The organism is Burkholderia seminalis (genome assembly GCF_001718535.1).
GTDB classification, from domain to species: Bacteria; Pseudomonadota; Gammaproteobacteria; order Burkholderiales; family Burkholderiaceae; genus Burkholderia; species Burkholderia seminalis.
Genome location: NZ_CP013400.1, coordinates 2,226,158 through 2,456,843, shown reverse-complemented (window position 1 = coordinate 2,456,843; position 230,686 = coordinate 2,226,158). Strand labels below are relative to the sequence as shown.

Here is a 230,686-nt window from a genome sequence, read left to right as displayed (position 1 = left end):
TACTGGCGCCTGGGCCGCGCCACGGCGCCCGGCTCGTTCGGCGTCGCGAACCTGTTCGCGATTCCGAAGCGCTATTTCGTCGACCTGCACCACGTGGTCGCCCGCGATCCGTACATCGCGAAGACGCACGTCGCGACGGCCGGCGGCGCGATCGGCGCGCTGGCGCTGGTGTTCGTCAACTACGGCCTCGCGATCTATTCGCCCTGGCTCGACAAGCTGATTTTCCTCGCGGCGCTCGCGATGCTGGTCGGCGCGGTGTTCGTGTGGCGCCGCCGCGCGGCCCGGGACGTGCCCGCGCGACTGTCGAAAGGCCCGTGGAACACGCTGCCCTGGCTGCTCGGCTCGTTCGCGCTCGGCCTCGTGCTGTTCATGCTGGTGCCGACCGGCGCGATGTCGGGTGCGTTCGCGGTGCTCTGCGCGCTGCTGATCGGCGTCGGCGCGTTCACGATGACGATCGGCGCCGCGAAGGGCGGCCCGATGAAGCATGCGATCGCCGGCCTGCTGCACCTCGCGTTCCACCCGCGCCAGGAGCGTTTCGCCGCCACGCGCGAATCGTTCACCGGCAACGGCACGGCCACGCCGCCGACCGCGCTGAAGCTGCCGGACATCGAGCATCAGGAATACGGTGTCGCGAAGCCGGTCGAATTCCGCTGGAACCAGCTGCTGAGTTTCGACGCCTGCGTGCAGTGCGGCAAGTGCGAGGCCGCGTGCCCCGCGTTCGCGTCGGGCCAGCCGCTGAACCCGAAGAAGCTGATCCAGGATCTCGTCGTCGGGATGGCCGGCGGTACCGATGCGGCATACGCGGGCAGCCCGTCGCCGGGCCTCGCGGTCGGCCAGCATCGCGGCGAGCCGAACGGCCCGATCGTGTCGGGGCTGATCGAGGAGCAGACGCTGTGGTCGTGCACGACCTGCCGCGCGTGCGTGCAGGAGTGCCCGATGCTGATCGAACACGTCGACGCGATCGTCGACATGCGCCGCAATCGCACGCTCGTGCACGGCACGGTGCCCGGCAAGGGCCAGGAAGTGCTCGCGAACCTGCGTGAAACGGGCACGATGGGCGGCTACGACACGGCCGCGCGCTACGACTGGTCGGTCGACCTGAGCGCGCCCGTCGCGCAGCCGGGCAAGCCGGTCGACGTGCTGTTCGTCGCGGGCGAAGGCGCATTCGACATGCGCTACCAGCGCACGCTGCGCGCGTTCGTCAAGGTGCTGAACAAGGCGGGCGTCGACTACGCGGTGCTCGGCTCGACCGAGACCGACACGGGCGACGTCGCACGCCGGCTCGGCGATGAAGCGACCTTCCAGCAGATGGCGAAGCGCCTGATCGGCACGCTCGGCACGCTGTCGTACAAGCAGATCGTGACGGCCGACCCGCACGTGATGCACAGCCTGCGCAACGAATACCGTGCGCTCGGGCTGCGCGTGACGGTCAAGCATCACACGACCTATCTCGCCGAACTCGCCGACAGCGGCAAGATCGCGCCGAAGGCCGTCGAGTCGCTGCAGGAAAAGCGCACGACGTATCACGACCCGTGCTACCTCGGCCGCTACAACGGCGAGACGGAAGCGCCGCGCAAGCTGTTGAAGACGATCGGCATCCAGGTCGTCGAGATGGAGCGCAACGGCATGCGCGGGCGCTGCTGCGGCGGTGGCGGCGGCGCGCCGCTGACCGACATCCCCGGCAAGCAGCGCATTCCCGACATCCGCATCGCCGACGCACGCATGATCGGCGCGGACGTGGTCGCGGTTGCATGCCCGAACTGCACGGCCATGCTCGAAGGCGTCGTGGGCCCGCGCCCCGACGTGCTCGACGTCGCCGAACTCGTCGCCGCCTCGCTGGAGTGAATCGATGAATACGATCAAACGAATCGATCCGCGCCGGCCGTTCATCATCACGGCCGCCGGCCTGAAGCGCATCACGCTCGGCGAGGAAGGCAGCGCCGATGCGAACGCCGCGCACGGGTCCGTGCACGGCCATGGCGCGGTGGCCGCGAAGCCGCGCCGCGCGCTGCAGGATCCGAAACACGTGATGCTGGTGGTCGCGCACAGTGAGCGCGGCGCACTCGACGACCATGCGCGGCAGGCGATCGCCGCCGCCGCCGTGCTCGCCGATGCGCAAACCGAAGTCGCGCTGCTCGCGTTCGGCGAATTGAAGGACGATGCGGCCGAACTCGGCGTCGACAAGCTGCTCGAGCTGACCGGCTTCGATCGCCGCGCGTTCGATCCCGAAAGCGAATTGCAAGCGTTGCAGGCCTGTGTGGCCGCGCTCGCACCGAAACACGTGTTCGTGCCCGACAACGCGACGGGCGACGGCGATCTTGGCCGGCGTTACGCGGCGGCCGCCGGCGCGAGCGTCGCGACCCACGTCGTCGAGATCGACGCGAAGCATGTCGGCGCATATGCGCAGGCCGGGCGGGCGTTTGCCACGCGTGCGCTGCCCGACGTGATCCTGCTTGCGCCGAACGCGGCCGACGCGAAGCTGCCGTTCGTCGGCGCGGGCGAACGGCTGGCCGCCGATTTCATCCGCCCGGCGCATGACGCCGCGCAGCCGTACCGCGATCTCGGCCTGGAAGAAATCGACGCGGCCCAGGTCGCGCTCGAGGAAGCCGACTTCATCGTGTCGGCCGGCAACGGCGTGTCGGACATCGGCGCGTTCGAGCAGCTGGCCGGTGCGTTCGGCGCGGCGATCGGCGCGAGCCGTGTCGCGGTCGACAACGGCCACTTCACGCGCGACAAGCAGGTCGGCGCGACCGGCAAGACGGTCGAGGCAAGCGTGTACATCGCGTTCGGCATCTCCGGTGCGGTACAGCACTTGCAGGGGATCAAGGACTGCCGCCACGTGATCGCGGTGAACCTCGACGGCAGTGCGCCGATCGCGAAGCGCGCGAACCTGACGGTGGTCGGCGACGCGCAGGCGACGATCGCCGCGCTGATCGAGCAGGTACAGGCCGCGCGTGCCGCGCGCGGCGAATCGCCGGCCGCGGTCGGCGCCCGTGAACCGGAAGGAGTGGCCGCATGAACGCCCCCCGCCTCTTGCAACGCATCGCGGTGCTCGTGTCCGTCGGCCGGCATCCGGTCAGCGGCGTCGCGCGCTACAGCCGTAACGACGCGGCCGCGCTCGAAACCGGTCGCCAGCTCGCCGAGCAGCATCGCGCGACGCTCGACGTGATCCATGCCGGCGATCCCGCGAATGCGGCGCTGGCCGAATATCTCGCGCTCGGCGCGCGGGAGGTCGAAGTGCTGGCCTGCCGCGACGGCGACGATGCCGTCCACGCGCTCGCCGCGCGTATCGAAGGCTACGACCTCGTGCTGACCGGCACGCGCGCCGAGGGCGCGTACGACACCGGGATGCTGCCGTACCGCATCGCCGCGGCGCTCGGTTATCCGCTGGTCGGCTCGGCCGTCGACGTGACGGTCGAAGGCGGCCGCGCGGCTGTCCGGCAATTTTTGCCGAAAGGGTTGCGGCGGCGCGTCGATGCCGCGCTGCCGGCCGTGATTGCCGTCCATCCGCTCGCCAATGCCGAGCCGCGCTACGCGTATGCGCGGCTGCGCGCCGGCGCGATCCGGCCGGCGCTCGCGGCGCCCGGCGCGGACGCCGACGCGGCCGCGTGGACGGTCGGCCCGGTCGAGCGTAAGCCCGTCAAGCTGGTCGCCGCCGAGAAGCGTTCCGGGCATGCCCGGATGCTGTCCGCGACGACGACCGAAAGCCGGGGCGGCAACGTCGTAAATGAAGGGAGTTCGGTCGAAAAAGCACAAGTGATCCTCGCGTATTTGCGCGAGCATCAGCTCATCGACTACTGATTTTGATGCCTGTCGGCAAGAACCCAGGGATGCAAGGAATCCGGAGCAAACGATGAAAGTATCGGCAGACATTCGTGCACTGATCGAGCGGCGCAAGGAAGGGCACAGCCTCGAGGCGCCGTTCTACACGAGCGAGGACATCTTCGCGCTCGACATGGAGGCGATTTTCCGCCAGCACTGGATCCAGGTGGCGGTCGAACCGGACATTCCCGAGCCGGGCGACTACGTGACGGTCCAATTGGGGAGCGATTCGATCCTGATCGTGCGCGACGACGACATGGCGATCCGCGCGTTCCACAACGTGTGCCGTCACCGCGGCGCGCGCCTGTGCAACGAGGACAAGGGTTCGGTCGGCAACATCGTGTGCCCGTACCACAGCTGGACCTACAACCTGACGGGCCAGCTGATGTTCGCCGAGCACATGGGCGAGAAGTTCGACCGCTGCAAGCACAGCCTGAAGTCGGTGCACGTCGAGAACCTCGCGGGCCTGATCTTCATCTGCCTCGCCGACGAGCCGCCGGTCGACTTCGCGCAGATGCGCGCCGAGATGGAGCCGTACCTGCTGCCGCACGATCTGCCGAGCACGAAGATCGCCGCGCAGATCGACATCATCGAGGAAGGCAACTGGAAGCTCACGATGGAGAACAACCGCGAGTGCTATCACTGCGTCGCGAACCATCCGGAGCTGACGATCTCGCTGTACGAATACGGCTTCGGCTACCAGCGTTCCGACGCGAACGCGGAAGGCATGGACGCATTCGCCGAAACGTGCGTGCGGCGCGGCAAGGAGTGGGCCGAGATGGGCCTGCCGTCCGCCGAAATCGAGAAGCTGCTCGACGTGACGGGTTTCCGCACGCAGCGCCTGCCGCTCGACCGCAGTGGCGAATCGCAGACGCTCGACGCGAAGGTCGCGTCGAAGAAGCTGCTCGGCGGCTTCGACAAGCCCGACCTCGGCGGCCTGTCGTTCTGGACGCAGCCGAACTCGTGGCACCACTTCATGAGCGATCACATCGTGACGTTCTCGGTGATCCCGCTGTCGGCCGGCAAGACGCTCGTGCGCACGAAGTGGCTCGTGCACAAGGACGCGAAGGAAGGCATCGACTACGACGTGAAGAACCTGACGGCCGTGTGGAACGCGACCAACGACCAGGATCGCGCGCTCGTCGAGTTCTCGCAGCGCGGCGCGAACAGCAGCGCGTACGAGCCGGGCCCGTATTCGCCGTACACGGAAGGTCTCGTCGAAAAATTCTCGGCATGGTACATCGGCCGGCTCGCCGAAAAAACCGGCGAATAGGTCATAGCAGCGGACAAGCGGAGCAACTGATGAAACGATCCCCACGCTCACTGCGTTCCCTGCCCCCCACGGGGGCGGTCAGCCTCCTTGGGGCGGCCCTGCGGAGGCTGACATGATGCGAGACGCGGCCAATTTCGAGCCGACGGACAGCCGGGTCGCGCGCCCGGCGTTCTGGAACGGCCTGCCCGAGCGCTGGACGAGCGACGTCGAGGAAACGCTGGTGTGCTGCCACGTGCGGCAGGAAACGCACGACGTGAAGAGCTTCTTCTTCCGTTCGCCGCAGGGCCGCACGTTCTCGTTCGAGCCCGGGCAGTTCCTCACGCTCGAGCTCGACATCGACGGCGAAACGATCAACCGCTGCTACACGATCTCGTCGTCGCCGGCGCGACCGCACACGGTGTCGATCACGGTGAAGCGCGTGCCGGGCGGCAAGGTGTCGAACTGGCTGCACGACAACCTGCAGCCCGGCGCCTCGGTGCGCGTGCTCGGCCCGGCCGGCGAGTTCACGTGCGCCCGGCATCCGGCGCGCAAGTACCTGTTCCTGTCGGCCGGCTCGGGCGTCACGCCGCTGATGTCGATGAGCCGCGCGCACCACGATCTCGCGGAAGATCGCGACATCCTGTTCGTGCACAGTGCGCGCACGCCGGACGACATCATCTTCGCGCGCGAGCTGGACCTGATCGCGTCGAACCATGCGAACTTCCGCACGTCGTTCGTCGTCGAGCGCGTGGGCGCGCGCACGAACTGGCCGGGTGTCACGGGCTTCCTGACGCTGCCGCTGCTGAAGCTGATCGCACCGGACTTCATGGAGCGCGAGATCTTCACGTGCGGTCCCGCGCCGTACATGAAGGCCGTGCGCGACCTGCTCGACGAAGCCGGTTTCGATCGCAAGCAGTATCACGAGGAAAGCTTCTCGTTCGAGACGCTCGCGCAGACCGCGAGCGACGAGTTGCTCGCCGATCTCGTACCGCCGGCCGAAGGCGGCGACACCGACACGAAGCAGTACACCGTCAGCTTCGCGAAGAGCAACCGCGAGATTTCGTGCGGCTCGGAGCAGCACGTGCTCGACGCGGCGCGCCAGTCGGGCGTGCGGCTGCCGGCCTCGTGCACGCAGGGCATGTGCGGCACCTGCAAGGTGAAGCTCGTGTCGGGGCAAGTCGAAATGAAGCACAACGGCGGCATCCGCCAGCGCGAGATCGACCAGGGGATGGTGCTGCTGTGCTGCAGCAAGCCGCTGTCGGATCTCGTGATCGACAAGTAGTCGCGATGTGTCGGCGCTTGTCCGGACACGTCGCGTCCGGACAAGCATCCGTCGGAAAACAACGATACCGCGGATTTGTGGTTGAAGAACCTAGAGAGACAACGCGCACGGTGCGCTTATCAAGGAGATCGACCATGAAACTGTTCGGAAAACTGTTGTGGACCGGCGCACTGTCGGCGATGGTGGCGCTGAGCACGTCGGCACTCGCCGATACGAAGCCGACGCTGAAGATCGGCTACGTCGAAGGCTGGGACGACAGCGTCGCGACGTCCAACGTCGCGGCTCGCGTCATCGAGAAGAAGCTCGGCTATGAGGTGAAGCTCGTGCCGGTCGCGGCCGGGATCATGTGGCAGGGTGTCGCGCGCGGCGACCTCGATGCGACGCTGTCCGCGTGGCTGCCGGTCACGCACGGCTCCTACTGGGATGAATACAAGGCCAAGGTCGTCGACCTCGGCGCGAATTTTCCCGATGCGAAGATCGGCCTGATCGTGCCCGCGTACGTGAAGGCGAAGAGCATCGACGACCTGAATGCGGAGAAGGCCAGCTTCGGCGGCCGGATCGTCGGCATCGATGCGGGCGCCGGCGTGATGCGCAAGACCGACGACGCGATCAAGAGCTACGGGCTGAACTACACGCTGATGCCGAGTTCGGGCAGCGCGATGACGGCCGAGCTGTCGCGTTCGGTCGGTGCGAGCAAGCCGGTCATCGTGACGGGCTGGGCGCCGCACTGGATGTTCGCGAAGTGGAAGCTGCGCTTCCTCGAGGATCCGAAGAAGGTGTTCGGCGGTGCCGAGCACGTCGACAGCGTCGTGAATCCGGGGCTCGAAGCCAAGGCCAAGCCGGTCGTCGCGTTCCTGAAGAAATTCCAGTGGAAGCCGGGTGAAATCGACAGCGTGATGCTGGCGATCCAGAACGGCTCGAAGCCGGAAGCGGCCGCGGACGCGTGGATTGCCGCGCATCCGGACCGCGTGAATGCGTGGACGGAAGGCGCGCAGTAAGCGTCACCCAATACGTCGTACGAATCATCATAAAAACATGCCGGGAATGGTTTGCAGGAATCCGAAATAATCGAGATGCCATGCGGCCATATCCCGGAATTCTTTTTCGGATTCTGCAAAAAAGCCCGTAAATTGTTACACTACGGCGCTTGTGCAAAATCATCACAGCTTGCATCGAACCAGAGTAAGCGCTAAAGCGCCAACTCCGATCGAGAGGAGGAATTGGATGAGTCAGGCAGGACTGCGTGCGAATCGCACCAGTGACGTTGAGGCAACCATCTCACATGATTCGACGGGCCACACGCTGCATCGTGGCCTGACCTGGAAAGACGCATTTTGGGTGACGAGCGGCGTGCCGGCAGGCGTGCTGTTCACGATCGGCGGCGTATGCGCGACGATCGGCCAGCCCGCGTGGGCGATCTGGATCGCCGCGATCACGATGGGGCTGATTCAAAGCGCGACTTATGCGGAAATCTCGGGGCTATTTCCTCATAAATCGGGCGGCGCGTCCGTATATGGCGCGATCGGATGGGTCCGTTACAGCAAGCTGATTGCCCCGGTTTCCGTGTGGTGCAACTGGCTCGCGTGGTCGCCGATGCTTGCGCTCGGCTGCGGCCTCGCGGCGAGCTATGCGCTCACGAGTCTCTTTCCCGCCAACGCGGCGGTGCTGCAATGGCAGCTCAAGATCGCGGATCTCGGTTTCATCAAGCCGGGTTTGTCCCTGCGGATCAATGCGACGTTCATCATCGCGACGATCCTGCTTCTCATCACGTTCAAGCTTCAGCACAGCGGCGCATCGAAGGCGGCACGCACGCAGCGCATCCTCGGCATCGCGTCGCTCACGCCGCTGCTGATCGTCGGCATCGTGCCGTTCGTCACCGGCGACGTGCCGATGTCGAACCTGCTTCCGCTGCTGCCGCTCGGTCACGACGCGCAAGGCAACCTCACGACCGCGACGTTCGGTTCGTGGAACGGGCAGGGCGTCACGATGGCGCTCGGCGCGATGTTCATGGCCGGCTGGGCGTCGTATGGTTTCGAGACGGCCGTCTGCTACACGCGTGAATTCCGCGATCCGCGCCGCGATACCGCGAAGGCGATCTTCTGGTCGGGCGCGCTGTGCCTCGTCGTGATGACGCTCGTGCCGATGGCGTTCCAGGGCGCGCTCGGCACGCAGGCGATGCTCGATCCGTCAATCGGCGACGGCACGGGTGTCGCGGCCGCGATGGCGAAGATCGTCGGCGGCGGTGCGTGGGTCGCGAATGCGGTCGTCGTGATGCTGATGCTGTCGATCCTGCTGATCGTGATGACGTCGATGATGGGCTCGTCGCGCACGCTGTACCAGGCATCGGTCGACGGCTGGCTGCCGAAGTACCTGTCGCACGTGAACGAGCACGGCTCGCCCACCCGCGCGATGTGGACGGACCTCGGCTTCAACCTCGTGTTGCTGATGATGTCGGACTACATGACGGTGCTGTCGATCTCGAACGTCTGCTACATGCTGTTCGTATTCCTGAATCTCCAGTCGGGCTGGATCCACCGGATGGATCGCGGCAACTGGGATCGGCCGTTCCGCTGCCCGACCTGGCTGCTCGTCGCAGGCTCGATCTGCGGCTACGCGAACCTCGTCTACGTCGGCGCGGGTGCGAACCTGCAGGGCGAAGGCACGTTGCGCAACGGACTGATCGCGATGCTGCTGATCGTGCCGGTCTTCCTGTATCGCCACTACTGGCAGGATCGCGGCCGCTTCCCCGAGCAGATGCAGCGCGACATGGAGCTCGAAGTGCCGAAGCGCGCGATGTGGCTGAACCTGATGCCGTATGCCGCGCTGATCGGCGCGGGGCTGACGATCTGGCTGTCGTATTACCTCGCATGGGTGAAGTGACGCGTCAGGCCGTGTAACGGCGCACATCACCCGGAAACCGCATACGGCGGTGCGATCTCGCCGCCCGCAACGAAGCCCGACCGGCTGCAACCGGCCGGGCTTTCGTCATTCAGGGCCGGCGGCATGGCCGGCGTGCACGGCGCCCGTCCGCGAGCGACGACGCTTGATTTTGAGAATGATCGGTTCTAATATCCTGACTCATGAGTCCAACTTCTCCCGGCTCCCGTGACAGGGGGCGCCCACGCGAATTCGACACCGACGAGGCGATCGACGCCGCGGCGCGTGTGTTCTGGGCGCAGGGATATCACGCGACGTCGATCGATACGCTGTGCGAGGCGACCGGCGTGTTTCGCGGCAGTCTGTACCGGACATTCGGCGACAAGCACGGGCTGCTGGTCGCCGCGTTCGACCGTTATGCGGAAGGCGCGATCGCGCGGCTCAAGGAGCGTCTCGCGGCGGACTTGCCGCCGCGTCAGGCCCTCAGGGAAGCGCTGCTGTACTACACGGAAATCGGTGTGCGGCTGTCGGAGCGCCGCGGCTGCCTCATCACGAATTCGGCCGTCGAGTTGCTACCCGGCGACGACGTGTTGCGACCGTACATCGAATCGACGCTGCTGCGCATCGGCACGCAACTCAGCCTTGCGGTCGCACGCGGCCAGCAATCGGGCGATTTCGACCGGAACCTCGATCCGGAAGAGGTTGGCCGGTTCCTGCTGTGCCTGATCCAGGGCATGCGCGTGCTGGGCAAATCGAGTGCGTCGGAGGCGGAACTGGCTTCGATCGTCGAAATCGCGATGCGGGCGCTGACCTGATTTTTTTGATTATTTTGAGAACGATCAGTTTCAAATTGTGCGTGTTCCACGGACGGCAGTCGAAACCTTGACGGGCAAGCCGATTCGAAAAAGCAGCTGAAAAAACGCCGCCGCTGCGCGCAGCCGCACCGGCCTCATTGTTCAATTAATTTGGGAATGATCGGTCATGAATGGCGCAAATAACGCAGTGCCGGCCGCGGGCGCGTACGGGAAGGGGATCGCGGCATGTGTCGGTGCGACGATCCTGATGGGCGTGATGTTTCCGGTGATGACCGACGCGTTGCGACACATCGATCCATTCACGTTCACGTCGCTGCGCTACCTGATCGCGGGCAGCGCATTCCTCGTGTTGTTGCGGGTCGTCGAAGGACCCGGCGCATTCCGCGCGGCCGGCGAATCGGTGCCGCTTGCATGGCTGCTCGGCTCGATCGGCTTTTGCGGGTTCGGGTCGTTCGTGTTCCTGGGCCAGCAGCTGGCCGGCGACGAAGGCGCGCTGACCGCATCGGTCATGATGGCGACCCAGCCGATGATGGGGCTGCTGCTCAACGCGCTGGTGCGGCGCGTCCCGCCCGCGCCGGTGTCGGTGCTGTTCGTGGTGCTGTCCTTCACCGGCGTGGTGCTCGTCGTCACGCGCGGCGACGTGGTGGCCGCGCTGCACGAACCGCAGCACTATGCGGCCAATGCGCTGATCGTCGTCGGTGCGTTGTGCTGGGTCGTCTATACGTTCGGCGCGGCGCGTTTCTCCGGCTGGTCGGCATTGAAATACACGACCTTCACGACGTGGCTCGGACTGACCACGATCGTCACGGTCAATCTGATGCTGGTCGCAACGCACCGGATCGCGGCGCCGTCATGGGCCGCCGTGCACGCGGTGCTGCCGCATCTCGCGTACATGGGGCCGGTGGCCGGCTTCGGCGCGATCCTGCTGTGGATGACGGGCAACCGGATCCTGGGGCCGATGAACGGCGTGCTGTTCATGGACGTCCTGCCCATCACCGCGTTCATCGTGTCCGCCGCCACGGGCGTGGTGCCCACTCGCGCGCAAATCGCGGGCGCCGGGTTGACCGGCGCGGCACTGATTCTCAACAACCTGTATCTGCGGCGCCGGGCGCGGCGAATCGGCACGGCGCCGGCGCGCGTGCCTTCCGCCTCGACGTGAGGCACGGGGCGAGCCGGCCGCCGTTTCGCATGCCTACGAAAACACCACCGTCCGATCGCCGTTCAGGAACACGCGCCGTTCGATGAACGCCTTCACCGCGCGCGCGAGCGTGAGGCTTTCGACGTCGCGCCCGACCGCGAGCAGTTGCTCGGGGCGCAGCGCATGATCGACGCGCTCGACGACCTGCTCGATGATCGGCCCTTCGTCGAGATCGTCGGTGACGAAGTGTGCGGTCGCGCCGATCAGCTTCACGCCGCGCGTGTGCGCCTGGTGATACGGCTTCGCGCCCTTGAAGCCGGGCAGGAACGAATGATGGATGTTGATCGCGCGGTTCGCGAGCTTCGCGCTCGTTTCCTGCGACAGCACCTGCATGTAGCGCGCGAGGATCACGAGTTCGGCGCCGCTCGATTCGAAGAAGTCGAGCCACTGCGCTTCCTGCTGCGCCTTCGTGTCGGCCGTGATCGGGAAGTGCCGGAACGGCAGCCCGTGCTGGGCGGCGAGCGGCTCGAAATCGGGGTGGTTCGACACGATGCCGACGATGTCCATCTTCAGCTCGCCCATCCGCCAGCGGAACAGCAGGTCCGCGAGGCAGTGCTCGAGCTTCGACACCATGATCAGCACCTTCGGCCGTGCGTTCACGTCATGGATCGCCCATTGCATGTCGCCCTGCGCGCCGCCGAGGCTCGCGGCGATCGGCGTGAATTCCTGGCGCAGCGCGTCGATCTGCAGCGTTTCATCCGTCGGATGAAACACGCAGCGTACGAAGAAGCGGTTGCTGAGGTCGTCGTCGAACACGTTCAGCGCATCGACGTAGCAGCGATGGCGATCGAGAAAGCCGACGACGGCGGCGACCTGGCCGGCCGCGCTCGGGCACGACAGCGTCAGGACGAATTGATCGGGGCGGTGCTCGGCGGTCATGAGACTCCTCGGTTGGCATGGGCGCACGGCCGTGCGGCGGCGCACGACGGCGCCGCACCGCGCGGGTAGCGGGAGGCTCAAGTAAATCAGGACGATTCCGGGGCGGATAGAACCAACGCGCCGTGTGGCTGGTATCGGCGCGCCAGTGCGTGCGGGCCGGCCGGGCCCGTCAGGCGCCGGCGCAGGCGTCGAGCAGCCAGCGCCGGAACACGTGGGTCGCATCCGGCTCGGGCCGCTGCGGCGGGCGCACCAGGAAGTAGCCGCGCGACGTGACGACGGGCGCGTCGACGAGCTTCACGAGCTGGCCGGACGCGACGAGCTCGTCGACGAGCGGCGACCAGCCGAGCGCGACGCCTTCGCCGAGCAGCGCCGCATGGATCACGAGCGCGTAGCTGTTGAAGGTCACGCCGCGCGCGGCGGGTGGCGGCTCGAGGCCATGCGCGTCGAACCAGCCGGACCACGACAGCCAGCGCTCGGGGCGCGTCGGCTGCACGTGCAGCAGCGGCAGTGCGAGCAGGTGGTCGGCCCGCGCGACGTCGCGGTGCGCGGCGCGGAACGCGGGCGAGCACACGGGCGTGACCGATTCCGGAAAGAGCCGTGCGGCCGTGCACGACGGCCAGTGACCGTCGCCGAACAGGACCGCGATGTCGGCGTGGTCGCGCTGCGGGTCGTAATCCTGTGACGTGACGACGCGCACGTCGACGTCCGGCATCACGCGCTTCAGGCCGGCGAGCCGCGGCATCAGCCAGTAGGTCGCGAAGCCGAAGTCGGTGACGATCGTGAGCGCGCCGTGCTCGCGGCGCGCGCGCAGCGTGGCGGTCGCGCCGCGCAGCGTGTCGAGGCTCAGCCGCACCGCTTCGTACAGGCACTGGCCGTCGGCCGTCAGCGTGACGCCGCGCGGGCTGCGCTCGAACAGCGGCACGCCCAGTTCGGCTTCGAGCTGGTACACCTGCTGGCTCACGGCCGGCTGCGTCGAGCCCAGCTCGCGCGCGGCGGCCGTGAAGCTCGCGAGCCGGGCGGCCGATTCGAACGCGCGCAGCGCCTGCATCGACGGTAACGGTTCCGGTTTCGACATAAGTCTCTCTAATGGCCCCATAAGGGCCGGACGCCTACCCGCGCGAATTCGGGCGGGCGATAGTGCATCGGACGGTGCGGCACACGCGCTTCGCGGCCGCCGGGCAATGCGTTCCGCGATTCTAGCCAGCGCGGCCCGCGTGCGCGGCGGTTTCTGCGGGCTGTCTCCGTCATGCCGGACGTCCCGCCGCCGGAGCGGCGCGCCGCTCCGTTCGAACACCGCTTTCCCCACGACCGCTCATGACGAACCCGACACCCAACATCCTGATCCTGATGGCCGACCAGTTGACGCCGTTCGCGCTGCCGGCCTACGGCAACCGCGTCGCACGCACGCCGACGCTCGACCGGCTCGCCGCGCAAGGCGTGGTGTTCGACGCCGCCTACTGCGCGAGCCCGCTGTGTGCACCGTCGCGGTTCTCGCTGCTGACCGGCAAGCTGCCGTCGGGGATCGGCGCCTACGATAACGCCGCCGAGTTGCCGGCGCAAACGCTGACGTTCGCGCACTACCTGCGCGCGGGCGGCTACCGGACGATGCTGTCCGGCAAGATGCATTTCTGCGGGCCCGACCAGTTGCACGGCTTCGAGGAACGGCTCACGACCGACATCTATCCGGCCGATTTCGGCTGGGTGCCCGACTGGGACCAGCCGGGCGAGCGGCCGAGCTGGTATCACAACATGAGCTCGGTGCTGGAGGCGGGCCCGTGCGTGCGCACGAACCAGCTCGATTTCGACGACGAAGTCACGTTCGCCGCGAAGCAGAAGCTCTACGACGTCGCGCGCGAGCGCGCGGCCGGGCACGATGCGCGGCCGTTCTGCATGGTCGTGTCGCTGACCCATCCGCACGACCCGTACGCGATCACGCGCGAATACTGGGATCTGTACCGCGACGACGAGATCGACATGCCGGCCGTGCGGCTCGATGCGGCGGAAAGCGATCCGCATTCGCAGCGGCTGCGCGTCGTCTGCGAGAACGATCGCACGCCGCCCACCGACGCGCAGATCCGCGCCGCGCGCCATGCGTACTACGGCGCGACGTCCTATGTCGACGCGCAGTTCGGCAGCGTGCTGGCCGCGCTGGAGCAGTGCGGTTTCGCCGACGACACGATCGTGATCGTCACGTCCGACCATGGCGACATGCTCGGCGAGCGCGGGCTCTGGTACAAGATGACGTTCTTCGAGGGCGGCTGCCGCGTTCCGTTGATCGTCCATGCGCCGGGCCGCTTCGGCGCCGCGCGCGTGCGCGGGCCCGTGTCGCATCTCGACCTGCTGCCGACGCTCGTCGACCTGGCCGGCGCCGCGCCCGCCGGCGGCTGGCCCGACCCGGTCGACGGCGCGAGCCTCGTGCCGCACCTGCACGGCACGCCCGCGCACGATGTCGCGCTCGGCGAATACCTCGCGGAAGGCGCGCTCGCGCCGGTCGTGATGATCCGGCGCGGCGACTGGAAGTACGTGCATTGCCCGCTCGATCCCGACCAGCTCTACAACCTGTCGGACGACCCGCGCGAGCTGACGAACCTGGCCGGCGTGCCCGAGGCCGCCGACGTGCTCGCCGCGTTCCGCGCGGAAGCCGCGGGGCGCTGGAACCTGCCCGAGCTCGACCGGCAGGTGCGCGCGAGCCAGCGGCGCCGGCGCTTCCATTACGCGGCGACGACGCAGGGCCGCATCCAGGCGTGGGACTGGCAGCCGTTCACCGACGCGAGCCAGCGTTACATGCGCAATCACATCGAACTCGACACGCTCGAGGCGATGGCGCGTTTTCCGCGGGTCGGGCGCTGAGCGTCCCGCCTCGCGAACATGAACGAACGACGGAGGAAGCGGACGATGAAACGGCAATGCAATGCAGCAATCCGGATCGGCGCGGCGCTCGCCGCGGCCGCGTGCCTGGTGACGACGCAGGGCGCACGGGCGGCCGACCCTCGGACGTGCGGCGACGTGAAGATGGCGGCGCCCGGCTGGACCGACATCGACGCGACGAACGCGATGGCGGGTGTCGTGCTGAAGGCGCTCGGCTACCGGCAGGAGGTAGCGAACCTGTCGGTGCCGATCACGTACCAGGGGCTGAAGAAAGGGCAGGTCGACGTGTTCCTCGGCAACTGGATGCCCGCGCAGGCGCCGCTCGTGAAGCCGTTCGTCGACGACAAGTCGATCGACGTGCTGCACGCGAACCTGAGCGGCGCGAAGTTCACGCTCGCGGTGCCCGACTACGTGGCGGCCGCCGGCGTGCATACGTTCGCCGATCTCGCGCGTCATGCGGACCGCTTCGGCGGCAAGATCTACGGGATCGAGCCCGGCGCGCCCGCGAACCAGAACATCAAGCGGATGCTCACCGACCACGCGCTCGGCCCGTCGAACTGGTCGCTCGTCGAATCGAGCGAGACCGGCATGCTCACGCAGGTCGAGCGGGCGGTGCGCGACAAGCGCTGGATCGTGTTCCTGGCCTGGGAGCCGCATCTGATGAACACGAAGTTCCATCTGACCTATCTGTCCGGCGGCGATGCGTACTTCGGCCCGAACTACGGCGGTGCGACGGTCAACACGGTCACGCGTGCCGGGTTCGCCGGCCAGTGCGCGAACCTCGCACGCCTGTTCCGGCAGATGACGTTCTCCGTCGACGTCGAGAACCGGATGATCGCCGACATGCTCGACAACAAGACGTCGCCCGCGCTCGCGGCGCAGCATGCGCTGAAGGCCGACCCGGCGCTGGTCGCCGGCTGGCTGGACGGCGTGACGACGGCGGCCGGCGCACCGGGCCTGCCGGCGGTGCGCGCGGCCCTCGACGGCCGCTGATTCCCTCCCGCCGGGCGGCCGTTTTCGCCGTGCCGCCCGTCTACGTGTTTTCCCGACCGGTCGCATCGTGACCATTTAGTGTCGCCTTCAGACGGGTGGCGAGAAATATGGGTTTGTATTTTTCGCCAATGGCTGCGTTATTGCGGAAAACGAAATGCCGAAGCCAGCTGGCGGTCTGAATTCGAATCCGCCGGCGCATCGCGGCACGCGCCGGGACGAGATTCTATCCATCGAACGGTTCAGGGAGGGTGGTCGACAATGAAGCACACGAAAGTTGCCGTAGCCGCCGCGCTTGCATGCGCGGCCTGCATTCCCGCCATCGGGCACGCGCAGAGCAGCGTGACGCTGTACGGGATTCTCGACGCGGGCATCACGTACGTGAACAACACGGGCGGCTCGCACGTCGTCAAGTTCGACGACGGCGTCGCGTACGGGAACCGCTTCGGGCTGAAGGGCACCGAAGACCTGGGCGGCGGCCTGAAAGCCGTGTTCACGCTCGAGAGCGGCTTCCGCCTCGGCAACGGTCAACTCGGCTTCGGCGGCGCCGAATTCGGCCGGCAGGCGTATGTCGGCCTGCAGAACGACTGGGGCACGCTGTCGTTCGGCAACCAGCTCGACATCACGAACGAACTCGTGTCGATCTACAACATCTCGGCGTGGGGCAGCGGCTATGCGATCCACCAGGGCGACTTCGACCGCTTCAACGGCGACCGCCTGCCGAACTCGGTGAAGTTCCTGTCGAACGACCTCAACGGCTTCAAGGTCGGCGCGATGTACTCGTTCGGCAACGTCGCGGGCAACTTCCATCGCAACAGCGCATGGAGCGCGGGCGCGAGCTTCACGAAGGGCGACTTCTCGATCGGCGCCGCGTACACGCGCCTGAACAACCCGAACGGTATCTACGCGTTCGACCCGTACGCGATGATCGGCACGCACACGTTCCTCGGCCAGCAGACCGTCACCGTCGACCCGGCGACCGGCGCGCGCACCGACCTGTTCGCGAACACGCCGATGGACGTCGACAGCCAGGGCACGTTCGGCATCGGCTCGAGCTACACGATCGGCAAGCTGACGCTCGACGCCAACTTCTCGTACACGACGATCAAGGGCTTCGGCCAGTCGTCGCACATGCAGGTGTATGAAGGCGGCGGCCTGTACCAGTTCACGCCGGCGCTCAGCCTGATCGCGGGCTACCAGCACACGCGCTTCGAAGGCCATCACTGGAACCAGGGCACGGCGGGCCTGCATTACCTGCTGTCGAAGCGCACCGACGTGTATATCTCCGGCGACTACCTGCGCGCGTCGCAGGGCGTCGATGCGGTGGTCGGCTACAGCTTCACGCCGTCGACGACGCAGACGCAGGCCGACGTGCGGATCGGGATGCGGCATTCGTTCTGAGCGGGGTGGGGCAGGGCAGCGACGTCTTCAGCGAGATCTCTCTTTGGCGCGAACCGAGGTTCGCGCTTTTTTTTTTCGTGGTGCGATTCGATGCGGCGTCGCGCGGCGCATGCCGGCCGCGCCTGCCTCGGCCGGGCGTGCGGCAGGGTTTCGGCGGTTGAAGCTATCATCGCGGTTTGGCCGCATCGCGTATCGGCGATCGCCGGCCTTCCTTCGATGACGTCTCGCCGATGACCGCCCCGTTACCCGACTCCAGTTCGCCGTCTCCGTTACCCGCCAACCTGTTCCGCCACGCACCGTTCCAGCGTTTCTGGGGCACGCGCGTGATGTCTTCGCTGGCTTTCCAGATCCTGTCGGTTGCGATCGGCTGGTATGTCTACGCGCTCACGCACAGCGCGTTCGCGCTCGGCCTCGTCGGGCTCGCGCAGTTCGTGCCGATGTTCGCGCTGACGCTCGTCGTCGGGCAGGTGGCCGATCGCTACGACCGCCGGCGCATCGCGACGATCTGCCAGGGTGTCGAGGCGCTGGCCGCCGGCGTGTTCCTGCTCGGCGCCGTGCAAGGGTGGCTGGCCGCGCCGGCCGTGTATGCGCTCGCGGCGATCGTCGGCACGGCGCGCGCGTTCGAGTCGCCGTCGGTGTCGTCGCTGCTGCCGGCCGTCGTGCCGCGCACCGACCTGCCACGCGCGACCGCGCTGTCGACGTCCGCGAACCAGGCCGCGCAGATCCTCGGGCCCGCGTTCGGGGGGCTCCTCTATGGCGTCGGTGCGCCCGTCGCGTTCGGGACGAGCGTCGCCGCATTCGCGATCGCTGCCATGCTGAGCAGCACGATTCCGTTGCGCGGCGCGCCGCCTGCCCGCGAGCCGGTCACGCTGCGCTCGGTGTTCTCGGGGATCGCGTTCATCCGGCGCGAGCCGGCGATCCTCGGCGCGCTGTCGCTCGACCTGTTCGCGGTGCTGTTCGGCGGCGCGACCGCGCTGCTGCCGATCTACGCGCGCGACATCCTGCAGGTCGGCCCGTGGGGGCTCGGCGCGCTGCGCGCGGCGCCGGCGGTCGGTGCGCTCGCGGGCACGCTGTGGCTCACGCGCTTTCCGCTGAAAGGGCGGCCGGGCCGCGCGATGTTCGGCGGCGTGATCGCGTTCGGCATCGCGACGATCGTGTTCGGGTTGTCGCGGCACTTCGCGCTGTCGCTCGTCGCGCTGGCCGCGCTCGGCGCGTCGGACGTGATCAGCGTCGTCGTGCGCCTGTCGCTCGTGCAGTTGCGCACGCCCGACGACATGCTCGGTCGCGTGAGCGCGGTCAACGCGCTGTTCATCGGCACGTCGAACCAGCTCGGCGAATTCGAATCGGGCGTGACGGCCGCGTGGTGGGGCGCGCCGACGGCGATCGTCGTCGGCGGCGCGGCGACGATCGCGGTTGCGCTCACGTGGATGCGGCTGTTCCCGCAGCTCACGAACATGAAATCGCTCGAGCGCGACGCGTGACGGGCGTTACGCGTCCTGCGTCACGCGCACGGCCGTGCCGTAGCAGATGACTTCCGTGACACCCGAGCCGATTTCGGTCGAGTCGTAGCGCATCGCGACGATCGCGTTCGCGCCGAGCTTGCGCGCGTCGGTCAGCATCTTGTCGAAGGCCTGCTGGCGCGCTTTCTCGCACAGCGACGTATAGAGCGTGATGTTGCCGCCGAAGATCGTCTGCAGCGACGCACCGAACGAGCCGACGATCGAGCGCGAGCGTACGACGATGCCCTGCACGACGCCGAGCGAACGAACGGTCGTGTGGCCGGGCAGGTCGAACGCGGTCGTGACGCGCGCGGGCGACAGATCGTCGACGGAGCGGGAAAAATCGGTCATGGCGGAGCACCGGGGTGCGGTAGTGGTCGAACGGCGATTCTATCCGGAAGGGGCCGCGGCATCGGAACGGGGGCGCGCGGCGCCACCCGTTCCGGCGTGACGGTGAACGGCCGCGCGCCGCGGATCGGTCAGGGCTTGGCCGTCGTTGCGGCGTTCCCGCCGAGATCGACCGCATAGGCCAGCGCCAGCTTGCCGAACTTCAGCGCGTGGTTCGCCTGCCGGTCCGAGTTCTCCAGCGTGTCGTTCACCGTGTGGATATACGGGCTGTCGTTCTGGTCGGCCTCGAACGGGAACGATGCCGGATAACCCTGCGCATTCCACGACGCGTGATCCGAGCACGCGTACCCGCACTGCGACGTGCCGATCGCGAGTTCCGGCAGGTAGGTCTTCGCCAGGTTCGTCAGGTAGGTGTTCTGGGCCGAGCTCGTGTAGTCGGTGATCAGGTAGATATCCTTCGGATCGCCCTTGTAGTTCGTCATGTCGAGCTGCAGCACGCCGACCACGTTCGCGTTCTGCGTGCGGAACTGCTTCGCGATCGCCTTCGAGCCGAGCAGGCCGGCTTCCTCGGCCGCATACCCGACGAACTTGATCGTCCGTTTCGGCCGGTAGTCGTTCGCGATCAGCACGCGCAGCGCTTCGGTGAGACTCGCGATGCCCGATGCATCGTCGTCCGCGCCGGGCGAGCGCGTGTTCTCCGTCGTGCGGCCGACCGTCGAATCGAGGTGGCCGCCGAGCACGATCGTGCCGGCGGCGGGATCGCTGCCGCGAATCGTCAGGATCACGGATTTCTGCGGAAAGCCGGTGTGCGCGAACTGCTCGACGGTGATGTCGGCGCGCGAGCCGGCCAGTTGTTTCCATTGCAGCGCGAGCCAGTCCGACGCGGCGACGCCGTGCGACGTCGTGTAGTAGCGGTTCGTGAAGCCGGACAGCGACGTGATCGTGCCGACGATGTTGCTGGCCTGCAATTGCTGGATCCAGGTACCGATCTGCGGCGCGTTCGACACCTTGTACACAGGCGCCGCCGCCTGTTTCGCGAGCGTCAAGGGCAGCGGCTGCAGTGCCTGCCGCGCGTCGTCGAACGAATCGTGCACGACGTAGCCGGGCCCGTGGCCGCGCGTATGGTGGACGGCATGGGCGAGGTCGCCGAGCCGTGAATCGTCGATCTCGACGACGTGAACGGTTTCGCGGCGCGCGGCGCCGTCGGCCGTCTTGCCGGCATCGACGGTCGTGCTGTATTGCACGGTGACGCTTGCATCGATGCGCTGAAGCTGGCGCAACGCGGTGTCGCCGAGCGTGATCCAGACGGGGGTCGCGTGCGCGGCGGCGGTCAGCAGCATGCCGCCCAGCGCGGCGCTCAGGCGGGTCGGTTTCAGAGTAGGCATGTTCGATCTCGTGAGGATGGCGATGTCGATGTCGATGAAGGGAGCGCGCCGCAGGTCGTGCGCCGCACTCCCGCCTGCTGCGGAATTACGACTTCTGCGGGACGGTCACGCCGTACGTGCAGCTCTTGTTGTACGCGTTGCCGATCGCGGTGAGCTGCGCGTTGCTGTAGCCGAGCGCGGATGCGGCCGTCAGCACGGCCTGCGCGGCGGCCTTCTGGTTGGTCGAGCTGTTGGTCATCGACAGCCCTTTCAGGAACGCCTTGTCCATCGCCTGCGCGCCGATCGCGTCGCGCGCGACGAGGTTGCACGACGCCCAGTACTGGCCGGCCGTATGGATCTCCGCGCCGCGTGCCTGCGCATAGGTGCGCCCGACGTTCCAGTTGGTCACGCGGCCGCCCCAGTATTCGTTGTGGCCGTCCCAGTTGTAGACCCAGTGGTACTGCGCGTCCGACGGGCTCCACTGGTTGAAGTCGCGGCTGTACGCGGCGGCGAGATAGTCGCCGGTGCCTTCGGACAAGCCTTCCTGTTGCGACAGGCCGCCGTTCGTCACCCAGTCGTGGATGCCGTGGCCGAGTTCGTGGATCACGACGTCCGCATCTTCCGCGTCGTCGACGCCGCCCTGACCGAAGGTCAGCCGGCCGCTGCTCGACGAGTACGACGAGTTGTCGTCGCCCGATTCGCCGTGCGGGTCGTACTGCACGCCGCCGGTGTACTGGTACGGGAGCGCCTTGATGCCGAGCGTCTGGTTCACGTAACGCAGGAACGTGTCGATGTGGTAGTACGCGTTCACGGCCTCGAAGTACAGGTTGCCGCGCGTGAACTCGAACGTGGGCGTCGATTGCGACGGGCATGCCTTGTCGAGCGGCGCATCGAAATCGATGCACGCCGCGTACGGGCCCGTCAGCGTGTAGCGCGAACCCGACTGCGCGAGATCCTTCAGCGTCACGCGCACGCGCGCGGCCGTGAGCTGCGTCGAATCGGCGTCGTTGTTGTCCTTGTAGCCCGTGCTGCCGTAGCTGCTCTTCGTCGGCGACAGCGGATCGGGCCGGAACACGAAGCCGGTGCCGTCGGTCGCGTAGAACGCCTTGTCCTCGGCGCGCAGCACTTCGCCGCTGCCCGAATCGATCAGCAATTCCCAGTCGCCCTTCGGCCCGTCCTGCGGGCGGCCGCGCACCTTCCACGCGGTGTGCGTGCCGGCCTGGTCGACGAACGCGACGAGCCGCGCGTCGAGATGCGTGAAGCCGCTCACGCCGAGATACGCACGGGCGCGGTCGAGCGCCTGCTGCTGGTCGACGGCCTGCGACTTGCGCGTCGTCGCGACCACGCCGTTGATCGTGTTGCTCGCGACGTACAGGATGCGGCCGTCCTTCGCGACCGTCACCGCGATGTCGCTGCCGTACACGGGCAGTCCGGCGGCCTGCTGCTGCAGGCGTACGACGGTGAAGTCGGCGTCGTTGCGCTCGGACGTGACGACGAGGCTCGCGAGCGCGGTCGCGTCGAGCCCGAGTTGCGCCGCCTGCGATGCGACGAAGTCGCGTGCGGTCGCGGCGGGCGTCGTGGCGGCCTTCCTGGCGCGATAGGCCGGGTTGTACAGCGTGACGGCGACGCCGTCCGCGCGGAACTGCCCGCCGGCCGTATCGGATTTCGCGGCCGGCGGCGCGACGCCGCGCGTCAGGCTTTCGCGCAGGCTCGCGGCCAGCGGGTTCGACACCTTCGTATCGGCCAGGGTGCCGCCGACGATGCCGAAGCCGAGCGCGAGACCCAGGGCGAGCGGCAATGCGTTGCGTGATGTCTGCATACGTGATCCTCATCTCAACGGTTGGACACGCCCGCGCGCTCGTGGCGCGCAGGCACGACACGGCCCGCGCGCCGGTTCGATGGAACCGGTGCGGCGAAGCGGTGTTGGGAGTGTCGACTGACTAAGGAAACCTAAATGTCAGGTCGAAAAGAAACAGGCGGAAGAGGCGATGGAGAAGCGAACGGCAGGCAGGTGCGGCGACGGCGAATCGAGCATCGTCATGTCTTACCCCTCGGATCGATATTAATATCGGTGGCGGCCCGTGCGGGACGAGATGCGTCGAGCACGTCGCGCGCCTCGTTAGGCTGCCTATCTAATTGCGAGGTATGTTACAGAATATTTTCGGCGACATTCCAAATTATTTTCGATGATCGCCTCGGTTGACCGATCAATCGCCGGCATTGTTCAGCGAACGGCGGGAAACGCTGCCGGAACGCGTAATACCGCGCCGGATTGTGATTAAAAGCCGCGACGATCAGCGCGTCGCGCGGCGATCGCTGCGCGGGCTGACGCCGAACCGCGCGCGATACGTGCGCGAGAAATGCGACGGCGATTCGAACCCGCAGGCGACGCACACCGACGTGATGCTCATGTCGGTCTGCTGCAGCAGTTCGCGCGCGCGATCGAGGCGCAGGTTCAGGTAGAAGTGCGTCGGCGTGTCGTTCAAGGTCGCGCTGAACAGCCGTTCGAGCTGGCGCCGCGTGATCGACACATCCTGCGCGAGCGCGTCGGAGCCGAGCGGGTTCTCCATGTGCTGCTGCATCGTGCCGATGACCTGGATCAGCTTGCGGTTGTGCACGCCGTAGCGTGCGGCGATCTCGAGCCGCTGGCTGTCCGAGCGCTGCCGGATGCGGCTGACGACGAACTGCTCGGAGATCGCCGCCGCGAGGTCGGCGCCATGCCGGCGGCCGATCAGGTCGAGCATCATGTCGATCGACGCGGTGCCGCCCGCGCACGTGATGCGCCGGTCGTCGATCTCGAACAGTTCCTGCGTCGCATTCAGGCCCGGATAGCGCTCGCGGAATGCGGCGAGCGCTTCCCAGTGCAGCGTGAGCGGTTGCGACGCGTCGAACAGCCCGGCTTCCGCGAGCACGAAGCTGCCCGTATCGATGCCGCCGAGCGTCGCACCGTGGCGGTGCTGGCGGCGCAGCCAGTCGCCGAGCGCGCGCGTGTAGCACACGAGCGGATCGAAGCCCGCGACGACGAACACCGTGTCGACCTGCTCGACGTCCGCGCACGCGGCTTCGGCCGCGACCGGAATGCCGTTGCTCGCGGCGACGGGCGCGCCGTCGGCGCTGATCACGTGCCAGCGATAGAGTTCGGTGCGAAAGCGGTTCGCGACGCGCAGCGGTTCGACCGCCGACATGAAGCCGAGCGCGGAGAAACCGGGCAGCAACAGGAAGTGAAAATCCTCGGGCATCGGGGCAGGGGATCGAATCCGGTGGTCGTCTCGCGTCGCACGGGGGGCGATCGGGCGGGCCTGCGCCGCGCCGGTTCGCACGCGCCGAACGGTCAGCGGGAGATTATCGCGGGTTTTGCGCGCGTCAGCGCGTTTTTGTGCCGCGCATGGAACGGCGCGCGGTGGTCGACGGCAGTTCGCCGAATTGCGCCTTGTACGCGTTCGCGAAATGACCGAGATGGATGAAGCCCCAGCGCGCGGCGGCATCGCTGATCGGCACCTCGGCCTGCCGCGTGTCGAGCAGCATCCGTCGCACCTGCGACAGGCGCAGCGAGCGCACATAGTGCAACGGGCTCGTCTGGACGACCGACTGGAAGCTGTTCTGCATCGTGCGCCGGCTCACGCGCAACTGCGCGCACAGGCTCAGCACGTCGACCGGCGCTTCGGGGTGCCCGATCACGTAGTCGTGCACGCGGCGCACGATGTCGGCGCGGCATGCATGCGTGAGCCGGTTCGACGGCTCGGGCATCCGGTACGTGAGCAGATCGACGAGCACGTTGCCGACTTCGCCGCGCAGCTCGCGCTGCACGCGTGCGTCGGCGTATGTCTCGGGGGAGGACAGCACGCGTTCGAGCTGCGTCGCGATCTGCACGCTCGCGCGCATCAGCACGGCCGTCGGCATGTCGACGACGCCGCGCCGCAGCGTCGCTTCGTCGACGCGCACATCGGCGGCATCCTCGACCTGCTGCAGCAGGTCGGCATCGGCGACGACGCCGATCAGCGACATGTCGTCGGGCGAATGCAGTTCGAACGGGACGCCGCCGCGTGCCACCACCATCGTGCCGCGTTCGATCCGTGCGCCGCCGAACGCGAACGCGCCCGCGCCGGTGAGCGGCATGCCGAACACCGTATCGCCGGGCGGCAGCCGGCCGCGCTGGATGATGCGCACGTTCGCGGCTTCCTGGAACAGCTGCAGGCCGTCGAGCATCGCGTGCTTGACCGCGCTGCGGTACGAACCCGGGCCGATCTGGTCGTAGCGCTGGTTCCAGCCGCGCAGCGCCTCGGCATGCCGGTCCGCGTCGTCGAACATCTCGTGAAACACGAACACAGCGCCTCCGGGGGTGTCGAGCAGGACCGCGAAAGATTAAACCGGCCGAGCGGTCGGCGCAATAAGGGGGAGCGCGATTCCGCGCGCATTCTTCAGAGGGTCGGAAGGCGTCCCGCCGCCGAGGCTTTCACGCGCATTTCCAATATCCCGAATCGGCACGCACGCGTTGCCGGTCCGGGTGCTGACCGGATTTATTGTCGAACTACAGTCGCCCCACATTACGTGAATCCCCAACTGGAGGCGACATGAGGACAAGGCGACGAAGCGCGGCGCTCGCGGCGACGCTGGCGTGCGCGGCGGCGTGGGCCGGCAGCGCGAACGCGACGGAACAGCCCGAGGAGCTGGTCGTGCAGAAGATGCCGCCATGGCATCCGCACGAGGTCTATATCGTCGACATCTCGATGCCGTCGATGACCGACGGGCGCATCTACGTGTACGACGCCGATGCGAAGAGGCTGCTCGGCCAGATCGACGGCGGCTTCGGCCCCGGCCTCGCGATCTCGCCGGACCACAAGACGAGCTTCGTCGCGACGACCTACTTCTCGCGCGGCTCGCACGGCACGCGCACCGACGTCGTCGAGATGACCGACAACACGACGCTCGATCACGCGGGCGAGATCGTGATTCCGGCCAAGCATGCGCAGCATGTGCCGTCGCCGTACAACACCGCGTTCAGCGCCGACGGCAAGCGGCTGTACGTCGCGAACATCACGCCGGCCGCGTCGGTGACGGTGATCGACGCCGTCACGAAGAAGGTGCTGTCGGAGATCGACACGGCCGCCTGCGTGCTCGCGTATCCGTCGGGCAACGACCGCTTCACCGCGCTGTGCGAGAGCGGCAAGGCGCTGAGCGTCACGCTCGACGCGAACGGCAAGGAAACGAAGCGCACGATGTCGGACGCGTTCATCGACGTCGACAAGGATCCGGCCTTCGTGAACGCGTCGCGGTACAACGGCGGCTATCTGTTCACGACATACGGCGGCAACGTGCGCAGCGCGGATTTCGGCGGCGACCAGCCGGCGTTCGGCAAGCCGTGGCCGTTGCTGACGGACGCCGAGCGTACCGAAGGCTGGCGCCCCGGCGGCATGCAGCAGACGGCCGTGCAGGCGAGGCAGAACCGCTACTACGTGCTGATGCACAAGGGCGCCGACGGCTCGCACAAGGATCCCGGCACGCAGGTGTGGGTGTACGACCTGAAGTCGAAGCAGCGTGTCGCGCGCTGGGATCTCGCGCAGCAGAAGGTCGACCCGCTCGTGTCGATCCAGGTCAGCGAGGACGACAAGCCGCTGTTCTACGGACTGACGGCGACGTCCGACCTCGTCGTGATGGATGCGCGCACCGGCAAGCTGCAGCACGTCGAGAAGCAGATCGGCAATACGTCGTCGCTGCTCGTCAACCCGTGAGGCCGCGATGACCCTCGATCCCGTACTCGCCACCAGCGCGCAAGCCGGCGCGGCCGTCGTCGTGCTGCTCGGCGCCTTCGCGAAGATGCGCCGGCCCGCCGCGTTCCGTCGGGCGCTCGCCGGCTACCGGCTGTTGCCCGATACGCTGACCGCGCCCGTCGCGTTCGCGATTCCGCTCGCGGAAGCGATCGGCGCTGCAGCGCTGCTGTTTCCCGATACGCGCATGGCCGGTGCGCTCGGCCTGATCGCGCTGCTGCTGGCCTTCGCGGCCGGGCTCGCGATCAACCTGCTGCGCGGCCATACCGACATCGACTGCGGCTGTTCCGGCTTCACCGCCGCGCGCGCGGACGCGCCGCGCGGCATCGGCTGGCTGCATGTCGGCCGCGTGCTGCTGCTCGCCGCGCTGGCCGCGACCGCGTTCGTCGAACCGGGCACGCGCGCCGTCGTGTGGTTCGACTACCTGACGCTGTTCTTCTCCGCGCTGCTGATCGTCTGCGCGCTGCTCACCGTCGACGTGCTGCTCGCCAACGTCCCGCGCCTTGTCCACTTGAGGAATTCATGATGCAAACCGCTCTCACCGTTTCCACCGCCCTGCTGTGGGTGGCCGTCCTCGCGCTCGGCGCGATCTGCCTCGCGCTGGTGCGCCAGATCGGCATCCTGTACGAACGCATCATGCCGGCCGGCGCGCTGATGATCGACAAGGGGCCGGCGGTCGGCGCGATCGCGCCGACATTCGAACTGACCGACATTCGCGGCGCGCAGGTGAAGGTCGGCGGCTTCGATGCGGCCGGCAAGGCGACGCTGCTGTTCTTCCTGTCGCCGACGTGCCCGGTCTGCAAGAAGCTGCTGCCGCTGCTGCCGTCGCTGCAGGCAAGCGAAGCGACGCCGGTGAACATCGTGCTCGCGAGCGACGGCGACGTCGACGAACACGCGCGCTTCGCGCGCAAGCACGACCTCGGACGCTTCCCGTACGTGCTGTCGCAGGAACTCGGACTCGCCTACCAGATCGGCAAGCTGCCGTACGCGGTGCTGCTCGACGAAACCGGCACGGTGCGCGCGAAGGGGCTCGTCAACACACGCGAGCATCTCGAGAGCCTGTTCGAGGCGAAAGAGCGCGGCGTCGCGTCGCTGCAGGCGTTCGTGCACGGCGATCACAGCCACGACGCGCATGCGCAGCACGCATGACCGGCCGACCCACTTACAACGTCATGGGAGAACAACGACATGGGCCTGTTTGATTCATGGTTCGAGCGGTCGGCGCGCGGCGTCGCGCAGCACAGTTCGAGGCGCAGCGCGATGGCGAAGCTCGGCAAGGTGCTGGTGGGATCGGCGCTGCTGCCGTTGCTGCCGGTCGACCGCACCGCGTACGCGGCCGATGCGGCATCGGGCGCGTCAGGCGCCGCCGCGGGGGCGAGCGACGACCCGATGAGCTGCGACTACTGGAAATACTGCGCGATCGACGGCTGGCTCTGCAGTTGCTGCGGCGGCACGTCGAGCAGCTGCCCGCCCGGCACGACGCCTTCGCCGATTACGTGGATCGGCACCTGCCGCAACCCGCACGACGGTTCGGACTACATCGTGTCGTACAACGACTGCTGCGGCAAGACGTCGTGCGGCAAGTGCTTCTGCAACCGCAACGAGCGCGAGAAGCCGCTGTACAAGCTGTCGCTGAACAACGACATCAACTGGTGCATGGCGAACGGCAATTCGAATTACCACTGTTCGGTTTCGGTTCTGCTGGGAGCGGCAAAACAATGAACGTGATGCAGGCAGGAAAGATCGTCTTGACATGCATGACCGCGATGGCGGCCTTCGCGCTGCCGGGTGCGGCCGGCGCGCAGGAAACCGTGCATGACCCGGCCGGGAAAAGCCTGTTCGATGCGCAGTGCGCGGTGTGCCACCAGGCCGGCGGGAAAGGGCAGGACGGCCTCGCGCCGCCGCTGACCGAGTATCCGGGCAAGTACGCGGCGGCCGAGCCGGGGCGTGCGCAACTGATCGCGACGCTGCTGCACGGGATGTTCGGCGAGATCACGGTGCACGACAAGCGCTACAACTTCAAGATGCCGTCGTTCGCAAGCGCGAGCGACGACGACATCGCGCACCTGCTCAACTACGTCGTGTTCGACCTCAACGCGCAGCACGGCGACGCGAAGCCGTTCACGGCGGCCGATATCCGCGCGGCGCGGGCGAAGCAGATGGACGGCACGGCCGTGCATGCGCAACGCGCGGTGGTGATCAAGGGGCTCGGCCTGTGAACGGCGCCGACGCGTCCCGCGCGCACGCCGGTGCCCCGGGAAGGCGGGGCGCGTCGGCGCGGCTCGGCGGGGTATCGCGTCGCCTGTCGTCGTGGCTGCTGCTGGCGGGTGCCGTCGCGTCGGCGGTCGCACCGCCCGCGCATGCCGACGGCGCGGCCGACGCGACGCTCGCGCGACAGCACTGGGTGCTCAACTGCATGGGCTGCCATACGGCGACGGGCGGCGGCATTCCCGGCAAGGTGCCGCCACTCGCGAATTCGCTCGGCTATTTCACGCATCTGCCGGCCGGGCGCGAGTACGTGATGCGCGTGCCCGGCGCGTCGAATTCGGCGCTGTCGGACCAGGATCTGGCCGACGTGCTCAACTGGGTGCTCGTGACGATGAACCGCGATGCGCTGCCGCGCGACTTCCGGCCCTATACGGCCGCCGAAGTCGCCGCGCATCGCCGCCCCGCCTTCGCCGACGTCGCGACCGTGCGCGCCGGACTGGTCCGTGCGTTGCAGGCGCGCGGGATCGACGGCATCACGGACCGTTACTGACCGGCTCATTCGACGAATCAAGGAAACGTGGACATGGAGACGAACGAAACCTTTGCGTTGCTCGACGCGACGCGCGCATTTCTCGCGAAGCCGAAGAAGATGCTGATCGGCGCGGAGTGGAGCGATGCCGCGTCGGGCCGCCAGCTCGATGTCGTGAACCCGGCCGATGGCACCGTGATCGCGCGCGTGCCCGCAGCGGACGAGCGCGACGTGCAGCAGGCGGTGGCCGCCGCGCGGCGCGCATTCGATGCGGGCCCGTGGCGCACCGCGAAGACCACCGACCGCGAGCGCCTGCTGCTCGTGCTCGCCGACCTGATCGAAGCGAACGCGCGCGAGCTCGCCGAGATCGAGTCGCTCGACAACGGCAAGCCGGTCACGGTCGCGCAGGGGCTCGATGTCGCGATGGCCGCGCAGTGCTTCCGCTACATGGCCGGCTGGGCGACGAAGATCGAAGGCAGCGTGATCGACGCCGGCATGCCGTACCTGCCGGACAGCGAGATCTTTACCTATACGCGCAAGGAGCCCGTCGGCGTGGTCGGCGCGATCATCCCGTGGAATTTCCCGCTGCTGATGGCGGCGTGGAAGATTGCGCCGGCACTCGCGACCGGTTGCACGGTCGTGCTGAAGCCCGCCGAAGACACGCCGCTGAGCGCGCTGCGACTGGGCGAACTGATCCAGGCGGCCGGGTTCCCGGACGGCGTCGTCAATCTCGTCACGGGCGACGGCCGCACGGCCGGCGCGGCATTGTCGCGCGATCCGCGCATCGACAAGATCGCATTCACGGGTTCGACGCAGACGGGCAAGACGATCGGCCACGCGGCGCTCGACAACATGACGCGGATGTCGCTCGAACTCGGCGGCAAGTCGCCGGTGATCGTGCTGCCCGACGTCGATCTCGACAAGGCCGCGCTGGGCGTCGCGAACGCGATCTTCTTCAACCAGGGGCAGGTGTGCACGGCCGGTTCGCGTGCGTATATCCACTCGAAGGTGTTCGACGGCGTGATCGAGCGCGTCGCGCAGATCGCCGCGAGCCTGAAGATCGGCCCGGGGATGGACCCGTCGACGCAGATCGGCCCGCTCGTCTCCGCGAAGCAGCGCGAACGCGTGTGCGGTTACATCGATTCGGGGTTCGGCGAAGGGGCGCGCGCGGCGGCGGGCGGCCGCGCGATCGACGGCCCCGGCTTCTTCGTCGAACCGACCGTGCTGGTCGATGCGACGCAGGCGATGCGCGTCGTGCGCGAGGAGATCTTCGGGCCGGTGCTTGTCGCGATGCCGTTCGACGATCCCGATACGGCCGTGCAACTCGCGAACGACACGCCGTACGGCCTCGGCGCGAGCATCTGGTCGAACGATCTGTCGGCGATCCACAAGCTGATCCCGCGTATCGCGGCCGGCACGGTGTGGGTCAACTGCCATTCGCTGCTCGACAACGCATTGCCGTTCGGCGGGATGAAGCAGTCGGGCTTCGGCCGCGAACTCGGCCGCGCCGTGATCGACCAGTACACGGAAAGCAAGTCGGTGATGATGCACTACGCGTGAGCGTCGTAACGTGCGCGTGCGTGGCCGGCGGGTCGGCACGCACGCGCGCGCCGACGGCCTTGCGTTCACGCGCGGATCAGCACGACCCCGAGGATCAGGCACGCCGCGCCGGCCATGCGGACCGGGCTGGCCGAATGCCGTTCGATGCCGAGCACGCCGAAGTGGTCGAACACGAGCGCGCCCGTCATCTGCCCGACGACGATCAGCGCGAGCGTCGTGGCCGCGCCCAGTCGCGGCACCATCAATATCGCGATGCCGACGAATAGCGCGCCGAAGAATCCGCCGGTCCAGCTGAACCACGTGCCGGCGCCGGGGAAGGGGCCGCTCAGGCGCGGATGCGGCGACAGCAGCGCGACGGCCAGCATCGCGGCCAGGCCGACAAGGTAGCTGACCGACCCGGCCCACCACGGCGAGCCGAGCTGCGCGCGGAGGTTCGCGTTGAGCACTTGCTGCAACGCGACGCTGATGCCGGCCGCCACGACCAGCAGATAGGACAGGAGGGTAGTCACGTCGATGAACGCTCCGTATCAACGGCCGGAATGGGGATGCCGGCACGGAAAGCTTTCATTCTGCGGAGCGCGCCGGTATAACACAAATATCGAATTCGGCGCGTATCCATCTCGTTTCGGCATGCCATCACTCCGGCAAATCCAGTATTTCCTGACCGTGGCCGATCTCGGCGGCTTCACGCCGGCCGCGGGCGCGCTCCATGTCGCGCAGTCGGCGCTCAGCCGGCAGATCGGGCAACTCGAGGAGGAACTCGGTTTCCTGCTGTTCGACCGGGAGCCGAGAGGCGTGCGGCTCACGCCCGCCGGCGCGATCTATCGTGAACGCGTGGCATCGATCCCGGCCGCGCTGACGGCCGCGGCCGAAGAGGGTTCGCAGCTGTCGCGCGGAGCGGCCGGCGTGCTGCGGCTTCTGCATTCCAGCACCGTTCCCGTCAGCAGCCTGATGCCCGATCTCGAGCGTTTCATGAGCGATTGCCCGGGCGCGCGCATCGATCTCGATCGCGTGTCGTCCGAGGATCAGGTATCGGAAATCGCGAGCGGCCATGCCGACATCGGGATCGTCCGCTTGCCGGTGCTGCGGCGCGACGCGCGTGTGCGCTTCGTCGAATGGGCCGCGGAACGCCTGTGCGTGGCGGTGCCCGCCGATCATCCGCTCGCGGGCCGCAAGCGCGTCGCGATCTCGCGGTTGCGGCGCGAGCCGTTCGTGTCGGCGGTGTATCGGGAGCGAGGCGGGCTCGCGCGCGTCGTGATCGATCTGTGCCTGAAGCGGGGCTTCGTGCCGGCCGCGGCGCGGATCGTATCGCCGAAGACGTCGATGCTGAATCTCGTCGCGGCGGGGCACGGCGTGGCGATCGTGCCGGAGCGGATGGCGAGTCTCGGGATCGACGGCGTCGTGTTCGTGCCGATGTCGGACGAAGACGCGAGATCGGCGTGCGCGCTCCTGCTGCCGGTCGAGCCGACGGTGCTGGCGGCGGCGTTCGTGCGAGTGGTGACGGCCGGCTGAGCGCGGCACGTCGCCACCGTGACGGCCAGCGCGGGCTCAGACGCGGTATCCCGATTCACGCATCAACCGGCGCGAGGCATCACTGCGCGGGCCTTCCGCGTCGAGCCGCGCGCGCAGCCGCGTGTCGGCCTTGACGAGCACGGCGCGGTGCATGACCGCAACGATGGCGAAAACGGCCACGACGAAAAGAGCGGTAAGGATCATGGGGTTCCTGAGTGGCCGGACACGCTGACGGCACCAGCATAGAGCCGATCCGCGGCACCCGGCGAGGCGTCGGAAATCTGTCAGCGTCGCCAGCGCCGAATCGAAAGCCGCACGCCGCATCGGGGCAACCCGGTTTCGCCCCGAATCCGCGTCAAACACCCGCCCACCAAGCCTTGGGCAAAACCTAGTGGTTTCCACTCATAGTCGCAAACAGTCAAGAACAGGTCGCCGGCGGTCTTCTCGCGGCGAATATGGCTCGTTACTTTTACTCCCACGATGCAGGCCGGCGCCACTCCGCGCACCGGCTGCCGCGAGACCAACCGGGAGAACCGAACCATGAAGTCGACGAAGATCGCCGCGCTTGCCGCGGCCGTGCTGGCGACCGGCGCGTTCACGAACGCGGCGCTGGCCGAGACCGAGGCCGCGACCTGCCGCACCGTGCGTTTCGCGGATATCGGCTGGACCGACATCACGTCGACCACGGCGCTCGCGTCGACCGTGTTCGAGGCGCTCGGCTACAAGCCGACCACGACGATCGCGTCGGTGCCGATCTCGTTCGCGGGCCTCAAGAGCAAGCAGCTCGACGTGTCGCTCGGCTACTGGTGGCCGGTGCAGCAGAAGCAGCTCCAGCCGTTCCTCGACAGCAAGTCGATCAACGTCGTCGAGCCGCCGAACCTGTCCGGCGCGAAGGCGACGCTCGCGGTGCCGAGCTACGAATACCAGGCCGGCCTGAAGACCTTCGAGGACATCGCGAAGCACCGCGCGGAACTCGACGGCAAGATCTACGGGATCGAGCCGGGCAGCAGCGCGAACGCGACGATCCAGAAGATGATCGACACGAACCAGTACGGGCTCGGCGGCTTCAAGCTCGTCGAATCGAGCGAGGCCGGGATGCTGGTGACGGTCGAGCGCGCGATCCGCGAGAAGAAGTGGGTCGTGTTCCTCGGCTGGGAGCCGCACCCGATGAACATCCAGCTCAGCATGAACTACCTGTCCGGCGGCGACGCGGCGTTCGGGCCGAACTACGGCGAAGCGCGCGTGTACACGCTGACGGCGCCCGACTTCATCGCACGCTGCCCGAACGCGGGCAAGCTCGTGACGAACCTGCGCTTCTCGACGCAGCTCGAGAACCAGCTGATGCAGTCGGTGATGAACAAGACGAAGCCGGCCGAGGCCGCGAAGGCCTACCTGAAGAAGAATCCGCAGGTGCTCGATCCGTGGCTCGCGGGCGTCAAGACGTTCGACGGCAAGGACGGCCTGCCCGCCGTGAAGGCGTATCTCGGCCTGTGACGGCCGGCGCCCGCGCCACCCCCGCAATGCAACACAACTTGAATCAAGCGAGGCACCCAGCATGAACCATGAAGTCATCATCACCTGCGCCGTCACCGGCGCGGGCGATACGGTCGGCAAGCATCCGGCGATTCCGGTCACGCCGAAGGAGATCGCGGCAGCCGCGATCGAAGCCGCGAAGGCCGGTGCGACGGTCGCGCACTGCCACGTGCGCGATCCGCAGACGGGCCGCGGCAGCCGCGACCCGAACCTGTACCGCGAAGTGGTGGACCGCATCCGCTCGGCCGACGTCGACGTGATCATCAACCTGACGGCCGGCATGGGCGGCGATCTCGAGATCGGCCCCGGCGAAGACCCGATGCGCTTCGGCAAGGGCACCGACCTGGTCGGCGGCCTCACGCGCCTCGCGCACGTCGAGGAACTGCTGCCCGAGATCTGCACGCTCGATTGCGGCACGCTGAATTTCGGCGACGGCGACTACATCTACGTGTCGACGCCCGCGCAGTTGCGCGCCGGCGCGAAGCGCATCCAGGCACTCGGCGTGAAGCCGGAACTGGAGATCTTCGACACGGGCCATCTGTGGTTCGCGAAGCAGTTGCTGAAGGAAGGGCTGCTCGACGATCCGCCGCTGTTCCAGCTCTGCCTCGGCATTCCGTGGGGTGCGCCGGCCGATACGGGCACGATGAAGGCGATGGTCGACAACCTGCCGCCGGGTGCGCATTGGGCCGGTTTCGGGATCGGCCGCATGCAGATGCCGATGGTCGCGCAGGCGATGCTGCTCGGCGGTCACGTGCGCGTCGGCCTCGAAGACAACATCTGGCTCGACCGCGGCGTGCATGCGACCAACGGCACGCTGGTCGAGCGCGCCCGCGAGATCGTCGAACGGCTCGGCGGCCGCGTGCTGACGCCGGCCGAGGGCCGCCGCAAGCTCGGCCTGCCGGCGCGCGGCGAGCGTCTGCTCGAACGTCGTGCGATCGCCGAATTCGCTTGAGTTTTCTTGCAAACCGACTGACACGGCGGCGCGCACCCAAGCGCGGCCGCCCACCGATTTCCCCTGATTTGAAGGATGCGTTGACATGGCTGTGAAGACCGACATCAAGACGTTCGCCGCCATCGGCACCGGCGTGATCGGCAGTGGCTGGATTTCCCGCGCGCTCGCGCACGGTCTCGACGTGGTCGTGTGGGACCCGGCGCCGGGCGCGGAGGAGCGGTTGCGCGCGAACGTCGCGAACGCGTGGCCCGCGCTCGAACGCGTCGGCCTCGCGCCGGGCGCCGATCCCGCGCGGCTGCGTTTCGTCCCGACGATCGAGGCATGCGTCGCCGACGCCGATTTCATCCAGGAAAGCGCGCCCGAGCGCGAGGCGCTGAAGCTCGAGCTGCACGAGCAGATCAGCCGCGCGGCGAAGCCCGACGCGATCATCGCGTCGTCGACGTCGGGGCTGCTGCCCACCGATTTCTACGCGCGGGCGACGCATCCGGAACGCTGCGTGGTCGGTCACCCGTTCAATCCCGTCTACCTGCTGCCGCTCGTCGAGGTGCTCGGCGGCGCGCGCACGTCGCCGGAAGCCGTCGAAGGCGCGATGGAGGTTTACCGCAAGCTCGGCATGCGGCCGCTGCACGTGCGCAAGGAGGTGCCGGGCTTCATCGCCGATCGCCTGCTCGAGGCGCTGTGGCGCGAGGCGCTGCACCTGGTCAACGAAGGCGTCGCGACGACCGGCGAGATCGACGATGCGATCCGCTTCGGCGCGGGCATCCGCTGGTCGTTCATGGGCACGTTCCTTACCTACACGCTGGCCGGCGGCGATGCGGGCATGCGACACTTCATGCAGCAGTTCGGCCCCGCGCTCGAACTGCCGTGGACGAAGCTGGTTGCGCCGACCCTGACCGACGCGCTGATCGACAGCGTCGTCGAAGGCACGACCGAACAGCAGGGCACGCGCAGCATCAAGGAACTCGAACGCTATCGCGACGAGTGCATCACCGAGGTGCTGAAAGCGATCGCCGCGGTGAAGGCGCGGCACGGCATGCGATTCGAGGACTAAAGGACAGGCGATGACGGGCGATACCCCGCTGACGATTTACCGCGACGTGGTGCGGCCCGAATGGGTCGACTACAACGGCCACCTGCGCGATGCGTTCTACCTGCTGATCTTCAGCTTCGCGACCGATGCATTGCTGGATCGCATCGGGCTCGACGACGCCGCGCGCCGCGAGCGGGGGCGCTCGGTCTACACGCTCGAAGCGCACGTGAACTACCTGCACGAGATCAAGGAAGGCACGCCGGTGCGCGTCGATGCGCGCGTGCTCGCGCACGACGCGAAGCGCCTGCACCTGTATCTCGAACTGTTCGCGCCAGGGCATGACGATCCGGTATCGGCGAGCGAGCAGATGCTGCTGCACGTCGACACGCGCGACGGTGCGAAATCGGCGCCGTTCGACGACGACGTGGCCGCGCGCGTGGCCGACTTGCATGCGTTGCAGCGCGATTGCGCGGCGCCTGCGTATGCGGGCCGCGTGATCGGCTTGCCGCCGCGCCGCTAGCGGCGACTTGCGTCCTTCAACGTTCGATCGCGGAGCGCGCACGATGCTCGAACCGGAAATCGCGGCGTTCGTCGCAGCCGTCGACGCGTGGTATCCGGCCGATGCGGCGGTGCGCTCGCCCGACGAGCAGCGCCGCCTCTACGACCGCTTCGCGGCCGCGTGGACGCCGGCCGCGCCGCCGCCCGGCATCGTGCGGCAGGACGCCGTGTGGCGCGCGGCGGACGGGCGCGCGATCGCGCTGCGGCGCTACACGTCCGCGCGCGGCGCATCGCGCGGCACGGTGCTGTTTTTTCATGGCGGCGGCTTCGTCGTCGGCTCGCTCGACAGCCATGCGCTGATCACCGCGCAACTCGCGGCCGACACGGGGCTCGACGTGATCGCCGTCGACTATCGTCTGGCGCCCGAACACCGCGCGCCGGCCGCGCTCGAGGATTGCCTGGACGTCACGCGCGCCGCGCGCGATGCCCGCTGGCCGTTCGGCGCGTGCGCGCATCCGCTGACGCTCGCGGGCGACAGCGCGGGCGGGATGCTCGCGGCGGCCGTCGCCACCGCGCTGCGCGATGCGGGCGAACGCAACGTCGACGGCATCGCGCTCGTTTATCCGATGCTCGGCTTCGAACCGCAATCGCCCGCGCGCGAGATCGAAGCGCGGGCGCCGATGCTGACGCTCGACGACGTGCATCGCTATCGCGCGCTGTACTGGGATGGGAACGTGTCCGACGTGCTGCGGGGCGGCGACCCGCTGTTGCGCGCGTCGGTGCCGCTCGAAGCGGCGCGTTTCGACGGCTTGCCGCCGGTGCTCGCGATCGGCGCGGAACACGATCCGCTGCGCGACGACGCGCGCGTGTACGTCGAACGGATTCGCGCGGCCGGCGGGGTCGCGCGCGACTGGATGGGACAGGGGCTGGTGCACGGCTGCTGGCGCGCGCTCGGGACGAGCCCGCAGGCCGCGCGCATGCACCGGATGGTCGGCGGGTTTTTGCTCGCACCACACGCGTAGCGGGCGTTTCCGGGAGGCAACGATGCAGGCAGCAGCGCAACACCGTATCGAGGACTGGCGGACGTTTTCGGCCGACGCGGCCATCGCGGCGGCGACGATCGGCGAGGGGGCGGTCGAGGTCGAATGGCGCGACGCGCGACGATCGCCGTTCCATTTCGACTGGCTGCGCGACAACTGCGCGTGTTCCGCATGCGTGCATGCGCTCACGCGTGAACAGGTGTTCGAGATTGCCGATGCGCGCGACGATCTGTCGGCGCTCGCCGTGCACGTCGAACCCGATGGTGCGCTGCATGTCGAGTGGAACGACGGGCATCGCAGCGCGTGGTCGCCGGGCTGGTTGCGGGCGCATGCATACGACGATGCGTCGCGCGCCGAGCGGCTGGCCGCGCACGAGCGGCACATCTGGGCCGGCGACGACGCGACGGCGATCGGCCTGTTCGCGTGGCGCGACGTGATGGAGGACGACGGTGCGCTGCTCGCGTGGCTCGCCGCGCTGCGGCGCACGGGGCTGACGCTCGTCGAAGGCGTGCCGGCCGAGCGCGGCCGCGTGGACGAGATCGCGCGTCGCGTCGGCCTGATCCGCGAAAGCAATTTCGGCGTGCTGTTCGACGTCGAATCGAAACCGCGCCCGGACAGCAATGCGTATACGTCGCTGAACCTGCCGCCGCATACCGACCTGCCGACACGCGAACTGCAGCCGGGCGTGCAGTTCCTGCATTGCCTGGCCAACGAAGCGACGGGCGGCGACAGCATCTTTCTCGACGGCTTCGCGCTCGCCGATGCGCTGCGGCGCGAGCATCCGGCCGATTTCGAACGACTGGCGTCGACGCCGTTCGAGTTCTGGAACAAGAGCGCGAACAGCGACTACCGCTGTTCGGCGCCGGTGATCGGGCTCGATGCGCGCGGCAACGTGACGGAGGTGCGTGTCGCGAACTTCCTGCGCGGGCCGCTCGATGCGCCGGCCGGCTCGGTCGCGGCCGTCTATCGCGCGTACCGGCGGTTCCTCGCGCTCGCGCGCGAGCCGCGCTTCCGCGTACACCGCCGGCTGCGGGCGGGCGACATGTGGGCGTTCGACAACCGGCGCGTGCTGCATGCGCGCACGGCGTTCGATCCGTCGACCGGCCGCCGGCACCTGCAGGGCTGCTACGTCGATCGGGACGAGTTGCTGTCGCGGTGGCGCGTGCTGTCGCGCTCGGTGCCTGCCGCCGTTGCGGCGCGCTGATCGGCGCACGCGGTTTCTTTTCGCCTGCCCGCCGGGAAGGGAAAAAGCACCCGGACGCCAGGCGCCCGGGCGAAGCCACCCGCTGCCGGGCGGCGGAGGTATGCGTTTCACAAACAAGACGAGCCCCGCGAAGGGGCTCGTCCGGACTGCGTTGCTTCATCGCGCGACGCGCGGCGCCCGCCGGGGGCGCATCGGCTTACTGGCCGAAGAAGATCGAGTCGCGTGCGTTCGACGATGCGGCTGCCGGGGCGCCCGAGTGGACGAGCGGAGCCGGCTGGGCGCCGTAGCCGCTGGTGTCGGCACCATGAATACGCGCTTCGGCGCTCTGGATGTCGTTCGGGTAGTACGGGCTCGACACGCCCGGCTTGTAGCCGGCTTGTTCGAGCTGGACCAGTTCGCCACGCACCTGGGCGCGGGTCACGGTGCTTTGAGCGAATGCGCCGAACGAAGCGGACAGGGCGACAGCGGCGACGACTGCGGAAACGAGCGATTTCATGGTGACCTCCGGTGTTTTATTGAGTTCGCTCTCGACACCATGTCTTGAGCGATTGATCAAATCTTAGTCACCGGCGTGTTCAGGGTAAACGCTGATTTTGACGATAGATTGTTTCCGGCGCGGTAACAGTGGCGCGATGAATCAGTCTTTCAACAGGCTTTCTTTTCGGCTTGCGCAATAAGTATGAAGAATATGGCGGGTAGCGTCGTGCGGTTCAGCGCGCTTCGGCCGCCGTGTCGAGCGGCCGGCCGGGCACGCGTCCGGCGGGCGCGCCCGAACTGAGGAAGCGCACGCCCGTCGCGGCTTCCGACGCTTCCCACAGCAGCGCCGCCGAGGCGACGTCGCGCGCCGCGCGCGGCACGCTCGCGGGCGCCGGCAGCCCGCGCGACTCGAACCAGCCGGACGGCCCGATGTATGCGCCGCCCGCGAGATCGGGCGACGTGGCGGCATGGATCGCGGGCAGCGCGCCCTGGTCGGCCGGTTGCGCGAGATAACGGTTCGCCGCGCGCATCAGCGCGGCGCGCGCGGGCGAACGGTCCATCGCGGGGCCCGCGAACTGCAGGTTGGTCGCCGCATAGCCGGGGTGCGCGGCCACGCTGATTCCCGCGAACGCCGCGCGCTCGAAACGGCGCTGCAGCTCGATCGCGAACACGAGGTTCGCGAGCTTGCTGTCGCAATAGGCGAGATAACGGTTGTAACGATGCTCGGCACGCAGGTCGTCGACGCGAATCCGGCCGCCGCGGTTGAAGCCGCTCGACATCGTCACGACGCGCGCCCGTCGCGCGGCGCGCAACGCGGGCAGCAGATGGCCGGTCAGCGCGAAATGGCCGAGGTGGTTGGTGCCGAACTGCATTTCGAAGCCGTCGTGCGTATGCCGCAGCGGCAGGAACATCACGCCGGCGTTGTTGCAGAGGATGTCGATGCGGCCGTGGCGTTCGGAGACGTCGCCCGCGAAGCGGGCGATCGAGGCGAGATCGGCAAGGTCGAGCGGATCGACCTCGACGCGGGCGTCGGGATGGAGCCGGCGGATCGCGTCGGCCGCCCGGGCGGCGCGCGCGGCGTCGCGGCAGCCCATCACGACCGTCGCGCCTTTCGCGGCCAGCGTTTCCGCGAGCTGCCAGCCGAGACCGCTGTTGGCACCGGTCACGACCGCGACCTTGCCGCCCTGCGCCGGGACGTGGCGCGCGCTCCATGCATGCATGTCTGTCTCCATCGGCAGGGCCGACCGGCCGCGGCACGTAATCGTTACATTGCGTGATGTAACGATAGTGCGGGCGGGCGTGACAGACAAGCGGGGGAATTAGACCGGCGCTTCTAGGGCGGGCGCAGTGCGTGGCGCGGCCAGCCCCGGCGCGCGGCCGGCAGGTTTTACCTGCTTCCGGCCAGCGCGAGCACCTCGGCGGCGGAGATCATCGCGGCCGCATTCGCGGGTGCCGGACGTTCGGCCGGGCGGAACACTTCGTCGCCGCGATGGATGACCTGGCGCGACAGCGCGCAGGTGCCGGTGCGTTGCGCGAAGCGGCGGCGCCAGCGCTGTTCACCGTAGTGACAGCGGCCGGGCTCGACCCAGCGGACGACGAGCAGCGTATCGGAACGTTCGAGGATTTCGACGTGGACGTCGGCGGGATCGAGCACAGGCAGGGATTTGGAGGCCTTCATTTTGCCGTTTCCTAAAGCTCGTGCGGTTTCGGCCTTGGCAGTGGATGTCACTACCCGATGGCGAATCCGTAGCGGTTTCCATGAGTGGTGCGCTAAATGTAAGCGTCTGTGACCGGAAAAAACATCCTGTCTGGCTCAAATTACCTTTTGCCGATTTAGAAACAATCCACGCTTATTTTCGTGGAAACCACAGACAAAAACGCCCCGGACGGGAAGTCCGGGGCGGAAAATCGGCCCGCGCACCGTGTCTGCTCGCCCAGTCACGGTGTCCATCGCCGGGGGACGGAGTGCCCGCAGGGATCGAAGGCGGGCGGAGAGGCGATGGGTGAAAAGCGCGGTCCGGCAACGCCATGATGGCGTGCTGATCCCGTTGAGACCCTGACGCGAACATGACTTTTTTGTCAGTTTGGCGAAGTGGCTGCGCGGGACGAGCCCGAAGATTCGGCTGAGAGGCCTGTCAGCATTGGGTTTGTACGATTTACGGAAGGGATTTTTAGGACTTGTCCTTCGCCGGATTTTTCTTCGTCCGCCCGATTTCTCCGCCCGGGTAAATACTGAATCCCGATTTCGTGACAAACGCGCGATTGCTTTCTATGATTGGTTGGACCTTTAGTCCTTTGTGCCAATCGGCCGACGGGTGGCCGGCTTTTTCGGGAGACGTGCTCATGAGATTGCAGGGCAAACGCGCGCTGGTGACGGCGGCCGGGCAGGGCATTGGCCGCGCGACCGCGCTGCGGTTCGCGAGCGAGGGCGCCGACGTGCTGGCGACCGACATCAACGAAGCCGCGCTCGTGCGGCTCGAGGCCGACGCCGAACGCGCGGGCGCCCGGCTGGCCACGCGGCGGCTCGACGTCACCGATGCGAACGACGTCGCGGCGCTCGCCGCGGGCGAACGTGCGTTCGACGTGCTGTTCAACTGCGCGGGCTACGTGCACCACGGCTCGATCCTCGACTGCGACGACGACGCGTGGGCGTTCTCGATGAACCTGAACGTCACGTCGATGTACCGGCTGATTCGCGCGCTGCTGCCCGCGATGCTCGAAGCCGGCGGCGCGTCGATCATCAACATGGCCTCGGCCGCGTCGAGCGTGAAGGGCGTGCCGAACCGCTTCGTCTACGGCACGTCCAAGGCGGCCGTGATCGGGCTGACCAAGGCGGTCGCCGCCGATTTCGTCGAGCGCGGCATCCGCTGCAACGCGATCTGCCCGGGCACGATCGAATCGCCGTCGCTGGAGCAGCGCATCGCGGACCAGGCGCGCACGCGCCACGTGTCGACCGACGAGGTGCGCCAGGCATTCGTCGCGCGTCAGCCGATCGGCCGCATCGGCCGCGCCGACGAAGTGGCCGCGCTCGCGCTGTACCTCGCGTCCGACGAAGCGTCGTTCACGACCGGCGCGATCCACCTGATCGACGGCGGCTGGTCAAACTGACCGTCTCAAACTGACCGCGCCTTCCCATTCACTTTCCGTTTCCGTTCCGACGACGCTATGAAACTGCTCAGATTTGGCGACAAACACCATGAAAAACCGGGCCTGCTCGATGCGCAGGGCCACCTTCGCGACCTGTCCGGCGTGATCGACGACATCGCCGGCGATGCGCTGACCCCCGCGTCGCTCGCGCGGCTGCGCGACATTCCGCCGTCGTCGCTGCCGCGCGTCGAGGGCGCGCCGCGGATCGGCGCGTGCGTCGGCCGCGTCGGCAAGTTCATCTGCATCGGGCTCAACTATTCGGACCACGCGGCCGAGTCGGGCATGGAGGTGCCGAAGGAGCCCGTCGTGTTCGGCAAGTGGACGAGCGCGATCTCGGGCCCGAACGATGACGTCGAGATCCCGCGCGGCTCGCGGAAGACCGACTGGGAAGTCGAGCTCGGCGTGGTGATCGGCCAGGGCGGCCGCTACATCGACGAAGCCGATGCGCTGTCGCACGTGGCCGGCTACTGCGTCGTGAACGACGTGTCGGAACGCGAATACCAGCTCGAACGCGGCGGCACGTGGGACAAGGGCAAGGGCAACGACACGTTCGGCCCGCTTGGGCCGTGGCTCGTGACGGCCGACGAAGTGCCCGATCCGCACGCGCTGCGGTTGTGGCTCGACGTCGACGGCCACCGCTACCAGAACGGCACGACCGCGACGATGGTGTTCCGCGTGCCGCACCTGATCAGCTACCTGAGCCGCTTCATGAGCCTGCAGCCGGGCGACGTGATCTCGACCGGCACGCCGCCGGGCGTCGGCCTCGGGCAGAAGCCGCCCGTCTATCTGCGCGCCGGACAGGTGATCACGCTCGGCATCGACGGGCTCGGCGAGCAGCGCCAGCGCACCGTGCAGGCCTGATCTCCTTTTACGGACGGTTCGTCATGCCTATCATTCGATCGATGCGCGTCCTCGACGTGCGCTTCCCGACCTCGCGCCAGCTCGACGGTTCCGATGCGATGAATCCGGACCCCGATTATTCGGCGGCCTACGTCGTCCTCGAAACCGATCGCGACGGGCTCGAGGGGCACGGGCTCACGTTCACCATCGGGCGCGGCAACGAAATCTGCTGCGCGGCGATCGACGCGATGCGTCACCTCGTCGTCGGCCTCGACCTCGACTGGATTCGCGAGGACATGGGCCGCTTCTGGCGTCACGTGACGTCGGACAGCCAGTTGCGCTGGATCGGCCCCGACAAGGGCGCGATCCACCTCGCGACCGGCGCCGTCGTCAATGCGGTGTGGGATCTGTGGGCGAAGGCCGTCGGCAAGCCGCTGTGGCGGCTCGTCGCCGACATGAGCCCCGAGGAACTGGTACGCACGATCGACTTCCGCTACCTGACCGACTGCCTGACGCCGGATGAAGCGCTCGAACTGCTGCGCCGGCAGGCGCCCGGCAAGGCCGCGCGGATCGCGGCGCTCGAGCGCGACGGCTACCCGTGCTACACGACGTCGGCCGGCTGGCTCGGCTACAGCGACGACAAGCTGCGCCGGCTGTGCCGCGAGGCGGTGGACGCCGGTTTCGACCATGTGAAGCTGAAGGTCGGCGCGAACCTCGAGGACGACATCCGCCGCGTGACGATCGCGCGCGAAGTGATCGGACCCGATCGCAAGCTGATGATCGACGCGAACCAGGTGTGGGAAGTCGACGAGGCGATCGACTGGGTGCGCGAGCTCGCGTTCGCGCGGCCGTGGTTCATCGAGGAGCCGACGAGCCCCGACGACGTCGAAGGGCATCGCAAGATCCGCAAGGCGATCGCGCCCGTGCAGGTCGCGACCGGCGAGATGTGCCAGAACCGCGTGCTGTTCAAGCAGTTCATCGCGCGCGGCGCGATCGACGTCGTGCAGATCGACGCGTGCCGGCTCGGCGGCGTGAACGAGATTCTCGCGGTGATGCTGATGGCCGCGAAGTACGGGCTGCCCGTATGCCCGCATGCGGGCGGCGTCGGGCTGTGCGAGTACGTGCAGCACCTGTCGATGATCGATTACGTGTGCATTTCCGGCACGAAGGAAGGGCGCGTGACCGAGTACGTCGATCACCTGCACGAGCATTTCGTCGAGCCGTGCGTCGTGCGCGGCGCGGCGTACCTGCCGCCGACGGCACCCGGCTTCTCGATCGAGATGAAGCCCGAATCGCTGGAGCAGTACCGGTTCCGCGGCTGACACGCATCGAGCGTGCCGACAACATGAACGACGGAGACGCGAAGTGGATCTGAATCTGCAGGACAAGGTCGTGATCGTGACCGGCGGTGCGTCGGGCATCGGCGCCGCGATCTCGATGCGGCTGGCCGGCGAAGGCGCGATACCGGTGGTGTTCGCGCGGCACGCGCCCGACGACGCGTTCTGGCGCGCGCTCACGCGCGAGCAGCCGAACGCCGCGTGCGTGTCCGTCGAATTGCAGGACGATGCGCAGTGCCGCGACGCGGTCGCGCGGACCGTCGCGCGATTCGGTCGGCTCGACGGGCTCGTCAACAACGCCGGCGTCAACGACAGCATCGGGCTCGATGCGGGGCGCGACGCGTTCGTCGCGTCGCTCGAACGCAATCTCGTCCACTACTACGTGATGGCGCATTACTGCGTGCCGCACCTGAAGGCGGCGCGCGGCGCGATCGTCAACATCTCGTCGAAGACGGCCGTGACCGGGCAGGGCGACACGAGCGGCTACTGCGCGTCGAAGGGCGCGCAGCTCGCGCTGACGCGTGAATGGGCCGTCGCGTTGCGCGACGACGGCGTGCGCGTGAACGCGGTGGTCCCGGCCGAGGTGATGACGCCGCTGTACCGGAAATGGATCGACGGCTTCGACGATCCGGAGACGAAGCTCGCGGCGATCGCGGGCAAGGTGCCGCTCGGCCGGCGCTTCACGACGGCCGACGAGATCGCCGACACGACGGTGTTCCTGCTGTCGGAACGCGCGTCGCACACGACGGGCCAGTGGCTGTTCGTCGACGGCGGCTATACGCATCTCGACCGTGCGATCAGCTGAGGGCCGCGAGCGATGCAACCCGACCTCCACCCGAACCTCGCGCCGCCGCTGATTGCATTGACCGGCATCGGCAAGCGCTTCCCGGGCGTGCAGGCGCTCGATGATTGCCGCTTCGACCTGCGCGCGGGCGAAGTGCATGCGCTGATGGGCGAGAACGGCGCCGGCAAGTCGACGCTGATGAAGATCCTCGCGGGCGTGTACCCGCGCGACGACGGCGAGATCCGGATGGACGGCCATCCGGTCGAGATCGCCGATCCGCGCGCCGCGCAGGCGCTCGGGATCGGCATCATTCATCAGGAACTGAACCTGATGAGCCACCTGAGCGTCGCGCAGAACATCTTCATCGGCCGCGAGCCGCGCGGCCGTCTCGGCGTGTTCGTCGACGAAGACAAGCTGAATCGCGATGCCGCCGCGATCTTCCGGCGGATGCGGCTCGATCTCGATCCGCGCACGCCGGTCGGCCGGCTGACGGTCGCGAAGCAGCAGATGGTCGAGATCGCGAAGGCGCTGTCGTTCGATTCGCGCGTGCTGATCATGGACGAGCCGACCGCCGCGCTGAACAACGCCGAGATCGGCGAGTTGTTCCGCATCATCCGCGACCTGCGGGCGAACGGCGTCGGCATCGTCTACATCTCGCACAAGATGGACGAACTGCGCCAGATCGCCGATCGCGTGACCGTGATGCGCGACGGCAAGTACGTCGCGACCGTGCCGATGGCCGGCACGTCGATGGAGACGATCATTTCGATGATGGTCGGGCGCCAGCTCGAAACGGAAGCGCGCACGCCGCCCGATACGTCGTCGAACGACGTGGCGCTCGAGGTGCGCGGGCTGTCGCGCGGGCGTGCGATCCGCGAGGTCGGCTTCACGCTGCGGCGCGGCGAGATCCTCGGCTTCGCGGGGCTGATGGGCGCGGGCCGCACCGAGGTCGCGCGCGCGGTGTTCGGCGCGGACCCGATCGATGCCGGCGAAATTCGCGTGCACGGCCGCACCGTGACGATCCGCACGCCGGCCGACGCGGTGAGGCACGGGATCGGCTACCTGTCCGAGGATCGCAAGCACTTCGGGCTCGCGGTCGGCATGGACGTGCAGAACAACGTCGCGCTGGCGAGCATGCGCCGCTTCTTGCATCGCGGTGCGTTCCTGGATGCGCGCAAGATGCGCGACACCGCGCAGTCGTACGTGCGGCGGCTCGCGATCCGCACGCCGTCGGTCACGCAGCCCGCGCGGCTGCTGTCGGGCGGCAACCAGCAGAAGATCGTGATCGCGAAATGGCTGCTGCGCGACTGCGACATCCTGTTCTTCGACGAGCCGACGCGCGGCATCGACGTCGGCGCGAAAAGCGAGATCTACAAGCTGCTCGACGCGCTCGCCGCCGACGGCAAGGCGATCGTGATGATCTCGTCGGAACTGCCCGAGGTGCTGCGCATGAGCCACCGGATTCTCGTGATGTGCGAAGGGCGCGTGACCGGCGAATTGCGTGCGGCCGACGCCACGCAGGAGAAGATCATGCAGCTCGCGACGCAGCGCGAGTCGACCGTATTGTCCTGATTCAGACGCTTACCATGTCCAACGATACGCATCCCGTCCCGCCCCTCGCTTCCGGCGACACGCCGGCCGCCGCGCCCGGTTTTCGCGCGCGCTTCTTCAACCCCGCCGCGCGCCAGAAGCTGCTCGCGTTCGCGAGCCTCGTGCTGCTGATCGTGTTCTTCAGCTTCGGTTCGCCGAACTTTCTCGAAGTCGACAACCTCGTGTCGATCCTGCAGGCCACCGCGGTCAATGGCGTGCTCGCCGTCGCCTGCACGTACGTGATCATCACGTCGGGCATCGACCTGTCGGTCGGCACGCTGATGACGTTCTGCGCGGTGATGGCCGGCGTCGTGCTGACGAAATGGGGGATGCCGCTGCCGTTCGGCATCCTGGCCGCGTTGTGCTTCGGCGCGTTGTCGGGCTGCGTGTCGGGGTTCGTGATCGCGAAGATGAAGGTGCCGCCGTTCATCGCGACGCTCGGCATGATGATGCTGCTCAAGGGCCTGTCGCTCGTGATCTCGGGCACGCGGCCGATCTACTTCAACGACACGCCGGGCTTCACGTCGATCGCGCAGGACTCGCTGATCGGCAACCTGATCCCCGCGCTGCCGATTCCGAACGCGGTGCTGATCCTGTTTCTCGTCGCGATCGGCGCGTCGATCGTGCTGAACCGGACGATCTTCGGCCGCTACACGTTCGCGCTCGGCAGCAACGAGGAAGCGCTGCGGCTGTCCGGCGTGAACGTCGATGCGTGGAAGATCGCCGTCTACACGTTCAGCGGCGCGGTGTGCGGGATCGCCGGCCTGCTGATCGCGTCGCGGCTGAACTCCGCGCAGCCGGCGCTCGGGCAGGGTTACGAGCTCGATGCGATCGCGGCCGTCGTGATCGGCGGCACGTCGCTGTCGGGCGGCGCGGGCAGCATCGTCGGCACCATCATCGGCGCGTTCATCATGAGCGTGCTGACCAACGGCCTGCGCATCATGTCGGTCGCGCAGGAGTGGCAGACGGTCGTGACCGGCGTGATCATCATCCTCGCCGTGTACGTCGACATCCTGCGCCGGCGCCGCCGCTGACGCACGCCTGCACGCAGGCATCCGCTTCACCGCCGGCCCGGCCGGTATCCAGAAGAATCCAACCAAGGAGACGCGAAGTGATCAGGAGCAAGGTGTTGAACGCGATCGTCGGGCTGACGTTCGCCGTCGGCGTCACGGCCGGCGCGCAGGCGCAGGAAGCCTATATCCCGCTGATCTCGAAAGGCTTCCAGCATCAGTTCTGGCAGGCCGTGAAGTCGGGCGCCGTGCAGGCCGCGAAGGACTACAAGGTGAAGGTGACGTTCGAGGGGCCGGAAACCGAGGCGATGGTCGACAAGCAGATCGACATGCTGTCGGCCGCGATCGCGAAGAAGCCGGCCGCGCTCGGCTTCGCGGCGCTCGACAGCAAGGCCGCGCTGCCGCTGCTGAAGAAGGCGCAGGCCGAGAAGATCCCGGTGATCGCGTTCGACTCGGGCGTCGACAGCGACATCCCGGTGACGACCGCCGCGACCAACAACAAGGCGGCCGCCGCGCTCGCCGCCGACAAGCTCGCCGCGCTGATCGGAGACGAAGGCGAGGTGGCCGTGGTCGCGCACGACCAGACGAGCCGTACCGGCATCGACCGCCGCGACGGTTTTCTCGAGCGGATGAAGGCGGCGCACCCGAAGGTGCAGGTCGTGACCGTGCAGTACGGCGAAGGCGACCAGCTGAAGTCGACCGAGGTGACGAAGTCGATCCTGCAGGCGTATCCGAAGCTCAAGGGGCTGTTCGGCACCAACGAAGGATCGGCGATCGGCGTGGTCAACGGCGTGCGCGAGATGAAGCGCAAGGTCGTGATCGTCGGCTACGATTCCGGCAAGCAGCAGAAGGACGCGATCCGCAGCGGGCTGATGGCCGGCGCGATCACGCAGAACCCGATCGGGATCGGCTACAAGACCGTCGAGGCGGCCGTGAAGGCGATCAAGGGCGAGAAGCTGCCGAAGGTCATCGACACCGGTTTCTACTGGTACGACAAGACCAATATCGACGATCCGAAGATCGCGGCGGTGTTGTACGACTGAGCGTTGCGCGCGAGCGGCGGCGATGACGCGCGCCGCCGCGACAGCGGCGACTGAACACGAGGGCACCATGGGCGCAGTGCGCATCGATTCCCATCAGCATTTCTGGCGTTATCGCGCGGCCGACTATCCGTGGATCGGCCCCGGGATGGGCGTGCTCGCGCGCGACTACCTGCCCGACGTGCTGTGGCCGCAGATGCATGCGCAGGCGCTCGGCGCGTCGATCGCGGTGCAGGCGCGCGCCGGGCGCGACGAGACGGCGTTCCTGCTCGATCTCGCGCGCGACGACGCCCGCATCGCGGCGGTGGTCGGCTGGGAGGATCTCGGCGCGCCCGGGCTGGCCGAGCGGGTCGCCGCGTGGGGCAGCCCGAAGCTGCGCGGCTTTCGTCATCAGGTGCAGGACGAAGCCGACGTGGCCGCATTCGTCGCCGATCCCGGTTTCAATCGGGGCATCGCGTGGCTGCAGGCGAATGGTTACGTGTACGACGTGCTCGTGTTCGAGCGCCAGTTGCCAGACGTGCGCGCGTTCTGCGCGACCCACGATGCGCACTGGCTCGTGCTCGATCATGCGGGCAAGCCGGCGCTCACCGAGTTCGAGCGCGACGACACGGCGCTCGCACGCTGGCGCGCGTCGCTGCGCGAGCTGGGCGCGTTGCCGCACGTGGCATGCAAGCTGTCGGGGCTCGTGACCGAGGCGGACTGGCGGCGCGGCCTGCGCGCGCGGGACATCCGGCACATCGAGCAGTGCCTCGACGCGGCGCTCGACGCGTTCGGGCCGCAGCGGCTGATGTTCGGGTCGGACTGGCCCGTGTGCCTGCTGGCGGCCTCGTATGACGAAGTGGCGTCGCTCGTCGAACGCTGGGCCGAATCGCGGCTGTCGGCGGCCGAGCGCAACGCGCTGTGGGGCGGCACGGCCGCGCGTTGTTACGCGGTGCCGGGCGATGTGAGGCGCGGCATATAAAATAGGCGCGAACGGTCTGTGCGATTCGTCAGACCGTCCGGAACGAAACCGATTACCAGCGTCAACGTATGTCCATCCAGCCGATTCAGAACCGCCGCCTCTACCAGCAGATCGCCGACAAGCTCAGCGCGATGATCGAGTCCGGCGATTTTCCGCCGGGCAGCTATCTGCCGCCCGAGCGCGAACTGGCCGAGCAGTTCGGCGTGTCGCGCACGTCGGTGCGCGAGGCGCTGATCGCGCTCGAAGTGAGCGGGCTCGTCAGCGTGCGCGTCGGCGACGGCGTGAAGGTGCGTCATCCCGAAGCGGCCGCGGCGCCGGAGCCCGCGCCCGAACCCGTATCCCGTGCGACGGTCGCGCCGTTTTCGATCGTCGAGATCGATCCCGAACTCGGCATCGCGCTCGACCTCGATACCGAGATCCCGCCGTTCGCGCTGTTGCAGGCGCGCCGGCTGATCGAACCGGAAGCGGCGTCGCTCGCGGCAAAGCACGGCTCGGACGCGCAGATCGAAGGAATTCACGAAGCGTTCCTGCGCAACCAGGAAGACAACCGCAGCGGCTCGCTCACGCACCCGGGCGACCGGCTGTTCCATATCCGCATCGCGGAAGCGAGCGACAACGCCGCGTATGCGCTGATGATCAAGCAGCTGCTCGCGCACAAGTACGACCTGATGTTCCAGCGGCTGCAGTCGCTGTACATGCCGAACGACATGCCGCACCGTTCGGAGCTGGAACACCGCGCGATCCTCGACGCGATCCGTGCGCGCGATCCCGACGCCGCGCGCCGCGCGATGGCCGAGCACCTCGACGAAGTCATCCGGATCTTCGGCCGCGCGCTCGACTGAGCGCGCGGTGACGGGTCATCTGTTCAGAAACGATCGGCGCGATACGGCGCCGGATCGGTGAACGGCGCTTCGCCCGTCATCATCTCGGCCAGCAGGCGGCCGGTGACGGGGCCGAGCGTGAGCCCGTGGTGGTTGTGGCCGAACGCGAACCACAGGCCGCGATGCGCGGGCGCGGGGCCGATCACCGGGCGCATGTCCGGCGTGCACGGCCGGAAGCCGAGCCACGGCTGCGGGTCGAGCCGTTCGCCGAAACCGAACACGGGCCGCGCGACGCGTTCCGCGCGTTCGAGCTGCACGCCGGTCGGCGGCACGCGGCGCCGCGCGATCTCGACCCCCGTCGTCAGCCGCAGCCCGCGCCGCATCGGCGCGATCACGTAGCCGTATTCGCGATCGACGATCGGCGCCGACGGCACGCCGCGCGCGGACGGCGCGTAGTGCATGTGATAACCGCGCTTCTCGCGCAGCGGGATCTTGTAGCCGAACTTGCCGAACACGATGTCGGACCACGGGCCGAGCGCGACGACGACGGCCGGCGCGGCGGCCGGGCCGTCCTGCGTGTGAACCTGCCAGCCGGGCGACAGTGCGTCGAGGCTGGCGGCGTCGCCGCCGAGCAGCGTGCCGCCGCCCTGCACGAACAGTTGCGCATACGCTTTGACGAGCGCGGACGGATCGACGACGCTTTTCGGATCGAGCCAGTGCAGCGCGCCGCAGAAGCCGGGTGCGAGGCTCGGCTCGTGCGCGTGCAGCGCGGCCGCGTCGAGCGGCGTGATGCCGAGCCCGTGGCGGCGCGCGGTGAGGCCGGCCTCGGCCACGCCGCGTTCGAAGGCGGCCGGCGTGCGGAACGCTTCCAGCCAGCCGGTCGCGCGGATCAGTTCGCCGGCGCCGGCCCGCGCGATCAGCGCGTCGTGCTCGACGATGCAGCGCTCGATCAGCGGCAGCATGTCGCGCGAAGCGGCCGCGTGACGCAGCGGCGCCGATTCCCACCAGAACCGCGCGAGCCATGGCGCGAACGCGGGCAGCGATGCGCTGTGCCAGTAGAGATCGGTCGAGCGGTTCAGCGCATAACGCATGAGCGTGAACGGGCTGCGCGGGAACGGATACGGCTCGACCGACGAGCGTTCGATCAGCCCGGCGTTGCCGAAGCTCGTGCCTTCGCCGGGCGCGCCGCGATCGACAAGGGCAACCTTGCGTCCGCGATCCTGCAGATGCAGCGCGGCGGACACGCCGACGATGCCGGCGCCGAGAACGATTACGTCGAAATCCATCGATGGTGAAGGGCGGTTGGCGGGGCAGGGGGCGTGGTGTCGCGATCGTCGTGCCGCCGCGTGTTGGAGAACGTTCGACGTACAAGCATACTCGCCGCGGCGTGAAGGACCAAGCCGGCGGCGGTGCTGATACGCGGAACGTGGCCCGTGCACGATGATTCGCGATCGTCGCGGCGAGGCGGGCAGCATGGGTCGACGACCCGGCCGCGCGTGTCGTGCCGACGATTGCCGACGGCGATTCCGCGAAGGCGAAAGCGGCCCGTGCACGTACGATCGAGGCGTCGTATTCGATGCCGCACAAGGCCACGAATCCGCCGGAGCCGATCAACGTCACCGTGTTCGCGCGTAACGGCGGCACTCCCGCGCATTGCGTGACGCTGCACGAACGCGTGTCGGGCGGCAGCTTCGGTGCGCGCGAATCGACGTACTGGCTGTTCGACGCGACATGGTGTGCGGTGAAGGCGGGCAAGCCCGTGAAGCTGATGAACAGTCGCAAGGACGGCGCGGTGAAGATGGAGAGGCTCACGTGCGTGGCCGACTGCGGGAGCGCGGTGTCGCCGGCCGGGGGCGACGAGCAACGGTACGGCGGGCTGATGTGGGGGCTCGGCCATGCGACGGCCGATCGCATCGATTTCCGGCACGGCCGCGTGCTGCAGTCGAACTTCGATACGTATCGCGTGATGCGGATGAGCGACATGCCAGAGACCGACATTCACATCGTGCAGGGCGATCCGGCGAAGCCGGGCGGCGTCGGCGAACTGTCGAGCCCGGCGGTGACGCCGGCGATTGCGAATGCGGGGTTCAGGCTGACGGGGACGCGCCTGCGGGAGACGCCGTTCGATTTGTCGGCGATCGCATAGCGCGCATGAACGTATGAAGTTTGCCGCCCGCGGGCATCCAATCCGCTGACCAATCTACCGGCGTCGACACCGGATCGACGCCGGTCATCGCCTTCGCTCGCATCGTCGTGACGCAGTACCGATTCCGCATACTTTCCGACGTTTTATCGGGTGTTTCCCACTGCTTGGTCATCCGAATTTTTACCTAAGATGAAGCCATCATGCGCGTAATTCGGTGCCTGCACGCGCATGGGAAGAGGCGAGGGGCAGCGCCGGAGCGACGCCAGCGGATGTTGCCATCATGGATGCGAAAGTGTGCGCGTCGGCTGTCGGTCTCGCGACTGCAGCGACGTCAGCGGGCGCGGCGCCCATCGCCGCGCGGACGGTGTCCGGCCGTCTCGGCCGAGCCGCTTCGCTGCGCCACGCGCTGTTCGCAATCGTTTGCTGGTTGGGCGCGGCGCCCGCCGTGCTCGCAGGGGCGCCCGCCGATGCCGACGTTCCGGTCGATCCCATGCACCTCGCCGCCGCCGCAAGCCCTGCCGATCATGTCGATCACGCCGACCCGGCCCATTCCTCACACGACTCCGCCGTGCGTCAGGTCGTGCTCGGCATCGTCAGCTTCACGCGCTGGCCGACCACGCCCGTTCGCCTGCATCTGTGCGTCACGGGCCGGCCCGACTACGCGCGCGGCCTGACCGACACGCTGGAGGCCGGCTCGACGCTGGTCGACGTGCAGCGCGTACGTCCCGACGATCCGGCGCTCGGCATCGCATGCGACATCGTCTACCTCGGCACGCTGAGCGACGACGAACGCGCGCGGGTGAGAACCGCGGTGGCCGGTCATCCGGTGCTGACGATCTCGGAACACGATCCGTCCTGCACCGCGGGCGGCATGTTCTGCCTGAGTGTCGACGGCGATCGCGTGTCGTTCGACATCAATCTCGACGCCGTCGCGCGCAGCGGCGTGCGTGTGCACCCGAACGTGCTCAATCTCGCCCGGCGGCCGGTGACGCCATGACACGGTCCGCGCTCCCCGTTTCCGCTTCCCGCATGCCGCGCCCGACGCTGCAAAGCGTGCTGCGTCGGGCGCACCTGCGCCTCGCGTTCATCGCGGTGACGATGGCGGCCGTGTCGTTGATCGTCGTCGCCGTGATCGCGTTGCGCGCGTACGCGGGCAACAACCTGAACCTGCTCGCGCGCTCGCTCGGTTACACGGTCGAGGCGGCGCTCGTGTTCGGCGATCGCGTCGCGGCGAACGAGGCGATCGGATTGATCGCCAGCGACGAGGATGTCGCACAGGTGGTCGTCACGGACAGCAAGGGGCAACTGTTCGCGACGTGGCAATTGCCTGCCGGCAACGGCATCGCGCGGCTCGAACGCGCCGTGGCGGATGCGGCGCTGCCCGGGCCGGTGACCGTCCCGGTGCTGCACGACGGCATCATTGTCGGACACGTCGTCGTGCGCGGGCGCGGCCATCAGTTCTTCGGCTTCCTGCTTGGCGGCGTGGGCGGCATTCTCGGCTGCCTGGCCGTCAGCGTGTTCGGCGCGTATGTCAGCTCGAAGCGTCTGCTGCGCAACATCGTTTCGCCGCTGCGCGCGCTGGCGGGCGTCGCTCACGCGGTGCGGCGCGAGCGTGCCTTTGCGCGGCGCGTCGAACCGGTGGCGATCGCCGAACTGAACCAGCTCGGCGACGACTTCAATGCATTGCTCGACGAATTCGAGGACTGGCAGAACACGCTGCGCGACGAGAACGCGTCGCTCGAGCACAAGGCGACGCACGATGCGCTCACGGGGCTGCCCAACCGCGCGCAGTTCGAATCGCGCCTCGCGCTTGCGCTGTGCGACGCGACTTTGACGGGGCAGCGGGTTGCCGTCCTGTATCTCGACTGCGACCGCTTCAAGGAAATCAACGATTGTCTCGGCCACGATGCCGGCGACGCGGTGCTGGTCGGCATCGCGTCGCGGCTGCGTACGCAGGTGCGCGAGACCGATCTCGTCGCCCGTCTGGGCGGCGACGAATTTGCGGTGATGCTGGCGGCGGTGCCCGAAGCGGGCAGCGTATGCCGGATCGCCGACGGGATTTTGTCCGGCATGGCGCCGTCGATCGAGCTGTCCGACGGCCGCATGGTGGCCACCATGATGAGTGCCGGCGTTGCGCTGTATCCCGATCACGCGTCGGACGCGAGCGGCCTGCTGCGGGCGGCGGATGCCGCGATGTACCGCGCCAAGCGTGCGCGGCCGGGCTCCTGGCAATTGGCGGAGGGGGTGGTCGGATCGGCTTGAGGATGAACGTTTCGCGCCGCGGGCGAGGCCGCGGCAGCGATTGACAAGAAGCGCGTTCAACAAGGGCGCACTCGAAGGGGATGCGAAATGAACCACTCGTTTCCTGTAAGCATGGAGCGGCTGTGCGTGGGAAGCGCATTGCTGCTGGGCATGCTGCTGGGGGGCTGCAAGACGCCGCCGCCGCCGCCGCCGCCGCCGCTTCATCGCGGGCTGACGCAGACGCAGGTCACCGTGCTGAAATCAGCCGGGTTCCAGGAGACTGGACAGGGGTTCGAGTTCGGGTCCACCGGGCCCATTCTGTTTGATTTCGACCGGTACAACCTCAAGCCGGACGTGCGGCGGATCGTCGAACGGATCGGGCGGACGCTGCGGTCGTCGGGGATCAACGGCGTGCGGGTGTATGGCTACTCGGATGACAGCGGGACGGAGAAATACGATCTCGAGTTGTCGAAGCGGCGGGCGGAGGTGGTGGCCGCCGAGCTGGTCGACGTCGGGCTGGATGCGAAGCAGATCGCGATCGCGGGGAAAGGGAAGCGTGATCCGGTAGGGGATAACCGGACGCCGGCCGGGCGGGCGCAGAATCGGCGGGCGGCGATTGTGATTTCGCCGAGGTGACGGACATCGTTGTTCTGCGTGAAGCGCGATGCCGGCAGGCAAGACAGTCCGCGTTGGCACGCTACGCACGCGTAGCGGAATGGCGCTGTATCGCCAGTTCCAGTCGTCAGCTCGAACCAACTCGCGGCGACTTGGGCAACCGCTGTTGCTTCAGCGCCGACCTGAACCATGCGTTGGTCGCCGCGAGGATCAGGTGCCGTAGATGTTTTCGCAGAGCGCGACACTCGCGCCCAGCTTCCGGGACAGATCGGCGGCCGCATCCAGTTGCGGTCGATCCAACTCGCCCGACTCGTATGCGGCGCTGAGACGAGACGCAGGACCGGAAAGCGTCAGTGCCGCCATGAACTTGTCGCCGGCGCCGAAGATCGGCACCGCGAACGCTGCCGTGTGCACGTCGCGCGCACCCGCGGTGAAGAGGGGCAGCGCAGGCGGCTTGTCATAGATCGGTTCGCCGAGTCCCCAGAAGCGGATCACCTGGCTGATGGCCGTGTCGTCGAGCGGCAGCATCGTCCCCGCGAGCCGCGTTTCACGCAGGCCTTCGGACGGCTCGGCCCGAAACAGGCAAAGCCGCTGCCCGCTGTCGTGTACGTAGTACGATGCGCTTTCCTTCGTCAGCGCGGCCAGCGCGTGCAGCGCCGGTTCAACCACCGTGGACAGATGGAACGACTGCTCGTACAGCTTGCCGAGGTACAGCACACGATGTCCCAGCGAATAGTTGCCGGATTGCGCGCGCACGACATAGCCCATTCGCTCCAGCGAGTTCATCAGCCGATAGACCGTCGTCTTGTGCATGCCGGATGCCTGCGACAGCATCGCGAGTGACTGCGATTCGGCACCGGGCTTGAAGCAGTCCAGCAGCGAAAGCGCCTTTTCCACGGCAACGACCCCTTCATTTCCCATCTCTTCTCTCCTGTCGACATGCAACAGAGATTGTACAGGGTAAAACGATGGTTTACCACGTAAAAGGGTAAACGCCAGTGCCATGATGCTCGCCCTCTGGTTATAGTGATTTCACGATGTACACCATTGTTGTACATAGTACAACGCACAACCCGAGGTCGAATCATGAGCAAGCCACCCGTCAGCACTTCCCCGATCATTCGCGACATCGAACGCGTGTCGCCCGAACTCGTTCAGGCCGCCGCCCGCTATCAAGCGGCGATCCTGGCCGACGTCGCCGGCCGCCGCGGCACCGTGCATGGCCGCGTGCGGCCGCTGTCGCCGAAGATGAAGGTCGCCGGCCCCGCGATCACGGTCGAAGTCCGCGTGGGCGACAACCTGGCGATCCATGCGGCGCTCGCCGTCGCGAAGCCGGGCGACGTCGTCGTGGTCGACGGCAAGGGCGACATCTCGTGCGCGCTGCTCGGCGAAATCATGGCGGCGCAGGCGAAGGCGAGCGGCATCGCCGGCATCATCATCGACGGCGCGGTGCGCGATGCGCATGAACTGGCCAACGGCGACTATCCGATCTTCTCGGCCGGCCTCAATCCGTGCGGCCCGACCAAAAGTGTCGCGGGGCGCGTGAATGCGCCGATCTCGCTGGGCGGCACGGCGGTCAATCCGGGCGACCTGGTGGTCGGCGACGCCGACGGCGTCGTCGTCGTTGCGCGCGCCGACGTCGCGCGCATCGTCGATCTGGCGCAGAAAAAGCTCGATGCCGAAACGGCGCGTATCGCGGCGATCCACAAGGGCGACGTTCGTCCGGGCTGGATCGAGAAGGAACTGCGCGCAGCCGGCATGCTGGCCGAAGGCGAGGCGCTGTGATGCAGACCGCTTCGCATAAGCCCGTCGTCCTCGTGACCGCCGCCGACCTTGCGGCTCAAGCGCTCGACATGCTCACGCAGTTCGACGTCGTGTTCGCCGGCAAGCAGCCGACCGAAGACGACATCGTCGCGCTCTGCATCGCGCACAAGCCGGTCGCGATCATCGTCCGGTACGGCAAGATCAACGCGCGCATCATGGACGCCGCCGAAAACCTGCAGGTGATTTCGAAGCACGGCAGCGGCATCGACGTGATCGATCAGGACGCCGCCGCCGCACGCGGCATCGCGGTGCGTGCCGCGGTCGGCGCGAATGCGGCCGCCGTCGCCGAGCACGCATGGGCGCTGCTGCTCGCGTGTGCGAAGTCGGTTCCGCAGCTCGATTCCCGCATGCGCGAAGGCCATTGGGACAAGTCGACGCACAAGTCCGTCGAACTCGACGGCCGCACGCTCGGCCTCGTCGGGCTCGGCGCGATCGGTCGGCGCGTGGCCGCGATCGGCGCGGCGTTCGGCATGAAGGTTGTCGCGTTCGATCCGTTCGCGAAGGAAGTGCCCGCCGGTGTGAAGCGGGTGCCGCTCGACACGCTGTACGCGGAGTCGGACGTCGTGTCGCTGCATTGTCCGTTGACGGCCGACAACCGCCGGATGCTCGACCGCGACACGCTCGCGCGTTTCAAGCGCGGCGCGATCCTCGTCAATACCGCCCGCGGCGGCTTGATCGACGAAGCCGCGCTTGCCGACGCACTGACGAGCGGTCACTTGCGCGCGGCCGGGCTCGACAGCTTCGACGTGGAACCGATGGCGGTGCCGCACCCGTTCCAGCAGATCCCCAACGCGATTCTGTCTCCGCATATCGGCGGCGTGAGCGATGCCGCGTACGTGAACATGGGCAAGGGCGCGGCCGCCAACCTCCTCGCGGTGCTGGACGAACGCGCGCACAGCGCGGCTTGAACCCTGGACATCGAGGTACGCATGTTTTATCTGACGAATCCCGACGTGCGCGAGGCCGAAGTCTTCACGCGCATGCCGGAGAAGTTTCGCAAGCCGGACGTCCGCACGGAATGGGCGCGCGCGAATCGCGGCGGAATGGTCACGGATTCCTTTCTCGAAGGGCCGGTCTGGGATCCGGACGGTTATCTGTTCGTCACCGACATTCCGCACGGGCGCATCTTCCGCATTTCACCGTCGGGCGACTGGGAACTCGTCGCCGAATACGACGGCGAGCCCAACGGGATGAAGCGCTTCGACGCGTCACACCTGATCATCACCGACTACCGGAACGGCGTGATGCTGCTCGATATCGAGCGCGGTGAAGTCCGCCCGTATCTCGAGCGCCGCAACACCGAGCGCTTCAAGGGCGTGAACGACCTGACGTTCGACTCGGCCGGCAACCTCTATTTCACCGACCAGGGGCAGACCGGCCTGCACGATCCGACGGGACGCGTGTACCGGCTGTCGCCCGACGGCAAGCTCGACATGCTGCTCGATACCTGCCCGAGCCCGAACGGGCTCGTCCTGTCGCGCGACGAGAAGGTGCTGTTCGTCGCGATGACGCGCGGCAATGCCGTGTGGCGCATGCCGCTGCAGGCCGACGGCTCGGTCACGAAGGTCAGCCAGTTCTTCACGTCCTACGGACCGAGCGGCCCCGACGGCCTCACCGTCGATCTCGACGGCCGCCTGTTCGTCGCGAATCCGGGGCTCGGCCGCGTGTGGGTGCTCAACCACTGCGCGGAGCCCGTCGAGATCCTGACCGGACCGAAAGGCGCGTCGCTCACGAGCGTGTGCTTCGGCGGCCCGGACATGAAGACGCTTTTCATCACCGAAGCGACGTCCGGTTCCATCCTGAAAGCGGACATGACCGTTGCCGGCCCGCTGCCGAAACAGGCAGCGAAGCAGGACTGAGACCACGAGCCGGGAAGCCGCGCGTCGGCTTCCCGCCCGCATGCCGAAAGATCGCGCCGCCAGCCGCGCGACGAAGGAGACAAGCATGACCATTTCGCACGTGTTGCATGCCGGCGAGGACGCACCGCGCGCCGCCGCGCAAGCCGCGGAGCGTCTGGCCGCCGACGATTACGCGGCCAGCGAGCGCACGCTCGCCAAGGCGTTCCGGCGCATTCTGCCGTTCATTTTCGTCTGCTACGTGATCAGTTATCTCGACAGGACCAACGTCGGTTTTGCCGCGCTGACGATGAACAAGGATCTCGGTCTCACGGCCGAGCAGTTCGGCATCGGCGCCGGCCTGTTCTTCATCGGCTATTTCCTGTTCGAGATTCCGAGCAACCTGATCATGCAGAAGGTCGGCGCGCGCGTGTGGATCGCGAGAATCATGATCACGTGGGGCCTGTTCTCGATGGCGACGGCGTTCGTCGTCGGACCGAAGAGCTTTGCGGCGGCGCGTTTTCTGCTCGGGCTCGCCGAGGCGGGGTTCACGCCCGGCATCTATCTGTATTTCACGCACTGGTTTCCCGGCAAGTGGCGCGCGAAGGTGACGGCCGCGTTCCTCGTCGGCATTCCGGTCGCGAACATGATCGGCTCGCCGGTTTCCGGCGCGCTGCTCGAACTCGGCGGCCTGCACGGGCTGCGCAGCTGGCAGTGGCTGTTGCTGATCGAAGGCGTGCCGGCCGTGATGCTCGGCATCGCGTGCCTGTTCGTGCTGGCCGACCGTCCCGAGAAAGCCGCGTGGCTCAGTGACGAAGAGAAGGCATCGCTCGCGAAGCGCCTCGCGTTCGAGCAGCGCGACATCGGCGCGAAGCACGGCAGCAACCTGCGCGATGCCATGACGAACTGGCGCGTGTTCGTGCTTGCGTTCATCAACTTCTGCGGGATCGTCGGCTCGCTTGGCGTCGGCCTGTGGATGCCGCAGATCATCAAGCAGTTCGGCGTCGAACACGCGGTGGTCGGCTGGCTGACGGCCATTCCGTATGCAATCGGTGCCGTCGCGATGCTGTGGTGGGCGCGGGTCGCCAATCGTGCGGCCAACCGCATTCCGTATGTCGCCGGCGCACTGGCCGTCGCCGCCGTGGCGTTGTGCGCGAGCGCCTTCATTCATGCGCCGGTTTTCAAGCTGATCGCGCTGTGCGTCACGGTGAGCGGGATCCTCGCGTTTCAGGCGACCTACTGGGCGATCCCGTCCGGATTCCTGACCGGCCGGGCCGCCGCCGGCGGCCTCGCGCTGATCGTGTCGGTCGGCAACCTCGGCGGCTTCGTCGGACCGTCGCTGATCGGTGCGCTCAAGCAGTTCTCCGGCGGTTTCACCACGCCGCTCGTCGCCGTGTCGGCCGTGCTGCTGCTCGGTGCGCTGACCATTGCATGGCTCGGCGATCCGGGCTCGTGCGCCGGCGAAGCGCTCGCCGCCCGCAGGACGTGAATATTTCTTCGTCAGACCCACCCACAAAAAACAGTTTGGAGACTCCATGTTGTCGAATCAGGCCAGCCAGAATGCCCGCCCGAAATCCCGCTTCGTGCTCGGCGCCGTCACCGTCGCGAGCGCGGCGTTGGGGGGCGGTGTCGCACATGCGCAAAGCAGCGTCACGCTGTACGGCATTGCCGACGTCGGCATCGAACACATCAACAATACGAGCACCGGCGGCGCGCAGACGCGCGAAGCGTCGGGCAACCTGTCCGGTTCGCGGTGGGGACTGAAGGGCGTCGAGGAGCTCGGCGGCGGCATGAAGGCCATTTTCCAGCTGGAAGACGGCTTCAACATCAATGACGGCACGACCGCGCAGTCGACGAAAGGCCTCGGTGCGAACGCCGCCACGACGTCGCGGATTTTCGGCCGGCAGGCGTGGGTGGGGCTGTCTTATCGAGGGCAGCAACTGACGTTCGGCCGCCAGAACTCGCTCTTCTACGAACAGGCCGTGGCGTTCGACCCGATGGGCGCGTCGTCGCGCTATTCGGTGCTGTCGCTCGACTACGCGGCGGCCGCGCGTATCGACAATTCGGCGAAATACACCGGCGTGTTCGGTCCGCTCACGGCGCAAGCGATGTACAGCACCCGCTACGACACCGGATACGGCGCCGAGGTGCCGGGCGCGCAGCTCACCGGCCGCTTCTTCAGCGGCGCGTTGAGTTTCGCGCAGGGGCCGCTCGCCGCGAGCGTGTCGTACGAGCAGCGCAACAGCAACACCGTCGCGACGAACACGGGCACCGAGCGTCGCGCGACGGCCGCCGCGTCGTATGCGATCGGACCGGTGAAGGGATTCGCCGGTTATCGCTACCTGCATGCGTCGAACGCGTTCCTGCCGGCGAACCCGATCCGTGTCGCGAACGGCGCCGAAGCCAGCGCGGCGAACCTGTACTGGGCCGGCGCGCAATACGCGGTGTCGCCGGCGTTCGTGGTCACGGCAACGGCGTATTACCAGGACGTGCATTCGACCAGTGCCGATCCGTGGCTCGCCGTGCTCTGTGCGGACTATCTGCTGTCGAAGCGCACCGATGTCTACGCGACGGCCGGTTTCGCGCGCAACAAGGGCGGCTCCGCGCTTGGCGTGAACGGCTACGGCACGGTCGCACCCGATCACAACCAGACGGGCGTGGTGATCGGCATGCGCCAGAAATTCTAAGGCGATCGCGATGCAGACCGTTCACGCGCCCCATCTGCCCGTCAGGCCCGAGTGGCTCGCATTGCGCGACGAGCCGGTGCTCGAACCCGAGCTTGCCATCGTCGACGCCCATCATCACCTGTGGGACCGCCAGACCGGGCGCTATCTCGCGGACGAATTCGGCGCGGACGTGCGCAGCGGGCATCGGGTCGTGTCGACGGTCTACGTGCAGTGTCGCTCGATGTTGCGTGCCAGCGGGCCGGATGCGCTCAAGCCGGTCGGCGAAGTGCAATTCGCGAGCGGCATCGCCGCGATGTTCGAAAGCGGCGCATACGGCCCCGCGCGATGCTGCGAGGCCATCGTAGGCGGCGCCGATCTGTCGCTCGGCGCGGCGCTCGATGCGGTGCTCGACACGATGCTGCAGGTGTCCGGCGGACGACTGCGCGGGATCCGCAATCCGCTCGCGTGGCATGCGAGCCCCGACGTGCGATCGAGCCCGGTCACGCCGCCGCGCGACCGGATGTCGGATCCGGCTTTCCGGCGGGGCGTGACGACGCTCGCTCGCTACGGATTGTCGCTCGACGCCTGGGTCTATCACACGCAGCTCGACGACCTGTACGAACTCGCGCGCGCCTGCGAGGACGTCGTCGTGGTCATCGACCATTTCGGCGGCCCGGTCGGCGTGGGCCCGCATGCTGGCCGGCATGCGGAAGTCCGTGCGCAATGGCAACGGCAACTCGCGCGTCTCGCCGCGCTGCCGAACACGCGCATGAAGCTCGGCGGCGCGGGCATGAGCATGTTCGGTTTCGATTTCGCCGTGCGCGACCTGCCGCCGTCGTCGCAGGAACTGGCGGCCGCGTGGCAGCCGTATTTCGATACCTGCGTCGAATGCTTCGGCGTCGATCGCTGCATGTTCGAGAGCAACTTCCCCGTCGACAAGGGGATGTTCGGCTATCGCGTGCTGTGGAACGCCTTCAAACGACTCGCGTCGGCGATGTCGGCCGATGAAAAGGCCGCGCTGTTCAGCCGGACGGCCGCATCGACGTATCGCATCGCAATTCCCGGAGACAACCCATGAAGACGAGTGCAACCGTGGCGACGCAGGAGAGGGCGTCCGCTGCCGCGGAAAAAGGCGGTACGCGCATGACCCGTATCGAGCGGCGTTCGCTGACGCTCGCGGGGCTCGGCTGGACCTTCGAGAGCTACGACTCGTTCCTGCTTTCGCTGCTGCTGCCGACGCTCGCGCTGCAGTTCGGGCTGAGCAAGGCGCAGCTCGGTTTGTTCACGAGCGTCACGGCGGCCGGACAGATCGTCGGCGGCATTCTGTTCGGCTTCGTGTCGGACCGGATCGGGCGCGTGCGCACCGCGCTGCTGTGCGTCGGCATCTACTCGCTGTTTTCCGGCCTGATCGCATTTGCGCCCGACGCGCATTCGTTCGCCGCGTTGCGCTTTTTCGGCGCGCTCGGCATGGGCGGCACCTGGACCGCCGGCGCGGCGCTCATCGCGGAGACCTGGCACCCGAGCCGGCGCGGCAAGGGCGGCGCGCTGATGCAGATGGGCTTGCCGGTCGGCGCGATTCTCGCGATCGTGATCTCGGGCATCGTCGGCGCCGCGCATGGCGGATTGGCCGGCGACAGCTGGCGTCTGCTGTTCCTGATCGGCGCGTCGCCGTTCTTCATCCTGTTCTGGGTCGCGCGCAAGACGCCGGAATCGCCGATCTGGCTCGAACGCCGGCACGCGAAGCCGCACGCCCGCAAGCTCGACGCGGCCAGTCACGAGAAGCTGAACGTGCGCGGCCTGCTCACCGCCTTCTGCTTCATCTTCTTCCTGCAATACCTCTACTGGGGCGTATTCACGTGGACGCCGACGTTCCTCGTCACGGTGAAGCACCTCGACTTCGTGCATAGCCTCAAGTTCGTGCTTGCGCTGCAGTTCGGCGCGATTGCCGGGTTTCTGCTGTTCTCGGCATGGGTCGACCGGCTCGGCCGGCGGCCGATGTTCCTGGCCTATCTGCTGGTCGGTGCGATGGCCGTGGGCGTGTACATCGTGTCGGCGAATCCGTGGCTGCTGATGACCGCGATCTTCCTGACCGGCTTCAGCGTGAACGGCATCTTCGCGGGCGCCGGCCCGTTCCTCGCGGAGATCATCGGCAACACGGCATCGCGCGGGTTCTTCATGGGCCTCGCGTACAACGGCGGGCGGCTCGGCGGCTTCATCGCGCCGTTGATCATCGGCGCGCTGGCGTCGACGTCGGGCGGTTTCGTGCTCGGGCTCGCGACGACGATCGTCGCGTTCGTCGCCGCGGCCGCGGTCGTGCTGTTCGCGCCCGAAACGCGCGGAAAGGCGCTGTCATGAGCGTGGCAACGCGAGCGGGGTGGGTGAGCACGTTGTTTCCGGCGCTGTCCGAGGCGTCGCTGCGGCGCTATCTGAGCGGGCAGGTCGCGTCGGTACTCGGCAGCTGGACGCAGAACGTCACGCTGAATCTGCTGGTCTATCACCTGTCCGGCTCGGGGGCGATCCTCGCGCTGCTCAACTTTCTGCTGTACGGGCCGCAGTTGATCGTCGCGCCGGTGGCGGGCTCCCGCATCGGCGCGGCCAACGCGCGCCGCGTGACGCTCTGCGTGCTGACGGCGTCGCTGCTGCTGACCGGCAGCCTCTTCACGTTGTCGCTGCTCGGCCTGCTCGGCGTGAAGCTGATCCTCGCGCATGCGCTCGCGATCGGCGTGTCGAGCGCGGTGGAAACGCCCGCGCGGCAGGTGCTGCTGCTGACGAGCCTGCAGGACGCGACGCACACCTCCAACGCGGTCGCGATGAACACGATGGTCTACAACGTCGGGCGCATGGTCGGCCCGACCATCGCCGGATTCGTCTATCCGACGCTGGGGCCAAGGACGTCGTTTGCGATCTATGCGCTCGCGCTGTGCTTCATGGCGGCGTGCGTGCGGTCGATCCGGACCGCGTCGGCGGGCCGCCCGTCGCGCGCGGAGAGCGGCCTGCGCGATGCGGTCGGCTATGTCCTGTCCGATGCGTTCTCGGCCCGCTATCTGCCGATTCTCGCGTGCATCGGCCTGTTCGCCGGCAGCTACCAGACGCTCGTGCCGCTGCTCGCGGACCAGGGCTTTCACGATGCGGCGCGCTTTACCGGCGTGTTCTTCGCGTGCGCCGGCGCCGGCTCGTTGAGCGCGGCGGTGCTGCTGTCGTCGGCATTCGGGCCGCGCGCGTCGCACCGGTTCATCGCGTATGCACCGTGGACGGCGGTCGGCGCGCTTGCCGTGCTGGCCGCGACGACCGATGCGGCCGGATCGATTCCCGCGTTTTATGCGCTCGGCTTCAGCCTCACGTTCGCGGCCACGTCGACGAACGCGACCATTCAGCGCCAGTGCCCGGATCACGTGCGCGGCGGGCTCGTCGGGATGTACGGCATGGCCTACAACGGCACGATGCCGTTCGGTTACCTGCTCGTCGGCAGCGCATCCGAGGCGCTCGGCGTGCGACACACCTTCGCGGCAATGGCCGCCGTGCTCGCGTGCGGCGTCATGGCGGTCATCGCGTGGCAACGGTTCACAGGAACGCGCCCAGGCGCACAATAAACGGAGACAACATGCAAACCGGGTTCATGGAAGCGTCCGCGATCGAGCGCCGGACCATACGAAAGGTCGTCTGGCGACTCATTCCCTTTTTGATGATCTGCTACCTGCTTGCCTTTATCGACCGGGGCAACGTGGGGATGGCATCGCTGCAGATGAACCACGACCTCGGGATGTCGGCGACGGTCTTCGGCTTCGGCAGCAGCCTGTTCTTCATTTCCTACTTCTTTTTCGAAGTGCCGAGCAATCTCGCGCTGCAGAAATACGGCGCGCGGATCTGGATCGCCCGGATCATGATCACGTGGGGCATCGTGTCGGCGGCGACCGCGCTCGTGCACAACGCGACGACGTTCTACGTGCTGCGTTTCCTGCTGGGCGCGGCCGAAGCCGGCTTCTTCCCGGGCGTGCTGCTTTATTTGTCGTACTGGATTCCCGCGCAGTATCGTGCGCGCATCGTCGCGACGTTCATGGTCGCGATTCCGGCCGCGAGCTTCATCGGCTCGCCGATCTCCGCGCTGCTGTTGCAGATGGATGGCGTCTGGGGCCTGCGCGGATGGCACTGGCTGTTCATCCTCGAAGGCATTCCGACCGTGCTGCTCGGCATCGCATGCCTGTTCATGCTGACGAACAAGCCGGAAAACGCGAAGTGGCTCGACGACGACGAGCGCGCGTGGCTCTCGGGCGCGCTTGCCGCCGGCCACAAGACCCGCAAGAAGGTGCCGTCGCTGCCGCTCACGCAGCTGTTCCGCAACCGCTACGTGCTGTGCCTCGCGCTCGTCGACACGTGTGCGTCCGCGGCGGGCAGCACGCTGTCCGTGTGGCAGCCGCAGCTGCTCAAGTCGTTCGGCCTGACCGTCATGCAGACCGGCCTGCTGAACGCGGTGCCGTACGCGGTGGCCTCCGTGCTGATGGTTTACTGGGGCCGGCGCTCGGACCGTGTCGGCGAACGGCGCTGGCACACGGCCGTGCCGATGCTGCTGATCGGCGTGGGCCTGTTCGCGACGTCGCTGAGCGGATCGCTGCTGCCGACGGTCTGCATGCTCTGCGCGGTGCTGGTCGGCGCGTATTCGTTCAAGGGGCCGTTCTGGGCACTCGCGACCGACATGCTGTCCAACAGCACCGTGGCGGCCGGGCTCGCGACGGTCAATGCGATCGCGAACCTGCTCGGCGGCGGGCTGATGGTGAACGTGTACGGGTGGGTGAAGGCCGCGACGGGCAGCTACGCGCTCGCCTTGATGCCGCTCGCGATCCTCACGCTCGTGAGCGTCGCGACGCTGCTGCTGCTCACGCGCAATCATGCGGCCGGCAAGCTGGTCGGCAAGACGGGGACCATCTGATCATGGCACGCATGGCGAGACGCGCATTCCTCCGGATCGCCGGCGCGACGCTGGCTTCGGCTGCATTGCCGAGGCCGGCCGCCGCCGACGAAACGTGGTCGAGCGGCATCGAGCCGCCGGCGTTCCGGCTGCCCGACGGGGCGATCGACTGTCACATGCACATCTACGACGACCGGTTCCCGGTCGCGCCGGGCACGACGCTGCGACCGCCGAATGCGACCGTCGCGCAATACCGGCGCCTGCAGACGCGGATCGGCGTGAAGCGCAACGTGGTCGTGACGCCGTCGACGTACGGGACGGACAATCGCTGCACGCTCGCGGCGATCGCGCAGTTCGGCGGCGACGCGCGCGGTGTCGCCGTCGTCGACGGCACCGTGCGCGACGACGAACTCCGGGTGCTCGATCGCGGCGGCATCCGTGCGATCCGGTTCAACCTGAGCTATCCGGGCGCGACGACGCTCGACATGCTGGCGCCGCTCGCCGCGCGTATCGCGAACCTCGGATGGCACATCGAGCTGGTGGTGCAGGGCGCGCGGCTGCCGGAGCTGGAGCCGCATCTCGCGGCGCTGCCTTGTCCGCTCGTCATCGACCATATCGCGCACGTGCCGCAGCCCGGCGGGCTGGCGTCGGCCGCGCTTCGTACCGCGCAACGCCTCGTCGACAAGGGCCATACGTGGATCACGTTGTCCGGCCCGTACGTCGACAGCAAGACGGGCGCGCCTGCCTACGAGGACGTCGCCCCGGTCGCGAAGGCGCTGATCGGCATGGCGCCGGAGCGCATGCTCTGGGGCACCGACTGGCCGCACCCGACGCAGAAGACGGACAAGCCGGACGACGCGAGCCTGCTGGACGTGATCGCCGGCTGGATCGGGCGTCCGGACTGGCAGCAGCTGATATTCGTTGCGAACCCCGCGAAGCTGTACGGGTTTGCATAGCGCGGACAGGATGAGGTCGCGAACGGGCGCGCATGCGCGGACTTGGATTGACGCGCCGCGCGGCGTCACCACCCTGCGTCACCAGGCGATATTGCAGGACGACCACGACGTCCCCGCGCCTCCGGTAGCCGTGCAATGCGTGCCCGCGCCGTTGTCGAAAAACGTCCGTGTTTCCGGTTGCGGTACGGACGGATCGTACGGATTCGGCGTCCCGTGCGGACCGCGTGCGGCATCGTACGGCCGCGTCGGCGCATACGCCCCGCCGCTGCCGACCGGTTTCGAACCGTTGTCCCGCAGGTATTCGTTCCAGTTCCGTGCGCGCTGTTCGGATCCGGGCAACGCGCGCCCGAGGCTGTCGCTGCCGCCCGCGCCGAGCGCGACGCGATTCGCAGGCAAGACGAAGCCGGATGCATGTCCGGCCGGCGTTTTCGCTTCGAGCGTATTGCCGGACACTCGCAACGGCCGCGTATCGGGCGTATCGAACGGGCTGCGTTCCGCGGGCACGGCATACTGCGCGCGTCGAGTGACGCGCCGCGCACGCACCTCGTCGCGACCGGCAGCACGACGCTCCGAGCGAAACACATTGGCGCCGGCCGACCGATCGGCCAGCGTGCCGCGCTCCGAGGCATCGGCTACGGAAACGGAAAGCGTCCACACGAACGCAGCGGCGAAAGACAAGCGAAGAGCGTGACTCATCAGCGATCCCAATCAGGTGATGTGCATGGAGAAAAACGGCAGATCACTGGCTGGCGAGACTGAACGACGGACGGGCGTTGGTGCGGCCCTGAAGCGACGCGGCGAAGCGCGGTGGCGCGGTTCGCTGGAAGGCTGGCTGGATTGCAGAAGCGAGTTCGTATTATTTCATGAAAATAACAATTTTCTTTCTGTGACGATGAAATCGTCGGCGAACGGAAGGTTTTACCGCTTCGCGCGAACGCCCCTCATTGGTGCTTGCTGCCCCAATCGTCAGTTGATTGATTTTTCGCGATCGGCCTCCTGGCGCCCTCCGATCGTGCCGGACTCGGCGCCGAATCGCCCAAGCCCTTGCGCGACAAGGAGCCGATCTATCCCGTCACCTGTTATCGCAACCTGATTGCACCCCACGCAAACGTTCCCGCCCACCGGGGTTGCGCCCTCGTCGCCACCGTACAACACCCAAACCCTACGTGTTTTCCCTCAGTCGACAGGCATTTTTGACAGACGATTTAAAAACGCCCATATAATTTCGACTGCCTTGCCAATGGCTGTCGGACCATCCCTCCGAACCAGCGATCTGGCAAGCGGGGCAGGCGAAACGCTTGCGCAATGCAAGACGCATCACGATGTCTTTCCGAACCAGACGTCCCCCTCCGGGGACTGCAAGAGCCGGGCCCCGCTACGCAACATTCCGCTGGAGTTCCGTCTTCTATGTGTCTCGGGCGTGTCCCATGTCCTCGCCCCGGGTGCTGTTCGATTGCGCAAGTCATGCCGCCTTTGCCCGTATGACTAAACAACATCGAGGAGCTCCCAGATGACGCTGTCCCGTCTTACGTCCATTTCCGTTGCCGCCGTGCTGTTCGCCGCCGGCGCCGCCGCCGCGCAAGCGGAAACCGTGAAGATCGCCATTGCTGGTCCGATGAGCGGCTCGGTCGCCCAGTATGGCGACATGGTGAAGGCCGGCGCGCTGACCGCGATCGAACAGATCAACGCGGCTGGCGCTGCGGGCGGCAACAAGTTCGAAGTGGTGATGATGGACGACGCGTGCGAACCGAAGCAGGCCGTCGCCGTCGCCAACAAGATCGTCAGCCAGAAGATCAAGTACGTGATCGGCCACGTGTGCTCGGGTTCGACGATCCCGGCCTCGGACATCTACGAGAACGAAGGCATCGTGATGGTCACGCCGTCGGCGACCGCGCCGCAGCTGACCGAAGGCAAGAAGCGCCACTTCATCTTCCGCACGATCGGCCGCGACGACCAGCAAGGGCCGGCCGCCGCGCACTACATCATCAACAACGTGAAGCCGAAGAAGGTCGCCGTCCTGCACGACAAGCAGTCGTACGGCCAGGGCATCGCGTCGTCGGTGAAGAAGGACCTCGAGGCCGCGAAGATCCCGGTCGTGCTGTTCGAAGGCATCAACGCCGGCGATTCGGACTACTCGGCGATCATCACGAAGCTGAAGTCGCAGGGCGTCGATTTCGTCTACTTCGGCGGCTACCACCCGGAAATGGGCCTGCTGATGCGCCAGGCGCGCGAGCAGGGCGTGAAGGCCACGTTCATGGGGCCTGAAGGCGTGGGCAACAAGGACGTGACGGCGATCGCCGGCCCGGCCTCGGAAGGCATGCTCGTCACGCTGCCGGCCGACTTCTCGGCCGACCCGGCCAACGCGGCGCTCGTGAAGGCGTTCGCGGACAAGAAGCGCGACCCGAACGGTCCGTTCCAGATGCCGTCGTACGCAGCGGTGAAGATCATCGCCGACTCGATCGCGGGAGCGAAGACGACCGACCCGACGAAGGTCGCCGCGTACATGCACAAGACGACGTTCGACACGCCGATCGGCAAGGTCGCGTACGACGCGCAGGGCGACCTGAAGGCGTTCAAGTTCGTCGTCTACACGTGGCACAAGGACGCGACGAAGACCGCCGCCAAGTAATACGGCGTACCCGCCCGCGCGCCCGCCCTGTCCGAGACCCGGACGGGGCGGGCGCGTATTGGCCGCGCATCGGCCCATCGCGCGGCCAACGGGCGGCCCGAGACGACACCGTGCGTTGCGCGCGGCCGAACGCCGTGATCCGGCGGCGGCAGGCGACCCAGCGCCAACGGGAGCTTCCCGCACATGACTGACTTCTTTCCGCAATTCGCCCAGCAGCTGGTCAACGGCCTGACGCTGGGCGCGATCTATGCGTTGATCGCCATCGGCTACTCGATGGTCTACGGCATCATCGGCATGATCAACTTCGCCCATGGCGAGATCTACATGATCGGCGCGTACGTGGGCCTCGTGACCCTCACGGCCATCGGCATTTCCGCCGGTTATCCGCTGCCGCTCGTGCTCGGCGCCGCACTGATCGTGTCGGTGATCGTCACCGGCCTGTACGGTTTCGCGGTCGAGCGCGTCGCGTACCGCCCGCTGCGCGGCGGCCCGCGCCTCGTGCCGCTGATCTCCGCGATCGGCATGTCGATCTTCCTGCAGAACTACGTGCAGATCGGCCAGGGTGCGCGCGACGTGTCCGTGCCCGTGCTGATCTCCGGCGCGTTCGACATCCATCTCGGCGGCGACTTCGACGTGACCGTCCCGTATTCGCGCCTGATGATCGTCTGCGTGACGCTCGTGCTGATGATCGCGCTCACGCTGTTCATCTCGCATTCGCGGATGGGCCGCGCGTGCCGCGCATGCGCCGAGGACATGAAGATGGCGAACCTGCTCGGCATCGACACGAACCGCGTGATCTCGTTCACGTTCGTGCTCGGCGCGATGCTGGCGGCCGTCGGCGGCGTGCTGATCGGGCTGACGATCGGCAAGCTGAATCCGTATATCGGTTTCGTCGCGGGCATCAAGGCGTTCACCGCCGCGGTGCTCGGCGGGATCGGCAGCATCCCGGGCGCGATGCTCGGCGGCGTGCTGCTCGGCCTCGCCGAAACCTTCGCCGCGGGCTACATGCCGGCCGAGTACAAGGACGTCGTCGCGTTCGGGCTGCTCGTGCTGATCCTGCTCTTCCGCCCGACCGGCCTGCTCGGCAAGTCGGACATCGAAAAGGTCTGAGGGAGACGCAGATGAGTCAAGTCATTTCCGTTCGCCGCCCGGCCGCCGACGCTTCGCTCGGCCAGGCGCTGAAAAATGCCGTGGCCGCCGCGTTGCTGACGGCGATCCTCACGATTCCGGTGCTCGGCCTGCAGCTGAAGCTCGACGGCTACCAGGTCGTGCTGACGCCGCATTGGCGGCCGGTGTGGATCGCGGTCGCGGCCGTGTTCCTGTTCCAGTTGTTCAAGCCGTGGCTCGTGCGCGCGAAAGCGGCCGTGAAGCTGCCGGCGGCACCCGCGATGGGCGCGCGGCAGCAGCGCGCGATCATCTGGGTGCTGCTCGCGGTCGGGCTCGTGTGGCCGTTCTTCGGCTCTCGCGGTGCGGTGGACGTCGCGACGCTCGCGCTGATCTACGTGATCCTCGGCCTCGGGCTGAACATCGTGGTCGGTTTCGCGGGCCTGCTCGATCTCGGCTATGTCGGGTTCTACGCGGTCGGCGGTTATACGTACGCGATGCTGAACCAGTATTTCGGGCTGTCGTTCTGGGCGTGCCTGCCGATCGCGGCGATCGCCGCGGCGACGTTCGGCTTCCTGCTCGGCTTCCCGGTGCTGCGCCTGCGCGGCGACTATCTCGCGATCGTCACGCTCGGCTTCGGCGAAATCATCCGCCTGCTCGCGAACAACCTGACGAGCCTCACCGGCGGCCCGGACGGCATCTCGGGCATTCCGAAGCCGACGGTGTTCGGCTTCGAGATGGCGCGCTCGGCGAGCGTCGAAGGCGCGAAGACCTTCCATGAACTGATCGGGCTGGAATACAGCGGCGAGCACATGGTGATCTTCCTGTACCTGATCGCGCTGGTGCTGGTCGGCTTCACGCTGTTCGTGACGAGCCGCCTGATCCGCATGCCGATGGGCCGCGCGTGGGAAGCGCTGCGCGACGACGAGATCGCGTGCCGTTCGCTCGGCCTGAACCCGACGCGCATCAAGCTGTCGGCATTCACGCTCGGCGCGGCGTTCGCGGGGATCGGCGGCGCGTTCTTCGCGGCGCGCCAGGGCCTCGTGAATCCGGAATCGTTCACCTTCATCGAATCGGCGCTGATCCTCGCGATCGTCGTGCTCGGCGGGATGGGGTCGCAGCTCGGCGTGATTCTCGCGGCGATCCTGCTGACCGTGCTGCCGGAAGTCGCGCGCGGGTTCGCCGAGTACCGGATGCTGATCTTCGGTCTCGTGATGGTGTTGATGATGATGTGGCGTCCGCAGGGCCTGCTGCCCGCGAGCCGTCCCCATGTGGAGCTGCCGCGATGAGCGTGAATACGGAACTGTTGAAGGTCGCCGGGCTGCAGATGCGCTTCGGCGGGTTGCTCGCGGTGGACGGCATCGATTTCGACGTGCGCCGCGACGAGGTGTTCGCGATCATCGGGCCGAACGGCGCGGGCAAGACCACGGTGTTCAACTGCGTCGGCGGCTTCTACAGGCCGACCGGCGGCGCGGTCGAACTCGACGGCCACCCGATCGCCGGGCTGCCGAGCCACAAGATCGCGCTGAAGGGCCTCGTGCGGACGTTCCAGAACATCCGTCTGTTCAAGTCGCTGACCGTCGTCGAGAACCTGCTCGTCGCGCAGCATCGCAAGGTGAAGGCGGGGCTGCTGCACGGGCTGTTCGCGACGCCCGCGTATCGTCACGCGGAGAAGGAGGCGCTCGAGCGCGCGGCCGTGTGGCTCGACCGGATGGGGCTGACGTCGGTCGCCAACCGCCCGGCCGGCACGCTGTCGTACGGGCACCAGCGGCGTCTGGAGATCGCGCGCTGCATGATCACCGATCCGCGGCTTTTGATGCTCGACGAGCCGGCAGCCGGCCTCAACCCGCAGGAAAAGATCGAGCTGCAGCATCTGATCGACACGCTGCGCCGTGAATTCGGCGTATCGGTGCTGCTGATCGAACACGACATGAGCCTCGTGATGGGCGTGTCCGACCGCATCCTCGTGATGGAGCACGGCCGGCCGATCGTGATCGGCACGCCGGAAGCGGTCCGCAACGACCCGCGCGTGATCAAGGCGTATCTGGGGGAAGAGTGATGCTGAAGCTGGAGCAGGTCCATACGCACTACGGCGCGGTCGAGGCGCTCGCGGGCGTGTCGATCGAGGTGAACAAGGGCGAGATCGTCACGCTGATCGGCAGCAACGGCGCCGGCAAGACGACGCTGATGATGACCGTGTGCGGCACGCCGCGCGCCTCGTCGGGCCGCGTGCTGTTCGAGGGCAACGACATCACCGCGATGTCGACGCACCAGATCATGCGGCAGGGGATGGCGATCTCGCCGGAAGGGCGGCGCGTGTTCCCGAGCCTGACGGTGCTCGAAAACCTGAAGATGGGCGGCTTCTTCGCGAGCCGCCACGAGATCGACGACGGCATCGAGCACGTGTTCAAGCTGTTTCCGCGCCTGAAGGAGCGCGCGGCGCAGCGGGCCGGCACGATGTCGGGCGGCGAGCAGCAGATGCTCGCGATCGGCCGCGCGCTGATGAGCAAGCCGCGCCTGCTGCTGCTCGACGAGCCGACGCTCGGTCTCGCGCCGCTCGTGATCGCGCAGATCTTCGACATCATCCGGACGATCCGCGACGAAGGCGTCACGGTGTTTCTCGTCGAGCAGAACGCGAACAAGGCGCTCGGTGTGGCCGATCGCGGCTACGTGCTCGAAACGGGGCGCGTGGTGCTGGCGGACACGGGCGCGAACCTGCTCGCGAACGACCGTATCAAGCAGGCGTATCTCGGCGGCTGAGCGACGGGAAGCCGCCGGCCTGCAACGGGCCGGCGGTGTCCGGCTCTCGACGTTTCCGCATGCAGGGCCGGTTCCCGGCCTTGCTTTTCCTACCCGATCCTGAACGTGCTTTTCAGTACGTCGCGCAGATGCAGCGCGGCGCGATTGCTGTCGTCCGTCAGGATCGTGATCAGATGCGGCGGCAGATCGGGCAGCACGATCCCGGCGACATGGCTCGTCAGGTTGCCCGACACGCGATCGTGCTCGATCAGCCCGACCGCGAGGCCGTTCGCGATGCAGGCTTCGACCGCGGGCGAGCTGGCGCTCTCGAGCAGCATCCGGTGCGCGATCTTCGCCTTCTTCAGCGCGTTCAGCGCGGTGTCGCGATACGGGCAGCCCTGCAGTTGCACCGCGATCGGCAGCGGCGCATCGGGATTGAACTTGAACGTGCGCGCGGCGACCCACACCGGATGGGTCTTGCTGAGCAGCTCGGCGTGCGGCGGCGCTTTCGACACGACGGCGATCGTGATGTCGAGCTGGCCGCGCGCGAACAGCTGCTGCAATTCTTCGCTGGAGCGCGCCTCGACGGTCAGTTCGAGCAGCGGCCGGTCGGCGGCGAAGCGCGGCAGGAATTCCGCCATGAAGTGCGCCGCGTACGAATCCGGGATGCCGAGCCGCAGCTTGCCGGTCAGCATCTGCGGCGACAGCGATTCGACGAGCCGGTCGTGGCTCAGCAGGAACTCGGTGGTGTCGCTCAGCAGCTTGTGGCCGAACTGCGTGAGTTCGACGGCCTGGTTGTTGCGCGTGAACAGGCGCTGCGCGACCATTTCCTCCAGCTTCTGAATCTGCGCGGTGACCGACGACGGGCTGCGGTTCACGTGAGCGGCCGCATCCTTGAAGCGGCCGAGCTTCGCGACGGCGTGGAAGGTTCGCAGCAGGTCGACGTCCAGGGTGCGCGGCATGATTTGGTTTTTCCGAATCAGTGATTCAGGTAATGTCGATTGACGGAATTATTGGGCATCCCATATTCTCGGGTCAACAGGCAGACAACGGCAGGCAGCCGGTCGGGCGTTGCACGCATCCGGGGAACGATTCATGTCGATCAATGATTTTGTCGTAGATGCATTGGTGCGGGACAGGAAGCTGAAGGCGGAGTCGGTATGGACGGTCGAGAATCACGAAAAGTATTCGACGCTGAAGCGCACGGACGATGACGCGCGGCGGAGGGCAGCGGGGCGCGAAGTCTTCTCGCTGATGCGAAACCTGAACGAGCTGGGCGTGCGGAGCCCGGCGCTGTGTGCGGATCGCGACGGCAACGGTTCGTTGCGCGAAGCGATCGGCGCGTTGAGCGAGCGGCTGGCCACGTTGTCGCGCGGCCGCGATGTCCACTACATCGAGCTCGGGCCCGAGCCGGTCAAGACGACCGAGCTGATGAGGGCCGTCAGCGGCGGCGGGCCGGACCATCTGCGCTACACGGCCGTCGACATCAACGAGTCGTCGGAAGACGCGATGCGGCACGCGATCATGCCGTTCCTGAAAACGCCCGGCTGTTTCAACTACATCGCCGACGATTACCGGAACGTGCAGTGGAACCACATCCACTTGGGCCAGGACGTGACGTTCATCACGATGCTCGGGTTCCAGGAGGGCAACGAGTTGCCGGTGACGATCGGCCGGCTGATCCGCACGCTCGGCGGGAAGTCGACCTACGTCGTATCGGAGATGCAGTTGCTCGTGGAGGGGCGCGAAGAGCCGATCTACAACTTCTACCGCAACGAGAACATGGTGCGGTTCTCCGAAATCGTCAGCCGGCAGCAGGGCTTCGAGCCGCTCGGCGAGCATCATGTGTCGATCGTGCGGCTCAATCTGCTCGGCGACCAGTTTCACGTCGCGGTCACGCTGCAACCGGTGTCGAGGGCGGGCGCCGACGGGCATCTGATCACCAACGTCTGCCTGAAGTACACGCCGGAGCAATTTCGCAACGTGCGCCTGAGCCACGGCAATTGCCGCGTGATCGAGGAGCTGCGCAGCGGGGACGGCAGCGTTGTCTACCAGATCGCGCAGTTCAAGGGCTGAATGCCGGAATGCCGACAGCGAGGCACGCGATGAACAAGGGAAATGCATTGCCGGTGTTTGCGCGCGGGTTCGACCGGGTGAGGCTCGCGTTGCGGACGTCGCTGTCGGCCGGCGTGAACGTCGACGGCACGCTGGACGCAGCGACGGAACCGATGCGCTGGACGAGCGCATGCCTGCGCGACGGTTACGAGGTGAGATACCGCCGCAACCTCGACGATCTCGGCTATCGCGAGGTGCCGATGCGCGGCACGCGTTCCGATTCGCTGAACGCGGTGTGCCATCTGCGCGGGCTGTTCTCCGACGAGGCGGTGAGCGCGTTGCGCGAGATCGGCCGCGCGCTGGAGCGCAGCGCGTCGAGCAGCAACTGGATCATCTCGAAGCGCGTGCGCGCGGTGACGAACCGGTCGCGCTTCATCGACGACATGATGCACGACCGCGCGTTCCTGATGCGGGTGTCGCGTCTTGCCGGCGCCCCGCTGATTCCGTATCCGATGGTCAATGCGCGGTCGCAGTTCAATTACTACTATCCGACGGACTCGCGCGAAGGCGGCAACGCGCCGCTCGGCATGTGGCATACCGACGGCACGAGTTTCGTGCTGAATGTCGTGCTGTCGGATCGCGCCGATTACGAGGGCGGCAACTTTCTGTTCTACGAATCGACCGCGGAAACGTTCGATCGTCACGACAAGGAACGCCGGCATGTGAAGACCGCGAACCTGGACCGCGCGGGCGACGCGCTGCTCATCTACGGCAGCAAGCTGTTCCATGGCGTCGAGCCGGTCGAGGCCGGACGCCGCATGTCGCTGGTGCTGTCGTTTCATTGCCCGTACACGCGCGAGGACGACAACGGGTTCTGGCATCTCGCGTCGGACGACGGCATTCCCCGCACGATCGTCAACTGGCTGGCGCTGCAGCGCGCCCTCCGGGACGACGCCGAATTGCAGTACCGCCGCCTGGGGCTCGAACCGATTCGCCCCGAAGACCTGGACGACCAGCGCCTGTCCCCGGCCCCCTTCTGAGAGCCGTCGCCCCATGCAGCTATTCCTGCTTCAGCTCGTTTTCGTGTTGTCGTGGAGTTCCGGTTTCATCGGCGCGAAGCTCGGCGCGGAGACGGCCGGTGCGTTCAACCTGCTGTTCTGGCGGTTCCTGCTCGTCACGCTGTGCCTGGCGGTCGTCCTCAACCGGCGGCTGGGGCGCCTGACGTTCGAAAAAATCCGCTATCACGCGGTGATCGGCTTCCTGTCGCAGTTTCTTTACCTGACCTGCGTGTACATCGCGATTCAGCATGGGCTGCCGCCGGGCATCGCCGCGATCGTCGCGGCGTTGCAGCCGCTCATCACGGCCGCGATGACGTCGCTCGAGGGCAGCGAGCGCAGCGGGGCGCGCCAGTGGGCCGGGCTCGTCGTCGGGTTCGTCGGCGTGGGCATCGTGATCGGCGGGCAATATGCGTTGCCGGCCGGGTCGGTCGGGATCGTCATGTACCTGTTGCCGCTGGTGTCCGCGCTGGGGCTGTCGATCGCGACGATCTATCAGCGGAGGCGCGCGCTGACGGCCGCGCGCAGCAACGAGGACGGGCTGTTCCTGCCGCTGTTCGTGCAAGGGTGCGTGAGCCTCGTGCTGTTCGCCGCGTGCGGGATCGTCACGGGCAACCTGCATGTGCCGACACAGCCGAACGTATGGGTGTCGGTCGTGTGGCTGACGGTGTTCTCGACCTTCATCGCGTACCTGTCGCTGTGGGCGCTGCTCAAGCGCATGCCTGCGACGCGCGTGGCGACCCTCGTCTATCTCGAGCCGCCGGTGACGCTGTTGTGGGCCGCATGGATGTTCGGCGACCGGATCGAGGTGACGACCTATCTCGGCATCGTCGTCGTCGCGATCGGTGTGTGGCTGGCCGGCAGGCACGTCGAGCGGCCCCCGCGGGCGCGGCGGGCGGAGATGAAGGTGGCCGGGCGCTGACGGGCTGGCCGCGCGGGCGATTCCGGTGTAGCGTCGCGAGACAACCCGACTCGCGAAGGAACCCGATGAAAGTCAAACGGATCGTCGCCAACATCGACACACGGTCGGTCGACGACGCAACGCGTTTCTACCGGCAGATCTTCGGTCTCGACCTGCTGATGGATCACGGCTGGATCGCGACCTACGGCAATGCCGAGCAGATGGGCGTACAGATCAGCTTCGCGTCGCAGGGCGGATCGGGCACGCCGACCCCCGATCTGTCGATCGAGGTCGACGACGTCGACGAAGCGCTCGAACGGGTTCGCGCGGCCGGCATTCCCGTCGAATACGGGCCGGCCGACGAGCCGTGGGGCGTGCGGCGCTTCTACGTGCGCGATCCGTTCGGCAAGCTCGTCAACGTGCTCGCGCATCGTTGACCCGACGCGTCGGGCAAGCTTCCGCGCGGCGACGTTCAGGCGTGCAACGCCAGCCCCTTCACCGCCTTGTCCACGGCCTTCTTCGGCCCGTGCAGCGCCAGACCGACCAGATCGGGATTGGCCGCATCCTCGGCGCGAAACGCCGCGCGGTTGGCTGCGTCGTGGCCGGTCGAAAACATCGCGCGCACGTAGGGCACGATCGTCAGTTCGCGCGATAGCGCCTGCCGGTGCGCGGCCTGCAACCCGTTCAGGTCGGCCGCGAATACCAGCATCGGCTGGCCGAGCATCCGGCCGTAGCGGCGGCCGGCCGCATCCTCGTAAGGTTCGCCGAGCGCGTCGGGCGCGCCGGCCGCGACCCCCGTCGCGAGAAACGCGACCACGTTGAGTTTTTGCCATGCGGCGAGATCGTCGCGCACGATCAGCGCTACTTTCGTATCGAACATGCTTGCTCCTGGTTGGAGCGTCCATGATCGGATGCCGCGCGCGATCAGTCTGGAACGTTTGTGCAGAGTTGCCGGTACGCGGCCGGCGTGATCCGGTACGCGCGGCGGAACCAGCGGCCCAGATGGCTCTGGTCGGCAAACCCGACGTCCGCGGCCGCTTGCGCGGGCGTGCGGCCGGCCGCCAGCAGCCGGCGCGCGGCGCGCAGCCGCAGGCGGACGAGGTAGGCGTGCGGCGACGTGCCGAAGGCGCGCTGGAACATCCGCGTCAGCCGGAACCGGTCGATGCCGGCGACGCCCGCCAGTTCATCGAGGCCGATATTGCCGTCCATGTGTGCATGCAGCAGGTCGCGCACGCGGGCGATCGCGGGCGGCACGACGCCGCTTTCCAGCGCGGGCGGCCCGCGCAGTTCGCCGCCGAGCCGCGTCAGCAGGCGGTCGAGCGTCTGGTCGCGGGCGAGCCGGCCTTCGTTGTCGTGGATCGCGAAGAATGCATTGCGGATCGCGTCGACGAGGCTGCGGTCGTCGACGAGCGTATGGTCGAACGTGGCTTCGACGCCGCCGAGGCCCGGCAGGTCCAGCCGGCGCGCGGCGCGCTCGACCCACGCTTGCGGCAGGTACAGCATGCCGTAGGTGAAGCCGCCGGCCTCGGGCGCGTGGCCGTCGTGCATCGCGCCCGGCTCGATCAGGATCGCGCGGCCCGGCACGCTGGTATGCAGCGACCGGTGGCACTGGAAGCGCTGCACGCCCTGTTCGGTGAAGCCGACCAGCATGTCGTCGTGATCGTGCGCGTCGTACGCGTGGCCGTTGAAATGCGCGTGCAGGCTTTCGATGCCGGTTTCCGCATCGCGCCGTGCGACGAGCCAGTGGTCGGTCGTGGCGGTTGTCGTCATCGGATGCCTCGCGCGTGGTCGTTGCGTGACGGATAGTGTACGCAGGTCGCGGGATGGCGGCGGCGGGCGCGGCTCATGCGTCGTTCGCCGCCGCCTGTGCTTCACGCGCATATTGGGCGGGCGGCCGGCCGACGTGCCGCGTGAAGGCGACGCTGAACGTGCTGGCCGAGCTGTAGCCGACGCGCCCCGCGACCTCCGCGATGCGGCCCTCGTTGCGGCGGAGCAGGTCCTTCGCGAGCGCCATGCGCCACGTCAGCAGGTATTCCATCGGCGCGACGCCGACCGCGCGGCTGAAGCGTTCGAAGAACGTCGAGCGCGACAGCGCGGCTTCCTTCGCGAGTTCGACGATCGTCCACGGGTGCGCGGGGCGTTCGTGCATCTGGCGGAGTGCCGCGGCCAGGCGGTTGTCGGCAAGGCCGCGCACGAGGCCCGGCGACGCGTTCGTGCCGGACGTGAAGCGCAGCGCCTCGATCAGCAACACTTCGAGCAGGCGCGCGAGCACGATCTCGCGGGCAGGCCGCTGCGCGCGCGATTCGTCGCGCACCAGTTGCACGAGCGTGGTCAGCCGCGGTTCGCCGCGCACGTGCACGAAGCGGGGCAGCAGCGACACCAGCAGCGAGGCGTCGGGCGAACCGAAGCTGCAGTTGCCCGCCATCATCCGCGTGTCGACCGGGTTGGCCGGATCGCCGATCCGGTATTCGCCGTGCTCGAGCGCGACGGGCGGTGCGGTCTCGACGCCCGGCGCCGGCGGTTCGAGGCTGGACATCGCGACGCCGTGCGCGGCCGGAATCAGCATGAAATCGCCGGACAGCAGCTCGATCGGCGCATGCCCGTCGATCGCGATCCGGCACCCGCCGTCGAGGATCGCGCAGTAGAACGGCTCGCCGGCGACCGTGCGGCTGATCGCCCACGGGCTCGCGCCGCGCACGTACTTCGAGTACCGCGCGCCCGGTTGCAGCAGCGTCACGACTTCGGTCAGCGGGTCGATCATCGCCGGACTCTCGCAAATGAAAAGCGGATTTTAGATTGTAGCGAATACGGATCCAGCCATCTATCGTACGAACACCTGCCCCACCCATCACAGGAGTTTGCATGAAGACCGTATTGATCACCGGCTGTTCCTCCGGCTTCGGCCTCGAGATCGCGCGCCATTTCCTGGCCCGCGACTGGCGGGTCGTCGCGACGATGCGCACGCCGCGCGAGGACGTGCTGCCGCCGTCGGCTAACCTGCGCGTGCTGCCGCTCGACGTGACGAACGCGGACAGCATCCGCGCCGCGATCGACGCGGCCGGCCCGATCGACGTACTCGTCAACAACGCCGGCTTCGGCGCGGCCGCACCGGCCGAACTGACGCCGCTCGACACGGTGCGCGCGCTGTTCGAGACCAACACGATCGGCACGATCGCGCTCACGCAGGCCGTGCTGCCGCAGTTTCGCCAGCGCGGCGCCGGCGTGGTCGTGAACGTCACGTCGAGCGTCACGCTGAAGGCGCTGCCGCTGGTCAGCGCTTACCGCGCGAGCAAGGCGGCGGTCAATGCGTTCACCGAATCGATGGCGGTCGAACTTGCGCCGTTCGGCGTGCGCACGCATCTCGTGCTGCCGGGCCGTGCGCCCGACACGCGTTTCGGCGACAACGCACGCGCGAACATGCACGGTTTCGAGCACGAGGCGTATGCGGAATTCGTCGGGAAGGCCGTCGCGCGGATGCTCGATGCGACGGGGCCGATCACCCATGCGCAGGATGTCGCCGAAGCCGTATGGCGTGCGGCGACCGATCCGTCGAGCCCGCTGCACATGCCGGCCGGTGCCGATGCGCACGCGTGGGCGGCGGAAGCAGGCTGATCGATCGGGCGGGCGTCCGTCGTGCCGGTCGGGCAACCCGGCACGACGGTTCGTGCGAGGCGGGGACGCGCGTTACAGCGCGCGCGTGATCGCCTGCTCCAGCAGCGACAGGCCGAGGTCGATCTCCGCCTCGCTGACGGTCAGCGGCGGCGCGATCCGGAACACGCCGCCCATGCCGGGCAGCTGCACGATGTTCATGCTGAGCCCGAGGTTCATGCACTCGCGCGTGATTTTCGCGCCGAGCCCGTCCGCCGGCTCCTTCGTGCGGCGATCCTTGACGATCTCGACGCCGAGCAGCAGCCCGCGCCCGCGCACGTCGCCGATGCAGTCGAACCGCTCCATCAGGTCGAGCAGTCCGCGCCGGAGCCGGTCGCCCATCGTGTTGGCGCGCGCGACGAGCCCGTCGCGCTGCACCACGTCGAGCACGCGCAGGCCGACGGCCGCCGGCAGCGGGTCGGATACGTGCGTCGTGTAGAACAGGTAGCCGAGTGCGTGCGCACGCTCCTCGATGGCCGCGGACGTGACGATCGCCGCGAGCGGCAGGCCCGCGCCGAGCGTCTTCGACAGCGTCAGGATGTCGGGCGTCACGCCGTCGCGCTGGCACGCGAACATCGTGCCGGTGCGGCCGACGCCCGTCTGCGCCTCGTCGAGGATCAGCAGCATCCCGCGCTGCTCGCACTTGCGCTTGAGCGCCGCCATATAGCCTTCGGGCAGCTCGATGATCCCACCCGAGCTGAGGATCGGCTCCGCGATGAACGCGGCGAGGTTGCCGCTCGACTGGCGGTCGATCAGGTCGAATGCGTAGTCGAGTTCGGCGAGCGGGTCGTACGCGCCGTTGCGCTCGAAGCGCGGCCGGTACGCGAACGGCGCCGGAATCGCGAACGACCCGACCGACGCCGGGCCGACACCCTTGCGGCCCGCGCTGTACGTGGCCGACGCGGCCGCGCCCGTCATCCCGTGCCAAGACTGCGCGAAGCCGACGATCTCGTACTTGCCGGTGACGAGCTTCGCCATCCGGATCGCCGCTTCGTTCGATTCCGCGCCGGTGCTGAGCAGCAGCGCGCGGTCGAGCCCGGGCGGCGTGACGTCGGCGAGGCGCGTCGCGAGATCGACGACCGGCCGCGACAGCATGCCGCTGAACAGGTGGTCGAGCTTGCCCGCGTAGTCGCTGATCACCGACACGATCTCCGGATGGCAGTGGCCGAGCACCGCGCTCATCTGGCCCGACGTGAAATCGAGGATCGCGCGGCCGTCGGCGTCGTAGACGAAGCTGCCTTTCGCGCGCTCGATGATCATCGGCTCGAACGTGCCGCCGTAGCGGACCAGGTGCTGCCTGGCGTTGCGCCAGAAGGTTGCGTCGTCGTTCAGGGACATCGGGCGTCTCCGCGCAAAAGGGCTGGGATCGCTTGCAGTCTAGGCGCGCGTCTGGTTTGATGGAAACGAATAGTTCTTATGCAAGGTAGAAAAGGAGCTAATACCTTGGGACTTTCGCTTGAAATCGACCTGCTGCGGTCGTTCGTCGTGATCGCCGAGGTGCGCGCGCTCAGCCGCGCGGCGGCGCGCGTCGGCCGGACCCAGTCCGCGCTCAGCCAGCAGATGAAGCGGCTCGAGGAAGTCGTCGACCAGCCGCTGTTCCAGCGCACCGGCCGCGGCGTGGTGCTGACGCATCCGGGCGAGCGGCTGCTCGTGCACGCGCAGCGCATCTTGCGGCTGCACGACGAGGCGATGGCCGACCTGTGCGGCACGGGGTTGTCGGGGTCGATCCGGTTCGGGTGCCCGGACGATTACGCGGCGGTCTGGCTGCCGTCGCTGCTGCGGCAGTTTTCGAGCCAGCATCCGCAGGCGATCGTCGAGGTCGTGTGCGGGCCGACGCCGCGGTTGCTCGAACAGCTGGAGAAACGCGCGGTCGATCTCGCGATGATTTCGCTGCCGGACGACGGCGTGCACGCCGACATCATTCGCCGCGAGCAACTCGTGTGGATCGGTTATCCGGGGCTGGAGCCCGAGCATTTCGATCCGCTGCCGCTCGCGCTGTCCGATCGCGACACGCTCGATCACATCGCGGCGTGCGACGCGCTGGATCGCGTCGGCCGCGATTACCGCGTCGCGTATGCGAGCAGCAGCCTCGCGGGGTTGATCGCGCTGGTGCGCTCGGGGCAGGCGTTCGCGGTGATGACGCAGACGGCCGTGCCGGCCGACCTCGCGATCGTCGTCGGCGGCCCGCGGCTGCCGCCGCTGCCGGCTGTCGGCATTACGCTGAAGTTCGACCGGAAACGGCCGTCGCATCTGACGGCAGCGTTTGCCGAGCACATCCGGAATGCGTTGCCGCTGTTGTGACGCGCGATGTCCGCGGGTTTTCGAGAATGGATTTCCGGATCGATTCGGTCCGTCTGCGGATGGATTGTCAATGAATGTCAGCGCGCCTTGTGCGCCGGAATATGAAACGGGAGGATCGGGTATCCGGCGAAGCAGGCGGTGCCTTCCACGCAGGTACGGAAGCGATCTGTAAGGCGCCGGTGCGACCGGCCCGATTCGGCGGAGACGGATCGAAGCGCCCCCGTGGCGCTGGATCGCGGCGGGTCGGCCAATCAATTTCGACGAGGTTCACTCGTTCCTGATGAAAAGGAATCCTTATCATGAAGAGAAGGGGAGGTGCGGCCGTCTGGATCCTGGCCGCCATGGTGATGGGGATCATCATCGGCTACATGATTTACACCAATTTTCCGGACAAGAAGGCCGCGACCGAGATCGCTGGTTATATCTCGCTGGTGTCCGACGTGTTCCTGCGCCTGATCAAGATGGTGATCGGCCCGCTGGTGTTTTCGACACTGGTGGTCGGCATCGCGCACATGGGCGATGCGGCGTCGGTCGGACGCGTGTTCACGAAGGCGCTGGGCTGGTTCGTGACGGCGTCGCTGCTGTCGCTGCTGCTCGGCCTGCTGATGTCGAACCTCCTGCGGCCCGGCGAGAACCTCGGCCTGCCGCTGCCCGATATCGGCGCGACGGCGAATCTCGCGACGGCGAAGTTCACGCTGAAGGACTTCATCGGGCACATGGTGCCGAAATCCTTCGCGGAATCGATGGCCAACAACGAGATCCTGCAGATCGTCGTGTTCTCGATGTTCTGCGGGGTGGCGCTGGCTTCGCTCGGCGAACGGGCCGCGGCGCTCGTGGCCGTGATCGAACAGACGTCGCACATGATGCTGAAGATCACCGGCTACGTGATGAAGCTCGCGCCGCTCGCGGTGATGGCCGCGATGGCGGCGACGGTCGCGGTCAACGGCCTGTCGATCCTGTACAAGTTCGCCGTGTTCATGGCCGACTTCTACCTGAGCCTGACGTTGCTCTGGACCTTGCTGGTGCTGGCCGGGCTGCTGTTCATCGGCCCGCGCGTATTCAAGCTGCTGGTGCTGATCAAGGAAGCGTTCATGCTGTCGTTCGCGACCGCGAGCTCGGAGGCCGCTTATCCGAAGATCCTCGACGCGCTCGACCGTTTCGGCGTGAAGCGCAAGATCTCGAGCTTCGTGATGCCGCTGGGCTACTCGTTCAATCTCGACGGCTCGATGATGTACTGCACGTTCGCGTCGCTGTTCATCGCGCAAGCCTACGGCATTCACCTGTCGCTCGGCACGCAGGTGTCGATGCTGCTCGTGCTGATGCTGACCTCGAAGGGCATGGCGGGCGTGCCGCGCGCATCGCTCGTCGTGATCGCGGCGACGCTGCACCAGTTCAACATCCCGGAAGCCGGCCTGCTGCTGATCCTCGGTGTCGACACGTTTCTCGACATGGGGCGCTCGGCCACCAATGCGGTCGGCAACTCGATCGCCAGTGCGGTGGTGGCCAAGTGGGAGGGCGAACTGCTGTCGGAGAGCGATGCGCAGGCGCACGCCGCGCTCATGGACGCGGAACTGGCCGCGTCGAACAAGCAGACCGTCGGCGCCTGAGCGGCCGTGTCATCTTCCGCGCGCAGACGCCGAATCATGCGTCTGCGCACGTCGTCCGTGTCCGGTCCCGTGCGGGATCGGCAAGTCTGAATTAAAACGCAGTCCTGAATATCAGGCACATCCCCCGCGTCTGATACCCGCACCTGCCCGATCGGGATTTCGATCCCGGTTGCGGCCCGTCCCCTCTCTCCCGACGTTCCGCTCGATGCCGCACCACGCACGCGTGCCGGCCTGACGAGTCGTACGCCGTCTCGTTCTCCGTGGCGATACAGGCTCGGGACCCGTCCTACGACGGTCGCGGGGCTTCTGTCGGATTTACGCGCGCCGACGGCGAAATAGACTTCCAATCGAGCGACATGATCGTACGGGACGGAACACGAAGCCGACCGGCCCGCGTCGCTCGCGCAAGCGCTTCGGCATGTCGCCCGACGGTCGCACGCTGCCGGCACCGTCGACGTCGACCGCTCTTGGGGGAGCGGCCCGCCTGTATCGGCAGACGAGGGGCAATCGCCTGACACGGGCGTTGCCCGACTGTTTCCGGACCGGATCCGGACCAAATCGTTACGCCCAGAGGGTCGACACACGTCGTGCCGGTGCGCCGGCCGACCGTCGATGCCGTGCGACCGGATGCCGTCGCATCGTGCGCCGCGTCGGGCGAATGCCTATCGAGGGGGTCATCATGACCAGGTCATTTCGTATCGTCGGCGCCGCGGTTGTCGCATGGGCGTGCGCCGTTGCCAGCTTTCCGGTTCAGGTTTGCGCCGCGACGCTCACGGAGTACACGGCGCCGCGCCATGCCGCGCGGGCGCGTCCGGCGGTACGGGCCGTGCCGGCGGCCGTGACGGTCCGGGCGGCAAGCGACGGCAGCGACCAGACCGATGCGTTGCAGGCCGCGCTCAACGCGTTGCAGGCCGGACAGACGCTGATCCTCGCGCCGGGACGCTACACGGTCAGCCGCTCGTTGTCGGTGGCGACGTCGGGCGTCGTGGTGTCGGGCTACGGCGCGACGCTCGTCGCGACCAACCCGTCCGACCAGACGATCGTGATGAGCGGCGCCGGCTCGACGCTGGTGGGCGTGACGCTGGTCGGTACCGGCACCACGCGGCTCACGACGCCGGCGTCGACCAAGGTCGAGGTGACGGGCACGGGTGTCCAGGTGCTCGGCGTGACGATCCAGGGCGGCGCCAGCGCCGGGATCTTCGTGTTCGGCGGCAGCAACGTCGCGATCGTCGGCAATACGGTGAGCGCCACGCTGGCCGACGGCATCCATACGACCTACGGCTCGACCAACGTGCTCGTGCAGAACAATACGGTGAAGGGGACCGGCGACGACCTGATCGCCGTCGTCAGCTATCTGGGAGACGGCCGCGTCAGCAGCAACGTGCTGATCGATCGCAACACCGTGTCGGGAAACGCGTGGGGGCGCGGTATTGCGGTGGTCGGCGGGCAGGCCGTGACGATCTCGAACAACACGGTCGACGGCGTGCAGAAGGCGGCGGGCATCCTGCTGGCGCAAGAGGACAGCTGGAAGACCTACGGCGTGTCGAACGTCGTGATCGACGGCAACGTGGTGACCAACGTCCAGAATTCGACCGTGAACAACGGGTTGCAGCCGACGCAGCAGGCGGCGCTCGAACTGGACACGTGGTCGGGCACGGTGTCGACCGTGACGGTCACGCGCAATCGCGTGACGGGATCGGGCTATGCGGGATTCCGGGCGCTGGGCAACGTATGCGACTTCGAGGTCGCGGGCAACACGTTCGCAGCGATCGCGGGTAGCGCGGTGTCGTTGCTGTCGAGCGGATGCACGGCCAGCCGGATCGTCGCCAGCGGCAATACGCTGGATGGCGTCGCACTGGTGCCGCCGGTCGGCGCATCGTCGTCGGGCACGATCGCGGCTGCGGGCGCGGCGACGACGGCGATGCCGCAGGTGCGCACCGGCCTGATGCAGTCGTCGGGCAGTGCGGCGCCGGCGGCCGGCGCCGCACGATGACGTCGCGACGACGATCAGAGGAGCCCCAGGCGCTGGCCCGCGGCCGCGGCCTGGGTGCGATTGCGCACGTGCAATGCCTTGAAGATGGCGGTGATATGAGCTTTCACGGTTTTCTCGGACAGGCCGAGCCGGTCGGCGATGAGCTTGTTCGGCACGCCTTCCGCGATCAGGCGCAGCACGTCGAGCTGGCGCAACGTCAGGCGCGGGCTGTCGGGTTCGTGCGCGGACGGCGGGTCGCGATGCGCCGATTGCATGTCGAGCAGCAGCGGCGGCACGTACCGCTCGCCGTTCATCACCATCTTGATGGCCGACAGCAGCGTGTGCGCGGTGGCGGACTTGGGGACGTAGCCGAGCGCGCCGTGCGTGAATGCCGCGCGTACGTCCTGCGGGTCCTCGGACGAAGACAGCACGATGATCGGCAACTCGGGCCGCAGCTGCGTGATCCCGTCAATCGCGGCGAAACCGTCCATGCCGCTCATTTTCAGATCCAGGACGATGACGTCGAGGTCGGTGTGCAGCTCGAGCAGCCGCAACGCGTCGTCGGCGTTGCCCGCCTGAATGTCGATCATCCCGCCATTGTCCTGGCGCAACAACGTCGCCACGCCGTCTCGCAGAACCGGATGATCATCGACAATGAGTATTTTCATGAAAATAAAAATAAAGTCGGAGGCAGATCTCTTTCGCTCATAGGGAATCCGGGGTTTTCGAAAAGTCTTAATACTTTGGTCGTATGCGACGCCGTTTTTCCATGGGCTAACGTCGGATTTACATCCGGTCAAGCGTGTTTGACACTGAATCGTCGCGGTTTTCGGTGCGCTGGGACGCACAACGAGCGTCACGAAGATCGCGATGGCAAGGGCTCGGGCAAGCTGCGGAAGCCGAGAGTTTTCGGGGTGCGATCGAACCCGGGTGCAGACTATACGATAAAAAGAACCGAACGTGCCAATACGGGGTGCGCTGATTATTTCAATTGATTGCCTTCTGAAAATCAGGCAATTGACGCCGAGGCGGGCGATTCACACCGTAAAACCAGACATGTTCCTTTGCACGGATTTGACGGACGTCTCCATCGGCCTGATTCGATATCAATCAAGGTGCAATATGGAAACTATCAATGAAGAGGATTTAATTCGCGACCTGAACATGTCTTATCTGTGGCTGGCGCAGCGGTTGCTGCGGACGGATCGTGCGACCGGCATGTTTCGTCTCGGCGCGACGCCGGATATGGCGGAGGCACTGGAAAGCCTGTCGATGCGATCGATGCTGAACCTGGCATCGTCGGGCCAATTGATCTGCGTGCTGCGACTGAGCCGCCGCGATACGGTGGACGCGCTCGCGCGGCACGCGCCGTCGGACGAAGTCGCGCCGCTGCACGTCGCGCTGGCGTTCTCCAGTATGGGGGCGTTCGACCAGGATATGCCGTGAACGGCGCCGCCGATGCCGCGCATGCGGCGAGTCTTGCCGATCACGCGCGGCTCGTGCTCGATGCCGTCACGCTGATCCGGCTCGGTGCGCGCCCGCAGATGCTCGAGATCGAGCTGGCGCTGCCGCACGAGCGCCTGGTCCGCCTGTATCGCGAGGTGCGCGGCGTGGCGCCGCCAAAGGGCCTGCTGCCGTTTTCCAGCGACTGGTACATGACCTGGATGGCCAACATCCATGCGTCGCTGTTCCACAACATCTACCGCTTCCTGCGGATCGACGCGCGGTGTTCGCGACTCGACGCGCTGGTGAAGGCGTACGGGCTGTATGCGGGGCGATGCCGTGCCGCGCACTGCGATCCGCTGCTCGACCTGACGCGCGCGTGGATGCTGGTGCGCTTCGTCGACGGCGGCGTGCTGTCGACGGCGCGCTGCGTCCGGTGCCATGCCGCATTCGTGATCCATCGCCACGACCTGCGCCCCAATCGCGTCTGTGTCGCCTGCCGGCCGCCGGCACGGGCCGGCAAGCGCGCCGGCCACGTGAAGCCGGAGCCGTCCGCCGGAAGCGCGTGCGGCACGAACGCGCGGATCCGGCTTGACCCGGCAAGCGCCGGCGGACACGCGCGGTGCCGCTAGATCGCGACGCCGCGGGCGTCCGCGTCGGCCATCGAGCGCCGCCGCGCACCGGCGGCGACGAGATGACCGACCGCCGTGCGCAGTTTGCCGTTCGGCAGCGGGCGGTGCAGCAGAACCAGCCCGCGCGCATGCGCCGCGGCTCGTTGTTCGTCGGTCGTATCGCCGCTGATCAGCAAGGCGGGCACGGCGGCGTCGAGCGCCCGGCGCAGCCGCTCGATGACCGCGATGCCGTTTTCACCGCGCGGCGGCAGGTAATCGCAGATCAGCAGGTCGGGTTGCCGCGCGCCGGCCGACAGCCGGTCGAGCGCCTCCTTGCCCGAGCGTACCGCGATCGTCTCGTAGCCCCACGTCGCCAGCAGTGCGGACAACCCGGTGCGGGTCGCGCGATTGCCGTCGATCACGACGACGCGCCCTGTCGTGCCGGGCACGTCGTCGTGACCGGCGATCGGCAGGTCGAGCGGATCGGGCGGGCAGGCGGCAAGCGCGATCGCGACTTCGAAGCACGAACCGCGGCCGGGCGTCGAGTGCACGGCCAGCCGGCCATCGAGCAGGGCGGCCAGCCGCCGCACGATCGCGAGCCCGAGCCCGAAGCCTTTCTCGTGATCGCGTTCGGCATTGCCGACCTGGTAGTACTCGTGGAACACGAGCTTCTGCAGGTGATCGGGAATCCCGCAGCCCGTGTCCCAGACCTGGATCGCGAGGCGGGTGCCGCGGCGCCGGCAGCCGACGACGATTCTTCCGCGCGCGGTGTAGCGCACCGCGTTGGAGACGAGATTGCGCACGATGCGTTCGACCAGCAGCGGATCCGATTGCACCACCGCGCGGCACGGCACGCGCGACAGCGCGACGCCTTTCGCTTGCGCGTCGAGCAGGCAGTCGTTGCACACGTATTCGAGCACCGCGTCGACGGCAAACGGCCGGCGCTGCACGTCGACGCTGCCGGCGTCGAGCCGCGAAAGATCGAGCAGCGCGCCGAAGAGCCGGCTGAGCGCGTCGGACGAGCGCTCGATGCGCTCGACGAGCTGGCGCCCGTCCGGCGGCATCGGGATGCCGTGCAGCGCGCCGATCAGCAGATTCAGCGCATGCGCGGACTGGCGCAGGTCGTGGCTGGCCGCCGCGAGGAATTGCGATTTGGCGAGATTGGCCTGGTCGGCGATGTGTCGCTGGCAGTCGAGGTCGACGGCGAGTCGTTCGATCCGTGCGTTCTGCGCCTGCAGATCGACTGCGTACCGTTCGGCCTTGAAGCGCAGGCGGATGTTCCGCGTGGCCGCGCGGTTCGCCAGCAGCCCGAGATAGCCGATCACGCCGGCGATCAGCAGCATCATCGGCGCGGTCGTGCGCTGGAGCGCGTTCGTCGACAGGAGCGCGGCGCCGATATACGGGAGGGTGGCCGGCAACAGAAAGGCGATGAACGCCGGAAAGTACGTGCCGAGTACCGGGATGGCACCGGCCACGACGCCGGTCGTCGCGATGACCACGAGGCTCGCGATTTCGAAATCCGCGTGCGCCGCGAGATGAATCGACGCCCATCCCCAGCCCATGCCGGTGGCCGTGCTGAAGGCGGAGAGCCCCAGCGCCCAGCACTGCCAGCGGCTCGCGGACGACGGCGATCGCCGATACAGACGCGACAGCACGATCTGGCCGGTCGAGCACACGGCGATGTAGAGCGGCCACGCAAGGCCCGATGCGGGGGCAGGACGGCCGAGCCAGCCGATCGAAAGGGTCGCGAAGAGGGCAAGCAGCGTGCTGCCGACGGCGTAGGGCATCACGACGTCGTAGACGATCCTGACCTGTTCCGAGGCAATCCGGTCTCGCGACTGCATATGCGTCCACCAAGATCGCTGCGCACGGCAGCGGGGCGTATCGGCGCGCCCGGCACAGACGCGTATTCCCGTTACATCAGCATAGTCGTTGCGGTGTCGAAATACGCGGTATTTTTTGACGTAATCTGAAAGTTACTCAGGACTGCAGATGTAATTGAGAATCGCCGGTTTGGATTCGAACGGGGTTGCATTGGATTGTGCCTCGGCAGTGCGCAATCGGTTACATGCGGCAGCGCAGCGGCCGCGCCGGCATGGCTGGAGCACCCGACATTTTCACGGAGAAATCGTCGTTGCCACGGACGGCGCCGCCTGCCGAGCGCATGCGGCGTGGGAATGGGCCGCCGTTGCCGTGAAGCGAGCGGCGGCCACGGCAAGCTTCAATCGACCGTCGACGACATGCGCGCGCGGCCGTGGGCATCCGCCGCATCGCGCACGCGGATCGCCGCCTGCATGCCGGACAGCTTCAGTTCGGTTTCCTGATACTCGTTGACCGGATCGGAGTCGGCGACGATGCCGCAGCCCGCGAACAGCCGGCACGCGCCGCCTTCGATCAGCGCCGAACGCAGCGCGACGATGAAGTCGCCGTTGCCGTGCGCATCGATCCAGCCGATCGGTGCCGCGTACCAGCCGCGATCGAAGCCTTCATGTGCGCGGATATGGTCGAGTGCCGGCGCGCGCGGATGGCCGGCGACGGCGGGCGTCGGGTGCAGCGCCGCGACGACCTGCAGCAGCGTCGCGTCCGCATGCAGCGTGGCGCGGATCGGCGTGCTCAGGTGCTGCAGTTTCGGCAGCCGGTGCAGCGACGGGTGCTCGGGCACGTCGAGCATGCGCGACAGCGGCGTCAGCGCGGCGCGGATCGCGTCGACGACGAGCGCGTGTTCGAGCCGTTCCTTCGCGGAGCCCAGCAGCGCGGCGCCGAGCGCGCGGTCGTCGTCGGGCGTGGCGCCGCGCCGGATCGTCCCGGCGAGCGCATGCGTGCGCACGTCGCCGGCCGCGACCCGCGCGAGCCGTTCCGGCGTGGCGCCGACGAAGCATGCATTTGCGCGACGGATGGCGAACAGGTGGGCATGCGCGTCGCGTTGGCGGAGCCTGCGCAGCAGCGGCGCGATCGCGACGGGCCGCGCGTACTGGTCGAGCACGTCGCGGGCGAGCACGACCTTGCCGAACGCGCCGCCGCGTATCGCGTCCACCGCGCGCCGGACTTCGCGCTGCCATTCGCTTGCCTGCAGCGCCTGCGTGTGCAGCAGGTGCGATGCATCGTCGTCGTGGGCGGCGGCGAGTGCACCGAGCGACTCGATCCGTGCAAGACACGCATGCGCGAGCGCGGCCGGATCGTCGTGCGCGGCGACGACGTGCTGGCAGACCGCCCAGTGCGCTTCGCCTTCACGCACGATCAGCAGCGTGGCCACCGTCATGCTCGCGTCGGGAAACGACGCCCAGTGCACGCTGCGCGCCCCATGCGAATCGAACCGGAAGCCGCCGACGACGCGCGGCGGCTGCGGGCCGGCCGTCACCGCGCCGCGAACCAGCGTGCGCCAGCGCGCGTCGACCTGCGCGAAGCGCGTATCGCCCGTGGCGTTCAGCTCGAGCGCGCGGTCCCAGCCGAACAGCGTGACGGACGCGTCGCCGGCTTCGTGAAAGAACCACGGCGTGACGCCGTCGTCCCAGGCCGCGATCAGGTCGAAGAAGTCGAGCGGCCGCAGCGGCACCGACACCGAGGCGAGCGTCGGCTCGCCGGTGGCGGCGGCGCGTCGGGCGGCACGCGCGAACGTGTCGTGCAGCAGCGGAAGGCCGGCGTTCATGCGAGCCCCCGCTGTTGCCGCCAGTACTGCGTTTGCTGTGCGATGTACCACGCGATCAGCCCGGCGAACAGCGACTCGACGTAGTCGGCGTCGAGACCGGCCTGTTCGGCCCAGCGGCGCCGGTCGGGCAGCATCGCGGCCACCCGTTCCGGCGCGGCGATGCTCGCTTCGTCGGGCTTGAAGCGCGACGCGGCCTTCACGTATTGCATGCGCCGGCCGAGCGCGTCGATGATGTCGGCGTCCAGGCGATCGATGGCGTCGCGAATATCGGGAAGCCCCGTGCAGGCGTCCGGTGCTTTCATGTGTACTCCTTTCCGTAACGAAGGGACTGGTCGATCCGTTCGACCAGATGCGCGATCACCGCCGGGTATTGGTGCCGCAGGTAGAAGTGGTCGCCGTCGAACGTCTCGATGCGGATCGGGCGCGCCGCGACGTCCTGCCACGCATGCGCTTCGTCGCGGTCGAGTTCGGTATCGGCGAGCGGATGCATCACGCCGAGCGGCGCATCGATGCGTGGCGGCCGGTCGCGCCGGTACGTCTCGATCGCGCGATAGTCGTCGCGGATCATCGGCAGGTAGATCGCACGCATTTCCGGATCGGCGAGCAGCGCGGCGTGTTCGCCGGACAGCCGGGCGACATCGCCGGCGAGCGCGTCGTCGGATTGCAGGTGCAGATTCGACAGGCGCTGGCGATGCGGCGGCGGCAGCGCGGAGACGGCCACGTAAAGCGGCGCGGCGCCGCGTGCTTCGAGCCGTAACGCGACCTCGTACGCGAGCGCCGCGCCGAGGCTGTGCCCGAACAGCACGAGCGGCGCGTGCGCATAGCGTTGCAGGGCATCGGTCGCGGGGCCGGCGAGCGCCTCGATCGACTGCAGGCACGGTTCGCCGAAGCGCTCCTCGCGGCCCGGATACTGCAGCGCGAGCAGATCGACGTCCCACGGCAGCGCACGGCTCCAGTTGCGAAAGAAATTCGCGGTGCCGCCCGCGTGCGGGAAGCACACGAGTTGCGCCCGTGCGCACGGCGACAGCCGCAGCTCGCGGATCCAGTTCGAACCGGTCGGGCGCGCGATCATGCGGCGGCCGCCTGCAACTGGCGGCGCAGCAGCTCGCGCAGCGATTTCTTGCTGGTCTTGCCGATGCCGGTTTCCGGGAAACGCGGCATGAACTCGATACGGTCGGGAATCTTGAAGGCCGCGAGTCCGCAATCGCGCAGGTAGCGTTTCAGCACCAGCCTGGACGGTGCAGGCGCGCGCGCGACGACGAACGCGCACGTACGCTCGCCGAGCAGCGTGTCCGGCATTGCGACGACTGCCGCGTCGTGCACCTGCGGATGCGCGAGCAGCAGGTTCTCGACTTCCTCGGCCGACACTTTCTCGCCGCCGCGGTTGATCTGGTCCTTGTCGCGGCCCTCGACGACGAGGTCGCCGTCCGCGGTGCGCCGCACGCGATCGCCGCTGCGGTAGAAGCCGTCGGCCGTGAACGCCGTTGCGTCGTGGTCGGCGAGCCGGTAATAACCGCGTATCGTGTACGGGCCGCGTACCTGAAGCTCGCCGATCTCGCCGGGCGCGACCGGTTCGCCGGCTTCGTCGACGATGCGCACTTCATCGGCATCCGATACCGGGCGCCCCTGCGTACGCGCGATGCGTTCGGGCGAATCGTCGAGCCGCGTGCAGCAGATGAGCCCTTCGGCCATCCCGAACACCTGCTGCAGCCGGCAGCCGAGCACGGGCGTCACGCGCGCGGCCGCGTGGTCCATCAGCCGCGCGCCGCCGACCTGCAGCACGCGCAGGCTCGACAGGTCGGCCTGCCGTTGCGGTTGCTCGTCGAGCCACAGCAGCGCGAGCGGCGGCACGAGCGCGGTATGCGTGACGCGTTCCCGCGCGATCAGCGCGAAACTCTGTTCGGGCTCGGGCCGGCCGGTCGTGACCACGCGGCCGCCCGCGAGCAGCGCACCGATCGTGCCGGGGCAGCACAGCGTGAAGTTGTGCGCCATCGGCAGCGCGGCGAGATACACGGTGTCGGCACCGAAGCCGCTTGCGGCGCTGCATGCGCGCACGTTGTACAGGTATTCGCGATGGCGGCGCGGAATCAGTTTCGGCGTGCCGGTCGTGCCGCCCGACAGCTGGAAGCAGGCGATGTCGTCGGCGCGCGCCGCGCATTCGAGTACGGGCGGCGCGTCATACAGCGCGTCGAACGACGTGAACGCGTGATCGTCGCCGGCCATCACCACGTGCGCGAGCGTCGGGCAGTCGGCCTGCAACGCGGCCGCGAGCGGGCGGCAGTCGAAATCGCCGAGTTGCGACGCACCGAGATAGGCGCGCGCGCCGGCAAAGCGGCAGAACGCGCCGATCTCGTAGTGGCGGTGCGCGGGCAGCGCGAGCACCGGCCGCACGCCGAGCTGGAACAGCGCGAAGCACGTCTCGATGAAGCGCGCGCCGTTCGGCAAATGGACGACGACCGCGTCGCCGCGCGTCAGGCCGAGCCGAGCGAGGCCGCCCGCGAGTCGCCGGATGCGCGCCAGCAGGTCGCGATAACCGAGCCGGCAGGCGCCGTCAACGACGGCGAGCGCGTCGGGATGGCGCCGCGCACACGCATCGAGCGCGTCGAAGAACGTCGTGTCCTGCCAGTAGCCGGCGTCGCGGTAGCGGCGCGCGACGTCGTCGGGCCAGTCGGGCGCGTCGGCCGGCACGGCCGGCGCCAGGGAGGGAAGGGAGGATTGCATGCGCAGACCTTGGGTTCCGGCAAGTTGTCAAAAAATGTAAATGAGAGGTATTATCATTTGGAACACGCGCCGCGATAGCGTCGTTTCTTTTGATATCGCGGCAATTTCATTCGATCGGGCGTCCGTTGCGCGGCGCCCGCGCGGTCCGGCCGGACAATCGGCCGGTTGCCGCCGGCGCGCGCCGGTCCGCGCGTGCCGCCTAACCAACGGACCCTCCGATGAGCTCGACCTCCTTCGCTTCGTCACGACGTCACCCGCCGGTGCTCGTGCCCGGCAACCATCCGGGCGTGGTGCACGTCGATGCGGGCATGAAACTCATGAGCGGCACGCTGTGCTCGGACAGCCGCGACTGGTACGAGGAGCCGCTCGAAAAAGGGCTGAAGCTCGTCCTCGTGCAGAGCGGACAGTTGCGCTGCCGCGTGCCCGGCCAGCCCGAGCAGTGCATCAAGGGGCCGGGCCTGTGCGTGATCGCCAACGACGGCGAGTTCACGACGCACCAGATCTACGATCGCGACGTGCCGCTGCGCTACACGATCGTGCAGCTCGGCCTCGACGCGCTCGACCGCAACCTGAGCCTGCTGCCGGAAAAGATGCTCGCGCCGACGGGCGGCGATCCGCGCATCGTCAGTTGCCCGGCGTCGAAGGCGCTGCAGGCGCTCGCGGTGCAGATCGCCACCTGCCCGTTCGAGGGCGCGGTGCGCGAGTACTACCTGAAGGCGAAGGCGTTCGAGCTGACCGCGCTGAGCGCGCAGCTGCTCGCGACGCAGCGGCAGTTCGCGCCGGCCGACGTGCGCGTCACGTCGTCGGATGTCGAGCGCGTGTATGCGGCGAGCGACATCCTGACGCGCGAGCTCCAGCAGCCGCCGACGCTCGACGCGCTCGCGGGCCGCGTCGGGATGAATTCGCGCAAGCTGACGGCCGGATTCCGCAAGGTGTTCGGCACGAGCGTGTATGCGTACCTGCAGGAATACCGGCTGCGGACCGCGCACGCGATGCTGTGCGCGGAGGACGCGAACGTGTCGACCGTCGCGTATCGCGTCGGCTACAGTCCCGCGCATTTTTCGATCGCGTTCCGCAAGCGCTACGGCATTTCGCCGAGCGATATTCGCGCGTCGTCGAACGCGATCGACGACGACGAACTGACGAGCGCGGCAATCTAAAACAACTGACCGGCAGCCTAAAGGAATCGACCGGGCACATGGGAGTGAATGAGATAGATTCTCATTCACGGGTGGCCGCCACCGCGCGGATCCGCCATCGAACGACCCATACAAGGCGTGCCCATGAGCCAGACCGTTGTCGATTCCCGTATCGACCATTCCGATCCTTCCTGTTGTTCCTCCACCGACTTTCGCTCGCAGCTCGTTGCGTTGATCGCCGGGCTGCTCGACGAATCCGTCGATGAAATCGCATCGCTCGACGATGACGAGGACCTGCTGAGCTGCGGCCTCGATTCGATCCGGCTGATGTATCTGCAGACGCGCGTGAACCGTCTCGGTTACGCGCTGACGTTCGATGCGCTCGCGCGCACGCCGACGCTCGGCGCGTGGGCCGCGTTGCTGGCGAATGCGCCGCGTGTCGCGCGGCCGGCTCCCGACGTCGCGGGCGAGGATGTCGACGTGCACGCGCCGTTCGACCTGTCCGCGGTGCAGCAGGCGTACTGGCTCGGCCGCGGCGACGGCGAAGTGCTCGGCAACGTGAGCTGCCACGCGTTTCTGGAATTCCGCAGCCAGGCGCTCGATCCCGTTCGTCTCGACGCGGCGTGCCGGCGTGTGCGCGAGCGTCATCCGATGCTGCGCGCGCGCTTCGCCGGCGGTCGTCAGCAGATCCTCGCGGCGTCGGACGCGCCGGTGCTCGCGCATGCGGACTGGCGCGGCAAGACGGCCGCCGACGCGGAAACCGAATGGGCGTCGCTGCGCGCGTTCCGGTCGCACGAATGTCTCGATGTCGAGCACGCGCAGGTCTTCATGATGGGGCTCGTGCAGATGCCCGGCGGCGAGGATCGCGTGTGGTTGAGTGTCGACCTGCTCGCGGCCGACGTGGACAGCGTGCGGCTGCTGATGCAGGAGATCGGTGTCGCGTATGCCGAACCGTCGGCGTTGCCCGACGCGCCGTCGACGTGGTTCCCGGCCTGGCTCGCGCGTCGCGCGGCCGATACGCGCGACGCGCGGGCCGCGGCGCGCGATGCATGGCACGCAAAGCTCGCGACGCTGCCGGAAGGGCCGGCGCTGCCGCTGGCCCGCGCGCCGGAAGCGATCCGCGCGCCGCGCTTCAGCCGCATCGCCCATACGCTGAGCACGGACGAGCTTGCGCGCCTGCAGGCGCGGGCCGCGCAGCATGGCGTGACGCTGTCGTCGGTGTTCGGCGCGGCGTTTGCCGCGGTGCTCGCACGCTGGAGCGGCCGCCATGCGTTCCTGCTCAACGTGCCGCTGTTCGACCGGCATGGCGACGCACCCGATCTCGGCCGCGTGATCGCCGATTTCACGACGCTGCTGCTCGTCGAATGCGACGTGCAGGCCGACGCGAGCGCGGCCGATGCGGTGCGCGTTTTCCAGCAGCGGCTGCACGGCGCGATCGCGCACGCCGCGTATCCGGCGCTCGACGTGCTGCGCGATGCGCGCCGGCAGGGCACGCCGCGCGCGGCGCCCGTCGTGTTCTCGTGCAATCTCGGCGACGCGCCGTTCGTGCCCGAGGCGTTCGCGCGCGTGTTCGGCGATCTGCACGACATGATTTCGCAGACGCCGCAGGTGTGGCTCGATCATCAGCTCTATCGCGTGCCGGACGGCGCGCTGCTCGCGTGGGACAGCGTCGACGGCCTGTTTCCGGACGGGATGGTCGACGCGATGTTCGGCGCGTACGTCGCGCTCGTGCAGGCGCTGTGCGATCGCGACTGGCGGCTGCCGATCGCGGTCGAATTGCCGTCCGCGCAGCGTCGGGTGCGCGAGGCGCTCAACGCGCAGCCCGCGCCCGGCCGGCCGCGCACGCTGCATCGCGATTTCTTCGCCGGGGCCGCGCGCGAACCGGCGGCGGTCGCGTTGCGGTGCGGCGGGCAGGTCGTGACGCGCGGCGAACTGGCCGCGCAGGCGCTCGCGATCGCGGGCGGGTTGCGCGCGGCCGGGATCGGGCACGGCGATGCCGTCGAGATCAGCCTGCCGCGCGGGCCGGCGCAGGTCTCTGCCGTGTTCGGCGTACTGGCCGCCGGCGCGTGCTACGTCCCGCTCGACATCGCGCAGCCGGCCGCGCGCAAGGCGCTGATCGAGCGCGCGGCGGGCGTGAAAGCCGTGATCGGCGACACGGCGCGCACGGATGCGCCGGTGCCGCATTGGGGCATCGCCGCACTGATGCGGCATGCGCCGCTGGCCGCACCGCTCGCGGTCGCGCCGCGGGCCACGGCGTACGTGATCTATACGTCCGGCTCGACGGGCGTGCCGAAGGGTGTCGAGATGACGCACGCGGCGGCGGTCAACACGATCGATGCGATCGACGCGCTGCTCGGCGTGAGTGCGGACGACCGGTTGCTCGCGGTGTCGGCGCTCGACTTCGACCTGTCGGTGTACGACCTGTTCGGCGTGCTGGGCGCGGGTGCCGAACTCGTGCTGCCCACGCAGGACGACGCGCGCGACGCGGCGCGCTGGATCGAACTGATTGCGCAGCATCGCGTGACGCTATGGAATTCGGCGCCCGCGCTGCTCGAAATGGCGCTGGCCGTGCCGGTCGCGAAAGACGCGTGCCGCAGCGTGCGTGCGGCGCTGCTGTCCGGCGACTGGATCGCGCTCGACCTGCCGGCGCGCCTGCGCGAGCGCTGCGGCGACGCATGCGCATTCCACGCGCTCGGCGGCGCGACCGAAGCCGGCATCTGGTCGAACGTGCAGACGGTACGCGACGTGCCGCCGCACTGGCGCTCGATTCCATACGGCCGGCCGTTGCCGGGGCAGGCCTGGCGCGTGGTCGACGCCGACGGCCGCGACGCCCCCGATTACGTGCCGGGCGAACTGCTGATCGGCGGCGACAGTCTTGCGCGCGGCTACCGCAACGATCCCGGGCTGACCGCGCAGCGTTTCGTGCAGCATGCGTCGGGCCGCTGGTATCGCACCGGCGATCGCGGCTGTTACTGGCCGGACGGGACGCTCGAATTCCTGGGGCGCGAGGACCGGCAGGTGAAGGTGCGCGGGCACCGGATCGAACTGGGCGAGATCGAAGCGGCACTGGCCGCGCATCCGCGGATCGATGGCGCGTGTGCCAGTGTCGCGAACGGCGAAGTCGCGCGCATCGTCGCGGCGTTCGTGCCGGCCGATTGCGTGGCCGATGCGGCGCCGTCGCCGCTCGCGGATGCGGGCACGGCCGATACGGTTCAGGCGGAAGCGGCCGTTGCACGCGTCGTCGCCGATCGGCTGAGCGACGGCGGCGCGAGCCTGCCGCCGTCGCTGCATGCGCGCTGGCACGCGACAGGCGATGCATCGATCTCGATCGACGCCGCGCTCGATCGGCTCGGCTGGCATGCAACCGACCTCGACGACCTGACGGCGGCGCTGCGCACGCTCGCAGCCGATCCCGATACCGTCGCGCAGCGCGTGGCGCTCGATCCGCGCGTCGCGCCGCTTGCATTCGCGACGCGCTTGCCGGACGGCGCTCGTGTGCTGCGCGAGTTTGCTGGCGCGCTCGATGCACAGGCTGCTGCATGCACGGGCGCGATGCGGGTCGCGGTGCTCGATGCCCGCGCCGGGCAATGGTTCGACGCGGGCCTCGACGTGCTCGACGATCCGCGTTTCGACGTGACGCTGTTCGACGTGTCGCCGGGTCTGCTGCACACCGCGCAGGCACGCTTCACGCGAACGAGGCCCGCGCTTCAGGCGCTGCAGGACGCCCTGCTGCCCGCGCGTCATCTCGGCGCATTCGACTGCGTGATCAGTTTCGCCGCGGCACACCTGCGCGACGATCCGCGCGATACGTTCAGGATCGCGGCCGCGCTGCTGGCGCGGGATGGCCGTTTGCTGTTCGCCGACGTGCTGCGCGACTCGCCGTTGCGCGAACTCGTCGCGAGCGTGACGGGCGATGCCTCGTTGCCGCGGCCGTTCACGACCGAGGCGATCGCCGCCGCCGCGCAGGCGAGCGGCTTCACGCCCGACTCCCGAAGCTGGTATTCGACCGCGTTTGCATGCCTCGACGTGCGTCGTGTCGGCGAATCGGCGACGCAAGCGGTACTGGCAGACTGGCTGCGCGACCGGCTGCCGGACGCGATGCGCCCTGACGCACTGTGGTGCCTGCCGCGCTGGCCGCTCAACGCGAACGGCAAGATCGACCGGCGCGCGGTGGGCGACGCGCTTGCGCGCGCGCTCGGCGACGCGCCGGCCGCGCATGACGCGTTCGTGCCGGCAAACGAACGGCATGCGACGCTGCTCGCGTGCTGGGAGCAGGCGCTCGGCTGTCGGGCGAACGCCCGCGACGCCACGTTCTTCGCGCTCGGCGGCGACAGTCTGCTGGCGACGCGCCTGCTCGCGCAATTGCGCGAACGGCTCGGCGCGCGGATCGGGATGGCCGCGTTCTACCGCGATCCGACGCTCGCCGGTCTTGCCGCCCAGCTCGACGATGTGGCGCCGGCGGTCACGGCGGACGGCAGCGCATCGGTCGCGACGATCGAGGAGGGCGTGCTGTGAGCTTCGACGACGTACTCGATCTCTGCCGCGAACGGCAGATCGAATTGTGGTGCGACGACGGCGGTCAGCTGCGCTATCGCGCACCGGCCGGCGCGCTCGACGCGGACCTGGCCGCGCGCATCAAGGCCGAACGCGACGCGTTCGTCCGCTTCCTGCGGGGCGGCGCGTGGCGCAGCGATCCGGCGCGCCAGCATGAACGGTTTGCGCTGACGCCGGTACAGGCCGCGTACGTGCTCGGCCGGCACGAGTCGTTCGAGTTCGGCGGCAGCGCATGCCATCTGTACGTCGAATACGACGAGCGGCAGGATCTCGACTGCGTGCGCTTCGAGGCCGCGTGGAATGCGTGCGTGGCGCGGCATCCGATGCTGCGCGCGATCGTCGAGGACAACGCATGGCAGCGCGTGCTGCCCGACGTGCCGTGGCAGCGGCTCACGGTGCACGACCTGCGCGACGGCGATGCGCACGCATTCGACGCGCACGTGCAGCGGGTACGCGAGCGGCTCGACCACGCGGTCCATGCGCTCGACCGCTGGCCCGTGCTGCAGCCCGAAGTGAGCCTCGGGCCGGATGGCGCGCTGCTGCACCTGTCCGTCGATTTCACGCTGATCGACTACGCGAGCCTGCAACTGCTGCTTGCCGAATGGCGGCGCCGTTACGACGATCCGCAATGGCGGCCGGCGCCGCTCGACGCGACGTTTCGCGACTATGTGGCTCACGAGGCGCAGGCCGGCACGGGGGCCGATCATGCGCGCGACAAGGCCTGGTGGCTCGCGCGCATCGACGATCTGCCGGCGCGCCCCGATCTGCCGGTCGTGCCCGCGATGCGCACCGACGCCCGTCCGCGTTTCACGCATCGCCATGCGCGGCTCGACCGCGCGCAATGGGCTGCACTGAGCGGCCATGCAAGCCGTTTCGGGCTGAGTGCGGCGAGCGTCGCGCTGGCCGCGTTCGCGGAAGTCGTCGGCCGCTGGAGCCAGTCGCCGGCGTTCTGCCTGAACCTGACGGTGCTGAACCGTCCGCCGGTGCATCCGCGCATCGACGCGGTGCTCGGCGATTTCACCGCGTTGAGCCTGCTCGCCGTCGACGTGACGCAAGGGGGCGATTTCATCGCGCGCGCGCGTACGATCGGTGCGCGGATGTTCGACGATCTCGACCATCGCGCATTCACCGGCGTCGACGTGATGCGCGAACTCGCGCGGCGGCGCGGCAAGGAGGCGGCGCTGATGCCGGTCGTGTTCACGAGCGGCATCGGCAGCGTCGGCCGCTTGCTTGGCGAGCAGGCGGCCCGGGCGGAACCGCCGCGCTACATGATCAGCCAGACGCCGCAGGTGTGGCTCGACTGCCAGGTGACCGACCAGTTCGGCGGGCTGGAGATCGGCTGGGACGTGCGGGACGATCTGTTTCCCGAAGGCTTGCCGACCGCGATGTTCGACGCATACGTCGCGCTGCTGGGCCGGCTTGCCGACGATGCCGGATGGTGGTCGCGTGCGGGCGACATCGTGCTGCCGTGCGCCGCGCCCGTTGCCGACGTGCATCCGGACGCGGAGACGCATATCGCGGCCGGGTTTGCCGCGCAGGCGCTGCGCACGCCCGATGCGCCGGTCGTGATCGACGCGCAGGGCGCCCGCACGTACCGCGATGTCGCGCAACATGCGGCGGCGCTGCGTACCGCGCTCGAACAGGCCGGCGTCGGCGTGGGCGACACGGTGGCGGTGCTGATGCCGAAGTGCGCGCACCAGCTCGCGGCCGTGCTCGCGATCGTCCAGGCGGGCGCCGCATACGTGCCGGTCGACAGCCGTCAGCCGGCGTTGCGCCGGCAGGCGATCCTGCGCAATGCGCGGGTGCGCGCGGTCGTGAGCGTACGGGCGCTGGAGTTCGAGCATGAAGGATGCGTGCGCATCGATGCCGATGCGCTGCCCGCCGATCCGCAATGGCCGCCGCGCGCCGCATGCGACGTCGACGGCGCGGCGCTGGCCTACGTGATCTACACGTCGGGCTCCACCGGCGAACCGAAGGGCGTGATGCTGAGCCACGCGGCGGTGTGCAACACGCTCGCCGACATCAACGCACGCCATGCGGTCGGTGCGGGCGATGTGGTACTCGGCCTGGCCGAACTGAGCTTCGACTTGTCCGTCTACGACTTCTTCGGCGCGACCGCGCGCGGTGCGTGCGTCGTGCTGCCCGACCCCGCGCGCGGTCACGATCCGTCGCACTGGGCGGCGTTGATGGCACGTCATGCGGTGACGGTGTGGAACTCGGTGCCCGCACAAGGGCAGATGCTGATCGATTACCTCGAGGGCGAACCGGCGCTCGACGTGCCGGGCCCGCGCCGCGTGCTGTGGTCGGGCGACTGGATTCCGGTGACGCTGCCGGCCCGCTGGTGGAAACGCTGGCCCGACAGCGCGCTGTTCAGTCTCGGCGGCGCGACCGAAGCGTCGATCTGGTCGATCGAGCATCCGATCCGCCCGGAGGACACGCAGCTCGCCAGCATTCCGTACGGCCGCGCGCTGACCGGGCAGACGATGGAAGTGCTCGACGTGCTTGGCCGGCCGTGCCCGCCCGGCGTGCGCGGCGAGATCCATATCGGCGGCGTCGGGCTCGCGACGGGCTATGCGAACGATCCCGCGCGAACGGCCGAACGTTTCATCCGTCATCGCGACGGGCGCCGGCTCTATCGCACCGGCGATCTCGGCCGCGTGCGCGTCGACGGTTCGCTCGAATTCCTCGGCCGGCAGGACGATCAGGTGAAGATCCGCGGTTACCGGATCGAGCTGGCCGAGATCGATGCGGCGCTGACCGCGCATCCGCTGGTCGGCGCGGCCGCGACGATCGTGCTCGGCGAGGGCGCCGAGCGCCGGCTGGCGAGCTTCGTGTCGCTGCAGGGTGCGACGCCTGACCCGTCGGCGCACGACCCCGCCCTTCATGAGATCGCGGCACCGGTACGCGCTGCGTTCGACGCCGTGCGCTGGCCCGCGCAAGCGGACGTGGCGCGGTCGGTCGAGCAACTCGAAACGGCATGCGTGGCGTCGCTGGCCGCGTGGATCGTACCGGCAGGCGGCTTGACGGCCGACGACGCAACCGGTTTCGCGACGCTGTGCGAGCGGCTGCGCGTGCCGCCGGCGCGGCAGCATCTGCTGCGCCACTGGCTCGCGATGCTCGTGACGCACGGCGTGCTGCACGCGGATGCCGAAGGCGGCTGGCGTAGACGGTCCGACGCCAGCCATGCCGACGCGCACGCATGCTGGGATGCGTTCGCGCTGCATGCATCGCCCGAGCTGTGGCCGCCGGTCCTCATCGACTACTTCCGCGACAGCGCGGGCTGCCTGGACGTACAGGTGGACGGCACGGTTTCGCCGGCCGGCCTGATGTTCCCCGAAGGCGCGTCGCATATCGCCGAAGCGATGTACAGCAACGGCGAACACGCGCATGCGCTGCATCGCGGGATGGCGCAAGCCGTGCGCGAGATCGTCGCGCGCGAGCCGCGCCGTACGTGGCGCATCCTCGAGATCGGCGCGGGAACGGCCGCCGCGACGCGCGCGATCGTGGATGCGCTCGCGCCGCTGGTCGAAGCGGGCACGCGGATCGACTACCTGTTCAGCGACGTGTCGAGCTACTTTCTCGCGGCCGCGCGCGAGCGCTTCGCCGCGTATCCGTGGATGCGGTTCGTGCGTTTCGACTTGAATGCAGCGCTCGACGCGCAGGGCATCGCGCCGCATTCGATCGACATGACGATCAGCTCCGGCGCGCTGAACAACGCGCGCGACACGGTTGCACTGATCGCCGGATTGCGCGCGCTGTCGGCGGCCGATGCGTGGTGGGTGATCCAGGAACTGACGGCCGAGCATCCGGAGATCAGCATCAGCCAGGGGCTGATGATGGAGACGCCGCGCGATGCGCGTGCCGGGTCGTGCCGGCTGTTCGTACCGCGCGCGCAGTGGCTCGAATGGCTGCAGGGGGACGACGGCGATCGCGCACTCGGCTGCGTGACGGCCGGCTCGCCGCTCGACGCGCTGGGCTACGACATCCTGCTCGCGCACGTGAAGCGCGGCGCGGCCCGCATCGCGCCGGATGCGCTGCTGTCGTTCGTTGCCGAGCGCGTGCCGGGCTATATGGTGCCGTCGCAACTGCGCGTGCTCGAGCGACTGCCCGTGACCGCGAACGGCAAGATCGACCGCCGGACGCTGGCCGGCATTGCCGACATTCGCGAGCCGGAACCGGCGGCGGTTCGGCCGGCGCAGACACCCGCCGCCGATCCGCTGCTGGCGCGATTGATCGGATGGTGGGAGACGGTGCTCGATACGCGCAACGTCACGCCGGATCAGGATTTCTTCGCCGCCGGCGGCGATTCGCTGCTGATCGCGCAACTCGTGTCGCGGCTGCGTGGCGAGGAGCCGCTCGCGCAGGCGCATCCGTTCGACCGGCTGCTGCGCTGGGTGCTCGCGCAGCCGACGCCGGCGGCGTTCGCCCGTTGCCTGCGCGAAGCGCAGACGCAACCGTCGGCCGGCGTATCGCCGGCCGGCGCGGCCGCACCGCGCGCGATGCAGCCGTCGTCCGTCGTCCACGCACCCGCGCCGCGCGTGCGCGCCGACGTGCGGCCGATTCCGCTCGCGCCGGGCGACGGCGTGCCGCGCGTGATCGTGCACGAAGGGCTCGGCACCGTGCATGCCTATCGTCCGGCACTGCCGGCACTCGCGCGGCTCGGCCCGGTGCTCGGCTTCGCGGTGCGCGACGCGCAGGACTATCTCGACCTGCCGGCGCGTCACCTGAACGCGACGCTCGGCCGGCGCTATGCGGATGCGCTGTGGCGCAGCGGCGTGCGCGAGGTCGACGTGCTCGGCTACTGCTCGGGCGGGCTCGTCGCACTCGAAATGGCGAAATCGCTGGTGCAGCTCGGCGTCGCGGTGCGCACGCTCGACATCGTGTCGAGCTACCGCATTCCCTACCTGATCGAGGACGAACGGCTCGTGCTGTTCAATTTCGCGGCGACGCTCGGGCTGCCGCTCGACGCGCTGGGCTTTCCGGAAACGTACGTGCTCGCCGATGCGCTCGCCGACGCGTTGAAGGCCGACCCCACGCGGCTCGCGCCCGGCAGCCTGCAGGCGCAGCTCGAGATCTTCGGCGATCGCTGCGAGCCGCTCGACGAGTTGCGCCGGCGCGTGCTGCGCGCGGCGGCCGGCCTGTCGATGCAGGACGACGTCGCGCATCCGCTGCTCGACGAGCGCGAACGGCTGTACCGGCTCTTCATGCATTCCGTGCAGGCGAGCCATTGGGCCGGCGATGCGCCGTATGCGGGCGCATTGCGGCTGTTCGTGCCCGAGCGCTGCAACCCGCTGATTCCGCAGCAGCGCGCGGCGCTCACCGAGTACTGGACGGCGCAGGCGCTCGGCGGCATCACGGCCGCCGACATCCCCGGCGGTCATTTTGACTGCCTGAACGCCGCGTTCGTCGACACCCGCCTGAAGGAGGCACGATGAAGGTTCACCCGCTGCCGGTCGTCGTGGCCGGCTCCCGCTTCGGCCAGTTCTACGCGGCGGGCCTCGCGGCGTCCGGTTCGTATCGCGTCGCGGGCTTGCTCGGCCGCGGCAGCGCGCGTACCGCCGCACTGGCCGCCCGCGTCGGCGCACCGGTGTTCGATTGCCCGGAGGCGCTGCCGGACGACGTGCGTGTCGCCTGCGTCGCGGTGGGCGGCGCGGCGCGCGGCGCGGAAGGGGCCGCGCTCGCGTGCCGGCTGCTCGAACGCGGGATCGACGTCGTGATCGAGCATCCGCTGCTGCCCGACGAATGGGATACCGTGCTGCGCGCCGCGTCGCGCCACGGCCGCCGCTGCCTGCTGAACAGCTTCTATCCGAACCTGCCCGTCGTCGCGCGCTTCATCGCGGTCGCGCGGCGGTTGCGCGACACGAGTGCTCCCGTGCACGCGGACGTCGTGTGCTCGGTGCAGGCGAGCTACGCGGCGCTCGACGTGCTGGCGGCCGCGCTGCAGGGCGTCGGGCCCTGGTCGGTCGAGCCGATCGGGCCGGCGCTGTCGTCGATGCGCGAATGCGCGATGGTGCTGGCCGAAACGCCGGTATCGCTGCGCGTGCACAACGAGATGGCGGCGGCCGACGACGGCCGCATGAGCCTGTTGTTCGGCATCACGCTGACGACGGACGCCGGCACCTGGACGCTCGCCTCGCCGCACGGGCCGCTGTGGTGGGCGCCCGCGCTGCGCGAACCGGCGATGGCCGAGGACGGGCTGTTCCCGATCTTCGGCGACTCGGCGGGCGATGACATGCCGAGCCTCCAGATCTGCGACGACGCGCAGGACACGTGGGGCGAGATTCATTCGCGCTGCTGGCCGCAGGCGGCCGTGCGCGCGGTCGACCGGCTCGTGTCCGGGGAAGGGCTGCCGGCGCATAACCAGCGCAGCATCGACGTGACGCGCGTCTGGCAGCAGTTGACCGCGCAACTCGGCTTCCCGGCGCAGCCGCCGGGCGATGCGTGCGCGGCGACGCTCGGCATGCTGCTGGAGCGTGCCGCATGAAGGGGCCGTTGCGTTCGATGTTGCGGCCGTTTGCCGTGCCGCTCGCGGCGGCGGTCGTGTTGCAGGCGCTCGCGGGTGTCGCGTCGCTCGTGCCATGGCTCGCGCTCGCCCGGATCGCCGACGCATGGCGCGGGTCGCAGGCGCTCGACGCGACGGCACGCGGCTGGCTCGTCGCGGCCGTGGTCGCCGGCGTGTGCTGGCTCGGCGGCCAGACGGTCGCGCTGCACCTGACGCATCGCGTCGACGCCGATCTGGGCGATCGCTTGCGCAAGCGGCTCGCCGATCATCTGCAGCGTTTGCCGCTCGGCTGGTTCGCCCGCGCGGGCAGCGATCGTGTCGCGCGTCACGTCGATCAGGACGTGCGCGCGCTGCACCAGCTCGTCGCGCATGCGCCGGCCGACGTCACGCAGCTCGTCGTCGTGCCGTGCGCGGCGCTGGCGAGCCTGCTTTACCTGAATCCCGCACTGCTCGCGTTTGCACTGGTGCCGCTTCTGGCCGGCGCCGCGCTGTTCCGCTGGATGCGGTCGGCGCGGTTCGCGCCGGCCGTCGCGGCACGCAACACGGCGCTCGAAACCCTGATGGGCGACTATGCGCAACTCGCGCAGAACCCGGCGCTCGTGCGGCAGTATCCGGGCGCGGGCATCGAGGCGGCCGCGCTGGCGTCGACCGCGCGTTTCGATCGGGCATTTTCGGCATGGGTCGGCCGCGTCGGCGGGCCCGGCGCCTGCACGCAGGTGCTGCTCGGCACGCCGTTTCTGCTCGCCTGGGTCGTGTTCGGCGCGACGTGGCTGACGGCCGGCCGGTTGCCGGTCGGCGAACTGTGCGCGTTCGCGCTGTTGATCTGGGCGGTCGCGGCGCCGGTGCGCGCGCTCGGCCATGGCGCCGATGCATTGCGCGAAGCGCGCGCGGCCGCCGCGCGCCTGGCTGCGTTGCTCGCGCAGCCAGGCCTGTCCGAGCCCGCCGACGGCGCGGCGCAGGTGCCGCGCGATGCGTCGGTCGAACTGCGCGGCGTGAGTGTCGACCTCGACGGCACGCCGATCCTGCACGACATCGACGCGACGATCGCGGCCGGCGCGGTCACCGCGATCGTCGGGCCGTCGGGCGCGGGCAAGAGCACGCTGCTGATGCTGCTCGCGCGCTTCATGGATCCGGATCGCGGCACGGTGCGGCTCGGCGGTGCCGATCTGCGGCTGCTCGCGCCGGATACGCGGCGTGCGCAGGTCGCGATGGTGTTCCAGCAAGCCACCGCGCTCGACGTGTCGATTGCCGCGAACATCGCGCTCTACCGGCCCGATGCCGATCGCGACGCGATTCGCGCCGCCGCGCGCGCGGCTTGTCTCGACGAACGCATCGACGCGTTGCCGGGCGGCTACGACTGCGTGTGCGGGCGCGACGTGCGTTTGTCCGGCGGCGAACTGCAACGCCTGTCGATCGCGCGCGCGCTGCTGTCGCCCGCGCCGTTGCTGCTGCTCGACGAACCGGGCTCGGCGCTCGATCCGCAAACCGCGCGTGCGTTGCGCAATGCGCTGCGCGGCGACCGGCGCACGCGCGTGATCGTCAGCCACGATCTCGACGCGATCCGGCACGCGGACCAGATCCTCGTGATGGATCGCGGCCGCATCGTCGAGCGCGGCACGCATGCCGCGCTGCTGGCCGCGCGCGGCCTGTATGCGCGGCTGTGGCGCGAACGCGATGCCGCGGGCGAGGAGGCCGCACGATGATGAAGTCGCTCAAACGTTTGCAGTGTCTGCCGCCCGAAACCCGCCGCGCGCTGCGGCGCGGTGTCGGCTGGGCGCTGGCCGCCGCGCTGCTCGACGGCGCCTGCGGGCTGCTGCTCGTGCCGCTGATCCGCGCGTGGTTTGCCGGCGCGCATGCGGCCGCGCTGCACTGGACGATCGCGCTCGGCGCGCTGACGCTGTGCCACGCGCTCGTGATGTACGTCGCGCAACGCGGCGGCTATCGCGCGGGCGGCGCGCTTGCGGCCGGGCTCGTCGATCGCCTCGTGCGGCACCTGCCGCGCATCGCGTCCTGGCAGGCCGTGCGCGACAGTCATCCGGCCGGGCTGCTGCGCGGCCCGGTCATGCAGGCAATGGGGATGCCCGCGCACCTGCTGGGGCCGCTGATCGCCGCGGTCGTCACGCCGCTCGCGGTCGTCGCGGGGCTCGCGTGGATCGACTGGCGCATCGCGTCGTGCCTCGCGGCCGCGGCCGTGCTGCTGTTCGCGCTGCTCGAACGCGGCGGCACGCGCACGCTCGCGTTCGAGCAGGCGCGCGCGGCCGGCGAGCGCGACATGGCCGTGCAGCTCCAGACCTTCGCCGCGCATCAGGGGCTGCTGCGCTTCGCGGGCCGCGAGGGCGACGCGCGCGCGGCGTTGCAGCGCGCGTTCGACGAGCAGCATCGCCGCGCGCGTGCGCTGATGCGGCGCTCGCTGCCGATCGAGCTGGGTTTCGCGGGCGCGGTGCAGGGCGTGTTCGTCGCGATGCTGCTGGGCGGCACGTGGGCCGTCGCGGCCGGCCGGCTCGATGCGGCGACGGCCGTCGCGGTGCTCGTGCTGCTCGTGCGCTTCATCGAGCCGCTTGCGCACCTCACGCAGCTCGACCAGGCGCTGCGCGGCGGCTGGCGCGCGCTCGACACGGTGCTCACGGTGCTGCACGCGCCGCGTTTCGACAGCCCCGAGCGCGGCACGCCGGTACACGATGCGAGCGTCGACGCGATGCGTGTCGGCTACCGGTCCGCCAGCGGCGCAACGCTGCTCGACGGCATCGACCTCCATTGCCCGGCCGGCGGTTTCGTCGCGATCGTCGGCCCGACGGGCGCCGGCAAGAGCACGCTGCTCGGCCTGCTCGCGCGGCTCGACGATCCGGGCACCGGGCGCGTGCTGCTCGGCCGCGCCGACGTGCGGCACCTGAGCGAAGCGACGCTCGCGGCGACGCGCAACCTCGTGTTCCAGGACAACGCGCTGTTTCGCGGCAGCCTTGCATGGAACGTGCGGATGGGGCGTCCGGACGCGACCGACGCCGAACTGCGCGCCGTGCTGGACGCGGTCGGCCTGCTGCGCGACGCCGAGCGGCTGCCGGACGGGCTCGACACCGACGTCGGGCCCGGCGGCCAGCTGCTGTCCGGCGGGCAGCGCCAGCGAGCCTGCCTCGCACGTGCGTTGCTGGCGCGGGCACCGGTGCTGATGTTCGACGAGCCGACCGCGAGCCTCGACGAATTCGGCGCGCGGCGCGTGCGCGACAGCCTCGTCGCGTTGCGCGGGCAGCGCACGCGCATCGTCGTCACGCACCAGCCGGCGCTCGCGGCGGCCGCCGATACGATCGTCGTGCTCGAGGGGGGCCGCGTACGGGCGACCGGCACGCATGCGCAGCTCGTGGAAGCGGATGCGTGGTACGCGACCTTCGCCCGCGCGGGACGCCGGCACGACGACGCATCGTATGCCGGCGCAGGCGCAGGCGCAGGTCAGGAAGCCCGGCCGGCCGAATCCGCACACTGACGTGAACAATGCGGGCCGCCGTGCCCGGAATCGATAGGAAAAGCCCCTCGATCGAAAAATCGCCTGCCGGTTCTATTTGATAATGAGAATGATTATCAAATACGGGGGCGTGATGCGGTACGAGGTACGGGAACCTGGGAGATCGGTGATGAAGGGCGCGCACGTCGCCCGTTCGGGGCGGTGGCGCTGGCGGCCGTCGCTGTATCTCGGCCTGCTGATCGCGGCGCATCCGGCGGCCGCGTTCGCCGAGACGGCGCCGCCGGCCGGCACGGAGATCCGGAAGGAAGCGGCCGCCGCACAGCCGGCGGCGAGCGAGCTGAAGGCAATTTCGGTGAACGCGTCGCGCGGCGTGGCCGACGATCCGTCGGTCGCGACGGTCGGCAAGCTGCCGCTCGCATTGCGGGAGATTCCGCAGTCGGTCAGCGTGACGACGCGCGAGCGGATCGAGCAGCAGAACCTGTATTCGCTCGACGAGGTGATGCAGCAGTCGGCCGGTGTGACCGTGCAGCCGTACGTGTTGCTGACCACCGCGTATTTCGTGCGCGGCTTCAAGGTCGACTCGTTTGAATTCGACGGCGTGCCGGTTGTGATCGGCGACATGGCGAGCGCGCCGCAGGACATGTCGGTGTACGAGCGCGTGGAAATCCTGCGTGGCGCGAACGGGCTGCTGCACGGCTCGGGCAATCCGGCCGCGACGGTCAACCTGGTGCGCAAGCGGCCGCAGTACCGGTTCTCCGCGAACGCGTCCGTGAGCATCGGCAGCTGGGACCGCTATCGCGCGGAAGCCGACATCGGCGGACCGCTCAACGCGGCCGGCACCGTACGCAGCCGGCTCGTCGTCGCATACGAGGATCGTCACTTCTTCTACGACCACGCGAAGCAGGACACGCGTTCGATCTACAGCGTCACGGAAGTCGACCTGACGCGCGACACGCTGCTCACGTTCGGCGCGCAGTACCAGACGACGTCGTCGATTCCCGACATGTCCGGCGTGCCGATGGCGCGCGACGGGTCGAGCCTCGGCCTGTCGCGCTCGACGTTCCTCGACACCGCATGGGGCCGCTTCAACTGGGACACGACGCGCGCATTCGCGTCGGTCGAGCAGAAGCTCGGCGCCGGCTGGAAAGCGAAAGTGAGCGGCGAGTACCAGAGCGTGCGCTCGGACCTGAAGTACGCGGGCTCGTTCGGCGCGATCGATCCGGCGACCGGCGCGGGCGGCCGGCTGACGGGCAGCGCGTACCAGTTCAGCAGCTACAGCCGCAGCCTCGACGCGAACGTGCAAGGCCCCGTGCATGCGTTCGGGCTCACGCACGACCTGCTGTTCGGCATCACCTACGCGAACAGCAGCAGCGGGCAGATGACGGCGCCGCTGCTGGGCAACGTGTCGGGTACGCCGGTGAACGTGTACCGCTGGAACCCGGGCAGCGTGCCCGAGCCCGGCATCGGGCCGTACCAGCAGTCGCAGCAGAACGACATTTCGCAGAAGGGCGTCTACGGGCTCGGCCGCATCAAGCTCGCGGAACCCGTCACGCTCGTGCTCGGCGGCCGGATGAGCTGGTGGAACCAGGACAGCCTCGGCGCGCACTACAACACCGGTCACCAGTTCACGCCTTACGGCGGTCTGATCTGGGATTTCGCGCGCGACTGGTCGTGGTACGCGAGCTATGCGGAAGTGTTCCAGCCGCAGACCAAGTCGATGTGGGGCGGCGGCATCCTGACGCCGGTGAAGGGGCGCACCTACGAGACGGGCGTGAAGGGCGAACTGGCCGGCGGCAAGCTCAACGTGTCGCTCGCGGCGTTCCGCATCGATCTCGACAACAACCCGCAGGTCGACATCGCGCATCCGTGCGCGGGGCCGAGCTGCTATTACGTGAACGGCGGCAGCGTGCGCAGCCAGGGCTTCGAGTTCGAGGCGAACGGCCGCATCACGCCGTGGTGGAGCGTGTGGGCGAGCTACACGTACGACACGATGCGCTACGCGGACAACCTCGCGAACGCGGGCACGTTCGCGCCGCTGCTGAACCCGCGCCACCTGTTCCGGCTGTGGACCAACTATGACCTGCCGTGGCAGGAGCGGCGCTGGAGCGTCGGCGGCGGCCTGCAGGTGCAGAGCAGCTACTCGGCGCAGGCCAACGGCGTGACGATGAGCCAGGGCGGCTACGCGCTCGCGAGCGTGCGGCTCGGCTACCGCTACGACAAGCACTGGAGCGCCGCGCTCAACGTCAACAACCTGTTCGACCGCCAGTATTACCTGAGCCTGAGCCAGCCGGGCTGGAACAACCGCTACGGAGAACCGCGCAACGTGATGCTGACCGTGCGCGGGCAGTTCTGATGGCGCCCGGCTGGGGCACGCGCTCGGCGATCGCGATCGGCGGCGTGCTGCCGGGCGCGGTGGCGCTCGCGGTCACGCTGGCCCGTCATTACCCGGCCGACGGCCTGAACCGGCTCTATGCGGCCGTGTTGCTGACGCTCGCCGCGAGCGTGGCCGCGCTGCTGTGGATGCTCGTCGCGCCCGGGCCGCGGCAGGCGGTGTGGCGCGCGGGTGTGTGGGTCGCGGCGCTGGTGCCGTGCGCGCTGTTCTGGGGAGGGCGCTGACATGGATGCGTCGTCGCGTTCGCGCTGGCGCGCGCTGCATCGCGGCGCCGGCGCGCTGTTCGGCACGGTGCTGTTCGTCGTGCTGTTCAGCGGCACCTGGAGTCTTGCGTTCGATTCGATGCAGGGCTGGTGGCGGCCGCCGCCGGTGGCGGTCGCGCGGCCGGCGTTGCCGCTCGATGCGCTCGTCGCGCGCGCGGCGGCACACGGTGTTGCGTTGCGCGACGTGCGCATCGTGCTGCCGCGGCCGGCCGATCCGGCGATCCGGTTCTGCGATGCGCGCCAGGCGTGCACGCTGGCGCTCGATCCGGCGACGGGCGCGCCGCTGCCCGACGCGGGAAGGGCGAGGTTGATCGTCACGCTGCACAAGACGCTGTTCGCCGGTTTCCCCGGCCGCATCTTCGTCAGCCTGTGGGGCATCGTGCTGCTCGTGCTCGTCGTCGCGGGCGTGGTCGTGCATCGCCGCCGCTGGCCCGATGCGGCACGCGTCCGGCGCGGCCACGGGTTGCGCGTCGCGCTGTTCGACCTGCATGCGTGGATCGGCCTGTGGGGGACGCCGTGGCTCGTGCTGTTCGCGTTCACCGGCGCGTTGTCGGGGCTCGGCGCGCTCGGCACGGTGTCGCTCGCGGGCGTTGCGTATCCGGGGCAGCCGCAGCGCGCGTTCGCCGAACTGCTCGGCGGGCCGCCGCCCGCCGAGGCCGGCGGCCCGTGGCAGCACGCGCCCGATCTCGACGCGCTGTTGCGGCGCGATGCGGCGCGCAGGCCGGACTTCCGGCGCGAAGCCGTCGCGCTGCATCGCTGGGGCGACGCGAACGCGACCGTCGAGATTGCCGGCACGACCGCGGGGCTGCCGAGTACGGCGGTGTTCGAGCGTCACCTGTATCGCGCGGCGGACGGGCAATGGCTCGCGGATGCGACGTCGCGCGGTCGCGGCTTCTGGCTGCGCGCATTCATCGCGGTGCAGCCGCTGCATTTCGCGCAATACGACTGGGTCGGTGCGGCGGGCGGTGTGCTGCGCGCGCTTCATTTCCTGATGGGGCTTGCTGCGTGCGTGTTGTGCGCGACGGGCTTGCATCTGTGGATCGAGCGGCGGCGCGCGCAGCGCGATCGCTCGGCAAACGTGCTGGCCGCCGTCGCGGTGGGCGCATGCGGCGGGCTCGTGCTCGCGGGCGGTGTCCTGCTGTTTGCCGGGCGCGCGTTGCCCGACGGCGTGCACGTCGACCATGCGCTCGCGATGCTGTTCTGGGCCGTGTGGGCCGGTGCGATTGCGGTCGCGGCCCGGGCGGCCGATCGGGCGGCATGGCTGCGCGTGCTGATGCGTGCGGCCGGCGCCGCTTACGGGCTGGCCGGCGCGACGCATTGCGCACTCGCGCTGCTGGGCGCGGGCGCACCCGTGTACGGGTGGATCGACGCGGCACTCGTCGTATTCGGCGTGTTGCTGCTGCGTGCCGCCCGCCGTCCGCGGCGCGATGCGATGCCGGCCGCACGCGTGCCGGCCGGCGTCGAACCTTTTTAACCTCATGCAACTGGAGACTTCGATGCGCGATCTGCTCGAACATCGCCGCCTGGTCATCACGATCACGCTGCTTTACCTGTCGCAGGGCATCCCGATCGGCATTGCGATGGATGCGATGCCGACACTGCTGCGCCACGACGGCGCGCCGCTTCACGCACTCGCGTTCCTGCCGCTCGTCGGGTTGCCGTGGGTCGTGAAATTCCTGTGGGCGCCCGTCGTCGACAACCGCTGGTCGCCACGCCTCGGGCGGCGGCGCAGCTGGATGCTGCCGATGCAGACCCTCGTGGTGGTGTGTCTCGGCTGCCTCGCGCAGATCGGGATGACGGTCGCGACGGCCGGCTGGGCGGTCGGCCTGCTGGCCGTCGCGTCGCTTGCCAGCGCAACGCAGGACATCGCGAACGACGGCATGGCCGCCGAGCATTTCAGCGGCGACACGCTCGCGAGGATCAACGCGATCCAGATCGCCGGCGTGATGATCGGCTTCTTCGGCGGCGGCGCCGGCACACTGACGCTGATCGGCCTGTTCGGCCAGCCGGCCGCGTTTCTCGCGCTGGCGGCCGTGCCGCTCGCGAGCCTGGTCTGCGTGCTGTGGGTGCTGCCGCGCGATGCGGACCGTGCGCGGGCGCGGCCGGCACACGGCGCGAGCCTCGTGCGTTTCGCGAAGCGGCCGCGTTCGTGGTCGCTGCTGTCGCTCGCGCTGCTGTCGGCGATGACGGCCGTATCGGGCTTCGGCCTGTCGAAGCTGTTTCTCAACGACGCGGGCTGGACGCTCGACGCGATCGGCAAACTCGGGATGGCGGGCGGCGTCGTGACGGTCGTGCTCGGTTGCGGCGGCGGCGCGTGGCTCGTGAGGCAGCTCGGGGTATGGCGTGCGTTCACGGCCGGCGTGAGCTGCGCGGGCGCGGCGGCGTTGCTGTGGTTCGCGCAGGCGAGCGGATGGCTACCGGTGTCGCCGTCGTGGGCGTGGCTGTGCACGGTGCTCGGCTCGCTGGCGACGGGGATCACGTCGGTGTCGATCATGACGGCCGGCATGCGCTTCGCGGGCGGCAGCGACCAGGCTGGTACCGACGTGACGGCCGTGCAGAGCACGCGTGATCTCGGCGAGCTGATCGCGTCGTCGACGATCCTGTCGCTGACCGCGAAGGTTGGTTATACGGGCGGGTTTCTCACGGGTGTCGGGCTGGCGGTGCTGGCCGCGTTGATCGCGATGACGCTGCGGCGGCGGGAGGCAGCGCATGCGGCGAAGGGGAGCGATGTGCTGGCGTCGTGACGGCGGCGCGGTCCGGCGCGCGCCGGTCGCGCTGCGTCACCTCAGCCGCGCGTCAACCGTCGCGCCGCCAGCAGCGCGAGCGCGAGCAGCACCGCGACATACGCGGCGACGCTCGCCCACGCGCCGTGTTGCCAGAACGTCCCGCCGATCGAGCCGAGCACGCTCGACCCGACGTAGTAGGCCAGCAGATAGAGCGAGGCCGCATGCCCCTTCGCGGCCCCCGCGAGGTTGCCGACCCAGCCGCTCGCGACCGAGTGGGCGACGAAGAAGCCGATCGTGACGAGCACGATGCCGACGACGATCGCGACGAGCGAGTGCGACAGCGTCAGCGCGAGACCCGCCGCGAAGACGACGATGCCACTGACGAGCACCGGGGCCCGCCCGAGGCGGTCGGCGAGCGCGCCGGCGCTCGACGATGACACCATCCCGAACAGGTAGGCGCCGAAGATCAGTCCGCAGGCGGTCGGGCTCAGGTTGAACGGCGCGGCCATGAGCCGGAACCCGGCGTAGTTGTAGATCGTCACGAACGCGCCCATCACCAGGAAACCGATCGCGAACACGAACGGCAGACGCACGTGACGCAGTTGCGCGTGCCACAGCCGGACGTGATGGCGCAGCGTCAGGTCGGTGCGCTTCACGAAGCGGCGCGACGTCGGCAGCAGCATCACGAAGGCGATCGCCGCAAGCAGGTCGACGACGCCGATCGTCAGCATCGCCGTGCGCCACGAGAAGTGCTCCTCGAGCGCGCTCATGCCGATCCGTCCGATCATGCCGCCGAACGCGGTCCCGCCGACGTAGAGGCCCATCGAGAAGCCGAGCCCGTCGGCGGCGATTTCTTCCGCGAGATAGGCCATCGCAACCGCCGGCACGCCGCCGAGCGCGAAGCCTTCGAGCGCGCGCCAGAGCAGCAGCAGGTTCCAGTTCGGCGACAGCGCGGCCAGCAGGTTGAACAGCGCGGCCAGCGTCATCGACGCGAACATCAGCCCGCGCCGTCCGACGCGTTCGGACAGTGCGCCGGCGCACAGGATCGACACCGCGAGCATCCCGGTCGACAGCGACAGCGAGAGCGAACTCGACGCCGCGCCGAGGTTGAATTCGCGGGCGAACGCGGGAAGCAGCGGCTGCACGCAGTACAGCAGCGAGAAGGTGGAAAAGCCGGCGAGAAAGAGCGCGAGCGCGATGCGCTTGTACGCGGCCGAGCGCGGGGACACGCCGGCCGGCAGGGCATCGGGCGCGGCTTGCTGCGGGCCGGGCATGGAGCGGGAAATCGAGGGGGCGGACATGGATGCACTCGATGTGCGACGGGAATGCACGAATTCTTGCGCATCGTCATGTATATGTCCAATATATGAAAAGAACCGCAGCGATATGTTTTAACACTGGCTTGAAGGCCGCCTCGACTTCCCGCAAGGTCGCTCACGAATGGAACTCCGGCATCTCCGATACTTTCTGGCCGTCGCGGCCACGTCGAATTTCACGAAGGCCGCCGACCTGCTCGGCATCGGTCAGCCGCCGTTGAGCCAGCAGATCAAGGCGCTCGAAAGCGAACTCGGCGTGGAGCTGTTCAAGCGGACCGCGCGTGGCGCCGAGCTGACGCTGGCAGGCGAGGTCTTCGCGGAAGAGGCGCGACGCGTGCTCGACGATGCCGAGCGCGCGGCACGCGCGGCCAGGCGTGCCGCGCGCGGTGAAACCGGCCATCTGCGGGTCGGTTTTACCGGGACGGCGGCGTTCAACCCGAAAGTGTCGGATCTGATTCGCCGCTTTCGAGAGGCGTTTCCGGATGCGGAGTTGACGTTGCAGGAAGCGACGTCGGGTGTCCTGCTCGAGGCACTGGATGCCGGGCGCCTCGACGTGGCGATCGTGCGGCCGGTGCGGCGCGTCGCCGCGACGTTGCGCGCCGCCGACTGGGACGAGGAGCCGATGTTCGTCGCGCTGCCCGTCGCGCATCGGCTGGCGCCGCGCCGGCGTATCGATCTGGCGGAACTGGCCGACGAGTCGTTCGTGCAGGTGCCGCGGGAGGCCGGCAGCGCGTTGTTCGACGACATCGTCGCCGCGTGCAAGGCCGCCGGATTCGAGCCGCGCATGGCGCAGCCGGCGCCGCAGATGGCATCCGCGGTGACGCTGGTGGCGGCCGGGCTCGGCGTATCGGTCGTGCCGAAGGCGATCACGCAGGTGCAGGTGCCCGGGGTCGTGTACCGGCCGTTCGCGGGTAACGGGCTGCGCGCCAGGCTGGCCATCGTGTCGCGATGCGACGAGCCGTCGGCGGTGGTGCGGAATTTTCTGCGGCTGGCGTAGCCGAAAACGAAAAACCCGCGAAGCCATTTGCTGTCGCGGGTTTCGGAAAATACGCGGAAAACGTTGAAGCTGCATTTGGTGCCGACGGCGAGACTCGAACTCGCACAGCTTTCGCCACTACCCCCTCAAGATAGCGTGTCTACCAATTTCACCACGTCGGCACTGCAAGGGGCGCAATTCTAACGTCACATTGCGCGTTTGTGAAGGGGCCGTGACAACGTCATGATTTTGCACGGCAGCGATCCCGGTAGAATTCGTCGGATCGGTCTGGCGACCGTCGCAACCGCAACCCGTTTTCACCCGTGACCCACACCCTCGAACAACTGCAGGCCGGACAACTGTCGGGCGCACGGCAACTCAAGCTCGCATGCGGGTTGACCGAATTTCCGCGCGAGATCCTCGATCTGGCCGATACGCTCGAAGTGCTCGACCTGACCGGCAATGCGCTGTCCGCGTTGCCGGACGACCTGCCGCGGCTGCATCGCCTGCGCATCCTGTTTGCATCCGGCAACCGCTTCACCGCGTTCCCCGACGTGCTCGGCGCGTGCGGGCAACTCGACATGATCGGCTTCAAGGCGAACCGGATTCGCACGGTGCCGCGCGGCGCACTGCCGCGCGCGCTGCGCTGGCTGATCCTCACCGACAACGCGATCGACGCGCTGCCGGCCGACATCGGCGACTGTTCGCGGCTGCAGAAGCTCATGCTCGCGGGCAATCGGCTGCGCGCGCTGCCGGCCGAAATGGCCGCATGCCGCGCGCTCGCACTGGTGCGCCTGTCGGCGAACCGGCTGGAGGCGTTGCCCGACTGGCTGCTGCGCCTGCCGCGTCTCGCGTGGCTCGCCACGGCCGGCAATCCGTTCAGTGCGGCGCCGGAGGCGGCGGCGTCGGCGGGGCCGGACGTCGCCGAGATCGACTGGGCGTCGCTGTCGTGTGAACGGAAGCTGGGCGAGGGCGCATCGGGCGTCATTTACCGGGCGCAGTGGCGTATGGACGGCCACCCGTCGCGCGCGGTCGCGGTCAAGCTGTTCAAGGGCGCGGTGACGAGCGACGGCCTGCCCGATTGCGAAATGGCCGCGTGCCTGCACGCCGGCCGCCACCCGGACCTGATCCCGGTGATCGGCAAGGTGAGCGGGCATCCGGACGGCACGCACGGCCTCGTGATGGAACTGGTCGATCCCGCGCTCGGGAATCTCGCCGGGCCGCCGAGCTTCGCTTCCTGCACGCGCGACGTGTATGCGGCCGACGCGCGCTTCGCGCCGGCCGAAGCGGTGCGGATCGCGCACGGCATCGCGTCGGTCGCGGGCCATCTGCATGCGCGCGGCATCATGCATGGCGACCTGTATGCGCACAACATCCTGCACGACGGGGCAGGCGGCGCGTTGCTGGGCGATTTCGGCGCGGCGTCGCTCTACGACGTGAACGACCGCACGCGTGGCGGCAGGTTCGAGCGGCTCGAAGTGCGCGCGTTCGGCTATCTGCTCGGCGAGTTGCTCGAGCGATGCGAGTCGCGCTCGGATGCCCTCGATGCCCTCGCGGCGGCCTGCCTGAATGAGGATATCGACGCCCGCCCGTCGTTCGGCGAGATTGCCGCGGCGCTCGCCGCGCACATGCGCTGACGCGCTTGCCCGCTTACGCCTGCCGTGCGGTCAGCAGCTTGATCCCGAGCCCGACGAACAGCAGCCCGCTGGCGCGCTTGAGCGCACGTGCTGCGCGACGCATGCCGAAATCGCGATGGAATCGGCGCACGCCGGCCGAATAGACGCTGTGAACGATCACGACGGTGCAGGCGATCGTCGCGTACATCACGACGAACTGCAGCGCGAGCGGGCGATCGTGCACGACGAACTGCGGCATGAATGCCGACAGGAAGACCATCGTCTTCGGATTGCTGCCCGATACGAACAGCGCTTCGCGAAACAGCTTCGCGCGGTCGGGCATGGCGCTTTGCGCGGCGCCGCCCGACGCGGCGGCCATGCGGTCGCCGCGCAGTTGCCGCACACCCAGAACCATCAGGTAGGCGGCGCCGACGACCTTCATCGCGACGAACAGCGGCGGCATCGCGGCCAGTACGGCGCCGACGCCGAGCGCGACGAGCAGCACGACCACACCCTGTGCGACGAGATTGCCCGCGATCGTCGCGGCGGTGCCGGGCGTGCCGTAGCGCACCGTGTTGCGGATCACGAGCAGCACGTTCGGCCCGGGCGACAGTGTCGTGGCGAGATAGGCTGCGGCAAACAGCATCCAGGTCTGAAGGGCCATGCGTTGCTCCGGGTGACGGTTCCGGCGGACGGGATGCAGCGATGGTGCCACGCCAATAATGGCGCGGGCCGCCGCCGGAACCGTGCGGGCGCGGCGCGTCAGTGCGTGTCGCGCATGCAGTACGCGGGAATCGACGGCGGCGTGTCGATCGCGGCGGGCCGCGTCATCCACGCGATCCACGCGGCCCACAACCCGCAGACGATCAGTACGGCGAGATTCAGCGGCGTCCGGTAGCGGACGATCCGGCCGGCCAGCGGCAGGCGGTCTTTCATGTGCGTCTCCTTCGATCGGGATACCGGGTGCGTTACTGGCCGGCGTAGGTCGGCGCCTTCGCGTCGCAGGTGACCGACACCGTCGAGCCGTCCGCGAAATGCAGCCGGAACGGCACCTTCGAACCGGGCGCGACGGCCTTGCGCGGTTCCTCCAGCATCACGTGATAGCTCTTCGGCTTGAAGGTCAGCGAGCCGTGCGCGGGGACGACGACCGAGTCGACATGAACCATCTTCGCGGTGCTGCCGTTCGTCTGCGTTTCATGCACCATCGCCATCCCGTATGCGGGGCTGTCGATGCCTGTCAGCGTGGCGGGCGTGTCGCCGTCGTTCTTCAGCGTCAAGTAGCCGGACGACGGCACCGTCGCCGGCATCGCGCGGATCCAGCACGCATCGGCCTGCACGGCCGGCGCGGCGAACGAGGCGGGCGCTTGCAGCGCGAACACGGCAACGAGCAGGGCGGTCGGAATCGGGTGTTTCATCGTTTGTTCTCCTGATGGGGGGGCGGGGCAGCGTGCGCGTTACTTCAGCGTGAACGTGTAGCGGCCTTGCGTGCGATGGCCGTCGCTTGCCACCGCGACCCACGCGACCGTGTACGCGCCGGCCGTTAGGCTGGCGAGGGCGACGTGCATCCGTTTCCGGTTGCCGGCGTCGACGGCCGATTTCCCGTCGGTGACCGATTGACCATGGCCGTCGGTGACGGCGATCGAGCTGAAGGCCGGTTCGAGCGCTTCGCTGAAATCGATCGTGACGGCGTGCGGCGCGGCCGACAGCGTGGCGTCGGCGGCCGGGACCTGCTTCTTCGGGATGGCGTGCGCATGGGCAGCCTGGATGACGACGAAGCCGAGCGCGGCGAGTGCGCCGCGAAAGAGCGTGGCGGTATGCATGAGGGTGAGCGTCCTTCGAAACGTGACATGTCACGCACGCGAGCGGCGTGCGCGGACCACGCGATGCGCGATGGCATCACGTGCAACGACAGCGGATCAGGACGTGAACGGCGGGGCGCGCGGCTGCGCGGCCGTGAGCGGCAGCGCGCGGCGCAGGCTTTCGAAGCGGGTGGCCGCGCGATGCTGGATCACGCGTACGTGGGCCGCGAACGTCAGTTCGGGGGCGGGCAGCGCGGGGGTATGGGCAAGCAGGCTGCAATAGCCGCATGCCTGGAGATGCGCGTGGAGGCTGGTCGACGGATCGGACGCGTGGCCGCCGGCGGCCGGCGCGGCCGTGCAGTAGCCGGCCAGCAGCGCGTCGACACGCCCTTGCGTGGTGAGCGCCTGCGAGATCGTCGGCGCGAGCGCCGTCATCAGGATGGCGAGCATCCCGATCAGACTGCCGATCTTCCGGAGGCGACGACTCAGCATGCGATGCGCGGCGGCGTATGGACGACGATGGAGCGGATTATGCCACGCACGCCGGTGCGCGGGACGGCGGCGGCATGCGGCGAAGCGGCGCGCTACGCGTGCTTCGCCAGGTATTTCGTGATCAGCATCATCTGCGCGGCCCAGCCTTGGTCGTTCATCTCGCGCGCTTTCGCGCGGCGCGCTTCGATCAACTGGTCGAAACCCGTTTCGGTGACCGTGAGCAGCGTGCCGCCGGCCTGGGCGGCGAGCGTGAACGTGACGAGCGTCATCGGCTCGGACGCGTAATCGAAATGCGGGTCGATCGCGAACGGATGCCAGCGAAACGAGAACAGTTGCTGCGGCTCGATGCGATCGACGACGATTTCGAACACAGTGCCCGCATAGGGTTCCTGTGCACTGGCGACGTCGTCGTCGACGCGCGTCGGCGTGATGCGGCCGAACAGCGGCTGGTCGGCCGCGAACGGCCCGTCGAACGCGACGCCGAACCACTGGCCGAATTCGCCGGAATTGCTGACGGCTTCCCACACGCGGTCGGGCGAGGCCGCGAGCTGGACTTGTTTCTCGATGCGATCGGTTGACTGGGTCATCGCGTTCTCCACGCAGGATCGGGCGTTGCAGGACGGCGCGCGTGGCCGCACGCCGCGTCTAGTCGAGCATGGCCGCGTCGGGCACGTCGAGCACGAGGTCCGACGTCGCGACGGCCACGCACGGCAGCGTATAGCCGTCGGCCTTTTCCTCGCGGCTCAGGCCCGGCCATTCGATCGTGTAGCGTACGCTGCCGCTGACGATCCGGCAAAGGCAGCTTCGGCACGTGCCGTTGCGGCACGAGCGCGGCAGCGACACGCGCGCGAACGCGGCGGCCTCGAGCAGCGTCAGCGAATCGGGCGCGTCGAAGGTCGCGCCGAGCGGCTCGATGCGCACGAGGGGCGGGTGGTCTGGATCGGTCATGACTGAAGCGGGCGGCGGTCGGCGGCAACGCGCCAAGCATACCCGAACGGGCCGGCGGGCAGCGTCCGCCGGCCGTGGGCGTCAATGCCGCCGCAGGTAGCGGTACACGGTATTGCGCGCGAGGCCGAGCTCGCGCGCGGCGGCCGATACGTTGCCGCCGTGCCGCGCAAGCACGGCGTCGATCACCGCGGCCTGGCGGCTTTGCAGCGTCGTGCCTTCGTGCGTGCCGGCCGGCACGGTCGGCGTGGCGGCAGCGGGCGCGGCCGATGCATCGTCGCAGTCGAGCCAGAAATCGTCGGGCAAATGCGCGAGCGCGATTTCGGCTTCGTCTTCGGCGAGCATGCCGGCCGTGCGCAGCACGTTGGTCATCTGCCGCAGGTTGCCGGGCCAGCGGTGGCGCTTGAACGCATCGAGCACGTCGGCCGCGATGCGGCGCGGCATCGGTTCGCTGCGCGCCAGCCGCGCGAGAATCCGGTCGACCAGGACCGGCAGGTCGGTGCGCGCGGCCAGCGCCGGCAGCGTGACCGCAAGGCCGTTGATCCGGTAGAACAAATCTTCGCGGAACGTGCCGTCCGCGATCATCGCGCGCAGGTCGCGATGGGTCGCGCAAACCACGCGCACGTCGACCGGTACCGCGCGCGCGCCGCCGAGCGGCATCACCGCCCGCTCCTGCAGCACGCGCATCAGCCGCACCTGCTGCGCGAGCGGCATGTCGCCGATCTCGTCGAGAAACAGCGTGCCGCCGTCGGCCTGCGCGATCTTGCCGGGGCTGCCGCGCTTGCGCGCGCCCGTGAACGCGCCGTCTTCATAGCCGAACAGCTCGGCCTCGATCAGCGAATCGGGCAGCGCCGCGCAGTTGACCGCGACGAACGGGCCGTCCGCGCGCGGCGACGCCTGGTGCAGCGCGCGGGCGAGCCATTCCTTGCCGGTGCCGGTCTGGCCGAGGATCAGCAGCGGCAGGTCGCGCCCGCGGATCTTCGCGACGCGTTCGAGCACGGCGGCCATGCGTGCGTCGCCGGTGTCGAGCGTCGCGAACGTGATCGCGTCGGGGTCCGGCGCGCGTACGCGCGCGGCCGGCGCGGGCGGCGTGACGGCGACGGCCGTCTTCTGCGCGTCCGGGAATTCGCAGCGGGCGAGCACGCGCACGCCGGTCGACAGCGTCAGGCGGAACGTGGCGCCCGGCGCGCGGGCGGCCTGCTGCGCGAGCTGCGCGAAGCGCATGCCGAACAACGCGTCGCTGGCCTGATGTTGCAGTGCGTCGAACGACGCGCCGAGCTGGAATTGCGCGCTGCGGTTCGCGGCGATCAGCCCGCCGCCGGGGCCGAACGCGACGAGCCCGGCGAACAGCGAATCGACGCAATCCTCGTGCGCGTGAAAGCGCAGCCGCAGCGCTTCGCCGCACTGGTTCGCGAACAGGTGGTTCTCGATCAGCTGCGCGGACATCCGCACCAGCGCGAGCGTATGCGGGCTGGAGCCGCGCGGGTCGCCACTGACGTCGAGCGTGCCGAGCGTGCGGCCGAACGGATCGACGATCGGCGCGCACGAGCAGGTGAGGATGTGGTTCGCGCGCAGGAAGTGTTCGGAACCGTGCACGACGACGGCCTGGCCCGACGCGAGCGCGGTTCCGATCGCATTGGTGCCGCGCGCGCCTTCGGCCCACGACACGCCGGTGCGCAGCGCGACGCGGTTGGCTTTTTCGATGAAGTCGGCGTCGCCGATGCTGTGCAGGATCACGCCGTCGGCGTCGGTCAGCAGCACGAGGCTTTGCGTCTCGGCGATCTGCGCGTGGAGGTCTTCCATCACCGGGCGCGCGTGCGAGAACAGCGTGTGATTCGTGTCGAGCAGTTCGCGCAGCGCGATACGCGACAGCGGCGTGAAATCCGGGCGTTCGTGCGCGCGCAGGCCGACCGCGGTCGAACGCGCATGCGCCTGCGCGAGCAGGTCGGTGCGACCCGCGGTGACGGGCAGCACGAAGGGTTGCGGCATGACTTGTCTCCTGTTCCCGGGGCAGCCCGGGCCGACCGAATCGGAACCGGCGGCGGAGTGCGTCTCCGCTCGCGGTGCACCATCCGGCGCAACAGCCGTCCGTCCGGGTACGCATCATCATACAAGCGCCACGTGCGATGCGCGACCGGGAACAAAATCTCCTTGCTTTCAGGCGCCCGCCTGCAATGATGGAAATGGAGCACGCACGCGCCGTGTTCCGCATTGCAACATGCATGCGACGCGACATGCATCCGTTCGGGAGACGCATCATGGTTCGGACGGAACTGAGAGTCGTGCTGGCGGCCATCGCCACGTTCATCATGCTGGGCGGCATCGCCGTGGCGATCCACGGATTGCTGTTCGATCTGGCCGATGCGGTCCAATACGGGGCGGCCGCGATTGCGGTGGGCGTCACGACCGCCGCGATCGCGCTCAACGTCTGGCCTACCGATCCGCACTGAAGCCCGTTTCCGAAACGGTGCCCGATGCCGTGCTGATCTGAGGAATGGCGCGTCGGAACGACGCATGCGGGAAAATTTGTCTCCTGCGCGAAACCGTCTAAAGTGGAAAGCAACCGGCATGCGTCGACCGCCCCATCCCCCGCGGTCGTGGCCTCCGCCGGCGAGCCCGCGTACATTTCGTCCGGCCGGTGGCGGACGACGGACGCGGTCATTCGTTTTCTACCGGTCGAGGCGGCTCCCATGCAGATCCATTTCACGAACGAGAAGCCCGAGTATTCGGGGCGCGACCTGATGCTTGCGTTCACGGCACTGGTCAATGGCGAGCGCGTCCAATGTCAGATCACCGCCGAGGCGCTGGAAGACCACTTCGGTGCGGCATCGCCGCGCTTCGAGGACATGGTCGGCGCATTCGACCAGCACCGCGACCGTATCGAGGCGGCTGCGCGGCGCCTGCTGTCGGAGACGCGCGCGCAATGCGTGACGCTGCGCAGCGGTTACGTGCGCTTCTACGAGGCCAACTGGCGCTGACGACACGACGCTCGTCTCGCGGCGCGCGCGATCAAGCGCGGCGCACGCGAAGACGTTGCCATGCAATGCCGTTCGGCGGGCCGGGCGGCATTTTCGTATGCGGGCGCCGCCGGTTGTCCGGCGCATATGTACGGCACGGTGCGTCGACGCGCCGGGATCGCGCAAGGAGTCGTGCGAAAGTGCGAAAACAAGAACGCCACCCGAAGGTGGCGTTTTTTCATCCGCGGCGCGGCGTGTCGCTTACTCGCTGCCGAGATAGAAGAAGCGGAACAGGAACACGGCCGCGATGATCCAGACGATCGGCTTGACCGTGCGCGCCTGGCCCGTCAGCAGCTTGAGGCCGCCGTACGCGATGAAGCCGAACGCGACGCCGTTCGCGATCGAGTACGTGAACGGCATCAGCAGCGCGGTCAGCGCGGCCGGCACGGCTTCCGTCGCATCGTCCCACGGCACCTCGACCATCTCGCGCAGCATCAGGCACGACACGTACAGCAGCGCCGGCGCCGTTGCGTAGGCCGGCACGACGCCGGCGAGCGGTGCGATGAACAGGCACGCGAGGAACAGCACCGCGACGGTGATGGCCGTCACGCCCGTGCGGCCGCCGGCCTGCACGCCCGATGCGCTTTCGATGTACGCGGTGGTCGACGACGTGCCGAGCACCGAGCCCGCCACGATCGCGGTGCTGTCGGCGAGCAGCGCCTTGTTCAGGCGGTTCATCTTGCCTTCGACGAGCAGGCCCGCGCGGTTCGCGACACCCATCAGCGTGCCCGTTGCGTCGAACAGCTCGACGAGGAAGAACACGAGGATCACGTTGATGATCCCGGTCGACAGCGCGGCGCCGATGTCCAGCTTGAACAGCGTCGCATCGATCGACGGCGGCGCGGAGAACACGCCGTGGAACTGGTTGCCGGCGAAGAAGAACGACAGGACCGTGACGCCGATGATGCCGATCAGGATCGCGCCGCGCACGCGCAGGTGGTCGAGCGTGACGATCGTGAAGAAGCCGACGATCGCGAGGATCGTCTCATGCTTGTGCAGGTCGCCGAGCGTGACGAGCGTGGCCGGGTTGCCGACGATCACGCCCGACGTCTTCAGCGAGATGATGCCGAGGAACAGGCCGATGCCGGCGGTGATCGAGATCCGCAGCGATTTCGGAATGCCGTTGACGATCGCCTCGCGCACGCGGAACAGCGTGACGAGCAGGAACAGGCAGCCGGAAATGAATACCGCGCCGAGTGCGGCCTGCCAGGTGAAGCCCATCCCCTTGACGACCGTGTAGGCGAAATACGCGTTCAGGCCCATGCCGGGCGCGCACGCGATCGGGTAGTTCGCGTACAGCCCCATGATGATCGATGCCAGCGCCGCGACGAGGCAGGTCGCGACGAACACGGATTCCTTCGGCATGCCGGCGTCGCCGAGGATCGCGGGGTTGACGAAGATGATGTAGGCCATCGTCAGGAACGTGGTGACGCCCGCGAGTATTTCGGTGCGGAAGTCGGTGCCGGCTTCAGCGAAGCCGAAATACCGCTTGATGGATTCCATGAAGGCGTTTCTCCGGTCGGGTTGTCGTGTTGATTGTTGTGCCGAATTGTTGTGCAGGCAGCGCGCGGCGGGCTTAATGTAACCAGCCACTATTTCCTGGCTATCGGCGGATTGTAATAGCGCGGATAGCTCGGACGATATAGTTGGAGGGCACGATCGGTTGCCTGCGCGCGAACGGTCTGGCAGCCCGGCCGCGCGACGAAGGCGCGCATTTTACCGGTTCGCGCGGCACGGGCCGGCAGAAATGGCGGAAACGGTGGAAACGATGGCAGGCGGGCAGGCGAAACCGGCCGATGCGTGTGCAACGGCGCGGCGGCCGCATCGCGCGTGGCGGATGCGCGACGACCGGCGACGCAAACGGCGCGCCCGCATGCTGCACGAACACGGTGCAGGCGGCGCCCGCGCGCGGCCGGTGCGGAGGCACGACGGCGGCGTGCGGCGGACATTCGTCAGCCCAGGCGGTGGCAGGTATCGGGCTATGCTGCGCCGAAGCCGTCCCGTCCGCAACTGTCATTTCGCGATGCGGGGGCGACTGTGGTTTCTGTGTAAAAGATTGCAAGACCCCATCGCGTAAACCGGCAAGTCTTTCTAGGATAGATACACCGCGCATGCACACGCCGGCCGGTAATTGCCGACGCGGGGGAGTCGCAGTCCGTGCAGGCCAGGCGGTGAATGGCGGTCAAGGCCGTTGCGCGTTCGGGCAGGCACGGCCGATTGCGATTGCCCGATGCGGGTTCGTCCGTAATCACGGAGGTCAGCATGTTGAACTGGATCAGCCGTTGGGCGATGCGACACGCCCCCACGCCGGAAAAAACCGCTGCGTCGATGCTCGTGACGGCGCGCATGGAACTGTTCGCAGCCGAACAGCGCGTCATCGATGCGAAATTACAAGCGGATTACTGGCGCACACGCGTGTCATTCCTCGAAGAGGTGCAGAAGCAGGGCATCGATCCGTGGGTGACCTCGCAGGCAGCGCAACGTCCCGACGTCGATTCCACTCCCCGGAGCACGGGCCCGCGTCTCGCCGCCAGCACCTGATGCACGCACTGCATCCGGTTGTTGCGCACGGCGTGCGATCGCTCGCGGCCCGCATTCGCGGGCCGCGACATTCGATGCGCACCCGCGGCGCATTGCGCCGCGGGTGCGTCCGTTTCCGGCCGCGGCCGTTCCGCGTCCCGCGTGCGTGACCGCACGTCGCTCATCCGCTTCTTCTCCCTATCCCGACTAGCCAACGTTGCACTTGCGCGAGCATGCGCCTCAAGTGCTCGCCGCGCCGCACGTACGCGGTCGTGATCGTCGCTTCGGCCGACCGGTCGCCATCGGTGCCGAGCCAGATGCGCTCGCCGCGCGCGATGCGCAGCACGTCGCCGGGCCGCACCCAAAAATCGTCGACGTTCGGCGGGCGCGTGACCCACAGCGCCGCGCCCTGCGTGCGGAGCTCCGCATCCCGCGGCGCACGCCAGGTCATCGTCGTGCGCGGAGCGACCGCGAAACGGATCACGACGGTCGGTAACGCGATCGTGCCGGCGCGGCGCCGATCGGGACGGTCGAACAACGGGCTTGCCTGGTCCATCGTCTTCTCCATTCAGTGAGCCGGACGGATGACGCGCACCAGAACAAAAAGGCCTCATCCGTTTCCGGTGAGGCCTCGTGTGACATGCGGTACTGCTCGATTGCTAACGCACAAGCGCCTCCCGTGAATCATTCTTTCGAATGTTCATCGAGCAATGAATCGCGACGGCGATGAGCTTGAACGTAGGCATGCGAACGATTTTGTTGTCGGGCCGCGGTGTTGTCAACGACTATTTTCGAGATATTAGACGGTGAGCCGATGGCGCGCGTGCGCGGTGTTTCATGAGGTCGAGGCGAGCCCGGATCGCACGCGCGACGATGCATGCGTCACGCGCGACTTCGATGTCTCCCGCCCAGCATGCGGCGCATTCGTGCGAGCGCTCGCGCGGGCCACGCGTCGCGTTTCATCACGTACGCGGTCGTGATCGACGCCGCGGCGGGCCGCTCGTCGTCGGTGCTGATCCAGATGCGATCGCCGCGCCGCAGGCGCAGCACGTCGCCGGTTCGTATCCAGTAATCGTCGAGGCAGCCCAGCCGCGTGATCCACAGCGTCGCGTCGTGTGCGCGGACCTCGGCATCGTGCTGCGCGCGCCATGCCAGCGTCGTGCGCGGCGCGACCGTGAAGTGCAACTCGACTCTCGGCAACGCGATCGTATCGGTGCGGCAGCGATCGCGGCAAACAACCAGCAGGCTTGCTTGGTCCATCGTCATCTCCATCCGTTGAGCCGGACAGGATGACGCGCACCAAAACAAAAAGGCCTCATCCGAATCCGGCGAGGCCTTGTGACATGCGTAACTGAATCGCGATGCTAATGCACAAGCGCCTCCGGTGCTCGCCACGTATGGGCGTTCACTCGATTTTCATGCGCGATGGCGATGGGCTTGAGCATAGGCATGCGAACGAGTGTGTCGTGGCAGCGCGGCAATGTCAACGGAAATTTCGAGATACGTGGCGGTCACGCGTCGCGTTGCGCGAGGCCGTTCACGAGCAGCTCGGACAGCAGGCCCGTCATCCCTTCCGGGTGCGTGGCCGCACGTGCCTTCAGCTGCTCGACGAGTTCGGCGTTGAGCTTGCACGCGAACGGCACGAGGCCCTGTTCCTGGTCGAGCTTGCGCTGCGCGCGGCGGTCGAGCTTGGCCGCGTCGTCGGCACCCTTGCCGAAACGCGCGGAGTTCGACTGCTTCATCGCGTGCGTCAGCTTGAGCGCCTTGTTCTTTTCGAGATCGGTTTTCTTCATGGCCATCGCGGCACCTCCGGGAAATTGAAGCCGCGATTGTACGCATTTCGGCGCGCGCCGCCCGCCGAACCGGCCGGAAACCCGGTTACGCGCCCTTCGCCGTGCCCCAGTTGCCGCCGTGCGCGGCCGCCTGCGCGGCCGGCGAGCGCGCGAGATACGCGAGCGCCTGCTCGGTCGACCCTTCGTGGTGCGGCGTATAGCCGGGCTTGAAATAACGCAGCGCCGCGCCGATCACCTTCCAGAACGACGGCAGGTGCCCGCGCCGCGAGCCCTGCCACCACGCGAGCACGAAGCCCGGGTAGCGGCCGGCGTCCGGGTCGCGCCGGTACATGAACTTCGCGCCGGTCGTGATGTAGTAGAGCAGCAGCACGATCACGAACGCCATGTGCACGCAGCGCTCCGGATAGGTGCCGCCCAGGTGCCGGTAGATGTCGAACGCGACGGTGCGGTGCTCGACTTCCTCGGCGCCGTGCCAGCGCAGCAGGTCGACCATCGTCGGGTCGGCACGGCCTTCGTCGAGACCGTGCGCGTTGAGCACCCAGTTGCCGAGATAACCGAAGAAGTGCTCCAGCGACGCGATCACGGCCAGCTGCTGCCGCAGCCAGAAACGCGTGTGGCCGATCTTCAGCCCGAGCGGCTGTTCGCCGAGCACGCGCGTGAACAGCCGGTTGAGCTTCTGCGTGAACGGCTTCGTGTCGATCCCGTGCCGGTCGTAGTAGTGCTTCAGCACGCCGCCGTGCGAGCGCGAATGCACGGCTTCCTGGCGCAGGAAACCTTCGGCCTCGTCGCGCAGGCGCGCATCGGTGATCAGCGGCAGCGCCTTGTTGTACACGCGGCAGAACCACAGCTCGCCTTCCGGGAACAGCAGGTTCAGCGTGTTGATGATGTGCGTGCTGCCCGGATCGTTCGGCACCCAGGTGACCGGCGTGTCGCTGAAGTCGAATTTCACGTGCCGGGCCTTGATCTTGTGGTAGTCGGCGGTATCGGTCATGTTGTCTCCCTGTGCGGCGTCATGCGCCGTCAATGCGATGCCATGCTGACGCGGGCGATCATCCGGCCGAGCCACGGCAGGAAGCGGCCGACGAAACGCATCGCATGCGCCTCGCCGCCGACCGCGACGACGGGGCGGTTGCGCAGCACGCCGTCGACCATCGCCTGTGCGACGGTTTCCGGTTTCAGGCCGCGCATCTGGTAGAGCTTCGTCGCGCGCTTGCGCAGCCGCGCTTCGTCCTGGGCATTGGCGCCCGCGTATTGCGTCGACGCCATGATTCCGGTCTCCGCGAAACCCGGGCACACGGCCGTCACGCCGATGCCTTGCTCCGCGAGTTCCGCGCGCATGCACTCGCTGAGCATCAGCACCGCGGCCTTCGTCGTCGCATACGCGGGCAGGTCGCGTGACGGCCCGAACGCGGCGGCCGACGCGGTATTGACGATGTGCCCGCCGGTGCCGCGCGCGGCCATCTGCCGCGCGAACAGCCGCGAGCCGTGGATCACGCCCCACAGGTTCACGTGCAGGATGCGCTCCCAGTGCCGCGCGCTCGTGTCGAGGATGCCGCCGGCCATGCCGATGCCGGCGTTGTTGATCACGACGTCCGCGCCGCCGAGTTCGCTGCCGACCCACGCCGCGAGCGCTTCCATCTCGTCGGCGGACCCGACGTCGACGCGTTTCGCATGCGCGTGCGCGCCGGTCAGCCCGAGCAGCAGCGCGGTGCGTTCGGCGCTGGCGAGATCGATGTCGCATGCGACGACCGTCGCGCCTTCGCGGGCGAACGCGAGCGCCGCGCAGCGGCCGATGCCGCTGCCCGCGCCGGTGACGACCGCGACCTTGCCGCTGAAACGGCCGCTGGTGGCGCGGCGGCGCGCGTTCGCGAGCGCGGGCGGCTCGGTGCCCGATTCGACCGCGTCGATCAGTTGCCCGGCGAGATCCGCGAAGCGCGCGGGATCGGCGAGCGGCAGCCAGTGGCCGGCCGCGACTTCGCGGCGGTAGTACTGCGGCACCCAGCGCGACAGGTTCTCCGAGAGCGCGGGGCTCACGTACTTGTCGCCGAGCGGCACGATCGTCTGCACGGGGGCATGCGCATAGCGTTCGCGCGGCGCGAACAGGCAGCGGATGAAGTTCGCGCGATAGAGGCGCACGCCGCGCGCGCCGTCGTCGGCCTGCGTCGGGCGCGGCATCGCCGGCGTCTTCTCGAGCCGGCGCAGCAGGCGCGGCCACGCGCGGCCGAGCCACAGCCGCCAGCCGAGTTCGGGGACGAACGGCAGATGGAACAGGTACACGTACCACGAGCGCACGAGCTGGCCGCCGAGTTTGCCGAGCGACGCGGGCGTCGGGCGCAGCACGCGTTCGCGCAGCCAGAAGCCGACGTGGTCGAGGCACGGCCCCGAGCACGACGTGTACGACGCGATGCGGCCGGCGAGGCGCGGATCGGTGACGAATTCCCAACCCTGGATCGAGCCCCAGTCGTGCGCGATCAGGTGCACCGCGCGGCCGGGGCAGAGCGCGTCGATCACCGCGACGAAGTCGTCGGTCAGCTTCGCGAGGTGATAGTCGGCCGTGCGCTTCGGTGCGCCGGACAGGCCCGCGCCGCGCACGTCGTACGCGATCACGTAGTGCTTGCGCGCGAGCAGCGGCGCGACGTGCCGCCAGACGCTGCTGTCGTCGGGATAGCCGTGCACGAGCACGACCGGCGAGCGGGCCGGGTCGCCCCAGGTCCTGACCGCGAGCGTCAGGTCGCCGGAGGCGACCGCCGTCTCGCTGTGAACCGATTCGAACAGGGCCAGCGGCGCTTCGTCGGAAAGAGGCTGCATCGTGAGTCCGTCGTTCAGGGAGTCGGAGGGGCGCCGCGTCAGGCGGCGGCCGGCACGGTCGAAACGGCCTGCGCGCGTTCGGCCTGGCGGCGCTGCCAGCGGCGCACGTGCGGCAAGTCGTCGTCGAGCCAGTACGCGTCGTCGTCCGTGATCACGAGCAGCTCCTCGAATTTCGCGCCGACGCCGGCGAAGCCGAGATGCGGCTCGACGGCCCACAGGCCCGGCACCGGCGCATGCTCGGAGCGGCGGTCGATCGACCACAGCGGCGACCAGCCCTGCTGCTTCGCCGCGCGGCCCTGGTCGAGCAGCAGGTTGCGCGTCGCGTTCAGCCCGAAGCGCGCGACGAAGCGCGGCTTCGACAGCTTGTGGATCTTCGCGACGCGATGCGCGAGCACCTTGAACGGATAGGCCTTGTGGCGCGGCTCGACGCCCTGGCGGCGGCACAGCGCGTCGACTTCCTGCGCGACCTCGGCCATCGGACGGCGCGCCTTCACGAGCCGCACGATCATGTCGCGATGGTCCATCAGGTCGTCCTGCAGCTGTTCGAGGATCGGGTTGTGGCCGAGGCAGTGCGCGTAGCCGACGTCGGCGACGATGCCGTCGAGCACCGGCGCGACGTCGAGGATCACCGGCATGTCGGTTTCGAGCTGGCGATTGCTCGGGAAGAACGCGAGATTGAAGCCGCCCATGTGCTTGAGGCCGGAGAAGCCTTCGAACGCGGTGCGGTCGCCGAACCACGCGAACGGCTTGTGCAGCCAGTCGTGCACGCCGTTGTCCTGCAGCCATTCGGTCAGCAGGCGCGCGGCTTCCTTTTCGGTGATGCCGGGGTAGAGTATCGCGCCGACGGTTTCGACGCAGCGGTACGCGAGCTGCTGGACCGCGCGGAATTGCGGCAGTTCGTCGAGGTGGACTTCCGGCAGCGGATGGTGATCGGCCATGGTGCGTCTCCGTATGGGCGCTGATCCGGAACGCGCCCGCCGGCGTCGCCGTCGCGGGTTATTCAGTCAGCATTTAATGTGTCATTGATCGATGTAAAGATCATAGACGGTTCCGGGGCGACGGACGTGGGGATTTGTCCTAATGGAGACGCGGAATGGAGGGCCTCCTCTAGAACGGAACGCGGCGCCGCGCCGCGCCGGATCGCGTCTTGTCAGGGCTGACGGATGACGGTTTTCGCGGTTGTCGTGCCTGCCGTTCCCTGCGCGTCGGGATCGGCGTCGCGGCAGCGGGTGTCACGAGCGGTTCCGCCGCCAGCCGCGCATGTCGTGCTGGATCAACTCTCCGTCGTGTCGCGGCGCGACGCTGTCAAATTGCCGAAATAATTTCGTCACATCATTCGCCCCCGATTCGAAGCCGTCCCGGCTTTGCGGTGGCGGTGCGCCGCGCAGCGCCCGGGGGCAGCGGCCGAAGCCGATTCGACATTTCCAGGAGAGAGACCATGCAACGCCGCCAGTTCATGAACACCCTTGCCGCAGCGACCGCTGCGTCGTCGCTGATGCTCAAGGCCGGCACGGCCCGCGCGAAGAGCGCGACCGCGCCGGACGCGCTGGACCCGGGCCGCTGGTCGCCGTTCAACGCCGCGCGCCTGCAGGCGGTGCTCGACCAGCACGGCGTCGCGAGCGCCCGCTACGACGGAAAGCGCCGCCCGTATGCGGTGTTCGACTGGGACAACACGTGCATCATGAACGACTGCGAAGAGGCGTTGCTGATGTACCAGATCAACCATCTGCAGTACAAGCTGACGCCGGACGAATTCGTCGGCGTGATGTGGAAGGATGTGCCGAAGGGCGCGTTCATGAAGGACTACACGACCGTCGACGGCAAGCCGGTGACGATGGAGGATCTCGCCGCCGACGTCGAATCCGATTACCGCTGGCTCCATGCGAACTACAAGGGTTTCGGCGGCGACAAGAGCCTCGACGAGATTCGCGAGACCGACCAGTTCAAGGATTTCCGCGCGAAGCTGTACTTCATGTACGACGCGATCTGCGACACGCATCCGCTCGAAGTCGGCTACAAGTGGATCATCTATTTCTACAAGAACATGACGACCGCCGAACTGCAGGCGATGGCGGAAGCGTCGAACAACTACGGCATCGGCGACGCGCTGCGCAAGGTCCGCTACGAAAGCCCGAAGACGCTGCCGGGCAAGGCAGGCGTGGTGGCCGACACGCATTTCCACGGCATCCGCATTCACGAGGAAATCCGCGCGGTGATGCATACGCTGCGCGCGAACGGCATCGACGTGTACGTCAGCACGGCGTCGCTCGACGACGTCGTGCGCGTGTTCGCCGGCAATCCGAACTATGGCTACGGCGTGGCGCCCGAGAACGTGATCGGCCTGCGTCTCGACATGCAGGACGGCCAGTACACGAGTACCTATCCGGCCGGCTGGCACTTCAATTGGGGGCCCGGCAAGACGGTGGGCATCCGCAACGTCCTCGCGTCGAAGAAGGGCTACGGCCCGCTGCTGGTGTTCGGCGACAGCGACGGCGATGCGTGGATGCTGCGCGACTTCAAGGACACCGCGGCCGGCGTGATCGTGAACCGGATGAAGAAGGGCGAGATCGGCGCGAACAGCAAGCTCGCGGCCGAGCAGATCGGCAAGCCGGACGCGCGCTTCCTGCTGCAGGGGCGCGACGAACACACGGGCCTGATGATCCCGGACGAGAAGTCGATCAAGTACGGCAAGTCCGATCGCAAGCTGCTGGCCTGACGCGGGCCGGGCGTCGGGCCGCCGGGCCCGGCGCCGCCCGGGTGCCGGCCGCGGCGTCGCGCGGGCCGCACCGCCTGCGTTTCAGCGCTCGCGCGGCGCGCCCAGGCGGTCCAGCCACGCCCCCAGCAGATCGATCGGCAACGGAAACACGATCGTCGAGTTCTTGTCCGCCGCGATCGTCGTGAGCGTCTGCAGATAGCGCAGCTGCATCGCCTGCGGCTGCAATGCAAGCCGTTGCGCGGCCTGCAGCAGCTTCTCCGACGCCTGCAGTTCGCCTTCCGCGTGAATCACCTTCGCGCGCCGCTCGCGCTCGGCTTCGGCCTGCCGCGCGATCGCGCGGATCATCGTCTCGTTCAGGTCGACATGCTTGATCTCGACCGTCGACACCTTGATTCCCCACGCATCGGTCTGCGCGTCGAGCGTCTTCTGGATATCGGCGTTCAGCTGCTCGCGCTCGGCGAGCAGCGCATCGAGTTCGTGCTTGCCGAGCACCGCGCGCAGCGTCGTCTGCGCGAGCTGGCTCGTCGCCTCGAAGAAGCGCGCGACCTGGATCACGGCCTTCTCCGGGTCGACGACGCGGAAATACACGACCGCGTTGACCTTCACCGACACGTTGTCGCGCGTGATCACGTCCTGCGGGGGCACGTCGAACACGACGGTGCGCAGGTCGATCCGCACGACCTGCTGGACGATCGGGATGATCAGCACGAGCCCCGGCCCCTTCACTTTCCAGAACCGGCCGAGCATGAACACGACGCCGCGTTCGTACTCGCGGAAGATGCGGATGGACGACGCGACGAGGACGACGACGAAGACGATCAGGACGCCGCTGAAGCCGAACGTGTAGCCGATCATGAAGGTTCTCCCTGGTGATGGGGCGGCGCAGGCATGTCGTAGAGCGGCGCGACGGTCAGCGTCAGCCCCTGGCGGCCGGTGACGCGCACGCGGCAGCCGGCGGCCAGCGGCGCGCTGCTCGCCACGCGCCAGCGCTCGCCGTGCACGCGCGCCCAGCCCGCCGCGGACGGCGCGGTGCCGGCCGCGCCATGCGGCTGGTCCGGATGAAGGCCGTCGTCGAGCACTTCGCCGACGCTGCCGAGCATCGCCTCGGCGCCCGTCACGACCGGCCGCCGCCGCGCGCGCAGCGCGACGCTCGACACGCCCGCGACGAACAGCCCGCCGCCGAGCGCGAGGCTCGCGATCACGGGCCACGGGATGCCGTAGCCGGGCACGTCGGTGTCGATCAGCATCAGCGCGCCGATCGTGAACGACACGATTCCGCCGAAGCCGAGCACGCCGAAGGTCGGCAGGAACGCCTCGGCGACGAGGCAACCGAGGCCGAGCAGCACGAGGCCGAGGCCCGCATAGCTGATCGGCAGCAACTGCATCGCGAACAGCCCGACCAGCAGGCAGATCGTGCCGGCGACGCCCGGCAGCACGAAGCCAGGGTTCGCGAACTCGAAGAACAGGCCGTAGATGCCGATCGTCAGCAGGATCAGCGCGACGTTCGGATCGGCGATGATCGCGAGGAAGCGGCTGCGCCAGTCGGGTTCGACGACGACGAGCGGCGCATGCGCGGTCGCGAGCCGCACCGTGCCGGCGGGGGTCGTCGCGCCGTGGCCGTCGAGCTGGCGCGCGAGATCGGCCGGATCCTGCGCGATCAGGTCGACCACGTGCTGCGCGCGCGCCTCGTTCGCCGACAGGCTGACGGCTTCGCGCACCGCGCGCTCGGCCCATTCGGCATTGCGCCCGCGCAGCTGCGCGAGGCCGCGGATGTAGGCGGAGGCGTCCTGCATCGCCTTGCGGATTTCGGTCGATTGCGTATCGGTCGGCAGCGCGGCCGCCGTGGCCGACGCCTCCGATGCGCCCGATGCGCCGGTCGGCCGCGGCGCGGCAGGGTTCCCGCCCGGCGGCGCGGCGCCGCCGATGCCGAACTGCACGGGCGACGCCGCGCCGAGATTGGTGCCGGGCGCCATCGCCGCGAAGTGGCTCGCATACACGATGTAGGTGCCCGCGCTCGCGGCCCGTGCGCCGCCCGGCGCGACGAACGCGGCGACCGGCACCGGCGAGCCGAGGATCGCCTTGATGATCTGCCGCATCGACGTATCGAGGCCGCCGGGCGTGTCGAGCTGCAGGATCGCGAGCGGCGCGTGCTCGCGGGCGGCGCGCTCGAGCGCACGCACGATGAAATCGGCGCTGGCCGGGCCGATCGCGCCGTTGACGGGGATCACGATGACCGGGCGCGCGGCGGGCGCGTCGACGGGCGACGGCGCGGCGACCGCGGCACATACGACGAGCAGCGCCGCGAACAGCGCGGCGCGCGCGACCCGCGCGGACAGCGGGTGACGGGGCCGACCGTCGGGCGCGGCAGGCGCCGGCGGCGGCTCATGACGGTGAAAGCGCATCGGGGCGTCCAGGCGGCGCGCGGCCGCGCGCCGTCCGGCTCGCGGAATGGGCGTGGGCCCGATGCTTAAAGATTAGGCGGTTTCGGCGCAAAGCGCGAAGCCATGGCCGCGCCGGCCGGATTCAGACCGCGCCGCCGCCGCGCGCGAGCACTTCGTCGCGGTAGTCGGCCGGGCTGCGGCCGCTCCATTTGCGAAACGCGCGATAGAACGCGCTGGGCTCCGCGAAACCGGTGGCGGCCGCGACGTCGGCGATCGTGCGCGCGGGGTCGGCCAGCGCCTCGAACGCGAGGTCGCGCCGCAGCGTGTCCTTGATCGACTGGTAGGCCTGGCCCTCCTGGTGCAGCTTGCGGCGCAGCGTGGCCTCGGCCACGTGCAGCCGTGCGGCCATCCCGCCCGCGCCGGGCCACGCGGCGGGCGGCATCCCGCGCAGCACCGCGCGCACGCGCTGCGCGAGCGCATTCGGGTTGCGGTACTTGACGATGAAGCTGGCCGGCGCGTTGCGCAGGAAGGTTTTCAGCGTCTTCGCGTTCTGCACGACCGGCAGCGTTGCGAATTCGGGATCGAAATCGACATACGAATCGGGCTCGTTGAACCTCATGTCGTCGCAGAACATCGACGGGTATTCGTGGTCGGCGGGCGGCGTGTCGCAGCGGAAGCACGCATGCAGCAGCGGAATGCGCCGCCCGATCAGCCAGCAGGTCAGCCCGTACACGATGATGAAATAGGTCGCGTACGTGAACATCGCGGGCGTCGCGCCGTTGTTGCGGTGCACGAAGCGCAGCCGCACGCGCTGCGGGTTCGCGTCGAGTTCCGCGTGCAGGTCGTCGAGCACGCAGTGCATGAAATTCACCGCGCGCGCCATCGCATGCAGCCCGTCGCGCGCGGACAGGGCGGACTGGCTCATCGCGATGAAGCTGCCGCTGCGCATCGGGTGGCGATCCTGCCCGAAAAACTCGTCGTCCATCGTGCGCGCGATCGCGTTCCACAGCGCGCCGTACTGCTGCGCGGTCACGCGTGCGCGCGGCTGCGCGAGCAGCGCGGGCGCGATGCCGGCCTGCGCGAGCAGCGGCTCGGCCGCGACGCCGCGCCGCGTGGCGAGCGCGACGCTGTACGCGACGAGGCTGATCGCGACGGTTCCCTTGTCTTCCTGCTTCATCGGTGTCGCCGGTGTGGCAAAAACGCTCAGTGTAAATGAGCGACGCGAGCATCGAACAGTCGCGCCTGCTTGCCTACACTTGTTGCATCGAAACGCATGGACGGTCGCGCCCGGCGGCCGCGGGAGACAGCAGCACCATGGACGAGCTTTACACCGAAGACCAGCGGATGATCCGCGATGCCGCGCGCGCGTTCGCCACCGAGAGGCTGGCGCCGAACGCGGCCCAGTGGGACCACGACGCGCACCTGCCCGACGCGATCGTCGCGCAGCTCGGCGAGCTGGGGCTGCTCGGGATGATCGTGCCGCAGGAACTGGGCGGCTCGTATACGGACTACGTGGCCTACGCGCTGGCGATGGAGGAAGTCGCCGCCGGCGACGCCGCGTGCGCGACGATGATGAGCGTGCACAACTCGGTCGGCTGCGGGCCGATCCTCGGTTTCGGCACGCCGGCGCAGAAGGATCGCTGGCTGGCCGACATGGCGGCCGGCCGCGTGATCGGCGCGTTCTGCCTGACCGAGCCGCACGCCGGTTCCGAGGCGAACAACCTGCGTACCCGCGCGGAATTGCGCGACGGCAAGTGGGTGCTGAACGGCGCGAAGCAGTTCGTGACCAACGGCCAGCGTGCCGGGGTGGCGATCGTTTTTGCCATGACCGATCCGGAAGCCGGCAAGCGCGGCATTTCCGCATTCCTGGTGCCGACCGACACGCCGGGCTTCATCGTCGGCAAACCCGAGAAGAAGCTGGGCATCCGCGCATCGGATACGTGCCCGATCACGTTCGAGCATTGCGCGATTCCCGAAGAGAACCTGCTTGGCAACCGCGGCGAAGGGCTGAAGATCGCGCTGTCGAACCTCGAGGGCGGGCGCATCGGCATCGCCGCGCAGGCGCTCGGCATCGCGCGCGCCGCGTTCGACAAGGCGCGCCGCTATGCGGGCGAGCGCGTGCAGTTCGGCAAGCCGATCGCCGAGCATCAGGCGATCCAGCAGAAGCTCGCCGACATGGCCGTGCAGATCAACGCCGCGCGCCTGCTCGTGCACCACGCGGCGAAGCTGCGCACGGCCGGCTTGCCGTGCCTGTCGGAAGCGTCGCAGGCGAAGCTGTTCGCGTCGGAGATGGCCGAGCGCGTGTGCTCGGATGCGATCCAGATTCACGGCGGCTACGGCTACCTGGTCGATTACGAAGTCGAGCGTCACTATCGCGACGCACGCATCACGCAGATCTACGAAGGCACCAGCGAAGTGCAGCGGATGGTGATCGCGCGGCAGCTTTGAGCGGCGATGCGCGCCGCCGGCCGCCACGCGAACCGGCGAGCCGGCATACGACAGGCAATCAGGCAGGGCACGAGGGCAGCGCGGTGAACGCGGCACGCAACGACGTGACCGTGCGCCGCAACAGAGGAAACCGGGCACACGCTGCAGCGCGCGCACCGGTTGACGGCGAGGCATGGGATCCACGCAAGCGCTGAAGCGTCGACGCGGATCGACAGGAGACGACACGATGACGGTACAGGCATTCCTGGACGCACGCGATTTTCTGCTGCGCCATCGCACCGACTACGAAACCGCGTATCGCGATTTCGAGTGGCCGGTGCTCGATGCATTCAACTGGGCGCTCGACTACTTCGACCCGATGGCGCGCGGCAACACGCAGCCCGCGCTGTGGATCGTCGACGCGGCGACCGGCTCGGGCGATCCGTATTCGTTCGCGCAGATGTCCGAGCGCTCGTCGCGGATCGCGAACTGGCTGCGCTCGATCGGCGTCGTGCGCGGCGATCGCATCCTGCTGATGCTGCCGAACCGTGTCGAACTGTGGGACGCGATGCTCGCCGCGATGAAGCTCGGCGCGATCGTGCTGCCCGCCACCACGCAACTGTCGCCCGACGACGTGCGCGACCGCGTGCGGATCGGCGGCGCGAAATTCGCGATCGTCGACGAGAACGAAACCGCCAAGTTCGAACAACCGGACCTCGGCCTCGCGCGGAAGATCGTCGCCGGCGCGCCGCGCGCGGGCTGGCTCGCGATGAACGACGGTTATGCGGCGAGCGCCGAATTCGAGCCGGACGCCGTCACGCACGCGAACGATCCGATGCTGCTGTACTTCACGTCGGGCACGACGTCGAAGCCGAAACTCGTCGAGCATACGCACCGCACCTATCCGGTCGGCCATCTGTCGACGATGTATTGGGTCGGCCTGCAGCCGGGCGACATCCACTGGAACATCAGCTCGCCGGGCTGGGCGAAGCATGCGTGGAGCTGCTTCTTCGCGCCGTGGAATGCGCAGGCCTGCGTGTTCGCGTTCAACTACGCGCGCTTCGAGCCGAAGGTCGTGCTCGATGCGCTCGTCAAATACCGGGTGACGACGCTGTGCGCGCCGCCGACCGTCTGGCGCATGCTGGTGCAGCAGCCGCTCGCGTCGTTCGACGTGACGCTGCGCGAGATCGTCGGCGCGGGCGAGCCGCTGAATCCCGAGATCATCGAGCGCGTGAAGAAGGCATGGAACATCTCGATCCGCGACGGTTACGGCCAGACCGAGACGACCTGCCTGATCGGCAACTCGCCGGGCCAGCCGGTCGTGGCGGGCTCGATGGGCCGGCCGCTGCCGGGCTACCGGATCGCGCTGCTCGATCCGGACGGCGCGCCGGTGACCGAAGGCGAAGTCGCGCTGCCGATCGGCGCCGACGTCACGCGCCCGGTCGGGCTGATGAAAGGTTATGCGAACAACCCGGACGCGACGGCCCACGCGATGCGCGACGGCCATTACCGCACGTCGGACATCGCGATGCGCCGCGACGACGGTTACTACGTCTACATCGGCCGCGCGGACGACGTGTTCAAGTCGTCCGACTACCGGCTGAGCCCGTTCGAGCTCGAGAGCGTGCTGATCGAGCATCCGGCGATCGCCGAGGCGGCCGTCGTGCCGAGCCCCGACCCCGTACGGCTGTCGGTGCCGAAGACGTTCATCACGTTGCGGCAGGGCTACGAGGAAAGCCCGGCGCTCGCGCTGGAGATCTTCCGCTTCTCGCGCGAGAAGCTCGCGCCGTACAAGCGCATCCGCCGTCTGCAGTTCGCGGAGCTGCCGAAGACGATCTCGGGGAAGATCCGCCGCGTCGAGCTGCGCCGCCGCGAAATCGAGCGCGGCGACGACGCGACCGCGCGCATGCCCGGCGAATACTGGGAAGAGGATTTCGCCGCCGAACTGAAATGACCGGCTGCGGGCCTCACGTGCCGCATGTCGCGGCCGTTGCCCGCCGCCGAACTGAACCGGCCGCGCGGCGGAACGCCGCTTCGCGGCCCTCTGCAAGGAGAGAGGATCGATGAATGCGAATCCGACGCCCCGTACGGGGCAAGACGTGCCGACGGTCAAGCTGCTGATCGACGGCGCCTTCGTCGAGTCCGCCACGAACGAGTGGCGCGACATCGTCAACCCGGCGACGCAGCAGGTGCTCGCGCGCGTGCCGTTCGCGACCGTCGCGGAAGTCGATGCGGCCGTGCAGGCCGCGCACGCCGCGTATGCGACGTGGAAGAATACGCCGATCTCCGCGCGCATGCGCATCATGCTGAAGTTCCAGGATCTCGTGCGCGCGAACCAGCAGCGCATCGCGAGGACGCTGACGGCCGAGCAGGGCAAGACGATCCCCGACGCCGAAGGCGACATCTTCCGCGGCCTCGAAGTCGTCGAGCATGCGTGCTCGATCGGCACGCTGCAGCTCGGCGAATTCGCGGAGAACGTCGCGGGCGGCGTCGACACCTACACGCTGCGCCAGCCGCTCGGCGTGTGCGCGGGCATCACGCCGTTCAACTTCCCCGCGATGATTCCGCTGTGGATGTTCCCGATGGCGATCGTCTGCGGCAATACGTTCGTGCTGAAACCGTCGGAACAGGACCCGATGTCGACGATGGAACTGGTCGAGCTCGCGATCGAGGCCGGCGTACCGAAAGGCGTGCTGAACGTCGTGCACGGCGGCAAGGAAGTCGTCGACGCGATCTGCACGCATCCGCTCGTGAAGGCGATCTCGTTCGTCGGCTCGACGGCGGTCGGCACGCACGTGTACAACCTCGGCAGCGCGCACGGCAAGCGCGTGCAATCGATGATGGGCGCGAAGAACCATGCGATCGTGCTGCCCGACGCGAATCGCGAGCAGACGCTCAACGCGCTCGTCGGTGCCGGTTTCGGCGCGGCCGGCCAGCGCTGCATGGCGACGTCGGTCGCGGTGCTCGTCGGCAAGGCACGCGACTGGCTGCCCGATCTCGTCGCGAAGGCGAAGACGCTGAAGGTCAACGCGGGCGCGGAAGCGGGCACCGACGTCGGCCCGGTCGTGTCGCGCGGCGCGAAGGCGCGCATCCTGTCGCTGATCGAGGCGGGCGTGAAGGAGGGCGCGAAGCTCGAACTCGACGGCCGCGGCGTGAAGGTCGCGGGCTTCGAGGAAGGCAACTTCATCGGGCCGACGATCTTCTCCGGCGTGACGACCGACATGACGGTCTACACCCATGAAATCTTCGGGCCGGTGCTGGTCGTGATGGAAGTCGACACGCTCGACGACGCGATCGCGCTCGTCAACGCGAATCCGATGGGCAACGGCGTGGGCATCTTCACGCAGAGCGGCGCGGCCGCGCGCAAGTTCCAGAGCGAGATCGACGTCGGCCAGGTCGGCATCAACATCCCGATCCCGGTGCCGGTGCCGTTCTTCAGCTTCACCGGTTCGCGCGGCTCGAAGCTCGGCGATCTCGGGCCGTACGGCAAGCAGGTCGTGCAGTTCTACACGCAGACCAAGACGGTCACCGCGCGCTGGTTCGACGACGACGCGACGGCCGGCCCGGTGAACACGACGATCCGGCTGCACTGAGCGGCGGAGGATACCACCATGAAAATCGGATTTATCGGCCTCGGCCACATGGGCGCGCCGATGGCGCTGAACCTGCTGAAAGCCGGCCATGACGTGCATGCGTTCGACCTGAGCGCCGATGCGTTGCGCGCGTTGCAGGACGCCGGCGCGCAGGTGGCCGCGTCGCCGCGCGACGCGTCGTCGGGCGCGACGTTCGTGATCACGATGCTGCCGGCCGCGCCGCACGTGCGGTCGGTGCTGTCCGGCGAAAACGGCGTGCTGGCCGGCCTCGGCGCGGGCGCGACCGTGATCGATTCGAGCACGATCGACCCGGCCAGCGCGCAGGCGTTCGGCGCGCTGGTGCGCGAGCACGGCGGCGCGTTCGTCGATGCGCCGGTGTCGGGCGGCACTGGCGGCGCGGCGGCCGGCACGCTGACCTTCATGGTCGGCGGCAGCGACGCGGATTTCGAGCGCGTGAAGCCCGTGCTCGCCGGCATGGGCAAGAACATCGTCCATTGCGGCGCGACCGGCATGGGGCAGGTCGCGAAGGTCTGCAACAACCTCGTGCTCGGCATCTCGATGGCGGCCGTGTCGGAGGCGATGTCGCTCGGCGTCGCGCTCGGCATCGACCCGAAGGTGCTGGCCGGCATCGTCAACACGTCGACGGGCCGCTGCTGGAGCTCGGATACCTACAACCCGTACCCGGGCGTGATCGAGACCGCGCCGTCGTCGCGCGGCTACACGGGCGGCTTCGGCACCGACCTGATGCTGAAGGATCTCGGCCTCGCGAACGACGCGGCGAAGCAGGCGCGCCAGCCCGTCTATCTCGGCGCGCTCGCGCAGCAGCTGTACCAGACGATGAGCAGCCGCGGCGACGGCCAGCTCGATTTTTCGGCGGTGATCCGCCTGTACCAACCGGCAACGAAGAAGGACGCGTGATGATCGAACTGGACTACGTCGACGACGGCGCGATCGCGTGCGCGACGCTCAAGCGTCCGCCCGCGAACGCCTTTACCGCCGACGGGCTGCAGCAACTGCAGGCAACCGTCGCCGAACTGAATGCGAACCCGCGCGTGCGCGCGCTGGTGATCACCGGCGACGGGCCGAAGTTCTTCAGCGCGGGCGCCGACCTCAACACGTTCGCCGACGGCGACCGCGCGGTCGCGCGCGCGATGGCGGCGCGCTTCGGCGCGGCGTTCGAGGCGCTGCACGACGCGCGCGTCGTGACGATCGCGGCGATCAACGGCTACGCGATGGGCGGCGGGCTCGAATGCGCGCTCGCGTGCGACCTGCGGATCGCCGAGACGCATGCGCAGATGGCATTGCCCGAACCGTCGGTCGGCCTGCTGCCGTGCGGGCTCGGCACGCAGACGCTGCCCTGGCTCGTCGGCGAAGGCTGGGCGAAGAAGATCATCCTGACCGGCGCGCGCGTCGACGCGGCGACGGCGCTGCGGATCGGCCTCGTCGAGGACGTGGTCGACAGCGGCGCCGCGCGCGACGCGGCGCTGGCGCTCGCGCGCAACGTCGCGCGGCAGAGCCCGCACGCGGTCGCGTACAGCAAGGAGCTGATCGGCCTCGCGCGCTGCGGCGTGCCGCGCGGCGCGGCGCTCGCGGTCGAGCGCGAACGCTTCGTCGACCTGTTCGACACGGCCGATCCGCGCGAAGGCGTCGCTGCGTTCCTCGGCAAGCGCGCGCCGCAATGGCGCACCGACGGAGAGCCGCAACGATGAGCACGCCGGTGACGAATCACGACGCGTTCGCGGAGCACGTGCCCGAGGTGCTGTTCCGCGTGGTGAACCGCGTGGCGCTGATCACGCTGAACCGTCCGGCCGCGCTCAACGCGCTGTCGTACGCGATGATCGGCGAGCTGGCCGCGTTGTTCGAGCGCTGCCGCCACGACGACCAGATCGTCGCGGTCGTGCTGCGCGGCGCGGGCGAGAAGGGCTTCTGCGCGGGCGGCGACGTGCGTGCGCTGTACCGGATGGTCGCGCAGCGCGAGACCTGGCTGCCGTTCTTCGTCGACGAATACCGGCTCGACCATGCGATCCACACGTTCCCGAAGCCGGTCGTCGCGCTGATGGACGGCGTGACGATGGGCGGCGGCATGGGGCTCGCGCAAGGTGCGGCGCTGCGTGTCGCGACCGAGCGCAGCAAGATCGCGATGCCGGAAACGCGCATCGGCCTCGTGCCCGACGTCGGCGCGACGCATTTCCTGGCGCGCATGCCGGTCGAACTCGAGCTGTACGTCGGGCTGACCGGCGCGATGCTGTCGGGCGCCGACGCGCTGAGCGCGAAGCTCGCGGACTTGTGCGTGCCGTCCGCATGGCTCGACACGTTCGAGACGCGCATCGAAAGCGTCAGGTGGGACGGCGACGCGCTGCCGCTGCTGCGCAAGGTGTTCGAGCCGCCGTGCAACGTGGTGCCGCATGCGGCGCTCGACAGCCAGATGCCGTGGATCGTCCGTCACTTCGACAAGCGCTCGACCGTCGAGCGGATCGTCGCGACGCTCACGCAGGAGCTGGCGCGAGAGGAACTGTCGCGCGAGCACCGTCAATGGCTGCAGGCGACGCTCGACGCGCTCGCGAGCCATTCGCCGACGATGCTTTCGGTGACACGCGAGGCGCTGCTGCGCGGCCGGCAGATGACGCTCGCCGAATCGTTCCGGATGGAGCTCGGTATCGTGGCGCGCGCGATCGAGGAGGGCGATTTCTGCGAAGGCGTGCGCGCGCATCTGGTCGACAAGGATCGCAAGCCGCGCTGGGCGCCCGCGTCGCTGGTCGAGGTGCGCGCCGAACGCGTGCGGCATTTCCTGACGTCGCCGTGGAAGCTGTTCGCGCATCCGCTCGCGGATCTCGGCGCGGCGTGATGCCCCGGCGCGCCGCGCGGCGGCGCGCCGGTTCCCGCCCGTCTCATCGCAGTTCGTCGGGGCGCTCGATCATCGGCGGAATCGCCTGCGCGAGCGCGTCGATCACGCAGCGCGTCTTGCGCGGCAGGTAGCGCGTCTTCGGCCAGATCGCGTGAATGTCGCCTTCGCAGACGAAGCAGCGATCGAGCACGACCACCATCTCGCCGCGCTTCACGTAATGGTCGAGCAGCCAGCTCGGCACCCACGCGATGCCGAACCCCGATGCGCCGGCTGCGGCGATCGCCTGCACGTCGTCGAAACTCAGTTGATGCGGCATGTCGATCCGCACCGTCGAGCCGTCCGGCGCGCGCAAGTCCCACGGTTGAACCACGCCCGAGCGTGAATACGCGATCGTCCGGTGGTGCTTCAGGTCGTCGAGCGTCTTCGGCATCCCATGGCGCGCGAGATACGACGGCGCGGCGCCGAGGCTGCCGTATTGCGTGCCGAGCCGGCGCACCGCGAGGCTCGTGCTGTCCGCGAGCGCGCCGATCCGGACCGCGAGGTCGATGCCTTCCTCGACGAGATCGACGAACCGGTCGGTGATCGACACGTCGATCCGCAGATGCGGGTAATGGCGTGCGAGATCGAGCACGATCGGCGTCACGCAGTGGTGCCCGAACGCGAGCGGCACGCTCAGCCGCAACTTGCCGCGCGCCTCGTTGCGGCCGCAATCGAGATCGGCCTCCGCCGCTTCCAGTTCCGCCAGCGCGCGCACGCAGCGGTCGTAGTACGCCTGGCCGTCGTCGGTCAGGCTCTGGCTGCGCGTCGTGCGCTGCAGCAGCCGCGCGCCGAGCCGCTTCTCGAGCCGCGCGATCGCCTTGCCGACCGCCGAGCGCGTCATGTCGAGCCGTTCCGCCGCGAGCGCGAAGCTGCCCGATTCCACTACCTGCACGAAGGTCGTCACGCCGTCGAGTCTGTCGGTCATCGCAAGTTGCCGTGATTGATTCCTGAAATTCCCCAGTTCGTGGAAATGCATGCGTCAATGGGGAGGGAAATTCTCACTATAGTACCGATTCCCGCCCAGCGTGCGTTGCCGGCCGCACGCGGCGAATCCTACTCACCTGGAGGCGCGCGGCCTGTCGCCGGGCCGCCGCGCAATACGCATGACACGATCCGACTCCCGCAGGAACGCGGTCGCACTCGCGGCCGTCTGTCTCACGTCGCTGATGTTCGGCCTCGAGATTTCGAGCGTACCGGTGATCCTGCCGACGCTCGAACACGTGCTGCATGGCGACTTCAACGGCATGCAGTGGATCATGAACGCATACACGATCGCGTGCACGACGGTGCTGATGGCGGCCGGCACGCTCGCCGACCGGTTCGGCCGCAAGCGCGTGTACGTGATCGGCACCGTGCTGTTCGGCGCGACGTCGCTGCTGTGCGGACTCGCGCCGAACGTGCCGGTGCTCGTCGCGGGCCGGCTGCTGCAGGGCGCGAGCGGCGGCGCGATGCTGATCTGCCAGATCGCCGTGCTGTCGCACCAGTTCCGCGAGGGCCGCGAGCGCGGCCGCGCATTCGGGATCTGGGGGATCGTGTTCGGGATCGGCCTCGGGTTCGGGCCGATCGTCGGCGGCGCGATCGTCGCGCTGGCGAGCTGGCCGTGGGTGTTCCTCGTCCATGCGCCGCTCGCGGCCGTCGCGCTCGTGCTGATCGGCGGCGCGGTGCGGGAGTCGCGCGATCCGCATGCAGGCACGCTCGACGTCGCGGGCATCGTCACGCTGTCGCTCGCGGTGCTCGGTCTCGCGTTCTACATCACGCAGAGCGCGGCACTCGGGCTTGCGAGCGGCGCCGGGCTCGGCGTGCTCGGGGCCACGGCGCTCGCGCTGATCGGTTTCGTCGTCGCGGAGCGCGCCAGCGCACGGCCGATGTTCGACTTCTCGGTGTTCCGGATCCGCGCGTTCACCGGCGCGATCTTCGGCTCGATGGGGATGAACTTCAGCTTCTGGCCGTTCATGATCTACCTGCCGATCTGGTTCCAGGTCGCGCTCGGCTACGACAGCGTGACGGCCGGCCTCGCGTTGCTCGCGTACACGCTGCCGACGCTGGTCGCGCCGCCGTTCGGCGAGCGGCTCGCGCTGCGCTACGGGCCGGGCGTCGTGATTCCGGGCGGCCTGTTCACGATCGCGGCCGGCTTCGCGCTGATGCGGCTCGGCAGCGCGGCCGGGCATGCGAGCTGGCTGACGATGCTGCCCGGCTGCGTGATCGCCGGCATCGGGCTCGGGTTGACGAACACGCCCGTCACGAACACGACGACGGGCGCGGTGCCGAGTTCGCGGGCCGGGATGGCATCGGGGATCGACATGAGCGCGCGGATGATCTCGCTTGCGCTGAACATCGCGGCGATGGGCTTCGTGCTGGTCGCGGGGATCGTCGCGAGCCTGAAGGGCGGGGCGGCCGGCGCGATCGGCGATACCGCGCTGCGCAGGCTCGCGCAGGAAATCGCGTCGGGCCGCACCGACGGGCTGCACGCGATCGCACCCGCGCTCGCGCAGGCCGACCCGAGCGGCGCGGCGCTGCATGCGGCGCTCGTGCACGGCTTCGGCTGGGTGATGGTCTACGGCGCGGCCGGTGTTGCCGTGCTCGCGACCGCGAGCGCGGTGGCGTTCGCGCCCGCGCGGCGCCGGGCAGCGGTATGCGAATGACGCGGCCCGCGCGCGGCGCCGCGCCGCCGCTCAGGACGTCCCGCCGCCGAGCGCGCGGTACAGCGTCATCTGGTTGTTGAGCCGGTTCAGGCGCGTCAGTTCGTCGGCGCCTTGCGCGCTCCTCAGCACCTGCTGCTGGTCGAGCCACGGCTGCACGGCGGTCGCGCCCGCCGCGAAACGCGCGGCGGCCAGCCGTTCCGCGCGCTGCGCCTGTTCGAGCGACAGCGCGCGCTGTTCGGCTTCGCGTTCGAGCTGCACGCGTGCCGACAGCGCATTCTCGACTTCCGCGAGCGCCGTGTAGAGCCGCTGGCGGAATCCGACCACCGCCTCCTGGTACTGTGACTTCGACACCTTGATCTGCAACTGCATCGTGTTCCACTGGATGAACGGCAGCGCGAGGCCGAGCCCGAGCGTGCCGACCGGGTTCGTCAGCACGCGCTCGAGGCTCGTGCTCGTCGTGCCGGCGCTGCCGGTCAGCGTGAAGGTCGGGTAGAAGCTCGTGCGCGTCGCGTCGACCTGCGCAAGCGACTCGCGCAACCGGAATTCCGCGGCGCGCAGGTCGGGGCGGCGGCCCAGCAGGCTCGCGGGCAGGCCGGCCGCGACCTCGGGCGGCGCTGCGTCGGGCAGCGCCGACGGTTCGGCCGCAAGCTGCTGCGGCGGCCGGTCGAACAGGATCGCGAGCGCGTGGCGGTTCTCGGTGCGTTGCTGGATCAGCTGCGTCTGCGCGGCGCGTTGCGCGGCGAGGCTCTGTTCGGCCTGCGCGAGATCGAGCCCCGACACGGCGCCGGCGGCGTGTCGCGACCGGACGAGCGCGAGCGTGCGCACCGCATACGCGATGTTCGCGTCGCCGAGCGCGATCTGCCGGTTCAGATAGCCGAGCTGCCAGTACAGCGACGCGGTCGTGCCGATCAGCGACAGCCGGGCGGCTTCGAGATCGGCGGCCGTCGCATCGGCTTCCCAGCGCGCCGAGTCGCGCAGCGCGGCCAGCCGGCCCCACAGATCGATTTCATAGCTGAGCGAACCGTTGATGCCGCTCGACCGGCTCGTCCGGTGCGTATCGAGCGTGCGCGACACGGTGCCGTTCGCGCCGGCCGTCACGTTGGGCGTCAGGTTCGTATCGGCGAGACCGGCCTGCAGTTGCGCACGATAGACGCGGATCGCCGCGATCGCGAGGTCGTTGTTGGCGCGCAGCGCGTCGTCGATCAGCGCGTCGAGTTGCGGATCGTTGAAGCTGCGCCACCAGTCGCGCGTGGTGGCCGGCGCGTTCGCCGCGACCGGCGCGGCCCAGTGCGCGGGCATCGCGACGGCCGGCAGCGGATCGTGACGCGCACCCGCGCACCCGGCGAGCAGCGTGGCCGCGCACGCGAATGCGCCGAGGCGGCGAAGCGGTGAGGAATGCGTCATGGCAGGTCTTTCGTCAATCGCGCGCGAGCGCATCGATCGGATCGAGCCGCGACGCGTTGCGTGCGGGCATGAACCCGAATATCACACCGGTGAGCGTCGAGCACACGAACGCCGTCACGATCGCGCCGGCGGAGAACACCATCTTCCACTGCACGACGAACATCGAGAACAGCGCGCCGAGCCCGAACGACAGTGCAATGCCGATCGTGCCGCCGAGCAGGCAGACGAGCACGGCCTCGACGAGGAACTGCTGCAGGATGTCGGATTGCCGCGCGCCGACCGCCATCCGGATGCCGATCTCGCGCGTGCGCTCGGTGACCGACACCAGCATGATGTTCATCACGCCGATCCCGCCGACGACGAGCGAGATCACGGCGATCAGCGACAGCAGCAACGTCAGCGACTGGCCGGTCTTCTCGACGGTCTTGACCACGCTGTCCATGTTGTACGTGAAGAAGTCCTTGCGGCCGTGGCGCTGGATCATCAGCTTCTCGAGGCTTTTCTCGGCGGCGGCGCTCGGCTGCCCGTCGCGCACGCGCACGGTGATGCTGTCGAGATAACGCTGGCCGAACAGGTGCCCGCTCGCGGTCGTGTACGGCACCCACACGTTCAGGCTCTTCACGCTGCCGAACGCGCTCTTCTTGTCGGCCGTCACGCCGATCACGACGCACGGCACGTTGTCGACCAGGATCACGTCGCCGACCGGGTTGCGCGTCGCGCCGAACAGCTTGCGGCGCGTGTTCTGGTCGATCACGGCGACCTGCGCCTGGCGACGCACCGCGTCGTCGTCGAACGCGGCGCCGAGCGCGAAACGCATCCCGCGCGCCTGAAAGTAGCGGTCGCCGACGCCGCTCACGAGCGCGTTGACGTCGACGTTGCGGTAGCGCAGCAGCAGCGTGCGCGACGTTTCGGGCGTCGCGCTGTCGACGTACGGCTGCTCGGCGAGCGCGGCGACGTCGGCCGGCACGAGCGTCTGGATCGTGTCCGCGCGGCTGTCGCCCCAGTCGGTGCCCGGATAGATGTTGATCGTGTTGGTGCCGATGCTGCCGATCTCGTCGAGCATGTAGCGCTTCGCGCCTTCGCCGATCGCGACGATCGACACGACCGACGTGATGCCGATGATGATGCCGAGCATCGTCAGCAGCGTGCGCAGCCGGTGCGACACGAGCGCGATCCAAGCCATCCGGCATGCCTCGGCGAAGCGGCCGGTGCCGGCCGCGAAGCGCGGGGCGCGCGGGGCGGGATTGGTATCGGCGTTGGCGTTGGCGTCGGCGTCGGCGGGCGTGGCCGTATCGTGACGATCGACTGCCGGCGACGAGCCGGCAGCCGCGGCGGTTGCAGCGGTTGCGGCGGCTTCGGCCGTATCGATGCCGGCTTCGGCGAGCGCTTCCGCGTAGTGCCGGTTCGGCCGGTCGGCGACGATCTCGCCGTCGCTGATCTCGATGATGCGCCGCGCATGGCGCGCGACGGTCTTGTCGTGCGTGACGATCACGATCGTGTGGCCGAGCGCGTTCAGCCCGTGCAGGATCCGGAGCACCTCCTGGCCGCTTTTCGTGTCGAGTGCGCCGGTCGGCTCGTCGGCGAGGATCACCTGGCCGCCGTTCATCAGCGCGCGCGCGATGCTCACGCGCTGCTGCTGGCCGCCGGACAACTGCCCGGGGCGATGATGCGCGCGATCGGCGAGCCCGAGGCGCGCGAGCAGTTCGCGTGCGCGGGCGTGCCGCGCCGCGCGTGGGGTGCCTGCATAGATCGCGGGCATTTCGAGGTTCGCGACCGCGTCGGCGTGCGGCAGCAGGTGGTAGCGCTGGAACACGAAGCCGAAGTGCTCGCGGCGCAATTGCGCGAGCTCGTCGCTGTCGAGCATGTGCGTGTCGCGCCCGCCGACCGTGTACGTGCCTTCGCTCGGATGATCGAGGCAGCCGAGGATGTTCATCAGCGTCGACTTGCCGGAGCCCGACGCGCCGACGATCGCGACGATCTCGCCCGCGTCGATCGACAGGTTCACGTTGTTCAGGACGACGACGTCCTTGTCGCCGGCCGGAAAGCGTCGTGTCACGGCGGCGAGTTTGAGCAGGGGCTGGCGCATCGTCACACCGCGTCCGACAGCAGCGCGTGGTCGTCCGCCGAGGCCTCGCCGAGCACCACGCGCTCGCCGTCCTTCAGGCCGGCCAGCACTTCGACGCGCACGTTGTTGTTGATGCCGATGCGGATGTTGCGCGTGTCCGTGCTGCCGTCGGCGCGCAGCACGCGCACCGCATAGGTGCCGTCCTTGCGTTTCTCGCCGAGTGCGGCGGCCGGGATGCTCAGCGCGTTGCGCGCGTTGCCGAGCACGATGCTGACCTGCGCGGTCATCGCGATGCGCAGCCGGTGCTCGGGATTCGGCACGTCGAACAGCGCGTTGTAGAACACCGCGGCATTCGGTTTCGCGCCGCCTCCGCCGAGCGGGCTTTGTACGTCGGCGTAGTTCTGCGGCGCCGGTTCGATCGCGCGCAGCTTGCCGTAATGACGCTTGTCCGGTTCTCCGAGGCTCGTGAAATACGCGGTCTGGCCGGCGCTCACGCGGATCACGTCGGCTTCCGACACCTGCGCCTTCACGGTCATCGTGTCGAGATTCGCGAGTTTCAGAATCACCGGCGCCTGCTGCTGCGCGATCACGGTCTGGCCTTCCTGCGTGACGATCGCGACGACCTGGCCGTCGATCGGCGCGACGATGCGCGTGTAGCCGAGGTTGGCCTGCGCGGTCTCGATCTGGATGCGGGCCGAACGGATCTGCGCGGCGAGCGACGCGAGGGTCGCGCGCTGCACGTCGAGCGTCGCCTTCGCGGCCTCGAACGATTCGCGCGACGTCGCGTCGTCGGGCAGCATCGCCTGCTGGCGGCGGAACGCGAGTTCGGCTTGCGTCAGCTGCGCGGCCGCCGATTGCTGCTGCGCGCGCAGGCTTTCTTCGCTGGCGCGCGCCTGGCGCAGCGCGTTTTCCGAGATCACGGGATCGATCTCGGCGAGCCACTGGCCCTTCGTGACCTTGTCGCCGAGCTTGACCTTCAGCGTCTTCAACTGCCCCGACACCTGCGCGCCGACGTCGACCTGCCTGAACGCCTGCAGCGCGCCGGTCGCGAGCACCGCGTTCTCGAGATCGCCGCGCGTGACGGGCGCGGACAGGTACTGCGGGTGCTTGTCGGGCGCGCAGGCTTTCAGCGTGACGCCGGTGGCGATCGCGACGACGGCAAGGGTAGCCAGCACGATGCGCCGGCGGCAATGGGTCTTCTGGGCCATGAGAACACTGCGAGGATGAAGCGGTGCCGGCGATGCGTGCGGCCGGGCGGGACGATCCGACCGGCGTCGCATGCCGGGCATGTCGCCCGCGACGGCATCCGCGTACGCATCGCGCGGGCGTGCCGGGCCGAATCAGGCGCCCATGGTAAGCGAGGAATTCGCGCCGAATCGTGTGGAAATTGTGCTGAATTGTGCGAGCGCCGTGTCGCAAGGGGGCCAGGCCGCGTGATTGTGGCGATGTGTGAACGACCCGACGTTCGCGCTACCGATGTGCAGCGACGATGGCCATCATTGGGCGGTCGCGCTCCTCGTCTAGCGCGGGCATCGCGTCGACCTGCTCGGGCGTCGGCCCCCATTCGCCGAGATGCGCGAGCGTGAAGCCGCAGCCGATCAGCAGGTTCACGAGCGTGCCGAGCGTGCGGTGCTGCTTGACGACGCCCGGCGCGAGCCAGTCGGTCACGCGTTCGCCTTCACGCTGGTAGCCGTCGAGCGGCCAGGTGCGGTTACCCTGCGCGTCGATGACGAAGCCGGGCCGGCGCGGCGCCGTATAGACCGGATGCTCGATCGAAAACACGAGCCACCCGCCCGGCACGAGCGCGCGGTGGATCGTGCGCAGCAGCGTGTCGAGGTGCGCAATGTAGTGGAACGCGAGCGAGCTGTAGGCGAGATCGAATGCGGCGTCCGGCAGTACGAGCGTTTCGAGGTCGGCGCGGCGGTACGTGATGGCCGGATGCGCGGCGGTCGAGTTCGCTCGTTCGAGCATGCGTTCGGACACGTCGACGCCGAGCACGCCGGCCGCGCCCTGATCGGCCGCCCAGCGGCTGAACCAGCCGTAGCCGCAACCGAGATCGAGCACGTGGCGGCCGCGCAGATCCGGCAGCAGCGCGCGTAGCGCGGGCCATTCGGGCGCGCCGTCGAGCCCGTGAATCGAGCGGTTCAGGCGGCTGTAACCTTCGAAGAAGGCCGGGTCGTCGTAGATGTTCTGCGTCATGCGGCGCGCCTCGTGCGAGCGGGGCACGCGGTGCGGTGCGCCCGAACCCGCGAGCTTACGCGTGCTGCCTGCCCGCGTCGATCCTGCGCTGCGTGTCGGCATCGACGATCTCGCGGATCGCGCTGAACAGCGGCGCGGCGTCGGTGTAGCGCCGGCCGTAGCCGAGATTGAACGCGTAGTCGAAATCGGGCGGATTGCTGCCCTGGTTGTGCTGCAGGATCGTCTCGAGCTTGTCGAGCGCCTTCGCCGCGCGCGCTTCCGGCGATGCGGCCGCTTCGTATTCGTCCCACAGCGCGACGATCGCGTCGCGCTGCGCATTGTCGAGCGACCCGGCCAGTGTCAGCAGGTCATCGCGTTCGTGCACGCTCTTGTCGGGATGCGCGGCCTGCTCGATCGCGGGGATGTCGCCGTGCAGCGCCTCGCCGAGATCGTGGACGATGCACAGCTTCAGCAGCTTCAGCATGTCGATGCCGGGCAGCGCATCGGCGAACACGAGCGCCATCAGGCACAGCCGCCAGCTGTGCTCGGCCGTGCTTTCGGGGCGGCCGTTCGACGTATGGCCGCTACGCAGCACGTCCTTCAGGCGTTCGGCTTCGCGCAGGAAATCGAGCCGTGCGCGGATCGTATCGGGGTTCATGGTCGGCGTCCTTGCGATGAGGCGTCCAGCGTACGCCGCCCGATCGCGGTTCGTCCACGCATGAAATATGCGCGGCGCGCGCTAAAGCGTCTCGACGAGTCGCGCGGCCGAGCCGTCCGACAGCGTCATGCGCGTCCACCGGCACTGGCTGCCGCGGATCGGCACGACGCGCGATGCGTTTGCGCCCGTGTCGAACTCGACGCTCGGCGGCCCCGCGCGCTCGTGCCAGCCGAGCGGATCGAGCGCGGCCTCCATGCGGACGATTTCCGGCGTCGCATAGCGCCACAGCGACGTGCCGAGCAGCATCGAAAGCGGCTGCGAGAACTCGGCCGCGCGCGCCGGTGAACAGGCGAGCAGCCGATGCGTGAGGTCGCACACGAGATGCAGGCGGCCCGCGCTGCCCGCGATCAGCCGCGCGAGCGCGTGGTCGCCGGCGGAATCGAGACGCGCGGCGAGCAGCCGTTCGGCCGTCGCGCGCTCGTCGGGCGACATCTGCTGGCGGCCGGCTTCCCAGCGCGAGATCGTCGATTGCGCGACGCCGAACAGTTCGGCCGCATGGCTTTGCTTGACGCGGTGCAGCGCGCGCCAGCGCTTGAGTTGCGGGCCGAGCGGCGGCGTGTGAAGCGGTGAGGCGGTCATGACGATGCTCCCGTGGCGGCGCGTACCGCGCACGCCGTTACATGATCCGGATGCCGCCGTTTGCCTGGATCGCGATGGCCGCGAACGGCACGAGCACGATGCCGCCCAGCACGAGCACGCCGTCGGCGGCCACCGTGATCGGCGTGGCGAGGATCCGCAGGCCCATGCCGACGACGGACGGCGATTCCCGGATGTACACCCGGTACTGCTCGTTGAACGCTTGCGCGGCGCCCTTGTCCTGCTCGGCGAAACCTTCCGTCGAATAGCGCTTGCCGCCGATGTCGCCTTCGAGCACGAGACCGGCCGGCGCGGCGGTGAAGCCGTCGGCACGGGCAGCCTGCCGATCGTCGTCCGACGCGTCCTTCGGCAACACGATCCGGTAGTGGCCGGTGATGCCGCCGCCGCTCGCGTGAAAGTCGGCAAACGTCGTATGCAGCGATTTCCGGTAGCCGGACAGCAGCACCGGCCGCAATTGGGCCGGCAGATCGAAGATGTAATGGTAGCGCGTGCCGAGGACGACCAGCTTCTTGCCGTCCTGGGTGATCATGAAACTGGTGACGTACTCGCTGTATGCGTCGTCCTTGTACAGCTTCGGCGTGAAACAGCCTGACAGCGCCAGGCTGCTCGCGGCCATGGCGGCGGCCAGCAGGCGCCGGCGCGTGATCGATGTGCTCATTTATTGTTGTCCCGTCTGTGCGGTTCGGTTCAGTGGCTTGCGCCCTCGGAAGCGCGATTCTCGCGTATCGGCGGCAGGTTGTCGAAGGGAAATCTGTCATGGCAGCGGGCGGCCGGATCGCTTCGTGCCCCGCCGAAAACGTTTTCGCCATGCTTTCAACCGGCTCCGCCATATCTTATTATTCGGCGAGAGCGGCGCATGCCGGCCGCCGTCGGTGATGTCGACGGCACGACGCGCCGGCAACGATGACCGACTTTCGGCCGCCGCGTCGCACGGCGCGTGGTCGACATGACAGGGCACGCGAGGCCGCGCGTATCCCGAAAAATGACACGAGGGCGCGATGGTACGACTGGTATTGCTGCTGCTGGGCATCGAATATCTGCGAACCCGCTGGCGCGGGCTGACCGTGCTCGGCTGGGTGTGGGTCGCGGCAGGCGTCGGGATCTTCGTCGACGCGCTCGACGGCGCGCTGCATTTCCCGATCGAGCTGTTCGCGTGGCTGTTCCTGATCGAGGGGCTCGCGACGCTCGCCATGGCCGGCAGCGGCGTCGGCGGGCAGCGCATCCTGCGCTACGTGAAGGGTATCGTGGTGGTCGTGGCCGCGGGGCTCGTGTTCGCCGGCCATCACCACGGCCACTTCCTGCTGTCGATGATCTTCGGCACGCTGTTCCTCGTCGACGGGCTGCTGCAGTGCACGTCCGCGTGGATGGTGCGCTACCGGCGCTGGAACGTGGCCTTCGCGTGGGGCATCGTCGAGATCCTGCTGGCGGTCTTCTTCTTCCAGCCGTACCCGACGCATTACGTCGGCACCGTGCCGTACTGCCTCGGCCTGCTGCTGATGTTCGGCGGAATGCACATGCTGAGCCTCGCCGCGCGCGTGCGGCGCCTGACGCGCAATCCCGCGTTCGCGACGTCGCCCGCGCCGGCGCTCGTACCCGATCTCGACGATGCGCGCGAGCAGCCGCGGTTCGCGCAAGCCGAATGGGACGGCCCGCCGGCCGACGGCGAGCACGCGCTCACCGTGCACGTGTGGACGCCGACCGGCACGTCGAAGGCCGAAGCGCAGCGTTATCCGGTGATCGACCGCTACATCGCGGCGGTGGACGTCAACGGCGTGATCTCGACCGGGCACGCGGCGCTGGAGTCGCCCGAAGGCATCTACATCAGCCTGTACCCGGGCGTCGAAATCGATCGTTCTCCGGACGAATTCACGCGCATCCTGCGCGCGACGCGCGAGAACGACGTGCCGGGCCTGTTCCAGCCCGACTATGCGACGGAGTCGAAAGCGTGGTGCCCGTCGACCGTGCGCGTACGCATCCGCAACTACGATCCGGCGAAGCTCGAAGCCTTCTGGTCGTCGTATCGGCAGAACGTCACGTACAACCTCACGCACCGCAACTGCTCGAGCACGGTATCGAATGCGCTCGAAGCCGCGCTCGACGGCGCGGTGTGGCGACTGAAGGGGACGCGGGCCGGGTGGGGCGCGTTCGTGCGGCTGCTGCTGACGCCGGAGCTGTGGGTGGCCGCGCAGATCCGCAAGCGTGCGGTGACGATGGCGTGGACGCCCGGCCTCACGCTTGACTATGCGCGCGCGCTCAGCATGCTCGCCGATCCGCGGCCGTTCGCGTGGTGGAAGGTCGCGCGCTCGGCGGTGAATGCGATCATGGCGTCGCGCCGCGCGTGGCGCGAGCAGGACAGCGCGGCGCTGTCGCCTGGCCGATCGGAGGCGGCGTCGATGAAGTGAAACGCGTGGCGCCGGACGAGGGCCCGGCGTCACTTGGGTCGCCACCGCGCGACCCGGCGAGTGTGCCCGCCATCACGACCCACAGACGACAACAATGAACGAGACGAGAGCTTTACGCATCCTGATTCCCGCTGCGCTCGTGCTGGCCGGCGCCGGTTTCGCGCAGGCGAGTTCGGACGAAGTGCCGCGCATGAGCAACGACGTGTACCGGACGTCGGTGTCGTTCTGCTCGAACGTCGCGGCCGCCGAGAAGATCGCGTGCCAGGGCGACATGATCGCCGCGGGCAGCCGGATCGTCGCGGCGATCGGCGGCCTGCCGCCGGCGTCCGCCACGGCGATCGACGAAGGCGCCCGCAACAAGCTGCCGCCGGAGGAACGCAAGGGTCTCGCGCCCGTCGAACCCGGCGCGATCGACAAGGACGACGACGTGGCCGGGCTCGCCGGCATGGTGCGTCTTTGCGACGTGTACGAATCCGAGCCGGCGTCCCGCGCGCGGCATCACGCGGCGCTGCGGCAGAAGGCGCCCGATGCCGCGCCGCGTGTCGAGGCGTTGCTGGCCGACGCGTCGACGGCCGCGCGCCAGCGCGTCAGTATCGGTGTGTGGCAGATTCTCGCGCTCGAGGGCCCCGAAGCGTCCGCCCGCGCGTGCACGCAGCTCGGCACCGGGTCGTGAGCGCCCGGATGCCACAGGTGCGAGCCGTGCCGCCGTCGATGTGCCGGCATCGATAGTGCCGCGTTCGGCGCATGCCGGGACGGTCAACCGCTCGCGATCGTGGCCGGCCTGACCCGTATCGGCTTGCCGAGCGTCCGGGCGACCGGAGAAGTCCGCACCGCGTCGCGCACGAGCGTCTGCTGTGCGGGCGACAGCGGCGCCGCGAAGCGCAGTGCGATATCGAAACCCGTTTCGTGGTCGAGGCGGTCAACGGTCACGTCCGCCGTGCAGGCGGGCAGTGTCACGCCCGCGCGTTGCGCGGCCAGGTCGATCGACATGCAGACGCACGCCGCGAGCGCGCTTTCGAGCAGCTCGTGCGGCCGCATGCCTGCGTCGCCGCCTTGGCCTTCCTTGTGCGTGTCCGCACGCACGACGCTGCGCCCGTTGCCGATCTCGACGCAATAGGGCTTGCCGAACCGTGTGGCGGTTACCATCGCGATGCTCCATAGCAGGGTGAGGGTGGCGACAGGGTACGCGGGTGCCGCCCGTGGCGGAAGGCAACGGGTGGTACCGGTACCGCTTGTAACAGGGTGGGCGGCGACCCGCGAGTTCTTTCGTCCACCTTCACATTCGTGCCACGTTGCGACAGCAACAATCGTGGGCAGACATTCGACAACCTTGCGGCGCATCCCGCGACCGCATGCCTTTTCCGAGGAAACACGCCATGCTCAAGACGCTCGCCCGCGCCGCTGCCGCCCTCGCCGTCGCTTCCGTTTCACTGCACGCCGCCGCGCAGACCAGCTACGACTACCTGTTGCTCGCCGCCTCGTGGGAGCCCGGTTTCTGCGCGTCGCACGATACGCCGGAATGCACGAACCTCGCCGGCTCGTATGCGGCGACGAGCCTGTCGCTGCATGGGCTCTGGCCGAACCGCTATGACGGCAACCAGCCGTTCTACTGCGGCGTGCCGCAGAGCGACATCGACCTCGACAACGCGCACCAGTGGTGCAGCATGGACGCCTACCCGATCAGCAGCGCGACCCGCAACACGCTGTCGACGTACATGCCGGGCGTCGCGTCGTGTCTCGACAAGCACGAATGGTTCAAGCACGGCACCTGCTCGAACTCGGCGACGCCCGACGCGTACTGGAACCAGGCGTCGGGCATGATCAGCCGGCTCGGCAACACGTCGTTCAACGCCTTCCTGCAGGCGAACGCGGGCAAGACGGTGACGCGTAACCAGCTGCTGTCGGCGTTCGAGGGCGCGTTCGGCAGCAACACGCGCAGCGCGGTGTCGCTGAAGTGCACGAAGACGAACGGCGTGAGCTACTTCACGGAAGCCTGGATCGCGGTCAAGACGAATGCGGCCGCGCAGTTCCCGAGCGCGGCGTCGCTCGTGACCGACGGCAACACGCAGGGCACGTGCCCGACGTCGGGCGTGTTTATCGCCAGGTAACGGGGCACGGCGCGGCGCGGGCGGGATCGCGCACGTCGCCGCCGGTCACGGCGCAGCGCGCGCAATTTCCGGTCGGCATCGACCTCATTCTGGCGGGGATCGGAACGGCCCGATGAGCCGGCCTGCGGCGGGCGGCTCCCGGTGAGGCGCCAGTTTGTTACGCGAGCAGGTGCAACGCGTCGGCGAGCGACAGCACCGTCGTGCGCGATTCGAACGCGGTGGCGAACAGATGCTCGTGAACCACCGGGTCCGGGTCGTAGCAGCAGTCCTTGACGGTATAGAGGCGGAAATCCGCGTCGCTCGCATGGGCGATCGACGACAGCATCACGCCGGTCGACGCGATGCCGACCAGGATCAGCGAGTCGATTCCTCGCGCGGCCAGCCGAGCCTGCAGATCCGTGCCGAAGAACACGCTGGCGCGGTGCGCGACGATCAGCGGTTCGTCGGCCTGCCGGCCCAATTCCGGGCAGACGTCGTCGTTGATGAACAGGCCAAGCTGCTTGATGCCCTGGCCGTTCTTGTTGCGCGGGCTGACTTCCGGATAGCCGGGGCGGAAGCGGAGATTCGCGAACCAGACGCCGACGCCGGCAGCCCGCGCCGCGTCGCACAACCGGCGCGTGTTGGCGAGCAGTTCGGACGCGACCGACGGAAAGAGGCCGAGGATGTCGGTCTGGTAATGCATGACGAGCAGTGCGGTGCGGGACGGCACGATCGCGGGAATCGATGCGGAGGCGTCGGCGTTCGTGCAGGCTGTCGTGACGATTGCTGGTGCGTTGTCCGGATGCATGCTTGATGTTCTCCAGTAACCGCTGGGGGTGTCAGAAAATCGATCGTATCGTGCGAGTCGCCAACCCGGACAACGCCAACGTGCCGGGACTCCGGCAAGATAATCCGGCATGCCGTCCCGGCGTCCATCGTGCGGGCGGGCAGCCGTGGTGCCTGCGATGACCGGGTTCGCCCAAGAAGAGACGTAGCGCCGCGAGCCTCAGGTTCCTGTTCCATGGATCACCAGGCGAATTTCCGCCCATGCGAGCAGGGGGCGTCGACACTCGCGCGATGATATCGTGTTCGACGCCTCAGTTTTCCTGGCCCGCCACCGTTCCAGTCTCGGAGCTGTCGACCGGTAGCGTGAGCGCTTCAACCCGTCTCATACGGGTTCGATTGATCATCAGGCGAGTAACGTCCGGGCGGGAATAATGCCCGGCGGGATCGGCGGCGCTCTTCGAAATGACGATGGCCGCAAGATCGATATCCGCGTACAGAATGCCCTCGCTGTCTTCCGGCAGCTTGGAGACAAGCGCGTTCCCGTCGGGCCCGTAAATGATCGCATGACCGCCGCCCACGTGGTTGAGTCCGTGCTTCTCCGGTGTGTCGCACAGGTCGTCGATCATCGCTTGTGTTACGACAGCGCAGGGTGCCAGTACGAAGCACGATCCCTCGACCGCATAGATTTTGCTCGCAGCATTGTTGACTTCCCACCCGAGTGCGTGAGCAAACGGCTCATAGTTGGAAAAGCTCGGCCATGCCGCAACGTGCACTTGCTCGTTTTGCGCGTACATCGCGTACTTCGACAGCGGCTGCAAATGCTCCCAGCAGCACAACGCGCCCACACGTCCAAGGCCTTCAATCTGATACACGGTCAGATCCGATCCATCGCCTTCGCCGAACACGGCACGCTCCACATGAGTGGGGCGCAGCTTGCGGCGAACGGCGATGGTCTCGCCGTCGGCGCCAATGAGCCATTGCCCCATGTAGAGGCTGCCGCCGCTTCGCTCGGAAACGCCGATGACCGCCGTGATGCCGGCCTGCCTGACTGCGGCGCTGAGTCGTAGGGCCTCCGGGCTGTCGTAGCTTAGCGAATTGTCGAAGTATCGTTGAACGAAGCCACGGCTTACCTGCCAAGCATGCGCCCCCATCCAGATATGCCACGGATAGCCAGGCAGCCAGGTCTCCGGGAAGGCGACGAGCTTTGCGCCGTTCGCTGCCGCCTCTCGGATAAGGGCAATGGTCTTGTCGATGCCGGCTTCGAGGTTGAGCCAGATCGGGGCTGCCTGAACAACGGCGACCTTGTATTGCGGATGAGTGAGGGGCATGGTGAATCGCTTGAAGGTTTCGTGGTCCGGGCAACTTCCGATGTTTGCGAAGGGGTGCTCGAGAAGTCGAGAGTCCTAGTCGGCGATTTGCGTGAGCTTGCGCCGGGAACAGCCGCACCCGATCGCCTTCATGCCGTATCTGCGTCCGGGTCCAAGGACTTGCAGTGAGTGAGCATGTCGGCGCACTTCCTTGGCGGTCAGCGGACCGCCGTGCCCCATGTAGAAGCGTTGCATTCCCGCGTCGACCATGCCGATCAGTTCCGCGCTGACAGCTTTCGGGTCGTCCTCGAAGGGAGGGCGCATGGCGTGGGTCTTGCGGATGATTCCCCCGAGCAAGACGCCCGATGCGAGCAAATCGCCGACCAATGCGTCGCCACTACTCAGTTCAACCGAGACAGAGCCCGCCGTGTGGCCAGGGGTATGCCTGGCCAGACCGTCAATTCCATGGCCGCTCAGATCGAAACTTGCGCTGTCCTGCAGCAGGATGTCGGGCGTGAAGGGCAGGTAGGGCTCACGAGGCACGCCGGAGCTCAAGAAGAGGGGGCCCCACCAATGGGCGACGCAGTATGTCATTTCCTCGCGCCGCTCGTAGTAGTCCAGATCTCCCGCATGGGCAAGGATCGGTGCACCCGTGAGTTCACGCAGTCGGGCAGCTGATCCGGCATGATCCGTATGGGCATGCGTGACGACAATCAAGGTGACATCGCGAAAACCGCGACCATGTTTTTTCAAGGCGCGCTCGATCTTCCCTTGCGACCCCGGCGTGCCGGTGTCGACGAGGACGCAGCCCGTTTCACCGATGATCAGGTGGCAATGGACCATGCCAAACGGCAGGATCGGGACCGTAACGATTGACGGGGTAGTCAAGATGTTTTTCCTTCGGAGCAGTTGACGGCGCCGCGTCGCGCTGACGAATTCCACGTGCCGCGGGCCATCCGGTAGCGTCACGTTCAGAGTCGAGTCCGGCCATCGAAATCGTCCGCGTTCACCGCAGCGTCAAAAGCAGCTGCGACCTGGTCGGGTGCGCCGCACGCGGTGGACTTGTCTTCGAGCGCCGCGACGAAATGTGCAATGACCCGCGCCACCTCGGCCGGTGCTTCAAGCGGCGACAGGTGTCCGGTTCCAGGCAGGATGTACATCGCGGCCTGTGGAATTCGGGGCAGCAGTTCGGCCTGCAGCGTGGCGACGCGATCCACCTGGTCCAGCTCTCCGGCAATGACCAGTGTCGGGGCGTCGATCAACGCCACTGCGGCGGTGATGTCTTCGCCCATGGCCACGTTCGGCCATGCCGCCTTCGCTTGCGGCGCGGCCTTCAGACTGTCCTCTATGACTTGCTCGCGGCAGTCGGCGTCCAGCGGCTTCGCGGTCAGCACCTGGTCGATGACGAATTCGACCGATTCGCGCGACAGATAGGCGGCAGCCAAGGTTGCGCGTTGCTCGTCGGAGACAAGCATCGGCGACGGCGGCGACGGTGCAACGAGCACGAGGCCTTCGAGCCCTCGCGGCCGCCGTGATGCGATGAGTTGCGCAACCTTGCCGCCCATCGAGTGACCGACGAGAACATAGCGCGGCAATCCCAGCGATTCGATGACGCCCTCGGCATCGGCAGCAAGATCGGCGATACGGTAGCCGTCTGCGGGTGCTTCGGATTCGCCCCAGCCTCGATGATCGGTGGCAATGATGCGATACCGGTCGGACAACTGGTTTGCCACCCGGTCCCAGGTTCGCGACGAGCCGCCGTAGTAATGCAGGAACACGAGCGCCAAATCTCCGCTGCCGCACTGTTTGATGTGAATCCGCGTGCCGTTCGTGTCGATTTCCATTGGGATGCCCCTTCTTCATGAGTTGTGTCGAGGTTAGATCCCTGTCTTGTATTTGATAATTGCTGCATCAGTAGCGGCAGTCGATAATGGTGTTATCGAATTGAGGAGGCGCAATGGATCGACTGACGAGTCTCGGGGTGTTCGTCGCCGCAGTGGAGGAGGGCAGCTTTGCTGCTGCGGCGCGGCGGTTCGGGCTATCGGCGGCGATGGCCGGCAAGCACGTGAGCGCAATCGAGTCCGAACTGAATGCGCGGTTGCTCCAACGAACCACGCGCCGCCTGAGTTTGACCGATACTGGCCAGGCCTACTATGAGCGATGCAAGCAGATCCTCGAAGCGTTCGACGATGCGAACCGGGAAGCGAGCGATTCGCAAGGTACGGCGCGCGGCGTTTTGCGCGTCGCGGCGCCCGTCACGTTCGGCGCGATGCATTTGGGCGACGTTCTTGCCCGTTATGTAGAGGACCATCCGCAAGTGAACGTGGACGTGCTTCTCGGAGACCGTTATGTCGACCTCATCGATGCGGGCGTTGACGTGGCGATCCGGATCGGGCGGCTGCGGGAGCCGGAACTCGTCACACGCCGGCTTGCGCCGTGTCGAATGGTCGTGTGCGCGTCACCCGCGTACCTCGAGCGGCATGGGATGCCACGCAAGCCTGGCGACTTGCTGCGGGCACCACGCCTCGCCTTCAGCGAGGCCGTGTCGGCCGGTGACTGGACCTTGTTCGATGCGAGAAACCGCGCGTATGTCATCGACGGACCTTGCCGGATCGCCGCCAACAACACGCAAATGCTTCTCGCCGCCGCACTCGCCGGCGCCGGCGTCGCGTACGGTCCAACCTTCGTATTCGGCGAGCACCTGCGTCGGGGCGAACTTGTGCCGTTGCTGCCGGCCTACCGTGCCACTGAGTTGGCGATCCAGGCCGTTTATCCGAGCGCGCGACGCATACCGCTTAAAGTGCGCCGCTTTGTCGATTACCTCACGGAAGCGTTTGGTGATGACCCCCCTTGGGATCGAATGGCGAAGCTCTGAAAGAGCGGCGGATGGTCATGCGTTACCGGCGTGACTGTGTGCTCCCGGGAAGCCGTTCCTATAGCTTCGTCTGCGCCGGGCTGTTCAGGATCGGCCACGGCCGACAGCCCCGAAGTAAAGTATGCGTCTCCGCTACGCCGGGACGACCGCGACATGCTTGCGATCTATCACGCGGCGTTCGTTATGCGGCGCTTGTCGGTCGCGTTCACACACATTTTTGAGCGTGCGGAACTGTTGGACGCCGATCGGGCCACGATCGAGGAGATGCTCGCGCTGTATCGTGCCCGGCTCGACGCCGGCTTCTCTACGATCGAGCGCCATGGCGTTTTGTCCGACGTCGCGCGGGATTTGATCCACGAGGGGCAGGATTACGCGAAATCGCTGGCAGCTTGCTGACTGTTGCTTCGTCGGCCAATTCCGGGACTCGGAATTCCGGTGATTCTGATGCCGTTTAAGGGAATCGGCCGGGAAAGGCGTTTGTGCTCTGCGAGCGTAAACGCCTAATTCGGTGTATTGATCGATCGCTTCAAAAGAACCGGCAGCCTGCGGATTCGCCGGGGCTCTTCGCTATTGCAACGGATTGGACGACTGGGCAAGCCGTCAGACCCGGTTCGGCCGCTCGTCCGAGCCATGAAGCCCTCTCCCGAACGGCTGTTCCAACCTGAAACTCGCCAGATGTTCAGCGCGCACATCTTGCCGAAAGCGCTCCGAGCGGGCATCAGGGTCAACTTTGATTGCTCCAAAGATCGTCCACCGCACGGATCGACAGCAAGTAGCCGTTCGCGCCAGCCCCGCAGATGACGGCGGTAGCGGCCACCGAGATTGTCGAATGACGGTATTCCTCGGAGCGCCGGTGAATGTTCGTGATATGCACTTCCACCACCGGCCGGCGAACCAGCTTGACGGCATCGAGCACCGGAATGCGCCCGAACGAGAAACCGGCCGGGTTGATGATGAGCGCGGCGTCCTGCAGGAAGGCTTCCTGAATCCAGTCGATCAACTGGCTCTCGCTGTTGGTCTGGCGGAACACGCAATCGAACTTGAGATCCGCGGCCAGCGCGAGGCAGTTCCGTTCGATGTCCTTGAGCGTCGTATGGCCGTAGAGGTGCGGCTCGCGCGCGCCGAGCATGTTCAGGTTGGAGCCGTTGAGGATGTAGAGTTTGCGAGTCATGGCGTCAGTGGGTAGCGCTACGTTCGAGGGCCGTGTCTTTGGTTTCCCGCGACGTCGCGATCATGAGGAAGGAAAGCAGGTTCAGCGAGCCGCAGACCGCGACGATGGCCCAAGGCGAACCATGAAAGGCGTTGAGCAACGCCACGGCGACGATCGGCATCGGCCCGCCGGTGAGCAGGTTGGCGCCCGAGTAGGACAGCGCGGAGCCGGTATAGCGCGCTTCCGTCGGGAAGGATTCGGCGAACCACACCGGCTGGATGCCGCTCTGGAACTGCGTGAAGCCGAGGAAGGCGCCCATCACGGCCATCGTCGTCGCGACCGAGTGCTGATTGAGGATCGGGAAGTAGATCAGGCAGCAGACCAGCGTGCAGAACGAGCCGATCAGCAGCGCGCCTTTACGTCCGATCCTGTCGCTCAGGTAGCCGCCCGCCAGCGCGCCCGCGATGGCGCAGACGTTCGCCACCATCAGCAGCATGAAGCCAGTCTGCTTGGGCACGCCGAGGTTCTTCGTGAGATAGCTGAGCGAGAAGACCACGATCAGGTAGAAGAGCGCCGCCGGACCGCAGAAGAACAGCGTCAGACGCAGCGCGGTGCGCCAGTGAAACCTGAAGACGATGCCGAGCGGATTGGCGGCGCGTGCGCCTTCGCCCTTTTTCCTGAGCGCCTCGAATGCCGGCGTCTCGCTGACCTTCATGCGGATATAGATGCCCAGCAGCACGAGCACGAAGCTCGCGAGGAACGGAATTCTCCATCCGTACGATTCGAAGTCCTGGGCCGAAAGCAGGCCGGACAGCGCGAAGAGGGCGAAGTTGGCGAGGATCTGGCTGAGCGGCGAGCAGATGCCGAGCAGGCCCGAGTACAGCCCGCGCTTTTTCGCGGATGCGTGTTCGACCGCCATCAGTTGCGCGCCCGTCGATTCGCCGCCGAGCGCGAACCCCTGAATGATGCGCAGCGAAACCAGCAAGGTTGGCGCAAGAATGCCGACTTGCTGATACGTGGGCAGCAGGCCCATCAGGAACGACGACGCGCCCATCACCGAAACCGTGACCAGCATCAGGTTGCGCCGCCCCCAGCGGTCGCCGAGCATGCCGCAGATCACCGCGCCGAGCGGACGGGCGGCGAGTCCCGCCCAGAAGCTCGCCAGCGATGCGAGCAGCGACGCGGTCGGATCGAGCGACGGGAAGAACAGCTTCGGAAAGATCGTGGCCGCGACCACACCGTACAACGCGAAGTCGAACCATTCCAGCGCCGTGCCGACGGTGGCGCCCGCCACCGCGCGACGGGCCATCAAGTGAGCCTGTGGGGACCCTTCGCCTGCGGCGATGTTCGGGTCAGCGATATCTGACATGGTGTCTCCTGGATTATCGGTATGGTGTAACCGCGTTTCTCGCGACCAACAGGTGCTATTGTTTGCGCTGCGGAAGCGGTGCGTTCCGCACCGGAACTACATTTCATATCGCGGAATGTCGACGAACGATGTCGCTCAAGAACGGCCTGAGAGTGCTCGATTTCCTCGCGTCGCAAGGCGAGGGCGCGGGGCTTGTCGAGATCGCGGATGCGCTGGGAATGCCGCGCAGTTCGTGCCATCGCGTTCTCGCGGAACTGGTCGACAGTGGTTACGTGCGGCAATTGGCCGATCACAGCCGCTACATCCTGACCATGCGCATGACGTCGAACGGCCTGGAGTTCCTGAGCCTGACCGGCATCGCGGATATTGCCCAGCCGATCATCGAACGCGTCGCCGCGCGCACCGGCGAACTGGCGCGCCTGTCGCTGGTGGACGGTGAGACGATCATCTGGGTGGGAAAAGCGGATGGCCAGCGCACCGGTTTTCGTTACGATCCCGACATGGGGCAGGCGGCACGGCTCTCATGTACATCGACCGGACACGCATGGCTCATGACGATGGCCGACGAACAGGCGGCTGCGCTCGTCCTGAAGCAGGGCTTTGGTGAGCCGAACGAGTTCGGCCCCAACGCGCCGACCACGCTCAAGGCGCTGCTCGGTTTCCTGCACGCCGCGCGCGTGCGCGGCTACGCGATGATCGATGAGGTCTTTGCGCCGGGAATGGCGGCGGTCGCGACACCCGTGGTCAGCGGCTCGCGTTGCGTCGGCGTCATCAGCCTGGCCGGTCCGCGCAAGCGGCTGACGGCGGAAAAGATTCACGTGTATTCGGAATGGCTGCGCGAGGCCGCCAATGAACTCGCCCAGTTGAGCAACATGGCCGGCTTTCCAGGGCGGCCCCCTCTGGGCAAGGGGTGATCCGGAGCGAGCCCGGCGCTCTGCGCCGGCCCACACCATGCGCTTCGAACCGGCTTCTCCGATACATCGGCGTGGATGGCCGAGGCGCGCTGTTCGCAAGCACCGAATGCCCGACTTCGCGACCGGCTGAAGCGGGGCGATCGCGGCCGATACTCATCTCCCGCCGTTGCGCCGGGTGACGCACGCCTGACTCCGCCCCCTCAAAAAATCGACCTTCCCGTATAAGTCGTCAGCCACTCCAGCGCCAGCGTTCCCGCCAGCGAGTTCCCGTTCGCATCCAGCCCCGGCGCCCACACGCACACGGCCATTTCGCCCGGCAGCACCGCGACGATCCCCCCGCCGACACCACTCTTCGCCGGCAACCCGACGCGATACACGAAATCGCCGGCCGCGTCGTAAGTGCCGCAGGTCAGCATCAACGCCGACAGCCGTTTCGCGGAACTCGGATCGACGATCCGCTCGCCCGTCACCGGCGCGACGCCGCCGTTCGCAAGGAACAGCGCGGCGCTGGCAAGCTCGACGCAGTTCATCGTGATCGCGCACTGGCGGCAATACGCGTCGATCACCGTATCGGGCGGCATCTGCATGTTGCCGAAGCTCGCCATGAAATGCGCCATCGCGCGGTTGCGTTCCGCGTGCTGCAACTCCGACAGCGCGACGCGCGAATCGTAGTTGATGTCGTTCGCGCCGATCGTCCGCCGCACGAATTCGACCAGCGCCGTTTCGGCCTTGACGAAGCGGCGGCACAGCACGTCGGTGACGACCAGCGCCCCCGCGTTGATGAACGGATTGCGCGGCTTGCCGCGCTCGCTTTCGAGCTGCACCAGCGAATTGAACGCGTTGCCGGACGGCTCGCGGCCGACCCGTTCCCACAGTTCGTCGCCGAGCAACTGGAACGCGAGCGTGCACGCGAACAGCTTCGAAATACTCTGGATCGAGAAACGCTCGTGCGCGTCGCCGACCGTGTAAACGTTTCCGTCGAGTGTCACGACGGCCATCCCGAACTTGTCGGCAGGCACTTTCGCGAGTTCGGGAATGTAGTCGGCAACCCGTCCCTGGCCAATCCAGGGGGCGAGTTCGGTATGGATGCGTTCGAGGATCGGCTGGTAATTCATCAAGTCAGGCGGGTAGAGGCATGTCCCGGATTCCGGCGAGCCCGTATGGAACCGTCCCGGCGCCGATTCGTCAAGCGCAACCGACATCGCGCCCTTATTTTCAAGACCGCCAAACGGGCAAGCGGCGGTCGCAGTATCATGCGGTACGTTTCGGCCGATGGCCGGCGTCCGGCACCGGCCGGCGCCGCCGCGGCTTCCCTGATGATCCGACCGCTGCCCATGTCTTTTCGTATCCTGCTCGTCGAAGATGACACCCGCCTGTCCACGCTGATCGCCGGCTACCTGCGCAAGAACGACTACGAGGTCGACACTGTGCTGCATGGCGACGCCGCGGTGCCGGCGATCCTGTCCATTCGTCCCGATCTCGTCATCCTCGACGTGAACCTGCCGGGCAAGGACGGCTTCGAAATCTGCCGCGAGGCGCGCAAGCAATACGACGGCGTGATCATCATGGTGACGGCGCGCGACGAGCCGTTCGACGAGCTGCTCGGCCTCGAATTCGGCGCGGACGACTACGTGCACAAGCCCGTCGAGCCGCGCATCCTGCTCGCGCGGATCAAGGCCCAGTTGCGCCGCGCACCCGTGCGCGCGGCCGAAGGCACCGCGCCGCAGCCGGAGCGTTACGCGTTCGGCAAGTTCTCGATCGACCGTACCGACCGCACTGTCGTGCTGCCCGACGGCAGCACGCCCGACCTGACGTCGGCCGAGTTCGACCTGCTGTGGGCGCTGGTGTGCCATGCGGGCGAAGTCGTCAGCCGCGACGACCTGATGCTGCAGCTGCGCGGCGTCGAATTCGACGGCCTCGACCGCACGATCGACGGACGCATCTCGAAGCTGCGCCGCAAGCTGCGCGACGACGCGAGCAACCCGCAGCGGATCAAGACGATCCGCAGCAAGGGTTATCAATTCAGCAAGCACGCGTGGGAATGACGCCGCCAGCGCGCGACGCCGTCACGTTCCGCGCGGGCATTGCGCCCGCCGGCCGGGAGCCGCGATGATCCGACGAACCCGTTCGCACCCCGATGCACCGCCGCTGCCGACGCTGCGCTACGTCAAATGGCGCTGGCTGCATTTCCGCCGCGCGTGGACCGACACGCGCGCCGACCGCATTCCGAGCTGGTCGCGCCTCTACGTGCGCACCTATCTGCATCTGCTCGGCCTCGTCCTGCTGACCGCGCTCGTGCCGGCGCTCGCGCTGTGCGTCGAATTGTCGCCGCAGGTCGTGTGGCATGCGTTCGACGCGCTGCCCGGCGACATCTATATCGTGCTCGCGTTCGTGTTCGCGGCGCCCGCCCTGGCGGCGTACCGGTGGATGCGGCCGGTGTGGTCGGATCTCGTGATGGTGCGCGAACGCGCGATCGACTTCACGGGCGGGCGGTTCAACACGCGCGCGCGCGAATCGCACAGCGTGATCATCGGCCCGCTCGCCCGCACGCTGAATGCGCTCGCGATGCGCATGGAGCGCCTGATCGCCGCGCAGCGCGATCTGACGAACGGCATTTCGCACGAGCTGCGCACGCCGCTCGCGCGCGTGCGTTTCGCGCTCGAAATGCTGCGCGAACCGGCTTCGGCGGTGGAATACCAGGGCGCGCTCGAGAGCATCGCGCAGGACGTGACCGAGCTCGAGGAATTGATCGACATGAGCCTGACGTTCGCGCGGCTCGAATACAGTTCGCTGCAGTCGAACCTCGAGATGACCGCGCCGGTCGCGTGGTTCGAACACCAGATCCACGACGCGCAACTGCTGTATCCGGAGCGCGCGATCGAGGCGCGCATCGCGATCGCGTCGGATCTGCGCGTGAAGATGGACCGGCGGCTGATGTCGTACGCGATGCGCAACCTGCTGCGCAACGCGAGCAAGTACGCGAAATCGCATATCGTCGTCGGCCTCTCGCTCGTGCACGGCAACATCGGGATCTTCGTCGAGGACGACGGCCCCGGCGTGCCGGAGAGCGAGCGCGAACGGATCTTCGACGCGTTCGTGCGCCTCGACCGCCGCACGGGCGGCTACGGGCTCGGCCTGTCGATCACGCGGCAGGTGCTCCACGCGCACAACGGCCGGATCGCGGTCGTCGATCCGGTCGAGCTCGGCGGCGCGCGCTTCGAGATCAGCTGGCCGGTCTAGCGATACGCCGCCGCGCGCTCAGTATGTGCGGCCGAGCTGCAGGTAGAAGTTGCGGCGGCCGCCGGGGGCGAGCGCCACGCCGATATAGACGGGCCCGAACGCGGTCGACAGACTCGTGAAGAACGTATAGCTCTGCTTGAGCGCACCGCCGCCGATTTGCTGGCCGCTCGACCAGACGTTGCCGACTTCCGCGCTGGCGCCGACCGACAGCGCCTTGATCGGCGACGCGTTGAACGTCATCAACTGGTTCATGTAGGTGATCTGACCGTACGCGAGCTCGTTGCCGTTCAGCTGGTCGGCCGCATACGCGGACAGGTGCTGGAAGCCGCCGAGCGTGAAGTTGAACGCGTTGATCAGGTTGGTGCCGCCGATGCTCTTGCCGCCCTCGATCGTCGCGCTGACGCTGTGCCGCCCGAACTGCTGCGCGATCATCGCCTTGCCGTAGATCTCGGTGTACGGCGCGTTGTTGATCCCGTCGTCGAATGCCGATGCCGAGCGGCCGTTGCGCGACACCAGCGAGCGTTCGACGCGCAGTTCGCCGAAGTAGCCCTTGCGGGGGAACATCGGATCGTCGAGCTGATCGATGACGAACCGCGCGCGCGCGGTCAGCGCCTGGGACGTGAAGCTCGGCCACAGCAGGTTCTGGCCGCTGCCGTCGTCGAACGGCAGGTTGTAGGTCGGCGAGCCGTGCCCGGTCACGTAACCGATGCCGATCCGGAAATCGCCGAGCCGCGCGATCGGCAGGCCGAAATCGATCCCGGCGCGCGCCGTCTGCATCAGGTACTGCGTGATCTTCACGTCGCCGGTGTCGTCGTACAGGTTCGCGTAGCGGCGCTGATACTCCGCGTACGGCGACAGGTAGACGCCGTACGCCATCGACAGCGGCTGGCGGAATTCGACGCGCGCCGACTGCAGGTCGCTGCCGATCGTCGTATCGGCGCGGAATTCCAGCCCCGATTCGGTGAGCCACGGCCGCCGGTAGCCGACGTGCAGGCGGAAGCCGCCCTCGTCGGTCGAACTGCTCGACATGCCGAGCCCGAACAGCAGGAAATTCGGCCCCCAGTACTTCTCGCGCGCGTTGATCTCGAGCACGTTGTCGTCGCCGTGGCTCACGATCTGCTGCGTGACGCTCTCGAAATTGCCGCCCGTCGTGAGGCCGAGCAGGTCCTGGCTGACGGTCTGCGGATCGTAGGTGTCGCCGGGCTTCACGTGCAGCGCGTTGCTGACGACCCGCTTCGGCACGCCGCCGCTGGTCTGGATGTCGATGCGCGTGATCCGAATCGGCGGCGGCAGCGGCTGTGCGTGCGCGGACCGGTAGGCGGCGTACTGCTCCGGCGTGAGCGCGAAACGCCGCAGTTTCGGCAGCGCGGCGGTCGCGGCGGCGGCGCCGGCGGCGATCGCCTGCTTCGCGTTCTGGAAATCGGTAAACGCGAGCCCGCCGAGATCGGGCGTGAGCAGCACGTCGTGCGTGTCGAGCTGCTTGCGCTGCGCGGTCACGTTCTGGCGGATCAGGATGCCCACCATCTGCTGCATCACGTCGGCGGGCGACGCAAGCGCGTCGAGCGGGCGCAGTTGCGAGCCGATGTCGACGGCGATCACGACGTTCGCACCCATCTGCCGCGCGGTGTCGACGGGCAGGTTGCTGACGAGCCCGCCGTCCACGAGCGCGCGCCCGTTGATCTCGGCCGGTGCGAACAGACCCGGCATCGCCATGCTCGCGCGGATCGCGAGCGGCAGCGAGCCGTGGTCGAGCACGACCATCTGGCCCGTCTGCAGGTCGGTGGCGACCGCGCGGTACGGGATCGGCAGGCGGTCGAACGGCTGGTTGGTCGGCACGGCGGCCGTCCAGTTCGCGAGCAGCGCCTGCAGCCGGTTGCCCTGCACGAGGCCGACCGGCGCCTTCACGCCTTTCTTGCCGAAGCCGAGCGTCAGCCCGTTGATGTACAGCCGTTCGTCTTCCCGGCTGGTTTGCGGCAGGTCCGCGCGGTCCGTCACGTCGAACGCGATGTCCGCGAGGTTGACCTCCGACAGCCGCTTCTGCATCTCGCCGGCCGCCATCCCGCTCGCATACAGGCCGCCGACCACGGCGCCCATGCTGGTGCCCGCGATGCAGTCGATCGGGATCCGGTTGTCTTCCAGCACCTTGAGCACGCCGAGGTGCGCGTAGCCGCGCGCGCCGCCGCCGGACAGCACGAGGCCGACCGACGGGCGGCCAGCCGGGCCGCCGTCGGCCGTGCAGGCGTTCGCGGGCGTAGCGGGCGCGGCGGGCGCGGTGGGCAGCGCCGCCGGTGCGCCCGCGGCAGCGGTAACGGTCGGGGCGGCGGCGGGTTCGGTGGCCGGCAGCGGCTGCGCGGCGACCGTGCAGCACCAGAAGGCGACGAGCGTCGTGCAGAGCGGGCGCACCCGCGCCCAGCGGGAGGAAACGGTCGCTGTCATGGTGGAAATACCTGGCGTGATCGGGCGTCTGAGGCCTGCCGGGAGCAGGCAAGACCGAGAGATTACCGTGTTTTACAGGCGCAACGCGAGCGGCCGTTTCGGAGTCCGATGCCCGCGAAGTGTCATTTTCGGCAAATTCGCCGCGAAAAAATCATCGGAATTGCCTAAAGTATCGGAACGATTTGCCGCTAAGCTCGTGATGGGGCGGCACGCACGCGCCGCGACAATGCGGCGCGGCTGTCCCGGCCCGTTCGCTCACAAAGGTTTGATATGTCGACACCGCTGTTCGGAAAGTTGTTTGCGCAACCCGTTGCGATCGACCCTGGAACGGCGAGTACGCGGATTTATACGCACGAGCGCGGTGTGGTACTGAACCAGCCGTCGGTCGTCTGCTTCCGCAAGGGCGGCGCGACCGACGCGCGGCCGACGCTCGAGGCCGTCGGCGAACTCGCGAAGGCGCTGCTCGGCCGCGAACCGGGGCATCTCGAAGCCGTGCGGCCGATGCGCCATGGCGTGATCGCCGACGCGCACGCGGCCGAACAGATGATCCGCAGCTTCATCGACATGTCGCGCACCCGGTCGCGCTTCGGCCGCCGTGTCGAGGTCACGCTGTGCGTGCCGTCCGACGCGACGGCGGTCGAGCGCCGCGCGATCCGCGAAGCCGCGTTCGCGGCCGGCGTATCGGACGTCGAACTGATCGAGGAGTCGCTTGCGGCCGGGCTCGGCGCCGGCCTGCCGGTCACCGAGCCGGTCGGCTCGATGGTCATCGACATCGGCGGCGGGACGACCGAAGTCGCGGTGATCGCGCTCGGCGGCATCGTCTACCGCGAGGCGATCCGCGTGGGCGGCAGCCAGTTCGACGCGGCGATCGTCAATCATGTCCGTAACCTGTATGGCGTGCTGCTCGGCGAGCAGACGGCCGAGCACGTGAAGAAGACGATCGGCTCGGCCACCAGCGCGGTGCCGCGCACGTCGACGCGCGCGGTCGGGCGCGGCATCGGCGACGGCCTGCCGCGCTCGGTCGAGCTGTCCAACCATGACGTCGCGGATGCGCTGGCCGCGCCGCTCAAGCAGGTGATCGGCGCGGTGAAGTCGGTGCTGGAAAACGCGCCGGCCGAACTCGTGACCGACATTGCGCATCGCGGCGTGGTGCTGACGGGCGGCGGCGCGTTGCTCGCCGACCTCGAACGCCTGCTGTACGACGAGACGGGGCTGGTCGCGCGGATTGCCGACGAACCGGCCACCTGCGCGGTGCGCGGCGCCGGCGAGGCGATGGGGCGGCTGTCGATGTGTCCGGTCGATTGAGCCGGGCCAGGGGCGCCCGGGCATCGTTGCGCGGTGCGGACCGTCACATTCTTTCGATCTCCCTGTTGCCGGCGCGTATCGCCGGTCATCGTGCCGACCGGCCGCTGATCGTCCGGCATCGGTTCGCCGTGCGGCCATGCGCGAGCGTGTCGTGCCGGCGCGTTGCGCCCATCCAGGGCCGGGCTGTCCGAAACGGCCGATACACCTGACGACCCGAGAGACCGACCACCTTGAAATATCGAACCAGACGGAGCCTTGCGGCACGAGCGGGCCGCCTGCTGGCCGTGTTTGCGTGCCTCTGGGGCGCGGCGGCCATTGCGATCGTCGCGTACGGGATGCGCATGCCGGGCGAACCGGCCGATGTCGCCGTGATCTTCGGCAACGCACTCGACGAGACGGGCGCGCCGAAGCCCGTGCTCGCGGCCCGGCTCGATGTCGGCGTGCGCTGTTACCGCGCGGGGCAGTGCCCGGCGTTCCTGGTCAGCGGCGCGATCGACGGTCCCGGGCTGAACGAGGCGACGGCCATGCGCGACTATCTCGTCGCGCGCGGCGTGCCGGCCGACCGGATCGCCGTCGACGACCAGGGCGACAACACGCTCGCGACCGCGCGACACACGCTCGCTTACATGCAGGCGCACCACGTGTCGCGCGTGCTGATCGTCAGCCAGTACTATCACCTCGCGCGGGCGAGGCTCGCGTTCGAGCGCGTCGGCATCGCGCGCGCGAACATCTCCGCCGCGTATCCGCATCGCTTCCAGTGGCGCGATGTCTATTCGAGCTGGCGCGAGGTGCCGGCTTACGCGATGTATGCGGTGCGGCTGTGGGCGAATCCCGACGCGCAGCCGCGGTCGTTCCGGCCGATGCTTTATCTGATGAGCCTGTTTTCGTAACGCGCGCGCCGCGGGGCGAACGCTTCGGGTGCACGCGGTTCCGTTTTTTCTTCCGGTTTTCCTGTCCTTTTCTCTCCCCCCGGCACGGGATGTATTCGCCGCGTGGCAAGCGATAACGATTCGCATTGCAGTTTGAACGCAGGGGCGAAAATCGAAGCAATTTGGCCGGTTGCCTGAAAATCAGGGGTTTATTTGATTGTTAAGTAAGCGCTGATTTTCAGTTCTACAATTTCGATAATTAAAATACTGCGCTGCGGAATTCATATACCTTGAATCGAAGTTGCGCATCAGCGTTTTCACTGATGCGGTGATTCCGTTATTTTTGCGAAAAATCAAATCGGAAAGACGAAAAACATGCGTAACGTCGTCGCCGGACATCTTGCGGTGGGTAAAAAATACAGGCTCGCTATCCCTTGATCTGATGGGTAAACATCGACTGGAAAACGGTTTGAGTTTGATATAGCCTTGTCTGACAAAAGCAGGGTAGTAATCAAATAAACCAGAAAGTCGCTGCAGATAAACAGGGGCCGCCATCATGTCATTCGACTAGTCTTGCGTCTGCAATCCCGAATCCGGGCTGATTGAAAATCAGCCATGAATAAACCGACGTCACATCGCGACCGCCGGGGCGGACGCTTTTGTCCGTGATTTTCTGCTGCGCGCCGTCCGGTGCGGCCGAAATACCACAATACCCATATCAAAAACCAAAGCTAAAAACGAGGGAAAGCATGAACCTTGCGCGTTCGAAAAAAGCCGGTGAGCCGTTTCCGAGACTGCTGTTGCCCACGGGCGTTTTCCTGGCATTGTCCGGCGCGGGTATCGTGCCTGCCCATGCGGTCTGCAGCACGGCGGGCACGACGGTGACCTGCTCCGGCGTCGCGAATCCGCTGGCGCCCAGTTATGCGAACAGCGCGAACAACCTGCACGCGACGGTCAACCCGGGCGCGAGCGTGGGCGTGCTGCTCGGCGTCGGCGGTACCGCGTTGTCGCTGACGGGCAACAACAACACGCTGACCAACAACGGCACGATCGACCCGTCCGCGCTCGGTTCGGGGCTCGGCGTGCTGTCGAGCGGCGCGGTGGTCGGCAATGCGTCCGCGAGCAACACGACCGTCACCAACAACGGCACGATGAACGGCACGACCGGCGTGGCGATCAGCGGCGTGACGGGCATGGCGCTGTCGGTCCAGAACGGCACGGGCGGGACGTCGACCATCACGAACACCGGCACGATCGGGTCCAATCCGCTGGTCGGCGCGACCCTCTCCGGCGCGGATGCGCCCGTGGTCGCCGCGTACGGCGGCGGCACGGTCAACATGTCGAACAGCGGCACGATCAACGGCCGCGTGTCGCTCGGCACGAACGGCACTCCCGGGCAGGGCAACACGTTTACCAACTCGGGCACGATCAACGGCGGCGTGTCGATGGGCGCGAACAGCAACAATACGTTCAATGCCGTGACGGGCTCGTCGGTCAACACGGCGGGCGGCACCGGCGGCGCGTTCAACATCACCGTCGGCCCGGTCACGATCGGCGTCGCGGCGACGGGTGTCGTCGATGGCGGCGCGGGCGGCAACAACACGCTCAACCTGCAGCAGGGCACCAGCGCGAACGGCACGATCGCGGCCAACAACTACATCAACTTCAATCACCTGAACGTCCAGAACGGTAACTGGACGATCAACGGCGCGTCGACCGCGCAGGACGCGACGCTGGCGGGCGGCGTCGCGATCATCAACAACAATGGATCGCTCGGCACCGGTAACGTCACGGCCACCGGCGGCGCGCTGCAGGCAGGTGCGGCGGGGCTCGACGTCTCCAACAACGTGACGCTCGGTGCGGGCGGGCTGACGGTGCAGGGCGCGACCGGGCTCGCGCTGTCGGGCACGGTGTCGGGTGCCGGCGCGCTGACGAAGAACGATGGCGGCACGCTGACGCTGTCGGGCGCGAACACCTATGCGGGCGGCACGAACCTGAACGCCGGCGGCCTGGTGCTCGGCAACAACGCGGCGCTCGGCACGGGCGCGCTGAACGTCAACGCATCGGCGTCGCTCGACACGAGCGCGAACGTGACGCTCAGCAATACGGTGAATCTCGCCAACGGTGCGGCGCTGACGGTCGGCGGCAGCAACGATCTCGGGCTGGCCGGCGCGATCAACGGAAACGGCAGCCTCGTGAAGAACGGCGCGGCGACCACGACGCTGACCGGCGTGAACACGTACACGGGCGACACGACCATCAACGGCGGCACGCTTGCGCTGAGCGGCGCCGGCAGCCTGGCGTCGACCGGGACGGTCAGCCTGACCGGGGCGGGCGCGGCGCTCGACGTGAGCGGCGCCTCGGGCGCGCGGACGATCGGCGCGCTGGCGGGGGCGGCCGGGACGAGCGTGAACCTCGGCGGCAATTCGCTGACGCTCAACGGCAGCATCAATGCAACCTATGCCGGCACGATCGGCGGTGCGGGCAGCGTGACGCTGTCGGGTACGGGCACGCAATCGCTGACGGGCACGAACGTGTACACGGGCGGCACCAACCTGAACGGCGGCAACGTTGTCGTCGGCAGCAATACGGCGCTCGGCAGCGGTGCGGTGAACGTGAACGGCTCGTCGTCGCTCGATGCGACCGCCAGCGTATCGCTGGCGAACGGCGTTAACATCGCGACGGGCACCACGCTGACGCTCGGCGGCAGCACGTCGCTCGGTCTGGGCGGCACGATTTCGGGCGGCGGCGGTCTCGTGAAGAACGGTGCGGCGACCACGACGCTTTCCGGCGCGAACACCTACACGGGCGGCACGACGCTGAACGCCGGCGGCCTGGTGCTCGGCAACAACACGGCGCTCGGCACGGGCGCGCTGAGCGTCGGCGGCGCGGCGACGCTCGACACGAATGCGAACCTGTCGGTGGCCAACGCGATCGATCTCGGCACGGGTGCGACGCTGACGCTTGGCGGCAGCAACGCGCTCGGGCTGAGCGGCGCGATTTCCGGCACGGGGGCGCTCGTGAAGGACGGTGCGGCGACGACGACCCTGACCGGCGCGAATACCTATACGGGCGGCACGACGATCAACGCCGGCACGCTGGCGATCGGCGCGGGCGGCAGCCTGTCGTCGACGGGCGCGGTGAACCTGGTCAATCCGGGCGCCACGCTCGACATCAGCGCGGGCGGTGCACAGTCGATCGGCGCACTGTCGGGCGGCGTCGGCACGAGCGTGAGTCTCGGCAGCAGTGCGCTGACGCTGGGCGGCACCGCCAGCGGCACGTTCGGCGGCGTGATCGGCGGCACCGGCAGTCTGACGCTGTCGGGCACCGGCACGCAGACGCTGAACGGCGCGAATGCATACTCCGGCGGCACGAACCTGAACAGCGGCAGCCTCGTCCTCGGCAACAACGGGGCGCTCGGCTCCGGCACGCTGAATGTCGGCGGTGCGGCGACGCTCGACACGAACGCGAGCCTGTCGGTCGGCAACGCAGTCAACCTCGGCGCGGGCGCGGCACTCACGCTGGGCGGCAGCAACACCCTCACGCTGGGCGGCGCGATTTCCGGTGCGGGCAGCCTCGTGAAGAACGGCGCGGCGACCACGACGCTGACCGGCGCGAACACGTACACGGGCGGCACGACGATCAATGCCGGCACGCTGGCGGTCGGTGCGGGCGGCAGTCTCGCATCGACCGGCGCGATGAACCTCGCGAATGCCGGCGCGACGCTGGACTTGAGCGCCGCGACGGGCGGGCAGACGCTCGGCGCGCTGTCGGGTGTCACGGGAACGAACCTCAATCTCGGCGGCAACGCCCTGACGCTGGGCGGCACCGCGAGCGGCACGTTCAGCGGCGCGATCGGCGGCACCGGCAGCCTGACGCTCGCCGGCACCGGTACGCAGACGCTGAACGGCGCGAGCACCTATTCGGGCGGCACGAACCTCGACAGCGGCGGCCTGGTGCTCGGCAACAACACGGCGCTCGGCACGGGCGCGCTGAGCGTCGGCGGCGCGGCGACGCTCGACACGAATGCGAACCTGTCGGTGGCCAACACGATCGATCTCGGCACGGGTGCGACGCTGACGCTCGGCGGCAGCAATGCGCTCGGGCTGAGCGGCACGATTTCCGGCGCGGGTGCGCTCGTGAAGGACGGTGCGGCGACGACGACCCTGACCGGCGCGAACACCTATACGGGCGGCACGACGATCAACGCCGGCACGTTGGCGGTGGGCGCGGGCGGCAGCCTCGCGTCGGCCGGCGCGATGAACCTCGCGGGTGCCGGCGCGACGCTCGATCTGAGCGCCGCGACGGGCGCGCAAACGCTCGGCGCACTGTCGGGCGTCGCGGGGACCCACCTCAACCTCGGTGGTAACGCGCTGACGCTGGGCGGCACCGCCAGCGGCACGTTCGGCGGCGTGATCGGCGGCACGGGCGGCGTGACGCTGTCCGGCACCGGCACGCAGACGTTGACGGGCGCAAACACCTATACGGGCGGCACGACCATCAACGGCGGCAGCACACTCGCACTCGGGGCGGGCGGCAGCCTGGCGTCGACCGGCACGGTGAATCTGGCCAGCGCGGGCGCGACGTTCAACCTGGGCGGCGCGACGGGCGCGCAGACGATCGGCGCATTGACCGGTGCGGCCGGCACGAACGTGAACCTGGGCGGCAACGGGTTGACGCTGAACGGGGCGGGCAACCACACGTTCGGCGGCGCGATCGGCGGCACCGGCGGCCTGACGCTGGCCGGCGCGGGCACGCAAACGCTGACGGGTGCGAATACCTACACGGGCGGCACGACGATCGGCGGCGGCAGCACGCTCGCACTCGGCGCGGGCGGCAGCCTCGCGGCGACGGGGGGCGTGAATCTTGCAGCCCCGGGTGCGACGTTCGATGTGAGCGGTGCGACGGGCGCGCAGACGATCGGCGCGCTGACCGGCGCGGCCGGCACGAACGTGAGCCTCGGCGCGAATGCGCTGACGCTGAACGGCAGCGGCAACAACACGTTCGGCGGTGCGATCGGCGGCACCGGCAGCGTGACCTTCGCCGGCTCCGGCACGCAAACGCTGACGGGGGCGAACACGTACACGGGCGGCACGACGATCGACGGCGGCAGCACGCTCGCACTCGGCGCGGGCGGCAGCCTCGCGGCGGGCAGCACGGTGAATCTCGCGGGCACGGGGGCCGCGTTCGACGTGAGCGGCGCGACGGGCGCACAAACGCTCGGGGCGCTGACCGGCACGACCGGCACGAACGTGAATCTCGGCGGGAATGCGCTGACGCTGAACGGCAGCGGCAACAGCACGTTCGGCGGTGCGATCGGCGGCACGGGCGGCGTGACGCTCGCTGGCATCGGCACACAGACGCTGACGGGCGCGAACACGTACACGGGCGGCACGACCATCAACGGCGGCAGCACACTCGCACTCGGCGCAGGCGGCAGTCTCGCGGCAACGGGTGCCGTGAACCTCGCGGGCACGGGTGCGACGTTCAATCTGAGCGGCGCATCGGGCGCGCAGATGGTTGGTCCGCTCACCGGTGTGGCCGGCACCATCGTGAGTCTCGGCGCGAATGCGCTGACGCTGAACGGCAGCGGCAACAACACGTTTGGCGGCACGATCGGCGGGACGGGCGGCGTGACGTTCGCCGGTACCGGTACGCAGACGCTGACGGGGGCGAACACCTATACGGGCGGCACGACGATCAACGGCGGCAGCACGCTGGCGCTGGGGGCGGGCGGCAGTCTCGTATCGGGCAGTGCGGTGAATCTCGCGGGCACGGGGGCCACGTTCGACGTGAGCGGCGCGACGGGCGCACAAACGCTCGGGGCGCTGACCGGTACGACCGGCACGAACGTGACGCTCGGCGCGAATGCGCTGACGCTGAACGGCAGCGGCAACAACACGTTTGGCGGCACGATCGGCGGCACGGGCGGCGTGACGCTGGCCGGGACGGGCACGCAGACGCTGACGGGCGCGAACACGTATACGGGCGGCACGACGATCAACGGCGGCAGCACGCTGGCGCTGGGGGCGGGCGGCAGTCTCGCATCGACCGGCGCGGTCAACCTCGCCGGCACGGGCGCGACGTTCAACCTGAGCGGCGCATCGGGCGCGCAGACGATCGGCTCGCTGGCCGGTGCAACTGGCACGAACGTGACGCTCGGCGCGAACGCGCTGACGCTGAACGGCAGCGGCAACAGCACGTTCGGCGGCGCGATCGGCGGCACGGGCAGCGTGACGCTGGCCGGGACGGGCACGCAGACGCTGACGGGCGCGAACACGTACACCGGTGGCACGACGATCAACGGCGGCAGCACGCTGGCGCTCGGCACGGGCGGCAGCCTCGCATCGACCGGCTCGGTGAATCTGGCAGGCACCGGCGCGACGTTCAACCTGAGCGGCGCGTCGGGCGCGCAGACGATCGGCACGTTGACCGGCGCGGCCGGCACGAACGTGAGCCTCGGCGCGAACGCGCTGACGTTGAACGGCAGCGGCAACGGCACGTTCGGCGGCACGATCGGCGGCACGGGCGGCCTGACGCTCGCGGGCACCGGCACACAGACGTTGACGGGCGCGAACACCTACACGGGTGGCACGACGATCAACGGCGGCAGCACGTTGGCGCTGGGTGCGGGCGGCAGTCTCGCATCGGGCAGCACGGTGAATCTCGCGGGCGCAGGTGCAACGTTCAACCTGAGCGGCGCATCGGGCGCGCAGACGATTGGCGCGCTGACCGGCGCGGCCGGCACGAACGTGAACCTCGGCGTGAATGCGCTGACGCTGAACGGCGGCGGCAACAACACGTTCGGCGGTGCGATCGGCGGCACGGGCGGCGTGACCTTCGCCGGCACCGGCACACAGACGCTGACGGGCGCCAACACCTACACGGGCGGCACGACGATCAACGGCGGCAGCACGCTGGCGCTCGGCGCGGGCGGCAGTCTCGCATCGACCGGTGCGGTGAATCTCGCCGGCGCGGGTGCGACGTTCGACGCGAGCGGCGCGACAGGCGCGCAGACGATCGGCAGGCTGACCGGCGCGGCCGGCACGAACGTGACGCTCGGCACGAATGCGCTGACACTGAACGGCGGCGCGAGCGGCACGTTCGGCGGGACCATCGGCGGCGCAGGCGGCGTGACGGTGGCCGGTGCGGGCACGCAAACGCTGACGGGCGCGAACACGTACACCGGTGGCACGACGATCAACGCAGGCAGCACACTCGCACTCGGTGCGGGCGGCAGCCTCGCATCGACGGGCGCGGTGAATCTCGCCGGCGCGGGTGCGACGTTCGACGCGAGCGGCGCATCGGGCGCGCAGACGGTCGGCGCGCTGTCGGGCGCGGCCGGCACGAACGTGAACCTCGGCAGCAACGCGCTGACGTTGAACGGCAGCGGCAACAGCACGTTCGGCGGCACGATCGGCGGCTCGGGCGGCGTGACGGTGGCGAGCGGCACGCAGGTGCTGACCGGCGGCAACACGTACACGGGCGGCACCACGATCGCGGCCGGCGGCACGCTGCAGCTCGGCAACGGCGGCACGTCGGGCAGCGTGGCCGGCAACGTCGTCGACAACGGGGCGCTGGTCGTCAATCAATCCGGCAACGTGACGATCGCGAGCGTGCTGTCCGGCACCGGTTCGCTGACGCAGGCCGGCAGCGGGCAACTGACGCTGACGGGCACGAACACGCTGAGCGGCCCGACCACGGTCAGCGCGGGCACGCTTGCCGTCAACGGTTCGCTCGGCCAGTCGAACGTCACCGTGCAGAGCGGCGCGACGCTGACGGGCACCGGCACGGTCGGCGGCCTCGTGGTGCAGGGCGGCGCGACGGCGGCCGCCTCGCAGCCGGGCGCGGCGCTGAACGTGGGCGGCAACGTCACGTTCCAGCCGGGTTCGACGTTCCAGGTCGCGGCGGCGCCGCAACAAAGCGGCAGTCTCGCGGCGGGCGGCACGGCGACGCTGAACGGCGGCACCGTGCAGGTGATCGCGAACCAGAGCGGCTACCAGCCGAGCACGACCTACACGATCCTCACGGCGGCGTCGGGCGTGCAGGGCACCTTCAGCCAGGTGAGCGCGAACTACGCGTTCCTGATGCCGACGCTCAGTTACGATCCGGGCCACGTGTACCTGCGGCTCGTCGAGAACGGCACGTCGCTGCCCGACGTCGCGACGACGCCGAACCAGCGTTCGGTCGCGGCCGCGCTCGGCGGGCTCGGGGCCGGCAACCCGCTGTACGACGCGGTGCTGACGACCGACGCGCCCACCGCGCGGCGCGCGTACGGGCTGCTCGACGGCGAACTGCAGGCGAGCCTGAAGAGCATGCTGCTGTTCGACAGCCGTTATGTGCGCGACGCGGTGACCGATCGTGTCCGCCAGGGCCTCGCGCCCGGGGCGGGGCCGCTTGCCGCGCTGTCGTCGGGCGGCGCCGCGCTGTGCGGCGACAACACGGCCGGCGCGGTCGACCCGATGCTGCCGCTGGAACGCCGGATCGGTTCGCGCGAGGGCTGCTACGGCGGCACGCCTTATCAGCCGGTCGTCTGGGGGCAGGCATTCGGCGGCCGCAGCCGGCTCACCGGCGACGGCAACGCGTCGACGATCAACCGCAGCATGACGGGCTTCATCGCCGGCGCCGACATGGCACTCAACGACAAGTGGCGTGCGGGCCTGGCGGCAGGCGTCACGCACAGCTCGCTCGACAACGACCAGAGCTCGTCGGCGGCCGTGAACAGCTACTACCTGTCGCTGTATGGCGGCGCGCAGTACGGCGCGCTCGGCGTGCGCGGCGGCGCGTCGTACACGTGGTACCGGATCAACAGCGACCGTTATCCCGGCTTCGCGGGTTTCTCGGATCACGACTCGGCCGGTTACAACGCGAATTCGGCGCAGGTGTTCGGCGAAGTCGGCTACGCGCTGCCGGTCGGGCCCGTCGCGATCGAACCGTTCGCGGGCCTCGCGTATGTGAACCTGCATACCGACGGCTATACGGAAACCGGGGGCGCGTCCGCATTGCGCGCCGGCGGCGAGACGACCCACGTCGGCTTCTCGACGCTCGGCCTGCGCGCGGCGTCGCAACTCGGCGCGATCGGGAGCGGCACGTTCACCGCGCGCGGGACGGTCGGCTGGCGCCACGCGTTCGGCAACGTGCGGCCGTCGTCGGCGTTCACGTTCGCGAACGGCGGCACGTCGTTCCAGGTGTCGGGCGTGCCGATCGCGCGCGACAGCGCGGTGCTCGAAGCCGGCATCGACGCGAACATCACGAAGCGCCTGACGCTCGGCCTCACGTACAGCGGCCAGTATGGCAGCGGCGTGCGCGACAACGCGATCCTCGGCAACATCCTGTGGAAGTTCTGACCGGCAACTGACGTGCCCGCACGCGGCGCCCGCGACGACGGCAACGTCGCGGGCGCCGCGGCCGTTTCGTCGCTGCGCACGTGCCCCGTTCTGGCCTATCCTGTGCGAAACACGCGACGCGCGCCGCGCGTTGCGCCTCGACACAGGAGCATCGATGCCGAATCACGCCGAAGCCACGACGACGCAGGCGCCGCAAGTCGCGCCCGTCGCCCCGACCGCCGCGTCGGGCCCCGCCTTCATCGCGCCCGAAGCCGATCCGCAGGCGCTCGCGCGCAACAACCAGTACGTGCTGAAATCCGGCGACGCGTTCGTGGTGAGCGACGCGCTCGGCGACATCGGCGGGCATGACGACGGCCTGTTCGTCGACGACATGCGCGTGCTGTCGACGTGGCGCCTGACGTTCGGCGGCCGCGCGCCGTCGCTGCTGTCGGGCGCGACGAGCGCCGACAACGCGTCGTTCACCGCGCACCTGACGAACCGCCCGCTGCCGCCGCTCGGCGGCCACGAGACGCCCGAGGGCGTGATCCATATCGAGCGGATGCGCGTGCTCGCGGGCGACGTGCTTTACGAAGCGCTGACGCTGACGAACTACGGCGCGAGCGAGGCCGAGGTGCCGCTGTCGCTGTCGTTCGCGGCCGATTTCAAGGACATGTTCGAGGTGCGCGGCACGCAGCGCCCGAAGCGCGGCACGGTCGTTGCTCCGCGCGTCGATGCCGGCGCGGTGCGGCTGCGCTACGACGGCCTCGACCGCGTCGAGCGCAACGTGACCGTGCATTTCTCGCCGGCGCCCGACGCGCTGTCGGTCGATCGTGCCGACTACACGCTGACGATCGCCGCGCAGGCCTGCGTGTCGATCTACCTGACCGTCGATGCGACGCTCGGCCCGGCGCACGGCGAAGGGCCCGGGTGCGGCCGCGTCGCGCTGCGCACCGCGCTCGTCGGCGTGCATCGCGAGATGCGTGCGCGGCGCGAGTCGATGGCGCGCGTGAACACCGGCAATCCGCTGTTCGACGCGTGGCTCGATCGTTCGCTCGCGGATCTCGGGCTGCTGACGACGCAGCTCGATACGGGGCCCTACCCGTATGCGGGCATTCCGTGGTTCTCGACGCCGTTCGGCCGCGACGCGGTGATCACGTCGTTGCAGATGCTGTGGCTGCAGCCGTCGCTCGCGCGCGGCGTGCTGCGTTTTCTTGCCGAGCACCAGGCGCGTGAAACCTCCGCCTTCCGCGACGCGGAGCCCGGCAAGATCATGCACGAGTTCCGCCGCAGCGAGATGGCCGCGACGGGCGAAGTGCCGTTCGCGCTGTACTACGGCGGTGTCGACACGACGCCGCTGTTCATCGTGCTGGCCGGCGCCTATGTCGAACGCACCGGCGACGATGCGCTGATCGACGAGCTGTGGCCCGCGCTCGAGCGCGCCGCGCAATGGGTGATCGACAAGTGCGACCGCAATCCCTACGGACTGCTCGATTACCAGCGCACGTCGGAGCGCGGCCTCGCGAACCAGGGCTGGAAGGACAGCCACGATTCGGTGTTCCATGCGGACGGCCGTTTTCCCGACGGGCCGATCGCGCTCGTCGAAGTGCAGGCCTATGCGTGCGCGGCGCTCGATGCGATGTCGGCGTGCTCGCACCGGCGCGGCCACGCGGCCGACGCGACGCGCTACGCGTTGCGCGCGAAGGCGCTGCGCGACCAGGTCGACGCGTTGTTCTGGATGCCCGAGGGCCATTTCTACGGGATCGCGCTCGACGGCCATGGCGACCTGTGCCGCGTGTTCGCATCGAACGCGGGGCACCTGCTCGCGTTCGGGCTGCCCGATGCCGAGCGCGGCGCGGCGGTGGCCGGCGTGCTCGGCTCGACGCTGTTCCAGACGGGGTGGGGCATCCGCACGCTCGCGGCCGGGCAGCCGCGTTTCAACCCGATGGCCTATCACAACGGGTCGGTATGGCCGCACGACAATGCGCTCATCGCGCGCGGCCTGGCGCGCTACGGCGACAAGACGGCCGCGGTGAATCTGTTGCGCGCGCTGTTCGAGGCGGCGGTGAGCTTCGAGATGCGCTTGCCGGAGCTGTTCTGCGGGTTCCCGCGCCGGCGCGGCGAACCGCCGACCGCGTATCCGGTGGCCTGCCTGCCGCAGGCCTGGGCGGCCGGTGCGCCATTCATGATGCTGCAGGCGTGCCTCGGTGTGAGCATCGACGCGACGCGCCACGAGGTGCGCGTCGAGCGTCCGGCGCTGCCGGAGGGCGTCGACTGGCTGCGGATCGACGCACTGCGCGTCGGCGACGAAACCGTGTCGTTGACGTTCCGCCGTGTCGACGGCCAGGTCGTCGCGGCGGCGGAGCAGCCGGGGCGGGTGAAGGTGGTCGCGGTGCTGTAGCGCCGTGCTGCACGAACGTTGCGCGATGTCGCGCCACGTTCGTGCGCAGCGGCATAGAATCGTGACATGACCCTTGAACGATGGAGGAGGTAGACGATGACGACCGACAACCGGCCCGACGACGGCGAGCACAAGCTCGAAAACCTGGAGGCGGCGGTCGACCACCTGCACAAGTCGATCGAATCGCAGAGCATCGCGGTCGGCGCGGCGAAGGGCATCCTGTTCAGCCTGATCGAAACGCTCGGCGCGCTGATCGGCGATCCCGACCTGCCCGAGCATGCGCGTTCGGGTTACGAAGCGTTGCGCGACAAGGCCAGCGAATTGCGCGGCGGGCTCGACCGGCATTGATCCACGGCGTGCGCCGACGCGAGCCGCACGGGCCGCGCCGGCGCTGCCCGATTCTGCGGATGAAGCACAAAACCCCGTGCACTCAATGAGTTAGGCGCCCGGTGCGCAGGATATCCACAAGCTTGCCAACACAATCTGTGGAGAACCGGCCGGCCTTCGGCCGCACGTGCGCTGCGCTCCCGATGTGTGCCCGGGAGGCCGTTCGAATGATGGTGCGGTGCCACACCATTGACCGGTCAAGGTCCTGATATCGAATCCCCTTGTGTATCAAGATGTTACGCGCCGGATCCGGCGGATATCCACAGGCTTGCCAACAAATTCTGTGGACAACTTGCCATCGATTGCGTCGCATGGGTTGAGTATCGGGCCCGAATGCGGCATGCGCGCGAGGCGCGTGCACTAAGGCTGCCCGATGTGTGGGTCGGAACGCAAATTCGTGCGCGATCAAGGGCTTAGGTCCCGGGTGCCCAGGATATCCACATCCTTGCCAACACTTTCTGTGGACAAGGGCGGTTGCGTTACGCGTCCGGTGTCGTGTCGGCCGCCTCGGCCACGATCCAGTCGCGAAAGAGCGTCATCGCGGGCGTCAGCGGTTTCGATTTCAGCGACGTGAGCCAGTAACCGCCCGCGCACACGTCGATGTCGAGCGGTCGCGCGAGCAGGCCGAGCTGCAGTTCGCGTGCAAACATGCAGGCCGGCGCGAGTGCGATGCCCGCACCCTGCATCGCGGCCTCGACCATCAGCCGCGATGAATCGAACACGGGCCCGTTGACCGTCCACGGCTCGAGCTGCGCGGCGTCGAACCAGCCGTGCCATTCGTCGGTGCGGTACGAGCGCAGCAGCGTTTCGTTCGCGAGATCGGCCGGCCGCGCGAGGCGCCGCGCGATCTCCGGCGCGCACAACGCGGTGAGCGGTGCATCGAGCAGCCGTTCGTTGCGCGTCGCCGGCCAGTTGCCTTCGCCGAAGCGGATCGCGAAATCGAGGCCCTCGGCGGCGAGATCGACGACGTTGTTGTTGGTGCGCAGCCGCAGTTCGACGAACGGATGCGTGTCGCCGAACTGCTTCAGTCGCGGCATTAGCCAGCCTAGGGCAAAGGTGCCGACGACGCCGAGTGTCAGTACCTCGCGGAAGCGCCCGCCGTCGAACTGCTTGAGCACCGTCTCGATGCGGCTGAACGCATCGCTCAGCACGGGCAGCAGCGCCCGCCCTTCGTCGGTGAGCCCGAGGCCCCGCGGCAGCCGCGTGAACAGCGTGCAGCCGAGCCGCTCCTCGAGCGAGCGCACCTGCTGGCTGACCGCGGCCTGGGTCACGCTCAGCTCGAGGCCGGCGCGCGTGAAGTTCAGGTGGCGCGCCGACGATTCGAACGCGCGCAACGCATTGAGCGGAAGATGAGGGCGGAGCTTAGTCATAAGAATTTCTTTTGTCAGCGCTCAATTATCGTTGCTTGTCGGCTAACCGTAAAGTCTCGATAGTGCTGTCTCGGCGCCGCCGTTTCAACCTCGATTCGCCGCCATTCCACTCCGAGACAACCGACATGACCTACTCATCGAAACGTCGAACCCTGTTGCTGGCCGCCGCGACGGCGCCGCTCGTCCTCACCGTCACCGCGTGCGCGTCGCGGCAGGCCGCGAAGGCGGACGCGGCCGATCCGGCAGCGGTGGCCGCGGCGGCGGCTGCGGACGCCGTGGCGCCCGCCGCTGCCGCGGCGGCGCTGGCCGATCTCGAGCGCGACGCGGGCGGCCGTCTCGGCGTGTGCGCGATCGACACCGCGAGCGGCCGGGTCATCGCGCATCGCCCGGACGAGCGTTTCCCGTTCTGCAGCACCTTCAAGGCGATGCTGAGCGCGGCGGTGCTCGCGCAGAGCGTCGATCGCCCGGGTTGGCTGCAGCAGCGCGTGACGTACACGAAGGCCGATCTCGTCAACTATTCGCCGGTGTCCGGGAAGCATGTCGGTTCGGGCATGACGGTTGCCGCGCTGTGCGAGGCCGCGATCCAGTACAGCGACAACTCGGCCGCGAACCTGCTGATGAAGCTGATCGGCGGCCCGTCCGCCGTGACCGCGTTCGCGCGCTCGATCGGCGACGACACGTTCCGGCTCGATCGATGGGAGACCGAACTGAATACCGCGCTGCCGGGCGACCCGCGCGACACGACGACGCCCGCCGCGATGGCGGCGAGTATGCGCGTGCTCACGCTCGGCGACGCGCTGCCGGCCGAGCAGCGTGCGCAGCTTGTCGCGTGGCTGCGCGGCAACAAGGTCGGCGACAAGCGGATCCGCGCAGGCGTGCCGGCAGGGTGGACGGTCGGCGACAAGACGGGCACCGGCGACTACGGGACGACGAACGATGCCGGCGTCATCTGGCCGGCGTCGGGCGCGCCCATCGTGCTGGTCGTGTACTACACGCAGGCGCAAGCCGATGCGCGGGCGAAGGACGGCGTGATCGCGTCGGTCGCGCAAATCGTGGCGCGGACGTTCGGTTGAGTCGGGCGGCGCGGCGAGCGTGACGCGATCCGCATGCACGCCGTGCCGCAGTCGTGACCCGCGCGACCAAACGTTGTGCGATCAACGACTTAGGTCGCGCATGCTCAGGATATCCACATGCTTGCCAACAAAAACTGTGGACAAGCCCGCATGCGGCCGCGTTCGGCGCGGCGTGCGCGGCCGTGCCCTGTTTGAGGCGGCGCGGACAAAGTCTTTCGGATCAAGCGCTTGGCTGCGGTATGCGCAGGCTGTCCACACGCTTGCCAACACAATCTGTGGACAAGCGCGCCGGCCGGCGCCGGTGGCGACGCGTCACGCCGCGCGAGGGCACGCAACCGGCGATATGCCGGCTGCGTGCCGCGTTTGAGGCGGCGCGGACAAAGTCTTTCGGATCAAGCGCTTGGTCGCGGTATGCGCAGGCTATCCACATGCTTGCCAACACAATCTGTGGACAAGCTCGCGGGCCGTCGCCGCGATAGTCAGCGCTGCCGATCGTCGACCGCGGGCCAGCGGGCAAACGCGAATACCCACAACATGATGAAGTTCAGGACCGGGACGAACATCGTCAGGATCCACCAGCCCGAATGTCCGGTGCGCCGGACGATGCGGACGTACGGATAGACGACGATGGCGACGAGCACGAGCGAGACGAGCAACTGCCACGCGGTGAAGTGTTCCATGGTCTTCCTCGGAGTGATGGTGATGCGTCGTGGTGCGGCTCGCATGATCTTGATGCGTGACCTGCGCGGGCGTCAAGGCGCGGGTTGAGCGTAGCCGTCGTGCCGGATCGTTCGTGCACGCTTGCGCCACGCGTTGCCGCAACGGTGACCCCGCGCACGAACCTCAGGCCGATCAACGGGTTAGCGCATGCGTGCTCAGGATATCCACAAGCTTGCCAACACAATCTGTGGGTAAGTGGCCGGCACGGCAGCCGGCCGGCGTGCATGCGGCGGTCGTTGCGTGCATCGTCGTGGCGTCGTGATGCGAACTGGGGCGAAGTGGCGAGCGCGACGGCCGTCGCCCGGCCCTCGTCTGCATCACGCGTGCCAAAGTCCATCGGATCAAGGGTTTAGCGTCGCGGTGCGCAGGATATCCACAAGCTTGCCAACATTTTCTGTGGAGAAGTCCGCGTTCGCGATCGGCCGGAGCGATACCGGCGGATGCCACGCGTTGCCACGTGACGCACGCGCACTTACGCGGTGCAGATACCGGCGACACCGACTTTCTGGAACAGGTGCGGGCTGGCGACGGCGGACGACGGATAGGCCGACAGCTTGGCGACGAACGCCGGATGCGTGAAGGCCGCGCGAAACGTAGCGGTCGATGCCCAGATCGCGTAGTTCAGGTAGGTCGGACTGTCGCCGAGTGCCCGATGCAACTGGGTCGAGATGAACCCCGGCTGCTGCTTCATGAATGCCGCGTCGTCCTTCCAGGCGGCGAGAAAGTCCGCTTCGTCGGCGGGTGCCAGGGTGAACACGTTGACGAGAACGACCGGCTCCGCGTCGATCGCGATCTGTTGCTGGATCGGAAAGGCCGGATCCATCGGCTTGAAGTGGGGCATGGGAATTCCTGGTGAGGTGGCGGGCTGGCGGGGTTACGCGTGGCCGTCCTGGCCGTGCGCCCGGGACATCGCCGACAGCACGCGAATGGCGGCATCGAGGTCGGCCGCACTGAAGTCGCCGGCGATGTCGCGGACATGCTGCTGCCACTGCTCGGCCACGGCCCGATAGGCCGCTTCGCCGCGCGGCGTCAGCGCATACAAAGGGGAGCGCTTGTGCGCCGGGTTGGGCAATGACAGGACGAGCCCTTCTTCGGTCAGCACGTTGACCTGTTTCAGCACGGCTTGCCGCGTGATGCCCATTGCATCGGCAATCTGCGGGATGGTCGGCGCGTCCGGCGCCATCGAGATCGCGCCCAGCACCTGCCAGCGTGCACTGGTCAGGCCGTGCGGGCCGGAAAAGGTGTTGCCCCATTCGATCAGCAGCCCGTTCAAGCGGAATACGGACAGCGCGACGGTGGTCAATTTCTCGGATTTCGTCATTTCCCGCTCGCATCATGAATTGACAACCACTTTACAAAATAGACAACTGGTTGTCAATCTGGGTGTGCGGATCAAACGAATCGTCCACGACGATCGACGGGCGCGCGGCTGCCCCGGGCTGGCGCATTTGCCGCGCATGCCCGACAAATCCTTTCCGATCAAGGGCTTGGTGTCGTTAATGGAAGGTTGTCCACAAGCTTGCCAACATAATCTGTGGACAAGCTTCCGGTCACGTGCGCATCAGACCGGTGCGGGAAACCGCACCGTGACGGTCAGCCCGCGCCCGCCCTGCGTGGTGCCGAGCGCGACCGTCGCGCGATGCTGTTCGGCGATTCGCTTGACGATCGACAGCCCGAGCCCGCTGCCCGACGACGTGACGGCCTGCGCGCCTTCGCCGCGATAGAAGCGTTCCCACACGTCCGTGCGTTCGGCTTCCGGAATACCGGGGCCGTCGTCGGCGACTTCGAGCACGGGCGTCGTGCCGTCGACGCGCGCGGACACGTCGACGCGCGCGCCTGCGCCCGCATAGCGGATCGCGTTGTCGACGAGGTTGTTGAGCAGCACGCGCAGCGTGTCGGCATTGCCCGCGGCCATCACGGGCGCGGCGACGATCGCGCCGAGATCGATCCGGTGCGCGTCGGCGACGCGCGCGCGGTCCGACACCACCGACCGGCACAGCGCGGCGAGATCGACGGGCTCCGACGTCGAGGCGGCCGCCTGCGCATCGGGTTCGAGGCGCGCGAGCGTCAGCAACTGCTCGGCGAGGTGGCCGAGGCGCGTCGTGCCCGCCTGGATCTGCGCGAGAATGTGCTCGCGCTCCTCGGCGGTCGCCGCGCGCCGCAGCAACTGCGACTGGATCGACAGCCCCATGATCGGCGTGCGCAACTCGTGCGCGGCATCGGCGATGAAATGCCGCTGCAGCGTGAACGACCGGTCGAGCCGCGCAAGCAGGTCGTTGATCGCTTCGGCGAGCGGGCGGACCTCGTTCGGCATCGACGCGACGTCGACCGGCTCGAGGTTGTTCGCATTCCTGCGTTTCAGGCCCGATGCGATCGTGCGCAGCGGCCGCAACCCGGCGCCGATGCCGAACCACAGGCCGATCGCGAGCAGCGGCAGCATCGAGAACACCGGCCACAGCAGATGCACGGCGATCCCGGCGATCGCTTCCCAGCGGGCATGCCGCGCCTGCGCGAGCCGGATCGTCGTGCCGCCGCGTTCGGTCACGTAGGTGCGCCACGACTGGCCGCCGACGTCGACGCTCGCGATACCCTTCTGCGCGGGTGCCGGCAACTTCGAATCGCGGTCGGTCGAATACACCAGCGTGCCGTTGCGCCACACCTGCAGCAGCACCGCATCGGGGTCGCTCGCCTCGAAACCGTGCTTGCCGTTTGCACGGTCGCTGAACGACAGCTCGCCGTTCGGGCCGACGACGATTTGCTTCGACATGCTGCGCATCTGGTCGTCGAGCAGGTCGTCGAGCTCGCGCAACGCACCCCAGTAGGTGCCCGCGCTCGCGACCAGGCCGATCACGCACGCGGCCGGCAGCAGCCAGGTCAGCAGGCGTCGCCGCAGCGACGCGTTGCGCCAGCGTGCGATCGCGCGTTGCACGTGCGTCATGTGCCGTCACCGATCCGGTAGCCGACGCCGCGCACCGTGCGGATCATGTCGTGGCCGAGCTTCTTGCGCAGGTTGTGGATATGCACCTGTACCGCGTTGCTCTCGATTTCCTCGCCCCAGCTGTACAGCCGCTCCTCGAACTGCTCGCGCGAAATCACCGCGCCCGGTTCGCGCATCAGCTCGTGCAGCAGCACGAACTCCTTCGGCGACAGCGGCACTTCCTCATCGTCCAGCCAGACGAGGTGCTTGACGGGATCGAGCCGCAGCGGGCCGATCGCGAGTGTCGTCTGCGCGCGGCCCGCGTGGCGGCGGTTGACCGCGCGGATGCGGGCGAGCAGTTCGTCGAGTTCGAACGGCTTGACGAGATAGTCGTCCGCGCCGCTGTCGAGGCCCGCGATGCGGTCGGGCACGCCGTCGCGCGCGGTGATGATGATCGCGGGCAGATTTTCGTCGCGGCGGCGCAGCGCGGCGAGCACCGACAGGCCGTCGCGGTTCGGCAGCCCGAGATCGAGCAGCAGCAGGCCGTAGCCGGTCGAACGCAGCGCGAGCGACGCGGCATCGCCGTCCTTCACCCAGTCAACCGCGAAGCCTTCCTGTTTGAGGCCCTGTTCGAGCCCGCTGCCGATCAGCGGATCGTCCTCGACGAGCAGTACGCGCATGGATTCGTGTCTCTTCAGCAGGGCGCGGCAACGCCCGGGATTCCCATGATAAGCGCGCGCGTCTTAGGTCAAGCTTAAATGCGGAGGGCGCCGCCGCCATTTCGTACCTGTCCAATGCGGCACCGTGTCGCCTCGGCGCGCCCTTCAGGTTTGCTTAATCTTACGGTCCGTAATCTGGTGCCGTCGCGTTCAACGGAGCGCGGCGTCACATCCAAGAAGAGGACCGACATCATGAAACACCTGGCCAGAATCCTGGCGGTTGCACTCGCCACGCTGCCCGCCGCCGTCTATGCGCAATACACGGGGCCATCCGCGCTGACCACGACGACCGTGAAGGAACTGCTCGCCAACGGCAAGGACGATCAGCACGTGCAGTTGCAAGGGCGCATCGTCAAGCACGTCGGCGGCGAGGACTACGAGTTCGCCGACGCCACCGGCACGATCCGCGTCGAGATCGACCACAAGCTGTGGGCGGCCGGCCAGCCGGTCAGCGACAAGAACGAAGTGAAGGTGACCGGCGAATTCGAGCGCAAATGGTCGGGCAGCGTGAAGGTCGACGCCGATCACGTCGAAGTGCTGCGCTGACCGGTGCGCGCGGGGCCGGTGATACCATGAGCGACCGGTTCCCGTTCCCATCACGATGGCTGCCAATTTCGACGAACTCGCGTCCCGGATCCGGGCGCAATTTTCCGAGCTGAGCCCGCAATTCCAGGCGGGCGCCGCCTTCCTGCTCGACCATCCCGACGAAGTCGCCACGTCGTCGATGCGCAAGGTCGCGCAGCGCGCGCAGGTGCAGCCTGCGTCGCTCGTGCGGCTCGCGCAGCAATTCGGTTTTCCCGGCTGGAACGAGTTGCGCGATCTGTGCGTCGCGCGCGTGCGCGCGCGGCCCGAGCCGCTCACGCAGCGCGCGCGCTCGCTGGTGCGGCCCGACGCGAGGGCGTCGCTCGCGCATGACCTGCTCGCCGCGCAGCAGCACAACCTGTCGGCCACCGCCGCGCAGAACGAGCACGCGCTCGCGGACGCGGCCAGGCTGATCCGCAAGGCATCGCATGTTCACGTGGCGGGGTTCCGCTCGTGTTATCCGGTCGCGTTCGGGTTCGTGTACGGCTACCGGCTGTTCCGCCCGACCGTGTCGCTGCTCAACGGCGTCGCCGGTTCGCTCGAAATGGAGCTGCGGACGATCGCGAAGCAGAGCGTGACCGTGGTCGTCAGTTTCGCGCCGTACTCGGCGGAAGCAACACGCGTCGCGCAGGCCGCGAAGGAGCAGGGCAGCAAGATCGTCGCGATCACCGACAGCGCGGTGGCGCCGATCGCGCTGCACGCGGACGCGCAACTGATCTTCACGCACGACAGCCCGTCGTTCTTCCCGTCGCTGGTGGCCGCGCATGCGATGGCCGAGGCGCTGGTCGCGCAGTTGCTCGCGCTCGAAGGCAGCGATGCGATCGCGGCGCTCGAGCGTACCGAAGCGGCGCTGCACGCGAAGGGCGCCTACGTGGTCTGACGCGCGCGGTGCGTGCGGCTCCAGCCAATTCCCGTTCACGATTCAACCCGACGCAACCGATGACGTTCACCTACGAAGTGACCGACGCGGGCGACGCGGACGTACGCAAGCAGATCGTCGCGCCGCTCGTCCGGTTCAACGAAAGCCAGGCCGGCCCGGCCGAGTTCCGGCCGCTGGCCGTGGTCGTGACCGACGCCGCCGGCGCGGTGGTCGGCGGCCTGTGGGGCGGCACGGCGTTCGGCTGGCTGCACGTCGACCTGCTCGTGGTGCCCGAGGCCGCGCGCGGCCAGGGCGCCGGCACGCGCATCATGGATCTGGCCGAAGCGGAGGCGCTCGCGCGCGGCTGCCACAGCGCGTGGCTCGACACGTTCGATTTCCAGGCGCGACCGTTCTACGAAAAGCGCGGCTATGTCCGCTTCGGCGAGCTGCCGGACTATCCGGTCGGGCACACGCGCATTTTCCTGACGAAGCGGCTCGCGGGCTGAGCGGCGCAGCGTCGGCAGGTTGACGATGTCGCCGGCCGTCGCCTACGATACCGGGCAGCGATGCAGGTCGCTTCCGGGTCCGCGGAAAGGGTTGAACCCACCTGTGTCGCATCCACTCGAGGTTTCCCCATCCTTTGTGCTGGCGGTATTGCGGACCTTCGGCCATCCATGCACGAGGATCCGCATGAACACGCTGCCTCCCAACGCTCATCCCGATCATCTGAAAAAGCAGGCCAAGGCATTGTTGCGCCTGTACCGGCAAGGCGACGCCGGTGCCGTCGCGCGCTTTGTCCGGTCGCTCCCCGCCGCCGCGAACCGCACGCACGACGAAACACGCGCGCTCGGGCTCCGCCTGCACGACGCGCAGTCCTGCATCGCGCGCGAGTACGGCTTCGCGTCGTGGGCCGATCTCGGCGCGTTCGTCGAAATGCGCGCGCTCGCGCGGCAACCGCGGTCGGCGCTGATCCGGCGCTGGCTCCACCTCGCCTACGGCGGTGAGGTGACCGGCGGCGTCGATGCGCCCCGGCCGCGTGTCGCCGCGCAATTGTTGCTCGACCATCCCGATCTCGTGTCGGCCGATCCGGCCATCGCATGCGCGGCGGGCGATCTCGACGCGGTGAAGGCTGCGCTGGCCGCCGATCCCGGCTGGATCGCGCGCGCCGGCGGTGCGTTCAAGCTGCCGCCGCTGGTCGCCGTCACGCATTCGCGGCTCGGGCGGATTCCGGCGTTCGCCATCAGGCTGCGCGACTGCGCGCGTCATCTGCTCGATGCAGGCGCGGATCCGAACCAGTGGATCGGCAACCGGTTTCCGCCGGCTTCGCTTGCCGAGCCCGACGAGTCGGCGCCACTGTCGGCGCTGTACGGCGCCGCGGGCGTCAATCGCGATCCGGCGCTCACGGCGATGTTGCTGGAAGCCGGCGCCGACCCGAACGACGGCGAATCGCTGTATCACTCGCTGGAGAATCCGGCCTGCACGCGCGTGCTGCTCGAGCACGGCGCGCAAGTGGGCGGCACGAATGCGTTGCGGCGCGCGTTCGACATGCGCGACGCGGCGGCGCTCGAACTGCTGCTCGCGCATGGCGGCGACGCGAACGAGCCGCCCGGCGCGGGCCTCGCGCGGTCCTGGGGCGCGCCGTTGCTGCGCGCGATCGGCGTGCGCTGCTCGGCGCGCCATGTCGCCGCGCTGCTGGCGGCCGGCGCCGATCCGCGCGCGTGCACGCCGGCGGGCGTCAGTGCGTACCGGCTGGCGATGCAGGCCGGCTTGACCGACGTCGCGGCGCTGCTGCGCGCAGCCGGCGCGGAAGAGGCGCTCGGCCCGGACGACGCATTCGTGGCGGCCTGTGCGCGTGCCGACGCCGACACCGCGCGGCGTATCCGGGCGCGCCATCCGGAACTGCCCGGCGCGCTGACCAAGGACCGGCTGCGGCAACTGCCGGATGCCGCCGCATGGGGGTCGCGCGACGCGGTGAAGGTCATGGTCGAGCTGGGCTGGCCGATTGCCGTGCGCGGCGGCGACTGGGACGCGAGCGCGCTCAATCACGCGGTGTTCCGCGGCGATGCCGATCTGCTGGCGTTCCTGCTCGCGCACGGCGCAAGCTGGCGCGAGCCGCACGGATTCGGGAGCGACGCGCTCGGCACGTTGTCCTGGGCGTCCGTCAACGAACCGGAGGGCGTCGACGTACCCGACTGGGAAGCGTGCGCACGCGTGCTGATCGCACATGGCGTGCCGCAGGCGGTGCGCGATCCGTTGCATCCGGACGCCGTGCTGATCGACGGCCGCACGATGCAGTTCTCCGAGGCCGTCGCCGACGTGTTGCTCGGCATCGACGGCGGGCCGGCTGCATCGACGTAAGCGCCGGCTGCCGGCGCGCGTCCCGCGCGTCGGTTTTTTTCCGGTCGCGCGACGACATTTCGGCCATCGCTGAAACGTCGCGCGCACGACCGGCGTAAGCTCACCCGTCATCACCATCCGGGAGTCCACGATGACCCGTTCCGACTTGCAGGCGCGCCATGCCGAAGTTTTCCGTTCGCTGCACACGCGCCCCGGCGCGTTCATCATCCCGAACCCGTGGGACGCCGGCACCGCGCGCCTGCTGGCGATGGCCGGTTTCGAGGCGCTCGCCACGACGAGCGCCGGCTACGCGTTTTCGAAAGGGCAGCCCGACAACGCGATCGACCGCGACGCGATGCTCGACCACATTGCCGATCTCGTCGCCGCGGGCGGCCTGCCGGTGAGCGCCGATCTCGAGAACGGCTTCGGCGATGCACCCGACACGGTGGCCGAAACGATCCGGCTGGCGGCCGAGGCCGGCGCGGTCGGCGGCTCGATCGAGGACGCGACGGGCCGCGCCGACGCGCCGATCTACCCGCGCGGCGCGGCGGTCGAGCGCATCGCGGCGGCCGTCGACGCGGCGCGCGCGCTGCCGTTTCCGTTCACCTTGACCGCGCGCTGCGAAAACTACCTGCACGACCGCCGCGATCTCGACGACACGATTGCCCGGCTCGTCGCCTATCGTGACGCGGGCGCCGACGTGCTGTATGCGCCGGGCATCACCGACGCCGACGAAATCGCGGCCGTGACGCGGGCGGTCGGCGCGCCGGTGAACGTCGTGATGGGGCTGCAGGGCGGCTTGCTGAGCCTGGACGAACTCGCTGCGCTCGGCGTGAAGCGCGTCAGCGTCGGCGGCGCGCTGGCGCGGGCCGCGCTTGGCGCGTTTCTGCGCGCCGCGACCGAGATGGCGCGCGACGGCACGTTTACGTTCGCACAGGCGGCCGTGTCGGGGCGCGACATCAACCGCTGGTTTGCGGCACCCGATAATTCGCCGGTTTTGTTCGGAGAGTGACGGCCAATTAAACATGGGATCGTTTCCAGCGGAAACGTCGATTGACAATAATCAACCTATTTCGCGTCTTAATTAACCGTCGATGACGGCGCGAAAACCATCGTTTATTCTCCGCATTTCCCCCGGTTTCCCCGATCCGCCGTGCAGGCCGCGCCGGATCGGGCGATCGGCGGCCCGCCGCGCGTGTCGATGGCGCGTATCGTTGCATTTTCTCGATCAATGTATTTTCGTGTGCGGCAGTTGCCGGCCGTTTTTTTGATTGATAATCTGCGGCACATTCAAATGACCGGTTGGCGGGCCGCCGGGAATATCAATATATAAAATCCGAGAGAGCGATGACGATCCGAGAAAATCAGCGCGTCAGGTTTCGCGTCGGCGATGTCGTGACGCTGAAAACGGGCGGGCCGCGCATGACCGTCACCTATGCGGGGCCGGTCGTGTTCGACGACGGCGACTGGCTGATCTGCCAGTGGTTCGACGAAAACGGCGAATTCCGGCAGGAAATGTTCCATCACGACACGGTGCTGCCCGAGCCGCGCGCGATTTCGGCCGGGCGCGTCCGGATGCGCATGCAGTCGCACCGCGACCGGTCGGCCGCCTGACCGTTGCCTTGCTTTGCGAGGCCGCGGCGCGCGGCGCCCGTGCCGCGACATTTCACGTGAACCCGAAACATGCGGCGGTGCACGCCATCGATACTGAGCGCATGAACCCGACCGATCCCATTGCAGCGGTGACGCACCGCGATCCCTATCCCTACTATGCGACGCTCGTCGACGGGCCGCCGCTCGCGTTCGACGCCGCGCTCGGCCTGTGGGTCGCGAGCCGCGCGTCGACCGTGACGGCCGTGCTCGGCCATCCGGCCTGCCGCGTACGCCCGCTGGACATGCCGGTGCCGCCCGCGTTGCGCGGCACGACGGCCGGCGCGCTGTTCGGCGAGCTGGTGCGCATGAACGACGGCGCGTCGCGGCACGACGTGCCGAAGCAGGCGCTGCGCGCGGCGTTCGCGCCGATCGACACGGAGGCGCTGCGCGCACGCGCGGCGCAGCTTGCCGCGCGACGGTTGCCGGCGCCGGGCGACGCCGACGCGCTGAATACGTGGTGCATGACCGTGCCCGTGTGTGCGGTTGCCGATCTGCTCGGCTTCGACGAAGCGCAGCTGGACGACATCGCGGCGCGGGTCGTCGACTTCGTCGCCGCGCTGTCGCCGTTGTCGGATGCCGCGGCGCTGGCGCGCGCAAGCGAAGGCGCGCGGCAATTGCTCGACCGGATGACCGAGCGCGTCGCGCAGACGCGTGCGCACGACGGCACGCTCGTCGCCGCCGTGCAGCAGGCAGCCCGCGCGTCGGGCTGGCAGGCAAGCGACGCGCTGGTGGCGAATCTCGTCGGGTTGTTGTCGCAGACCTGTGAAGCGACGGCCGCGTGGCTCGGCAACACGCTGGTGGCATGGCACGGGGAAGCCCACGCCGCGCGCGCCGTGCCGGACGACACGGCGCTCGACGCCTTCGTCGCCGAAGTCGGGCGCTTCGATTCACCGGTGCAGAACACGCGCCGCTTCGTCGCGGCGCGCACGACGATCGACGGCGCGACCGTCGAAGCCGGCGACGCGATCCTCGTCGTGCTCGCCGCGGCGAACCGCGACCCGGCCGTGCATCGCGAACCGCACCGGCTGATGCCCGGCCGCGCGGCGGGGCCGAATTTCGGCTTCGACACGGGGCCGCACGCGTGCCCGGGCGAGCGGATCGCGCGGGCGGTGACGGCGGGGGCGTTCGGGGCGTGCTTGCGCGCAGACGGCTGGCCGCCGCACGAGGGACTGCACTGGACTTACCGCGCGTCGACCAACGTCAGGATGCCGAAGTTCGACGCGGCACGGTGAAAGGGAAAAAGGGACTTAACGGCAGCCTTGCTTCTCGGCCCATTGCTCCTGGGCCGCGACGCGGCGCTGCACGCGTTCGACGAGGCCGGACGAGAACGTCCGCATGCTGACGCCGCGGCGCTTCGCGAGGATCGTCTGCGCGACGTCGGTACGCGGGTTCGGCTGGCACGCCCAGTACAGCGTCATCAGCCAGCCGATGCCGGTCCATGCGAACAGCGCGTTGAACATCGCGATCGTCAGCTTGTCGTGCCGGCCGCGCCGGTCGGCAATGACGGCCGGCAGAAAATAGATCGCGATCGCGGCGACTGAACCGGCCACTTGAATCAGGACTGCATCATGCATGGTGCTGCTCCGTCCGAACTGCAATGTGGCTGATTGTCGCGCTTTTTTCGTTCGTGTGCTGGCAATTGATTGTTGCGTTTTTAATGACGATCAGTCGGCTTCGGCGCCGATCGGCTGCACTTCGTTGCTCAACGCGAAACCTTCGTCGCGCCAGCCCGTCACGCCGCCAATCATCAACTTGACCGGCCGGCCGAGGCGCGCCAGCTGGATCGCCGCGCGTGCGGCGCCGTTGCAGTGCGGGCCCGCGCAGTAGACGACGAACAGCGTACCGGCCGGATAGCCGGCGAGCTTGCTCTCGATGATCTTGCGGCGCGGCAGGTTGTGTGCGCCGGGCACGTGGCCGGCGGCGAACTGGTCGGGGCCGCGCACGTCGAGCAGCACGAAGTCGGGTGCCCCGGACGCGAGCGCGTCGTGCACGTCCCAGCAATCGGTCTCGAATCGCAGCGACGCCTCGAAATGGGCGAGGGCGGCGGGGCTGTCGGCGGCGGGCACGTCGGTGACGTAGGACATGGGCAGGTTCTCCGGGGGGAAGGGGCGCTGAGCGCGCCGGGATGAGAGGCAGTATCGCGGTTCGGCCCGCTTTGCGGCAGTGGCGCGATCGACAAGTTCCGGTAACATTGCGCCATGCATGATCATCTCGTCGTCGCGCTCGCATACGATCGCCTCTGCACATTCGAATTCGGCTGCGTGGTCGAACTGTTCGCGCTCGAGCGCCCGGAACTCGGCGTCGACTGGTATCGCTTCGCGGTATGCGCCAGCGAGCCTGGGCCGGTGCGCGCGGCGGGCGGCATCACGGTCGCCGCGCCGTACCGGCTCGCGATGCTCGATCGCGCGGACACCATCGTGATTCCCGGCTGGCGCGATCCGGACGAACGGCCGCCCGAGCCGTTGCTGAAGAAGCTGCGGGCCGCGCATCGGCGCGGCGCGCGGCTCTGCTCGATCTGTTCGGGCGTGTTCGTGCTCGCGGCGGCCGGCGTGCTCGACGGGCTCACGGTGACCACCCACTGGCGTTACGCGGAACGCCTGCAGGCGCGCTATCCGGCGCTGCGCGTGAATCCCGATGCGCTGTACGTCGACGAAGGGCAGATCGTCACGTCGGCCGGTTCGGCGGCGGGGCTCGACATGTTGCTGCATCTGGTGCGGCGCGACCACGGCGGCGCGATCGCGAACCGGGTCGCGCAGCGCCTCGTGCTGCCGCCGCACCGCGATGGCGGGCAGGCGCAATTCGTGCCGCGCCCGGTCGCGCCGGGCGGCACCGACCGGCTCGCGAAGCTGATCGACTGGATGCGCGCTCATGCGGCCGAGCCGCACACGCTGGCATCGCTCGCCGCGCAGGCCGCGATGAGCACGCGCACGCTGCAGCGCCAGTTCGCGGATGCGACGGGGATGTCGCCGCTCACGTGGCTGATCCGCGAGCGCGTGAACGTCGCGAAGGACATGCTCGAGGCGCAGCCCGCGCTGCCGCTCGCGCAGGTCGCGGCGCGCGCGGGGTTCGGCTCGGAGGAATCGTTGCGCCGGCATTTCCGGCGCGTCGCGGCGACCAGCCCGGCCGCATACCGGCGCGGCATGGATCGCGGCGGCACGTAGCGCACGCGGCATCAGGCCGGTTGTGCGCGACGAGACGAAGAACAACCCGCGTGGCGACGACCATGCATGGCGAAAAAGGATTCCGATGACGACACTGCCTTCCCGTTTGCCGTTGATCCAGGCCCCGATGGTCGGTTCGCTGAGCCCGCTCGCGATCGCCGTGTGCGAAGCCGGCGGGCTCGGTTCGCTCGCGTGCGCGGCGCTCGGCCCGCAGCAGTTGCGCGACGAGATCGCGGCGATCCGCGCCCGCACGCCCGCGCCGTTCAACGTGAACTTCTTCTGCCACACGCCGCCCGCGCCCGACGCCGAGGTCGACGCGCGCTGGCGCGCGGCGCTCGCCGGCTACTACGCGGAAGCCGGAGTCGATCCGGCCGGTGTGAAGGGCGGCCCGGGCCGCGCGCCGTTCGACGATGCGACGTGCGCGGTCGTCGAGGAATGGCGGCCGGCCGTCGTGAGCTTCCATTTCGGGTTGCCGGACGACACACTGCTCGAGCGCGTGCGGCGCACGGGCGCGCGAGTCGTTTCTTCCGCGACGACCGTCGAGGAAGCGCGCTGGCTCGATGCGCGCGGCGTCGACGCGATCGTCGCGCAGGGCGCGGAGGCCGGCGGCCACCGCGGGATGTTCCTGACCGACGACATCCATGCGCAACCGGGCCTGTTCGCGTTGCTGCCGCAGATCGTCGACGCGGTGCGCGCGCCGGTGATCGCGGCCGGTGCGATCGCCGACGGGCGCGGCATCGCGGCCGCGTTCGCGCTCGGCGCGCGTGCGGTGCAGATCGGTACCGCCTACCTGCTGACGCCGCAGGCCGGCCGGTCGGCGCAGCATCGCGCGGCGGTGCGCGCGGCACGCGACGACGGCACGCGCATGACCAACCTGTATACCGGCCGCCCCGCGCGCGGGCTGCTGACGCGCTTCATGCGCGAACAGGGGCCGATGAGTGCCCTTGCGCCCGCGTTCCCGCTCGCGACGACCGCGGTCGATCCGCTGCGTAGCGCGTTCGAGCGGCAGGGCCGCGACGATTTCTCGCTGCTGTGGTCGGGCGAGGCCGCGGCGCTCGCGCGCGAGGCGGATGCCGGCACATTGACGCGACGCCTGTGGGACGACGCGCTGGCCTGCGCGGCAGGGCTGCGCGATGCGTTCCCGAAGGTCGTCTGAACGGCCAGGAGGGGGCGCCGGCGGGGGAGCATCGGCGTATGATCTGGGTTTTCGTCAGCCCGATCCAGGCACCCCCATCATGACTTCCGTCGACACGACCCCCGTCCTCGACCATGACAAGCTCGTTACCTTCGTCGAGCGCAAGTGGAACGATGAAATCCTCCATGCCCTGACCGACTACATCGCGATTCCCGCGAAGAGTCCCGCATTCGACCCCGACTGGGCGAAGCGCGGCTATCTCGAGCGCGTCGTCACGGACGCCGCGCAGTGGGCCGAACGGCAGCCCGTGAAAGGCCTGACGCTCGAAATCGTGCGCTTGCCGGGCCGCACGCCGGTGATCTTCTTCGAGACGCCCGCCACGCGCTCGGGCAGCACCGATACGATCCTGCTGTACGGCCACCTCGACAAGCAGCCCGAATTCGACGGCTGGCGCGCGGACCTCGGCCCGTGGACGCCGAAGTTCGAGAACGGCAAGCTGTACGGCCGGGGCGGCGCGGACGACGGTTACGCGATCTACGCGAGCCTCGCGGCGCTCGGCGCGCTCGACGAGCAGGGCATCGAGCGGCCGCGCTGCGTCGGCCTGATCGAGACCTGCGAGGAGTCGGGCAGCTACGACCTGCTGCCGTACGTCGATGCATTGCGCGACCGGCTCGGCCAGGTGTCGCTCGTCGTCTGTCTCGATTCGGGCGCCGGCAACTACGACCAGATGTGGCTCACCACGTCGCTGCGCGGCCTCGTGTCGGGCGACCTGCAGGTCGAGGTGCTGGAAGAAGGCATCCACTCGGGGGTCTACGGCGGCATCGCGCCGTCGAGCTTCCGCGTGATGCGCCAGCTGTTCGAGCGCCTGGAAGATGCGAAGAACGGCAACCTGCTGCCGGGCGTGTTCCATTGCGAGATTCCGTCGAGCCGCGTGCGCGAGGCCGAAGCGGCCGCCGCGATTCTCGGCGACACCGTATGGAAGGGGCTGCCGTGGGCGTGCGGCGCGGACGGCAAGCCGGTGCTGCCGACCACGACCGATCCGCGCGAGGCGCTGCTGAATTCGACATGGCGTCCGTCGCTGTCGGTCACGGGTGCGGCCGGCATGCCGGCGCTTGCCGATGCCGGCAACGTGCTGCGTCCGCGCACCGCGTTCAAGCTGTCGCTGCGCCTGCCGCCGCTCGTCGATGCCGCCCAGGCCGTGCAGCAGTTGAAGGAACTGCTCGAACTCGATCCGCCGTACAACGCGAAGGTCACGTTCAAGCCGGACGCGGGCGCTGCGACGGGCTGGAGCGCGCCCGATCTCGCGCCGTGGCTCGCGTCGTCGCTAGACGCCGCGTCGCGCCGCCACTTCGGCGCCGACTGCGCCTACATGGGCCTCGGCGGCACGATCCCGCTGATGAACGTGCTGCAGGAAGGCTTCCCGTCCGCGCAGTTCATGGTGTGCGGCGTGCTCGGGCCGAAGTCGAACGCGCACGGCCCGAACGAGTTCCTGCATGTGCCGTACGCGAAGAAGCTGACCGCGGCCGTGGCCGACGTGATCGCGACCGCGCGCTGAGCGTCGCAGCGTCCGAAGCATCGATTGCCCGATCCGACTTGATGGAGTGTTGCCGATGACCGTCCTGCCGACGCCCGCTACCGAACCGCTGCGCATGCGCGCCGAACCGCTGCACGCATTCGTCGCGGCACTCTGGGAGCGGGCCGGCAGCAGTGCGCGCGAGGCAGCGCTCGTCGCCGATCACCTGGTCGGCGCGAATCTCGCGGGCCACGACTCGCACGGGATCGGGATGATCCCGAATTACGTCGCGTCGTGGCGGGAAGGGCAGTTGCAACTGAACGGGCACGCGTCGATCGTGCGCGACGGCGGCGCGGTGCTGACGATCGACGGCGGCCGCGGTTTCGGCCAGGTGATCGCGTTCGAGGCGATGGTCGAGGGAATCGAGCGTGCGCGGCGCATGGGGATCTGTGCGATCGGGCTGCGCGACGTCCATCACCTCGGCCGCATCGGGCACTGGGCCGAGCAGTGCGCGCGCTCGGGGCTCGTGTCGTTCCATTTCGTCAACGTGCCGGGCGACCTGCTGGTCGCGCCGTTGCACGGCGCCGATCCGCGCTTCGGCACGAACCCGTTCTGTGCCGCGTATCCGCGGGCGGGCAAACCGCCGCTGCTGCTCGATTTCGCGACGAGCGCGATCGCGTACGGCAAGACGCGCGTCGCGTACAACCAGGGCAAGCATGTGCCGGCCGGGTCGCTGATCGACCATCGCGGCCAGCCGACCGATGATCCGGCCGTGATGCACGAGCAGCCGTTCGGCGCGCTGCTGCCGTTCGGGCTGCACAAGGGGTATGCGCTCGCGGCGATGTGCGAGATCTTCGGCGGCGCGCTGGTCGGCGGGCATACGACGTACGGCGATACGCTGCAGAAAACGAGCGCGATCGTCAACGGGATGCTGTCGGTGCTGATCGACCCGAACGCGTTCGACGCGGCCGACGCCGGGCGCGAGGCCGATGCGTTCGTCGCGTGGGCGAAGGCATCGCCGCAGGCCGGCGATGCGCCGGTGCGGATGCCCGGCGAGCCGGAGGATGCCAGCCGTGCCGCACGCGGGGCCGCCGGCATCCCGGTCGACCGCGCGACGTGGCGGCAGATCCGCGAGAGTGCGACGGCCGTCGGTTTCGACGACGCCGAGCTCGAGGCGTGGACGCGGCGCTGCGAGGCCCGCGCATGAGCTGGCAAGCGGAGAAGGCGCACGGCGAGGAGATCGCTTATCAGCTCGCGCCGCTCGGCACCGTCGCGGTCGCCCGGTTCTTCAGCGGCGCGGCGTTGCGGCTCGACGGCGTGATGTTCGGCTTCATGTCGCGCGGGTCGCTGTTCCTGCGTGTCGACGACGTGAACCGTCCGGCGTTCGTCGCGGCGGGCATGGGGCCGTTCTCGTATACCAGGCCCACGCGCACGGTCGCGCTCGAGGGCTACTACGAAACGCCGGCCGACGTGCTCGAGGATGCGGGTGCGCTGTTCGACTGGTGCCGCGGCGCGTATCGTGCGGCGTTGCTGGCCGGGCCGCCGAAGCGCAAGGCGAGGGCCGTGCCGAAGCCGGCGTCGAAGGCGGGTGCCGGGACGGCAGCGAAATCTGCATCGAAATCGGCATCGAAAGCCGCGCCGAAAGCGGCACTGAAATCCGCGCCCAAGCCTGCGCCGAACCCGGCGCGGAAGACGGCATCCACGGTGGCGGCGAAACCCGCGCCGAAATCCACGGCCGAACCGCTCTCCGTGCCGAAAGCCGCGCGCGTATCGAAACCTGCGCCGAAACCGGCATCGAAACCGCCGGCGAAGCGCAAGGAGACGTAATACCGGCCGCGCGAAGCGACAGCCGCGCGATGTTCGCTTTCCTTTCTTTCAGGCGTACCTATCACCGGGCGACCGGTGCGTCGTACGGCCGCAGGCCCGCACGACCGGACGTACGAACGCGTCAAGCTTGACGCGCCGCACATCCTGCATGCTTCACAACGGCAGTCCCGGCGTTTATGATCGGCGCGGGTTGCGCCGCCGGGCGCGGCCCGCGCCGGCCTTGCCGCCGGCTCCGCGAACGGCGCATCGTACGTCGCGCGGAACGTATCCCCACTCATCATTCCAGACGGAGACAGTCGATGCTCGTCCTGATTCTCGGTTTAGCGATCTTCCTCGGTGTGCACTCGATCCGGATCGTCGCCGGCGGCTGGCGCTCCACGACGATCGAGCGGATCGGCGAGAAGGGCTGGAAGGGCGGTTATTCGATCGCGTCGGTCGTCGGCTTCGTGCTGATCGTCTGGGGGTACGGGATCGCCCGCTCGGGCGCGACGCTGCTGTGGGTGTCGCCGGTCGGCGTGCGCCACCTGACGGGCATGCTGACCGCGGTCGCGTTCGTGCTGATCGCCGCGTCGTACGTGCCGCGCAACCGGATCAAGACGCTCGTCGGACACCCGATGCTGGCCGGCGTGATGGTCTGGGCCGTGGCGCACCTGCTCGTGAACGGCACCGTGCATGCGGTCGTGCTGTTCGGTGCGTTCTTCGTGTGGTCGATCGTCGATTTCGTCGTGTCGCGTGCGCGCGATCGCCGCGACGGCGTTCGCTACCCGGCCGGCGCGCTGTCGGGCGACATCGTCGCCGTGCTGGGCGGGATCGTCGTCTGGGCCGTGTTCGCGCGGTTCCTGCACGGTCCGCTGATCGGCGTGCGGCCGTTCGGCTGAACGCGCACGCCGGCCGCCGGTCGACGCATCCTCGCGCCAGGAACGCGTTCATCACCGACATGAACGATTCGAACAGCACGATCTTTATCGCGACGGCCACACCCGTGAAGCCCGCGATGTTGGACAGCGACACTTGCGGCGATTTCCGGTTGGCCTTGTCGGTCCACGGCATGCACAGGATCGGGATCGACACCGAGCCGACGTAGCACACCATCACGCGCACGATCACGCCGCCAAGCGCGATCATCGTGATGTGCCGTTGCTTGAGGCTTTGCCTCAAAGCGTTGTCCGCCTCTCCTGCCTCTCGTTATCGTTGGGCGGGAAGCGCGTGCGTCAGATCGGCTTGACGAACAATCCGATGGTCAGCACGACGCCGATGCAGACGATCCCGATCCGCAGGATGCGTTCGTTCACGCGATGCAGCGCCCACGTGCCGAGCAGCCCGCCGACGATCGCGCCGCCGCCGAGCGCGAGTGCCGATCCCCAGTGCAGGTGTGGCGACGTCACGAACAGCACGACGGCCGATGCGTTCATCACGCCCGCGAGTGCGTTCTTCGTCGACATCGCGTGACGCGGCGACAGACCGGCCATCGTCAACACGGCCATCATCAGGAAGCCGAGTCCGCCGCCGAAGTAGCCGCCATAGATCGCGATCATGAATTGCGAGATCGCGGCAGGGACGGTGCCGAGGTGCGCCGCGCCTTCGCGCGGCTTGCGGAAGAAGCTGCCCCACGCGAACACGATGGTCGCGAACAGCACGAGCCACGGCACGAGGCGCGAGAAGATCGACGAAGGCGTCTTCAGCAACAGCAGCCCGCCGAGTGCGCCGCCGATCACGCTGATCACGAACAGCGCGCGAAACGACAGCTTGCCCGCGCCGCGCACCATTTTTCGGCTGGCCCAGCCGGTCGTGACCTGCGCGGGAAACAGCGCGACCGTCGACGTGATGTTCGCCGCGAGCGGCGACATGCCCGACACGATCAGCGCGGGCAGCGTGACGAACGAGCCGCCGCCGGCGAGGGTGTTCTGCAGGCCGGCCCAGAGGCCGGCGAGGATGACGAGAGCGAGCATCGGAGCGCAACGAGGGAGGTGGCAGGCCCGCTTGCCGGATACGGGCAGGCGCGGTGGACGCCCGATGGTAATGCAGGATCGCGTTCTTCGGTTCTTCGGTTCTTCGCTGCCTCGTGGCGCGAGCGCGGTCCGGGTGCGCAGGCGCAGCCGCGCGCGTGGCGTTCGAGCCGGGAACACGCCCGATTTAACGCTTCATTACGATAGGCTTAACGGAATGGTGCTAAATTCCCGTCGATATCTCGAAAATCAGAAGGGCGGACAGATGCTGAAGAAACTGGGTGTGATGGCAGTGGTGGCCGGCGTGACGGCGATGGTGTCGTTGCCTGCCGTGGCAGGCGATACGAATAACGCACTGGGCGGTGCGTTGGGCGGCGTCGCGGGCGCGGCGGTCGGCAATGCGATCGGCGGCAGCACGGGCACGGTCATCGGCGGTGCGGTAGGCGGCGGCGCGGGCGGTGCGGTCACGTCGAACAAGCGCGAGCGCACGGGCGCGGTCGTCGGCGGCGCACTGGGCGGCGGCGCGGGCGCCGCAGCGGGCAATGCGATGGGCGGTACGGCGGGCGGTCTCGTCGGCGCAGCCGTGGGCGGCGGCGCGGGCGCGGCGCTGGGCGGCCACGTGTCGCGCAACAACGCCCGTTCCAACGACCACTATCACGGCAACAAGCACAAGAAGAAGCGCAACAAGCACTACGACTGAGCGTCGGTTTCCCGGTGCGTGCCGATCGTGCCGGGTGATCGACCGCGTATGAGCGGCGACGGCGGCAGTCCGGCGGACGTCCGTCTTTCCGCCTTCGATGCGCCGTGCGTCGAGCATCCGATGCTGAAGGAGGCGTCAAGCCGCGTCGACTGCGTCGCTTGATCGCCTGCGCCGACCAAGCGCCCTGGTTGCACGACCGGTACTGGCGTATCGACAAGCTGACGTTCAGGCATCGTGGCCGTCTTGGTCATCGGTCCGGCAACGGATGACATTGATGCAGTGATTGGCACAGGCAAGGCCCGGATAAGAAGTCGCAGAGAAGGCAAGAAAAATCTCCGTCGTAGCGTTGTTGACGACGAATATCGTCATGGCGCTTCAGCGTGCGGCGTCCAACGCTCGCCGTCGAGCGTCCCAATCGAAAATGCCAGCACTAGCCTCGACACACGCCAATCGGCCTGAGATTGCACGACCTGACGTCGCGCCGTTGCGAGGGTAGTTTGGGCGTTCAGAACATCGAGCAGGGGACCGACGCCGGCACTGTAGCGTTTGCTCGCCACGTCGTATGCTTCCTGCGCGCTTTCCTGCGTCGAAGAGGCGACCTGTAGATTGGCCGTCTTCGTTATCACGTCCTGATAGTTGCGCCATACTGCCGACGCGACTTCCAGTTCGGCTTTGTGCAGGCTTGCGCGGTCGATATCAACTTGAGCTTCCGATGCCTGACGGTGATACTCCTGACCAAACCCTGAAAAGATCGGGATGCTGATCTGAATTCCCACATATTTGCTGTACGTGCGCGTGTCGCGTGGAAATGCGCCTAATGACTTGTCGTTGCTCAACGAGCCGGACAAGGAAATCGTGGGCAGTTCCTCCCTGTGTGCAAGTTTCGCGTTCGCGTCGTCAGCTTCGATCAGTGCTTGCGCCTCGCGTACCTTCGGGTTGACAGCTTTTGCGAGCGCCAGCAGATCAGCAATCGAAGACGTGAAATTCACGTCCGGTTGAGCGCCCGCGCTCACATCGACTTCAATGGAGGTTTCGACGGGAATTCCCATGCGTAGACACAAGGTGCCCTGCGCTGCCTTGAGCGCACCTGTCGCGTTCACGCGTGTGTAAATTGCTTCCTGCCACGCGGCCTTTGCCTGCAATTCATCGTTCAGTGTACCGGCGCCTGCAAGGTGTTTATGCCGGGCAATCTGAAAGCTTCGTTCGGCATTCGCCTCGGCGTTGCCCGCAGCATCAAATGTGCTTTGTGCAGTCCAGACTGAGTAAAACGCCGCTGCGGCCTGTTCGAACACAGATTGCAGTGCTTCGGTATGGCTCGCCTTGGAAAGCTCAAGAAGACCGTTATAGTAGGCCAGATTCGCATCACGCCTCCCGAAATCGAAGAGCACCCACGAGAGCCGCAACTCGCCATAACGATCCGATGCGCGGCCCATCGCATCAGGCAGTGTCGGACCAGATAGGGTTTCGGTTTCAACTGTACGCGAACGTGTGCCACTGGCGTCTAGCGTCGGCAACCACGCAGATTTTGCGACACCCACCTGAGCCGCGTTCAAGACCATGTTCGCCCAGCTCTCGCGCACGGTCGGATCGCTGCACAGAGCGCGGCTGACTGCGTCATACAGGGAAACAGGCGAATGAAGGCTCGCGTCGCTACAGGCGCCTGTAGCGCGTGCCATCCGGTTCAAATAGGGCGACACGTCTTCCAGTCCTCTTCGCGTCGAAAAAGGATCGAGTTGCGCATGCGTCAGCGGAACGACGAGCCTGGCGACCGCGAGGCAGGCAACAACGAGCGCACAACGGTATGAAAGCGTCTGAAGCGCGACATTCTTCTTTCTCATGCTGTTTCCCGAACCTGCCCAAGTTCGATGACGCGATCAGCTGTTGCGATGGTTTCAGGACGGTGCGCGACAATGATCCGCGTGATGTTCAGCTTGCGCATCGCCGCGTTCACGGCGCGCTCGTTGTTCACGTCAAGATGGCTCGTCGCCTCATCGAGCAGGAGCAGTTTCGGACGGCGGTAAAGGGCGCGTGCGAGCATCACGCGTTGCCGCTGACCTGCGGACAGGGCAGACCCCATGTCGCCGATATAGGTGTAGTAGCCCATCGGCATCGCACGAATATCAGCATTGACGGAAGCCATTTCCGCGCATTCCGTGATCCACGCGAAGTCGGGCGTTGGATCGAAGAAACTGATGTTCTCGGCAATCGATCCGGCGAACAGTCGATCCTCTTGCATCACGACGCCGATCAGGGAACGATAGTTCGCAAGCCCCATTTGCCGAATCGGTATCCCGCCCGCGATAATTTCCCCGGAATACGGTGCCAACAAGCCTGCGAGCAGTTTCAGCAACGTGGTTTTGCCTTGGCCAGATGGCCCGACAATTGCAACAGCTTCGCCGGCCTCAACACGCAGATCGAGGTTGTCGATGATCTTCGGTCCGTTCTTCGAATAGCTGTATGACAATTTCTTGACTTCGAGCGTCGGCACAAATTCATCCACGTCCGGCGCTCGCATCACTTCATCCGGCTCCCGTTTCGTGAGCACGATATCCGCCAGTCGCGCCGCGTGAAGTTTGAGAATTCGCAGCTCGTAAACTTTGTCGATCAACGCAGTAAAGCGTGCGGTGAACTGCCCACGATAGGACAGGAAGGCGAACAGCATCCCGAGCGAGAGCGACCGGTCAATGACGGCAAGCGCGCCGAAGTAGGTTACGAGAATCGCTTCGAGCCCGAAGATGAAATGATTGCTTGTGGTGGCGATCAGTTGAAGCCGTCGCGTTCGCAGATCGGCGTTCTTCTCGCTTACGATCACATTCAGCCAGCGGGCTAGCCGGTCCTCCGCCTTACCAAACAGGCGCACGCTCTGAATGCCTCGGACTGATTCCATGAGCAGACTTTTGCCTCGTGCGGCGAAAACAATCTGCTTCTGGTTCGACATGCGCAGTGCGCCATAAATACAGGCGCGCAAGATCGCGTAGAGCACCACGGCAACCACACTGATAAGCGATAGCCGGGCGTTGTAGACGATCATGATAATGATGGTGCCGATCGACATGAGACCATCGAGCACGGATTCAACGAAGCCGACCGTCAGCGCTTGCTGGATCGTGTTGACGCTATCGAAGCGGGAAACGATATCGCCGATGTGACGTTTGCCGAAATAGTCGAGCGGCAGATTCAGCAGATGTCTGAACACGTTCGCCAACCATTGCACATTCACGAGCGTGCTGAACGTCGTGACAGCCCACGATCGCATTGCCTCTGTCGCGATATGGATCACCAGCACCAACCCGAAACCCAGCGCCAAAATCAGAAGTAGGTGTCGATCGCCGGTCGTAATGGCTTGGTCCGTGACCCACTCGGGATAGAAAGGTGCAACGATGGTGAAGACTTCAAGCGCAAGGGCGAGCAGGAAGATTCTGAGCAGCCCGCGCCCGACACCACTTGCACGACCCATCAGGGAACGCAGACCGATTTCCTGCTTGTCCCGGCGAGGCTGAAAGGCCGGCGTCGGCAAGAGTTCCAATGCCATGCCGCTGAAATGCAGCGACAATTCCTTGAGCGGCATGCGCCGCGCGCCGAGCGCGGGGTCAACCAACATCACATGATCGCGGCCAACTCGTTCGAGGACGACAAAATGCCGAAAGTCCCAATGCAGAATGCACGGCAGCCGCAGCAGGTGAAGCTCTTCCGGCTCCAGTCGAACCGCGCGCCCGGCAAGATCGAGGGATGCGCCGATCTTGACAAGATCGAGCAGCGTCAGCCCCTTGAGTGATGGCGAAAAGCGTCGCCGCAACGTTGGCAGATCGGTGTCGTAGCCATGAAACGTTGCGATCATGCTGATGCAGGCAAGTCCGCATTCCGTTGCTTCGGTTTGCAAATGCACGTCAACACTACGCCGAAATCCGAATTGAAGTTGGCGGTTCATGGTTGCTCTGGTTAGGGTAAAGCGTGAACTGCGGTCAGGGCGAGCGGCGGGTTAGCGTGTACAGCGGTTCCAGTACCCATTCGTACAGCTTGCGCGTATCGAGCACTACGTCTGCGTCGACGCGCATCCCGTCCTGCAAGGGAATCGACTCGCCGTAGGCGTTGATGGTCTGTGAATCGAGCGCAACCGTAATCTGATACAGGTTCTCGGACCTGTCGGCATCACCCGTTTCGGTTGCGGTCTGCAATTGCGACGGGCTCAAGGCGGTGCGAGCGATCTGCGTGACCTTGCCCGCGTAGGCCCCAAATTTCTGATACGGGAACGCTTCGTATCGCAATTCGACGGGCGCGCCGATCTTGACGAAACCGACTGCCTTGCTCGGCGCAAACAGTTTCACGTCGAGGCTCCCGCCTTGCGGCAGTAGCGACATCAAAGGTGTTGATCCGTTGACCGACTGGCCGGGACGAGTGAGCAGAGCCGTTACGGTGCCTGCGATTTGCGCCGGTATCGTGATTTCTCGGTTGGATTCGTTGTCGGCGATTTCGCCGTCCACCTGTAGCATTTGCCGACGGATCGAGTCCAGTTGGTTTTGTTCATCAAGCGGTGCATTTCGAAGATCAGCCTTAACCTGCGCGAGTTCCACTTGAGAGGCCGTACGTTGCTTTCGCAGGTCTTCGAGTTGCGCCTGACTCATCAGCATGCTTTGCTCATGCTGCTCGAATTCGGATTGGGACACCACATCGTCACGCCGCAATTGTTCGAACCGCGCACTGTCGATTTCTGCCAGCTTTGATCGCGCCTCAAGGGTCGTGATTTCCGTCTCCAGATGCCGAATACCCGCGCTCAGTTCGATGGCCTTCGCCTTGAGCATCGCAATGTTCTGTTCGACGATGCTTTGTATATGCCGCGAGTCGCCTTCCAGGCTGGAACGCCGCGCATTCAGTTCAACACCGATCTGCTGCCGCGAGTTGCCGCCAGCGATAGTGCGCTCTGTTGACACGACGACCAAAGGCCGGCCGACATTAACCACGTCTCCTTCGTTGACGAGCACGCGGATAACCGTGCCGACCGTTGGCGCGAATATCTCCGCCGCGCCGTTGTCGATCATGACCCGGCCTTGTACTTCCTCCTTTCGCGTGTACTCGCCGAAGATCATGAACAACACGACGGCGGTCGCGATTGCGAAGAACACGATGCTGGTCGTGAGGCTGCGTGCCGAACCCGTCAGCACAACCTCACCGAGCCATTGATGCTGACGAAATTCGAGCGCAGCGGGGCGGAATAGCAATGCACGGTTACTTTGCCGTGGCTGTTTCTCTTCCGGCTGCTCTGCGTTGGGGACGGTCGATGTCTCTCTCATGCTTATCTTGTTGTCAGCGGATGATCACACGCGCTGAGCATCGATGGCGCTTGCGGCTTCTTTAGATACAAACCAGCCGTTCGTCTTCTTCAAAAACCAGTACATCAAAGCGAAAGGCAGGACACCTTTGAGCATGGCAAAGACAACCGCGTCAGCTATCAGGACTGGATTGTTTACGAATCCGGACGTTGAAATTTGCGCATGTTGCTGCGCGTGGGAGAACAGGATCGGCAGCATCATTGCGCAGATGTTCATCATCGTATGCGCCCCGATCGACAGTTCCAGTCGTCGATCGCGTAAACTCAATGCAGAAAACCCAAGCGAGCAAAAGAACAGTGTCGTTTTGATGGGCCAGTCGTAATGTGTGTGGTAGATCGCGAAGAGGGCGGCAACGATTGCGACGACGATGAGCGGGGAACGCACATATTGCCCGAGCGTTTGCGTCAACCACCCACGGAAAAACAATTCCTCGGCGAACGCGAGAACGAGAATGCCGAGCCACGCGCCAAGCATCCCTAAAATCCGACCAAAACTTAGAATGTCCTGCAGCGGTTGAAGATGCCCGAACGGAAGCGTCCATGCGCCAATTCGAATCGACGTATAGATGGACATGACTAAGGCTGCTATCACGAAGGCAGGAAGATAAAGGACCGCGCCGAACAGGCAACGCCGAAGTCGGAAACGCAGGTCGACGGAAATCAGGGAGAGGTACGGGCGTCGCAAGACGATCTTGCATGCAAGCCAGAAGCCTATGATGCCCGTGGTGCTGGCTGTATTGGTGTACAGCGAGATAGCTGCCCGAGCGGCATCAAAATTCTTGAAATACAGCGTCCATCCTGAAAACATCAGGAATCCAAGCGTGCCGATGATACTGACGATCGCGCTAAGAAGGATCGTCGATGCTGTTGCTCGCCAATCAGTTCGGCCAATCTTGGCAAGATCAATAAACGCACGCGCTATATTGTCTTCAGTTTTCATGGAATTATGATCGAGTGAAACAACGGGTGCTTGCTTTTGGCGACGCAATTTTCGGTGCGCTGTGTGGTGCTATACCGATGAAGATAAGGCGTCCAGTCGCGGGACCAGTAGCGCGCCGTCATTCATCGATCAGGCTTGGTTCATAGCCTGTACACCAGCGCGTTGCTTAGTGGTTGTGACCGCCGCCGCCGATACCGAGCCCGTGAGCGGCAGCGCCAACCGCGTATCCTGCGGCGAAACCGATCGGAGAAGATTGGAAGGAGCCGAGGTTGGCAGTTTCAGCCTGACCTAACGACAGACCCTGTTGCGCGGCGTCATATCCGGCAACGGCCGCACCGCCCCACGTGGACATTGATTCGTCCTGCAAGCCCTTCGTGGCTTCCGCGAGTTGACCGTTGTTTTCAGCCTGCCCGATGGCATCGTTGGCATCGGAGTTGAAGCCTGCGTCGGCCAACGACGTCGCGTCGCTGCCTACTGCCGAATCGGCTGCGGAATCACTGTCGCCGTCACCATCCCCGTCGCCATCGCCATCGCCATCGCCGTATCCGCCACCATCACCATCGCCGTCACCGCCGCCATCACCATCACCACCAGCCACGTAGCGCAGCAAATCCAGATCGTCAATCGTTTGCATGTGATTCACTCCTGAAGTATGCGGGTTTGACGTCTACATCCACAATGGCACCCGCGCAGCCATTGATTCACAATCGGTTGTCGAAACAGCTGACGCGAAAAGGTTGTGCGTCAGGATTCCGAGCGTTGCAGCACTTGCGACGGCGGTTGCGTGTGCGCCTGCTCGATGAATGCGCCGCGCACTGGAAGGGGATTTGCGTCGTCTGCTATCGCCCACGTCAGGCAAGGAGCGACTTCCCAGGTTGAGGCCGGAATATCCGGCAGCGCCGCGATGAACGACTCTTCGTCCGTCCATCGATGCAATGTCGATACAGGCAAGAAAGCTTGCGTCTGATTGCCGTTTCGGCATATCAGTGCATCCCGATCCATGCGGAAGTGACCGCGACAGCGCGAGCGATCAACAGGACGGCCTCTGAATATCAGTGACAGGAACATGTGCGATGCACCGGCACCTTGGTCCGGCAGGGACTGTTGCAGATCACGCAAGTTCGCCATCTTGGGTGCCGGCACAAGCTGCGTTGTGAACGCTGCATCCATGTACCGAGTGACGGCCAGAGCGGAAAGTCGATCTACCACGCCCGAGAGCGAATCTTCCAGCTCATCCTGCTTTCGCGGATCGAGCAACCACGACACGAAGCGCGTCAGTGTCGTCGCGTCGTATGGAAGCGGAACGCCATAGGCCGGCCACGACATGTCATCGGTCTGTCGTTTAACGGTATGACGGTAAAGCGTGTGCCCTTCACTGGGCGTCAGTTTGGCGTTGCGCAGCGCGTGCAGATACTGGCCGTGTTCGTTGCAGTATTCAGGGGAGTTCGGCAGCCCACCGCCGAGCTTGCCGCCTGCCGTTGCGCGCACGAGTATTCCGAATTTCTCGTGATCCAACTGATCGACTGCGACTTGCTCAAGCGGTCCGAACAGACTTACGCCAATGGCGGTATCGCGAAGCGAATCGACGGCCAGGTTCGCGCACGCCTTCGTCACCGCCACGATGACCGACAATTCCGGTGATAGGTCGCTTGAGTCGAACGTCCATTGACCGCCGCGCCCGATGCGCTGCAAAGTCGCGCGATTTCGCAGGCTCACGAAGACACCACCTTGCGGGAGAGCGCCGGTCAATTTGTATCCTAGCGGATCAGGCAGAGCGGTACGATTCGCAATTGCATCGACAGCACGCCGCGCAAGCTGTAATGCGGTCACGTCGACCGTCGACTGCCCGTCTTGTGCTGGTTCGCGCACGACTGGCGGCGTCACGGACACGCCGTACAGGCGATTGGCCGTCGTCGCAACCGTGAGCATCTGATTAACCGCGTCATATTCGACGGCGGTTGTCACGGCATCAGGAAGCTGAAACACACCAGCGAGCGCAAACGTTTGAGGATCGATTGCACGTACGCGCCCGTTCGTGCTTCCGAACCAAATCCATGGGCCGATGCGGGCAGGAGACGAAAAAATCTTGGAGTGCGCGCCGATCTTCGCGATGCCTTCGCCGGTCGCCAAATCGATCACGTACAGGTACTTGTCCGTAGAGCCGCAGTAGGCGCGAGCGCCGTCGATCAGCGGTGTTGTGTAGACGGCGTTGCCGGTCTGGATGCAGAACTTCAGTTCGCCGCTATCGAGGCTTACGCCGCGAATGCCGCCGTCGAACGATCCGAACACGACTTGCCGGCGATCGGGATCGAGTGCGGGCGCATGCTTGACCGCGCCGTTCGTCTGAAATTGCCAACGGAGTGCGCCGGTACGTGCGTCGAGCGCCAGCAGAGCACCGTCGTTCGTGCCGCAGAGCACAAGCGAATCATCAGCGGCATAGAGCGGGGAGCCGTGGACGTAGCAACGGACCGGGCATTCCCAGACCTTGTGACCGGTTTCAGCATCGATCGCGGCTATGCCGCCGCCTCGCGTTGGACTGGCGTATTCAACGCCGATAAAGACCAGATTCAGGTCGGATGCGTAGGCCGGTGAAGAGCCAATCCAATCGGGTTCGACGTATCGCCAGATTTCCCGGCCGCTTTGGGCGCACAACGCGTACAGGTTACCGTCGTAGCCGCCGAAGAAAACGCGTCCGGGCGTCACGTACGGCGTAGACCAAATCCCTTTTGAGCGCGCCGCCTCGATCTTGAAACTCCAGCGCGTTTCGCCGCTTGCGCCATCGATGCAGCGCATTTCGCCGCTGTCGGTTCCGAAATAGATCAAGCCGCCTTGCGCGCGCGGTGCGGATTTCGGTACGACATAGTGGTGATTCGCGGAGGTCGCTTTGCTGAGCCAGCGCACGAGGAACGAAAGCTGCGTCGAATGGCTCGTCGGAACCGACAGTTTCAGGCCGAAATCACCTAGAACGTATGCGGACTCTACTGTAACGCCATGTCGCTTTTGCCAGCCCTCACCCGTATTGGACTGGTAGTCGATCACGCTCCACACTTTCCAGATGGGGCGATCAATTTCCGCTAATACAACACGTGATTGTTCAATGCTCGCGCCGCTGTTGAAAATATCATCCACGAGCAGAATAGGTGCATCCGAAACCTCGCCTTCGATCGCGTTCATCCGGCCATAACGCTTACGCTCTTTGTGAATGATAAAGCCGCCGAGATGGTGCCCTTTGCGTGCGCCGGCCATAAGAATCGCAGCCACGAGCGGGACGGCGGCCATTTCCATGCCGCCGACCTGAAACGGCAGTTGATCCGCATAGCGATTCCAGAATAAATCCGCAAGCGTATCGAGTCCTTCCGAAGAAAGAAGGAGTGGTCGCAAATCGATCAGCCATTTAAGGGATTTTCCGCTTGACGATACAAGCTTGTATTTTGGTGCGCGAAATATGCATTTCGACTCAATTAAATTACGTAACGCGGCCCGCCTGTTCAGGTTGGAATCATTCATGGTTTTTTTGTCGGTCGATTATTTCACGTGTCCCCGCCGCGATTCGCCTGTACAGGCGGATTACATCAATCCCCATCGCACTATGTGGGATCTTGCGATCACCAAGAATTTCAGTTATATTAACGAAAGATTGCGGATGCATTCCGCATTTGACGCTCAGAATCACCTGCGTGGAGTTCGAATTCTGCATTTCTCATACGAAGCAAAGTGAAGGTATTTTTAGAATATTTTCACGAATTAATTCATTGTGAATTTTTTATTGGTGGTATAGGTGAGATTATTCCGCGCGACAGAAGCTAAATATTAAATTTAGAGATAATAAAAAGCGCGGCCATCGAAATTAAATTCTCGTTGAAACCGATTTCAGTCGAGTGGGTGCTTTGGAGCGAACACGCCGGTGTTCGCAACCTGAGCGGCCTAAGAAGGCCCCTGACACGGTGTCTTTGTCTTATAAACGCGACAAAGTGCCGGATGCGTGATCGTCAACCTGGCATCAAATGAAAGGTCAGCGTGTCAGATTAATTTGACATAATTAGCATGGCGCCGAAAAGTCTGTGGTAGCCATAGGGAATTCCGAGTTCTGTACGCGTGCACTCCTGGTCAGGTGTGTACCGCTGCATTGCACGAGCCGGCGGCGGAGTAAGGAAACGCCGGCTTGATGCAGTCAACAGTCGCCCATACGCGACTTCAGCGCGCAGCAGCCGGTGCATCGGTCGGTGGTCGATCACGCTGTAGCGCCGAGGGCGTGTGGCGACCTCTTCAAGCTATTGTTTTATTGAGGAACATTCGCGGGCGTTCGCAGCCGGCGTGGGTCCTTGCAAGTTCCGATTCGAACGAAAAAAATCCAAGTTGGATGCATCTCGACAGCCATGCCGGTTCATCCGACCGGGTTTCCGCCCGCTTGCTTCCGTGAAATTGCCGTGCTAATTTTTCATGAAATTTCTTGGCGTAATTTTCACGGGAGCGCGCATGTTCGTGCAGTCCGACCGTCACGTCGCAAGCTACTACGCCGGCACCTACCCGGCGTCGATCCCGCATCGTCCCGCACTGGACGAACGCATCGATGCCGACGTGCTCGTCGTCGGCGCGGGCTTCAGCGGGCTGCATACGGCGTTGCGCCTGGCGCTGGCCGGCAAGCGCGTGGCCGTGCTCGAAGCGAGCCGCGTCGCGTGGGCGGCGTCGGGGCGCAACGGCGGGCAGGCGCTGCTCGGCTGGTCGTGCGACATGCAGCCGCTCGAGGATTCGCTCGGCCGCGACGGCGCGCGCCTGCTGTGGGACAGCATGCGCTGGGCGGCGGCCGAGGTGCGCGAACTGCCGGCGCGACACGGTTTCGACATCGACTACCGGCCGGGCAGCCTGTGGGCGGCCGTACGGCCGCGTCGCGTCGCGATGCTCGCGCAGGCGCGCGACGAGGCGGCCGAGCGCTGGGGCTACGACCGGCTGCGCGTGATTGGCCGTGACGAGCTGCCCGAATGGATCGGCGGCAAGCGTTATCTCGCCGCGCTCCACGATCCGGAGGCCGGCCACCTGAATCCGCTGAAGCTCGCGCTCGGCCTCGCACAGACGATCGAGCGCGCGGGCGGCCGTATCTTCGAGCAGAGCCGCGTGCTCGACTGCCGCGAGACGGCCGGCGGCCACGTCGCGCGCACGTTACGCGGCGAAGTGCGTGCCGACGTACTCGTGCTGGCATGCAACGCCTACGTCGACCGCCTCGATCGCGAGCTTGCGCGCCGGCTGCTGCCGGTCGGCACGTACCAGGTCGCGACCGCGCCGCTTGCGCCCGACGTCGCGCGTGCGCTGCTGCCGCAGAACAGTTGCGTGATCGACAACCAGTTCGTGCCCGACTACTTCCGCCTGAGCCCCGACAACCGGTTGCTGTTCGGCGGCGGCTGCACGTATCTCGGCGGAATTCCGGCCGATATCGCGGCGGCGACGCGGCCGCACCTCGAACGCGTGTTCCCGCAACTGGCCGGCGTGCCGCTCGACTACGCATGGGGCGGCCATATCGACATCAGCATGCGCCGCACGCCTGACATCGGCCGACACGGGCAGCGTTTCTGGCTGCAGGGCTTCTCGGGGCACGGCGTGCTGCCGACGCTGGCCGGCGCGCGCGCGGTGGCCGACGCCGTGCTCGGCGACGAACGCCTGCTCGCGCAGTACCAGCGCATCCGCAACCCGCGTTTTCCCGGCGGCGACCGGCTCGCCGCACCGCTGGAAGCGATCGGCAAGGCCTGGTACCGTTTGCGCGATACCGTCTGACCCACCGGAACCCGTCATGAACGAACAGGAAGAGATAGAAAGTCTGGCGATCCTGATCCGCGACCTGCGCAAGCACCGCAAGGTCACGCTCAACGATCTGGCTGAACGGATCGGCCGCTCGGTCGGCTTTCTGTCGCAGGTCGAGCGCGGGCTGTCGCGCCCGACGGTCGCGGATCTCACCGCGATCGGCGAGGCGCTCGGCGTGCCGACCACGTACTTCTACAGTCTGAGCAAGCCGCGCAGCGTGCCGTGGGTCACGCGGCCCGACGAACGGCGCACCGTGTATTACGCGGCCGGCATCACCGATATTCTCGTGTCGCCGAACATGCGCTCGCGCTTCTCGATCCTCGAGAGCCATCTCGCGCCGGGCGCGAGCAGCGGCGAGCGGCCGGTCGACGACAGCGACGAGCAGGGCGGTTTCGTGCTCGAAGGAGAGCTGACGATCTGGATCGACGGCGACGACACGCCGGTCACGCTCGGCCCGAACGACGCATTCCAGTTGCCCGCGCACAAGCGCTTCCGTTACGCCAACCTGACCGACGTGCCGACGCGCGTGATCTGGGTATTCACCTGAGTGGTCGGCGGGGCATGCGGTGTCACGGGCCGCCGCGCCACGCAGCCTGTTTGCAGTACTGATTGAAATGCGGCGTGCAGGATCACGCGTGCCGCGCGAATCCGGTTCGCCGCGTTGCGGCGCCGCCATACCAGGACATGGAAAGGATGAGACATGGCTGACGTCGTTCCCGTGCTGATCGATGAAGTCCGCGCGTTCCGGCAGGCGCACCCCGAGATCCGTTATGTCGACCTGATCTGCCTCGATTTGCCAGGGCACTTCTACGGCAAGCGTTACCCGATCGATGCGCTCGAAAAGGTCGCGGCCGGTTCGCTGCTGAAGCTGCCGCAGAACTGCGTGCTGCTCGGCACGCAGGGCGGCCTCTACAAGATCGGCGACTACTGCTTCAACGACGGCGATCCCGACGCGCCGCGCCGCTTGATTCCCGGCACGCTGAAGCCGGTGCGCTGGGAGCGGCAGCCGCTCGCGCAGATGCTGATCAGCTCCGACGGCACGGATACGCCGATCGAGTTCGAGCCGCGCGAGGTGCTTGCGCGCGTGCTGCGGCGGTTCGCGGCGCGCGGCATCCGGCCTGTCGTCGCGTTCGAGCTCGAGTTCTACCTGTTCGCCGCGCAGCTCGCGGAAGGGATGCCGCAGTATCCGCGCGACCGGTTGAGCGACGACCGCGACGATCAGCCGAACATGCATATCGAGCGCCTGTCGCGCTTTTCCGACGTGCTGCACGAGATGGTCGATGCCGCGCGCGAGCAGGGTGTCGACGCGACGGTGATCACCGCCGAGCTCGGGCCCGGCCAGTTCGAGATCAATTTCGGCCACACCGACGACGCGCTGCGCGCGGCCGACTGGTCGGCGCTGTTTTGCCGCAGCACGCGCGGCGTCGCGTTGCAGCACGGCTATCGCGCGAGCTTCATGGGCAAGCCGTACCTGCATGCGCCGGGCAGCGGGATGCACGTGCACGTGAGCCTGTACGACGACGCGGGGCGCAACATGCTCGCGGCGGACGGGCAGCGGCCGTTGCGGCATGCGGTGGCCGGCTGCCTCGCGCTGCTGCCGCACTGCATGCCCGTGTTCGCGCCGAATCACAACGCGTTCCGGCGCTACGGGTCGATGGTGAATGCGGCGAGCCGCGCAAGCTGGGGCTTCGAGGATCGCGATGCATGCATCCGGATTCCGGAGTCGGATGCCCGCAACCTGCGGATCGAACACCGGCTCGCGAGCGCGGATGCGAATCCGTATCTGGTGCTCGCGGCGATCCTGTCAGGGATGGAACACGGGCTCGACGCGCGGATCGATCCGATCGCGCCGCTCAACGAGGATCGCGGCAGCGGGATCGATTTCCCGAAGGAGATGCTGTCGGCCGTCGCCGCGATGCAGGATCATCCGGCCGTACGCGAAGGGCTCGGCAGCGAGTTCGTGATGGTGTATTGCGAAAACAAGCGGCAGGAAGAGCTGGATTTTCGCAATGAAATCGGCGCGCGAGAGTATCGGTGGTTTCTTTGACGGCCGTGCCGGCGGCTAGAGCCGGTCAGGGAAGCGCGCGCCAGTAGCGCACCTCCTCGATCGGCGTCCCGTCGATCTCGAACGTCTTGATGTCGTCTTCGGCGACGAAGCCTTCGCGTTCGTAGAATGCCCTGGCCCGGCGGTTCTTGATCAGTACCCACAGCGACACCCAGGCATGGCCGGCATCATGCAGCGACCGGCACGCATGATCGACCAGCGCCGCGCCGATGCCTTGCCCGCAATGCGACGGATGCAGATAGATCGCTTCGATTTCGCCCCACGCGCGATCCTTGTCGGTGTCGCGGGTCGGACCGTAGGCGATCCAGCCCGTCAACGCGTTTCCCGAGAGCGCAAGCGCGACGCACGGCCGTCCTGCGTCGAGTGCATAACGCCACCCGGCCGTGCGCTTTTCGATCGACAGGCCGGCGAGGAACGGAGCCGGCATGATGTCCGTGTAGGTCGCTTGCCAGGATGCGGCGTGGATGCCGGCAATGGCGGGCGCATCGGCGGCGGTGGCGGCGCGGATGTCGATCGTCGTCGTGTTCGGTGCCATGCGTACCTCGCCTGATCGTGTGCCGTGCGCAGTGTTGCCCTGCACGGAATTCATTCCGCCGGATCCAGGCTGCTGTCGATGGCGAAACTGTAGCCGAGATCCACGTGTGACGCGTCGCTCGGCGTGTCGGTTTTCTTCAGCACGAACTCGAACGCGGGTTCGAACCAGCCGTTGCGCGGCACTTCGCCACCGAGGACTTCGACGTCGTACCAGCCGTTGTCGAGGTCGATCACGGGCCGGCCCGGTTCGCGATAACGCGCCAGCAGCGCGTTCACCGATTCGTCGTTGAAGCGTTCGAGAATGCGCCACGTGTAAAGCATCACCGAACGGTGTTCGACGCGCAGCACGTATCCGCCGCGCCGATGCTGCAGACGGCTTCCGGCCTTCAGCAGTTCGGGCGTGTCGTCGTCCAGCGTGAAGATGACCGTATACGGATGGTTCTCGATACCGGCCAGCGGAATGACGACGCCTTCGAGCACGGCGTTGTCGCCGCTGTCGCCGGTCGTGAACGCGAACGCGACGTCGTCCGGCAGCCGATGTGTTTCCTTGTAGCGCTTCAGCAGCAGAAGATCGCTGACGAGGAAACAGTCGATCAGGTCGTTGAGGACTTCGGAGAATTCATGCCGCATCGTCGTGTCTTCCAAAGGCGGCGTGCCGCGACCTGCATGGCGGCACACCGCGTCCGACGAGCTTACTCGCCGAGCTTCGACGTCACGCACCCCGTGCTCGAGCATTCGCGCTCACGCTCGCGCAGGAACGACAGCCGCGACTGCGTCATGTCGTTCGCGCACTGGATATCCACGAGGTAGCTGTTGTTGCGCGTTTCGCTGCACTGCGCATCGCGCTGCTTCAGCCACGCGAGCTGGCCGGCCTTCAGCGCGGCCTGCTGGTCGCCGCTCAGTTGCTTGCGCAGGCGACCGTACTCGTCGTTGAGATCGCGATCGGATTGCGAGAACTGCGTGCTGGTGCAGTACACCTGGTCGAACGCGCTGCGCGGCTTCCCGCAGCCAGCCGCCTGTGCGGCGAACGGAACGGCGAGCGCGAGCAGCGCGCAGGATGCGAACAGCGTCTTCTTTTTCATCGTGATGCTCCTGACTGGGTGAAAACCGTTGGGCCCGATGGGCGTTCATCGTTTATTGCGGCGTCGTGCACGCGTCGATCCCGCCCGCGATCGCGGCGGACAGGCGCTGGATCGTCTCGCGCCGCGCGAGCCGTGCCTCTTCGTCCGGATTGACGATCACGCCGGCTTCGACGAGCACGGCCGGAATCGGCGCGGTGCGCAGCACGACGAGATCGTCGAAGCGGTGGATGCCGAGTGACGGGTCGATCAGCGGGCGGTTTTCGCCGCGGATCGGCTGCGCGTGATACAGCGACGGCCGTTCGCCGGCCGCGACCAGGCGTTCGGCGATCGCCTTCGCGCAACGCAGGCTTTCCGCGTAGCGCGGATTGCGTTCCGACACGAACACCGAGAAGCCGCGGAATTCGCGCTGCCGGCCCGCGTCGATGAACTGCTGCTGCATCGAGTCGTGATGGATCGACACGAACAGGTTCGCATCCGGCGCCTGCGTCGAGCGTTGATCGAGCTTGATCTCGCGGCCGTCGGCCGACGTGCGCAGCACGCGGTCGCCGTGCGCGGCGAGCCTGTCGGCGACCGCGCCGGACAGGTCGAGGTTGTACAGGTATTCGACGCGGCCGCTCGCACCGGTGGAGCCGGGGTGCGCGGGCGTATGGCCGGTGTCGACGACGATGTAGCGCCCGGAGGCCGCCTCGGTGCCGGTGGTGCCTGCGGTGCCGGCCGCATGCAGCGCGGGCGGCGCGCCGAGCAGCGGGACGCACGCGAGCACGCGCGCGGCGGCGCGCACGAACGGGCGAAGGCGTCGATGGATTCGGTTCGTCATTGTTGTTGTCGCGGAGGACATACGGTGCGTCGCACGGTGCGGCACCGTCGGCCTGCTCGATGCAGTCGGAATGTCGCGCGATTATAGCGTTTGGCGGCGGCGCCGCAATGACGAACGGCGGTGGTCAGGCGAGCACGCGCCGGGCCGCGAGCATGCCCCAGTACGACGCTTCCTCGAACAGCGACAGCCCGGACAGGTCGGCATGCGCGAACACGACCGGGCCGTCGGCGTCGCGCAGCGCAAGCAGGCCCGGCCGGCTCAGGAAGCCGACGTCGGGTGTCGCCATCGCATGGCCGCGCACGGTGATTTCGAGCGCCGTCGCATGCTTCCAGAGTTCGCGTCCGTAGACGGCCTTCAGGTCGATCGCGGCCTGTTCGCGCAACGCGTCAGGCTTGGCGTCGGCAAGCCAGCGGCGCGTGTCGTCCGGCGTTTGCGTACTCAACGCCTGATAGGCGGAGAACACCGAGCGCGTCGGCGGCGACATCCGGATCAGCTGGTGGGTCGACACGACATAGCCGAGCGCCGCGCCGTCGTAGACGACGTTGTCCCACGCGAGCGGCACACCGGCCGCTTCGGCCGGCATGCCGTCGAGCAGGAAGTTGGAGACGAGCCAGGGCGCGCGCGGCGGCAGGTCGCGCGCGGGTTCGAAGCCATACGCGGCAAGCTGCGGAAACACGCGCGCCGCGACGAACAGCGGCATCGCGCAGACGACGCGCCGCGCTTTCAGCGTGAACGTCGACAGCGTGCCGTGCTCGCCCAGACGCGCGCATAGCACGTCGACGCCGCCCGCGCGCTCGG

200 protein-coding genes, 1 tRNA gene and 2 pseudogenes (2 of these 203 cut by a window edge) are annotated in these 230,686 nt (G+C 67.8%); 119 read left to right on the top strand and 84 right to left on the bottom strand.

The features are described from left to right. The 9 genes from WJ12_RS31530 to WJ12_RS31490 all read left to right on the top strand — a co-directional run. Positions 1-1,845, top strand: the 3' portion of a protein-coding gene (locus WJ12_RS31530) for a (Fe-S)-binding protein (RefSeq protein WP_034186091.1). It extends 81 nt beyond the left edge of the window; the window shows 1,845 of its 1,926 coding nt (coding positions 82-1,926); its start codon lies off the left edge, out of view; the stop codon is at positions 1,843-1,845. A 4-nt stretch (positions 1,846-1,849) separates the two neighbouring features. Then, on the top strand, positions 1,850-3,019 hold the full coding sequence (locus tag WJ12_RS31525) for an electron transfer flavoprotein subunit alpha/FixB family protein (protein WP_034186092.1): 1,170 nt from the start codon (positions 1,850-1,852) through the stop codon (positions 3,017-3,019). Continuing rightward, positions 3,016-3,801 (top strand): electron transfer flavoprotein subunit beta/FixA family protein, encoded by a 786-nt coding sequence (locus WJ12_RS31520; RefSeq protein WP_034186093.1) that lies wholly within the window; start codon positions 3,016-3,018, stop codon positions 3,799-3,801. The genes WJ12_RS31525 and WJ12_RS31520 overlap by 4 nt, the downstream gene beginning before the upstream one ends. 52 nt (positions 3,802-3,853) lie before the next feature. Continuing rightward, on the top strand, positions 3,854-5,095 hold the full coding sequence (locus WJ12_RS31515) for an aromatic ring-hydroxylating oxygenase subunit alpha (protein WP_059556903.1): 1,242 nt from the start codon (positions 3,854-3,856) through the stop codon (positions 5,093-5,095). Positions 5,096-5,207: 112 nt separating this feature from the next. After that, entirely contained in the window at positions 5,208-6,356 is a 1,149-nt protein-coding gene (locus WJ12_RS31510) for an FAD-binding oxidoreductase (RefSeq protein WP_034186095.1), read from the top strand. A gap of 134 nt (positions 6,357-6,490) precedes the next feature. Continuing rightward, the gene (locus WJ12_RS31505; RefSeq protein ID WP_034186096.1) at positions 6,491-7,354 is read left to right on the top strand and encodes a glycine betaine ABC transporter substrate-binding protein; all 864 of its coding nucleotides are present in this window, start codon (positions 6,491-6,493) and stop codon (positions 7,352-7,354) included. 226 nt (positions 7,355-7,580) lie between these two features. Next, complete coding sequence (locus WJ12_RS31500; RefSeq protein WP_034186097.1) at positions 7,581-9,236, top strand: APC family permease; 1,656 nt, start codon at positions 7,581-7,583, stop codon at positions 9,234-9,236. Between the two features lie 200 nt (positions 9,237-9,436). Beyond that, complete coding sequence (locus WJ12_RS31495) at positions 9,437-10,048, top strand: TetR/AcrR family transcriptional regulator (RefSeq protein ID WP_059556902.1); 612 nt, start codon at positions 9,437-9,439, stop codon at positions 10,046-10,048. A gap of 166 nt (positions 10,049-10,214) precedes the next feature. Continuing rightward, positions 10,215-11,207 (top strand): DMT family transporter, encoded by a 993-nt coding sequence (locus WJ12_RS31490; RefSeq protein WP_059556901.1) that lies wholly within the window; start codon positions 10,215-10,217, stop codon positions 11,205-11,207. Between the two features lie 33 nt (positions 11,208-11,240). On the opposite strand, the gene purU is transcribed toward WJ12_RS31490, so the two are convergent. Both purU and WJ12_RS31480 read right to left on the bottom strand, forming a co-directional pair. Continuing rightward, positions 11,241-12,125 carry a formyltetrahydrofolate deformylase gene (gene purU, locus WJ12_RS31485; RefSeq protein WP_034186100.1) on the bottom strand — a complete coding sequence of 295 codons (885 nt, stop codon included), beginning with the start codon at positions 12,123-12,125 and terminating at the stop codon, positions 11,241-11,243. 169 nt (positions 12,126-12,294) lie between these two features. Next, positions 12,295-13,200 (bottom strand): choline sulfate utilization transcriptional regulator, encoded by a 906-nt coding sequence (locus WJ12_RS31480; protein ID WP_034186101.1) that lies wholly within the window; start codon positions 13,198-13,200, stop codon positions 12,295-12,297. 239 nt (positions 13,201-13,439) lie between these two features. Between WJ12_RS31480 and betC the strand changes: the two genes are divergently transcribed. From betC to WJ12_RS31460, 4 genes are all read left to right on the top strand, one after another. Then, on the top strand, positions 13,440-14,975 hold the full coding sequence (gene betC / locus WJ12_RS31475) for a choline-sulfatase (RefSeq protein WP_059556900.1): 1,536 nt from the start codon (positions 13,440-13,442) through the stop codon (positions 14,973-14,975). Between the two features lie 45 nt (positions 14,976-15,020). Then, on the top strand, positions 15,021-15,986 hold the full coding sequence (gene choX, locus WJ12_RS31470) for a choline ABC transporter substrate-binding protein (RefSeq protein WP_034186214.1): 966 nt from the start codon (positions 15,021-15,023) through the stop codon (positions 15,984-15,986). Positions 15,987-16,244: 258 nt separating this feature from the next. Further along, positions 16,245-17,384 (top strand): porin, encoded by a 1,140-nt coding sequence (locus WJ12_RS31465; protein WP_034186103.1) that lies wholly within the window; start codon positions 16,245-16,247, stop codon positions 17,382-17,384. Between the two features lie 230 nt (positions 17,385-17,614). Then, positions 17,615-18,865 (top strand): MFS transporter, encoded by a 1,251-nt coding sequence (locus WJ12_RS31460; RefSeq protein ID WP_034186104.1) that lies wholly within the window; start codon positions 17,615-17,617, stop codon positions 18,863-18,865. Positions 18,866-18,871: 6 nt separating this feature from the next. On the opposite strand, the gene WJ12_RS31455 is transcribed toward WJ12_RS31460, so the two are convergent. From WJ12_RS31455 to WJ12_RS31435, 5 genes are all read right to left on the bottom strand, one after another. After that, positions 18,872-19,234 carry a YbjQ family protein gene (locus WJ12_RS31455; protein WP_034186105.1) on the bottom strand — a complete coding sequence of 121 codons (363 nt, stop codon included), beginning with the start codon at positions 19,232-19,234 and terminating at the stop codon, positions 18,872-18,874. Positions 19,235-19,362: 128 nt separating this feature from the next. After that, entirely contained in the window at positions 19,363-20,616 is a 1,254-nt protein-coding gene (locus WJ12_RS31450; protein ID WP_059556899.1) for a M20/M25/M40 family metallo-hydrolase, read from the bottom strand. 85 nt (positions 20,617-20,701) lie between these two features. Then, on the bottom strand, positions 20,702-22,414 hold the full coding sequence (locus tag WJ12_RS31445) for a M36 family metallopeptidase (RefSeq protein ID WP_059556898.1): 1,713 nt from the start codon (positions 22,412-22,414) through the stop codon (positions 20,702-20,704). Between the two features lie 475 nt (positions 22,415-22,889). Beyond that, complete coding sequence (locus WJ12_RS31440) at positions 22,890-23,834, bottom strand: GlxA family transcriptional regulator (protein ID WP_034186108.1); 945 nt, start codon at positions 23,832-23,834, stop codon at positions 22,890-22,892. A gap of 124 nt (positions 23,835-23,958) precedes the next feature. Then, positions 23,959-24,921, bottom strand: a complete 963-nt coding sequence (locus tag WJ12_RS31435; RefSeq protein WP_059556897.1) for a helix-turn-helix domain-containing protein — start codon at positions 24,919-24,921, stop codon at positions 23,959-23,961. A gap of 245 nt (positions 24,922-25,166) precedes the next feature. On the opposite strand from WJ12_RS31435, the gene WJ12_RS31430 reads away from it, so the two are divergent. Genes WJ12_RS31430 through WJ12_RS31400 form a run of 7 tightly spaced genes read left to right on the top strand, consistent with a single transcriptional unit; the run spans position 25,167 to position 30,657 of the window. Continuing rightward, on the top strand, positions 25,167-26,324 hold the full coding sequence (locus WJ12_RS31430) for an amine dehydrogenase large subunit (RefSeq protein WP_059556896.1): 1,158 nt from the start codon (positions 25,167-25,169) through the stop codon (positions 26,322-26,324). A 7-nt stretch (positions 26,325-26,331) separates the two neighbouring features. Further along, a complete protein-coding gene (locus WJ12_RS31425) occupies positions 26,332-26,886 on the top strand; it encodes a MauE/DoxX family redox-associated membrane protein (RefSeq protein WP_049029089.1) in 555 nt (184 codons plus the stop codon). Next, on the top strand, positions 26,883-27,509 hold the full coding sequence (mauD, locus tag WJ12_RS31420) for a methylamine dehydrogenase accessory protein MauD (RefSeq protein ID WP_059556895.1): 627 nt from the start codon (positions 26,883-26,885) through the stop codon (positions 27,507-27,509). Before WJ12_RS31425 ends, mauD begins: the two co-directional genes overlap by 4 nt. A 39-nt stretch (positions 27,510-27,548) precedes the next feature. Continuing rightward, positions 27,549-28,082: a methylamine dehydrogenase light chain gene (locus WJ12_RS31415; RefSeq protein WP_034186113.1), complete on the top strand. Its 534-nt coding sequence runs from the start codon at positions 27,549-27,551 to the stop codon at positions 28,080-28,082. Then, positions 28,079-28,579: a c-type cytochrome gene (locus WJ12_RS31410; protein ID WP_034186114.1), complete on the top strand. Its 501-nt coding sequence runs from the start codon at positions 28,079-28,081 to the stop codon at positions 28,577-28,579. Before WJ12_RS31415 ends, WJ12_RS31410 begins: the two co-directional genes overlap by 4 nt. Further along, positions 28,576-29,118, top strand: coding sequence for a c-type cytochrome (locus WJ12_RS31405; RefSeq protein ID WP_059556894.1), 543 nt, complete (start codon positions 28,576-28,578; stop codon positions 29,116-29,118). Before WJ12_RS31410 ends, WJ12_RS31405 begins: the two co-directional genes overlap by 4 nt. A 33-nt stretch (positions 29,119-29,151) precedes the next feature. After that, the gene (locus WJ12_RS31400) at positions 29,152-30,657 is read left to right on the top strand and encodes an aldehyde dehydrogenase family protein (protein ID WP_059556893.1); all 1,506 of its coding nucleotides are present in this window, start codon (positions 29,152-29,154) and stop codon (positions 30,655-30,657) included. Positions 30,658-30,722: 65 nt separating this feature from the next. Here WJ12_RS31400 and WJ12_RS31395 read toward each other — a convergent pair whose 3' ends face one another. Continuing rightward, entirely contained in the window at positions 30,723-31,166 is a 444-nt protein-coding gene (locus tag WJ12_RS31395) for a DMT family transporter (protein WP_034186116.1), read from the bottom strand. 121 nt (positions 31,167-31,287) lie between these two features. Here WJ12_RS31395 and WJ12_RS31390 point away from each other — a divergent pair, with 121 nt between their 5' ends. Continuing rightward, positions 31,288-32,169, top strand: coding sequence for a LysR family transcriptional regulator (locus tag WJ12_RS31390; protein ID WP_059556892.1), 882 nt, complete (start codon positions 31,288-31,290; stop codon positions 32,167-32,169). Between the two features lie 36 nt (positions 32,170-32,205). Here the strand turns inward: WJ12_RS31390 and WJ12_RS36180 are convergent, their stop codons facing one another. Further along, the gene (locus WJ12_RS36180; RefSeq protein WP_154233701.1) at positions 32,206-32,373 is read right to left on the bottom strand and encodes a hypothetical protein; all 168 of its coding nucleotides are present in this window, start codon (positions 32,371-32,373) and stop codon (positions 32,206-32,208) included. A 336-nt stretch (positions 32,374-32,709) separates the two neighbouring features. Between WJ12_RS36180 and WJ12_RS31385 the strand changes: the two genes are divergently transcribed. The 6 genes from WJ12_RS31385 (at position 32,710) to WJ12_RS31360 (ending at position 38,426) form a co-directional block, all read left to right on the top strand. Further along, positions 32,710-33,663 (top strand): choline ABC transporter substrate-binding protein, encoded by a 954-nt coding sequence (locus tag WJ12_RS31385; protein WP_034186118.1) that lies wholly within the window; start codon positions 32,710-32,712, stop codon positions 33,661-33,663. Positions 33,664-33,724: 61 nt separating this feature from the next. Further along, positions 33,725-34,654, top strand: a complete 930-nt coding sequence (cdhC, locus tag WJ12_RS31380) for a 3-dehydrocarnitine:acetyl-CoA trimethylamine transferase CdhC (RefSeq protein WP_034186119.1) — start codon at positions 33,725-33,727, stop codon at positions 34,652-34,654. An 85-nt stretch (positions 34,655-34,739) separates the two neighbouring features. Next, on the top strand, positions 34,740-35,705 hold the full coding sequence (locus tag WJ12_RS31375; protein WP_034186120.1) for an L-carnitine dehydrogenase: 966 nt from the start codon (positions 34,740-34,742) through the stop codon (positions 35,703-35,705). A 10-nt stretch (positions 35,706-35,715) separates the two neighbouring features. Then, the gene (locus WJ12_RS31370; RefSeq protein ID WP_034186121.1) at positions 35,716-36,204 is read left to right on the top strand and encodes a thioesterase family protein; all 489 of its coding nucleotides are present in this window, start codon (positions 35,716-35,718) and stop codon (positions 36,202-36,204) included. A gap of 43 nt (positions 36,205-36,247) precedes the next feature. Then, complete coding sequence (locus WJ12_RS31365) at positions 36,248-37,204, top strand: alpha/beta hydrolase (RefSeq protein ID WP_059556891.1); 957 nt, start codon at positions 36,248-36,250, stop codon at positions 37,202-37,204. A 22-nt stretch (positions 37,205-37,226) separates the two neighbouring features. Next, positions 37,227-38,426 (top strand): TauD/TfdA family dioxygenase, encoded by a 1,200-nt coding sequence (locus tag WJ12_RS31360; protein WP_059556890.1) that lies wholly within the window; start codon positions 37,227-37,229, stop codon positions 38,424-38,426. A 196-nt stretch (positions 38,427-38,622) separates the two neighbouring features. Here WJ12_RS31360 and WJ12_RS31355 read toward each other — a convergent pair whose 3' ends face one another. From WJ12_RS31355 to WJ12_RS31345, 3 genes are all read right to left on the bottom strand, one after another. Next, positions 38,623-38,922: a DUF4148 domain-containing protein gene (locus WJ12_RS31355; RefSeq protein ID WP_034186124.1), complete on the bottom strand. Its 300-nt coding sequence runs from the start codon at positions 38,920-38,922 to the stop codon at positions 38,623-38,625. A 214-nt stretch (positions 38,923-39,136) separates the two neighbouring features. Continuing rightward, positions 39,137-40,123, bottom strand: a complete 987-nt coding sequence (locus tag WJ12_RS31350; protein WP_059556968.1) for an oxidoreductase — start codon at positions 40,121-40,123, stop codon at positions 39,137-39,139. 167 nt (positions 40,124-40,290) lie between these two features. Then, on the bottom strand, positions 40,291-40,581 hold the full coding sequence (locus tag WJ12_RS31345; RefSeq protein ID WP_034186125.1) for a DUF3331 domain-containing protein: 291 nt from the start codon (positions 40,579-40,581) through the stop codon (positions 40,291-40,293). Positions 40,582-41,246: 665 nt separating this feature from the next. On the opposite strand from WJ12_RS31345, the gene WJ12_RS31340 reads away from it, so the two are divergent. The 9 genes from WJ12_RS31340 (at position 41,247) to WJ12_RS31300 (ending at position 50,454) form a co-directional block, all read left to right on the top strand. Then, the gene (locus WJ12_RS31340; RefSeq protein WP_034186126.1) at positions 41,247-42,011 is read left to right on the top strand and encodes an SDR family oxidoreductase; all 765 of its coding nucleotides are present in this window, start codon (positions 41,247-41,249) and stop codon (positions 42,009-42,011) included. Positions 42,012-42,068: 57 nt separating this feature from the next. After that, positions 42,069-42,911: an ureidoglycolate lyase gene (locus tag WJ12_RS31335; RefSeq protein ID WP_034186127.1), complete on the top strand. Its 843-nt coding sequence runs from the start codon at positions 42,069-42,071 to the stop codon at positions 42,909-42,911. A gap of 23 nt (positions 42,912-42,934) precedes the next feature. Beyond that, positions 42,935-44,212, top strand: coding sequence for an L-fuconate dehydratase (locus WJ12_RS31330; RefSeq protein ID WP_059556889.1), 1,278 nt, complete (start codon positions 42,935-42,937; stop codon positions 44,210-44,212). Between the two features lie 43 nt (positions 44,213-44,255). Next, complete coding sequence (locus WJ12_RS31325) at positions 44,256-45,032, top strand: SDR family oxidoreductase (protein WP_059556888.1); 777 nt, start codon at positions 44,256-44,258, stop codon at positions 45,030-45,032. Between the two features lie 12 nt (positions 45,033-45,044). Then, positions 45,045-46,583 (top strand): sugar ABC transporter ATP-binding protein, encoded by a 1,539-nt coding sequence (locus tag WJ12_RS31320; RefSeq protein WP_069245991.1) that lies wholly within the window; start codon positions 45,045-45,047, stop codon positions 46,581-46,583. A 14-nt stretch (positions 46,584-46,597) separates the two neighbouring features. After that, the gene (locus WJ12_RS31315) at positions 46,598-47,635 is read left to right on the top strand and encodes an ABC transporter permease (RefSeq protein WP_034186131.1); all 1,038 of its coding nucleotides are present in this window, start codon (positions 46,598-46,600) and stop codon (positions 47,633-47,635) included. Positions 47,636-47,712: 77 nt separating this feature from the next. Then, complete coding sequence (locus WJ12_RS31310) at positions 47,713-48,654, top strand: ABC transporter substrate-binding protein (RefSeq protein ID WP_049029304.1); 942 nt, start codon at positions 47,713-47,715, stop codon at positions 48,652-48,654. Positions 48,655-48,721: 67 nt separating this feature from the next. After that, on the top strand, positions 48,722-49,612 hold the full coding sequence (locus tag WJ12_RS31305) for an L-fucono-1,5-lactonase (protein ID WP_059556967.1): 891 nt from the start codon (positions 48,722-48,724) through the stop codon (positions 49,610-49,612). Positions 49,613-49,680: 68 nt separating this feature from the next. Then, positions 49,681-50,454, top strand: a complete 774-nt coding sequence (locus WJ12_RS31300) for a FadR/GntR family transcriptional regulator (protein WP_034186133.1) — start codon at positions 49,681-49,683, stop codon at positions 50,452-50,454. A 23-nt stretch (positions 50,455-50,477) separates the two neighbouring features. Here WJ12_RS31300 and WJ12_RS31295 read toward each other — a convergent pair whose 3' ends face one another. Continuing rightward, the gene (locus WJ12_RS31295) at positions 50,478-51,719 is read right to left on the bottom strand and encodes an NAD(P)/FAD-dependent oxidoreductase (RefSeq protein ID WP_059556886.1); all 1,242 of its coding nucleotides are present in this window, start codon (positions 51,717-51,719) and stop codon (positions 50,478-50,480) included. Positions 51,720-51,886: 167 nt separating this feature from the next. On the opposite strand from WJ12_RS31295, the pseudogene WJ12_RS31290 reads away from it, so the two are divergent. The 4 genes and pseudogenes from WJ12_RS31290 to yfiB form a co-directional block, all read left to right on the top strand. Then, a pseudogene (locus WJ12_RS31290) lies at positions 51,887-52,579 on the top strand (molybdopterin cofactor-binding domain-containing protein); the annotation flags it as partial. Positions 52,580-52,859: 280 nt separating this feature from the next. Then, positions 52,860-53,576, top strand: coding sequence for a regulatory sequestration protein YfiR (yfiR, locus tag WJ12_RS31285; protein WP_059556884.1), 717 nt, complete (start codon positions 52,860-52,862; stop codon positions 53,574-53,576). Next, positions 53,573-54,841, top strand: a complete 1,269-nt coding sequence (dgcN, locus tag WJ12_RS31280; protein ID WP_059556883.1) for a diguanylate cyclase DgcN/YfiN — start codon at positions 53,573-53,575, stop codon at positions 54,839-54,841. The genes yfiR and dgcN overlap by 4 nt, the downstream gene beginning before the upstream one ends. Positions 54,842-54,928: 87 nt before the next feature. Continuing rightward, entirely contained in the window at positions 54,929-55,456 is a 528-nt protein-coding gene (gene yfiB / locus WJ12_RS31275; RefSeq protein ID WP_069245990.1) for an outer membrane lipoprotein YfiB, read from the top strand. A gap of 189 nt (positions 55,457-55,645) precedes the next feature. On the opposite strand, the gene WJ12_RS31270 is transcribed toward yfiB, so the two are convergent. After that, positions 55,646-56,356: an IclR family transcriptional regulator gene (locus WJ12_RS31270; protein WP_034186140.1), complete on the bottom strand. Its 711-nt coding sequence runs from the start codon at positions 56,354-56,356 to the stop codon at positions 55,646-55,648. 165 nt (positions 56,357-56,521) lie between these two features. Here WJ12_RS31270 and WJ12_RS31265 point away from each other — a divergent pair, with 165 nt between their 5' ends. From WJ12_RS31265 to WJ12_RS31220, 10 genes are all read left to right on the top strand, one after another. Further along, a complete protein-coding gene (locus WJ12_RS31265; RefSeq protein WP_034186141.1) occupies positions 56,522-57,220 on the top strand; it encodes an RraA family protein in 699 nt (232 codons plus the stop codon). Further along, entirely contained in the window at positions 57,220-58,167 is a 948-nt protein-coding gene (locus WJ12_RS31260; RefSeq protein WP_034186218.1) for a hydroxyacid dehydrogenase, read from the top strand. The genes WJ12_RS31265 and WJ12_RS31260 overlap by 1 nt, the downstream gene beginning before the upstream one ends. A gap of 21 nt (positions 58,168-58,188) precedes the next feature. Then, a complete protein-coding gene (locus tag WJ12_RS31255) occupies positions 58,189-59,118 on the top strand; it encodes an SMP-30/gluconolactonase/LRE family protein (RefSeq protein ID WP_034186142.1) in 930 nt (309 codons plus the stop codon). A gap of 85 nt (positions 59,119-59,203) precedes the next feature. Then, complete coding sequence (locus WJ12_RS31250; RefSeq protein WP_059556966.1) at positions 59,204-60,583, top strand: MFS transporter; 1,380 nt, start codon at positions 59,204-59,206, stop codon at positions 60,581-60,583. Positions 60,584-60,629: 46 nt separating this feature from the next. Beyond that, complete coding sequence (locus WJ12_RS31245; protein WP_049031329.1) at positions 60,630-61,781, top strand: porin; 1,152 nt, start codon at positions 60,630-60,632, stop codon at positions 61,779-61,781. Between the two features lie 10 nt (positions 61,782-61,791). Next, entirely contained in the window at positions 61,792-62,838 is a 1,047-nt protein-coding gene (locus WJ12_RS31240) for an amidohydrolase family protein (protein WP_059556881.1), read from the top strand. Further along, a complete protein-coding gene (locus WJ12_RS31235) occupies positions 62,835-64,115 on the top strand; it encodes an MFS transporter (RefSeq protein ID WP_034186145.1) in 1,281 nt (426 codons plus the stop codon). Before WJ12_RS31240 ends, WJ12_RS31235 begins: the two co-directional genes overlap by 4 nt. Continuing rightward, entirely contained in the window at positions 64,112-65,350 is a 1,239-nt protein-coding gene (locus tag WJ12_RS31230; protein WP_059556879.1) for an MFS transporter, read from the top strand. Before WJ12_RS31235 ends, WJ12_RS31230 begins: the two co-directional genes overlap by 4 nt. An 11-nt stretch (positions 65,351-65,361) precedes the next feature. Further along, on the top strand, positions 65,362-66,684 hold the full coding sequence (locus tag WJ12_RS31225; RefSeq protein ID WP_059556878.1) for an MFS transporter: 1,323 nt from the start codon (positions 65,362-65,364) through the stop codon (positions 66,682-66,684). Positions 66,685-66,686: 2 nt separating this feature from the next. Then, positions 66,687-67,619, top strand: a complete 933-nt coding sequence (locus tag WJ12_RS31220) for an amidohydrolase family protein (RefSeq protein ID WP_069245989.1) — start codon at positions 66,687-66,689, stop codon at positions 67,617-67,619. Between the two features lie 78 nt (positions 67,620-67,697). Here the strand turns inward: WJ12_RS31220 and WJ12_RS31215 are convergent, their stop codons facing one another. Continuing rightward, positions 67,698-68,315: a hypothetical protein gene (locus WJ12_RS31215; RefSeq protein WP_049031321.1), complete on the bottom strand. Its 618-nt coding sequence runs from the start codon at positions 68,313-68,315 to the stop codon at positions 67,698-67,700. 814 nt (positions 68,316-69,129) lie between these two features. Between WJ12_RS31215 and WJ12_RS31210 the strand changes: the two genes are divergently transcribed. The 5 genes from WJ12_RS31210 to WJ12_RS31190 all read left to right on the top strand — a co-directional run bounded on the left by WJ12_RS31210 (position 69,130) and on the right by WJ12_RS31190 (position 74,112). Then, on the top strand, positions 69,130-70,248 hold the full coding sequence (locus WJ12_RS31210; protein ID WP_069245988.1) for a branched-chain amino acid ABC transporter substrate-binding protein: 1,119 nt from the start codon (positions 69,130-69,132) through the stop codon (positions 70,246-70,248). A 183-nt stretch (positions 70,249-70,431) separates the two neighbouring features. Continuing rightward, complete coding sequence (livH, locus tag WJ12_RS31205; protein WP_034186151.1) at positions 70,432-71,358, top strand: high-affinity branched-chain amino acid ABC transporter permease LivH; 927 nt, start codon at positions 70,432-70,434, stop codon at positions 71,356-71,358. An 11-nt stretch (positions 71,359-71,369) separates the two neighbouring features. Beyond that, positions 71,370-72,641 carry a high-affinity branched-chain amino acid ABC transporter permease LivM gene (locus WJ12_RS31200; RefSeq protein ID WP_049035043.1) on the top strand — a complete coding sequence of 424 codons (1,272 nt, stop codon included), beginning with the start codon at positions 71,370-71,372 and terminating at the stop codon, positions 72,639-72,641. After that, the gene (livG, locus tag WJ12_RS31195) at positions 72,638-73,411 is read left to right on the top strand and encodes a high-affinity branched-chain amino acid ABC transporter ATP-binding protein LivG (protein ID WP_059556876.1); all 774 of its coding nucleotides are present in this window, start codon (positions 72,638-72,640) and stop codon (positions 73,409-73,411) included. Before WJ12_RS31200 ends, livG begins: the two co-directional genes overlap by 4 nt. Further along, on the top strand, positions 73,411-74,112 hold the full coding sequence (locus WJ12_RS31190) for an ABC transporter ATP-binding protein (protein ID WP_006484776.1): 702 nt from the start codon (positions 73,411-73,413) through the stop codon (positions 74,110-74,112). Before livG ends, WJ12_RS31190 begins: the two co-directional genes overlap by 1 nt. Before the next feature lie 89 nt (positions 74,113-74,201). Here the strand turns inward: WJ12_RS31190 and WJ12_RS31185 are convergent, their stop codons facing one another. Then, positions 74,202-75,053, bottom strand: coding sequence for a LysR substrate-binding domain-containing protein (locus WJ12_RS31185; protein WP_034186154.1), 852 nt, complete (start codon positions 75,051-75,053; stop codon positions 74,202-74,204). 133 nt (positions 75,054-75,186) lie between these two features. On the opposite strand from WJ12_RS31185, the gene WJ12_RS31180 reads away from it, so the two are divergent. From WJ12_RS31180 to WJ12_RS31165, 4 genes are all read left to right on the top strand, one after another. Continuing rightward, the gene (locus tag WJ12_RS31180) at positions 75,187-76,167 is read left to right on the top strand and encodes a hypothetical protein (RefSeq protein WP_069245987.1); all 981 of its coding nucleotides are present in this window, start codon (positions 75,187-75,189) and stop codon (positions 76,165-76,167) included. Between the two features lie 29 nt (positions 76,168-76,196). Then, positions 76,197-77,186, top strand: a complete 990-nt coding sequence (locus tag WJ12_RS31175) for a 2OG-Fe(II) oxygenase (protein WP_059556965.1) — start codon at positions 76,197-76,199, stop codon at positions 77,184-77,186. A 13-nt stretch (positions 77,187-77,199) separates the two neighbouring features. Then, entirely contained in the window at positions 77,200-78,123 is a 924-nt protein-coding gene (locus WJ12_RS31170; RefSeq protein WP_069245986.1) for a DMT family transporter, read from the top strand. Between the two features lie 65 nt (positions 78,124-78,188). Beyond that, on the top strand, positions 78,189-78,539 hold the full coding sequence (locus tag WJ12_RS31165) for a VOC family protein (protein ID WP_069245985.1): 351 nt from the start codon (positions 78,189-78,191) through the stop codon (positions 78,537-78,539). Positions 78,540-78,574: 35 nt separating this feature from the next. Here WJ12_RS31165 and WJ12_RS31160 read toward each other — a convergent pair whose 3' ends face one another. The 3 genes from WJ12_RS31160 to WJ12_RS31150 all read right to left on the bottom strand — a co-directional run bounded on the left by WJ12_RS31160 (position 78,575) and on the right by WJ12_RS31150 (position 80,863). Beyond that, positions 78,575-78,982: a DUF2000 domain-containing protein gene (locus WJ12_RS31160; RefSeq protein ID WP_034186158.1), complete on the bottom strand. Its 408-nt coding sequence runs from the start codon at positions 78,980-78,982 to the stop codon at positions 78,575-78,577. A 44-nt stretch (positions 78,983-79,026) separates the two neighbouring features. Beyond that, on the bottom strand, positions 79,027-79,872 hold the full coding sequence (locus WJ12_RS31155; RefSeq protein ID WP_034186159.1) for an AraC family transcriptional regulator: 846 nt from the start codon (positions 79,870-79,872) through the stop codon (positions 79,027-79,029). A 73-nt stretch (positions 79,873-79,945) separates the two neighbouring features. After that, on the bottom strand, positions 79,946-80,863 hold the full coding sequence (locus WJ12_RS31150) for an AraC family transcriptional regulator (protein ID WP_069245984.1): 918 nt from the start codon (positions 80,861-80,863) through the stop codon (positions 79,946-79,948). Between the two features lie 101 nt (positions 80,864-80,964). Here WJ12_RS31150 and WJ12_RS31145 point away from each other — a divergent pair, with 101 nt between their 5' ends. Further along, on the top strand, positions 80,965-81,714 hold the full coding sequence (locus WJ12_RS31145; protein ID WP_034186161.1) for an SDR family oxidoreductase: 750 nt from the start codon (positions 80,965-80,967) through the stop codon (positions 81,712-81,714). A 72-nt stretch (positions 81,715-81,786) separates the two neighbouring features. On the opposite strand, the gene WJ12_RS31140 is transcribed toward WJ12_RS31145, so the two are convergent. Next, positions 81,787-83,088: an aspartate aminotransferase family protein gene (locus WJ12_RS31140; RefSeq protein ID WP_059556872.1), complete on the bottom strand. Its 1,302-nt coding sequence runs from the start codon at positions 83,086-83,088 to the stop codon at positions 81,787-81,789. A gap of 78 nt (positions 83,089-83,166) precedes the next feature. On the opposite strand from WJ12_RS31140, the gene WJ12_RS31135 reads away from it, so the two are divergent. From WJ12_RS31135 to WJ12_RS31125, 3 genes are all read left to right on the top strand, one after another. Beyond that, entirely contained in the window at positions 83,167-84,051 is an 885-nt protein-coding gene (locus WJ12_RS31135) for a LysR family transcriptional regulator (RefSeq protein ID WP_208606521.1), read from the top strand. Between the two features lie 299 nt (positions 84,052-84,350). Continuing rightward, a complete protein-coding gene (locus tag WJ12_RS31130; protein WP_069245982.1) occupies positions 84,351-85,658 on the top strand; it encodes a dicarboxylate/amino acid:cation symporter in 1,308 nt (435 codons plus the stop codon). Positions 85,659-86,337: 679 nt separating this feature from the next. Further along, positions 86,338-87,651, top strand: coding sequence for a right-handed parallel beta-helix repeat-containing protein (locus WJ12_RS31125; RefSeq protein ID WP_034186165.1), 1,314 nt, complete (start codon positions 86,338-86,340; stop codon positions 87,649-87,651). Between the two features lie 14 nt (positions 87,652-87,665). Here the strand turns inward: WJ12_RS31125 and WJ12_RS31120 are convergent, their stop codons facing one another. Continuing rightward, on the bottom strand, positions 87,666-88,490 hold the full coding sequence (locus tag WJ12_RS31120) for a response regulator (RefSeq protein WP_226103933.1): 825 nt from the start codon (positions 88,488-88,490) through the stop codon (positions 87,666-87,668). 196 nt (positions 88,491-88,686) lie between these two features. Here WJ12_RS31120 and WJ12_RS31115 point away from each other — a divergent pair, with 196 nt between their 5' ends. Both WJ12_RS31115 and flhC read left to right on the top strand, forming a co-directional pair. Then, a complete protein-coding gene (locus tag WJ12_RS31115) occupies positions 88,687-89,076 on the top strand; it encodes a flagellar transcriptional regulator FlhD (RefSeq protein ID WP_080287718.1) in 390 nt (129 codons plus the stop codon). After that, the gene (flhC, locus tag WJ12_RS31110; protein WP_059556870.1) at positions 89,073-89,705 is read left to right on the top strand and encodes a flagellar transcriptional regulator FlhC; all 633 of its coding nucleotides are present in this window, start codon (positions 89,073-89,075) and stop codon (positions 89,703-89,705) included. Before WJ12_RS31115 ends, flhC begins: the two co-directional genes overlap by 4 nt. Here the strand turns inward: flhC and WJ12_RS31105 are convergent. The 5 genes from WJ12_RS31105 to WJ12_RS31085 all read right to left on the bottom strand — a co-directional run bounded on the left by WJ12_RS31105 (position 89,702) and on the right by WJ12_RS31085 (position 96,051). Further along, the gene (locus WJ12_RS31105) at positions 89,702-91,528 is read right to left on the bottom strand and encodes an ATP-binding response regulator (RefSeq protein ID WP_059556869.1); all 1,827 of its coding nucleotides are present in this window, start codon (positions 91,526-91,528) and stop codon (positions 89,702-89,704) included. The two genes, flhC and WJ12_RS31105, sit on opposite strands and share 4 nt — an antisense overlap. A 377-nt stretch (positions 91,529-91,905) precedes the next feature. After that, positions 91,906-93,330 carry an isochorismate synthase gene (locus tag WJ12_RS31100; RefSeq protein WP_059556868.1) on the bottom strand — a complete coding sequence of 475 codons (1,425 nt, stop codon included), beginning with the start codon at positions 93,328-93,330 and terminating at the stop codon, positions 91,906-91,908. Continuing rightward, entirely contained in the window at positions 93,327-93,632 is a 306-nt protein-coding gene (locus tag WJ12_RS31095; RefSeq protein WP_034186169.1) for an isochorismate lyase, read from the bottom strand. Before WJ12_RS31095 ends, WJ12_RS31100 begins: the two co-directional genes overlap by 4 nt. Then, positions 93,629-94,402: a thioesterase II family protein gene (locus WJ12_RS31090; protein ID WP_034186170.1), complete on the bottom strand. Its 774-nt coding sequence runs from the start codon at positions 94,400-94,402 to the stop codon at positions 93,629-93,631. The genes WJ12_RS31095 and WJ12_RS31090 overlap by 4 nt, the downstream gene beginning before the upstream one ends. Continuing rightward, positions 94,399-96,051: a (2,3-dihydroxybenzoyl)adenylate synthase gene (locus tag WJ12_RS31085; RefSeq protein WP_059556867.1), complete on the bottom strand. Its 1,653-nt coding sequence runs from the start codon at positions 96,049-96,051 to the stop codon at positions 94,399-94,401. The genes WJ12_RS31090 and WJ12_RS31085 overlap by 4 nt, the downstream gene beginning before the upstream one ends. 218 nt (positions 96,052-96,269) lie before the next feature. Here WJ12_RS31085 and WJ12_RS31080 point away from each other — a divergent pair, with 218 nt between their 5' ends. The 10 genes from WJ12_RS31080 (at position 96,270) to WJ12_RS31035 (ending at position 117,099) form a co-directional block, all read left to right on the top strand. Then, positions 96,270-97,211 (top strand): helix-turn-helix domain-containing protein, encoded by a 942-nt coding sequence (locus WJ12_RS31080; RefSeq protein WP_051700896.1) that lies wholly within the window; start codon positions 96,270-96,272, stop codon positions 97,209-97,211. 123 nt (positions 97,212-97,334) lie between these two features. Continuing rightward, the gene (locus WJ12_RS31075; protein ID WP_069245980.1) at positions 97,335-101,705 is read left to right on the top strand and encodes a non-ribosomal peptide synthetase; all 4,371 of its coding nucleotides are present in this window, start codon (positions 97,335-97,337) and stop codon (positions 101,703-101,705) included. Beyond that, positions 101,702-107,179: a non-ribosomal peptide synthetase gene (locus WJ12_RS31070; RefSeq protein ID WP_069245979.1), complete on the top strand. Its 5,478-nt coding sequence runs from the start codon at positions 101,702-101,704 to the stop codon at positions 107,177-107,179. Before WJ12_RS31075 ends, WJ12_RS31070 begins: the two co-directional genes overlap by 4 nt. After that, entirely contained in the window at positions 107,176-108,228 is a 1,053-nt protein-coding gene (locus WJ12_RS31065) for a Gfo/Idh/MocA family oxidoreductase (protein ID WP_059556864.1), read from the top strand. Before WJ12_RS31070 ends, WJ12_RS31065 begins: the two co-directional genes overlap by 4 nt. Further along, entirely contained in the window at positions 108,225-109,949 is a 1,725-nt protein-coding gene (locus tag WJ12_RS31060) for an ABC transporter ATP-binding protein (RefSeq protein ID WP_059556863.1), read from the top strand. Before WJ12_RS31065 ends, WJ12_RS31060 begins: the two co-directional genes overlap by 4 nt. Beyond that, complete coding sequence (locus WJ12_RS31055) at positions 109,946-111,721, top strand: ABC transporter ATP-binding protein (protein ID WP_059556862.1); 1,776 nt, start codon at positions 109,946-109,948, stop codon at positions 111,719-111,721. The genes WJ12_RS31060 and WJ12_RS31055 overlap by 4 nt, the downstream gene beginning before the upstream one ends. A gap of 211 nt (positions 111,722-111,932) precedes the next feature. Further along, the gene (locus tag WJ12_RS31050; protein WP_269435154.1) at positions 111,933-114,053 is read left to right on the top strand and encodes a TonB-dependent siderophore receptor; all 2,121 of its coding nucleotides are present in this window, start codon (positions 111,933-111,935) and stop codon (positions 114,051-114,053) included. Beyond that, a complete protein-coding gene (locus WJ12_RS31045) occupies positions 114,053-114,316 on the top strand; it encodes a hypothetical protein (protein ID WP_059556861.1) in 264 nt (87 codons plus the stop codon). Before WJ12_RS31050 ends, WJ12_RS31045 begins: the two co-directional genes overlap by 1 nt. 1 nt (position 114,317) lies before the next feature. Beyond that, positions 114,318-115,829: a PepSY-associated TM helix domain-containing protein gene (locus WJ12_RS31040; RefSeq protein ID WP_059556860.1), complete on the top strand. Its 1,512-nt coding sequence runs from the start codon at positions 114,318-114,320 to the stop codon at positions 115,827-115,829. A gap of 22 nt (positions 115,830-115,851) precedes the next feature. After that, on the top strand, positions 115,852-117,099 hold the full coding sequence (locus WJ12_RS31035; RefSeq protein WP_059556859.1) for a RhtX/FptX family siderophore transporter: 1,248 nt from the start codon (positions 115,852-115,854) through the stop codon (positions 117,097-117,099). Between the two features lie 41 nt (positions 117,100-117,140). On the opposite strand, the gene WJ12_RS31030 is transcribed toward WJ12_RS31035, so the two are convergent. Continuing rightward, positions 117,141-118,382 (bottom strand): MFS transporter, encoded by a 1,242-nt coding sequence (locus WJ12_RS31030; protein ID WP_059556858.1) that lies wholly within the window; start codon positions 118,380-118,382, stop codon positions 117,141-117,143. Between the two features lie 139 nt (positions 118,383-118,521). On the opposite strand from WJ12_RS31030, the gene WJ12_RS31025 reads away from it, so the two are divergent. Beyond that, a complete protein-coding gene (locus WJ12_RS31025) occupies positions 118,522-119,394 on the top strand; it encodes a LysR family transcriptional regulator (protein ID WP_059556857.1) in 873 nt (290 codons plus the stop codon). A gap of 76 nt (positions 119,395-119,470) precedes the next feature. Here the strand turns inward: WJ12_RS31025 and WJ12_RS31020 are convergent. After that, positions 119,471-119,555, bottom strand: a tRNA-Leu gene (locus tag WJ12_RS31020). Positions 119,556-119,696: 141 nt separating this feature from the next. On the opposite strand from WJ12_RS31020, the gene WJ12_RS31015 reads away from it, so the two are divergent. Beyond that, positions 119,697-121,010 carry a leucine-rich repeat-containing protein kinase family protein gene (locus WJ12_RS31015; protein ID WP_059556856.1) on the top strand — a complete coding sequence of 438 codons (1,314 nt, stop codon included), beginning with the start codon at positions 119,697-119,699 and terminating at the stop codon, positions 121,008-121,010. 13 nt (positions 121,011-121,023) lie between these two features. Here the strand turns inward: WJ12_RS31015 and WJ12_RS31010 are convergent, their stop codons facing one another. From WJ12_RS31010 to WJ12_RS30980, 8 genes are all read right to left on the bottom strand, one after another. Then, the gene (locus WJ12_RS31010) at positions 121,024-121,653 is read right to left on the bottom strand and encodes a LysE family translocator (protein ID WP_059556855.1); all 630 of its coding nucleotides are present in this window, start codon (positions 121,651-121,653) and stop codon (positions 121,024-121,026) included. Positions 121,654-121,751: 98 nt separating this feature from the next. Further along, positions 121,752-121,925, bottom strand: a complete 174-nt coding sequence (locus tag WJ12_RS36550; RefSeq protein WP_167361905.1) for a hypothetical protein — start codon at positions 121,923-121,925, stop codon at positions 121,752-121,754. Positions 121,926-121,957: 32 nt separating this feature from the next. Further along, positions 121,958-122,404, bottom strand: coding sequence for a copper chaperone PCu(A)C (locus tag WJ12_RS31005; protein ID WP_034186185.1), 447 nt, complete (start codon positions 122,402-122,404; stop codon positions 121,958-121,960). Between the two features lie 39 nt (positions 122,405-122,443). Next, a complete protein-coding gene (copC, locus tag WJ12_RS31000) occupies positions 122,444-122,809 on the bottom strand; it encodes a copper homeostasis periplasmic binding protein CopC (RefSeq protein ID WP_034186186.1) in 366 nt (121 codons plus the stop codon). Positions 122,810-122,905: 96 nt separating this feature from the next. Beyond that, on the bottom strand, positions 122,906-123,280 hold the full coding sequence (locus WJ12_RS30995) for a DUF2946 domain-containing protein (RefSeq protein WP_049031262.1): 375 nt from the start codon (positions 123,278-123,280) through the stop codon (positions 122,906-122,908). 92 nt (positions 123,281-123,372) lie between these two features. After that, positions 123,373-123,867 carry an SRPBCC family protein gene (locus WJ12_RS30990; RefSeq protein ID WP_049031266.1) on the bottom strand — a complete coding sequence of 165 codons (495 nt, stop codon included), beginning with the start codon at positions 123,865-123,867 and terminating at the stop codon, positions 123,373-123,375. Between the two features lie 58 nt (positions 123,868-123,925). Beyond that, positions 123,926-124,228 carry a 2Fe-2S iron-sulfur cluster-binding protein gene (locus tag WJ12_RS30985; protein WP_049031263.1) on the bottom strand — a complete coding sequence of 101 codons (303 nt, stop codon included), beginning with the start codon at positions 124,226-124,228 and terminating at the stop codon, positions 123,926-123,928. An 81-nt stretch (positions 124,229-124,309) separates the two neighbouring features. Further along, entirely contained in the window at positions 124,310-126,214 is a 1,905-nt protein-coding gene (locus WJ12_RS30980; RefSeq protein WP_059556854.1) for a sigma-54-dependent Fis family transcriptional regulator, read from the bottom strand. Between the two features lie 185 nt (positions 126,215-126,399). Here WJ12_RS30980 and WJ12_RS30975 point away from each other — a divergent pair, with 185 nt between their 5' ends. Continuing rightward, on the top strand, positions 126,400-126,675 hold the full coding sequence (locus WJ12_RS30975; protein WP_226103934.1) for a DUF2964 family protein: 276 nt from the start codon (positions 126,400-126,402) through the stop codon (positions 126,673-126,675). A gap of 240 nt (positions 126,676-126,915) precedes the next feature. Then, positions 126,916-127,203: a DUF1488 family protein gene (locus tag WJ12_RS30970; protein WP_011354308.1), complete on the top strand. Its 288-nt coding sequence runs from the start codon at positions 126,916-126,918 to the stop codon at positions 127,201-127,203. A 240-nt stretch (positions 127,204-127,443) separates the two neighbouring features. Here WJ12_RS30970 and WJ12_RS30965 read toward each other — a convergent pair whose 3' ends face one another. Continuing rightward, positions 127,444-128,745, bottom strand: coding sequence for an NCS2 family permease (locus tag WJ12_RS30965; protein WP_034186189.1), 1,302 nt, complete (start codon positions 128,743-128,745; stop codon positions 127,444-127,446). A gap of 759 nt (positions 128,746-129,504) precedes the next feature. Here WJ12_RS30965 and WJ12_RS30960 point away from each other — a divergent pair. Beyond that, entirely contained in the window at positions 129,505-129,783 is a 279-nt protein-coding gene (locus tag WJ12_RS30960) for a hypothetical protein (protein ID WP_034186190.1), read from the top strand. 160 nt (positions 129,784-129,943) lie between these two features. Here WJ12_RS30960 and WJ12_RS30955 read toward each other — a convergent pair whose 3' ends face one another. From WJ12_RS30955 to WJ12_RS30930, 6 genes are all read right to left on the bottom strand, one after another. Continuing rightward, a complete protein-coding gene (locus WJ12_RS30955; protein ID WP_059556963.1) occupies positions 129,944-130,318 on the bottom strand; it encodes a DUF2917 domain-containing protein in 375 nt (124 codons plus the stop codon). A 326-nt stretch (positions 130,319-130,644) separates the two neighbouring features. Next, the gene (locus WJ12_RS30950) at positions 130,645-131,022 is read right to left on the bottom strand and encodes a DUF2917 domain-containing protein (protein ID WP_049035205.1); all 378 of its coding nucleotides are present in this window, start codon (positions 131,020-131,022) and stop codon (positions 130,645-130,647) included. Between the two features lie 251 nt (positions 131,023-131,273). Beyond that, positions 131,274-131,561, bottom strand: coding sequence for a hypothetical protein (locus WJ12_RS30945; RefSeq protein ID WP_034186191.1), 288 nt, complete (start codon positions 131,559-131,561; stop codon positions 131,274-131,276). A 79-nt stretch (positions 131,562-131,640) separates the two neighbouring features. Further along, positions 131,641-132,546, bottom strand: a complete 906-nt coding sequence (locus tag WJ12_RS30940; RefSeq protein ID WP_034186192.1) for a metal-dependent hydrolase — start codon at positions 132,544-132,546, stop codon at positions 131,641-131,643. A gap of 29 nt (positions 132,547-132,575) precedes the next feature. Beyond that, positions 132,576-134,363: an SDR family oxidoreductase gene (locus WJ12_RS30935; RefSeq protein WP_059556853.1), complete on the bottom strand. Its 1,788-nt coding sequence runs from the start codon at positions 134,361-134,363 to the stop codon at positions 132,576-132,578. 38 nt (positions 134,364-134,401) lie between these two features. Continuing rightward, on the bottom strand, positions 134,402-135,301 hold the full coding sequence (locus WJ12_RS30930; RefSeq protein WP_059556852.1) for a M24 family metallopeptidase: 900 nt from the start codon (positions 135,299-135,301) through the stop codon (positions 134,402-134,404). A 500-nt stretch (positions 135,302-135,801) separates the two neighbouring features. On the opposite strand from WJ12_RS30930, the gene WJ12_RS30925 reads away from it, so the two are divergent. Further along, positions 135,802-137,079 carry an HAD family hydrolase gene (locus tag WJ12_RS30925; RefSeq protein ID WP_059556851.1) on the top strand — a complete coding sequence of 426 codons (1,278 nt, stop codon included), beginning with the start codon at positions 135,802-135,804 and terminating at the stop codon, positions 137,077-137,079. Positions 137,080-137,160: 81 nt separating this feature from the next. Here the strand turns inward: WJ12_RS30925 and WJ12_RS30920 are convergent, their stop codons facing one another. From WJ12_RS30920 to WJ12_RS30910, 3 genes are all read right to left on the bottom strand, one after another. Then, positions 137,161-137,934, bottom strand: a complete 774-nt coding sequence (locus tag WJ12_RS30920) for a slipin family protein (protein ID WP_034186196.1) — start codon at positions 137,932-137,934, stop codon at positions 137,161-137,163. After that, positions 137,931-139,481 carry an NfeD family protein gene (locus tag WJ12_RS30915; protein WP_059556850.1) on the bottom strand — a complete coding sequence of 517 codons (1,551 nt, stop codon included), beginning with the start codon at positions 139,479-139,481 and terminating at the stop codon, positions 137,931-137,933. The genes WJ12_RS30920 and WJ12_RS30915 overlap by 4 nt, the downstream gene beginning before the upstream one ends. A 121-nt stretch (positions 139,482-139,602) precedes the next feature. Then, positions 139,603-140,637 (bottom strand): AraC family transcriptional regulator, encoded by a 1,035-nt coding sequence (locus WJ12_RS30910; protein ID WP_059556849.1) that lies wholly within the window; start codon positions 140,635-140,637, stop codon positions 139,603-139,605. Between the two features lie 137 nt (positions 140,638-140,774). On the opposite strand from WJ12_RS30910, the gene WJ12_RS30905 reads away from it, so the two are divergent. From WJ12_RS30905 to WJ12_RS30880, 6 genes are all read left to right on the top strand, one after another. Further along, the gene (locus tag WJ12_RS30905) at positions 140,775-141,908 is read left to right on the top strand and encodes an acyl-CoA dehydrogenase family protein (RefSeq protein WP_034189303.1); all 1,134 of its coding nucleotides are present in this window, start codon (positions 140,775-140,777) and stop codon (positions 141,906-141,908) included. Between the two features lie 226 nt (positions 141,909-142,134). Continuing rightward, positions 142,135-143,841 carry an AMP-binding protein gene (locus tag WJ12_RS30900; RefSeq protein WP_034189304.1) on the top strand — a complete coding sequence of 569 codons (1,707 nt, stop codon included), beginning with the start codon at positions 142,135-142,137 and terminating at the stop codon, positions 143,839-143,841. A gap of 109 nt (positions 143,842-143,950) precedes the next feature. After that, entirely contained in the window at positions 143,951-145,480 is a 1,530-nt protein-coding gene (locus WJ12_RS30895; protein WP_034189305.1) for a CoA-acylating methylmalonate-semialdehyde dehydrogenase, read from the top strand. 18 nt (positions 145,481-145,498) lie between these two features. Further along, a complete protein-coding gene (gene mmsB / locus WJ12_RS30890) occupies positions 145,499-146,398 on the top strand; it encodes a 3-hydroxyisobutyrate dehydrogenase (RefSeq protein ID WP_059556848.1) in 900 nt (299 codons plus the stop codon). Further along, entirely contained in the window at positions 146,398-147,189 is a 792-nt protein-coding gene (locus WJ12_RS30885; RefSeq protein ID WP_059556847.1) for an enoyl-CoA hydratase, read from the top strand. The genes mmsB and WJ12_RS30885 overlap by 1 nt, the downstream gene beginning before the upstream one ends. Continuing rightward, entirely contained in the window at positions 147,186-148,325 is a 1,140-nt protein-coding gene (locus tag WJ12_RS30880; protein WP_059556846.1) for an enoyl-CoA hydratase/isomerase family protein, read from the top strand. Before WJ12_RS30885 ends, WJ12_RS30880 begins: the two co-directional genes overlap by 4 nt. A 43-nt stretch (positions 148,326-148,368) precedes the next feature. On the opposite strand, the gene WJ12_RS30875 is transcribed toward WJ12_RS30880, so the two are convergent. Continuing rightward, complete coding sequence (locus tag WJ12_RS30875; RefSeq protein WP_059556845.1) at positions 148,369-149,289, bottom strand: LysR family transcriptional regulator; 921 nt, start codon at positions 149,287-149,289, stop codon at positions 148,369-148,371. 178 nt (positions 149,290-149,467) lie between these two features. On the opposite strand from WJ12_RS30875, the gene WJ12_RS30870 reads away from it, so the two are divergent. Next, positions 149,468-151,006, top strand: coding sequence for an MFS transporter (locus WJ12_RS30870; protein ID WP_059556844.1), 1,539 nt, complete (start codon positions 149,468-149,470; stop codon positions 151,004-151,006). A gap of 30 nt (positions 151,007-151,036) precedes the next feature. Here WJ12_RS30870 and WJ12_RS30865 read toward each other — a convergent pair whose 3' ends face one another. The 7 genes from WJ12_RS30865 to WJ12_RS30835 form a co-directional block, all read right to left on the bottom strand. Then, positions 151,037-152,410 (bottom strand): efflux transporter outer membrane subunit, encoded by a 1,374-nt coding sequence (locus WJ12_RS30865; RefSeq protein ID WP_049028331.1) that lies wholly within the window; start codon positions 152,408-152,410, stop codon positions 151,037-151,039. Positions 152,411-152,423: 13 nt separating this feature from the next. Further along, the gene (locus WJ12_RS30860) at positions 152,424-154,496 is read right to left on the bottom strand and encodes a MacB family efflux pump subunit (RefSeq protein WP_069245978.1); all 2,073 of its coding nucleotides are present in this window, start codon (positions 154,494-154,496) and stop codon (positions 152,424-152,426) included. Positions 154,497-154,498: 2 nt separating this feature from the next. Then, positions 154,499-155,683 carry a macrolide transporter subunit MacA gene (macA, locus tag WJ12_RS30855; RefSeq protein WP_049028329.1) on the bottom strand — a complete coding sequence of 395 codons (1,185 nt, stop codon included), beginning with the start codon at positions 155,681-155,683 and terminating at the stop codon, positions 154,499-154,501. Between the two features lie 262 nt (positions 155,684-155,945). Then, complete coding sequence (locus WJ12_RS30850) at positions 155,946-156,674, bottom strand: class I SAM-dependent methyltransferase (RefSeq protein ID WP_069246050.1); 729 nt, start codon at positions 156,672-156,674, stop codon at positions 155,946-155,948. Between the two features lie 55 nt (positions 156,675-156,729). Next, entirely contained in the window at positions 156,730-157,311 is a 582-nt protein-coding gene (locus tag WJ12_RS30845; RefSeq protein WP_059556841.1) for an HD domain-containing protein, read from the bottom strand. A gap of 81 nt (positions 157,312-157,392) precedes the next feature. Then, complete coding sequence (locus tag WJ12_RS30840) at positions 157,393-157,950, bottom strand: helix-turn-helix domain-containing protein (RefSeq protein WP_059556840.1); 558 nt, start codon at positions 157,948-157,950, stop codon at positions 157,393-157,395. Positions 157,951-157,987: 37 nt separating this feature from the next. Further along, the gene (locus WJ12_RS30835; RefSeq protein ID WP_034189316.1) at positions 157,988-158,626 is read right to left on the bottom strand and encodes a hypothetical protein; all 639 of its coding nucleotides are present in this window, start codon (positions 158,624-158,626) and stop codon (positions 157,988-157,990) included. A 340-nt stretch (positions 158,627-158,966) separates the two neighbouring features. Between WJ12_RS30835 and WJ12_RS30830 the strand changes: the two genes are divergently transcribed. Further along, entirely contained in the window at positions 158,967-160,370 is a 1,404-nt protein-coding gene (locus tag WJ12_RS30830) for an HdeD family acid-resistance protein (RefSeq protein WP_034189317.1), read from the top strand. A 94-nt stretch (positions 160,371-160,464) separates the two neighbouring features. Beyond that, the gene (locus tag WJ12_RS30825; protein ID WP_034189318.1) at positions 160,465-161,043 is read left to right on the top strand and encodes a hypothetical protein; all 579 of its coding nucleotides are present in this window, start codon (positions 160,465-160,467) and stop codon (positions 161,041-161,043) included. 83 nt (positions 161,044-161,126) lie between these two features. Here WJ12_RS30825 and WJ12_RS30820 read toward each other — a convergent pair whose 3' ends face one another. Then, positions 161,127-161,516, bottom strand: a complete 390-nt coding sequence (locus tag WJ12_RS30820; RefSeq protein WP_059556839.1) for an OsmC family protein — start codon at positions 161,514-161,516, stop codon at positions 161,127-161,129. A gap of 230 nt (positions 161,517-161,746) precedes the next feature. Between WJ12_RS30820 and WJ12_RS30815 the strand changes: the two genes are divergently transcribed. Beyond that, a complete protein-coding gene (locus tag WJ12_RS30815) occupies positions 161,747-162,478 on the top strand; it encodes a ribonuclease T2 (RefSeq protein WP_059556838.1) in 732 nt (243 codons plus the stop codon). Positions 162,479-162,635: 157 nt separating this feature from the next. Here the strand turns inward: WJ12_RS30815 and WJ12_RS30810 are convergent, their stop codons facing one another. From WJ12_RS30810 to WJ12_RS30795, 4 genes are all read right to left on the bottom strand, one after another. Next, the gene (locus WJ12_RS30810) at positions 162,636-163,265 is read right to left on the bottom strand and encodes a cysteine hydrolase family protein (RefSeq protein ID WP_034189321.1); all 630 of its coding nucleotides are present in this window, start codon (positions 163,263-163,265) and stop codon (positions 162,636-162,638) included. Between the two features lie 289 nt (positions 163,266-163,554). Further along, positions 163,555-164,571, bottom strand: a complete 1,017-nt coding sequence (locus tag WJ12_RS30805; protein WP_059556837.1) for a carbon-nitrogen hydrolase family protein — start codon at positions 164,569-164,571, stop codon at positions 163,555-163,557. A gap of 75 nt (positions 164,572-164,646) precedes the next feature. Then, positions 164,647-165,438 carry an MBL fold metallo-hydrolase gene (locus tag WJ12_RS30800; RefSeq protein WP_156444739.1) on the bottom strand — a complete coding sequence of 264 codons (792 nt, stop codon included), beginning with the start codon at positions 165,436-165,438 and terminating at the stop codon, positions 164,647-164,649. Positions 165,439-165,521: 83 nt separating this feature from the next. Continuing rightward, positions 165,522-166,394: an alpha/beta fold hydrolase gene (locus WJ12_RS30795; protein ID WP_082744643.1), complete on the bottom strand. Its 873-nt coding sequence runs from the start codon at positions 166,392-166,394 to the stop codon at positions 165,522-165,524. A 113-nt stretch (positions 166,395-166,507) separates the two neighbouring features. Between WJ12_RS30795 and WJ12_RS30790 the strand changes: the two genes are divergently transcribed. Both WJ12_RS30790 and WJ12_RS30785 read left to right on the top strand, forming a co-directional pair. Next, the gene (locus WJ12_RS30790) at positions 166,508-167,425 is read left to right on the top strand and encodes a LysR family transcriptional regulator (protein ID WP_059556836.1); all 918 of its coding nucleotides are present in this window, start codon (positions 166,508-166,510) and stop codon (positions 167,423-167,425) included. Positions 167,426-167,578: 153 nt separating this feature from the next. Further along, positions 167,579-167,821: a hypothetical protein gene (locus WJ12_RS30785; protein ID WP_059556835.1), complete on the top strand. Its 243-nt coding sequence runs from the start codon at positions 167,579-167,581 to the stop codon at positions 167,819-167,821. Positions 167,822-168,149: 328 nt separating this feature from the next. Here the strand turns inward: WJ12_RS30785 and WJ12_RS30780 are convergent, their stop codons facing one another. After that, positions 168,150-168,596, bottom strand: a complete 447-nt coding sequence (locus WJ12_RS30780; protein ID WP_049028320.1) for a type II 3-dehydroquinate dehydratase — start codon at positions 168,594-168,596, stop codon at positions 168,150-168,152. Between the two features lie 4 nt (positions 168,597-168,600). Next, positions 168,601-169,884: an MFS transporter gene (locus WJ12_RS30775; RefSeq protein ID WP_034189326.1), complete on the bottom strand. Its 1,284-nt coding sequence runs from the start codon at positions 169,882-169,884 to the stop codon at positions 168,601-168,603. Between the two features lie 188 nt (positions 169,885-170,072). On the opposite strand from WJ12_RS30775, the gene WJ12_RS30770 reads away from it, so the two are divergent. Further along, the gene (locus WJ12_RS30770) at positions 170,073-170,858 is read left to right on the top strand and encodes an IclR family transcriptional regulator (protein WP_059556834.1); all 786 of its coding nucleotides are present in this window, start codon (positions 170,073-170,075) and stop codon (positions 170,856-170,858) included. Positions 170,859-171,058: 200 nt separating this feature from the next. On the opposite strand, the gene WJ12_RS30765 is transcribed toward WJ12_RS30770, so the two are convergent. Beyond that, on the bottom strand, positions 171,059-171,973 hold the full coding sequence (locus WJ12_RS30765) for a glutaminase (RefSeq protein WP_059556833.1): 915 nt from the start codon (positions 171,971-171,973) through the stop codon (positions 171,059-171,061). 219 nt (positions 171,974-172,192) lie between these two features. On the opposite strand from WJ12_RS30765, the gene WJ12_RS30760 reads away from it, so the two are divergent. Together WJ12_RS30760 and WJ12_RS30755 are read left to right on the top strand one after the other, a co-directional pair. Beyond that, on the top strand, positions 172,193-172,903 hold the full coding sequence (locus WJ12_RS30760; protein WP_034189512.1) for a response regulator: 711 nt from the start codon (positions 172,193-172,195) through the stop codon (positions 172,901-172,903). Positions 172,904-172,967: 64 nt separating this feature from the next. Then, positions 172,968-174,098: an ATP-binding protein gene (locus WJ12_RS30755; protein WP_059556832.1), complete on the top strand. Its 1,131-nt coding sequence runs from the start codon at positions 172,968-172,970 to the stop codon at positions 174,096-174,098. 18 nt (positions 174,099-174,116) lie between these two features. Here WJ12_RS30755 and WJ12_RS30750 read toward each other — a convergent pair whose 3' ends face one another. Beyond that, positions 174,117-176,534 carry a patatin-like phospholipase family protein gene (locus WJ12_RS30750; protein WP_059556831.1) on the bottom strand — a complete coding sequence of 806 codons (2,418 nt, stop codon included), beginning with the start codon at positions 176,532-176,534 and terminating at the stop codon, positions 174,117-174,119. A 270-nt stretch (positions 176,535-176,804) separates the two neighbouring features. On the opposite strand from WJ12_RS30750, the gene mreB reads away from it, so the two are divergent. The 5 genes from mreB to WJ12_RS30725 all read left to right on the top strand — a co-directional run bounded on the left by mreB (position 176,805) and on the right by WJ12_RS30725 (position 190,780). After that, positions 176,805-177,839, top strand: coding sequence for a rod shape-determining protein (gene mreB / locus WJ12_RS30745; protein ID WP_034189331.1), 1,035 nt, complete (start codon positions 176,805-176,807; stop codon positions 177,837-177,839). A gap of 230 nt (positions 177,840-178,069) precedes the next feature. Continuing rightward, a complete protein-coding gene (locus WJ12_RS30740; RefSeq protein ID WP_059556830.1) occupies positions 178,070-178,729 on the top strand; it encodes a YdcF family protein in 660 nt (219 codons plus the stop codon). A gap of 728 nt (positions 178,730-179,457) precedes the next feature. Beyond that, on the top strand, positions 179,458-188,055 hold the full coding sequence (locus WJ12_RS30735) for an autotransporter-associated beta strand repeat-containing protein (RefSeq protein ID WP_059556829.1): 8,598 nt from the start codon (positions 179,458-179,460) through the stop codon (positions 188,053-188,055). Positions 188,056-188,209: 154 nt separating this feature from the next. Beyond that, complete coding sequence (locus WJ12_RS30730; protein ID WP_034189334.1) at positions 188,210-190,432, top strand: amylo-alpha-1,6-glucosidase; 2,223 nt, start codon at positions 188,210-188,212, stop codon at positions 190,430-190,432. 96 nt (positions 190,433-190,528) lie between these two features. Then, positions 190,529-190,780 (top strand): hypothetical protein, encoded by a 252-nt coding sequence (locus WJ12_RS30725; protein ID WP_006482135.1) that lies wholly within the window; start codon positions 190,529-190,531, stop codon positions 190,778-190,780. Between the two features lie 518 nt (positions 190,781-191,298). Here WJ12_RS30725 and penR read toward each other — a convergent pair. Further along, positions 191,299-192,189: a beta-lactamase transcriptional regulator PenR gene (penR, locus tag WJ12_RS30720; protein WP_034189335.1), complete on the bottom strand. Its 891-nt coding sequence runs from the start codon at positions 192,187-192,189 to the stop codon at positions 191,299-191,301. A gap of 125 nt (positions 192,190-192,314) precedes the next feature. Here penR and blaPEN-bcc point away from each other — a divergent pair, with 125 nt between their 5' ends. Beyond that, a complete protein-coding gene (gene blaPEN-bcc / locus WJ12_RS30715; protein ID WP_059556828.1) occupies positions 192,315-193,262 on the top strand; it encodes a PEN family class A beta-lactamase, Bcc-type in 948 nt (315 codons plus the stop codon). 479 nt (positions 193,263-193,741) lie between these two features. Here the strand turns inward: blaPEN-bcc and WJ12_RS30710 are convergent, their stop codons facing one another. The 5 genes from WJ12_RS30710 to WJ12_RS30690 form a co-directional block, all read right to left on the bottom strand. Further along, positions 193,742-193,942, bottom strand: a complete 201-nt coding sequence (locus WJ12_RS30710) for a DUF805 domain-containing protein (RefSeq protein WP_034189337.1) — start codon at positions 193,940-193,942, stop codon at positions 193,742-193,744. Positions 193,943-194,454: 512 nt separating this feature from the next. Beyond that, positions 194,455-194,823, bottom strand: coding sequence for an antibiotic biosynthesis monooxygenase family protein (locus tag WJ12_RS30705; protein ID WP_034189338.1), 369 nt, complete (start codon positions 194,821-194,823; stop codon positions 194,455-194,457). Positions 194,824-194,856: 33 nt separating this feature from the next. Beyond that, the gene (locus WJ12_RS30700) at positions 194,857-195,303 is read right to left on the bottom strand and encodes a MarR family winged helix-turn-helix transcriptional regulator (RefSeq protein WP_059556827.1); all 447 of its coding nucleotides are present in this window, start codon (positions 195,301-195,303) and stop codon (positions 194,857-194,859) included. A 240-nt stretch (positions 195,304-195,543) separates the two neighbouring features. Then, the gene (locus WJ12_RS30695; RefSeq protein WP_059556826.1) at positions 195,544-196,920 is read right to left on the bottom strand and encodes an ATP-binding protein; all 1,377 of its coding nucleotides are present in this window, start codon (positions 196,918-196,920) and stop codon (positions 195,544-195,546) included. Next, entirely contained in the window at positions 196,917-197,579 is a 663-nt protein-coding gene (locus tag WJ12_RS30690; protein ID WP_034189341.1) for a response regulator, read from the bottom strand. Before WJ12_RS30690 ends, WJ12_RS30695 begins: the two co-directional genes overlap by 4 nt. A 231-nt stretch (positions 197,580-197,810) precedes the next feature. On the opposite strand from WJ12_RS30690, the gene WJ12_RS30685 reads away from it, so the two are divergent. The 7 genes from WJ12_RS30685 (at position 197,811) to WJ12_RS30655 (ending at position 204,281) form a co-directional block, all read left to right on the top strand. Further along, positions 197,811-198,164, top strand: a complete 354-nt coding sequence (locus WJ12_RS30685) for a YgiW/YdeI family stress tolerance OB fold protein (RefSeq protein ID WP_034189342.1) — start codon at positions 197,811-197,813, stop codon at positions 198,162-198,164. Positions 198,165-198,219: 55 nt separating this feature from the next. Next, a complete protein-coding gene (locus WJ12_RS30680) occupies positions 198,220-199,080 on the top strand; it encodes a MurR/RpiR family transcriptional regulator (protein WP_049032225.1) in 861 nt (286 codons plus the stop codon). A gap of 59 nt (positions 199,081-199,139) precedes the next feature. Beyond that, a complete protein-coding gene (locus tag WJ12_RS30675) occupies positions 199,140-199,565 on the top strand; it encodes a GNAT family N-acetyltransferase (RefSeq protein ID WP_069245977.1) in 426 nt (141 codons plus the stop codon). Positions 199,566-199,749: 184 nt separating this feature from the next. After that, positions 199,750-201,417 carry an ankyrin repeat domain-containing protein gene (locus WJ12_RS30670; protein WP_059556824.1) on the top strand — a complete coding sequence of 556 codons (1,668 nt, stop codon included), beginning with the start codon at positions 199,750-199,752 and terminating at the stop codon, positions 201,415-201,417. Between the two features lie 130 nt (positions 201,418-201,547). Then, positions 201,548-202,408 (top strand): isocitrate lyase/PEP mutase family protein, encoded by an 861-nt coding sequence (locus WJ12_RS30665; protein ID WP_059556823.1) that lies wholly within the window; start codon positions 201,548-201,550, stop codon positions 202,406-202,408. A 335-nt stretch (positions 202,409-202,743) separates the two neighbouring features. After that, positions 202,744-203,010, top strand: coding sequence for a YodC family protein (locus WJ12_RS30660; protein ID WP_049032821.1), 267 nt, complete (start codon positions 202,744-202,746; stop codon positions 203,008-203,010). A 101-nt stretch (positions 203,011-203,111) separates the two neighbouring features. After that, on the top strand, positions 203,112-204,281 hold the full coding sequence (locus tag WJ12_RS30655; protein WP_059556822.1) for a cytochrome P450: 1,170 nt from the start codon (positions 203,112-203,114) through the stop codon (positions 204,279-204,281). Between the two features lie 15 nt (positions 204,282-204,296). Here WJ12_RS30655 and WJ12_RS30650 read toward each other — a convergent pair whose 3' ends face one another. Next, complete coding sequence (locus tag WJ12_RS30650; protein WP_034189349.1) at positions 204,297-204,623, bottom strand: superinfection immunity protein; 327 nt, start codon at positions 204,621-204,623, stop codon at positions 204,297-204,299. Between the two features lie 90 nt (positions 204,624-204,713). After that, a complete protein-coding gene (locus tag WJ12_RS30645) occupies positions 204,714-205,133 on the bottom strand; it encodes a rhodanese-like domain-containing protein (protein WP_059556821.1) in 420 nt (139 codons plus the stop codon). A 114-nt stretch (positions 205,134-205,247) separates the two neighbouring features. Here WJ12_RS30645 and ftrA point away from each other — a divergent pair, with 114 nt between their 5' ends. From ftrA to WJ12_RS30615, 6 genes are all read left to right on the top strand, one after another. Next, positions 205,248-206,210: a transcriptional regulator FtrA gene (ftrA, locus tag WJ12_RS30640; RefSeq protein WP_034189351.1), complete on the top strand. Its 963-nt coding sequence runs from the start codon at positions 205,248-205,250 to the stop codon at positions 206,208-206,210. Between the two features lie 85 nt (positions 206,211-206,295). Then, positions 206,296-207,366, top strand: a complete 1,071-nt coding sequence (locus tag WJ12_RS30635) for an NAD(P)H-dependent flavin oxidoreductase (protein ID WP_059556960.1) — start codon at positions 206,296-206,298, stop codon at positions 207,364-207,366. A 79-nt stretch (positions 207,367-207,445) separates the two neighbouring features. Continuing rightward, complete coding sequence (locus WJ12_RS30630) at positions 207,446-208,900, top strand: M20 family metallopeptidase (RefSeq protein WP_059556820.1); 1,455 nt, start codon at positions 207,446-207,448, stop codon at positions 208,898-208,900. A 55-nt stretch (positions 208,901-208,955) separates the two neighbouring features. Continuing rightward, positions 208,956-210,065 (top strand): malate/lactate/ureidoglycolate dehydrogenase, encoded by a 1,110-nt coding sequence (locus WJ12_RS30625; RefSeq protein WP_059556819.1) that lies wholly within the window; start codon positions 208,956-208,958, stop codon positions 210,063-210,065. Further along, a complete protein-coding gene (locus tag WJ12_RS30620) occupies positions 210,062-210,685 on the top strand; it encodes a TfoX/Sxy family protein (protein ID WP_059556959.1) in 624 nt (207 codons plus the stop codon). The genes WJ12_RS30625 and WJ12_RS30620 overlap by 4 nt, the downstream gene beginning before the upstream one ends. A 299-nt stretch (positions 210,686-210,984) precedes the next feature. Continuing rightward, on the top strand, positions 210,985-211,563 hold the full coding sequence (locus tag WJ12_RS30615) for an NnrU family protein (protein WP_059556818.1): 579 nt from the start codon (positions 210,985-210,987) through the stop codon (positions 211,561-211,563). A 46-nt stretch (positions 211,564-211,609) separates the two neighbouring features. On the opposite strand, the pseudogene WJ12_RS37065 reads toward WJ12_RS30615, so the two are convergent. Together WJ12_RS37065 and WJ12_RS30610 are read right to left on the bottom strand one after the other, a co-directional pair. Further along, positions 211,610-211,810, bottom strand: a pseudogene (locus WJ12_RS37065) (GABA permease); the annotation flags it as partial. Between the two features lie 86 nt (positions 211,811-211,896). Continuing rightward, the gene (locus WJ12_RS30610; protein ID WP_059556817.1) at positions 211,897-212,634 is read right to left on the bottom strand and encodes a sulfite exporter TauE/SafE family protein; all 738 of its coding nucleotides are present in this window, start codon (positions 212,632-212,634) and stop codon (positions 211,897-211,899) included. A 262-nt stretch (positions 212,635-212,896) separates the two neighbouring features. Here WJ12_RS30610 and WJ12_RS30605 point away from each other — a divergent pair, with 262 nt between their 5' ends. Continuing rightward, positions 212,897-213,331, top strand: a complete 435-nt coding sequence (locus WJ12_RS30605; RefSeq protein WP_034189357.1) for a hypothetical protein — start codon at positions 212,897-212,899, stop codon at positions 213,329-213,331. A gap of 365 nt (positions 213,332-213,696) precedes the next feature. Here WJ12_RS30605 and WJ12_RS30600 read toward each other — a convergent pair whose 3' ends face one another. The 6 genes from WJ12_RS30600 to WJ12_RS30575 form a co-directional block, all read right to left on the bottom strand. Further along, on the bottom strand, positions 213,697-215,169 hold the full coding sequence (locus WJ12_RS30600; protein ID WP_082744642.1) for a TolC family protein: 1,473 nt from the start codon (positions 215,167-215,169) through the stop codon (positions 213,697-213,699). Next, positions 215,166-217,259 (bottom strand): peptidase domain-containing ABC transporter, encoded by a 2,094-nt coding sequence (locus tag WJ12_RS30595; protein ID WP_034189359.1) that lies wholly within the window; start codon positions 217,257-217,259, stop codon positions 215,166-215,168. Before WJ12_RS30595 ends, WJ12_RS30600 begins: the two co-directional genes overlap by 4 nt. A 34-nt stretch (positions 217,260-217,293) precedes the next feature. Next, the gene (locus tag WJ12_RS30590) at positions 217,294-218,619 is read right to left on the bottom strand and encodes an HlyD family secretion protein (protein WP_082744641.1); all 1,326 of its coding nucleotides are present in this window, start codon (positions 218,617-218,619) and stop codon (positions 217,294-217,296) included. A gap of 24 nt (positions 218,620-218,643) precedes the next feature. Continuing rightward, positions 218,644-219,597, bottom strand: a complete 954-nt coding sequence (locus WJ12_RS30585) for a CPBP family intramembrane glutamic endopeptidase (protein ID WP_082744640.1) — start codon at positions 219,595-219,597, stop codon at positions 218,644-218,646. Between the two features lie 166 nt (positions 219,598-219,763). Further along, the gene (locus tag WJ12_RS36665; RefSeq protein WP_156444738.1) at positions 219,764-220,231 is read right to left on the bottom strand and encodes a hypothetical protein; all 468 of its coding nucleotides are present in this window, start codon (positions 220,229-220,231) and stop codon (positions 219,764-219,766) included. Positions 220,232-220,341: 110 nt separating this feature from the next. Continuing rightward, positions 220,342-223,104 (bottom strand): outer membrane protein assembly factor BamB family protein, encoded by a 2,763-nt coding sequence (locus WJ12_RS30575; RefSeq protein WP_082744638.1) that lies wholly within the window; start codon positions 223,102-223,104, stop codon positions 220,342-220,344. A gap of 969 nt (positions 223,105-224,073) precedes the next feature. Between WJ12_RS30575 and WJ12_RS30570 the strand changes: the two genes are divergently transcribed. From WJ12_RS30570 to WJ12_RS30560, 3 genes are all read left to right on the top strand, one after another. Then, positions 224,074-225,363: an NAD(P)/FAD-dependent oxidoreductase gene (locus tag WJ12_RS30570; RefSeq protein ID WP_059556813.1), complete on the top strand. Its 1,290-nt coding sequence runs from the start codon at positions 224,074-224,076 to the stop codon at positions 225,361-225,363. 16 nt (positions 225,364-225,379) lie between these two features. Beyond that, a complete protein-coding gene (locus WJ12_RS30565; protein WP_034189364.1) occupies positions 225,380-225,937 on the top strand; it encodes a helix-turn-helix domain-containing protein in 558 nt (185 codons plus the stop codon). Between the two features lie 153 nt (positions 225,938-226,090). Continuing rightward, positions 226,091-227,437: a glutamine synthetase family protein gene (locus WJ12_RS30560; protein WP_059556812.1), complete on the top strand. Its 1,347-nt coding sequence runs from the start codon at positions 226,091-226,093 to the stop codon at positions 227,435-227,437. A gap of 25 nt (positions 227,438-227,462) precedes the next feature. On the opposite strand, the gene WJ12_RS30555 is transcribed toward WJ12_RS30560, so the two are convergent. The 5 genes from WJ12_RS30555 to WJ12_RS30535 all read right to left on the bottom strand — a co-directional run. After that, a complete protein-coding gene (locus tag WJ12_RS30555; RefSeq protein WP_059556811.1) occupies positions 227,463-227,990 on the bottom strand; it encodes a GNAT family N-acetyltransferase in 528 nt (175 codons plus the stop codon). Between the two features lie 50 nt (positions 227,991-228,040). Then, positions 228,041-228,619, bottom strand: a complete 579-nt coding sequence (locus WJ12_RS30550; RefSeq protein ID WP_059556958.1) for a hypothetical protein — start codon at positions 228,617-228,619, stop codon at positions 228,041-228,043. Between the two features lie 62 nt (positions 228,620-228,681). Further along, on the bottom strand, positions 228,682-229,071 hold the full coding sequence (locus WJ12_RS30545) for a lysozyme inhibitor LprI family protein (protein WP_034189366.1): 390 nt from the start codon (positions 229,069-229,071) through the stop codon (positions 228,682-228,684). A 52-nt stretch (positions 229,072-229,123) separates the two neighbouring features. Beyond that, complete coding sequence (locus WJ12_RS30540; protein WP_059556810.1) at positions 229,124-229,888, bottom strand: N-acetylmuramoyl-L-alanine amidase family protein; 765 nt, start codon at positions 229,886-229,888, stop codon at positions 229,124-229,126. A 124-nt stretch (positions 229,889-230,012) separates the two neighbouring features. Then, positions 230,013-230,686: the final stretch of an FAD-dependent oxidoreductase gene (locus WJ12_RS30535; protein WP_069245976.1), read on the bottom strand. Its footprint extends 946 nt past the window's final position; the window shows 674 of its 1,620 coding nt (coding positions 947-1,620); its start codon lies beyond the right edge, outside the window — the gene reads right to left on this strand; the stop codon is at positions 230,013-230,015.

Coding starts and splice junctions, on each gene's coding strand:
- WJ12_RS31190 (WP_006484776.1), top strand. CDS start 73,411: ATGCTGAAGCTGGAGCAGGTCCATACGCACTACGGCGCGGTCGAGGCG.
- WJ12_RS30585 (WP_082744640.1), bottom strand. CDS start 219,597: ATGAAAACTGAAGACAATATAGCGCGTGCGTTTATTGATCTTGCCAAG.
- WJ12_RS31160 (WP_034186158.1), bottom strand. CDS start 78,982: ATGTTCGATACGAAAGTAGCGCTGATCGTGCGCGACGATCTCGCCGCA.
- WJ12_RS31390 (WP_059556892.1), top strand. CDS start 31,288: ATGCCATCACTCCGGCAAATCCAGTATTTCCTGACCGTGGCCGATCTC.
- WJ12_RS30735 (WP_059556829.1), top strand. CDS start 179,458: ATGAACCTTGCGCGTTCGAAAAAAGCCGGTGAGCCGTTTCCGAGACTG.
- WJ12_RS31370 (WP_034186121.1), top strand. CDS start 35,716: ATGACGGGCGATACCCCGCTGACGATTTACCGCGACGTGGTGCGGCCC.
- WJ12_RS31090 (WP_034186170.1), bottom strand. CDS start 94,402: ATGATCGCGCGCCCGACCGGTTCGAACTGGATCCGCGAGCTGCGGCTG.
- mauD (WP_059556895.1), top strand. CDS start 26,883: ATGATGCAAACCGCTCTCACCGTTTCCACCGCCCTGCTGTGGGTGGCC.
- WJ12_RS30795 (WP_082744643.1), bottom strand. CDS start 166,394: ATGGAAATCGACACGAACGGCACGCGGATTCACATCAAACAGTGCGGC.
- blaPEN-bcc (WP_059556828.1), top strand. CDS start 192,315: ATGACCTACTCATCGAAACGTCGAACCCTGTTGCTGGCCGCCGCGACG.
- WJ12_RS30725 (WP_006482135.1), top strand. CDS start 190,529: ATGACGACCGACAACCGGCCCGACGACGGCGAGCACAAGCTCGAAAAC.
- WJ12_RS30690 (WP_034189341.1), bottom strand. CDS start 197,579: ATGCGCGTACTGCTCGTCGAGGACGATCCGCTGATCGGCAGCGGGCTC.
- penR (WP_034189335.1), bottom strand. CDS start 192,189: ATGACTAAGCTCCGCCCTCATCTTCCGCTCAATGCGTTGCGCGCGTTC.
- WJ12_RS31465 (WP_034186103.1), top strand. CDS start 16,245: ATGAAGCACACGAAAGTTGCCGTAGCCGCCGCGCTTGCATGCGCGGCC.
- WJ12_RS31010 (WP_059556855.1), bottom strand. CDS start 121,653: ATGGCCCTTCAGACCTGGATGCTGTTTGCCGCAGCCTATCTCGCCACG.
- WJ12_RS30815 (WP_059556838.1), top strand. CDS start 161,747: ATGCTCAAGACGCTCGCCCGCGCCGCTGCCGCCCTCGCCGTCGCTTCC.
- WJ12_RS31200 (WP_049035043.1), top strand. CDS start 71,370: ATGAGTCAAGTCATTTCCGTTCGCCGCCCGGCCGCCGACGCTTCGCTC.
- WJ12_RS30810 (WP_034189321.1), bottom strand. CDS start 163,265: ATGCATCCGGACAACGCACCAGCAATCGTCACGACAGCCTGCACGAAC.
- WJ12_RS31235 (WP_034186145.1), top strand. CDS start 62,835: ATGAAGACGAGTGCAACCGTGGCGACGCAGGAGAGGGCGTCCGCTGCC.
- WJ12_RS31425 (WP_049029089.1), top strand. CDS start 26,332: ATGACCCTCGATCCCGTACTCGCCACCAGCGCGCAAGCCGGCGCGGCC.
- WJ12_RS31460 (WP_034186104.1), top strand. CDS start 17,615: ATGACCGCCCCGTTACCCGACTCCAGTTCGCCGTCTCCGTTACCCGCC.
- WJ12_RS30770 (WP_059556834.1), top strand. CDS start 170,073: ATGTCGCTCAAGAACGGCCTGAGAGTGCTCGATTTCCTCGCGTCGCAA.
- WJ12_RS30705 (WP_034189338.1), bottom strand. CDS start 194,823: ATGCCCCACTTCAAGCCGATGGATCCGGCCTTTCCGATCCAGCAACAG.
- yfiR (WP_059556884.1), top strand. CDS start 52,860: ATGGATGCGAAAGTGTGCGCGTCGGCTGTCGGTCTCGCGACTGCAGCG.
- WJ12_RS30965 (WP_034186189.1), bottom strand. CDS start 128,745: ATGGAATCCATCAAGCGGTATTTCGGCTTCGCTGAAGCCGGCACCGAC.
- WJ12_RS30695 (WP_059556826.1), bottom strand. CDS start 196,920: ATGACGCACGTGCAACGCGCGATCGCACGCTGGCGCAACGCGTCGCTG.
- WJ12_RS31210 (WP_069245988.1), top strand. CDS start 69,130: ATGACGCTGTCCCGTCTTACGTCCATTTCCGTTGCCGCCGTGCTGTTC.
- WJ12_RS30825 (WP_034189318.1), top strand. CDS start 160,465: ATGAACGAGACGAGAGCTTTACGCATCCTGATTCCCGCTGCGCTCGTG.
- WJ12_RS36550 (WP_167361905.1), bottom strand. CDS start 121,925: ATGAAAGACCGCCTGCCGCTGGCCGGCCGGATCGTCCGCTACCGGACG.
- WJ12_RS31305 (WP_059556967.1), top strand. CDS start 48,722: ATGGGCGCAGTGCGCATCGATTCCCATCAGCATTTCTGGCGTTATCGC.
- WJ12_RS31440 (WP_034186108.1), bottom strand. CDS start 23,834: ATGCCCGAGGATTTTCACTTCCTGTTGCTGCCCGGTTTCTCCGCGCTC.
- WJ12_RS31410 (WP_034186114.1), top strand. CDS start 28,079: ATGAACGTGATGCAGGCAGGAAAGATCGTCTTGACATGCATGACCGCG.
- WJ12_RS31490 (WP_059556901.1), top strand. CDS start 10,215: ATGAATGGCGCAAATAACGCAGTGCCGGCCGCGGGCGCGTACGGGAAG.
- WJ12_RS31240 (WP_059556881.1), top strand. CDS start 61,792: ATGCAGACCGTTCACGCGCCCCATCTGCCCGTCAGGCCCGAGTGGCTC.
- WJ12_RS30960 (WP_034186190.1), top strand. CDS start 129,505: ATGTTGAACTGGATCAGCCGTTGGGCGATGCGACACGCCCCCACGCCG.
- WJ12_RS30955 (WP_059556963.1), bottom strand. CDS start 130,318: ATGGACCAGGCAAGCCCGTTGTTCGACCGTCCCGATCGGCGCCGCGCC.
- macA (WP_049028329.1), bottom strand. CDS start 155,683: ATGGCCCAGAAGACCCATTGCCGCCGGCGCATCGTGCTGGCTACCCTT.
- copC (WP_034186186.1), bottom strand. CDS start 122,809: ATGCATACCGCCACGCTCTTTCGCGGCGCACTCGCCGCGCTCGGCTTC.
- WJ12_RS30785 (WP_059556835.1), top strand. CDS start 167,579: ATGCTTGCGATCTATCACGCGGCGTTCGTTATGCGGCGCTTGTCGGTC.
- mmsB (WP_059556848.1), top strand. CDS start 145,499: ATGAAAATCGGATTTATCGGCCTCGGCCACATGGGCGCGCCGATGGCG.
- choX (WP_034186214.1), top strand. CDS start 15,021: ATGAAACGGCAATGCAATGCAGCAATCCGGATCGGCGCGGCGCTCGCC.
- WJ12_RS31030 (WP_059556858.1), bottom strand. CDS start 118,382: ATGTCCGCCCCCTCGATTTCCCGCTCCATGCCCGGCCCGCAGCAAGCC.
- WJ12_RS30775 (WP_034189326.1), bottom strand. CDS start 169,884: ATGGCCCGTCGCGCGGTGGCGGGCGCCACCGTCGGCACGGCGCTGGAA.
- WJ12_RS30875 (WP_059556845.1), bottom strand. CDS start 149,289: ATGACCGACAGACTCGACGGCGTGACGACCTTCGTGCAGGTAGTGGAA.
- WJ12_RS31215 (WP_049031321.1), bottom strand. CDS start 68,315: ATGAGTCACGCTCTTCGCTTGTCTTTCGCCGCTGCGTTCGTGTGGACG.
- WJ12_RS31320 (WP_069245991.1), top strand. CDS start 45,045: ATGCAACCCGACCTCCACCCGAACCTCGCGCCGCCGCTGATTGCATTG.
- WJ12_RS30685 (WP_034189342.1), top strand. CDS start 197,811: ATGAAACACCTGGCCAGAATCCTGGCGGTTGCACTCGCCACGCTGCCC.
- WJ12_RS31480 (WP_034186101.1), bottom strand. CDS start 13,200: ATGTCGAAACCGGAACCGTTACCGTCGATGCAGGCGCTGCGCGCGTTC.
- WJ12_RS30665 (WP_059556823.1), top strand. CDS start 201,548: ATGACCCGTTCCGACTTGCAGGCGCGCCATGCCGAAGTTTTCCGTTCG.
- WJ12_RS30635 (WP_059556960.1), top strand. CDS start 206,296: ATGACGACACTGCCTTCCCGTTTGCCGTTGATCCAGGCCCCGATGGTC.
- WJ12_RS31415 (WP_034186113.1), top strand. CDS start 27,549: ATGGGCCTGTTTGATTCATGGTTCGAGCGGTCGGCGCGCGGCGTCGCG.
- WJ12_RS31115 (WP_080287718.1), top strand. CDS start 88,687: ATGTTCCTTTGCACGGATTTGACGGACGTCTCCATCGGCCTGATTCGA.
- WJ12_RS30625 (WP_059556819.1), top strand. CDS start 208,956: ATGACCGTCCTGCCGACGCCCGCTACCGAACCGCTGCGCATGCGCGCC.
- WJ12_RS30805 (WP_059556837.1), bottom strand. CDS start 164,571: ATGCCCCTCACTCATCCGCAATACAAGGTCGCCGTTGTTCAGGCAGCC.
- WJ12_RS31510 (WP_034186095.1), top strand. CDS start 5,208: ATGATGCGAGACGCGGCCAATTTCGAGCCGACGGACAGCCGGGTCGCG.
- WJ12_RS30880 (WP_059556846.1), top strand. CDS start 147,186: ATGAGCACGCCGGTGACGAATCACGACGCGTTCGCGGAGCACGTGCCC.
- WJ12_RS30560 (WP_059556812.1), top strand. CDS start 226,091: ATGGCTGACGTCGTTCCCGTGCTGATCGATGAAGTCCGCGCGTTCCGG.
- WJ12_RS30835 (WP_034189316.1), bottom strand. CDS start 158,626: ATGAGCACATCGATCACGCGCCGGCGCCTGCTGGCCGCCGCCATGGCC.
- WJ12_RS30570 (WP_059556813.1), top strand. CDS start 224,074: ATGTTCGTGCAGTCCGACCGTCACGTCGCAAGCTACTACGCCGGCACC.
- WJ12_RS30575 (WP_082744638.1), bottom strand. CDS start 223,104: ATGAATGATTCCAACCTGAACAGGCGGGCCGCGTTACGTAATTTAATT.
- WJ12_RS31335 (WP_034186127.1), top strand. CDS start 42,069: ATGAAACTGCTCAGATTTGGCGACAAACACCATGAAAAACCGGGCCTG.
- WJ12_RS30555 (WP_059556811.1), bottom strand. CDS start 227,990: ATGGCACCGAACACGACGACGATCGACATCCGCGCCGCCACCGCCGCC.
- WJ12_RS31520 (WP_034186093.1), top strand. CDS start 3,016: ATGAACGCCCCCCGCCTCTTGCAACGCATCGCGGTGCTCGTGTCCGTC.
- WJ12_RS30910 (WP_059556849.1), bottom strand. CDS start 140,637: ATGAAGCAGGAAGACAAGGGAACCGTCGCGATCAGCCTCGTCGCGTAC.
- WJ12_RS30765 (WP_059556833.1), bottom strand. CDS start 171,973: ATGAATTACCAGCCGATCCTCGAACGCATCCATACCGAACTCGCCCCC.
- WJ12_RS30865 (WP_049028331.1), bottom strand. CDS start 152,410: ATGACGCATTCCTCACCGCTTCGCCGCCTCGGCGCATTCGCGTGCGCG.
- WJ12_RS30995 (WP_049031262.1), bottom strand. CDS start 123,280: ATGCTGAGTCGTCGCCTCCGGAAGATCGGCAGTCTGATCGGGATGCTC.
- WJ12_RS30670 (WP_059556824.1), top strand. CDS start 199,750: ATGAACACGCTGCCTCCCAACGCTCATCCCGATCATCTGAAAAAGCAG.
- WJ12_RS31075 (WP_069245980.1), top strand. CDS start 97,335: ATGAGCCAGACCGTTGTCGATTCCCGTATCGACCATTCCGATCCTTCC.
- WJ12_RS31295 (WP_059556886.1), bottom strand. CDS start 51,719: ATGGATTTCGACGTAATCGTTCTCGGCGCCGGCATCGTCGGCGTGTCC.
- WJ12_RS31100 (WP_059556868.1), bottom strand. CDS start 93,330: ATGAACGCCGGCCTTCCGCTGCTGCACGACACGTTCGCGCGTGCCGCC.
- WJ12_RS31175 (WP_059556965.1), top strand. CDS start 76,197: ATGAACAAGGGAAATGCATTGCCGGTGTTTGCGCGCGGGTTCGACCGG.
- WJ12_RS30750 (WP_059556831.1), bottom strand. CDS start 176,534: ATGACAGCGACCGTTTCCTCCCGCTGGGCGCGGGTGCGCCCGCTCTGC.
- WJ12_RS30600 (WP_082744642.1), bottom strand. CDS start 215,169: ATGAGAAAGAAGAATGTCGCGCTTCAGACGCTTTCATACCGTTGTGCG.
- WJ12_RS30845 (WP_059556841.1), bottom strand. CDS start 157,311: ATGAACCCCGATACGATCCGCGCACGGCTCGATTTCCTGCGCGAAGCC.
- WJ12_RS31455 (WP_034186105.1), bottom strand. CDS start 19,234: ATGACCGATTTTTCCCGCTCCGTCGACGATCTGTCGCCCGCGCGCGTC.
- WJ12_RS30975 (WP_226103934.1), top strand. CDS start 126,400: ATGATGGAAATGGAGCACGCACGCGCCGTGTTCCGCATTGCAACATGC.
- WJ12_RS36665 (WP_156444738.1), bottom strand. CDS start 220,231: ATGCAAACGATTGACGATCTGGATTTGCTGCGCTACGTGGCTGGTGGT.
- WJ12_RS30930 (WP_059556852.1), bottom strand. CDS start 135,301: ATGGCCGATCACCATCCGCTGCCGGAAGTCCACCTCGACGAACTGCCG.
- WJ12_RS30615 (WP_059556818.1), top strand. CDS start 210,985: ATGCTCGTCCTGATTCTCGGTTTAGCGATCTTCCTCGGTGTGCACTCG.
- WJ12_RS31245 (WP_049031329.1), top strand. CDS start 60,630: ATGTTGTCGAATCAGGCCAGCCAGAATGCCCGCCCGAAATCCCGCTTC.
- WJ12_RS36180 (WP_154233701.1), bottom strand. CDS start 32,373: ATGATCCTTACCGCTCTTTTCGTCGTGGCCGTTTTCGCCATCGTTGCG.
- WJ12_RS31025 (WP_059556857.1), top strand. CDS start 118,522: ATGGAACTCCGGCATCTCCGATACTTTCTGGCCGTCGCGGCCACGTCG.
- WJ12_RS31065 (WP_059556864.1), top strand. CDS start 107,176: ATGAAGGTTCACCCGCTGCCGGTCGTCGTGGCCGGCTCCCGCTTCGGC.
- WJ12_RS31330 (WP_059556889.1), top strand. CDS start 42,935: ATGCCTATCATTCGATCGATGCGCGTCCTCGACGTGCGCTTCCCGACC.
- WJ12_RS31430 (WP_059556896.1), top strand. CDS start 25,167: ATGAGGACAAGGCGACGAAGCGCGGCGCTCGCGGCGACGCTGGCGTGC.
- WJ12_RS31375 (WP_034186120.1), top strand. CDS start 34,740: ATGGCTGTGAAGACCGACATCAAGACGTTCGCCGCCATCGGCACCGGC.
- WJ12_RS30675 (WP_069245977.1), top strand. CDS start 199,140: ATGACGTTCACCTACGAAGTGACCGACGCGGGCGACGCGGACGTACGC.
- WJ12_RS31225 (WP_059556878.1), top strand. CDS start 65,362: ATGCAAACCGGGTTCATGGAAGCGTCCGCGATCGAGCGCCGGACCATA.
- dgcN (WP_059556883.1), top strand. CDS start 53,573: ATGACACGGTCCGCGCTCCCCGTTTCCGCTTCCCGCATGCCGCGCCCG.
- WJ12_RS31105 (WP_059556869.1), bottom strand. CDS start 91,528: ATGCAGTCGCGAGACCGGATTGCCTCGGAACAGGTCAGGATCGTCTAC.
- WJ12_RS31350 (WP_059556968.1), bottom strand. CDS start 40,123: ATGCATGCATGGAGCGCGCGCCACGTCCCGGCGCAGGGCGGCAAGGTC.
- WJ12_RS30780 (WP_049028320.1), bottom strand. CDS start 168,596: ATGACTCGCAAACTCTACATCCTCAACGGCTCCAACCTGAACATGCTC.
- WJ12_RS31450 (WP_059556899.1), bottom strand. CDS start 20,616: ATGCCTACTCTGAAACCGACCCGCCTGAGCGCCGCGCTGGGCGGCATG.
- WJ12_RS31170 (WP_069245986.1), top strand. CDS start 77,200: ATGCAGCTATTCCTGCTTCAGCTCGTTTTCGTGTTGTCGTGGAGTTCC.
- WJ12_RS30630 (WP_059556820.1), top strand. CDS start 207,446: ATGACTTCCGTCGACACGACCCCCGTCCTCGACCATGACAAGCTCGTT.
- WJ12_RS31045 (WP_059556861.1), top strand. CDS start 114,053: ATGGCGCCCGGCTGGGGCACGCGCTCGGCGATCGCGATCGGCGGCGTG.
- betC (WP_059556900.1), top strand. CDS start 13,440: ATGACGAACCCGACACCCAACATCCTGATCCTGATGGCCGACCAGTTG.
- WJ12_RS30945 (WP_034186191.1), bottom strand. CDS start 131,561: ATGGCCATGAAGAAAACCGATCTCGAAAAGAACAAGGCGCTCAAGCTG.
- yfiB (WP_069245990.1), top strand. CDS start 54,929: ATGAACCACTCGTTTCCTGTAAGCATGGAGCGGCTGTGCGTGGGAAGC.
- WJ12_RS31085 (WP_059556867.1), bottom strand. CDS start 96,051: ATGCAATCCTCCCTTCCCTCCCTGGCGCCGGCCGTGCCGGCCGACGCG.
- WJ12_RS31055 (WP_059556862.1), top strand. CDS start 109,946: ATGATGAAGTCGCTCAAACGTTTGCAGTGTCTGCCGCCCGAAACCCGC.
- WJ12_RS30645 (WP_059556821.1), bottom strand. CDS start 205,133: ATGTCCTACGTCACCGACGTGCCCGCCGCCGACAGCCCCGCCGCCCTC.
- WJ12_RS31220 (WP_069245989.1), top strand. CDS start 66,687: ATGGCACGCATGGCGAGACGCGCATTCCTCCGGATCGCCGGCGCGACG.
- livG (WP_059556876.1), top strand. CDS start 72,638: ATGAGCGTGAATACGGAACTGTTGAAGGTCGCCGGGCTGCAGATGCGC.
- WJ12_RS30680 (WP_049032225.1), top strand. CDS start 198,220: ATGGCTGCCAATTTCGACGAACTCGCGTCCCGGATCCGGGCGCAATTT.
- WJ12_RS31505 (WP_034186096.1), top strand. CDS start 6,491: ATGAAACTGTTCGGAAAACTGTTGTGGACCGGCGCACTGTCGGCGATG.
- WJ12_RS31385 (WP_034186118.1), top strand. CDS start 32,710: ATGAAGTCGACGAAGATCGCCGCGCTTGCCGCGGCCGTGCTGGCGACC.
- WJ12_RS30595 (WP_034189359.1), bottom strand. CDS start 217,259: ATGAACCGCCAACTTCAATTCGGATTTCGGCGTAGTGTTGACGTGCAT.
- purU (WP_034186100.1), bottom strand. CDS start 12,125: ATGACCGCCGAGCACCGCCCCGATCAATTCGTCCTGACGCTGTCGTGC.
- WJ12_RS31095 (WP_034186169.1), bottom strand. CDS start 93,632: ATGAAAGCACCGGACGCCTGCACGGGGCTTCCCGATATTCGCGACGCC.
- WJ12_RS30545 (WP_034189366.1), bottom strand. CDS start 229,071: ATGAAAAAGAAGACGCTGTTCGCATCCTGCGCGCTGCTCGCGCTCGCC.
- WJ12_RS30920 (WP_034186196.1), bottom strand. CDS start 137,934: ATGATCGGCTACACGTTCGGCTTCAGCGGCGTCCTGATCGTCTTCGTC.
- WJ12_RS30610 (WP_059556817.1), bottom strand. CDS start 212,634: ATGCTCGCTCTCGTCATCCTCGCCGGCCTCTGGGCCGGCCTGCAGAAC.
- WJ12_RS31355 (WP_034186124.1), bottom strand. CDS start 38,922: ATGAAATCGCTCGTTTCCGCAGTCGTCGCCGCTGTCGCCCTGTCCGCT.
- WJ12_RS30820 (WP_059556839.1), bottom strand. CDS start 161,516: ATGGTAACCGCCACACGGTTCGGCAAGCCCTATTGCGTCGAGATCGGC.
- WJ12_RS31060 (WP_059556863.1), top strand. CDS start 108,225: ATGAAGGGGCCGTTGCGTTCGATGTTGCGGCCGTTTGCCGTGCCGCTC.
- WJ12_RS30860 (WP_069245978.1), bottom strand. CDS start 154,496: ATGCGCCAGCCCCTGCTCAAACTCGCCGCCGTGACACGACGCTTTCCG.
- WJ12_RS31300 (WP_034186133.1), top strand. CDS start 49,681: ATGTCCATCCAGCCGATTCAGAACCGCCGCCTCTACCAGCAGATCGCC.
- WJ12_RS30900 (WP_034189304.1), top strand. CDS start 142,135: ATGACGGTACAGGCATTCCTGGACGCACGCGATTTTCTGCTGCGCCAT.
- WJ12_RS30850 (WP_069246050.1), bottom strand. CDS start 156,674: ATGACGCAGAACATCTACGACGACCCGGCCTTCTTCGAAGGTTACAGC.
- WJ12_RS30605 (WP_034189357.1), top strand. CDS start 212,897: ATGCTGAAGAAACTGGGTGTGATGGCAGTGGTGGCCGGCGTGACGGCG.
- WJ12_RS31180 (WP_069245987.1), top strand. CDS start 75,187: ATGTCGATCAATGATTTTGTCGTAGATGCATTGGTGCGGGACAGGAAG.
- WJ12_RS30885 (WP_059556847.1), top strand. CDS start 146,398: ATGATCGAACTGGACTACGTCGACGACGGCGCGATCGCGTGCGCGACG.
- WJ12_RS30990 (WP_049031266.1), bottom strand. CDS start 123,867: ATGACCCAGTCAACCGATCGCATCGAGAAACAAGTCCAGCTCGCGGCC.
- WJ12_RS30790 (WP_059556836.1), top strand. CDS start 166,508: ATGGATCGACTGACGAGTCTCGGGGTGTTCGTCGCCGCAGTGGAGGAG.
- WJ12_RS30540 (WP_059556810.1), bottom strand. CDS start 229,888: ATGACGAACCGAATCCATCGACGCCTTCGCCCGTTCGTGCGCGCCGCC.
- WJ12_RS30660 (WP_049032821.1), top strand. CDS start 202,744: ATGACGATCCGAGAAAATCAGCGCGTCAGGTTTCGCGTCGGCGATGTC.
- WJ12_RS30550 (WP_059556958.1), bottom strand. CDS start 228,619: ATGCGGCATGAATTCTCCGAAGTCCTCAACGACCTGATCGACTGTTTC.
- WJ12_RS31155 (WP_034186159.1), bottom strand. CDS start 79,872: ATGACGACAACCGCCACGACCGACCACTGGCTCGTCGCACGGCGCGAT.
- ftrA (WP_034189351.1), top strand. CDS start 205,248: ATGCATGATCATCTCGTCGTCGCGCTCGCATACGATCGCCTCTGCACA.
- WJ12_RS30980 (WP_059556854.1), bottom strand. CDS start 126,214: ATGCCGCAACCCTTCGTGCTGCCCGTCACCGCGGGTCGCACCGACCTG.
- WJ12_RS31270 (WP_034186140.1), bottom strand. CDS start 56,356: ATGGGAAATGAAGGGGTCGTTGCCGTGGAAAAGGCGCTTTCGCTGCTG.
- WJ12_RS31130 (WP_069245982.1), top strand. CDS start 84,351: ATGAAGAGAAGGGGAGGTGCGGCCGTCTGGATCCTGGCCGCCATGGTG.
- WJ12_RS30590 (WP_082744641.1), bottom strand. CDS start 218,619: ATGAGAGAGACATCGACCGTCCCCAACGCAGAGCAGCCGGAAGAGAAA.
- WJ12_RS30730 (WP_034189334.1), top strand. CDS start 188,210: ATGCCGAATCACGCCGAAGCCACGACGACGCAGGCGCCGCAAGTCGCG.
- WJ12_RS30565 (WP_034189364.1), top strand. CDS start 225,380: ATGAACGAACAGGAAGAGATAGAAAGTCTGGCGATCCTGATCCGCGAC.
- WJ12_RS31230 (WP_059556879.1), top strand. CDS start 64,112: ATGAGCGTGGCAACGCGAGCGGGGTGGGTGAGCACGTTGTTTCCGGCG.
- WJ12_RS31525 (WP_034186092.1), top strand. CDS start 1,850: ATGAATACGATCAAACGAATCGATCCGCGCCGGCCGTTCATCATCACG.
- WJ12_RS30710 (WP_034189337.1), bottom strand. CDS start 193,942: ATGGAACACTTCACCGCGTGGCAGTTGCTCGTCTCGCTCGTGCTCGTC.
- WJ12_RS30940 (WP_034186192.1), bottom strand. CDS start 132,546: ATGACCGATACCGCCGACTACCACAAGATCAAGGCCCGGCACGTGAAA.
- WJ12_RS31315 (WP_034186131.1), top strand. CDS start 46,598: ATGTCCAACGATACGCATCCCGTCCCGCCCCTCGCTTCCGGCGACACG.
- cdhC (WP_034186119.1), top strand. CDS start 33,725: ATGAACCATGAAGTCATCATCACCTGCGCCGTCACCGGCGCGGGCGAT.
- WJ12_RS31515 (WP_059556903.1), top strand. CDS start 3,854: ATGAAAGTATCGGCAGACATTCGTGCACTGATCGAGCGGCGCAAGGAA.
- WJ12_RS31255 (WP_034186142.1), top strand. CDS start 58,189: ATGTTTTATCTGACGAATCCCGACGTGCGCGAGGCCGAAGTCTTCACG.
- WJ12_RS30655 (WP_059556822.1), top strand. CDS start 203,112: ATGAACCCGACCGATCCCATTGCAGCGGTGACGCACCGCGATCCCTAT.
- WJ12_RS31260 (WP_034186218.1), top strand. CDS start 57,220: ATGCAGACCGCTTCGCATAAGCCCGTCGTCCTCGTGACCGCCGCCGAC.
- WJ12_RS31250 (WP_059556966.1), top strand. CDS start 59,204: ATGACCATTTCGCACGTGTTGCATGCCGGCGAGGACGCACCGCGCGCC.
- WJ12_RS31400 (WP_059556893.1), top strand. CDS start 29,152: ATGGAGACGAACGAAACCTTTGCGTTGCTCGACGCGACGCGCGCATTT.
- WJ12_RS31035 (WP_059556859.1), top strand. CDS start 115,852: ATGCGCGATCTGCTCGAACATCGCCGCCTGGTCATCACGATCACGCTG.
- WJ12_RS30895 (WP_034189305.1), top strand. CDS start 143,951: ATGAATGCGAATCCGACGCCCCGTACGGGGCAAGACGTGCCGACGGTC.
- WJ12_RS30970 (WP_011354308.1), top strand. CDS start 126,916: ATGCAGATCCATTTCACGAACGAGAAGCCCGAGTATTCGGGGCGCGAC.
- WJ12_RS31340 (WP_034186126.1), top strand. CDS start 41,247: ATGAGATTGCAGGGCAAACGCGCGCTGGTGACGGCGGCCGGGCAGGGC.
- WJ12_RS31265 (WP_034186141.1), top strand. CDS start 56,522: ATGAGCAAGCCACCCGTCAGCACTTCCCCGATCATTCGCGACATCGAA.
- WJ12_RS30755 (WP_059556832.1), top strand. CDS start 172,968: ATGATCCGACGAACCCGTTCGCACCCCGATGCACCGCCGCTGCCGACG.
- WJ12_RS31005 (WP_034186185.1), bottom strand. CDS start 122,404: ATGAAACACCCGATTCCGACCGCCCTGCTCGTTGCCGTGTTCGCGCTG.
- WJ12_RS31445 (WP_059556898.1), bottom strand. CDS start 22,414: ATGCAGACATCACGCAACGCATTGCCGCTCGCCCTGGGTCTCGCGCTC.
- WJ12_RS30840 (WP_059556840.1), bottom strand. CDS start 157,950: ATGACCGCCTCACCGCTTCACACGCCGCCGCTCGGCCCGCAACTCAAG.
- WJ12_RS31365 (WP_059556891.1), top strand. CDS start 36,248: ATGCTCGAACCGGAAATCGCGGCGTTCGTCGCAGCCGTCGACGCGTGG.
- WJ12_RS30905 (WP_034189303.1), top strand. CDS start 140,775: ATGGACGAGCTTTACACCGAAGACCAGCGGATGATCCGCGATGCCGCG.
- WJ12_RS31360 (WP_059556890.1), top strand. CDS start 37,227: ATGCAGGCAGCAGCGCAACACCGTATCGAGGACTGGCGGACGTTTTCG.
- WJ12_RS30700 (WP_059556827.1), bottom strand. CDS start 195,303: ATGACGAAATCCGAGAAATTGACCACCGTCGCGCTGTCCGTATTCCGC.
- WJ12_RS30870 (WP_059556844.1), top strand. CDS start 149,468: ATGACACGATCCGACTCCCGCAGGAACGCGGTCGCACTCGCGGCCGTC.
- WJ12_RS30950 (WP_049035205.1), bottom strand. CDS start 131,022: ATGGACCAAGCAAGCCTGCTGGTTGTTTGCCGCGATCGCTGCCGCACC.
- mreB (WP_034189331.1), top strand. CDS start 176,805: ATGTCGACACCGCTGTTCGGAAAGTTGTTTGCGCAACCCGTTGCGATC.
- WJ12_RS30925 (WP_059556851.1), top strand. CDS start 135,802: ATGCAACGCCGCCAGTTCATGAACACCCTTGCCGCAGCGACCGCTGCG.
- WJ12_RS31165 (WP_069245985.1), top strand. CDS start 78,189: ATGAAAGTCAAACGGATCGTCGCCAACATCGACACACGGTCGGTCGAC.
- WJ12_RS31135 (WP_208606521.1), top strand. CDS start 83,167: ATGCAAGGTAGAAAAGGAGCTAATACCTTGGGACTTTCGCTTGAAATC.
- WJ12_RS30985 (WP_049031263.1), bottom strand. CDS start 124,228: ATGACCGATCCAGACCACCCGCCCCTCGTGCGCATCGAGCCGCTCGGC.
- WJ12_RS31185 (WP_034186154.1), bottom strand. CDS start 75,053: ATGCCGCGCACCCTGGACGTCGACCTGCTGCGAACCTTCCACGCCGTC.
- WJ12_RS31150 (WP_069245984.1), bottom strand. CDS start 80,863: ATGATCGACCCGCTGACCGAAGTCGTGACGCTGCTGCAACCGGGCGCG.
- WJ12_RS31345 (WP_034186125.1), bottom strand. CDS start 40,581: ATGAAGGCCTCCAAATCCCTGCCTGTGCTCGATCCCGCCGACGTCCAC.
- WJ12_RS30830 (WP_034189317.1), top strand. CDS start 158,967: ATGGTACGACTGGTATTGCTGCTGCTGGGCATCGAATATCTGCGAACC.
- WJ12_RS30620 (WP_059556959.1), top strand. CDS start 210,062: ATGAGCTGGCAAGCGGAGAAGGCGCACGGCGAGGAGATCGCTTATCAG.
- livH (WP_034186151.1), top strand. CDS start 70,432: ATGACTGACTTCTTTCCGCAATTCGCCCAGCAGCTGGTCAACGGCCTG.
- WJ12_RS30915 (WP_059556850.1), bottom strand. CDS start 139,481: ATGCGCTTTCACCGTCATGAGCCGCCGCCGGCGCCTGCCGCGCCCGAC.
- WJ12_RS31040 (WP_059556860.1), top strand. CDS start 114,318: ATGGATGCGTCGTCGCGTTCGCGCTGGCGCGCGCTGCATCGCGGCGCC.
- WJ12_RS30935 (WP_059556853.1), bottom strand. CDS start 134,363: ATGCAGCCTCTTTCCGACGAAGCGCCGCTGGCCCTGTTCGAATCGGTT.
- WJ12_RS31500 (WP_034186097.1), top strand. CDS start 7,581: ATGAGTCAGGCAGGACTGCGTGCGAATCGCACCAGTGACGTTGAGGCA.
- WJ12_RS31080 (WP_051700896.1), top strand. CDS start 96,270: ATGAGCTCGACCTCCTTCGCTTCGTCACGACGTCACCCGCCGGTGCTC.
- WJ12_RS31145 (WP_034186161.1), top strand. CDS start 80,965: ATGAAGACCGTATTGATCACCGGCTGTTCCTCCGGCTTCGGCCTCGAG.
- WJ12_RS31495 (WP_059556902.1), top strand. CDS start 9,437: ATGAGTCCAACTTCTCCCGGCTCCCGTGACAGGGGGCGCCCACGCGAA.
- WJ12_RS31125 (WP_034186165.1), top strand. CDS start 86,338: ATGACCAGGTCATTTCGTATCGTCGGCGCCGCGGTTGTCGCATGGGCG.
- WJ12_RS30760 (WP_034189512.1), top strand. CDS start 172,193: ATGTCTTTTCGTATCCTGCTCGTCGAAGATGACACCCGCCTGTCCACG.
- WJ12_RS30650 (WP_034189349.1), bottom strand. CDS start 204,623: ATGCATGATGCAGTCCTGATTCAAGTGGCCGGTTCAGTCGCCGCGATC.
- WJ12_RS31140 (WP_059556872.1), bottom strand. CDS start 83,088: ATGTCCCTGAACGACGACGCAACCTTCTGGCGCAACGCCAGGCAGCAC.